The following is a 230,686-nucleotide window of genomic DNA, read 5'->3' on the forward strand; positions in this document are numbered from 1 at the left end:
CGGACCACACCGGGGACGACACCCCGAAGATGTTCCACTACGTGCGCAAGGCCAAGATCGCGGAAAGCGCGGTGATGGGCACGCACGTGGTGGCGCTGTGCGGCGAGGTGTTCCCGGTGACGAAGTCGCCCAAGCCGGGCTCTCCCGTCTGTCCTGATTGCAAGAAGGTCTACGAGGGCCTGCCCAAGGGCGGCGGCGGCGAGTAGACCTTCGCGGAACCCCTGAAGCCCGGCGCGCCACCACACGCGCCGGGCTTCACCCGCACCCAGACACCGCGAGTCGTCCACCCAGACACCGCGAGTCGCGCGCTCAGACACCGCGAGTCGCGCGCTCAGACCCCGCGAGTTTCGCGTTCAGTCCGCGCTTGTGGCTCCGGCCGCGGTTGCGGCTGTGGTTGTGGCTGCACCCGTTCCACCGGCAACGGCACGGTGTGGTTCGTGTCCGCCGGTGACGGCGCGGTCCCGGGAGCCAAGGCGGGCCCGGCAGCACCGGCCGCAGGCCCACCAGGCGCGTCCCGCAACGCCTGACCGCTCTTGTCCGCCCGCCGCCGCTCGGCCGCCCGCTCGATCTCCAGCCGCTGCCACCGCCGCCGCTGACGCCGGGTCATCCGCGCCGGCCACATCTCCTGCAACGCGCTGTTGAAGTAGGCCCCCAGCGTGATCGCCAACCCGATCAGGTACGCGAACAGCAGGAACGCGATCGGCGTCGCCAACGCCCCGTACGTGTACCCGGTCGTCGTGATCCACTGGATGTACAGCCGCAGCCCGATGGACGACAGCAGGAACACCGCCATCGCCAGCACCGCACCCGGCATCAGCCGGTGCCACGGCAGCTTGTTCGGCAGCGAAACCTTGTACAGCGTCGCCAGCGCCACCACCAGCAGCACCGCGATCCCCGGGTAGTAGAACGCGCTCAGCCACGACTCGATGGTCGGCTCCCACGAGTCCGGGAACACCCGCGGCAGGAGGTCGGGGCCCAGGGCCAGCACCGGCAGGCCGACGATCAGCAGCACCAGGCTCGCCATGTACAGCAGCAGCGCGAAGATCCGCTGCCACACCTCGTTGCGCACCCCGTACTGGTCGTGCGCCGCGGTGATCGCGTCCACGAACGACGACATCGCCGACGACCCGGCCCACAGCGAGATCAGGAACCCGACCGAGACGATCTCACCCTTGCCGGTGGTGAGGACCTGGTCGACCGTGGGCACGATGACCTCGTTGACCACGTCCGCGCTGAAGATCGTCCGGCAGGTCGAGATGATCCGGTCCTTGACCGCGCTCACGACCGCGGGCCCGAACCAGTCCCCGAGGTACCCGAGGCTGCCCAGCAACCCCAGCAGCAGCGGCGGGAACGACAGGATCTGCCAGAACGCGGCCTCGGCGGCCTCGGAGAAGATGCTCCCCTCCCACGCCTTCGACAGCGTGCGCGCCAACAGGCGCAGGGGCCCTTTGCGACCCGTGCTGCGTGCTGTCTCGTCCGTCGGCGAACCCATCGCAACATCAAGCATGGTGCATGCCGGGTGATTTCGCGGCATCGGAGCCCGTGCGTCGGTGAGGCAGCGGGTAGGCTGTCGATGCCCTCGACCGGTCACCCGCACCGAGGGCATTTGCGTGTCCACCACCGCAACAGCGCCGAACCAACGCCGCACCGCCCGCACGACACCGCCGCTGATCAGCGCAGAAAGGGTTTCGAGGTTGTCGCAACCGCAAGTCGCCACGACCCGTCCCCTCCGCGCCTGGCAGCGGCGCGCCCTCACGAAGTACCTGGCCGCGAAGCCCAAGGACTTCCTCGCGGTCGCCACGCCCGGCGCGGGAAAGACGACGTTCGGCCTGCGTGTCGCGGCGGAGCTGCTGGCCGACCGCACGATCGAGGCGGTCACCGTCGTCACGCCCACCGAGCACCTGAAGCACCAGTGGGCGCAGGCGGCGGCCGACGTGGGCATCGCCATCGACTCGAACTTCCGCAACACGAACGCGGTGACGTCCCGCGACTACCACGGCGTCGCCCTCACGTACGCGCAGGTCGCGGCGCACCCGATGCTGCACCGGGTCCGCACGGAGAACCGCAAGACGCTGGTCCTGCTCGACGAGATCCACCACGGCGGCGACGCGAAGTCGTGGGGCGACGCGATCCGCGAGGCGTTCACGCCCGCCGTGCGCCGGCTGTGCCTGACGGGAACCCCGTTCCGCTCGGACGACTCGCCGATCCCGTTCGTCAGCTACGAGCCGGGCCCGGACGGCGTCCAGCGCAGCCGTTCGGACCACTCCTACGGCTATGCGGACGCGCTGCGCGACGGCGTCGTCCGGCCGGTGATCTTCCTCGCCTACTCCGGTGAGGCGAGCTGGCGGACGAGCGCGGGGGAGGAGTTCTCCGCCCGGCTCGGCGAGCCGCTGACGCAGGAGCAGACGGCGCGGGCGTGGCGGGTGGCGCTCGACCCGACGGGCGAGTGGGTCCCGTCGGTCCTCAAGGCCGCCGACATGCGCCTGACCCAGCTGCGCGACGGCGGCATGCCGGACGCGGGCGGCCTGGTGATCGCCACCGACCAGACCGTGGCCAAGGCGTACGCGGAGATCCTGAAGCGCCACACGGGCCACGACGCGACCCTGGTGCTGTCCGACGACCCGAAGGCGTCCGGCCGGATCGCCGAGTTCGCCAACTCCCAGGACCGGTGGATGATCGCCGTCCGGATGGTGTCGGAAGGCGTGGACGTGCCGCGGCTGGCCGTCGGCGTGTACGCCACGAGCGCGTCGACCCCGCTGTTCTTCGCGCAGGCGGTCGGCCGGTTCGTGCGGCAGCGCGCCAAGGGCGAGACGGCCAGCGTGTTCCTGCCCAGCGTTCCGGTCCTGCTCGGCCTGGCCAGTGAGCTGGAGCAGCAGCGCGATCACGTGCTGGGCAAGCCGCACCGGGAGAAGGACGGCTGGGACGACGAGCTGCTGGCGCAGGCGAACCAGGTCAAGGACGAGCCGGGCGAGGAGGAGCGGGCGTTCACCGCCCTCGGCGCGTCGGCCGAACTCGATCAGGTGATCTACGACGGCTCCTCGTTCGGCACGGCCGCGTTCGCGGGGAGTGACGAAGAGCAGGAGTACCTGGGCCTGCCGGGTCTGCTGGAACCCGATCAGGTGCGCGCGCTGCTGCGGCAGCGGCAGGAGAAGCAGCTCGTCGAGGCCGGCAAGCGCCCGGTCGCCGCACCGCCGCCGCCCGCCCCGAGCCGCCCGGCGGGCGTGCAGGAGCGGCTGGCCCAGCTGCGCAAGGAGCTCAACACGCTGGTGGCCATGCACCACCACCGCACCAAGAAGCCCCACGGCAAGATTCACAACCAGCTGCGCGAGTACTGCGGGGGTCCGCCGACCGCCATGGCCAGCATCGAGCAGCTCGAAGAGCGCATCGCCACCCTGCGCTCTTGGTGACCAGGCGTAGTCAACTGCGACATTAGGCGTAGCCAGATGTCCGTTCGGTTACCTCGTCGTTAGCGCATCGTGCCTACTTGACCGGTCAAGTGTGCTTCCCGTCACCGCCTGTCCCGGCATACGTTGTGCGCCACAACAATTTTCGCTCCTGCGTGAAAGGGATGGCGGATGCGCAGCAAGAGCCTCGCTCTCATCGCCGTTGGCACCGGCCTCGCCGTGGCCATGACGGCATGTGGCGCCAACACGTCCACCGGTGGCAACACCACGGACACCAACACGAACAGCGGCTCGGGCGGCGCTAAGGTCGGCGTCATTCTCCCCGAGACCGCGAGTTCCGCGCGCTGGGAAGGTTTCGACAAGCCGCTGCTGGAGAAGGCGCTCAAGGCCGAGGGCCTCGAAGCCGACATCCAGAACGCCCAGGGTGACGTCCAGAAGTTCTCGACCCTGGCCGACGGCATGATCAACGGCGGCGTCAAGGTCCTGATCATCGCGACGCCCAACAGCGAGATCGGCGCGACGGTCGCCAAGAAGGCCGAGGCGCAGGGCATCCCGGTCATCGACTACGACCGGCTGAACCTGGGCGGCAGCTCGAAGTACTACGTCTCGTTCGACAACGAGAAGGTCGGCGAACTGCAGGGTGAGGGCCTCATCCAGGGCCTCGCCGCGCTCGCGCCGGACAAGAAGCCGGCCGAGATCATCGAGATCGAGGGCGCTCCGACCGACAACAACGCCACCCTCTTCTACAACGGCCAGCAGAAGGTCCTCAAGCCCAAGTACGAGTCGGGCGACCTCAAGCTGGTCCAGTCCCAGCCGATCGACAACTGGGACAACCAGAAGGGCGGCACCACCTTCGAGCAGATCCTCACCGGCAACGGCCAGAAGGTGGACGGCGTCGTCGCCGCCAACGACGGCCTCGCGGGTGCGGTCATCACCGTGCTGAAGAAGTACGGCCTGAACGGCAAGGTCCCGGTCACCGGCCAGGACGCCACCCCGGAGGGCCTCCAGGCCATCCTGCGCGGCGACCAGTTCATGACCGTGTTCAAGCCGATCAACGACCAGGCCGAGGCGACCGCCAAGCTGGCCGCGGCGCTGGCCAAGGGCGACACGGAGGCGGCCGACAAGATGGCCACCGGCGTCACCGAGGACACCAAGGGCAACCGCGACGTCCCGTCGGTCCTGCTGCCCGCGCAGCTGATCACCAAGGACAAGGTCAAGACGGTCGTGGACGCGGGCTTCGTCAAGGCGACGGAGATCTGCGGCGGCGACCTGGCCGCCGTCTGCACCGAGCTCGGCATCAAGTAGTCCAGCTCGCGCCGGGGCGGGGTGTGGGAGACGCACCCCGCCCCGGCGCGCCCACCCGTGTGTGGGGAAAAAGGGTTAGACGGAGGAAATCCAGTGAGCGAGCCGATCCTCGAACTTCGCGGCCTCAACAAGAGTTTCGGTCCCGTGCACGTCCTGCACGACATCGACTTCGACGTGCACCCCGGCCAGGTCACCGCCCTCGTGGGCGACAACGGCGCGGGCAAGTCGACGTTGGTCAAGTGCATCGCGGGCATCCACCCCACCGACTCCGGCCAGGTCCTGTTCAACGGCGAGGAAGTGCACATCCACGGGCCGCGCGACGCCGCGAACCTGGGCATCGAGGTCGTCTACCAGGACCTCGCTCTGTGCGACAACCTCGACATCGTCCAGAACATGTTCCTGGGCCGGGAACGCGGCAAGCTCGGCATGCTGAACGAAGCCGACATGGAACAGGCCGCGCGCACGACCTTGACCTCGCTGTCGGTCCGCACGGTCAAGTCGGTGCGCACGCAGGTCGCGTCGCTGTCCGGCGGGCAGCGGCAGACCGTGGCGATCGCCAAGGCAGTGCTGTGGAACAGCAAGGTCGTGCTGCTGGACGAGCCGACCGCGGCGCTGGGCGTCGCGCAGACCCGCCAGGTGCTCGACCTGGTGCGCCGACTGGCCGAGCAGGGCTTGGGCGTGGTGCTGATCAGCCACAACATGAACGACGTGTTCGAGGTCGCGGACCGCATCGCGTGCCTGTACCTGGGCCGGATGGCCGCCGAGGTGAACACCAAGGACGTCACCCACGGCCAGGTGGTCGAGCTGATCACCGCCGGACGCTCCGGGGACCTGGGCATCGCCCGTCCCGAGAGCGCCACCATCTGATGCCTGCCCCGGATCGACGCCTGCCCCGCCAAGCTCCCCACGACGAGGAACGCAGCATGTCCAACACCACCAGCGAGACGTCCCCCCAGGACAGTCCGCAGGGCGCCATCTCCGACTTCGGCATCGACACCACCTCCCAGTCCACCGGCGAGGCGGTCCGCGACTACGCGGCGCGCCTGCGCGGCGGCGAACTGGGCTCCCTGCCCGCGCTGCTCGGCGTCGTCGTGCTGCTCGTCGTGTTCAGCTCGCTGGCCGACAGCTTCCTGACGCTGGGCAACATCGCCAACCTCCTCGCCCAGGGCGCCAGCGTCGTCACCATCGCCATGGGCCTGGTGTTCGTGCTGCTGCTGGGCGAGATCGACCTGTCCGCCGGCACCGCGTCCGGTGTGTGCGCCTCGGTGATGGCGCTGCACCTCGTCCAGGGCGGCAACCTGCTCGGCGGCATGGGCGACACCGTCTTCTACCTGTTCTGCGGCGTGCTCGCGCTGGCCGCCGTGCTGGCGTCGCTGATGCGGATCTGGCCCGGCACGGTGATGTCCCTGGTCGCACTGGCCATCGCCCTGTTCGGCGTGCCGGCCAACCCGTGGGTCGAGATGCTGCTGGCCGTCTGCGTCGGCGCCGCCATCGGCTCCATCACCGGCTTCCTCGTCGCCCGCGTCGGCATCCCGTCGTTCGTGGTGACCCTGGCGCTGTTCCTGGCCTGGGGCGGCGTCATCCTCCAGTTCATCGGCCAGGGCGGCACGCTCGGCCTGCGCGACGACGTGCTCTTCAACGTCGCCAACGGCAACCTGAGCACCGCGGGCTCGTGGGCGCTGTTCGTCGTCGCCGCCGGTGGCTACGCGGCGGTCGTGCTCGGCCGCCACTTCAGCCGGCTGCGCCGCGGCCTGGTCGCGTCGCCCACCCCGATGGTGCTGGCCAAGGTCGGCACCGTCGTGGTGCTGGCCGCGGTCGCCACCTACGCGTTGACGCTGAACCGCTCGCAGAGCAACCTCGTGGTGATCACCGGCGTGCCGTTCGTGGTGCCAATCGTGCTCCTGCTGCTGGTCATCGGCACGTTCGTGCTCGAACGCACCCGCTACGGCCGGCACGTCTACGCCGTCGGCGGCAACAAGGAAGCCGCCCGCCGCGCCGGCATCAACGTGCCGCAGATCCGGATGAGCGTGTTCGTCATCGGCTCCTCGCTCGCGGCCATCGGCGCGATCATCTACTCGTCGAAGGTCGGCTCGGTCGACCCCAACGCCGGTGGCGGCAACACGCTGCTGATGGCGGTCGGCGCGGCCGTGATCGGCGGCACGTCGCTCTTCGGCGGCAAGGGCAAGCTGCGCGACGCGGTCATCGGCGGCGCGGTGCTCGCGATCATCCAGAACGGCATGGGCCTGCTCAACCAGCCCGCCGCCGTGGTGTTCGTCGTGACCGGTCTCGTGTTGCTGCTCGCCGCGAGCGTCGACGCGCTGTCCCGCCGCCGGGCGGCCACCGCCGCCCGCTGACGTGAGCTCACCGAACGCGGGAGCCCGACCCGACGAGGTACGCAGGCACAACCGCACGGCGCTGCTGCGCCGGCTGCACGTGGACGGCCCGTCCACCAGGGCGTCGCTGGCGGCTGAGCTGGGCCTCAACCGCAGCACGATCAAAGCCCTGGTGGACGGCCTGGCCGAGTCCGGGGTGGTGGCCGAACGCGTGCCCGCGCAGCGCTCCGGCGCGGGCCGCCCGTCCCTGCTCGTGCTGCCGCAGCCGCACGCCGCGGTCGTGATGGCCATCGACATCCGCGTGGAGCAGGTGGCGATGGCCATGGTCGGCCTCGGCGGCGACATCCTCGGCCGGGACTCGTGGAACCTGCACCACCGGTCCCGCGACCCCGGCGAGGTGATCACCCACGTCGCCGACTCGGCCAAGCTCCTCGCCGACGAACTCGACGTGCAGGCGGTCGGCGTCGGCGTCTCCGTGCCCGGTGTGGTCCGGCGCGCGGACGGGCTCGTGCACGAGGCGCCCAACCTGCACTGGACCGACGTGGCGTTGGGCGAACGGCTGTCGTCGGTGCTCAGGGTGCCCGTCCAGGTCGGCAACGACGCCGAGCTGGGGGCACTGGCCGAACACGTTCGCGGCGCGGCGCGGACGTCCTCCGACATGGTCTACATCTCCGCCGACGTCGGCATCGGCGGCGGCGTGATCTCCAACGGCCAGCCGTTGCGCGGCACCGGCGGCTACGTGGGCGAACTGGGGCACATGGTCGTCCGCCCCGGCGGCAGGCGCTGCTACTGCGGCTGCCAGGGCTGCTGGGAGACGGAAGTCGGCGAGGCGGCGCTGTGCCGCGCCCTGGGTCTGCCCGAGGACGCGCCGCGCGGCACCGTGGTGGCCGAGCTGCGGTCGTTGGCAGGGTCGCCGGACAGCGTCGCGCACCGGCTGGGGGAGTTCACCGAGTGGTTGGCCATGGGCCTGGTCACCGTGGTCAACATGCTGGGACCGGAACTGGTGGTGCTGGGCGACTTGTTCACCGCGCTGCCCGAGTCCATGGTCGAGCAACTCCGGCGCACCGTGCAGAAGCGGTCCCTGGTGTCCCGCGCCGTCGGCGGCACCCGCATCGTCTCGTCGCCCCTGGGCCGTGACGCCAAGCTCATCGGCGCCGCCGAACTGGCCTTCGAGCCCGTGCTGGGCGAAGTCTGAGCCGCGACTCCCCGTGCCGCACAGCGAACTCCGCGTCGACATCGACGGCCGAGCCCGATCGGCGTCGGAAAGCCCTCACACCGCCCAGGAAAATGCAGGGGGGCGGGGACCCTCTCGGATCCCCGCCCCGGACGGCTAGGGTGCTACGAGCCCAGTCAGGGCTCGTGGTGGTCAGCCCTGCTGCAGCTCGGCAGCGAGTTCGCGCAGCTTGGTGCTGTGCTCACGGGCGTGGTGCCCGCAGAACAGCAACTCGCCCCCGGAGGGGAGCACGGCGCGAACCTGGGCAGCAGCCCCGCAGCGGTCGCAGCGGTCGGCAGCGGTCAACGCGGGGCGGGTGAGTGTCGTAGTCATGGAAATCTCCCTCCGTCCCGGCACCGGGGATCGGTGCCCTCACACCTAGCTGCGACCACTTCGCATCTGGCGGGTGCGCCGTGTTCGCTGCCTTCACTCTTGCAGACGTTCGGGCGGAAGTCAGTGTTCCCCTGACCGTGGCGACCCGCGTCACTCGTCATTTACCCCGCGTCAGGGTGGTCCGAACCTCCGGGTTCCACCGGATCGAACGGCTCGTGCTCACGTTCCGCTGTCGTGGCAACGGTTTCATGACCTGCGAATACGGCGTTGGACGCACATTCGTTGGGCCAAAAGGTGGGTAACCGGGGGTCGAAGCTGTGATCGGTAACACTTTGGTCCGCTCACAGCGAACACGGCCCCCGGTTCCACCATACGGACACGATCAGGACACGATGTCCTGGTTCACGGTCCGTTCCCCGACCCGTCAGATGGTCACGCGACGCCCGTCGAACCGCGTCAGGCCGAACGAGGCGTCCTCGTGGTTGACCCGCACGTGGTCCCGCAGCACGCCGATGCCGACCGCCTCGCCGAGGCGGACGGACTCGGTGAAGTCGGAACGCCAGTGCACGCCCGCCATGTTCCGGCCGGTCGCGATGTTCGCCGCCACCTTGTCCAGCTCGCCGCCCACGGTGAGCGCCTCGCCACCCGTGTACGGCACCAGGGCCGTGCCGTCGGCGTCCGGCACCACGGGCTTGGGCAGCACCCACGACTCGTCGAACCACGCCTTCAGCACCGTGATGCACGCCCCCGCGACGGTCGCGTGACCCGACCCGTAGGACGGGTGCGTCGGCGAGCCCTCCGGGAACGCCTGCGGCAGCAGGTACGACCCGTGCTTCTCGTGGGTGAGCTTGACCGCCTCCGAGTCCAGCACCTCGCGGTCGATCATGTCGTAGTCCCGCAGCCCCGACAGGTGCGCGTGGATCCGCCCGCCGAACGCCTCCGGCCGCAGCCGCCGGTGCACGAACCACTTCTGGAACCAGACCGCCTTCAACGCCCTCGTCGCCACCTCGGTGACCAGCGACAGCAGGTGCGGGCCGCCGTAGGTGCCGAACCCGACCTGGTTCGCCGAGTGCTCGTACGGGTTGCCGGTGTCGACCGGCGCGCCCATGTCGAGCAGGATCAGCGCCGCGTTCAGGTACGCCTGGTACAACGCGTCGAAGTGCACGTAGTTGCCCAGGTCACGGGCGTTGCGCAGGTACCGCCGGTTGACGTGGTCCCGTTCGGTCCCGGGCGCCTCGGCACCCTCCTGCACCGCCCGCCACTCCTTGAAGTCGGTCAGGAAGTCGCAGTCCGGTCGCACGGTGTCGTGCAGCTGCGGGATGCGCAGCGTGCCGTACTGGATGTCGCGCAGCAGGAACTGCGACAGGAACGGTCCGCGCAGGTCACCCCGGGCGTGGCCGCGGAAGATCGTGGCCGGCGTGACCCGCGTGCCGACCTTCGGCGCCCGGTAGTCGGTCAACCGGGACAGCTCGTCCGCCGCCTGCGCGATCAGCGGGTTCGTGCCGTACTCGGTGAACGGCACGTCCCTGGTCAGCGCCATCCAGTACAGCTCGACCATCTCGGCCGAGTTGCGCGGGCTGTCGATGCGCGGCACCGGCGGCATGACCAGCGACTGCGGGTCCGGGCCCTCCAGGTCGAACGCCAGCCCGGACCGCGGGTTGGTGAACCGGCGACCGCGGTCGAGCGGGATGCGCTCGAAGTCCTCCGACCGCCCGGTGGCCAGTGCCCGCAGCATCCTGTTGTACGCCTCGGGCTGGACTTCGCCGACCTTGTCGTGCGGCAGGCCCTTGCTGTAGTTGGCGACGTACGGGTAGTCGCCTTCCTCCCCGTTGTTCGCGTGCTCCGGCCAAGGCTGCCGGTCGAGCGCCTCTGCCGCGGCAAGGCGCGAAAGGCGTGCGTCAGTACGACGTTCACTCATGATTCTCCCCCTGCGAGGCGCTTCCCCAGTGCCGCCCCCCGGCGGCTGCGCCACTTCCAGGACACCACGCACCGTGATCGTTAGCAGTCGTCCGATCGGGTGACATTACGACAAAAGAACAAGGGCCCCTCGGCTGTTCAGCCGAGGGGCCCCTGCTCAGAGCCATCTTCAGTCGAGCGGTTAGTCCAGGTAGTCGCGCAGGACCTGGGACCGCGACGGGTGCCGGAGCTTCGACATCGTCTTCGACTCGATCTGCCGGATCCGCTCCCGCGTCACCCCGTACACCTGGCCGATCTCGTCCAGCGTGCGCGGCTGGCCGTCGGTGAGGCCGAACCGCAGCCGCACCACACCCGCCTCGCGCTCGGACAACGTCGCCAGCACCGACTGCAACTGGTCCTGGAGCAGCGTGAACGACACCGCGTCCACGGCCACCACGGCCTCGGAGTCCTCGATGAAGTCACCGAGCTGGCTGTCGCCCTCGTCGCCGATCGTCTGGTCCAGCGAAATGGGCTCCCGGGCGTACTGCTGGATCTCCAGCACCTTCTCCGGGGTGATGTCCATTTCCTTGGCGAGCTCCTCGGGCGTGGGCTCGCGGCCCAGGTCCTGCAGGAGTTCACGCTGTATGCGGCCGAGCTTGTTGATGACCTCCACCATGTGCACCGGGATGCGGATGGTGCGGGCCTGGTCGGCCATCGCGCGGGTGATCGCCTGGCGAATCCACCACGTCGCGTACGTGGAGAACTTGTAGCCCTTGGTGTAGTCGAACTTCTCCACCGCGCGGATCAGACCGAGGTTGCCCTCCTGGATCAGGTCCAGGAACGCCATGCCACGACCGGTGTAGCGCTTGGCGAGCGACACCACGAGCCGGAGGTTCGCCTCCAGCAGGTGGTTCTTCGCCCGCTCGCCGTCCCGCACGATCCACCGCAGGTCACGGCGCATCTGCGGGGTCAGCTTCTCCTGCTCGTCCTCGGCCCGGCGCACCCGCTCGGCGGCGTAGAGGCCGGCCTCGATGCGCTTGGCGAGTTCGACCTCCTCCTCCGCGTTGAGGAGCGCGACCTTGCCGATCTGCTTCAAGTAGGCGCGGACCGAGTCGGCCGAGGCGGTGAGTTCGGCGTCCTTGCGGGCCTGCCGCAGGGCCTCCGACTCCTCCTCGTCCCAGACGAAGTCGCCCTCGCCGGGCTTGGCCTCTTCCTCGGCGGGCTCCTCCTCGACCGGCTCGTCGATCAGCTCGACGTCTTCCACCAGGTCTTCGGCATCAGGAGCGCCTTCGAGGTCCTCGGGGTCCTCGCCGTCCTTCTTCACCTTGCCGGGCGCGGCAGTGGCGGCCTTGGCGGCCGTCTTGCGCGGCGCCCGCGTGGCCGTCTTCCCCGCCGCGGCGGTCTTCGCCGCCGGCTTCTTGGCCGGGGCCTTCCTCGCCGAGGTGGCCTTGGGCGTCTCCTCGGCGTCAGCCTGAGCTGCCTGAGTCGTCTTCGCGGCTGCCACGTACGCCCTTTCACGACTGTCGATCAAGGCAAACCGAAGGGCGCGAACCTCGGTCGCCTGAGTACGGGGGATCCCCCGCCGGATCGTTCGTCAGCGGGGCACCGTTCCATTGTAACGACGAGAATCGCGTGCCGTTGCGCCGCGGCGTCCTCCGCAGAGGTCCGGCACGCGTTCTCGCAGGTGGAACGATGCGCAAATCAGTGGCGGAGACCTTGCGCGGCGGCGACCGCGGCCCCCACGATGCCCGCGTCGTTCTTCAACGCGGCGGCCACCACCTCGGTGCGCGCCTCCAGCAGCGGGAGCCACTTCTCGGCCTTCTTGCTGACCCCGCCGCCCGCGATCACCAGGTCCGGCCAGATCAGGTCCTCCAGCACGTTGATGTACCGGGAGACGCGCGGCGCCCACTCAGCCCAGGTCAGGCCCTTGTCCTCCTTCACCGAGGCCGCGGCGCGCTTCTCCGCGTCGTGGCCGTCGACTTCGAGGTGGCCGAACTCGGTGTTGGGGATCAGCTTGCCGTCCAGGAACAGCGCGGTTCCGATGCCCGTGCCGAACGTCAGCAGGGCCACCAGGCCGTCCCGGCCGACACCGGAGCCGAACCGCATCTCGGCGATGCCGGCGGCGTCGGCGTCGTTGAGCACGACGACCTGTTCCTTCGGCCGGCCGAGGCGCTGGGCGAACAGTGCGGCGGCGTCCGTGCCGATCCACGTCTTGTCGACGTTCGCGGCGCTGTGCGCGATACCGTGCTTGACGACGCAGGGCAAGGTGACGCCTACGGGACCGTCCCAGTTGAACTTCTCGACGATCTCGGCGACCACGTCGGCGATCGCGTCCGGCGTCGAGGGCTGCGGCGTGATGATGCGCAGGCGCTCGCCGTCCAGTGCACCCGCCTCCAGGTCCACGAGCCCGCCCTTGATGCCGGAACCGCCGATGTCCACGCCGAACCCGCGGGTCATGCCCATCCCCGTGGCCTTCCTACTCGATTCAGTAACCGTGGCCGCAGACATTAGCCTGCGGTTCTCCGATAGTCCCGTGAGAGTGACGCAGGAGGAACAGTTGCGTTTCGATCCGCGCTCCTTGGTCGACACCGCCGTGCTCGTGGCCCGTGAGGCGGGCGAGTTGGCGGTCACCATGCGCGAAGCCGCCGTGACCGACGTCGACACGAAGAGCAGTGCCACCGACGTGGTGACGGCCGCCGACCGCGCGTCCGAACAACTCGTCCGCCGGCGGCTCGCCGAGCTTCGGCCCGGTGAGCCCGTGATCGGCGAGGAAGAAGGGGGTACGGCCGCGGTCGAAGGGCTGACCTGGGTCGTCGACCCGATCGACGGGACGGTGAACTACCTGTACGGGATCCCGCACTACGCCGTGTCGATCGCCGCGCAGGTCGACGGCGAGTCGGTGGCCGGGGCGGTCGTGGAGCCGGTCAGCGGACGGGTGTGGACGGCGGCGCGGGGCGGTGGGGCGTGGCTGGACGGGCGGCGGCTCGCCGTGTCGGACGCCACCCGATTGGACTTGTCCCTTCTGGGTTACGGCTTCGCGTACCGGGCGGAGCGGCGGCAGCGGCAGGCGGAGGCGTGGACGGGCCTGGCGACGCGGGTGCGGGACATGCGGCGGGCGGGTGCGGCGTCGTTGGACCTGTGCGCCGTGGCGGCCGGGCGGCTGGACGCGTACGCCGAGCACACCCTGGGACGGTGGGACTGGGCGGCGGGGGCGTTGCTGGCCCGTGAGGCCGGTGCCGTCGTGCACCTGCCGGGGGAGGCGCCGGAGCTGGGGGCGGACGCCACGTTCGCCGCCGCGCCGGGCATCGCCGACGCCCTGTTCACGGCCTTGGTGGAGTGCGGCTTCGGCAATGTCTGACCCGCGAGTCCTCCGTTCGGAACGCGTGAGTCCCACACTCAGAACGTGAGGCTCACCCGATCAGGCGCAGCGGCGCGAGGGCTTGGGTGACACGCGGGTCCCGAGCATGGGACTCGCGGTGCCGGGCCGGAGGGCTCGCGGTGCCGGAGCGCGCGGTTCGCCGTGCCGGACCGGAGGGCTCGCGGTGCCGGAGTGGAGGGCTCGCGGGGTCAGCAGTGGACGTCGCGAGCGGCCTGGAGGTTGTCGGCGTTCAGGGACGGCGAGGTCGAGCCCTCGGCGGCCTGGCCGCCCTGCTGCTCCGGCTCCTGCTCCGCCCACGCGGACAACTGGTCGAGCACCTTGCGGGCGTCGCTGTTCGGCTTCACCTCGCTGAACTTCTGGCCGATCGCCAGGTCCACCGTCGCGTCCTGCCGCTCGTCGCGCACCAGCTCCAGGCACGGCTCGATCAGGCTCAACGTCCGCGCCGCACCCGCACCGGGCGCCCCGAACCGGATCTGCCCCCGGCACGTCATGTCCTGCGACGGGTACACCGGGTCGTTGTCCGGCTCGGCCGCCTGCTTCAACCCCAGCTCGACCAGCGTCGTCGCGACGAACCGCGCCTGGTTGCGCTGCGTGCTGGCGTTGAACACGCGGAACTGCACGTCGCCGACCGGGACCGGGTCGGTCCGGTCCAGCGCGTCGTGCGCCAGCACCGTGCCCAGCGCGGGCTGCGGCCCCGCCGGTGGTGCGCCGGACGCGGCGGAAGGCGCCGCTCCGGGTGTGTTGCATCTGATCGCGGCGTCCACGTCCCCGGCGTCCGCCAGCACGCGGTTCCACACCACGACCGACGTCACGGCGAGCACCACGAAGAGGACGAGCGCCGGCAACGGCCGCCGCTTCCGGTACCGCGACGACCCGCTGTTCCCCGTACCGGGTCCCACGTCCGTCGACCTCCCCTGGCCCAGTGTTGTTGGTGATCAGGCTATGCCGCGCCCCGCCCGCCCGCGCCTCGGGCGGGTGTGTAGCGGGGTGCGATCACCCGGTCGCGGACGGTGAACGCCCATGTCGGGCATCACAGCACGCCGGCTGCGGGTGGGCATCGCCCACACAAAGCCTATCGGGCCTGCGTGCGAAGGGCCTCTCACCCGTCTGCTCAATTAGGGGGAACCCGCTGCACGGCCCCCCGATCAATGAGCTACCCTCTCGGCGCTCCGGGCACCTCCGGGCACCGGAAAGCGTCGACGTACAGGGGGTTGGCGCCCGGCCGAACGAGCGAGACCTCCGTCACTGGGGACGGAGGGCACAAATTGGGGCGCTGGTGCGTTAACCAGCGACACGAACAGTCTCCGTAGACCGCAGGGGTGAAAGAAGCATGGCGACCGACTACGACGCACCGCGTCGCAGCGAGGCGGACGAACTCGCTGAGGACTCCCTAGAGGAGCTGAAGGCGCGGCGCAACGAAACGCAGTCCGGGGTCGTCGACGTCGACGAGGACGCGACCGCCGAGAACTTCGAGCTGCCGGGCGCCGACCTGTCCGGCGAGGAGCTCACGTTCAAGGTCCTGCCGAAGCAGGCGGACGAGTTCACGTGCTCGAAGTGCTTCCTGGTGCACCACCGCAGCAGGCTGGCCGAGGAAGTCAACGGCCAGTACATCTGCCGCGACTGCTCCTGACGCACGACCGGGCACGGCCACCGGCAGCAGGCGCACACCGGCAGCAAGCACACCGACAAGGCACACCGGCAGCAGAACCACCGGCAGTAGGCACACCAGCAGCACCGCACCTACGACCAGACCTGGGCGCTCACCCCCACCGCCGGGGTGGCGCCCCGGTCGCCGTCGACGATCAGCCCGTCGACGTGGTCCCGACACCACCCCGACCGACACCACCCCGACCGACACCACCCCGACCGACACCACCCTTTCCGGGATCCCCTCCGATGCGGCCTGACCGGGTGTTCATCACCGGTCACGCAGCACGGCCGCCAACTTCTCCGCCGAACGCACGCTGAACAGCCAGTACGGCGTGGGGTCCGCGGGATCGTCGATCACGACCCGCACCATCGGCCCGATCCACCCGCGGTGCGTCACGAACGCCATCGGGTCGAGGTCCGGCCCCATCGCCTTCCGCTTCGACTTGGCGTCGAACACCTCGACCTCGCCGAGCAGCTCCAGCGGCACGTGCGCCTGGCCGACCCGCAGCTCGCCGCCGGACACCTCGACCTTCACCGAGCCCAGTCGCACGATCAGCAGCACGGCCAGCGGCACGGTGATCACGTACGGCAGCCACGACCGCACGCCGGGGAACCCCATGTGGATCTCGGCGGCCAGCAGCGCGGCGGCGGCCAGCGGCAGCGGCCAGCCCCACCACGGGACGTACAGCCGCTCGCGGAACACGATCGGGGCGGTCACAGCACTCTCGCTCACGTCACCAGGGTAGTCTCGCGCGCCGTGCCCAGCGTCGAGGTCCTGTTGTCCCGGCTCGATCCTGCCGTGCCAGTCCCGGCCTACGCCCGATCGGGTGATGCCGGCGCGGACCTGGTGACCACCACCGACGTGGTGATCGAACCGGGTGAACGCGCGGTGGTCGGCACTGGTATCGCCATAGCGCTGCCCGAGGGGTACGCGGGGTTCGTGCACCCGCGTTCCGGTCTGGCCGCGCGTGTCGGTCTGAGCGTGGTGAACACACCGGGCACGATCGACGCGGGCTACCGGGGCGAGATCAAGGTGTGTCTGGTGAACCACGACCTGCGCGAGGCCGTCGTGCTCACGCGCGGTGACCGGATCGCCCAGCTCGTGGTGCAGAAGGTGGAACACGCGGTGTTCCGCGAAGTCGAAGAGCTGCCCGACTCCGCACGCGGACAGGGCGGCTACGGCTCTACAGGCGGGCACGACGTGCTCGCCCGGACGGAGGGGTGAAGGCGATGTTCGGAAAGCGCCGAAAGCGCGGTAGGCACTCCGCGAACCGGGGGACGGCGCAACCCGAGGTCGAGTTCGACGGTGTCGAGGAGGCCGAGGAAGGGCCGTTCGACGAGTCGCTGGCCCCGGACGACGGACTGACCCGGCTGGACCTGGGCTCGATCCGGCTGCCCGTGCCCGACGGCGCGCAGCTGCAGGTGGAGATGGACCCCTCGGGCGCGGTGCGGGCGGTGCACCTGCTGACGACCGTCGGCCAGCTCACCGTCAGCGCGTTCGCGGCGCCGAAGTCGGACCGGCTGTGGCCGGACGTCAGCGGCGAGATGATCGCCCAGTTCAAGGCGGACGGCTTCCGGATCCTGCGGGAGAACGGCGACTGGGGCGAGGAGATCGCGGCCCGCAACAACGAGGTGCACCTGCGGGTGGTGGGCGTGGACGGCCCCCGGTGGATGCTGCGCGGCATCGCGGCGGCGCCCACGGAGGAAATGGGGCTGCGGGCGACCGAAGCCCTGTACACGCTGATCAGGGACACGGTCGTGGTGCGCGGCGAGCAGGCGATGCCGGTGCGCACGCCGTTGCCGATCGAACTGCCGGAGGCCATCGCCCGGCACGTCCAAGCCCAGCAGGAGGCCTAACCCGACGCGTCGAGGTACGCGGTGAGCGCGGCGCGGCCCAGGGACTCCCGGTCCGCGCCCAACGCCGCCAGCGTCGTCGTGCGCAGAGCGGCACGAGGAAGCGCCTCGACCCACTCCCGGGCGACCTCCAGCGGGTGAACGGGGTCGTCGGTGCAGGCGGCGACCCCCACCGGCGCCGGCAGCCCGCCCAACTCGGCCAACGTCGGCGAGGACGACCCGGCGGCCTCCCGCAGCACGGCCGCCAGCCGCGTCCCGTACCGGGGCCAGGCGCGTCGCAGCTCGGCGCCGAGCCACCCGTCCACGCCCGCCAGCGCGGCCTCCACGCCCGCCGACTCCACCACCGAGGCGCTGGCCGACGCCGCCAACGCCGCGGGTGCGCCGTCCGCCGCCCCGTGCCACGCCGGCAACGCCACCAGCAGCCCCGCGCACCGCTCCGGGTGGCGCACCGCCCACGCCGCCGCGACGTGCGCGCCCAGCGACACCCCGCCCACGACCAGCGGCGTCCCGTCCCACGCGGCGTCCAGCGCTGCCACGTGCTCCCGAACGCCCCGGGACGCGGGGGCGACGAGCCTCACCCCGGCCTCCGCCAGCGGCCCCGCGAACACCGACGCCACGAACACCTCGTCGGACGCGGTGCCGGGCAGCAGAACGGCGGGTGACGGCCTCATGAAGACAGATCCTCCCCCAGTCGGATACCCGACCGGGTGTACCCGGTTACGCTGGCCGTTGGACGGGCTTCGTCGTCGAGGCCCCGCGCATTCCAGGAGTCGGGGATGACTGGTACTGGAGGTGGCTACTGGCGCCGCCTCGTGCGTCGGCTCACCACCGACGTCAGCGAGTTGGACGCCGATGACCTGTCCCGAAAAGCCCAGGCCGTCGGGGCCATCCGCGCGTGCGACTGCGAGTCCGGTCAGGAGGTGACGGTGTTGGGCAGGCTGCGCAGCGTCGAGCTGTGTCCGCGTGACGCCGCCGCCACGCTGGAGGCCGAGTTGTACGACGGCACCGAGGGCGTCACGCTGGTCTGGCTGGGTCGTCGCCGCATCGCGGGCATCGAGCCGGGCAGGACCATCAAGGCCAGAGGGCGGATCGCGGTGCGTGACGGCCGCAAGGTGCTCTACAACCCCTACTACGAGTTGCAGAACGCTTCATGACACAAGTGGACGAGTCCGAGAAGCAGCCCACCATGCTGGAGCAGATGGGCGGCGTCAGCGGCCTCCTCTTCTCCTCGCTGCCGGTCGTGGTGTTCGTGCTGGTGAACGCGCTGGCCGGCCTCATGCCGGCGATCTGGAGCGCGCTGTCGTCGGCCGTGGTGATCGGCATCGTGCTGGCCATCCGCAAGGGCTCGGTGCAGCCGGCCGTCTCGGCGGTCTTCGGTGTCGGCATCGCCGCGTTCATCGCCTACCGCACCGGTGACGCCAAGGGCTTCTTCCTGTTCGGCATCTGGCAGAGCCTCGTCTACGGCGGCGTGTTCCTCGGCTCGATCCTGGTCAGGTGGCCGCTCGCGGGAGTGATCTGGTCGGCGCTCAACGGCCAGGGCCAGGCGTGGCGGCGGGACAAGGCGAGCGTCCGCGACTACGACATCGCGACCCTCGTGTGGGCGCTGGTCTTCGGCTCCCGGTTCGTGGTGCAGCGGTGGCTGTACGACGAGGCGTCCGTCGGCTGGCTGGCCGCGGCGCGGTTGGCCATGGGCTACCCGCTGATGGCCGTGGCGCTGGTCGTCACCGTGTGGGCGGTCCGCCGGTCGGACAAGCGCCTCAAGGCCACCCTCGCCCTGGAGGAAGAGGAGAACCGGGCCGCGGAGGAACGTCTCCGGGCGCAGGCCGCGGCCGATCCGGACGCCGCCAAGCCGACCCTCTACGAGCAGGCGCTCGACGCGCCCGCCGAACACCGCCCACAGCCCGCACGGGCCGACGAGCGGTAGCCGGCACGAACGCTTGGAGCAGGGGTCCCAGCCGGGGCCCCTGCTCTCTTTCGGGGGTTTCTTCGGGAGCCTTCCGGAGCCTTCGGGGCTGTCGGAGCAGTCGGGCTAGTAGCCCAGCGCCGAGCGGATGTCGCTCTCCACGGCCGCGGAGGCCACGAACAGCAGTTCGTCCCCGCCCTCCAGCGTGTCCTCGGGCGTCGGCACGATGACCCGGCCACCGCGCAGGATCGTCACCAGCGCCGCGTCCCGGGGCAGCGACAACGCGTTCACCGGCGACCCGGCCAGCGGCGTGTCACCCGGGAGCGTGATCTCCACCAGGTTCGCCTGACCCTGGCGCAGCGTCATCAGCCGCACCACGTCCCCGACCGTCACGGCCTCCTCCACCAGCGCCGACAGGATGCGCGGCGTGGACACGGCCACGTCCACCCCCCACGACTCGGTGAACAGCCACTCGTTGGCCGGGTCGTTCACCCGCGCCACCACGCGCTTCACCGCGAACTCGGTCTTCGCCAGCAGCGACACCACCAGGTTGACCTTGTCGTCACCGGTCGCCGCGATCACCACGTCGCACAGCTGCATCCCGGCGTCTTCCAGCGACGACAGCTCGCACGCGTCGGCCTGCACCCACTCGGCCTGCTCCACGGTGTGCGGCTCGAAGTGCGTGCGGTCCCGTTCGATCAGCATCACCTGGTGCCCGTCGGACACCAACTCGGCCGCGATGGACCGACCCACCGCACCGGCCCCAGCAATGGCGATACGCACTAGCTCTCCTCGGGCGCGTGAGCCGCAGCCGCGGCCACATCGGTCACGGTGCCGGACAGGGCGGCCACGTACACCTGGTCGTCGGCCTGGAGCACCGTCTTCAAGTCGGGCAGCACGCCGGTCCCGAACCGCATCACGAACGCGACCCGGCACCCGGTGGCCTCCTCCAGGTCGTGCACCGTACGGCCGACCCAGTCCTCGTGCAGTTCGAGCGGCAGCACGGCCACCGTGCCGGACGGGTCGCGCCACGCCGTCGCCGTGCCCTCCGGCAGCAGCATCCGCAGGAACCGGTCGGTGGACCACGGCACGGTCGCCACGGTCGGGATGCCCAGCCGCTCGTACACCGCGGCGCGCTTCTCGTCGTAGATCCGGGCGACCACCGCCTCCACCCCGAACGTCTCCCGCGCCACCCGCGCCGAGATGATGTTGGAGTTGTCGCCGCTGGACACGGCCGCGAACGCGCCCGCCCGCTCGATGCCGGCCTGGACCAGCACCTTCTGGTCGAACCCGTTGCCGACGACCTGCTGGCCGTGGAAGTCGGAACCGAGTCTGCGGAACGACTGCACGTTCTTGTCGATCACCGAGACCTGGTGGTCCAGGCGCTCCAGCGCCTTGGCCAAGGACGAGCCCACCCGGCCACAGCCCATGATCACCACGTGCACGAAAGCCTCCCGAACGACGTCTGTGGAGAACCTACCCACGATTAGTCCGACCAGGGGACGCGACCCCTTACGCTTTCGACCCGTGTCCAAGCTCGCAACCGCGGCCAAGCGCCTCCTGGTCGGCAGGCCCTTCCGCAGCGATCGCCTCTCCCACACGCTGCTGCCCAAACGCATCGCGTTGCCGGTGTTCGCGTCCGACCCGATGTCGAGCGTGGCCTACGCGCCGGAGGAGATCCTGCTGACGCTGTCGGTCGCCGGGCTCTCGGCGTACGCCTTCAGCCCGTGGATCGGCCTGGTCGTCGTGGTCGTGATGCTCGCGGTGGTGGCTTCCTACCGGCAGAACGTGCATGCCTACCCCTCCGGTGGAGGCGATTACGAGGTCGCGACGGTCAACCACGGGCCGAGGTGGGGCCTCACGGTCGCGAGCGCGCTCCTGGTCGACTACATCCTCACGGTAGCGGTGTCGATCTCCTCGGCGGCGGCGAACATCGGCTCGCTGGTGCCGTTCGTGGACACGCACAAGGTCCTGTTCGCGGTGACGGCGATCGTCATCCTCACCGCGATGAACCTGCGCGGCGTGCGCGAGTCGGGCGCGATGTTCGCCATCCCGACCTACGCGTTCGTCGCCGGCATCGTCGGCATGATCGTCTACGGCGCGGTCCGGGTGTTCCTGCTCGACGAGGAGGTCCGGGCCGAGAGCTCGACCTTCACCCTGGCCGACGACCACGGCCACCTCGCGGGAGTGGGGCTGGCGTTCCTGGTGCTGCGCGCGTTCTCGTCCGGCAGCGCGGCGCTGACCGGCGTCGAGGCGATCAGCAACGGCGTGCCCGCGTTCCGCAAGCCCAAGTCGCGCAACGCGGCGACCACCCTGCTGATGATGGGCGTCCTCGCCATCGTCATGTTCCTCGGCCTGATCTTCCTGGCCAGGGTCACCGGCGTGGTGGTGGCGGAGGACCCGGCGCACCAACTCGTCGGCGCGCCCGAGGGCTACCAGCAGAAGACCCTGGTCGCCCAGGTGGCAAACGCCGTGTTCAGCGGGTTCTCGCCCGCCATCTTCTACATCATCTTCTTCACCGGCCTGATCCTGGTGCTCGCCGCGAACACCGCGTTCAACGGCTTCCCGGTGCTCGGCTCGATCCTCGCCCAGGACCGCTACCTGCCACGCCAGCTGCACACCCGCGGCGACCGGCTGGCGTTCAGCAACGGCATCGTCTTCCTCGCGCTCGCGGCGATCGTGCTGGTCATCGCGTTCGACGCCGAAGTGACCAAGCTCATCCAGCTCTACATCGTCGGCGTGTTCGTGTCGTTCGTGCTCAGCCAGAGCGGCATGATCCGGCACTGGAACCGGCTGCTCGCGACCGAGACCGACCCCGCCGCGCGCCGCCGGATGCGCCGCTCCCAGGCGATCAACAGCTTCGGCCTGTTCATGACCAGCGCCGTGCTCGTCATCGTGCTGATCACCAAGTTCGTGCACGGCGCGTGGATCGCCATCGCCGCGATGGCCGCCATCTACGGCCTGATGACCGCGATCCGCCGGCACTACGACCGCGTCGCCGAGGAGCTGCGCCAGCAGGAGGAGAACAAGGAGCAGCAGAAGCTGCTGCCCGCACGCAACCACGCCATGGTGCTCGTCTCCAAGCTCCACATGCCGACCCTCCGGGCCATGGCGTACGCCAAGGCGACCCGACCGGACATCCTGGAGGCGGTCACGGTGAACGTGGACGACGGGGACACCCGCCGGCTCGTGCAGGCGTGGGGCAAGGAAAACTTCAAGGTGCCGCTGAAGGTGATCGAGTCCCCGTACCGGGAGATCACCAGGCCGGTCCTGGAGTACGTCAAACGGGTGCGCACCGACAACCCGCGCGACGTGGTCACGGTGTTCATCCCGGAGTACGTCGTCGGTCACTGGTGGGAGCAGTTCCTGCACAACCAGAGCGCGTTGAGGCTGAAGGGCAGGCTGCTGTTCGAACCGGGGGTGATGGTGACCAGCGTGCCGTGGCAGTTGGCCTCATCCTCGAAGATGACCGACAAGTACGACGTAGTGGCACCCGGCGCCATCCGGCGCGGTCTGGACAAGCGCGGCCAAGAGGATCAGAGGAACGGCAAGTGACGGCGACCTGGAAGCAGCGGCTCATCGAGGTCGAGGTAGGCGCGGTGGCCCACGGCGGGCACTGCGTCGCCCGGCACGAGGGCCGCGTCGTGTTCGTCCGGCACGCGCTGCCCGGAGAACGGGTGGTCGTCCGGATCACCGAGGACACCGGCGGCTCGTTCTGCCGCGGCGACGCCGTCGAGGTGCTGGAGGCGTCCCCGGACCGCGTGCAGGCGCCGTGCCCGTACGCCCGGCCGGGCCTGTGCGGCGGCTGCGACTGGCAGCACGCGTCGTGGCAGGCGCAGCGCGAGCTGAAGGCCGCCGTGGTCAGCGAGCAGCTGCACCGGCTGGCCAAGCTCGACTGGGAGGTCATCGTCGAAGACCTGCCCGGCGGACCGGAGGACTGGCGCACCCGGGTGCGGATGGCCGTCGGCCGGGACGGCCGCGCCGGGTTCCGCGCCCACCGCAGCCACGAGGTCATCCCGGTGGACGACTGCGTCATCGCCGCGCCGGACGCGCTGGAGGACGTCGTGGACCGCACGTGGCCCCCGAAGGCCGAGCTCGTCATCACCCGCGACGCGGGAGCGCAGGTCCACCTGACCGAGATCGGCCCGCCCGTCGTGCGCCGCGGCCGACCCGTCCCCGGACCGCCCCGGCACCGCGCCGGCAGCGGCACGGCCACCGAACTCGCCGCCGGCCGGACGTGGAACCTGCGCGCGGACGGCTTCTGGCAGGTCCACCCGGCCGCCGCGGACACGTTCGCTGGCGTCGTCCGGGACTGGGCGGACTGCCAGCCCGGCGACCGGGCCTGGGACCTGTACGGCGGCGTGGGCCTGTTCGCTTCCGTGCTGGCCGAGCAGGTCGGCGTCTCCGGGTCCGTCGCCGTGGTCGAGTCGTCGTTCGGCGCGGTCGAGGACGGCAAGCTCAACCTGTCCGACCAACCGCAGGTCAGCTGGTACGTGGGCCGCACCGAGACGGTGCTGGAAACCCCCGACTTCACCGACCTGCCGCCGGACGTCGTGGTGCTGGACCCGCCGCGCAAGGGCGCGGGCAAGGTCGTGGTGACCGCCATCGCCCGAAGTCGGCCCGCCCGTGTGGTGTACGTCGCCTGCGACCCGGCCGCATTGGCCCGCGACATCGCCGCCTTCGCCCATCAGGGCTACGAATTGGCGCAGCTCAGGGCGTTCGACGCGTTTCCCATGACTCACCACGTCGAGTGCATCGCCTTGCTGAAGCCCGTTCGCTGAGCGCCGTCTCAGTCCTCCGTCCGTAGACTGACCGGGCAATTGGGGAGCCGAACCACAGGGCGAGGTGGAGCGCAGTGACGCTGCTGGAATCCGTGCACGGACCGGCGGATCTGAAACGGCTGGGTGCCGACGAGCTGGTGCGGCTGGCGGCCGAGATCCGTCGGTTCCTGGTCGACAAGGTCTCCCGGACCGGCGGGCACCTCGGGCCCAACCTCGGTGTCGTGGAGCTGACCATGGCCGTGCACCGGGTCTTCGACTCGCCACAGGACTCGGTCGTGTTCGACACCGGCCACCAGAGCTACGTGCACAAGATCCTCACCGGCCGCCGCGACGGGTTCGACACCCTGCGGCAGAAGGGCGGCCTGTCCGGCTACCCGTCGAGGGCCGAGAGCGAGCACGACGTCGAGGAGAACAGCCACGCCTCGACCGCCCTCTCCTACGCCGACGGCCTGGCCAAGGCCTACCAGCTCGGCGGCGAACGCCGGCACGTCGTCGCGATCGTCGGCGACGGCGCGCTGACCGGCGGAATGTGCTGGGAAGCGCTGAACAACATCGCCGCGGGCGTCGACCGCCCAGTGGTGATCGTGGTCAACGACAACGGCCGCTCGTACTCGCCCACCATCGGCGGCCTGGCCGACCACCTGTCCTCCCTGCGCCTCCAGCCCGGCTACGAGCGCGCCCTGGAACGCGGCAAGAACGCCCTCCAGGGCACCCCTATCGTCGGCAAGCCCGTCTACGCGGCCCTGCACGCGGCCAAGCGCGGCATCAAGGACGCGCTCAGCCCGCAGGCCATGTTCGAGGACCTCGGGCTGAAGTACATCGGCCCGGTCGACGGCCACGACCACGCCGTGCTGGAGTCGGCGCTGCGGCGGGCCAAGTCGTTCGGCGGGCCGGTCATCGTGCACACCGTCACCCGCAAGGGCAACGGCTTCGCGCCGGCCGAGAACCACGAGGCCGACCAGATGCACGCCACCGGCGTCATCGACCCCATCACCGGCGAGAACATCGGCCCGTCCAAGCGCACGTGGACCCACGTGTTCGCGGAGGAGCTGGCGACCCTGGGCGGCGAACGCCCCGACCTCGTCGCCATCACCGCGGCCATGCGCGGCCCGACAGGCCTGGACAAGTTCGCCGGCCTCTACCCGGACCGCTGCTTCGACGTCGGCATCGCCGAGCAGCACGCCATGACGTCCGCCGCGGGCCTCGCCATGGGCGGGATGCACCCGGTGGTGGCGATCTACGCGACGTTCCTCAACCGGGCGTTCGACCAGCTGCTGATGGACGTCGCCATGCACAAGCAGGGCGTCACGGTGGTCCTGGACCGGGCCGGCATCACCGGCCCCGACGGAGCGTCCCACCACGGCATGTGGGACCTGTCCATCTGCGGCCTGATCCCCGGCATCCACGTCGCCGCGCCCCGTGACGCCGCCACGCTCCGCGAGGAGCTGCGCGAGGCCGTCCGGATCTCCGACGCGCCGTCCGTCGTCCGCTACCCGAAGGCGGCGGTCGGCCCCGACCTGCCCGCCGTCGAGCGCGTCGGCAAGGTCGACGTCCTCCAACGCTCCGGCGACGACGTCCTGCTCGTGACGGTCGGCGCCTTCGGCTCCCTCGGCCTCGCCGCCGCCCAACGCCTCGCGGACCAGGGCATCGGCGTCACCGTGGTCGACCCGCGCTGGGTCTTCCCGGTGCCCGCGGACCTGGTCGCCCTGGCCGCCAACCACCGCCTCGTGGTGACCGTCGAGGACGGTGGTCGTCACGGCGGCTTCGGCTGGGCACTGGCCGCCGCCCTGCGCGACGCCTCCGTCGACGTCCCCCTCCGGGACCTGGGCATCCCCCAGTCGTTCCACGAGCACGGCGAGCGCGCCGAGGTCCTGGCCGACTGCGGCCTGACCGCCCAGGACGTAGCCCGCCGCATCACCGAGTGGGTAGCAGCCGACCTCCCCACCCCCACCCCGGCAACCGCCAAGAACTAACCCCACACCTCCCGCAGCCCCCCGGCCCCAGGCCGGGGGGCTGCCCCATCCGCGCGAGTCCTCCACCCAGACACCGCGAGTCGCGCGCTCAAGCACCGCGAGTCGTCCGGTCGGGCACCGCGAGTCGCGCGCCGGGGCACCGGCAGCGGTGCGTTCGGGCTGCCTCAGCTGATCCAAGCCAAGCCTCACAACCCCAGGGGGCGAGGTTGTCCACAGACCGCACGCACAGCAGCCCGATACGTCGGTCCCTCGTGGTTGGGTACGTGCGAGGGGATCCCCGGCCAGGGGCACCCCTGCGACAGCACGCCGACAGGGCGCCGACAGCTTGACGCTAAGCAGCCTCTCAGGGATCTGTGGCACCGTTGTGGTGTGCGGATCCTGGTAGTCGAGGACGAGGTGCCACTGGCCGACGCGATCGCGCGTGGCCTGCGGCGCGAAGGTATGGCGGTAGACGTCGCGTACGACGGCGAGACCGGCCACGAGAAGTCGACCGTGACCCGGTACGACGTGGTCGTGCTCGACCGCGACCTACCCGGCATGTCCGGCGACGAACTGTGCAAGGAGATCCTCAGCTCCGGAGCCCTGACCAGGGTCATGATGCTCACGGCCAGCGCCGGCATCGACGACCGCGTCGCGGGCCTGTCCCTCGGCGCCGACGACTACCTGGCCAAACCCTTCGCCTTCCCGGAACTGGTCGCCCGCGTCCGAGCCCTCGCCCGCCGCGCCACGCCCGCCACCCCGCCGCTGCTCACGGCGCGCGACGTCGAACTCGACCCGGCCCGCCGCACGGTCCGCCGCGCCGGTCAACCCGTCGAGCTGACCCGCAAGGAATTCGGCGTGCTCGAAGTCCTCCTCGCCGCCAAGGGATCGGTCGTCTCCAGCGAAGAGCTGCTGGAACGCGTCTGGGACGAGAACGCCGACCCGTTCACCACCACCGTCCGCGTCACGGTCATGACGCTGCGCAAGAAGCTCGGCGAGCCGGGCATCATCGACACGGTGGTCGGCTCCGGCTACCGCGTGCCCACGGCAGGTGTCCCCGAAGTAGGCCCACGCTGAACTCAGGGCTGGCCGGCAGGCGCGGGCCGGGGCTGCGGACGCGGCTGACCCTCCTCGCGGCGGGCTTGGTCGCGTTCGTCAGCGGCCTGCTGCTCCTGCTCGGCTGGCTGCTCGTCGGCCGCGTCATCGCCTCGTCGCCCCGCTTCGCCGATGGCAGCACCGTCATCGTCGACGGCCGAGAGGTCGACGCCGGCGCCCTCATGGACCTGCTGGGCGAGCAGGCCCGCGACGACGTGCTGCGGTCCGGCTCGGTCGCGTTCCTCTGCGTGGTGGCCGCCGCCGCCCTGCTCGCGTGGACCATCACCGGCCGCGTCCTCCAACCCGTGCACGACGTCACCGACGCCGCCCGCCGCCTCTCCGCCGAATCGCTGGGGGAGCGGCTGCGCCTGGAAGGCCCGCGTGACGAGGTCGCCGAGCTGGCGGACACGTTCGACGAGATGCTCGACCGGTTGCAGGCGGCGTTCGAGTCGCAACGGCGGTTCGTCGCCAACGCCTCCCACGAGCTGCGCACTCCGTTGGCCGTGATCCGCACCGAACTGGACGTGACGCTCGCCGACCCGGACGCCGACGCCGACGAGCTGCGCCGCATGGCCGGCGTGGTGCGTGCCGCGACGGAACGGGCGGAACAGCTGGTCAGCGCGTTGTTGCTGCTCGCACGCACGGATGGACTCGGGCTGGCGGTGCGTGAACCGGTGGACCTCAACGCAGTGGTCGAGTCGGCGTGGAGGGCGGCGCGGCCCGAGGCGGAGGACCGTCAGCTGCGGGTGTCGTTCCTGACGGCGCCGGCGCCCGCCGTCGGCGACCCCGCGTTGTTGGAGCGGATCGCGGGGAACCTGCTGGAGAACGCCGTGCGGCACAACCTGCCTGGTGGGTGGATCGAAGTCCGTACTGAAGGCGGCCCTGAGTGGACGTCGCTGCGGGTGTCGTCGTCCGGGCCCGTGATCGCGCCGGACCGGGTGGAGGAGCTGTTCGAGCCGTTCCGACGGGGTGGCACCGACCGGACCGCGCGCACGGGCACCGGCCTCGGGCTGTCCATCGTCCGGGCCGCCGTCGCAGCTCACGAGGGTCAGGTGCACGCCACGGCGGTGCCCGGTGGGGGCCTGTCGGTGGCCGTGCACCTGCCATCCGCGCCGCACGGAAAACTCGCGTGAGTGGTCCCGATCACACATGATCCGGATCTGGGGTAGTTCCACGTGCTCTGACCTGCGCGGACAGGCCTCCTGACCCCCGATTTGTCTGTGCGTTGGGCGGGGTGTAACTTTCTCCATGTCAGCGCGGAACGGGCCGGAGAGAGACCGGAACGGAGCGCGGCGAACATAGAAGCCCCGGATCGAATCACAGTAGTGATGAGTGACGGTGTGCGCGTGTTCTTTGAGAACTCAACAGCGTGCCGAATAGCCAGTAAATTTATGAACCTCGTCAAGAGGTTTCCTTTGAGATTGTTACTGGACAACTGACATTATTGTCAGTGTTGTTCGGAGCGATCAAACATTCCTTATTGGAGAGTTTGATCCTGGCTCAGGACGAACGCTGGCGGCGTGCTTAACACATGCAAGTCGAGCGGTAAGGCCCTTCGGGGTACACGAGCGGCGAACGGGTGAGTAACACGTGGGTAACCTGCCCTGTACTCTGGGATAAGCCTGGGAAACTAGGTCTAATACCGGATATGACCTGCCTCCGCATGGTGGTGGGTGGAAAGTTCCGGCGGTACAGGATGGACCCGCGGCCTATCAGCTTGTTGGTGGGGTAATGGCCTACCAAGGCGACGACGGGTAGCCGGCCTGAGAGGGTGACCGGCCACACTGGGACTGAGACACGGCCCAGACTCCTACGGGAGGCAGCAGTGGGGAATATTGCACAATGGGCGAAAGCCTGATGCAGCGACGCCGCGTGAGGGATGACGGCCTTCGGGTTGTAAACCTCTTTCAGCGGGGACGAAGGGCAACTGACGGTACCCGCAGAAGAAGCACCGGCTAACTACGTGCCAGCAGCCGCGGTAATACGTAGGGTGCGAGCGTTGTCCGGAATTATTGGGCGTAAAGAGCTCGTAGGCGGTTTGTTGCGTCGGCTGTGAAAACTTCACGCTTAACGTGGAGCCTGCAGTCGATACGGGCAGACTTGAGTTCGGCAGGGGAGACTGGAATTCCTGGTGTAGCGGTGAAATGCGCAGATATCAGGAGGAACACCGGTGGCGAAGGCGGGTCTCTGGGCCGATACTGACGCTGAGGAGCGAAAGCGTGGGGAGCGAACAGGATTAGATACCCTGGTAGTCCACGCCGTAAACGGTGGGTGCTAGGTGTGGGGGACTTCCACGTCCTCCGTGCCGCAGCTAACGCATTAAGCACCCCGCCTGGGGAGTACGGCCGCAAGGCTAAAACTCAAAGGAATTGACGGGGGCCCGCACAAGCGGCGGAGCATGTGGATTAATTCGATGCAACGCGAAGAACCTTACCTGGGCTTGACATGCACTGGAAAGCCGTAGAGATACGGCCCCCCTTGTGGCCGGTGTACAGGTGGTGCATGGCTGTCGTCAGCTCGTGTCGTGAGATGTTGGGTTAAGTCCCGCAACGAGCGCAACCCTCGTTCCATGTTGCCAGCGCGTAATGGCGGGGACTCATGGGAGACTGCCGGGGTCAACTCGGAGGAAGGTGGGGATGACGTCAAGTCATCATGCCCCTTATGTCCAGGGCTTCACACATGCTACAATGGCCGGTACAGAGGGCTGCTAAGCCGTGAGGTGGAGCGAATCCCACAAAGCCGGTCTCAGTTCGGATCGGGGTCTGCAACTCGACCCCGTGAAGTCGGAGTCGCTAGTAATCGCAGATCAGCAACGCTGCGGTGAATACGTTCCCGGGCCTTGTACACACCGCCCGTCACGTCACGAAAGTCGGTAACACCCGAAGCCCGTGGCCCAACCCGTAAGGGGGGGAGCGGTCGAAGGTGGGACTGGCGATTGGGACGAAGTCGTAACAAGGTAGCCGTACCGGAAGGTGCGGCTGGATCACCTCCTTTCTAAGGAGCATTCCTCACCGGTTCTCTTCTGGAGGGCCTGTGGAGAGCCTCGCGATCGGCGGATGATCGATCGGTGGTTGCTCAATGATGTGGATGCTGGCTACATGCAGGACCTCGGGTTGTCGACGGTGTCAGTACTGTCCGTAAGGGCGTGGAAGGGATCGTCGGGGGTTCAGGGTTTCTGTTCGGCACGCTGTTGGGTCCTGAGAGAACACGTGAGTGTTCGATCAGCGGGAAACGACAGGACGGTCTCCGTCCGCGAACCGCCGGCTCCGGTCGGTAGGCGTGGGCAGTGTGGGATGGTGTCTGGTTGTTCTTTGAGAACTGCACAGTGGATGCGAGCATCTTTGTGGCAAGTTATTAAGGGCACACGGTGGATGCCTTGGCACCAGGAGCCGATGAAGGACGTAGGAGACTGCGAAAAGCCTTGGGGAGCTGTCAACCGAGCTGAGATCCAAGGGTATCCGAATGGGGAAACCCGGCCCCAGTCATGTGGGGTCACCCACGCCTGAACACATAGGGCGTGTGGAGGGAACGCGGGGAAGTGAAACATCTCAGTACCCGCAGGAAGAGAAAACAACCGTGATTCCGTGAGTAGTGGCGAGCGAAAGCGGATGAGGCTAAACCGTATTCGTGTGATACCCGGCAGGGGTTGCGTGTGCGGGGTCGTGGGACCTGTTCGTCAGTTCTGCCGAGCTGGCAAGGAGTTATAAAACGGTGTTGTTAGCGGAACGCGTCTGGAAAGCGTGGCCGTAGAGGGTGAAAGTCCCGTACGCGAAAACTCACCGTCTTCTTACAGTGTTCCCAAGTAGCAGCGTACTCGTGAAATTCGCTGTGAATCTGGCGGGACCACCCGCTAAGCCTAAATACTACCTGGTGACCGATAGCGGACTAGTACCGTGAGGGAAAGGTGAAAAGTACCCCGGGAGGGGAGTGAAATAGTACCTGAAACCGTGTGCCTACAATCCGTCGGAGCCTTTAGGGGTGACGGCGTGCCTTTTGAAGAATGAGCCTGCGAGTTAGTGCTGCGTGGCGAGGTTAACCCGTGTGGGGTAGCCGTAGCGAAAGCGAGTCCGAATAGGGCGGTTGAGTCGCGTGGTCTAGACCCGAAGCGGAGTGATCTAGCCATGGCCAGGGTGAAGCGCGGGTAAGACCGCGTGGAGGCCCGAACCCACCAGGGTTGAAAACCTGGGGGATGAGCTGTGGTTAGGGGTGAAAGGCCAATCAAACTCCGTGATAGCTGGTTCTCCCCGAAATGCATTTAGGTGCAGCGTCGTGTGTTTCGTGCCGGAGGTAGAGCACTGGATGGTCTAGGGGGCCCACAAGCTTACCGAAATCAACCAAACTCCGAATGCCGGTACGTGAGAGCGCGGCAGTGAGACTGCGGGGGATAAGCTTCGTAGTCGAGAGGGAAACAGCCCAGAACGCCGGCTAAGGCCCCTAAGTGTGTGCTAAGTGGGAAAGGATGTGGGGTCGCCCAGACAACCAGGAGGTTGGCTTAGAAGCAGCCACCCTTTAAAGAGTGCGTAATAGCTCACTGGTCAAGTGGTCCTGCGCCGACAATGTAGCGGGGCTCAAGCACACCGCCGAAGCCGTGTCATTTCAGTGTAACGCTGGGATGGGTAGGGGAGCGTCGTTCAGCCATTGAAGCGCCGGAGTGATCCAGGTGTGGAGGCTGGACGAGTGAGAATGCAGGCATGAGTAGCGAAAGACGAGTGAGAAACTCGTCCGCCGGATGACCAAGGGTTCCTGGGCCAGGCTAATCCGCCCAGGGTAAGTCGGGACCTAAGGCGAGGCCGACAGGCGTAGTCGATGGACAACGGGTTGATATTCCCGTACCCGTGTGAACGCGCCCATGGCGAACCTTGTGATACTAACCGCCCGAAGCCCGCTCTGTCCCTTCGGGGGCGGGGTGACGTGGAGCGCGGGACCTGAACTTGTAGTAGTCAAGCGATGGGGTGACGCAGGAGGGTAGCTCCGCCAGTGAGTGGTAGTACTGGTGTAAGCGTGTAGGCCGTCTGGTAGGCAAATCCGCCAGGCATCAAGGCTGAGACGTGATGCATAGCCGATTGAGGCGAAGTAGAGTGATCCCATGCTGCCGAGAAAAGCCTCTAGTGAGTGTTCATGCGGCCCGTACCCCAAACCGACACAGGTGGTCAGGTAGAGAATACCGAGGCGATCGGGCGAACTGTGGTTAAGGAACTCGGCAAAATGCCCCCGTAACTTCGGGAGAAGGGGGGCCGAGGGATTTGAAGCCCCTTGCGGGCTAGGATTTTTCGGCCGCAGAGACCAGCGAGAAGCGACTGTTTACTAAAAACACAGGTCCGTGCGAAGTCGCAAGACGATGTATACGGACTGACGCCTGCCCGGTGCTGGAACGTTAAGGGGACCGGTTAGTCTTTCGGGGCGAAGCTGAGAACTTAAGCGCCAGTAAACGGCGGTGGTAACTATAACCATCCTAAGGTAGCGAAATTCCTTGTCGGGTAAGTTCCGACCTGCACGAATGGCGTAACGACTTCTCGACTGTCTCAACCACAGGCCCGGCGAAATTGCATTACGAGTAAAGATGCTCGTTACGCGCGGCAGGACGGAAAGACCCCGGGACCTTTACTATAGCTTGGTATTGGTGTTCGGTTCGGCTTGTGTAGGATAGGTGGGAGACTGTGAAGCGCTGACGCCAGTCAGTGTGGAGTCGTCGTTGAAATACCACTCTGGTCGTACTGGATGTCTAACCTCGGTCCGTGATCCGGATCAGGGACAGTGCCTGGTGGGTAGTTTAACTGGGGCGGTTGCCTCCCAAAGAGTAACGGAGGCGCTCAAAGGTTCCCTCAGCCTGGTTGGCAATCAGGTGTCGAGTGCAAGTGCACAAGGGGGCTTGACTGTGAGACCGACAGGTCGAGCAGGGACGAAAGTCGGAACTAGTGATCCGGCCATGGCTTGTGGAAGCGTGGTCGCTCAACGGATAAAAGGTACCCCGGGGATAACAGGCTGATCTTGCCCAAGAGTCCATATCGACGGCATGGTTTGGCACCTCGATGTCGGCTCGTCGCATCCTGGGGCTGGAGTAGGTCCCAAGGGTTGGGCTGTTCGCCCATTAAAGCGGTACGCGAGCTGGGTTTAGAACGTCGTGAGACAGTTCGGTCCCTATCCGCCGCGCGCGTAGGATACTTGCGGAAGGCTGTCCCTAGTACGAGAGGACCGGGACGGACGGACCTCTGGTGTGCCAGTTGTCCTGCCAAGGGCATTGCTGGTTGGCTACGTTCGGAAGGGATAACCGCTGAAAGCATCTAAGCGGGAAGCCTGTTCCTAGATGAGGTATCCCACCCCTTTGTGGGTTAAGGCCCCCAAGAGACCATTGGGTTGATAGGCCGGAGATGGAAGGTCGGTAACGGCTGGAGTTGACCGGTACTAATAGGCCGAGGACTTGTCATGAAGACGCTACGCATCCACTGTGCGGTTCTGAAAGAACCGAACCGGACCATCTGGTCGGGGACGATTGTGTCCCGGGTCGGGTGCCTACGGGTTGGTAATTTCATAGTGTTTCGGTGGTCATAGCGGTGGGGGAACACCCGGTCCCATTCCGAACCCGGTAGTTAAGCCTTCCAGCGCCGATGGTACTGCACTCGTGAGGGTGTGGGAGAGTAGGACGCCGCCGAACATTCTTCGCCTTCAGGGGCACTCGTGATCGAGTGCCCCTGAAGGCTTTTTTGCGTTAGTGCATCATTCCACTGCACGAGGAACCGTCACGTTGCGGGTGCGTCGGCCGCTGTCCGGGCGACGGACCTCGCGCGAGCGGGTGATCTGCGGCTTCGCCCCTTGATCCGTCCTTACCGTAACGCCATGGGCAGCGGTCAACGGGCAGGGGAGGCTTCGGTGCCGTGGCGAGCGCGTAGACGAAAAGGCCGGCACGACCGTGCCCACCTCCCGCCGTTACCTGCGCCGACGTGGGCTCCGGCCGTGCTCGGCCTGATCGTCCTCATAGCGTTGGTCCTGCTCCTGTTGACCTACGTCTGACACCGGCGCCCGACGCCGCGACTCATTCGACGGGCTTCAGGTCGCCGGTGGGGAAACGCCGTTCGTTCCGCTCGATCTTGGCGAACGCGGCCTCGATCAGGTCCACGTCGAGCTTGTCGGCCAACCGCACCAGGTAGTGCATGACGTCGGCGAGCTCATCGCGTACGTTCCAGGCCAACTCGGGGTCGTCCATCGCGTGCGCGGCCTCTTCGGGCGTGAGCCACTGGAACAAGTCGGTCAGCTCGCCCACCTCCCCGGACAACGCCATCACCAGGTTCTTCGGCGTGTGGTACTCGTCCCAGTCTCGCGCGGCGGCGAAGCGACGCAGGGCGTCCCGCAGGTCTTCCAGGTTCATGCCCGCAGAGCTACCACACGGTGGTCGCTGGGCCGGACGCCGCGTACCCGTTTGAACGCCGTGCTGAAGGCGAACCCGTCCGCGTAACCGACCGCCCGCGCGACCGAGCCGATGGTCGCGTCCGGCTGGGTGAGCAGGTCCGCGGCGACGTCCATGCGCCATTCGGTCAGGTAGGTCAGCGGCGGCACGCCGACCAGGGTGGTGAACCGCCGTGCCAACGCCGCCCGTGACACGCCGGCGCGCGCTGCGAGCTCGGCGACGGTCCAAGCGCGCTGCGGTTCGTCGTGCATCGCACGCAGCGCAGGGCCGACGATCCCGTCGCCCAACGCCCGGTACCAGGCGGGCGTGTTGGCGTCGGGCCGGTCGAACCACTCGCGCAGCACGTAGACCAGGAGGAGGTCCAGGAGCCGGTCGAGGATGACGTCCTGGCCGGCTTGGTTCTTGGGGATCTCCGCGGCCAGCACGTCCAGCGTGGGACAGTGCTCGTCCCCGCACGGCAGGACCACCGTCCTCGGCAGGGCGTTGAGCAGCCGGTGCGACACGCCGCGCTCGACCGCGTAGCTGCCGGTGATCACCAGTGCGTCCTCGTCGGTGCCGAAGCCGTAGGTGCGGGTGCCGACGCGCCACTGCTCGCAGTCCGGTTCGTCGAGGTCGATCTGCGGCGCCGTGGACGGGTCGTCGGCCAGCACGAACCGCATCGGGCCGCGGATCAGACCGATGTCACCCGGTCGCATGAGGACGCTGGCGCCGTCCTCGGTGAGCAGCCAGGTGTCACCGCGGACGGGGGTGACGAGGGTGAGCGGCGCCGTCGCCGTGAACGCCAGCGACCACGGCGGTGAGGCGAACGAGCGGCACAGTTCGGCGCGCTGCGCGTGCACGCCGCGCAGGAGAGTCGTGAGAGCGTCCACGTGGACGATTGAACATGGATCGCGGACGGTGAGCCATGTCCCGTCCAGCACGATCTTGGTTGTGTAGTGGCATGACAATCCTGGTTATCGGAGCCACCGGCAAGACCGGCCGCCGCGTCACGTCCGCCCTCGACGCACTCGGTGTCGCCTACCGTCCGGTCTCCCGCCACACGGAGATCCGTTTCGACTGGACGGACCAGTCCACCTGGGCGCCCGCCCTGGACGGCGTCACGGCGGTCTACGTGGTGCCACTCGGCACGAACATCGACGACGCCGAGGTGTCCGCGTTCGTGCCGCAGGCGGTGGCGGCGGGCACGCGGCGGCTCGTCCTGCTGTCGGCGCGTGGGCTGGACGACGACGACGGTCGTGAGCGCGCGGTCCGGGAGTCCGGTGTCGACTGGACGATCCTGCGGCCGACGTGGTTCTCGCACAACTTCAGCGAGGACTACTTCCTGCAGCAGGTGTTGGAGGGGGAGATCGCGCTGCCGGTCGGGGGCGACGGCGGGCACCCGTTCATCCACGCGCAGGACATCGCCGACGTGGCGGTGGCGGCGTTGACGCAGGAGGGGCACGCGGGCGTGACGTACGAGTTGTCCGGGCCGCGGGCGTTGACGTTCGGCGAGGTGGTGGCGCAGATCGGTGACGTGTCGGGCCGTTCGATCCGGTTGGTGGACGTGCCGGCGGCCGACTACATCGCGGCGCTGGTGGAAGGCGGTTTCGACGACGAGTACGCGGAGGTGCTGACCATGTCGTTGGTCGCGATGCGCGACGGGCAGGATGCCGCGCTGTCCGACGGCGTGCCGTCCGTGCTCGGGCACGACGGGCGGTCGTTCGAGGACTACGTCAAGGAGGCGGCGGACGCCTGGGCCTGAGCGGCTTCGGCGAGGACGAACAGGTGCTCCTCGTCGGGCTGGCCCTCGCGGTCGGGGGAGAAGGCGGTGCTGCGGGTGTCGAGCACCGTCAGGCCCGCTCGGGTCACGAGGTCGAGGAGGTCGGGTGTGGCGAAGCTGGTGAGGCGGACGGTGTGGCCGAGGAAGGGGACTTCGAGGTCCTCGACGTCCATCGGCACGGTGACCATCGCCAGCAGCCCACCCGGCTTCAGCCACCGGGCGATCCTCACCAGCACGGCGGCGACCTCGTCGCGGGTCATCTGGAGGAACGGGAAGAACGCGCACACCGCGTCCCAGCTCGCGTCCTCGGTCTCCCACTCGCGGACGTCGGCGTGCAGGAACCGGGCTCGTGGCACCTGGTGACGGGCGATGTCGACCATGGTGGCCGACACGTCGACCCCGAGGACGTCGTGCCCGGCGGCGGCGAGGTCTTCCGCCACCGGCCGCCCCGTGCCGCTGCCGACGTCGAGCACCTTGGCGTGCTGCGGTAGGCGTTCGAGGAGCACCCGGACCGCCTCGTCCACGGCCGGTGGACGTCCGAACGCGTCCTCGTAGCCCTGGCCGACGGCGTCGAACAACTCGGCTGCGGTGAGGGGGTGCTCCACGGTTACCTCCGGACGAGGGTGAGGCGGGGTGTGGCGGGGGCGCTGGGGGCGCCTTGGCCGGGCAGGGCGGTGAGGACCAGGCCGAACACGAGGCCGTTCAGCTCTTCGACGTCGAGCAGGAGTTCGCGCGCGATGGCGTGCGGGGTGGTGCCCTGGGCGCGCAGGGTGCGGAAGACCTTGGTGAGCACCTGGGACGTCTCGCGGTGGGCCATGCCGGTGGGGCGGCGGGCCAGCTGGGCGCAGACGGCCGCGTACTGGGGGTGGGTGAGCAGGCCGAGGTCGCGGAGGCGGTGCGCGAGCGCGAGCGGGGCGACGTGCCAGGTGGTGCTGTGCGCGACGACCTGTTCGGTGAGCGCGCCGCGTGGCACGGCGGCCAGCACACCGGCCCTGGGCAGCAGGAACGCGGTCGCGAACGTTTGCGCGTCGTCGGTGTGGGTGAGGTGGCCGAGTTCGCGGGCGGTGTCGAAGCGGGCCTGGTCGGGGGTGGCCGTCGGGTCGAGGAACACGTACGGGATGCCGTCGTGGCGGCAGGAGAACGGGCCGGCGGCGGCGCAGTCCTGGGGCAGGGAGAAGACGCGGACGCCGTGCGCTTCGAGCAGGTGGACCATGTTGGGCGCCGGGCGGTGCGGGATGCCCCAGCGGGCGCGGACCATCTCGGCGGCGGTCTCCGGGTCGGGGTGGTCCCAGGTCGGGACGTCCGGCTCGGGGAACGTGAAGGCGCGGGTCAGCCAGGCGTCGAAGCCGATGGCCAGCCGGGCGGCGCTGATCGCGGCGTCCCGTTGCCGCTTGGGCGCCGGTCTGGTCACGACGTCGATCTCGGGCACGTCGTCGGCTTCCAGGAAGCCCGCGGGGAAGCCCAAGGCCTCGGTGAGCCTGGCGGTGGTGGCCGGTCGGGGGTGGCGGCGGCCGTGCTCGTAGTCGCCGATGCTCGCCGGACTCGTGCCCGCTTTGCGCGCCAGCTCGACCGCCGTCAGACCGCGACGGGCGCGGGCCAGGGCGAGGCGGGAGGGCGTGAGCATGATCGCGCCATTCTCGCACCCTCCTACCGGCGCAGCGTCACGGTGACGTCGATGTCGTCGGGTCCCTCGGTGCCGCGGGGCGCGGGCAGCGGGCCGAACACCAGGGGCGGCAACGTGATCCGGTGCGCCCACCGGTCCACGACCTGCCCCTGCGGCGTCGGCTCCGGCTGAGCCACCTCCCGCAGGACGACCAGCCGTTCACCTTCCTGCTTCGGGTAGGTGACCAGGAACCACAGCTTCCACTCGTGCGTGTGCAGCGAGTCGAACAGCGTGAACTGATCCCTGTCGTTGCCCCGCATCATGGCCGCGATGGCGGGGCCCTTGGCGTAGTCGCTGCGCAGGGGAGCGCCGGGCGTGCCGGTGTGGCGGTTGCCCTGGAGGGTGCCCAGCACGACCGGTCTGGTGGGGTGCTGGACGAGCCCGGCGTTCCACTTGTCGACCCGCGTCCAGCCCTCGGCCACGAGGACCTCGCGCAGCCGGCCGACGCGGTGGATCCAGTCCAGCAGCCCCGCTCCGTTCGTCGGCCCGAGCGGTGGCGCGGACGCTCTCGCGTCCACCCCGGCCCAGATCGCCTCGTCCAGGTGGTCGATCCGCAGGCCCAGGTCGGCCAGTTGCGCGTGGTGGTCGGCGGTCAACTCCGTGGCGTTTGACATCCTCATGTCCGGCACGGTAGCGGCGACCACCGACATTCGGGGTCGGAGCAGGTGGGCATGGACGGGTGGCCGGATGGGTACCACTGTCATCCGAGCGGGACGGGATGGGACATGGATTCGCTGAGCAGGAACAACGTGGTCGTGGTCGGCCGTGACGACGGCCCGGTGGTGGTGCTCGCGCACGGTTTCGGGTGTGACCAGAACATGTGGCGGCTGGTGGTGCCCGCGTTGGCGGAGAAGTGCCGGGTGGTGCTGTTCGACCACGTCGGGGCGGGGAAGTCGGACCTCTCCGCCTGGGACGCGCAGCGGTACTCGACGCTCGACGGGTACGCCTCGGACGTGCTCGACGTCCTCCGCGAGCTGGACCTCCGCGACGTCGTGTTCGTGGGGCACTCGGTGGCCGCGATGATCGGGGTGCTGGCAGCGGCCGCGGAGCCGACGCGGTTCGGCAGCCTCGTGCTGGTCACGCCGTCGCCGAGGTACATCGACGACGGCGACTACCGGGGCGGTTTCAGCGCCGCGGACATCGACGAGCTGCTCGACTCGCTGGAGAGCAACTACCTCGGGTGGTCGGCGACGATGGCGCCGGTCATCATGGGTAATCCGGACCGACCGGAACTCGGCGACGAGCTGACCAACAGCTTCTGCCGCACGGACCCGGAGGTGGCGAGGGTGTTCGCGCGCACGACGTTCCTGTCCGACAACCGGGCGGATCTGGCACGGGTGACCGTGCCGACGCTGGTGCTGGAGTGCGCGCAGGACGTGATCGCCCCGCCCGAGGTCGGCGCGTACGTCCACGCCCGGATTCCCGGCAGCACGCGGGTCACGCTCGACGCCACGGGCCACTGCCCGCAGCTCAGCGCCCCGGAGGCCACGGCGGAGGCGATCCTGCGGTTCGTGATGGACCAGCGGTGATGTGCGAGACCGGGAACTCCCCGGAGAACGACAACGAGACGTTTTCGGCCTTATTGGAGGACAGCGCGGAAGATCTGTACGAGAACGCGCCGTGCGGCTACCTGTCGACGTTGCTCGACGGGCAGATCGTGAAGGTCAACGGGACGCTGCTGCGGTGGCTGGGATACGACCGCGAAAGCCTGGTCGGGCGGCGGCGGTTCAGCGACCTGCTCAGCATCGGCGGCAAGCTCTACCACGAAACGCACTTCTCGCCCCTGCTGCGCATGCAGGGCGAGGTCCGTGGCGTGGCCTTGGAGGTCGTCGCGGCAGACGGCTCCCGCATGCCGGTGTTGGTGAACTCCCAGGTCAAGACCAGCGACGACGGTGCGCCGCTGTTGATCCGCACGACGATCTTCGACGCGCGCGATCGTCGTGCCTACGAACGGGAGTTGTTGAGGGCCCGGCAGCAGGCGGAGAACGAGCGGGACGAGATCCGCAGGCTGGCACTCACCCTCCAGCGCACCCTCCTGCCGCCGGTGCTGCCCGACGTGCCGGGCGTGGAGGTCGCCGCCCACTACCACCACGCGTCGCCGTACGAGGTCGGTGGTGACTTCTACGACGTGTTCCCGCTGTCGGACGGGCGGTGGGGTGTGTTCCTGGGTGACGTGTGCGGCAAGGGCGCGGGTGCCGCGGCGGTGACCTCGCTGACGCGGTACACGCTGCGCTCGGCCGCCGTGTACGACCCGGATCCGGTCGCCGTGCTGACCAACCTCAACACCGTGCTCAACCAGGAGCGCGACGACGGGCCGCTGCGGTTCTGCACGGTCACCTTCGGGGTGCTCGCCGTGGAGGCGGACGGATGCACGCTCACCCTCGCCGCCGGCGGCCACCCGCCGGGCCTGCTGCTGCGCGCGGACGGGACGGTCGAGTACGTGGAAACGCCCGGTGGTCAGCTCATCGGCATCCTGCCCACGGCGCGCGTGGTCACCACTACTCTCCGTCTCTTCGGCGGTGACACGTTCGTGTTGTATTCGGACGGCGTGGTCGAGGCACGAACGGGCGACACCCGTTATAGCGAAGAGGCGTTGCTGGAGTTCGCCGCCACCGTCGCCCCCACGTCGGCGTCGGGGGTCGTCGAGGCGTTCGTCGGGCTGTTGGCCACGCTCGGTGAAGGGGTCGAGGACGACACCGCCGTGCTCGCGCTGGGTGTCCCGGCGTCGCCGGTCGAGGCCCGCTGACCCGGCTTAGGGGCACGGACTTGATCTCGTGACCTCCGGCTGTTACTCCGCTGCGGGGTTTTTACTCCTTGACCAGCACCTTTGCCTGTCGCGACAGTAGGAGGTCCACGTCCGCCGGGTCGAAGGCAGCCGGATCGAAGTCGGCGGTGTCATCCAGCTCCAGCCACTCCTTCAGCTCCTCGTGCTCCGGGTGTGCAGGGTCGGCCAGCACCTCGAACAGATGGGCGTAACCCCAGATGCCGCCGGAGTCCTCGGGCGGCCCGGCTCGACGACCCGTCAGGCAGCGGGGGTAAGCGGTGCCGGGCTCCGCGGTGACGATGTCCTCCACCAAGAGGTCGTGTTTCCAGCCGTCGCCGAAGTCGTATAGGTAGCCGATGCGGTCCATGGGGCTCTTGGCGACATCGGCGAGCCTCACGGAGGCGGCGTCGCCATGCTCCAACTCGGGGTCGGGTATCCCGTAGCGCCCGACAGGGGTCTCGAAGACCCACAGGTGGTAGTCCTCCCACTCGAACGACTCCTGGACGGTCCGGTGCAGCCGCACCAACGGCATGGTGGACGGCACCTCCAGACGACGCCAGATCGGCGGCTTGGCCCCGTGGAGCGAGACCTTCAGCCGATGCACGCTGGTGTCAGCCGGGGTGGGCGCGGGTTCCGGGAGCAGTTCCACCCGTTGCCGCAGCAGTGCCAGGTTCGCCGACCTGACGGCACCTGGCCGCCTTTCACGCTCTCGCCGATCGGCGGCGTGTATTCGAGCTACGATTTTTGCGGTCGAGTGTCCGGGTTGTCGGGCGAACAGTTGTTCTGTTATCTGCTCCATTGGTGCATCTGGTGTCGATTATCAGTGCTTCTTGGTTTACTGCGAGCGCACCGATGACGATCCGGGGGAGTCGTGGACTGGAAGCAGGACCTGCTCGGCGCACTGGACGAGATGGCCAAGCTGCCGGGCGACAGCGCGGGCACGGAATGGAAATGCCTTGGCAGGGTGCTGCCCACCGGAGAACCGGGCTGGTACTCGCTCGATCTGCGGTCGGGTCGCAACTCCCGCGGGTTCGGCAGCGCTGACAGCTTCGACCAACTCTGCCTGGCGGACAAGGAAGGGCCGGAGCGGGGAACGCACATCCCCATCGAGCGCAGCCTCTACGCGGACGGCGTGATGACGCTCAAGGTCTCCGGCCCAGTGCCACGGGGCTCTGAGCTGGCATGGACCATCCGCCTGACACCGCAGCACCTGCTGAAGCGGCTTCGCGAAGGGGTCGCCCAGATCGACGAGGCGCCTCTGGCCGCCAAGCTCGCCGCCGGCAGGCTCGATCCGGTACCGGCGGACACCTCCGACCACCCGCCCGGCTTCATGCCCGGGCAACGGGCCGCTTACCGGGCCTGCTTGACGCCAGGACTGCACGCGGTGTGGGGGCCGCCGGGAACCGGTAAGACGACCGTGCTGTCCCGCGCCATCGAGGACTTGGTGAAGGCCGGCAAGCGGGTTCTGCTCGTCTCGACGGCCAACATCGCGGTGGACAACGCGATGAGCCAGGTCGTGCGCAAGCTCAACCCGCGGCCCGGCCAGGTGATCCGCGTAGGTCCACCGCATCTGCCGGAGTTGGCCGCTGACGACGACATCCAGCTGCACCGCCTCGCCGCGCGCACCACCGCCGAAACCGATGCCGAACTTGCCGACGTCCAGGAACGTCTCGCTCAGATGGACAGCGTCGAGCAGCAGCTTTCAGAACTGGACGCGAACCTCGCCGATTACGACCACGATGCCTACGTGGCAGCGGTCCGGCGCATCGACAACACCCGGCGGTGCGAAGTCGTCCGCGGCCAACTCGGCGCAACTCGTGAAGAGCTCGTCCAGGCCGATAACGCGGTCAGCGCCGCCCGGGCCGCCGAGGTGTTCGCGGCCGGCGAGGCGGAGCGAGTGAGGCCTCAGCGGGAAGCGCTGGCCGACGCCCATCGGTACCGCTCCGAGGCGACCCGGCTGCGGTTGGAGTCCCAGGTTCGGGAGGCGGAGGTGCGTCGCCTGGGATCAACCCCGCCGCCACGCGGCTTCTTCAAGCGCAAACGAGCGTTGCGGGAGCTCGAACAACGCATCGCGGACCACGGCACCTACGCTCGGCAGGTCGCCGAGCAGGTACGGCATCTGGAAGCACTTGTCGCGCACCGTGAGCGGGATGCGGGTCAGGTCACCGCCGATTTCCTCGATCAGCTCGACCGCAACCTCGACCTGGCCAGGGCACGCCTGGCCGGCGCGGAACGGGTTGGTGCCGAGGTGAGGCGACGCGTGCGGGCACTGGAGGCGGACGCGACGAGTCTCAGCACCGCCGGGCTGGCCACCGACGAGGACCAGGACTTCGTCCAGCGCGCCGATCGGGGAGGCCTGCCCGAGTCACACGTCCGTCGGCTCCGGCTGCGCGACCTCCGCGACCAGGGAGCAGCCGAGCGCGGTCGACTGGAAGACCGGCTGCGCAAGTTGAACGCGAAGATCACCAAGTTGCGCCGCGACGCCGAAGGCGAAATCGTCGGAGCGGCAAAAGTCGTCGGGACCACCCTCGCACGGTCACGCGCCCACCGGGCGGTCGCCGAACAGGTCTTCGACGTGGTGATCGTCGACGAGGCAGGCGCCGCGGTCTTGGGCGAGGTGATCCTCGCCGTTGCCCGCGCCCGCGTGACCGCGGTGTTGCTGGGCGACTTCCTCCAGCTGCCACCCGTTGTGCGCAGGGAGGTGCAGGAGCACGCCAAGGCTTCCGTACGTCGGTGGATGGCGCCCGACAGCTTCGAGCACTGCAAGATCCGGACACCGGAAGACGCGCACCGGAATCCCGGGTGCGTGGTGCTCACCGACCAGTTCCGATTCGGTCCGAATCTCCAGCGCCTGGCCAACGACGTCCTCTACCGAGTATTGGAGGACGGGAGGCACAAGGTGTCGAACAGGCCCGCGCCCGACACCACACTGGTGCTGGTCGACGTCGGTCAAGTGGGCGAGTTGAACACGGTGCACCGGTCCACGGCGGTGGCGGGCTGGTGGGCGGTCGGCGCGTTGCTCTCCCGCGCCCTCGCCCAACACCACGCCGCCGATCCGGGTGGCGTGGGAATCGTGACGACGTTCAGGGAACAGGCCGAAGCGACGTTGAGCGCTTTGCGGGACACAGACGTCAATCAGACCGTCCCGGTGGGCACGGCCCACGCCTTCCAGGGGCGCGAGTTCGACACCGTGATCTTCGACCTCGTCGAGGACGGGCGTGGGTGGATCAGCAAAGCGCGCGTCGACGGGGACCCGTTCACCTACAATGGTGTCCGGCTGTTCGGTGTCGGGATCACCAGGACGCGGCACCGCCTCTACCTGATCGCCGACCTCAACCGTGCCATTCGGCCGGCCAAGGGCTCGACCCCGCTCGGTTTGATCAACCGCCTGGGCAGTGCGAATGTCGAGGTGTGTCGCGCCGGCACGCTCCTCGGGCTGGTCGAGCGTCGAGGTTACCGGCCTGCGTCGACCGTGGAGGCGGAACTGGACGCGGTGCTGCGCGAATATATCCAGGTCACCGACATCCACGACGATTTCGCGTTCGACGAGGCGCTGGAGCGGCATCTCAAAGAGGTGCGCCGATCACTGTGGATGTGGTCGCCCTGGGTGGGGCGAAAAAGCGCACGCTTCCTCCCGCTGATAGACGCGGCGGTCGCGCGCGGTGTCGACGTGAAGGTCTACATCAGGACCGAACGAGACAAGATCCTGCTGAGGGACAGCAACCGCCGTTGGGTCGAGAAGTTGATGGAGACAGGCGCGAAGGTCATCCGTGCGCAGATGGAACACAAGAAGATCGTGGTGCTTGACGAGCAGATTGTCCTGCTGGGCAGTCACAACCCGCTGTCACAGAGCGGCAGTCGAGACGTGATGATCACCAGTCGCGGCGCCGCGTTCGCAGACCGGTTGCTCACAGAACTCGGCGCGCGCGACTTCAGTCGACCCACCGTGTGTTCGAAATGCGGACGGGAGCGCGAGCTGTGGCGTTCCGCGGATCGGCGGAAGGGGTTGCCGTACTCGTGGCGGTGCTATGAGTGCGAGGTCCGCCGCGCTCGATGACGTCATGGTTCCCAGACCTGGATCGCCCTGACCACGAACGGGGCGTCGGGGACGTAGGTGCCGCGGCCTGGATAGGTGGTGAACTCGGCCTCGGTCGAGCACGTCGCGCCCTGGAAGACGGACGCGTCCCTGGTCAGGCGGTTGACGAAGGACCGGGCCACGAAGCCTCCCGGCAGCGGGATGCACTCGCTGGGGTTCGCGGTCTCCAGGTCGAGGCGGTGGGCTTGGCCGGTGTAGTCGACACCCGACCACACGCAGAACTCGCCACGGTCGCACGTCGCATCGGATGGTTGCTGCGCCACGGCTATGCCACTGGACCCCAGGGCACCGGCGGTGAGCGCCAGCGCGGTCACGAGGCTGCGGGTCGTCATTCGGGTCACCTCCACCCGTCCAGCGTCCGGGGTCCGGCGCCGGGGTGCGGCGAGATTGGCCGCCATTCACCCGATTGTGCGGGCACCTGCGGGTTTCGGCAGGTCGAGCCGCAGGCGTTCGGCGAGCCGGATCGCGTCGTACGGAGCGACCGCGTCCGTGTCGTTGTCGAAGTAGACGTACACGTCGTGGTCCACGGCCCACTTGCCGATCTTCGCGGCCCACTCGTCCAACTCGGCGTCGGTGTAGCTGCCCACGTACAGCGCGCTGTTGCCGTGCAGCCGGACGTAGGCGAAGTCGGCCGTGACGTCCTCCAGGTACGGGAAGACGCCCGCCGAGTGCGACACGACGAGGGCGATGCCGTGGGCGCGGAGGAGGTCGTGGAACTCCGGGTCGAGGTACGTCGGGTGGCGGACCTCCAGGGCGTGCCGCAGGGGCCGGTCGGCGTCGGCGACGGGCCACGCGCGTTCCGGGGGCAGCCGGTCGTCGTGCCGTTCGGCCAGCTCGGCGGCTGCGGACGTGGTGCGGGGGAGGAGGTCGAAGAACCTGACCAGGCGATCCCGGTCGTAGGCCAGCCTGGCCGGCAGCTGCCAGAGGAACGGCCCGAGCTTCGGCCCCAGCGCCAGCATCCCCGACGCGAAGAAGTTGGCCAGCGGCGTCTCCACGTCGCGCAGTTGCTTCATGTGGGTGATGAACCGGCCGCCCTTGACCGCGAAGACGAAGTCCTCCGGCGTCTGCGCCGCCCACGCCCGGTAGCTCGACGGGCGTTGCAGCGAGTAGAACGAGCCGTTCAGCTCGACCGACGTCATGAGCCCCGAGATGTGCTCCAACTCCCGCCGCTGCACCAGGCCCTTCGGGTAGAACACGCCGCGCCACGTCCGGTACACCCAGCCCGATGTCCCGATGCGCACCTCGCCCGCCATGTCCCAGTAGTACCCGCGTGATCCCCGGCATACCCCCGTACCTTTGTTCCGGCTCCACCAAACACCCATGCGCCTGGTGGGGAAATCACTCGGACGCCCGTGAGCACCAGCGGCTGGCGATCCTCCGGGCGACCCTTCGAAGGGTCGCCCGGCAAGTCGGATGCGGCTCCTCCCGCAGGCCAGCGTGATTCACCCCGGTTCGATGATGTGCACGCGGCCCTCGCCCACGCCGGAGACGTTGGGCTTGAGACCGTCGTAGTTGAACTCCGGGTCTCGGAGGCAGGCCAGAACCTGGGAGACGTCCCAATGGGGAACGCGGGTCGTGTAGTGGTGCGCGTTCGCAATCGCCTGTGCGGCCATCCCGAACGCGTTGGCGCCCGCGATCGACTCGCTCTGCGCCGCGGTGCCGGCCAATCCTGTCACCCACACATCCGCCCACGGGTAGTCGGCCAGGACACCCGATCCCGCCACGACCACCCCGCCGGGACCGGAGATCATCCGGATCGGTCGTCCCACGCGCTCGTTGCACGCCTTCAGACTCGCGCCGATCGAGAGCAGCTTCAGCAATTGGTCGCCGCGGTTCGCGATGACCGGCACGACGGTGTCAGCCTCGGCGCACAGTCGCTTCACATCCTCGCTCTTCAGCGTGGGTTCCGTCGAGCCGTTCCCCGCGGGTACCTCTTTCGCCACGACGTCCTTCTCCTCCGAGCCGATGTCCCGTGCGTTCAGCTCGGTCCGCATTTCGTTGCTGAAGTACGTGTCATCGGGGTCGTAGACCACCGCAGCGCCCAGGGGCACGGGTTGAGCTTTCACCCATTTCGCGATTTCCTCGGCGAACGCCGCGTTGAACGGCGACGACAGGAACATGTTGGGGCTGGCGGTCATACCGCTGCCGTACATCGCCGCGCCGATCACCGGGATGCCGCTGAGGCTGCCCACGGCGTCCAGCGCCTGCGGTCTGCTCTGCGAGATACCGATGACGGCGGCCAGTTCGCCACGTCCGGCCCGCCTGCGGTCCGCGATCCGCTCGGCCACCCAGTGACCGTCCGTGAACCGGTCGCCGCTGTTGGCGAGCACCAGCTTCACCGGCACCTTCCCGTCGTCGCTGTCGGCCAGGTGGTTGTGCTCCTTCTGCTTGTCCACCACGCCTTGCAACTGCCAGATCGCGTTGGGCGGGGCCGTGCTCTCCGCCTGGTCGGCTCGGGTGAGAGGGCCGAAGAAGACCACGGTCCGGTAGTAGCGCGGATCGCCCTGCCGATCCTTCAGCTTGTCCACGGCGCTGTTGTTCTCGACCACCTGCCGTTCGAGGACGGCGAGATCCGGCACGCGCCCGTTGGTGACGATCCTGCCGCTGACGAAGCTGCACCCCGCTTCGATGACACCGACACGCTCGCCGGAGGCGTTGATCCTCGTGTCGGAGCAGCCACCCAGCAGGTACTGGTACGCGCCGAAACCGACCGCGCCGGCCAGCAGCGCGATCACGACGGCCAACGGCACAACCGCCGACAGACCCGGCACCTGCGGTGTGACGCGGACGTGCGACTCCACCCATATCCTGACGGCCGGGTTCACCTCCGCGGCCTTCTCCCCCGCCACCGGTAACCGGACCGCCAGGTACGGCGGCTGCGGCAGCGCGGTCGGCTCTCCGTTGACGAACCGGTCCAGGATGCGCGCCGCGGTCGGCACGTCGTGCGCGGCGCCGGCCACGCGGGCGGTGTGCTCGGGGTCCAGTGTTCCTACGATCAGCAACGGGGCAGGGTCGAGGCCCTTCATCTGCTCGGCGAACTGGTCGAGCAGCGCCGAGGTGAACGGCTGGCTGCCGTCGAGCAGCAGGATCGGCGTCCAACGGCGGCGACGGCGGTGCGGTGATATCCGGCCAGGACGCACCAGGTCGGACAGGTCCTCCAGGATCGCCGCGACCAGGACCTGGCGGCGCAGGTTGTCGAGGCTGTCCTGACCCAGACCGCCGACGGGCAGCAGCGACAACGCCTGAGAGGCGAAATCACCCGTGCCACCGGTAGCGCTCTTCACCCGGTCGCGAAGCCACCGCGTCGAGCCGCCGTTGAGCTTCCGCGTCAACAGCCATTTGAGCGGACCGCTCAGTATCGCGGTGAGCAACGTGCCGACCAGCTGGACCGGCAACTCCGCCTCGCTCATCCTGCGGGTCCAGCTCAACAGGGCGTTGTTGCTCTCCCAACGCTGGTACAGCAACGTGAGGAGCTTGTTCTTCTGCGTCGCCCTGGACGCGGCACCGATGTCCACGCCGACTTCCAGGACATCCTGGACCAGGTCGAACCTCCTGGTTCTCCAGTTCCTACCCGCACCGCGGGGAATGCGGTCCTTCAACTTCTGCACCAGCAGGTCGAGCAGCGCCTCGCACGGCGACAACCCGCTTTTCGCGGCCTTCTCCACGAGCTTTCGGTCCGCGTACGCGTGCGGCACGAGGTCACTGTCGTCCGAACCGGACAACCGGGCCTTGAGAGCGTCGAGGAAGTCGGTGTTCCCAGTCTGATCGGCCGACGTCGCCACGACCACCAAGGAGGGCAGCGTGGGCTTGCCGCACGTCACGTCGTCGAGCAGAGAGGCCAACTTGTCCATGCCGTCGACCGGTGGAAGCATTCAAACCTCCGGGAAGTATTATTGTCAAGCAGTTCACTGTATCGATCTTAAAAATAATTACGCTGTGAATCGTCCGCGCGGCACAGTGTGGAAGCAGAGCCGCAGTAATGCGGTCCCGATGTTGCGGAGTGCTCGGGGCGTCCCGGGTGGCGTCGCCCTTGTCGATCATGAAAGGGTGTCGGGGGTTGTCCTCCGATTGTCGCCATCATCGCGGACGTGTTACCGGTCGCATCTCCCGCGTTCCCGTTCCGTTACCGTTCGGCGAACTCGCCGTCGGCGAGTGTGAGCGGTGATCGCTTGACGGGCGAATGGCGAAATGCCCCTTCTGCCGGAATTCGCCGGAGTGCGCGACCCGGATCCGCCCACCATGAGAACCCGGTCGCGGAACTCAAGCGATGCGAACGGCGGGCGCGACGACCGCCTTGACTTCCACCGCACTCGAGGTTGCAGGTTGTGGGCATGGACGACCGAACGCTCGACGCCTACCTGACCCGGATCGGCGCCACGCGCACCAGCACCCTCACCGAGCTGCACGAACTGCACCTCGCCGCCGTTCCGTTCGAGAACCTGAGCATCCACCTCGGCGAGCCGATCGTGCTCGACGAGGACCTGCTGGTGGACAAGATCGTCAACCGACGTCGAGGCGGCTTCTGCTACGAGCTCAACGGCGCGTTCGCGGCGCTGCTCACCGCGCTGGGATACGACGTGCGGATGTTGTCCGCCAAGGTGTTCAACGACGGCGCCTTCGGCCCGCCGTTCGACCACATGGCGTTGCGCGTCGGTGATCTGCTGGTCGACGTCGGCTTCGGCCGGTTCACCTTGCGGCCGTTGAGCATCGTCAGCCGTGACGGGCAGCACGATCCCGCCGGCGTGTTCCGGCTGGTCGACACGCCGGAAGGTGACGTGGACGTGCTGTGCGACGACGTCCCCCAGTACCGCTTCGAAACTCGTCCACGCGCGTTGGACGAGTTCCGCGCCACGTGCTGGTACCAGCAGACGTCGCCGACGTCGCCGTTCCTGCGCGGCGCGACGTGCTCGTTGTCGACGCCGACCGGGCGGGTCACCATCGCGGGCAACAAGTTGATCACCACGACAGACAAGGCGAAGCACGTCGAGGAGTTGGACGACGACGCCTTGCTCGACGCCTACGCCAAGCACTTCGGCATCGTGCTGGACCGCGTGCCCCGGCTCAGTTGAGCAGTGACGCCAAGGCGACGGCGTCGTGCGGCGCCGCGCCGCGCATGGTGTTGTCGAAGTACACGAACACGTCCCGGTCCGCCGACCACTCGCGGATCCGAGCGGCCCAGTGGTCGAGGGCGGCGTCGGAGTAGGCGCTGACGTAGACGTCCGGGTCGCCGTGTAATCGCACGTAGACGAAGTCGGCGGTCAGGGTCGCGGGTTCCGGCCACCGGCCCCCGGAGTCGGCGACCACGAGGGACACCCCGGCCGACGTCAACTGGTCGACCAGGTCGGGGTTGTCCCAGCCGGGGTGCCGGATCTCCAGCGCGTGCCGCACGGGCGGGCCCGGCAGCAGGTCCAGGAACGCCGCCAGCCGCTCTGGCCGCCACGGCGGGGTCGGCGGCAGCTGCCACAGAACCGGGCCGAGCTTGTGCCCCAGGTCCAGGACGCCGGAGGCGAAGAAGTCGGACACCTCCTTGCCGACGTCCCGTAATCGCTTGGTGTGGGTGATCTCGCGATGCCCCTTCACGGCGAACACGAAGTCGTCGGGTGTGCGCTCGAACCACGACTTGTAGTCCGTCGGCTTGCGCAGCCCGTAGAACGAGCCGTTGATCTCCACCGTGTCGAGCCGTCTGGACAGGAATTGAAGTTCGAGGCGCTGCTGCAACCCTCTTGGGTAGAAATCGCAGCGCCACTCGGGATAACGCCAGCCCGATGTGCCGATTCTGATACCCACAGTGACGGAAGTGCCCGTATGGGTGACCATCGAAACGTCCACCGGGTCGAGGGGATGCGGCAGCGTGCCGACAAGCTCCAGGCGCTGCGCGCCGAGGTCGAGCGGATCCGGGTCACCGAGACCAGCGCGTACGGCGCTGTGGTGGTGACCGTCGACTCCAACGGCTCACCGGTGGACATCCGCTTCGACCGGGCGAGCGCGGTGCGGCCGGAAGACCTGGGGCTGTTGGTGATGGCGTGCTTGCGCGCGGCACGCGCCCGCATCACCGCGCATGTCCAAGCCGTGACCGAGGAAACCGTGGGCGGCGACCTGCCGGACACGCGGCGAATGGTCGTGGACAGCTACCGCGAGCGCTTCGGCGAGGCGGCGGCGCCGCCTCGGCGTACGACGCGCGACGACGACGATTTCGTGCGTACGACAGGATCGAACGCTGGTACGAGAACGCCTACCAGTCGATTCGGGGATCCGACGACGTCGCCGGGCACGTGGCCGACGTGCGGCGCGCGGACGGCAGCACCGGGTTCAGCCGTGCCGAGATCGAGCAGATCAAGAACCACGTGTTCGAGGACCTGCAGCCGTTGGAAGGGCAGGACGGCGGCACGGTGATGGCGCGGTTCGACCCGAGCCCCGACAGCCTAGGCGTGGCTGCGGCTGCGGTCCGGTCGGGCGCTGCCGGAAGACGCGGCGCTGCTTGAGCACGAACTGGCCGAGGCGCGATACTGGCAGCAGAACCCGAACGCCTCGTACAAGGAGGCCCACGCCGCGGCGAACGAAGTGTCGCGGTGTGAGAACTTGAACGGCTGGCGCACCAGAGCTAGAACCCGGCGCCGTCCAACGCCCCCGTCACCACCCGTTCCACCCGTGCCTGCTGGGGATCGCGCGCCAACGCCTCGGTGCACGGGCAGTGTGCCAAGTCGTTGCCGCACAGGTACACACCGAGCACCCGAAGGCTGCGCGCCGTCTGACGCAACCGCGCCGCGCCGCGCAGTCGGACGTGCCCGTAGACGGCCTTCGCCAGCTGGTAAGGGGCTCCGGGGCCGAGGTCGACGCACGCCTGGCTGTCGAACTCCTCCGCCACGCACGCGATGGGACGGCAGCCGCACGCCCGTGCCGATCGCAGCAGCCGTTGGTCGAGCTTCGCCACCAGGCGTCTGGCCACCTCGTCCCGCCAAGCCCGGTCGGCGCGCAGGAACACCGCCAACTCGTCGAGCCGCACGGGATCCGGTCGCGGCCGGGCGCGTGCTCTTCGCCGATGTGAGGTCATGCCACCAAGGTCGGGTGTCCGGAACCATCGTGGGTGCCGCTCACCCGGCTGCGCGGTGAACGCACTCGTGTGAACCAACGATCCGAACGCACAGAGACACCACTGCACCGGAGCGCATGAACGCTCGGGCGGCCCGTCGGTCGGACACCGCACCCAGTCCAACTCGTGCTGCGTAGCGCCGACTGATGGTGCGACGCACCGACCTGGTCTGGTGGGCGCAGGTCGGAGGCGCTCAGCGCGCCGTTTCCTCCAGGTAGTCCTGTGTCTCCGGGTCGGTCGAGTAGACGCAAACCCCACGCATTCCGCGAGTGAGCAGCACTTTGTAGGTGTTCCTGATCAAAGCGTGGAAGTTCGCGTCCGCAGCCTTCTTCACCGCCGGGTCGTGGGAGCACTCACGACGAGCCACCCAGCGGCCATCCCGCCGGACGAAGTCGGGGCCGAAGATTACACCCGCCCAGTCGTACTCGAAGCCCTGCGCCGTGTACACGCAGCCGACCTGGCCGAAGCCACGCTCGTCGCTCGCCCAGTAGTGCGACTCGGGTGCGTCCGGGACCCGCTTGTCGGGCTTCGCGTTCCATGGGCGTCGCCACTCGCCGATCTGAACGTCCGGCACGAGGACCTTGGTGCCGTTCACCGTGGTGGGGTCGCTCCACTTCCAGCAGTACCCGGCGGCGAGGCGAGCTGTGCCGCCGAACCGCGCCTGCTGTGCCAGCAGCCAATCCTCGACCTCGACCGGCGTGGAGGCCGCGTGCACGACGAAATCCTCGTCATCGCGCGTCACGATGTCCGACCAGGCGGTCGCCGGGCGTCGGCCGATGTCCAGCAGACCGGCTGCCCACGCGTCGAAGAACTCCGACCCGCCACACCGGTACTGGCCTGCCAGGTGCACGATCTCCACCTTGCACCCGAGCGCGCGGGCCGCGTCCGCGATCTCTCGCTCGGAGCCCATCTCACCGGGACGGACGACCTGGTGCTCGTCCAACAGGAAGACAGGCACCGACGCGGCGTCGATCAACTCGGTGACCTGTCGGCGTGCTCGTTGTCGCGCTTCGGCCTTGGTGTACCGGTTGACGCTGGTCTCGCGAACGCGGTGCGCTTCGTCGCAGATCAACACGTCCAGGCCACGTGGCTCGGCGTCCATGAAGTTGTTGAAATACTTGAACATGGTCTTCACCCGAGGCGCGCGTTTCCCGGCAATCTTGCGCAGCGTGTTCGTGAACGCGCTGGAGCCGGTGGCGTGATAGACCCGCCGGTTCGACCGGGCCAGTTCGCCGAGCAGGCTCAGCGCGATGACGCTCTTGCCCGAGCCCGGCCCGCCGAGCACGATGACCACGGTCTGAGTGCGGTCGGTCCGTGCGCGCTCGACGGCTTGCATGACGAGGCTGTAGGCCACCTGCTGCTCGTCGATCAGCACGAACTGCTCGCGGTCCTGGATCTCGCGCGCAGCCAGCTGGAGCAGCGGTTTCGACGGGGCGTGCCTCGCGTTCAGCAGGTCTTCAGCGGCTCGGCCGGCCGCGTCCCTGGTCGTCGGGTCGGGGTCGAGCAGTGACCTGAGGCGGTCGGTCATCCGCGTTCGGGTGTCCATCGTGAAGAGGCGGCCGTAGTCGTCCATCTCGTACCGGGACAACCGCCAGACTCCGGATTCCAGCGCGTTGTGCAGGTACGCGAGACCGTGGACCGAGCCGGGCTGTTCGGCGAGTGAGGGCGTCGAGTCGACCAGGTACTCGCAGTACCTGCGCACCTGCTTGACGGGGTGCAGCACGGGCTCCGGGTAGTGCGGCACCTGTACCAGGTCGTCGCCCACAGGTTCGGCACTCGACCACTGCTTCAGCTCGACCAGCACGTAGGACGGCGTGCCGCGTCGCGGGTGCGTGCCGCACAGGATCACGTCCACCCGCTTCGGGCTGTGCGGCAGTTTGTGCTCCAGCAACACTTCGACGTGCCCGAGCCCGGCCTCGACCACGTCGGTCAGGAACGAGGGCAGGCTGTTCTGCCACGACCGCACCTCGGCCCGGCCGACTCCCGACTCGAACTGGATGCGGGCCTGCTCTTCCAGCACTGTGTGCAGCCGATCGGCCATGTCGAGCAAGTTCTGCGCACTGCGGCGCACAAGAGCCACCGGTTGATCCCCCACCTGGGCACGCGGAATACACGTGCGGGTGGGGGCAACGACGGAGGTGAACCCGGTGCCCGGCGGGCCGCATGCCGAGGTTAGCGCGACAAGAGATCAGGTGACGCACCGGTGCAAGCGCTGCAGGACGTGTCCAGCGGGTGAAGCGATACAACGATCCGGTGACGACCACTACCACCTGTGACGTTCACGGACGGGTCGACGATGCACCTGACGTACTGCTCCGGGATCAGGTGAGGACTGCTGCATGCGCGCTCCCGAGAACGACCCCGTGCTGCGCGACCGGGTCGCTCGGCTCATGGGGGTCCTGCGCCAGATCGCGGTGGCGAAGAACCGGCCGGTTCGCCAGGCGAACCAGTACCTCGACGCCCTATGGTTGTCACCCGCTCACGAACTCGGCCTCGTCCACGCCGCCCTGGAGCCAGGGGAGCAGGTCATCCGGGTGCCGAGGGTGCCGAACGAGCGGGAACCCGGTCCACCGCCGTCGTTGCGGAACTGGGTCGAGTGGGCCCGAGGCGGGGGCGACGACCTGCCGGAGCCGACGTTGAAGCAGCACGTCGAGGTCCTGAGAGGGCCCGTCGAGCAGACCGACCTCCCGCGCCTCGGACGGGAGTTCGCGTCCTGGATGCGGGTGTGGCGGCCGTGGGCGGAGCGCGAACGGGCCAGGCGACCGCGCAGGCGCCTGTACGAGAAGTTGTTCGAGCTCCAGCGTGAGGCCGTCGACCGGCCGGAGAGCGTCGAACTCGTCCTCTCGACAGGTCTCCTGCACGCACCCGGTGGTGAGGAGGGTGTGCACGTGCACCTCATCACCCAGCCGGTCGTCGTCGAGCAGGATGCGGCGACCGGCGACATGGTGTGCTCGCTGGCCGACGAGTCGGTGCCGAGGCTGGAGGCGGACGAACTGCTGTCCGGCCTGCCCCTGTTCGACCAGTCGAGCGGTCAGGTGATGCGCGACAGGCTGCGCGACGCCGTCCAGTCCGCCCTCGACCCGGCGGCGGAGGGGTTCCTGAAGGAGTGGTCCTCCCGGGCGCTGCTGATCGAGCACGTCGTCGACAACGGCTGGGACCGCCCCGCGGGGTCAGGCGCCCGGGTGGCGCTCGCGCCCGCCGTCGTGGCCCGCCGGCGCGGTGCGTTCGCGCTGAGGCAGTACTACGACACCATCACCAGGTCACTCGCGCGGGACGACACCCCCGTGCCGCTGGGACTGGCGCAGCTCGTCCAGGCGATCGAGCCGGAGGAGCGGCTGCGGTGGCTGGAGCGCACCGGGAGCACCGCCGCGGCGGTGCTGGCCGAGGAACCGTTGTTCCCGCTGCCGGCGAATGAGGAGCAAGCCCAGATCCTCGAACGGCTGGGCGGCGACAGCGGCGTGGTGGTGGAGGGTCCGCCGGGCACCGGTAAGACCCACACCATCGCGAACCTCGTCAGCGCGCTGCTCGCACGCGGCCAGCGGGTGCTCGTGACCAGTGAGAAAGCTCAGGCACTGCGGGTGCTGCGGGACAAGCTGCCGGAGTCCATGCGCGACCTGTGCGTGGCGCTCACCGACGCGTCCACCAAGGGCGACTCGGACTTGGCGCGCAGCGTCAACCAGCTGGCGGGGCGCAAGACCGACTTCAACCCGGCCAGGGCCGATCGGGAGATCGCCGACCTCGCCGCCCGCCGCCGTGACGCCCTGGTGAAACGCGCCGACCTGCTGGAACGCATCCGGGCACTGCGTGAGTCGGAGACCTACGCCCACCCGGAGATCGCGCCCGGCTACCGGGGCACGCTCACCGACATCGTCCGGACCGTCAACGCGGAGCAGGAGCACGCGTGGGTGCCGGGGCCGGCGTTGGGTCCGCTGCCGTTGAGCGAGGACGAGTTCGCCGAGCTGGCGGACCTCCTGCGGGATGAGACGCCGCAGCGGGTGTCCCGGCGCGGCCAGGTGTTCCCCGTGTCCGACGCGCTTCCGGACGCGGGCGTGGTCGACCGGTGCTGCGAGGCCGTCGCACGCGGTGACGCGGCCCGGGAGAGCGAGGCCGGCGGGCTCGTCCAGGTCCTGGGTGATCTGGACGGCGCCCGCCTGGCCCACCTGGGGCCGGCGTGCGCCGAGGTGTCCGAGGCGGTCGACGCCGTGCGGCGGCTGCCCGTGGACGCGGCGTGGGCGCTCTCGGTGGTCGACGGTGTGCTGACCGGCGGCGTGAGCCACCTGTGGGAGCGGGCGGCGCAGCAGCTCGGACGCGTCGAGGGGGCCGTCGCCGACGACCACGAGGCCGGGTTCGCGGACGTGCAGATCGCGGGCGCAGTCCTGCCGGGTCCGGCCGCCGAGGTGTTCCGCGCGTTCGCCGACTACCTCGAGGCGGGCGGTTCGCTGCGCAAGAAGCTGTTCCGCAGCGACGAGCAGAAGGCGGTGGCCGTCTACGACACGTCGGTCCTGGTCGACGGAGCTCCGGTGCGGACCGTCGAGCAGGCCCGGTCGGTGGCCGCGCACCTGCGCGTCCTGGAGACACACCGCGTGCTGGACGCCGCGTTCGCGCCGCTCGGCTTGACCCTCGCCGCGAACCCGCACCGCGGTGTGCTCGTGGAGCGGATGAGGCAGGTCAGGCAGGCGCACAGCGCGGTCAACCGGGTCGTCACCGCGTGTCGGCAGCTCGCCGGCCTGCTGCTGCCCATCCCCGTGGCGCACCGCCCGCGCATGGACTCCTTGGAGGCTGCCGAGGCGATCGCGCGTACCGCGCTCGCCGTGTCCGACGCCCGCGCCGCATCCCTGGCCGAGGTCGAACTGGAGGAGGCGGCGCGGCGCGTCCTGGACGCGAGCGCCGGTGAACGCCTCGCGCCCGAGGTCGAGGCGATCGCCGCGGCCCTGCGCGGGGCCGACGTACCCGCGTACCGCGACGCGGCGGCCGCCCTCGCCAGCGCCTGGGCCCAGTACCAGGCGCAGCTGCGCGCGGACGACCTGATGGGCCGCCTGACGAAGGCGAACCGGCAGCTCGCCCAGGAACTCCAGCGCTCCCGCGACGACCGGTCGTGGACGTCGCGGTCGGTGCACTGGCCGAGGGCGTGGGCACGTGCGTGCGCGCTGACGTGGGTGGAGCAGCAGGCGACGCCCGGCTTGGAACGCACCCTAGACGCCGAACTCGACGTGCAGGTGCAGGAGATCTCGCTGCTGACCGCGGAACTCGCGGCGGCCAAGGCGTGGTCGGCTTGCCTCGGCCGGATGACCGCCTTGCAGGTGCAGGCGTTGCAGAGCTACCGGTCGGCGAAGGCGGGCGAGGGCAAGGGCACCGGCAAGTACGCCGAGCGGTACCGCAGCTCCGCGCGTGAGGCGATGCTGGTGGCCCAGGCAGCCGTGCCCGCGTGGGTGATGCCGATCCAGCAGGTGCTGGCGTCGATCCCGCCGACGCAGGAGGCGTTCGACGTGGTCATCGTCGACGAGGCCAGCCAGGCGGAGCTGACCAGCACCTTCCTCCTGTGGCTGGCGCCGCGGGTCATCGTCGTCGGCGACGACAAGCAGTGCACCCCGTCGGAGGTGGCGTCCGGTTCGCTGGAGGAGATCTTCACCCGCATCGACACCGACCTGGCCGACATCCCGAACTACCTGCGCACCGAGTTCACGCCCCGCTCCAGCGTGTTCTCCATGCTGCGCACCAGGTTCGGGCAGGTGGTGCGACTGCGCGAGCACTTCCGGTGCATGCCGGAGATCGTCACGTGGTCGTCCAACGAGTTCTACCGCGACGCGCCGCTCGTGCCGGTGCGCCAGTTCGGGGCCGACCGGCTGCCGCCGCTGCGCACCACGTTCGTGCGCGGCGGCTACTCGGAGGGCGCGAACGCCCGGTTGGTCAACCGGCCGGAGGCCGAGGCCATCGCCGAGTCGGTGGCGGCGTGCCTGGACGACCCCGCCTACGACGGCAAGACGTTCGGGGTCGTGGTCCTCCAAGGGCAGTCGCAGGTCGAGCTGATCAAGCAGGAGCTGATCGACCGCATCACCCCCGCCCAGTGGGACGAGCGGCGGCTGCGCATCGGCACGCCACCGGACTTCCAGGGCGACGAGCGCAACGTCGTGTGGCTGTCGCTGGTGGTAGGACCGGAGCAGAACTTCGCGTCACTGACCCGTCGCGAGTTCCAGCAGCGGTTCAACGTGGCCGCTTCCCGCGCCCAGGACCAGCTGTGGCTGTTCCACTCCGTCACGACGGACCGGCTGCGGCCGGGCGACCTCCGGCACTCGCTGCTCACCTACATGAGCACGGCGGGCTCCGTGCCGGTGCCACCGATGCCCACCGCCGTCGACCCGGACCACCGCCACCAGGACTTCGACTCCCTGTTCGAGCAGCGCGTGTTCCTCGACATCACCGCGCGCGGCTACCACGTGACACCCCAGGTGGAGACCAACGGCAGGCGGATCGACCTGGTGGTCACCGGCGCGGCGGGCAAGCTGGCCGTGGAGTGCGACGGCGACGCGTTCCACTCCACACCGGAGCAACGGGTCGCCGACCTCCAGCGCGAGCAGGAGCTGAAGCGGTGCGGGTGGACGTTCTGGCGGATCCGCGAGTCCACTTACTACCTCGACCGCGTCGCCGCGCTCGTTCCGCTGTGGGAAACCCTGGACCGCCTCGGCATCGGGCCGATCGGCTCAGCCGTCACCGACGGCGCGCCGACGGCGACGGTGTGGACCCCGACGGCTCTCGCCCGCCCCCGGCCCGCCCACCTGGACATCGACCCCGACATCGGTGACCCGGAGTACCCGGACGACGACACCGCCGCCGAACCCGCGGACACCCCCGCCCGGGAACCCGTTGTGGCGAAGCCGGTCGTGGCGGAACCCGTTGTCGCGCGGCCGGCTCCGACGGAACCGGCCGTCGTGGAGCCGGTCGTCGCGGCAGCGGTTGTGGCGGAACCGGTGCCCACCAGCCGATACCTCGCGGGTGACTGGGTGCGCGTCCTCCTGGTCGAGGAGGCACGCCGCAGGCCGCTGCTGACCGAGGAGGTGTGCGACTTGCTGGGCGTCGACACGGCCTCCGCGCGGGAGGTGCTCGACGCACTGGTGGACAAGGGCGCGCTGCTCAGGTCGGGTAGTCCGCTCGGCGCCAGCTACCGCCCTCCGGAGCAGCACGAGGCGCCGGTCGGGGACAAGCCGGAGGACCCGAGGCTCGACGTGGTCCGGCGGTTGGCGAGCCGGGTCGGAGGTGTTGGCAACGCCGGGGTGCGAGACGCCCTCGGTATCAGTGCGGAAGAGGCCCAGTCGCTGCTCCGCGCCCTCTACGAAGCCGGACAAGTGGACCGGATCGGCTCGAAAGGGGCGCGTGTCTACCGGCGGAGGCGCTGATCCGCTCGTGACGGGTCGGTGCGGAGCGGTGCTGTGACGTTTTCGCGGTAACCACCGATGTGCTGTTGGAGTCGGCGTTGGATCGGGAAGCGGCATGGTGGGACTCGTCAAGCGCGACGTCTTCCGGAGCAAGTCGTGACGGGACGAGTTCGATCGGTACGGTAGCGTCCGAGGTGGTGGCGAATGAACGACAAACCGGTGCGTGACATCTTCGACGTGCGAGCGCGACTGGTCGACGACTACCGCGGCTTCACGTCGGCCTTTGTCGGAATCCGGGACACCAGGGTTCGGGACTACGTCGACGTGGAACTCGCCCGCGGTCGGCAGTGGCCTGATCCGTGGGTCTCGCTGAACCCCAGTTTCGCATCGGGCGGTTCGATCGACACCTTGGTCCACGATGGTGTGTTGCACCCGGAATGCGAACGGATCTTTCGGGTCAAAGAGCACTCCGGAGATCCGGGACGTCGGCCGCTGACCCTGCACCGGCACCAGCGCGAAGCCGTCGAGGTGGCACGCCGAGGGCACAACTACGTGCTCACCACGGGTACCGGATCAGGGAAGAGCCTGTCCTACATCGTGCCGATCGTCGACCACGTGCTGCGTGGCGAACGCCGAAAGGGCATCAAGGCGATCGTCGTCTACCCGATGAACGCGCTGGCGAACAGCCAGCGGCACGAATTGGAGAAGTTCCTCGCCTTCGGCTACCCCGCCGATGCGCCTCCGGTGACCTTCGAGCGCTACACGGGGCAGGAGTCCGAACAGGAGAAGGAGCGGATCCTCAACAATCCGCCCGACATCCTGCTCACCAACTACGTCATGCTGGACTTGGTCCTGACCAGGCCTCGGGAGCGCGCCAAACTCATCCGTGCCGCTCAGGGCCTGAGTTTTCTGGTGCTCGACGAGTTGCACACCTATCGCGGTCGTCAAGGCGCCGACGTGGCGATGTTGGTCAGGCGCGTGCGCGACGCCTGCCAGGCGCCGGACCTGCACTGCGTGGGCACGTCGGCCACCATGTCGACCGAGGGCACGATCAACGAACGGCGCGCGGTGGTCGCAGAGGTGGCAGGCCGGCTGTTCGGGGCTCCGGTCATGCCGGAGCACGTGATCGGTGAGACGTTGGTCCGGGCCACCGCCGACATTCAGCCAGGTACCGAGGCGCTGACCACCGCCGTGGGCCACGACCACTCCGGCATGTCGTTCGAGGAACTGCGTCTCGACCCGCTCGCCGTGTGGGTGGAGTCGGCCTTCGGACTCACCACCGACCGCGGTACCGGCGCACTCGTGCGGCAGACCCCGGTCAAGGTCGAGGTGGCGGCCGAGGAGTTGGCGACGCGCACCGCACTGGACGCGACGATGTGCGCCGCCGCGATCCGGCGGGTGTTGCAGGCGGGCAGCAACGTCTGCGATCCCGAGACGGGACGGCCGCTGTTCGCGTTCCGCCTCCACCAGTTCCTGTCCAAGGGCGACAGCGTCCACGTCAGCCTGGAGCCGGAATCGGAGCGCCGCATCGTCGGCAAGTACCAGCTGGTCGCGCCGAACGAACCGGAGAAGGTGCTGCTGCCGTTGGCGTTCTGCCGCGAGTGCGGTCAGGACTACCTGGTCGTCGCGCGCACCACCCGCCACGGTGTCACCAGGTACGAGCCTCGCCAGGACCGCGACGCCAGCGGCGGCGATGCGGACAACGGCTACCTGTACGTCAGCGACGACCTCCCGTGGCGGTTGGACCTGGAGTTCGACAACCGCCTGCCGAACTCGTGGATGTCGGAGACCTCGGACGGCTATCCCGAGGTGGTGCCCAGCAGGCGCAAGTACGTTCCGAGAGAGGTGTGGGTCGGCGTCGACGGGCACGAGAACGAACCCGGTGAGGGTTTGCGTGCCGCCTACGTGCCCAGCCCGTTCCTGTTCTGCCTGCGCTGCCGCATCTCCTACGAACAAGTGCGTGGTCGGGACTTCGCGAAGCTGGCGACCCTGGACGTCGAGGGCCGCAGTTCCGCCGTCAGCGTGGTGGGCGCGAGCATCGTCCGCAGCCTGCGCGAGTTCCCGGAGGACGAGCTGCCGACCGACGCGCGCAAGCTGCTCACCTTCGTCGACAACCGGCAGGACGCGAGCCTCCAAGCCGGCCACTTCAACGACTTCGTGCAGGTCGCGCAGCTGCGCGGAGCGCTCTACCAGGCCGCTGTCGACGCGGGCCCGGAAGGCCTGACCTTCGACGAACTGGGTCGCCAGGTCGTGGCCGCGCTCAAGCTGGACTTCACCGACTTCGCCCAGGCCAAGGACGCGCTGTTCAGCCGGCAGGACACGGCGTGGCGGGCGTTGCGCGAGGTCGTCGCCCACCGTGTCTACCAGGACCTGGAGAGCGGCTGGCGGATCACCATGCCGAACCTGGAGCAGACGGGTCTGATCAGGGTCGACTACCAGGACTTGCGCGAGCTCGCCGGGCACGAGCCGTTCTGGCAGGACAAGTACCCCGTGTTGAGGGACGCGCCCGATGGTCTGCGGGAGGAGATCGGCCGGGCGCTGCTGAACGAGTTCCGCCGGGTGCTCGCCCTGGCGGTCGAGTCGTTCAGCCAGGACGGGTTCGAACGGCTGCGCAACCGCAGCGCGCAACTGCTGGAAGGCCCGTGGGCGCTGGGGGAGCGGGAGACCGAGCCGAAGGTCGGTTACGCGTTCGTCCGCTCCGGCCGCCCCGGCGGGCCGCGCCGCGAGCTGAACCTCACCGGGCGTTCGGCGTTCGGCCGCTACCTGATCAACCATCCCGAGCTGAGGGCGGTCAACGGCGGGCACAAGCTCGGGCGGGAAGACGCGGAGAAGATCATCGGCGACCTCCTCGCCGTGTTCGAGAAGCAAGGGCTCGTGACCATCGCGATCCCCGCCGACAAGGCCGGATCTCCGGGCTACCAGCTGATGACCTCGACGATCATCCTCCGGCCCGGTGACGGCACGGCGGGCGCGCTCGACCCCGTGCGGCGCTCCTACGACGCGGACACCGCACCGCGGACGAACGCGTTCTTCGTGCACCTCTACCGCGAACTGGCCGGTGCGCTGGCGGGTCTCGAAGCCAAGGAGCACACCGCCCAGGTCGACCCGGAGCAGCGGCAGGAGCGGGAAGCGGCGTTCCGCAAGGGCGACCTGCCGCTGATGTACTGCTCGCCGACGATGGAACTCGGCGTGGACATCGCGAGCCTCAACGCGGTCGGAATGCGCAACGTGCCGCCGACACCGGCGAACTACGCGCAGCGCAGCGGTCGCGCCGGTCGCTCCGGCCAGCCCGCCCTCGTGGTGACGTACTGCGCCACGGGCAACAGCCACGACCAGTACTACTTCGCCCGCCAGGAACGCATGGTCGCCGGAGCCGTCGAGCCGCCACGTCTGGACCTGGCCAACGAGGACCTGGTGCGTTCCCACGTGCAGGCCATCTGGCTCGCGGAGACCGGCCAGTCGCTGGGCGGCGCGATCAACAAGCTGCTGAGCGTGGAGGACCGGAAGCTTCCCGTGCTGCCGGAGGTCCAAGCCGTCATCTCCGAGCAGGGGGCTCAGCGCCGGGCCGTCCAGCGAGCTCACGCGGTGGTCGGTGACATGCCGAGGCTCGCCGACGTCTCCTGGTGGTACGAGGGGTGGATCGAGGAAGTGGTCGCCGCCGCCCCGCACCAGTTCGACCGGGCGCTCGACCGCTGGCGCGACATGTACCGCAACGCCCAGGCCGAGCGGGACAAGCAGCACCGGCTGGTCGGCGACCACTCGGCGACGCCGCAGGCCCGCGACCGGGCGGCCACGCGACGCCGAGTCGCGGAGAACCAGATCAAGCTGCTGTGCAACGAGGACTCGGACACCTTCCAGTCCGACTTCTACGCCTACCGCTACTTCGCCTCGGAAGGCTTCCTGCCCGGCTACTCCTTCCCCCGCCTGCCGCTGGCCGCCTACATCCCCGGCCACCGCCGGTGGCGTTCGGAGGGCAACTACATCCAGCGGCCCCGGTTCCTGGCGATCAACGAGTTCGGTCCCGGCGCGCTGATCTACCACGAGGGCGCCCGCTACCAGGTCACCCAGGTCCAACTTCCCGTGACGTCATCGGGTGAGATGTCGCTGGACACCGACGAGGCGCGCCGCTGCCCGTCGTGCGGATACCACCACCAGGCGCAGCCGGGCACCGACCGGTGCGACAGTTGCGACAGTCCGTTGGCGCCGATCCGGTCGAACCTGCTCCAGCTCCAGACGGTGTTCACCCGCCGCCGCGAGCGCATCTCCTCCGATGAGGAGGAGCGCCGGCGGGCCGGGTTCGAGAAGGAGACCTCCTACCGGTTCACCGACCACGGCGACCGCCCCGGCCACCTGGACGCCGAGTTCGTCGACGCCGACGGGAGGTCGTTGGCGCACCTCGCCTACGGCGACACCGCGACCATCCGGGTGACGAATCTCGGGCACTCGCGCCGCAAGAAGCGCGAGGACATCGGCTTCTGGCTCGACACCGTCACCGGCCGGTGGCTCGCCGCGAAGGACGCCCCGGACGCCGTGCCCGGTGACGACGAGCTGGTCGAGGCCGGCGAGGTCGAGCGGAAGATGAAGGTGATCCCGTTCGTCGAGGACCGCCGCAACATCCTGGTCTTCCGAGCGGCCCGCGCCCTCGACCACGAGACCGCGACGACCCTGCGCTACGCGCTCGAACGCGGTATAGAGGCAACTTTCCAGTTGGAGGACGCCGAGCTGGTCAGCGAGGCCCTGCCGGACGACCTGGACCGCGGCCGCACCCTGTTCATCGAGTCCGCCGAAGGTGGCGCGGGCGTGCTGCGCAGGCTCCAGACGGAACGCGGCGACCTCGCCCGGGTGGCGCGGGCGGCGCTGGAGATCATGCACTTCGACCCGGAGTCGGGTCAGGACGTGCAGCAGGCGCCGCCCGACGAGCGTTGCGAGCTGGCCTGCTACGACTGCCTGCTGTCCTACGGCAACCAGGGCGACCACCGGCTGATCAACCGGCACAAGGTGCGTGAGCTGCTGCTGGAGTTCGCGTCGGGTTCGACGGTGCCCGCCGGGTCCGGCGTGAGCCGCGACGAGCAGGCCGAGCAGCTCACCTATGCTTCCGACTCCGGGTTGGAGCGGGATTTCGTGGCCTGGCTGCGTGAGCACCAATATCGTTTGCCGGACGCGGCGCAGGTCGCCGTCGAGGCGGCGCGGGCACGGCCGGACTTCGTCTACCACCTCAAGGGCGGTGCGGTCGCGGTGTTCCTCGACGGCCCCAAACATGACGACACGTCTGTGGCCGAGCGTGACGAGGACGCCGAGGAGCGTCTGATGGACTGTGGCTGGGCGGTGGTGCGGGTCCGCTACGACGACGACTGGTCGAGCGTCGTGGCGCGCCACGCCTCGGTGTTCGGTGCCGGCAGTGGTGCACGATGAACAGGGAGAACGTGTGACGAGCTTCGCCGTCGGTTCACTGGTCCAGGCCCGTGGCCGCGAGTGGGTGGTCCTGCCCGACAGTTCGGCGGACTTCCTGGTGCTGCGCCCTCTCGGTGGCACGGAGGACGACGTCGCCGCCGTGCTGCCCGAACTGGAGGACGTGCGCTCGGCGAGCTTCCCCAAGCCGGACCCCGAAGACCTGGGCGACTTCAGCCGCGCCTCGCTGCTGCGGTCGGCGTTGCGCATCGGCTTCAACGCCAGCGCGGGCCCGTTCCGCTCGCTGGCGGGCCTCTCCGTCGATCCCCGTCCCTACCAGTACGTGCCGCTGCTGATGGCGATGCGGCAGGAGGTCGTGCGGCTGCTGATCTCCGACGACGTCGGCATCGGCAAGACCATCGAGGCCGGGCTGATCGCGACCGAGCTGCTGGCGCAAGGCGAGGCCCGGGGGCTCACCGTGCTGTGCAGCCCGGCACTGGCCGAGCAGTGGCGCGAGGAGCTGAGCGACAAGTTCGGGCTGCGCGCCGAACTCGTGCTGCCCAGCACCGCCACGCGCCTGGAGCGCACGCTCATCGGCAACGAGACGGTGTTCGAGCGCTACCCGTACACGGTGGTGTCCACCGACTTCATCAAGTCCACCCGTCGCCGGGACGAGTTCATCCGGTCCTGCCCGGACCTGGTGATCGTCGACGAGGCGCACACCTGCATCGGGACCGACGACCGGACGGGCACCGCCCGCATGCTCCGCTACGAACTGCTGCGCAAGCTGGCCGACGACCGGGAGCGGCACCTGGTGCTCGTGACCGCCACCCCGCACAGCGGCAAGGAGGAGGCGTTCCGCAACCTCCTCGGTTTGCTCGACCCGGAGTTGGCGACCGTGCACTTCGACGACGAGCGGGGACGGCGTCGGCTGGCCGAGCACTTCGTGCAGCGCCGACGCGCCGACATCCGCGACTACCTCGACGAGGAGACCCCGTTCCCGAAGGACCGGGAGAGCAAGGAAGTCGCCTACCGGCTGAGCCCGGCCTACCGGTCGCTGTTCACCAGCGTGCTGGAGTTCGTCCGCGAGCAGGTGCGCGACGAGGCCGGGGGAGCGGTGCGCCAGCGGGTGCGGTGGTGGTCGGCGCTGGCGCTGCTGCGCGCACTGGCGTCCTCGCCGCGCGCGGCGGCCAAGACGCTGCGCACCCGTGCCGCCGCCGGCGCCGCCGACAGCGCCGAGGAAGCCGACGAGCTGGGCCGCGCCACGGTGCTCGACCAGGCCGACGACGAGGCGATCGAGGCCGCGGACGTGACGCCCGGCGCGGACGCCGAGGCGGAGGACGACGACACCGCGACCCGCAGGCGGCTGCGTGACTTCGCCGCCCGCGCCACGAAGCTGGAGGGCAAGGACGACACCAAGCTCGCCCTGCTCACCAAGACCCTCAAGGGCCTGCTGGCCGACGGCTACGCGCCGATCGTGTTCTGCCGGTTCATCGACACCGCCGAGTACCTGGCCGAACAGCTCACCGGCAAGCTGGGACGCGGCACGTCCGTGGAGTCGGTCACCGGCACCCTGCCGCCGACCGAGCGCATCGGCCGGATCAGGGAGCTGACCGACAAGCCGGGCAAGCACGTCCTCATCGCCACCGACTGCCTGTCGGAAGGCGTCAACCTCCAGGAGCACTTCAACGCGGTCGTGCACTACGACCTCGCGTGGAACCCGACCCGGCACGAGCAGCGGGAAGGCCGGGTGGACCGGTTCGGGCAGAAGCCGGGCAGCGTCGTGCGCGCCATGACCGTCTACGGCGCGGACAACGGCATCGACGGCATCGTGCTGGACGTGCTGCTGCGCAAGCACGAGAAGATCCGCAAGGCCACCGGTGTGTCCGTGCCGGTGCCGGCGGAGACCGACAACCTCCTGCACGCGTTGATGGAGGGCTTGGAGCTGCGCGGCGACAACCAGGCCGACCAGCCGATGCTGGACCTGGGTCTGCTGCCGGAACGCGAAACCCTGCACCGCGACTGGGAGAGCGCCGCCGAGCGCGAGAAGCGGTCCCGCAGCCGGTTCGCGCAGAACACCATCGACCCGCAGGTGGTCGGCGAGCAGGTCCGCGCCGTGCGTGACGCCCTGGGCACTCGCGCGGAGATCGTCGAGTTCACCCGCGAAGCGCTCCGTGCGCTCGGCTCCACGGTCATCACCACCGAAGCGGAGGTCGCGCCCGCCGCCTTCACCGCCACGACGGCCGCGCTGCCGCCCGCGCTGCGGGAAGCCCTGCCCGTCCGGCGGGCCGAGCCCTTGCCCTTCCACCCCGATTTGCCGCTGCCCTCGCCCAAGCACGCCGTGCTCACCCGCACCGACCCGACCGTGCAGGCGGTGGCCCGGTTCGTGCTCGACATGGCGTTGGACACGACGAACGGCGAGGCACGCGCACGTCCCGCGCGCCGCTGCGGCGTCGCCCGCACGAAGGCCGTGGCCGTGCGCACGACACTGCTGCTCGTGCGGTACCGGTTCCACCTGGTGCTGCCCTCGCGCTCCGGTGACCGCCCCCTGGTCGCCGAGGACGCGCAGCTGCTGGCCTACCGGGGCAGCCCGGGCTCGCCGGAGTGGCTGACGAAGTCCGAAGTGGACGGTCTGCTGGTCGCGACCCCCGACGCCAACATTCCCGTGGACCAGGCCCGCACGTTCGCCGAGCGCGCCGTCAAACGCCTCGACGACGTGATCGGTGAACTCGACCGCAGGGGCGAGGAACTGGCCGAGGAACTGCGCGCCAGCCACCACGCCGTCCGCCGGGCGGCGGGCGCCCGTGTGCGCAACCTCAAGGTCACCGCCCAGAAGCCCGCCGACGTGCTGGGCGTGTACGTGTACTTGCCGATCGCCGATGGGGGCGCTTCCGCGTGAGCACCGAGACCTTCACCTCCATCCGTTCCATCGGCGGCCTGCTGCCCGCCGACCTGCTCAACCGGGTGTCGCTCGGCCTGGGCGGCCGCACCGAAGCCGTGAAAGACCTCGACGGCTTCACCACCGACGCCTACCACCTGGGCGGCGAACGCATCCGTGACGCGGCCAACCGCTCGTGGAGCTACCTGACGGGCCAGTGGTCCCGGTTCCAGGACGAGCTGGAACGCCGCCCCGACGACGTGTCGGCCGCCGTGACGCGCAAGCTGTGGACCGAGCTGCTGTTCGCCCAACTCGGCTACGGGAAGCTGGACGCCGCGCCGAGCGGCGGCCTGGTCGGCGACGGCAAGTCGTTCCCCATCAGCCACCGCTGGCACAGCGTGCCTATCCACCTGGTCGGCTGGAACACGCCCGTCGACAAGCGCACACCGGGCACCAAGGGCGCGGCCACCGCCGCGCCGACGTCCATGGCGCAGGAGCTGGTCAACCGCTCTGACGAGTACCTGTGGGCGATCGTCAGCAACGGCCGGGCGGTGAGGCTGCTGCGCGACTCCACGTCGCTGGTGCGCGCGTCCTACGTCGAGTTCGACCTCGAAGCGATGTTCGGCGGCGACCTCTACAACGAGTTCGTGCTGCTGTTCGCGCTGCTGCACCAGTCGCGGTTCGAGGTGCTGTCCGAGGACGGCGGCCCGGCCGACTGCTGGCTGGAGCGGTGGCGCACCCAGTCCATCGAGCGCGGCCAGCGGGCGCTGGACCAGCTCAAGGACGGGGTGGTCGAGGCCATCAACATCCTCGGCACCGGCTTCATCCGGCACCCGGAGAACGTCGAGCTGCGCGAGCAGTTGCGGTCGGGCGCGCTGCGCGCCGAGGATTACCAGCGCTCGCTGCTACGCGCGGTCTACCGGCTGCTGTTCCTGTTCGTCGCCGAGGATCGCGGAGCCCTCCTCGACCCGGACGCCTCCGAGGACGCCAAGGCGCGTTACAACGAGTACTTCTCGTCGGCACGGCTGCGGACGGCGGCCATGCGGCGGCTGGGGACGCGGCACGGTGACCGGTGGAAGGCGCTGCAACTGGTCCTGCACGCGCTCGGCGGTCCAGAGGTCAACGAGAATGGCGACTTTGCCGACGAGGCGTCGGCGAACGGTCTGCCCGGCCTCGCGCTGCCCGGCCTGGGCGGCATCTTCCAGCGCGGACCGCTGGACCGGCCGCTGCGGGACGCGACGCTGGCCAACCAGGACCTGCTGGCGGCCGTGCGCAGCCTGTGCGTGCTCAAGGGCGGCACCGGGCCCCGGCGGACCGTGGACTACCGCAACCTCGACGCCGAGGAACTGGGCAGCGTCTACGAGACGCTGCTCGCCTACCTGCCGCGCCACGACCCGGACGAGCGCACGTTCCGGTTGGAGGTGCTGGGTGGCAACGAACGCAAGACCACCGGCTCCTACTACACGCCGTCCTCGCTCGTGGAGTGCCTGCTGGACTCGGCGCTGGAGCCCGTTCTCGACGATGCCGTGGAGGGCAAAGCGACTCGGGAGGAGCAGGAAGCGGCGCTCTTGGCGCTGACGGTGTGCGACCCGGCCTGTGGGTCGGGGCACTTCCTCGTCGCCGCTGCCCGGCGTATTGCCAAGCGCCTCGCGGTCGTGCGGACGGAGGAGATCGAGCCGTCCGCCGATGACGTGCGGCACGCGGTGCATGACGTCATCGCCAGATGCATCTACGGCGTGGACCTCAACGACTGGGCCGTGGAACTGGCGAAGGTCAGTCTGTGGATGGAATCGCTGGAGCCCGGTAAGCCGCTGAGCTTCCTCGACGCCCACATCAAGGTCGGCAACTCACTGCTCGGCGTCACGCCCAAGCTGCTCGCCGATGGCCTGCCGGACAGCGCGTTCAAGCCGCTGGAAGGTGACGACAAGGTGGCCGTCGCAGGGCTCAAGAAGCTCAACGCGACCGAGTACAAGAACAACACCCTGGATCTGTTCGGTGGCGCGGCGATCGACACCGGCAACCAGAAGTTGGCGAAGCAGGTCGCCGAAATCGCCGGACAGGTGCCCCGCGCGCTTGCGGACGTCCACGCGCAGGCCATGCGGTATCGGGGCTACTCGCAGTCGGCAGACTTCCAGCATCGCAAGGAAGTCGCGGATGCCTGGTGCGCGGCGTTCGTCGCGCCGAAGAACCTTGTGCCCGGCGCGGAGAACGCGACGGCGAGGGCTGATCAAGCAGCCATCGCCGGACCGTGGCCGCTGACCTACCAGACCATCATGAACCTGGACGCCGAGCCGGACCGCGTCGACCCGGGTACGCGCGAGTTGGTGCGGAAGCTGACCGAGGACTACCGGTTCTTCCACTGGCACCTGGAGTTTCCCGAGGTCTTCCACGTCGGCGATGACGCCGACGCCGACGAGAAGACCGGCTGGTCCGGCGGGTTTTCTTGCGTGCTGGGCAACCCGCCGTGGGAGAATATCGAACTGAAAGAGCAAGAATTCTTTGCCTCTCGTGCTCCACGAATCGCAAATGCGGCAGGGGATAAACGAAAGAAGCTTATCGAAAATCTCTCAGAATTTGACCCGCAACTCGACAGGATCTATCGGTCGGCGAAGCGGGAAGTGGATGGGTTTCGCCATCTTGCTTCGTCTTCTGGTCGGTATCCCTTGTGTGGTCGCGGGCGGGTCAAGTTGGACCCTCTATTTGCGGAGTGTGCACGGAGTGTCGTGGCCGATCATGGGCGATTTGGCATGGTGTTGCCGACTGGTATTGCCACGGATGCGAACACGCAGTACTTCTTCCGTGCCATGGTTGACGCATCTTCGCTGATCTCATTCTACGACTTCGAGAACGAAGCCTTCCTTTTGAGTCGAGATGTGCACCATAGCTTTCACTTCAGTCTCTTGACCGCAGGTGGCCGGCAGGTGCGCGTCAACGAAGCGCGATTCGCATTTTTTATTCGCTACATGCGTGACCTGGAATCCGGCAGTTTCTCCATGTCGCCATCGGAAATCCTGTTGCTTAACCCTAACACTGGCACGTGTCCGGTGTTTAGAACTCGCCGAGACGCGGAGATTACCCTTCGGGTTTATCGAACGGTTCCGATCATGGTGCGATCAGGTGTGCCTGAGGGTAACGCGTGGGGAATTTCGTTTATGCAAGGACTTTTCAATATGACGTCCGACTCAGCGCTCTTTGTTGGTGCGGGCGATGAGCATAGGTACGCGATGCAGTTGCCGCTGTATGAGGCTAAGATGTTGCACCACTTCGACCACCGCCTCGGGACGTATCTCGGCCAAACCGAAGCGCAGGCGAACATGGGAACGCTTCCTCGGGTGACTGTCCAACAGCATCAAGATCCTCTGTACTGTGTCGAGCCTCGATATTGGGTCGATGCCAGGGAGGTTCAGAAGAGGAATCGTGCCGATCGCGGCTGGTTGATCGGGTTTCGCGATATCTGTCGGACTACAGATGAGCGTACCGTGATCGGTGGTGTGCTGCCACTGGTCGGCGTCGGGCATGTCATGCCGCTCATATTCTCGGCACGAGGATTCGAAGTCCTTCCGGCGACGTTGTCTGCGTTCGTCTTTGACTACATTGCACGCCAGAAAATCGGTGGCACGCATCTGACCTACAGTTATCTCATGCAGTTGCCCGTAATCTCTCCGGCAGTGGCTGAAGCGCCAGCAGCCTGGGATCGGGCGCAGTCTGCCGAACAGTGGATCCGATCGAGAGTGCTGGAACTGAGCTACACATCGTGGGCGCTCACCGAGTATGCATTTGACTTGGGCGATGAAGGTTCTCCCTTTGTGTGGGATGGCGGTCGACGGGTGTTTATGAGGGCGGAGTTGGACGCTGCCTTCTTCCATCTCTACGGTGTGAGTCGTGATGATGTCGACCATATTATGGAGACATTCCCGATCGTGAAACGTAAGGATGAGGCTACGTTCGGTGAGTACCGCACTAAGCGGTTGGTCCTTGACGTCTACGACCGAATGCAGAAGGCGATCGACACTGGCGAGGCTTATCAAACGATCCTTGATCCGTCGCCTGGGCAGGGCCCTCGCCACCAGGCGCACTAAGCGGGGCGGTCGCAGCGGACCGCCCCGCTGGTTAGCTGGCCCTCAGGTGCTTCGTGAAGGAGCGGAAGCTGTCGACACTGAACCTGAGTTGACCCGCCTCCTGGTTCTTCGAGTCGCGCAGTAGCGCCAGGTTTGGTCCGAGCGCCACCTCTACGCAGTCGGCATCTCCGCTGTAACTGCTCTTGCGGAACCGAGGCGTAGTCATACCTGCCCCACCTCACTCTCCGTCGTGGTCCTCCGCGATGGATGCCATGAGCCGCAAGGACTCCTGCTCGTCCAGCGCTACGTCCCTGAGCTTCTCCACTGCCAGCCTATAGTTCGCGACACGGATGGGATCATCCAGGAAGAGCCCGGTGGCGCGGTCTTCGACGAAGACGATGTCGGAGTCCTTTGCGAACTCCAACAAGACGAACTGTCCGGCGAGGCCCGGGTGTCCGACGACGCTGTTCGGCACGATGCGGGTCGCGACATTGGGTCGCTGGCTCAACTCCACCAAGTGTCGAACCTGACGCGCCATGATCTGCGGCCCGCCCAGCGACAGACGTAGTGCGTACTCGGCGATGATCAGATTGAGCTGCGGGGCCTTCGGTCGCCCCAAGATCGCCTGGCGGGCCATCCTGCGGGCCACGCGGGCCTCGATGTTGGGTTCCTCTTGATCGAGCATGAGCGCACTGATCGCCGCATAGGCGTACTCGGCGGTCTGGGCGAGTCCTGGCACGAGCATGAGTTGGAAGCTCGTGATGTTCACCGCCCGGGTCTCGAAGTTCAGATAGGTGCGACTCTGGACGGTCGGGCTGCTGCCCTCGACCAGGCCAAGGCCACTGCCTCCTCGCGCTTGGTCCAACAGGCGGTCGCGTTCAGCACCGGTCACGCCGACGACGGTGAGGATCGAGGCTACTTCCTCGACCTTGGGTTGCCGCTTGCCGTTCTCCAGCCTGCTGAGCGTGGCTGCCGAGACACCGATCCCCTTGCTGACTTGGTCCAGATTCAGCTTCGCGGTCCGGCGCAACCGCTCCAACTCGAATCCGATTCCCCTGGTAGTCACGCTCGGCTTCTGCCTGACCAAGTTCTCACCTCTTACGTAGTCTGCAAGAAAGTCGACCACAAGATCGTTGGTTGTGCTTCTGAACAGCAGAAACTCACCCAGAAGAGCGAATGAAAGACGTGGCATGAGCCTCTGAAGGCTGCAATCCTCGACCGGGTCGAGGGGAGTGGTCATGGAAGGCCCATCAGAGGTCAAGCAGGTCGATCGCGCGTTGCGGCAGCATCTGGCCGCGCTGATGATCGGTGTGCTCTACGGCGATGACGAAGACTCACTGTGCATGGCGCGTACGGAGACCCACCGGCTGGTCGACGCGGTCACGCTGTGCCTGGGCACGCACCCGCTCGACAAGAACGGTATGTGCAAAGCGTGCGGGGTGGCGGGTTGCGTGCTGCGCGAGGACTTGCGCCAAGCGCTGCGGCCCATCCTCACCATGCCCGTGGCCGGTGGCTGAGCCGGACCTGTTTCGGCTGGCCGCCAGGGGCGGCGTGGGCGGCGCTTCTCCGAGTGCTCTCCGCGCCCGCGCCGCCCCACCCTCACGGGAGGTGCGAGAAGTGCTCGTTCACACGCAACGGCAGGTGCTCGTCGACCGGACGATTACCAACCTGCTCGGTTTCTCCTGCCTCGCCTCACCCGCGCAGCGTCGCGCGGTGCTGGCGTGGCTGGGCATGGCGAACCCGGCCGTGGCCCAGTGGGCTCGGTGCACGCGGATGTTCCCGGTGCTGTTCAGCGCGGGCGTGCTCGGTCAGCTCGGCGCGTTGCTGGCGATCGGCGCGCGTGCCGAGCCGGTCATCCCGCACACGCTGCTGCTCATAGGCATGGTGCTGCTCGCGCTGGGCGGAATCCAGTGCTGGCAGGCCGCTCGACAAGCGCTGGACGTGGCGGTCGGGGCGTGCCTGGTGCCCGAGCCGCCGATGAAGACGGTCACGGCCGAACGCGACGGCCCTGACAGCGGTGCGCGGGCTCAAGCCGTCGCGAGCGGTGTCGGGCGGTCCACCGACTGACTGTGTGGTGGACCGCCGGACGGCGAACGGCTCAGACTCCTCGCCACACCGGGATCATGTGCTCGCGGCGCGCGTCGGGAGCCGCCTCCCGCTTGAACGAGCCGCCTTCGGCGAGGAACACGCAGTCGATCCCCAACCGGTGCAGGTAATCGAGCCCGTCGCGCTCGGGTCTGGCCGGGAACAGCCCGGACAGGCGGGTGACCGGCCGGACGCTGTGCACCGCGTAGTCCAGCAACTGGGCCACGGCCTCGCGCACCTTGCCGTGCGTGGCCAGGCTCTTCGCCTCGATGATCTCGACCTCGTCACCGTTCTCCCGGTAGAGGTCGGCGCGCAGGTCGCTGTCGGTGCGGAACGCGACCAACTCCTCCGGTTCGCAGAACCGTTGGTAGAGCTCGACGAGGCCGGTCTCGACCCGGTCGGTGACCGTGGTGGACGCCGGGGTGGTGCGCTTGATCGTCTTCTTATGAGCCTTCTCGACCGGCGTGATCCACGAGCGGCGCACCTCGTCGAGGTTTTGCTCGATCGCCTCTTCGAGCTGTCTCTCCAGCATGGTCGGGACGACGCCGAACTCGCGCAGCACGTTCGGCACGTCCTGCTCCCGCAGGAACCGCTGACCGGGAATGTCGTAGTTGGGCTTGTACCCGCACAGCGTCACGAGGTCGCGCTTCGGGCGTTCGACCATGCGCACGTTCAGCACGCTGTAGGCGTGGTCGAAGTTCTCCTTGTCGCCCTCCTTCCACCACAGCTTGTCGGCGAAGTCCCGGTTGACGAAGAGGTAGCCGACCTCGCCGATCGCCTTGACCTTCTTGTCGCCCACGAAGAAGACGACATCGCCGCGCTTCAGCTCGGACATCATCTTGGCGTGCTTCGGCTCCGCACCCCAGAAGTGCGCGACGCCCGACGGGTGCAGGGCGAGCAGGCGCTCGCGCTGTTCGTCAGTCAACAGCGGGCCCCGCTCAGCGTCGGCGAAGGGAACCCAGCCGTCGATCGTGTCGTGGAAGTGCGCCCTGGTACGGGGCTTGCCGTAGGAGGGGGCGACGAGGACGTTCGGCGTCCTCACTCGGCCTCCACCTCGATCTCCGGCACGTCGACGTCGAGATCCGCGAGAGTGGCCAGCTCGATGGCCGTCAGGCGCTGCTCGGCCGACGCACGTCCCTTGGCATCGAACCTGACTCCCTCGGCCTTCAGTACCTCCCGGGGGTCGTCGGTACGACTGGGGTCGGGCCAGCGGAAGTCCGGCGAAATCTCGCCGCTGAGCTTGAGTACTCGGTGAGCGTTGGGGGTCACCACGTTGGCGAGCCGTGACCCCACGGGGACCTGATGGCTGCCGATCACCTCGGCCACGTCGGAGTAGCTGGTCCACCGCCCGGCTGGGATGCAGGCGAGGATCTGGGTCATCCGCCTCCACGGCAGCTCCACCGGCGTGCTGTCCGCCGCGTCCGTGGGGCCGGGCCAGATGCGCAACGCCCGTTCGGCGAGCGCCCGGCCGCGATCCCTGATCTCGGTCGCGCCCCACCTCGACGCCCCCGCGATCTCGCGGTTCATGGCCAGGCCGCTGTCGGCGAGGATCTTCTTCTTGGCGGCGAAGCCGTCGTTGGCGAGCTTCGCGTTGTAGGCCGTCAGGCTGAGGTTGCCCAACGTGTGCACGAGCTTGGAGTGCAGCTCCTCGGGAGTCTCGTCACCGGTCAGCTCCTCCGTCAGCATGTCCCGCCACTCCTGGGTGGGCGACTGCGGGAGCACGTGCTCGATGGTGAGTCTCGTGCCCGCGAAGTCGATCGGCTCACCGTGGCGGTAGTCCTCCTCCAGGCACCGCAGCACGAACGTGCGCTGCGGGCCGCGGCCGATCCAGTAGAAGTTGTTCACCAGCACGGCTTCGCGCACGTGCTGGTCGGTCGGGAACTTCTTGCGCGGGCCCGACAGGATGCGGGTGATCTCCTCGGCCGTCGGCACGGCGTCGCCCAGCTCCTTGACCAACGTCATGAGGATGCGGTTGGTGCCGGTGGTGGCGATGCCGACGATCATCCGGCGCACCAGGAAGCTCTCCACCACGCGCAGCGCGCGTGCGGCCTCGTGGGCGTCGAGGCTGCCGGTCTGGTGGGCCGTCATCACCCGCAAGGCGATCGGGTGCACGACCTGCGCCGCCCAGCGCTTGAGCCGGTCCAACGCCCGCCGGAGGACCGGGTTCGGCTCGTTCTCCGGGTCGAGAACCCGGCGGAACAACCGTGCCTTGTGGTGCAGCTCGACGATCCAGGACTCGATTTCCGCCTCGCTCGACAGCTTGCTCAGGAGGTGCTGCTGGGACTGGTAGATCGCGTCCTGGGTGGCGCGGTCGTCGCCGCGCAGCACCAGGTCCAGCCACACCAGCTCTTCGAGCTGCTGCTTGTTCGGCAAGCTCTCCTGCAACGGCAGCCACTGGTGGGTGTAGACGTGCTCGGCACGGGTGGGCAGGCGCATGAACAGGTAGTTGCGCAGCAGGTCGGCCTGGGTGAGCGGCTGGCCGGTGTGGTTGAGCGACTCGAAGATGCGGTGCACGTTGTCGTCCGGGTGCGCCGCGATCTCCACGATGCTGAGCTGTCCGGCGATCGCCTGTTCGATGCGCGCGATGTCATGCGGGTCGTCCGGGTCGTCGACGGCCGCCAGCTCCTTGCGGAAGAAGCGGTAGGCGTCGCCGATCCGGTCGGATCCCCCGGCGTCGGGCGCCTGCTCCAGCAGCTTGATCCACGACGGCCGGTCGGCCTGCGTCGGCAGCAGCGTGTACCGCTCCTGGCCGTTGGCGTAGCGGTTGAACAGGTAGAGGTCGTCGATCTTCTCCGCCAGTCGGGCGTCCTGGGCTCGCACGTGGTCGCGGATCGCGCACAGCAGGATCGACAGGGTCGTCAGCCGCTGCTGGCCGTCGACCACCAACCACACCTGCACGCCCGCCGGCGTGTTGCCCGGGCTCGGGGCGAGGACGACCGAGCCGAGGAAGTGCGACGCGGCGCCTCCGCTGTCCGCTACCCCGGTGAGGTCCTGCCAGAGCTGGTCGAGGTCCTTCCGCTCCCAGCTGTAGGTGCGTTGGTAGAGCGGGACGACGTACTGGCGCTCTCCTTGCAGCAGGCTGCGGAGAGTGGTCTCGCTGGCCTTCACCGAACTCCTCAGGCAATCGGACGCGGCGTACCGTCATCGAATGGGCGATCTTGTCCGCGCATGATGCGATATCGGTGATGATGTAGCGGTTGTTATCGAATCCGTTCACCTGATCGGTCGAGACACATGCGGGTGACGTTTCGTGACATCGTGAGCTTGGGAGGGATGGCCATGGACGAGAGCACGGTTCGACGCCCACTGCTGGTCAAGGCGTTGCTGGAGGTCCTGGACGAGGCGGGCGGTCCGATCCGTGCCGGTGACGCCCTGGCGCGGGTCGCCGGGCGGGTGGCGCTCAACCAGGTCGAGGTCAGCCGCAACAGGACCGGTCACCAGCGGTATGCCACCGCTCTCCAATTCGCGACGACGGGGATGAAAAAAGCCGGCTGGCTGGTCAAGCAGGACGGCACGTGGCGTCTCACGGAGTCCGGTCGGGCGGAGCTACGCAAAGCGAATGAAGCTCGGGATTTGGCGCAGGCGCTGAATTCGGCCTACTCCACGGCAGCTGAGGACGTCGATCCGCAACGCGCGCCGCGCGCCTGGCTCCTGCGGGGGACCGTCAAGGGGCACAACCTCGTGCCCGGCTGGCTGGAGGAGGGCTTCTGCTCGCTCGCCGCGACCCGGCTCGGTCCGCTGGGGTCCGGGGTGGAGCAGGAGGAGGTTCGGCAGGCGGTCGACCGCGACTACGGTTACCTGTCCTACAGCGCGAAGAGTGTCCAGGTCTTCGAGCTGCACGCGTTCCTCAGCCTCATGGCACCGGGCGACCTGGTCCTGACCCCGTGGGAAGGCGACATCCACCTCGGTGTGATCGTCGGCGACGCTGACCAGGTCGACAGCCCGGAAGGTCTGTCCAACCTGCGGCGCGACGTGGAGTGGCGCACCCTCGACGAGCCGGTCGATTACGCCGATCTGCCGGAACGGGTGGCCGCCCGCTTGTCGGACCAGAACACGCTGGTCGACCTCACCGCGGAACTCGACGACCTCCTGCCGTTCCTGCCCGTGCCCTCCGACGGGGGACCGGTCGAGCAGACCCAGCCGGAGCCGGTCAAGCCGCCTGCCGAGGTCACGCTCAAGGACGTCACGGCCGAACTCGCCGACGAACTGCTGCTGTCCCGCGACTTCCTGCAAGAGACCGTCGAACTGCTGCGCGAGCGCAGGCAGATCATCCTCTACGGCCCGCCCGGCACCGGGAAGACGCACCTCGCGCAGCAACTCGCGTGGCACCTCACCGACCGCAGCAAGGTGCGGCTCGTCCAGCTCCACCCCGCCTACTCCTACGAGGACTTCTTCGAGGGCTTCCGACCCGCCGCCTCGACCGAGGGGAGCGGCGTGGCGTTCCGGCTGGTGCCCGGCCCGTTGCGCAGGCTGGTCGACGCCGCGCAGCAGAACCCGGAGATGCCCTATGTGCTGATCATCGACGAGATCAACCGGGCCAACCTCGCCAAGGTGTTCGGCGAGCTGTACTTCCTGCTGGAGTACCGCAACCACACCGTCAGCCTCACCTACTCCGAGGACGGCGCCAGTGACTTCTCCATGCCGAAGAACGTGTTCATCATCGGCACGATGAACACCGCAGACCGGTCCATCGCATTGGTCGACGCCGCCATGCGCAGGCGGTTCGCGTTCCTGGAACTGCACCCCACCGAGCCGCCGGTGGCAGGCATGCTCCGGCGGTGGCTCGAACGGCACGAGCTTGACACCGCCCCGGCCGTGCTGCTCGACGAGCTCAACTCGCGCATCGAGGACCGTGACTTCCGCATCGGACCGACCTACCTGATGCGGCCTGCGGTCCACCAGGCGGGCGGCCTGGAGCGGGTGTGGAGGACGTCGATCCTGCCGTTGCTCGTCGAGCACCACTACGGGGAGAGCGTCGACGTCGCGGAGACCTACGGTCTGCCCGCGCTGCGGTCGGCGGTTGGCCCGAGCGGTGGACAGTGACGCCCATCGTCCTGCACGAGGGCGGTTCCAGCGTGGAAGTGGCGTTGTCAGCCGTGGTCGCGTCGGCGCTCGCGGCCGCCGACATCGTCACCGCTGAACCACGCTCGTCCGGGAGGTGGCGGCTGCGTGCCAAGGACGTCGTCGGCGTGGCGAACGTCGGCGGCGTCCAGCTGGTCATCAAGCCCAAGATCCCGATCGCCCGGCTGTTGTTCCTGCTCGGCTACGCCCGCAACCCGCACCACTGGCTCGACGCCGATGTCGACATGGGGGTCGAGGACGACCTGGTGCCCGCCATGGCCCACGCGTTCGAGCGGCAGGCGGAGCACGCCGTGCGGCGCGGCCTCCTCCAGGGATACCGGACCGTGGAGGACAGCCTGCCCGTTCTCCGGGGGAGACTCGACGTCTCCCGGCAAACCGGACGCAGATTCGGGTTGGCGCTGCCGCTGGAGGCGCGATTCGACGACTACTCCGTCGACATCCCGGAGAACCGGTTGCTGCTGGCGGCGGCACGCCGGCTGCTCACCCTGCCGGACGTGCCGGCACCGGTCCGTCAACGGTTGCGGGCGCTGACCGCACGTCTGGCGGACGTCTCACCGCTCGTGCGCGGGACCGTGCTTCCCCGGTGGCAGCCGACGCGGCTCAACCAGTGCTACCAGAACGCCCTCCACCTGGCGGAGATCGTGCTCGGCGGGAACTCGGTCGAGATCGGCGGAGCGGGCGTGCGGATCTCGGGGTTCCTGCTGCGCATGTGGCGGGTGTTCGAAGGCTTCGCCACCGTGGCCCTCGCCGAGTCGCTGCGAGGACACGGCGGTCGGATGTCGCTCCAGGATCGCCGACACCTCGACCGCGCCAACGAGGTGCCGATCAGACCCGACCTGGTGTGGTCGCACGGCAGCCGCCCGACCGCTGTTCTCGACGCGAAGTACAAGACCCACGGTGGCCGGAGCGGGTCGAACGCGGACCTCTACCAGATGCTCGCCTACTGCACAGTGCTCGGCGTGCGCCGCGGCCACCTGCTGTACGCGGACGGCGAGCGACCGCGCAGCCATTCGGTGCGCAACGCGGACGTGGACATCGTCCAGCACGTCATGGACCTCGACCAGCCACCACACGCGCTGCTGGGGCAGATCGAAGTCGTGGCCGCGGAACTCCGCCAGGACGCGGCGACCTGACGTGGCGGCCTGACGCGTTCCGCGAACCGGTGGTGATCGTGGGGAGCTGGAGATCGACAGGGAAGGCCGTCGTTCTCCGACGCCTCGCACGCCGTGGCGCGTGCCGCGCTGATCCTGGAAGGGACTGTCGAGTTCACCCGGCAGCGGCGTGAGGTCATGGCCCGCGCGACCGAGAAGCTCACGGACGAAGATACCCGGTCCGACGAGCCGCCGGCCACCGCGAAGGCCCGGCTCGGGCCGGCCTGACCGGACCACGTTCCCCAGGCCTCATCCACCCGGGTCACAGGTGCACCGTCACCGGAATCGTCCTGCCGCTCATGCCCTCAGGGTGACCGCGAGGGCACGAGCGGCAGGCGGAACAGCCGCCGGCCGGTGAAGTATGCACCGCCGGTCAGCACGGCGGGTACGGCGATGACCGACAGCACCGCACCCACGAGGGCCGGGTGGGGGACGGGCTGGTCGGCCGGACCGCCGTCCAGGGAGAGTCCCAGGGACAGGCCGACACCGGAGATCGCCGCGCTGCCCAGCCCCAATCCCCAGACGACGCCGAGGGACCTGCGCGTCGTCAGCGCCCCGTCCACGTCCAGGTGCTCGTCCGTCACATACCGGCGGCCTCCACGCAGCACGGTGGCCGCGACGAACACCTGCACCACACCGATGGCCGCGAAGGTCCAACTCAGAGAGCCGAGCGCCGGGTAGATCCGGGGCAGGCGACCGCCGATCAGCACGATCATCATCGGTAGCAGAGCACCGGCGGTGAGCAACGCGGCACCGAGCCGCCCGCACCCCACGCGGATCTCCCGTGCACGCGCCGCCGAGATCCACACCTGGCGCTGCGGCGGTGGTGGGTAGGTCATGAACCCGGTCCCGCCGACGGTCGGGCTCGCCGCCGCGTCCTGGCCGACAGGAGGCGGAGCCGGGACCAGGAGACGGCGTCCCACGAAGAACAGGACACCGGTCAGCACCGGAGGCGAGGCCAGCAGGCACAGGTACGCCCAGACGCCGATCGTGAAGCGCACGCCCGGGTGGTGGGGGTTGTCCGCCTCGGCCGCGACGGTGGCCAGCAGCAGGAGGCAGGCGAAAGACGAGAAGACGATCGAGGTCACCCACATCGCGGCCAACAGCCTTCTGGTCCTCCGCGCGGCCTCGATGTCGAGGTAGCCGCCCCGGATGTGTGGCCGGACACCCGTCAAGCCGAGAGCGGCGTAGAGCACGTTGAGCACCGAAGCCCCGCCGATGATCCACACCACCGAGCCGAAGAAGTGGTAGGCGATCGGAAGACGAAGGCCGAGCACCACGATCGCCGTCGCGAGCGCGACGCTCGCGACGGCGAACAACCTGCCCGTCGAACCGCAGGCAGCGTGGACGTGCCGGGCGTGGGGCTCCGATATCCACACGTGCGGCGACGGCGGTGGCCCTGGTGCCGGGTGGATCACGATCCGGGCCGCCAATCCGACCCGTCTCCATCCTTGTCGCCGGCGTCCCTCATCGTTCCGGTGTCGGGCATCGCCCAGTCCGAACCGAGGTCGTGGATCTTCTGCATGATCGCCGTCTGCTCAGCCTCGATCGTGTTGACCTGTGACTTCATCGCCAGCACGGCCGCGCCGATGAGCGCGATGGCCGCGCCGCAGGCAGCGCTCAACGCGGCGATCCCCACCGGGGTGCCCACGACGGTGCACGCGCTCGCGACCGCACCGACGGCTCCGATCACGAACGCGCCCAAAGCGAACCACATGGTGAGCTGGAAGCTCTCGATCGCATTGGCCAGAGCGGTGAGCGAGGTGCGCAACTGGTTGGCGATGTCCTTGACCGCGTTCAAACCGGCTGCCTGAGGGGACGCCGCGGAATGGTAGGCCCGGGCCGCGCGCCCTTCCCACTCGATAGTCGTCCGAAGTTTGTCGAGGCCGACCGTGCCCGCGATGTCACCCAGTGCGTTGCCGACGTGCGCCACCCACTGCTCGCCCACTTGCTTGAGCCGGTCGGGGTCGCCCCACTGCTCGATCAGGTGGCCGACGTGGTCCCAGAGTTCTGCCACCTTCTCCGACAACAGCCGCATGCCCTGGACGATGGGGGAAATCATGTGCTCCAGCGGGGCCGGCACCCAGCTCAGGAGGCGGTCGACCTGGTCGAAGAACTCCTTGACGTTCTGCTCGGCGTCCCGCCTCTCCTCCTCCACCTGCCGCACCAGCGGGTTCACCGCGAGCCTCCTTGGTCGTGGATGCGGTCCATCGCCAGCCTGTTGGCTTCTTCTTCGCTTTCGTAGGTGTTCGCGGCGGCGTGCAGGCTCTCGCCGAGGCCGCAGAACGCTTGGATCGCCTGGGTGAGCATGTCCTCCAACGCGAGGCGGGCGTTGTCGTAGGTGCGGTCCAAGCCCCGGTCGGCCGCCCATTCGGACATGTCGGTGTCGGTGACCACGAGCCCACCGATCGCGGCACGTGGTGCCTCCAGGTTTTCGGAGGCGGCAGTCCAGAGGGCGGCGTCGGAGCGCATGGCTTCGAGCGCGACGGAGATGTCGGTCATGGCAGCAGCCCCACTCGGCGCAGCAGTGCGTTCGGATCGCTCACCAACGCGGTGAGTTCGGCGATGGCAGGGCTTCGCGGCCCTTGTGCGAGGTCGGCGGGAGCGCTGCGGGCTCGGAGTGCCCAAAGCACCTCCAGGACTTCCTGCTCCAACTCGCTGTTGCGGGCGGTGTGCGCCCAGGCCGGGTCCACGGCCACGTCGAGCACCTGCCCACGTTGCGCGGTGCCGCGCACGTGCCCGCCCCGGCTCTCGGCGGTGACCGGTCGGTCGGCCACCTCGGCGACCTGCCGCATGAAGCGGTCCAAATCGGCTTTCACGGCGCCCATGAGCAGCGTCGCCTCGTCCAGCGTGATGCGCGATCCAGCCCGCTGGGAGACAGTCGGCGTGGGCGGTTCTTCTACCGCCGGCCGCTCGACCTGCTTCACCAGCGCCTGCATGGTTGCCGCGTTCATCGCGGTCGTCACGGCAGAGCCCAGGCTCCTGGGATCGACGGACTGCTTCCACTGCGCTGCCAGCGTCACCGACAGCACGTCCGCCGAATCGTCGACCGTCACGGCCACGACGCGGTCGGCGTCCCACCCCCGTAGGACGTCGGCCACGTCGAGCGCAGCTTCCTGCTCCCGACGTGGCCGAAGGTCCTCCTCGTCGCCCTCTTCGAACCCGAACCTGAATGTCACGCCCACGCCGCCCCCTGCGATCCGTAGTCAATCGGATTCGGACTGTAGCGGGACGGCGTGCGCGGTCGAAGGCGAACCTGGACTATGTGGCGGCCGGCACCTCGAATCGAGTGCTCCGCCTCCGAGTGACGGCTCTGTTCAGCGGCTGTGCCAGACCAAGCGCATGTGCCGGCGGCGCTCGTCGGGGGCTTGTTCCGCGATGAACAACTCATCGGTGGTTCGGTAGACGCAGTCGATCCCCAACCGGTGCAGCAGACCAACGCCGTCGGCGCGGGGCGCTCCGGGAAGAGGGCCACCAGACGGGTGACCGGCTCCGGGCTGTCCACCGCGTAGTCGAGCAGTTGAGCCACAGCCTCCCGCACCTTCCCGTGCGTGCCCAGACTCTTCGCCTCGACGACCACGACGTCCGCGCCGTCGCGGTAGTACAGGTCGGCCCGCTTGCCACTCGGCGTGACGAAACTGTGCATTTCGACGTCGGAGCGGAAAGCCCGGTAGTGGGCGACCAGTCGAGCCTCGACCCGTTCGTACGCGGTCTGCCGCTCCGCGATCCGGTGCCAGACGACGTCCACGTGGGTTCGTTCGACGGGGATCACGCGGGTGTCGAGCCCGACGAGGCCGGCGGTGGCGTTCAGCCTGGCGCTCAACTCCGCCTCCACGGTGCCCGGGTTGATGCCGAAAGCGGTGATCAGGCGCGACGACCGAGGCTCCTCGACGACGCGCTGCCCGTACACGTAGTCACCGGCGGTGAACCCTTCGATGCTCCAGAGGTCGGTGATCGGGTAGTCGGTGAGCCGGACGTTGAGGACGCTGTACACGTTGGTGAAGCTCGAATCGTTGGCGTGCTGGTTCCAGAGGAGGTCCGCCAAGGGCTCGTTGCGGAACAGGTGTCCGATCTCGCCGGTGGCCTTGATCTTCTTCTCACCGACGAACAGCACGACGCCCCCTGCGCGCAGCCGTTCCATGGGCTTGTCGTGACGGGGGATCGCACCCCAGAAGTGCGCTTCACCGGATGGGTGCAACTCCTCCAGTCGGGCCAGATCGGCCTCGGACAAGAGTGAGCGGTAGGGCTCCTGTGTGAAGGCGACGGAACCCGCGAGCGTTTCGTGGAAGCGCTTCCTCGTGTCGGGATTGCCGTAGCAAGGGGCAAGAAGAGCGAGCGTCATGGACGGTCCCCCACCGGTCGTCACTTGAACGTGTGGGGGGTTGACCTTAGGTCCCGAACATCGTGCTGTCACCGGTATGGGTGAAGAGTGTGAGTGCTCGGCTCTCGGTCACCGCCGTCGGTGCGATCAATAGGCTCTGGCGCGGTTCGTCAACGCGATGAAGACTCGGGCGAGTGACCCACAAGTGGTTGCCGTCGTGACATTTCGATGTCCGGACACCGACCACGAGGCCAGCGTCGGCCTGGTGGAGAACGTCGTCGAACTCTGAGCTCGGTGCGAGCCTTGCGGCTCAAGCCCCGCGCCTCGCGCACCTCGTTGGTCCGGAGGTCGAGCAGGTCCCCGACGTAGCCGCCGCCGAGCCTGTTCGCCACGTCGCCGGCCCGCAGCGACAGCCCGGCGGCGTTGAGCGCGGTGTCCAGGGTGGCCCGTTCGGCCGCCCCTGCCGCAGTTCCCCGGGGGTCCTCCGAACCGGACGACGACACCGAGGCCGGACCGGCACGGCGGAACGCCCGTCACGGCTTGACGGGCACCTTCGCCTGGCGCGAGAGGTAGTCGTTCACCTCGTCGGCGTCGAAGGCGGCCGGGTCGAAGTCGGTGGCGGAGTCCAGTTCCAGCCACTCCAGCCGTTCGGCGTGCTCCGGGTGCTCGGGGTCGGTCAGCACGTCGCACAGGTGCGCGTAGCCCCAGATGCCGCCGCTGTCCTCCGGCGGGGCGGCACGGCGGCCGGTGAGGCAGCGGGGGTAGGCGGCACCCGGTTCGGCTTGGACGACGTCCTCCACCAGGATGTCGTGGTCCCATGCGTCCCCGAAGTCGTACAGGTAGCCGATGCGGTCCTTGGGGTTGCGCGCCACGTCGGCCAGCGTCACGGTGGCGGCGTCGCCGTGACCGAGCTCCGGATCGGGCATCCCGTACTCGCCCTGGGGCGTGTCGAAGACCCACAGGTGGTAGTCCTCCCAGGCGAACAAGTCCTGGACGGCCTGGTGCAGTCGCACCAGCGGCGTGGACGACAGCACCTCGACCCGGCGCCAGATCGGCGGCTTCGACCCGCGCAGGGTGATCTTCAGCCGGTGCACGCTGGTGTCGAGGGCGGTCGGCGCGGCCTCCGGGAGCAGTTCCAGCCGCTGTTCGAGCAGCGCCAGGGTCGTCGTCACGTCTTCCACCTGGTCCGGCTCGACCGGGCACGGCTCGCGTTCGAGCGCGTCCGCCACGATCCCGCGCGCCTGTTCGGGCGTGTACTCCCGGAACGGGAAGCCCAGCTCCGCGGCCGCGTGGACGTACCCGGCCCGGATCTGCTTCGGCTGGTCGCTGACGAAGCAGTCCTTGAGGCCGCCGAGGTCGTGGTCGATCAACAGGACGAGGACGTGCGACTTGCGTCCGTACGAGAAGGTCAGCGCCAACCCCTCTTGAGCGCCGCGCGGGTCCGCGTAGCCGAAGCAAGCGCCGACGGTCGGCTTGCCCACCGTCGTCGCCCACTTCGGGTCGCGCAGCCCGCTCGCGACGAGGCGGTCGGCGGCCTGGGCCGCGATCGGCCGCACCTCCGGCGGCGCGAGCACCGCGAACGCCCTGGCCAGGGCGAGGGCTTCCGGCCCGCCCGTGGCCTCCGCGTCGGAGATCATGGCGGCCACCACGTCCGGGAAGTCCTGCGGATCGACGCTGCCGCCGATCGCGCCCAGGAACTCCGAAGCGGTCAGCTCGGCGTCCAGCGGTCCGCAACCCGGCTCCAGCAGCGGTGAGAAGCCGTCGAGAACCGCCATCCCGAGTTCGGCCACCGGCTGGACGAAGCCTGCCTCGGTCAGGCGGTCCACCGCGTCGGGCACGTCCCGGGCGGTGTCGACGAGCCGCAACGCCTCCTCGGGGGCTCCTTGGTCAGCCAGCATCGCGCGGAGGTCGGACAGAGTGGGCTGGGCATCGTTCGACACCCGCCCAATCGTGCCACCCGCGTCAGTGGCGTCGTACACGGCTCCTGGACCTGAACGTCCCTCACGCGAACGAGACGTGGACGCCCCTGCCCGGGGGTTCAGCCGGACTCGGGGGGACCGCCCGCACGTCCGCCGGCCGTGTCCGTCAAGCGGCGGAGCTGGGCGGCCAGGTAGGGGCGGGCACGGCGCTGACCTCCCCGGTCGGCGATGGCCCGGGACAGAGCCTCCAGGGCCCTGGTCACGCGGTCCCGGTCGGGGTGCCAGCCCCGGCGTTCGCACTCGGCCAGCCAGTCGACGGGGGAGAGGTGGCCGCGTTCGCGGTTGCAGCGGCGGCAGGCGGCAACCTCGTTCTCCTGCCACGACGGGCCGCCCTTGACCTTGGGCACCAGGTGGTCGGTCGTCGGGGTGACCTGGCCGGTGAACGGGCGGCGGCACCACGTGCAGTCGTCACCGTCCCGGAGGATGGCCTCGGCGAGACGGGTGGGGCGGTCGTGGGCGGCTTCTGGCATCGACCACCAGGAAAGCACTGCGCCCCGGCCGTCGCACGACAGCCGGGGCGCAGGGAACTGGGATCAGGCAGGGACGGAGGCGACGCCGGGCGGCAGGAAGCGCTTGCCCGTCACCTTCTCCGAGATGCCCGAACGGTCCAGGAAGGGGGTGATGCCGCCGAGCCAGAACGGCCAGCCGGCGCCGAGGAGCATGCACAGGTCGATGTCCTGCGCCTCCGCGACCACGCCTTCGTCCAGCATGATCCGGATCTCCTCGGCCATCGCCTCCAGCGCCCGCGCGAAGACCTCTTCACCGGTCAACGGCTTGTCGCCGAACGACCACAGCGCCTGCACCTCGGGGTCGACCGACTGCTTGCCGGCCGAGTCCCACTGGTAGACGGCGGTCTTGCCGGCCTTCACGAACTCCTTCATGTTCTCCGACACGCCGAACCGGTCCGGGAACGCCCGGTTCATCGTCTCCGCCACGTGCAGCGCGACGGCGGGGCCGACGAGCTGCAGCAGGATGAGGGGCGACATCGGCAGGCCCAGCGGCTCGGTGGCCTTGTCCGCCACCTCGAACGGCGTGCCCTCGTCGATCGACTTCACGACCTCGCCCATGAACCGCGTCAGCAGCCGGTTCACCACGAACGCCGGAGCGTCCTTCACCAGCACCGAGGACTTCTTCAGCTGCTTGCCCACCGCGAACGCCGTTGCCAGCGTCGCGTCGTCGGTCCGCTCGGCCCGCACGATCTCCAGCAGCGGCATGATCGCCACCGGGTTGAAGAAGTGGAAGCCGACGACCCGCTCCGGGTGCTTCAGGCCGGAGGCCATCTCGGTGATCGACAGCGACGACGTGTTGGTCGCCAGCACCGCCTCCGCCGACACGTGCTCCTCGACCTCGGCGAACACCTTCTGCTTCACGCCCAGGTCCTCGAACACGGCCTCGATGACGAAGTCCGCGTCCGAGAACGCCGCCTTGTCCAGCGAACCGGACACCAGCGCCTTGAGCCGGTTCGCCTTGTCCGCCGACACGCGCTTCTTGCCGAGCAGCTTGTCGATCTCGGCGTGCACGTACCCGACGCCCTTGTCCACCCGTGCCTGGTCGATGTCGGTGAGCACCACCGGCACCTCCAGCCGCCGCGCGAACAGCAGCGCCATCTGCGATGCCATCAGGCCCGCGCCGACGATGCCGACCTTGGTCACCTTGCGCGCCAACGACCTGTCCGGCGCGCCGGCCGGCCGCTTGGCCCGCTTCTGCACCAGGTTGAACGAGTACAGCCCGGCCCGCAGCTCGTCGCTCATCACGACGTCCGCCAGCGCCTCGGTCTCCGCCGCGTACCCGGCGTCCAAGTCGTTGGCACGGGCCAGCTCCAACAGCTCGAGAGCCTTCAGCGCACCCGGCGCCGCACCCTTGGTCTTGCCCTCGACGATGGCCCGCGCACGCGCCACGGCCGCGTCCCAGCCCGCACCGCGGTCGATCTCACGGCGCGCGGGCACGACGTCGCCGCGCACCACGGACGCCAGCCACAGCAGCGACTGCTCCAGGTAGTCCGCCGAGTCGAACAGCACGTCCGCGATGCCCAGCTCCAACGCCTGCTTGGGGTTGAGCATCTTGTTCTGGTTCAACGCGTTCTCGAAGATCACGGTGACCGCGTCGTTCGCGCCGATCAGGTTCGGCAGCAGCTGCGTGCCGCCCCAGCCCGGGAACAGGCCGAGGAACACCTCGGGCAGCGCGATGGCCGCCGCGTTGGACGCCAGCGTCCGGTAGTGGCACGACAGCGCCAGCTCCAGGCCGCCGCCCATCACCGCGCCGTTGACGAACGCGAAGGTCGGCACGGGAGACTCGGTGAACTTGCGGAACACGTCGTGCCCGAGCCGCCCGATCGTCACGGCCTGCTCGCGGTGGGTGGCGTTCTCCACGGCCGTCAGGTCCGCGCCCACGGCGAAGATGAACGGCTTGCCGGTGACCGCGATCGCCGCCGGTGACGCCGCTGCCGCCTCGTCGAACGCCGCGTTCAGGCTCACCAGCGACTGCGGGCCGAACGTCGACGGCCTGGTGTGGTCGTGGCCGTTGTCGATGGTGATCAGCGCGACCTTGCCGTCGACACCGGGCACGGAGATCAGCCGGGTGCGGGCGTGGGTCACGACCTCGTCGGGAAAGAGGGCCTTGGCCTCGTCAGCGGTCAACGTGGTCACTTGTTCTCCCCGTTCCACAGCGGGTTCTCCCAGATAACGGTGCCGCCCATGCCGATGCCGATGCACATGGTGGTGATGCCGTAGCGCACGTCGGGGCGCTCGGCGAACTGCCGCGACAGCTGGGTCATCAGCCGCACGCCGGACGACGCGAGCGGGTGGCCGGTGGCGATCGCGCCGCCCCACTGGTTGACCCGCGGGTCGTCGTCGGCGATGCCGAAGTGGTCCAGGAAGGCGAGCACCTGCACCGCGAACGCCTCGTTGATCTCGAACAGACCGATGTCCTCGATGGACAGACCCGCGCGCTTGAGGGCCTTCTCCGTCGCCGGCACCGGGCCGATCCCCATGACGTCGGGCTCGACGCCCATGAACGAGTAGCCCACCATGCGCATGCCGACGGGCAGGCCCAGCTCGCGGGCGGTCTCCTCCTCGGCCAGGATGCAGCCGGTGGCGCCGTCGTTCAGGCCCGCCGCGTTGCCCGCGGTGACCCGGCCGTGCGGGCGGAACGGCGTCTTCAGCTTGCCCAGGTCCTCGACGGTGGTGCCGGGACGCGGCGGCTCGTCGGCCGTCGCCAGGCCCCACCCGTGCTCCGCCGACCGGGTCGCGACCGGCACGAACTCGGGGCCGATCTTGCCGTTCTTCACCGCGTCGGCGTACTTGGCCTGCGACGCCGCCGCGAACGCGTCGGTGCGCTGCTTGGTGATGGCCGGGTACCGGTCGTGCAGGTTCTCCGCCGTCGAGCCCATGACGAGCGCGGACGGGTCCACGATCTTGTCGGACAGGAACCGCGGGTTGGGGTCGACGCCCTCGCCCATCGGGTGCCGGCCCATGTGCTCGACACCGCCCGCGATGACCACGTCGTACGCGCCGAACGCGATGCCGCTGGCCGACGTCGTCACGGCCGTCATCGCGCCCGCGCACATGCGGTCGATGGCGTAGCCGGGCACGGACTTCGGCAGGCCCGCGAGCAGCGCCGCGGTGCGGCCGATGGTCAGGCCCTGGTCGCCGGTCTGCGTGGTGGCCGCGATCGCCACCTCGTCGACCCGTTCCGGTGGCAGCTCGGGGTGGCGCCGCAGCAGCTCGCGGATGACCTTGACGACCAGGTCGTCGGCACGGGTTTCCGCGAAGATTCCCTTGGGGCCGGCCTTGCCGAACGGCGTGCGCACGCCGTCGACGAAGACCACGTTTCGAACGCGTGCCGGCGCTACTGGTGCGGCCACGGCGTCTCCTCCACTTGTGGTGACGATTCGCCCGAACGGCGGGGCGCGACTCCTACCGATCGGTAACACAACTGTAGACCCCGTTACTGGCCGGTAACCACCGTGGCTCCCCTGTCGGGTGTGTCACAGAACGCGCGGATGGCCAGGAACAGCCCGAACCCGAACGGGGACATGATGATCGCGAACGTCAGCAGCGGCCCCATGAGCAGCGGGTGCAGTCCCAAGCGGCGGCCCTCCCGGTACATCCACGCCCCGATCAGCAAGTCCCAGGCGAGCACCTGTGCCCAGATCGCGGAGGCGCCCCACGGCGTGGCCATGAACTCCCTCAGCGCGTCCAGGTCCGGACTGCTCATCGTCGCCCACAACTCCGGCAGGTGCCCGGCGACCAGGACCGCGTAGACGACCAACGGCGGCACTGCGATCCACGGCGACGACACGACCCGGCCCGTCACCGACCACTTCGGGGCGAAGATCATCAAACCCCAGAACGGCACGGTGAGCCAGAACGTGATCTCGAACAGGAACCCGGTCATGTCCGCACCGCCTCCGTCTTGTCGGTCTTGTCGGGAGTCGTGCCGGGAGTCGTGCCGGGGGTTGCGCGCAGTGCCCGTGCGACGACTGCGGCGGTCCAGGCGAGCACGGCAAGCGCGCCCAGGGCGGTGAGCAGGTCCGGGCGCAGCAGCGGTTGCCCGCGCAGCGCCTGCCACGTCAGCAGCGCGATCAGACCCGCGTACCCGATGGCGAGGCCCCAGACGAACCGCGGGGTCGCGCGCCGACGGAACAGCATTGCCGCCAGCGGGAGGAGTTGGAGCGCGTGGATGCCGACGAAGTGCGGGATTCGCAGGTCGCCGCCCGTGGTGCTCCACCCGGTCAACAGCATCTCCGGTCCACCGTCGGGCACGCCGACGCTGTGCGCGCCCACGACGCCGCCGCTGCTGTCCTGGCCGGGCGCGGGCGCGATCATCAGGAACCCGAGTGCGAGGCCGACCAGGGTGAGGGCGGTGCCGAGCCTGATCGCGAGACCGGTGGCGCGCTCCGTGAACCTCGTGAACAGCAGTGCGATGGCGATCAGCGCGTGCATGGCCCAGACGACCACGATGGTGATCCCCATGGCGCGCCACAGCGCCTGGTCGAACGGGGTGGCCACGTTGAAGTGGCTCCGCGTGCCCCGGACCACCTGGCCGACGATGAGGGCCATCTCGACGGCGCTGGCCACCGCGAGCGTGGTGCCCGCCCACCAGCCGGTTCGGCGCAGCTTGGTGGTGAGGGTGAGCATCCACGCCAGGGTGACGCCGTAGAGGGCGAAGGACACCGCGAACTTGAACGGCTTGAACCAGATCGGGGACCCCGCGACAATCCGGTCGTCGATGATCAGTCCCGCGAGGGACACCGGGATCAGGGCGACCATCAGCAGGGAGAACAGCATCAACGGCGGGTGCGGGCGAAGGAAGCGGAACACGGACGGCTCCTCATTTGGATAGCAGCACTTTCTACTATCGGATAGTTACAGTATCCATGCTGAGGGTCGTCTCAGGAAGGGGCACGTGTCCATGCGCATCGCCGAGTTGAGCCGTCGCAGCGGCGTGCCCGTGCCGACGATCAAGTACTACCTGCGGGAGGGGCTGCTCCCGGCCGGTGAGCTGACCAGCCCCAACCAGGCCCGGTACTCGGACGCGCACCTGCACCGGCTGCGGCTCGTGCGGGCGATGGTCGAGTTGGGCGGGTTGTCGATCGCGGCCGTGCGCGACGTGCTGACGGCTTTGGACGACCCGGCCAAGTCCATATACAAGGCGATGGGCACGATCTCCGCCGCGGTCGCGCTGCCGGACCTGGGCGCCGAGGACGAGGTGGCGAACGAGCAGGTCGAGGCGTTCCTGCAGCGGCAGGGGTGGGTGTGCCGTCCGGCGTCGTACGCGCACAAGGCGTTGGTCGGCGTGCTGGCCACGGCGCGGGAGGTCGGCCACGAGCGGTTCGCGGACCTGCTCGACGGGTTCGGGCGGGCCGCCATACCGTTGGCGGAGGCCGATCTGGAGTACGTGCTGGCGGCGGAGACGAAGGACGAGGCGCTGGAAGGCGTCGTCGTGGGAACCGTGCTGGGTGACGCGGCGATGGCGGCCGTGCGTGCCATGGCGCGGCGTGAACTGTCGGGGCGGCTCGCAGCCGAGGAGTCCGGCGCCGAAGGGGCCGGTGCCGAGGAGGTCGAGGCGGAGTCCTGCTCGGGGTCGGATGGTGCCGACCCCGAGCAGGGGAAGTCCTGAACGACCTGCGCCGGGCGTTCTGAGCGGTGGACCCGCGTGTTCCGAGCGGTGAACTCAGGTGTCCGGAACGCAGGACACACGCGTTCCGGACGTAGGACTCACGCGGGGTCGTCGGACTCGGGGGTGAGGGCCTCCGACAGGACGTCGGCGGTGAGGGTGATCTGCCAGTTGCGGGCGCCGCCGGCTCGCAGGGCCGCGGCCACGCCCTCGGGCGAGGTGTCCTCGGGCGGCTGCCAGCACGTGCGGCGCACGAGGTCGGGCAGCAGGAGGTTCTCGACCGGGAGGGTGTTCGCCTCGGCCACCGCCGTCAACGCCGTCCGTGCCGCCGCCAGGCGTGCCGCGGCGGCCGGGTCCTTGTCCGCCCACCGGTTGGCGGGCGGCGGCCCGTCGTGCTGCTGTGAGGGCTCTGGCAGCTCGGACTTCGGCAGCGCCGCGGCGCGCTGCAACGCGCCCAGCCACACGCCGACCATGCGGCGTTGCGCCCGACCCCGGAACACCGGGAGCGCGGACAGCGCCGCCTCGTCCGCCGGAGCGCGCACGGCCGCGTCGACCAGTGCCGCATCGGGCAGCACCCGGCCCGGCGCGATGTCGCGTTCACGGGCCAGCGCGTCCCGGGCCTCCCACAGCGCCCGCACCGCGGCCAGCTGCCGGGGGTTGCGGATCCGGTGGATGCCCGACGTGCGGCGCCAAGGCTCCGCACGTGGACGCGGCAGGGGCGCCAGGCGGGCGGCCTCGAACTCTTCGAGCGCCCACTCCAGCTTCCCCTGCCGCTTCAGCTCCTGTTCGAGCACGTCACGCAGCTCGACCAGCAGTTCCACGTCGAGGGCGGCGTAGTTGAGCCAGTCGGCGGGAAGGGGGCGGCGCGACCAGTCGGCCGCACCGTGCCCCTTCTCCAACCGGTAGCCCAAAAGCCGCTCGACGAGCGTTCCCAGCGCCACCCGTTCGAACCCGGCCAGCCTGCCCGCCAGCTCGGTGTCGAACAACACGCTCGGACGAAGCCCGAGTTCGGCGAGGCACGGCAGGTCTTGCGACGCCGCGTGCAGCACCCACTCGGTCCCGTCCAGCGCCTCGACCAGCGGGTCTATCCGGCCGCCAAGGGCGATCGGATCGACCAGCACGGTCCCGGCGCCTGCCCGGCGCAATTGCACCAGGTAGGCCCGTTGCGAGTAGCGGTATCCCGAGGCTCGCTCGGTGTCCACCGCAACCGGACCCGTCGCTCCGGCGAGCGCATCAGCGGCACGCCGGAGCGACGGTGCGTCGGCGACGACAGGCGGAACACCGTCAGCGGGTTCCACCAGCGGCACCGGATCAGCACCGGTTGGTTCGGTTGGCTCGTCGGAGGGTACGTCCACGGCGGAAGACCCTACGACGAACGCACCACTCGCGGGTGTGTTCGGCCGGTTCAGTGTGCCGACCTGCTCAGCGGATCACGCCGGCACGCATGGCCAGCGCCACCATCTGAGCCCGATCCCCGGTGCCCAGCTTGCGCCCGATCCGCGACAGGTGAGACTTCACCGTCAGCGCGGAAAGGCTGAGCGCTTCGCCGATTTCCTTGTTGCTCTGGCCATCGGCGACCAGCTGGAGGACCTCGACCTCACGCGCGGACAGCTCCCGCGGCGTGTTGTCGGTGCCCGGCACCCTCGTGCCCGCAGCAAGCACGGGCGCAACGCTCGGATCTGCGTAAACGCCACCATCGAGCACCCTGCGCACCCCGTCGGTGACCACCATCGGCGAGGCGGACTTCAGCAGGTACGCCTGAGCGCCCGCCTGGAAGGCCGACCTGACCGCATAGGGGTCATCGGAGGACGCGAGCACCACGATGCGGGGCCAGCCCTGGGCACGGAGTTCCGTGACCAGGTCGATGCCGGTGCCATCCGGCAGGCCCAGATCGAGGATCGCGAGATCGCACGGTCCTGTCGCGAGTGCCCGCGCCCGAGCCTCCGCGACCGAAGCCGCCTCATGCACTGTCCCGGCTCCCATCTGGGTGAGCCGAGCCGATATCGCCTCCCTCAGCAGTGGGTGGTCGTCGACCACCAGCACTGAAAAAAGCTCCTCCCGCGGGTGCGGGACCATGTTCGCCGGCAACGAGCCGGCTGGCGTGGTACGAACGGCCTGACCTAAGCCGACGGCAGCCACGTCACTACCTCCCTGGAGTCGGTCGTGCCCCCCGACCGGCACCGGGACTTTCGTCCAATCAGCCGCGCCACTGATCGACCGAAAGTGGTGTCGTCTGGGGCAGCGTAGCCGCCCAAGCGGGTCTACGGGACGATCAATCGGGTATCTATCCCCAATGAGTTGTCACTGATCGCTCTTGTTGTCACACGATCGGCTGACAACTCGATAGAGCGCGTAACGCGAGCGGTTCTCACGACGACATCTAGGAGTTGCGGGTGGCGAGCACCACGGGTCGAGCGCGGGCCGAGGAACTGCTGGCCCGCGTGCCGCTGATCGACGGGCACAACGACCTGCCCTGGGCACTGCGCGATCTCGCCACCGAGGGACAACTCGGTGAAAAGTCAACACCCGGTGACCTGGCCGCCGCCGTCTCGGTCATCGACCTGACGACGCGGCAGCCGGCGTTGCAGACCGACCTGGTGCGGGCGCGCGACGGCCGGTTGGGGATGCAGTTCTGGTCCGTCTGGGTCCCCTGCCGACTGGCGGGCGCCGCAGCCGTCACCGCCGTCGTGGAGCAGGTGGAGTTGGTCCACGACCTCGCCGCGCGCTACCCGGAGCACCTCCGGATCGCGACCACGGCGGACGAGGCCGAACGGGCGTTCCGGGACGGGCGGATAGCGTCGCTGATCGGCGCGGAGGGCGGGCACAGCATCAACGGCTCGCTGGACGTGCTGCGGGCGTTGCGGCGGCTCGGGGTGCGGTACATGACGCTCACTCACAACGAGAACACGCCGTGGGCGGATTCGGCGACCGATGAGCCGGTGCACGGCGGGCTGTCCGACTTCGGGCGGGACGTCGTGCGCGAGATGAACCGGATCGGGATGCTGGTCGACCTGTCGCACGTGGCGGCGTCGACCATGCGGGACGCGCTGGACGTGTCGTCGCGGCCGGTCGTGTTCAGCCACTCGTCGTGCCGGGCGGTCGCCGACCACCCGCGCAACGTGCCGGACGACGTGCTGGGGCGGCTCAGGGACAACGACGGCGTGTGCATGGTGACGTTCGTGCCGCACTTCGTGTCGCGGCCGTACGCGGAGTGGGACGCCCGGCTGAAGGACGCGATGGACGCGGCGGGGGAGAGCCACAACGACCTCGACGCCCGGCACCGGTTCATCGACGCCTGGCCGGACGCCGGCCCGACGCCTCGCGTGACGATGGACGACGTGATCGCGCACCTTGAGCACGCGCGTGAGGTGGCAGGCATCGACCACATCGGGCTGGGCGGCGACTACGACGGGACGCGGAACCTGCCGGAGGGCATGGAGGACGTGTCGTGCTACCCGAGCCTGATCGGGGCGCTGCTGGACCGGGGCTGGAGCGAGGACGACTGCGCCAAGCTCGCCGGCCGCAACGTCCTCCGCGTCCTCCGCGCCAACGACTGACCCTGGCCACCTGGCCGCCGCCGTGCGCGGCCGGCGGCTTCGTGGTGTCCGAGCGCGCGACTCGCGGTGCCGGAGTGGACGACTCGCGTGGTGGGAGCGCTCTCACGCGCGAGTCGTCCGGTCGGGCACCGCGAGACTGCCGGTGGGGTCAGCGGAGGGTGGTCACGCCTACCGGGGGTAGGCCCACGGCGGTGGCCATGAGGTCGAAGAACGCGGTGCCGTGGGCGGCCAGTTCGGCGGTCTCGGCGGTCCAGGACGCGCGCAGCTCCATGTCGTCCGTGCGCGCGGGGCCGGCTATGTCGCCGAAGCGGGCCGACGACGTCTGCGTCACGGTGCCGCCCAGCGCCAGGAACGCCGCGCCGGACACCTCCAGCGCCTCCACCAGCCACGACCAGCCGACCTCGGGCAACAGGGGGTCGGCGGCCAGTTCGGCGTCCAACTCCACCCGCACGTACGCCACCAGCCGGAAGACGCCGGACCAGGCCTCGACCCCCTCGGGGTCGTGCAGCAGCACCAGCCGTCCGGTGGACAACTCGTCGGCGGGCCCGGTCACCTCCGCGGTCAACGCGAAGGACCAAGGCGCAAGCCGCTGCGGCGGGCGCACCTCGGTCAACTCCAGTTCGGGTCGGGTTCGCACCGACCGGAGCGTCGCCACCGCCCGCTGGAACAGTTCGGGCTCCGTCACACCACGGACTGTAGGCCCCTGAACCCCGGAACGTGAGCGCGGCACGCCGGACCTCAAGACGCCGCCCGTCCACCGCGTGGGACGATGGGGAACGAGATGAACGACATCACCGAAGCCGAAGCCGAAGCCGCCACCGAGGCCGGGTCCGAAGCCGGAGCGCCGCTGCTGGTCGCGGCGCGCGGCGGCCGGCCGTCACGCACCCCGGTCTGGTTCATGCGCCAGGCGGGCCGCTCCCTGCCGGAGTACCGCAAGCTGCGCGAAGGCACCGCGATGCTGGACGCCTGCATGGACCCGGACATGGTCTGCGAGATCACCATGCAGCCCGTCCGCCGCCACGACGTGGACGCCGCGATCCTGTTCTCCGACATCGTCGTGCCGCTCAAGGCCGCCGGTGTCGACCTGGACATCGTGCCGGGCACCGGACCGGTCGTGGCCCACCCGATCGCGACGGAGGCCGACGTCAAGGCGCTCCCCGAGCTGCACGAGGAGCAGGTGCAGCCGGTGGTCGAGGCGATCGGGCTGCTGAACAAGGAGCTCGGCGACGTGCCGCTGATCGGCTTCGCCGGCGCGCCGTTCACCCTCGCCTCCTACCTGGTCGAAGGCGGCCCGAGCAAGCACCACGAGCGCACCAAGGCGCTCATGCACGGCAACCCCGACCTGTGGCACGCCCTGCTCGACCGGCTGGCCGGCATCACCGCGGAGTTCCTGCGCGTGCAGGTCCAGGCGGGCGTGAAGGCGGTGCAGCTGTTCGACTCGTGGGCGGGCGCGCTGTCCGAGCGCGACTACCGCGAGTTCGTCCTGCCGCACTCGACCAGGGTGCTCCAGGGCGTCACGGGTGTGCCGCGCATCCACTTCGGCGTCGGCACGGGCGAGCTGCTGCCCGCGATGCGCGAGGCGGGCGCGGACGTGGTGGGCGTCGACTGGCGCACGCCGCTGGACGTCGCCGTCCAGCGACTCGAGAAGGCCGCACCCCACCTGCCGAAACCGGTGGTGCAGGGCAACCTCGACCCGGCCCTGCTGTTCGCGGGCGTGCCCGCGCTGGAAGGCGAGGTCGAGCGGATCAAGCGCGAGGGCGAGGCCGCCGCCGGCCACATCTTCAACCTCGGTCACGGCGTGCTGCCCGACACCGATCCGGACATGATCACGCGGGCCGTCGAGCTGGTGCACCAGCAGGGGTGACGGCACGGTGATGAGAGCGCTGCGAGTCGCGGTGGTCGGGGGCGGGATCTCCGGCCTGGCCACCGCGCACCGGCTGCGCCAGCTGCTCGGCCCGTCGGCCGAGATCACCGTGGTGGAGCAGACCGACCGGCTGGGCGGCAAGCTGCGCACCGCCGAGGTCGGCGGCCGTGCCTACGACGTGGGCGCGGAAGCGTTCCTGCACCGCCGCCCCGAGGCCGCCGACCTGATCGCCGAGATCGGCCTGGGTGACCAGCTCGCGCACCCCACGAAGGCGCCGTCGAGCATCCACGCCGACGGCGACACCCGGCCGATGCCCGCGCACACCCTGATGGGCGTCCCCGCTTCGGTGGAATCGGTGCGCCAGGTCCTGTCCAGCGAAGGCCTGCGCCGGGTCGCCGCCGAACCCGACCTGCCGCCGATCCGCCTCGACGGCGCGGACGTCGCCGTGGGCGCGCTGCTGACCGAACGGTTCGGCCCCGAGGTGGGGCAACGCCTGGTGGGGCCGCTCCTGGGCGGTGTGTACGCGGGCCGCACGGACGTCCTCGGCCTGCGCGCGACCATGCCGCAACTGGCCTGCGCGCTGGACTCCGGCGTCGGCTCGCTGCTGGCCGCCGCCGCCACCGCGATGCCCGCGCCACCCCAACCGAGGGTCACCCGACCGCCGGTCTTCGGCACGCTCCGAACCGGCCTGGAGACCCTGGTGACCCGGCTCGCCGAGGTGGCGGAACCGGACATCCGGCTGGGCCTGCCGGTGCGCGCCCTGACCCGTCGCGAGCGCGGCTGGCGGCTGGAGATCGGCTCCGCCGCCGCGCCCCGGCACCTCGACGTGGACGGCGTGGTGCTCGCGGTGCCCGCGCCCGCGTCCCGCAAACTGCTCGCCGACGTCGCACCCGCCGCGTCCCGCCGCTACGCCGAGGTCGAGCTGGCGTCGATGGCGCTGGTGTCGCTGGCCCTGCCGCCCGGCACCGAGCTGCCCGACCGCTCCGGCGTGCTGCTGGCCGAGGGCGAACGGGCGCCGGACGGCGTCCCGTTCACCGCGAAGGCGTTCACCTTCTCCAGCCGCAAGTGGGCGCACCTCGCCGGTGAACCGGTGCTCGTGCGCGGCAGCGTCGGACGGCATGGCGAAACGCACCTGGTGCAGCGGGACGACGAGGACCTCGTCGCGGCGGTCCGGCACGACCTCCACCAGCTGACCGGGATCACCGCCCAGCCCATCGACACCGTCGTGACGCGCTGGGGCGGCGGCCTGCCGCAGTACGGCGTGGGCCACCTGGACCTGGTCCGGGACATCGAGGACGCGGTCGCCGACGTGCCCGGACTGGCCGTGGCGGGCGCGACGCTGCACGGCGTCGGCATCCCCGCGTGCATCGCGACGGCGGACGCCGCGGCGGCCCGTGTCGCCGCTCACGTGCTCGGCCAGGTTCGCTGAGTGAGAGGATTGACGGCATGGCCCGCCTGAACTTCACCGAGCTCAACGACACCATCCGCTACACCATGTGGTCGGTCTTCCGGGTGGAGCCCGGCCGCCTGCCCGACGACCGCGGCCCGGCCGCGTCGGAGGCGCAGGAGTACCTGGACGGCTTGGAGTCCAAGGGCGTCGTGGTGCGCGGTGTGTACGACGTGGCGGGCCTGCGGGCGGACGCGGACTACATGATCTGGTGGCACGCCGAGGAGATCGAGCAGGTCCAGCACGCCTACACCGGCTTCCGCCGCACCGCCGTGGGCCGCGCGTCCACCCCGGTGTGGAGCCAGGTCGCGCTGCACCGGCCCGCCGAGTTCAACCGCAGCCACATCCCGGCGTTCCTCGCGGGCGAGGACCCCCGCAAGTACGTCTGCGTGTACCCGTTCGTGCGGTCCTACGAGTGGTACCTGCTGCCCGAGGAGGACCGCCGCCGCATGCTGTCCGACCACGGCAAGGAGGCGCGGGACTACCCGGACGTGCGGGCGAACACGGTCGCGTCGTTCGCGCTCGGCGACTACGAGTGGATGCTGGCGTTCGAGGCCGACGAGCTGCACCGCATCGTGGACCTGATGCGGCACCTGCGGAACACCGAAGCGCGGCGGCACGTGCGCGAGGAGATCCCGTTCTACACGGGCACCCGCGTCCCGGCCTCCGAGCTGGTCGCCAACCTGCCGTGACGGGAGGAGGGGCGTCCGGGTGGACGCCCCTCCCCGCCGGTCAGCCGGTGACCCGGTATGCCCGGATCACCGAGTGCTCGAACGTGTTGCCCTTGCTGTCGGATCCCTTGGCCCGCAAGGACGCGAAGCACGCCTGGTCGGCGTTGCGCACGAGTGCCGCGCCGCCGACGACCGGGACCGCGGACCACGTCCCGCCGTCGTCGAACGACACTTCGACCCGCACCTCCCGTACGCGGCCGTTGTCCGCGCCCTCCTGCTGTTGCACGGTCAGCGGGATGCGCAACACCCGACCCGCGGGCGTGCCGCCGCCGGCGTCGAGCCCGGGAGCGAACCGCACCACCGTCAGTGGCAACTTGCGCGTCGCCCCACCGGCCACGGTGTCGGAGCGGAACGTCCACGCGCCGGTGACGCGTGTGCTGAACTCGGAGACGCCCGGCGCCCGGACGAAATCCATCTCGGCCCTGAAACCGGCCGGGCCGGCCGGCACGGTGAACCGCCCACCGGGGTACGGGGTCTCGCCGACCCGCTGCCCGTCGCGGTAGAGGGTGGTGCGGGCGGTGGCGTAGAGGGTGGTGCCGAGGTTGTTCGCGGCGTCGTTGACCATCGGCACCCGCACGGTGATGTCGTCGCCGAGTCGGGCGAGGTAGTCGTAGCGGGACGGCGGCAGCCCGGGACCGAAGACCGGGAAGGCGAACCGCTCCTCGTGGATGCGGCCGTTGCGGTAGGCGCGGTCCTCGATCGAGTACTCGGCTACCAAACCGTCCACGGTGTCCGACTGCGTCATCAGCCAACGCCACCGGAGGCCCTCGGCGGTCACGTAGTCGACCGCGTCGCCGCCTTCCGGCACGGGGAACAGCGTGCCCATCGGACTGGCGCCGTCGGGTGCGATCGGCGCGGCGCCGTGGGCGACCTTGTGCCCGGCCGGCGTGTGTCCGAACTTCGTCCGCACCTCCGCCAGGTCACGCCGCGCGGGCGTCCGGACGAAACCCGTCGGCACCTGGCCGCGCTCGATCCACGCGAACCGGTAGCGCACCGCGGTCGTGCCGACCGGCGTGCCGTTCATCTGGTTCGCGACCATGAAGTGGAATTGGTCGTCCGGCAGCGCCGGACCGACGCCGCCGAGCGTCAAGCCGTCGGGCACCCCGTCGGAGAACGTCGTGCCGAGCGCGTACCGCGTGTCGTGGTAGGCGCGGGTGATCCGGAACTCGACGAACCCCGGCGTCGGGTCCGGTTCGGGCGCGGTGATCCTGACGGGTTCGGCGGTGCGGGCGTCGAAGGTGACCGAGGTGTTCTCGGTGACCGACAGCGACGGTTGGAACAGCATGGCGATCCGGCCGTCCGCAGGGTCACCGGTCGTCACGTTGGCGGTCATCATGTACTCGCCCTTGGGCAGGCGGGTGGTGAGGGTGTTGCCGGCGCCCCCGAGGGACTTGACCAAGCCGTTGTCCAGGCCCATCACGATGCCGCTGTACTGCGCGGACGCCTCGCCGTTCGCGTCGACGTATGTCGTGGTGACGTCGTAGCTCTCCACCTCGCGGTCGACGCTGATGGGTGTGCGCAGGACGTCGCCCGCGACGACGGCGCCGGAGTACACGCCGTCGACCGTGCCGACCCCGGTGTCAGCGGTGACGGCTACCTTCGCCTCACCACCCGCCGGGACGGTGACCGTTGCCGGCGTGACGGTGAACATGCCGGCGGGTGCGGGCTCGCCGAGCCGGCTCCCGGCCTCGACCGAGACGGGGAACGTGACCGGGTCCGCGCCGCTGTTGCGGTACGTCAGCTCCTTGGTGACCGGGGTGTCGTCGGTGTGCGGCCACGGCTGGGACCCCATCGCCAGGCTGGTGGGCTCGGACGTCACCGTGGTGGTGAGGGCTTCGGCGACGTCGACCCGGCCGGTTCCCTGGTCGAACGGCGTCAGCACCGCGTTGTGCCGGGCCGACGCCATGAGCGTCGCCTTGATCCGCGCGCCGGTCCAGTCGGGGTGCTGCTGGGCGATGAGCGCCGCCGCGCCCGCGACGTGCGGGGCGGCCATCGAGGTGCCCGACATGGACACGTGCCCGTCGCCGACGGGGGTACCGGTCCGGCCGGTGGAGGACTTGGCCGCGACGATCTCCACGCCCGGCGCGGTGATGTCGGGCTTGACCGCGCCGTCGCCGATCCGCGGACCACGGCTGGAGAACGGCGCGATGCCGTCCTGCCGGTCCACCGCACCCACCGTGAGCGCGGCGTCCGCGCTGCCGGGCGAGGAGATCGTGCCGCCGCGGCCGGGGCCCGAGTTGCCCGCCGCGATGACGAACAACGTGCCGCTCGCCGCGGACAGCGTGTTCACGGCCTCTTCGAGCGGGTCGATGCCAGGGGTGTCCTCGCCGCCGATGCTGAGGTTGACCACGTCGGCGCCCTGGTCGACGGCCCACTGCATGCCGCCGAGGATCCACGACTCCGCGCAGCCGCGGACGGCGCACACCTTGCCGTCGAGGAGCTGCGCGTCCGGTGCGACACCCCGGTACTGCTCACCGGCACTGGCGATGGTGGCGGCGACGTGCGTGCCGTGGCCGACCAGGTCGGCGGCGTCGGGTTCGTCGGTGAAGTTGCGCTCGGCGACTTCCTTGCCCGCGAGGTCGGCGTGCTGCTGGTCGACGCCGGTGTCGAGGACGGCGACCTTCACACCCGCGCCGGTGTGCCCGGCCTGCCAGGCGGTGGGCGCGCCGATCCGGGCGGCGGAGTGGTCGAGGCTGGGGTGGCGCAGACCGTCCAGCCAGACCTTCTCGACGGCCGGGTCGTCCACCAGGGACCGGAACGTCGTGGTGGCGTCGGACTTCGTGCTCTCCACTGCCACCGCGTCGACGGCGGGCAGGGCGCGGGTGACGTGGACGCCGGTGCGCGGCCGGCCACCGGTGATGATCAGCGGCGTGGTGTCGCGCGCGTCGTCGTCGTAACCCGCGTCCACGAGGCCCGTCACGTCGAACAGGCGCGGGTCGAGCCTGTCGTCCGCGAGCGCACGGGCCGCGTCGCGCGGGACGACGTGCAGCCGCCCGTCGCGGTGGAACGTGTGGAAGCCGACCCGTTCGCGGCCGGGACCGGGCTCCACCGAGGCGAACCCCGCGCCGCGCAGCACGACCCGATCACCCGTGATCAGGGTCACGGTCGTGCCGCCGGTGTCGGGGTGCGCCGGATCCGAGGTCGCGTCGGCCACCCCCGTGGCCGTCGTGGCGACGAGGCCGGCGGCGGCCAGCGCGGCCCAGACGGCTCGCCGTGATCTCGCGGTCAGCACAGATGCCCTCCCGGATTCGGTGTGCGCGGTGGAAGGACGCGCAGTCGGAAGGCGCCGCTGACCCGAGGCGGCGGAAACAGCCAGAACAGTCGGAACCCCCAACGACTTCGACGCTATCCACCAGGAATGGTGAGTTCAGCGTCTTTTCGTGGGTAGTCCGTCACTCGATCAGCCCAGCTACCGATCACTTGAAGTCGCACTATTGACGACAGGAGACGTCCGTCCGAGCGAATGCCCCCCGAGCGAATGCCCCCCCGGACGGAATGATCTCGACCAATTCGGCGGAGTCGGCGGTTCCCCTACCGCTCGGTCACTGCGCCGTGGGCATCAACGGAGGTGCCTGCTCGCGGACCACCTGCTGGGCAGCCCGGACCGTTGGGGTAGACCATGTCCGGGTGCAGGGCGATGTGGCGGTCCACCAGCAGAGATGTGGAGTGGTCCAGCAATCGCAGGGTGGCCGTGACGGGCTTGGCGGGCAGGTCCGGGATCGGTGCGAACCCCTGCGCCCCCTTCGCCTGCTCCAGCCGTGCGCCGCACGAGTCGTCCGGGCCCGTGCCGGTGCACGTCCTCTCGGCGACCTCGGTCGACGGGTGCAGCTCCAGCGACGGGACTGCACAGCGGCCGTCCCAGCGAACCTCGATCGGCCCGGACACGACGTCGGGGGTGTTCCACGTCCACGCTGACACCGACGAGCGTGCCGATCGCCGTGCAGGCTGTCGTGCTCCCGCCGACGTTCGACGTGCCGCACGCGGTGGCCGGCAACGGGACGCCCAGGGGCCAGGTCCGTTTCCACATGTCACGGGGACGAAGGCGGTGGGCGGTCAGGTTGCTGCGTTGCGCGGTGCCACCAGCGCTTCTTCTTCGGCGGCGGGAGGTGTCCTTGCGCGACGGCCCACTCGGCGAACCTGGCCGCGTCCTCCCGGAAGCGGACCCCGTCCTCCTTCGGGTGGGCTTCGGCGTAGGCGTCGAACACCGGCCGGAACCGGTCGCCCAACTCGTCGGCCACGTCGGGCCGCAGCATCTCCACGATCCCGCGCCGCTTGTTGCGCAAGGCCCGCTTCTCGATGCGCAACCGGTCTTCGTCGAACCCGGGCGGTGGAGCGCCGTCGGCCATCAACGCCCGCAGCAGCCCGGCCTGCGCCGCCGCCAGCCGATCCCGCTGGGGTTGGGTCATGCCAGCACTGCCCGGATCGCGGCCAGTTCGTCGGCCAGTTCGGCGTCGGCGGGGTAGTGGTCGTCGCGTTCGAGGAGGACGCCCGGCGGGTCGACTCGCGCGCGGAGTCGGGCGAGCACGTCCAGCACTTCCGGGCGGACGGCGTGGGCGTGGGTGTCGTGGTAGACGCCTTGGTGCTCCTCGCCGCCGGCGACGTGGACGTAGGCGAGGCGTTCGAGGGGGATTTCGTCCAGGAAGCGGGTGACGTCGGTGCCGAGGTTGCGGGCGTTGGCGTAGAGGTTGGCGACGTCGATCAGGAGGTGGCAGTCGGTGCGGTCGACCAGTTCGGCGAGGAACTGGCCTTCGGTGAGCTCGCCGTCCGGCCATTCGAGGAGCGCGGCGACGTTCTCGAGGGCGAGGGGGACCGGGAGGTCTTGTTGGGCGGCTTTGACGTTGGCGACCAGGACGTCGAGGGCGTCGCGGGTGCGGGGCAGTGGCATGAGGTGGCCGGAGTCCAGGCCGCCGGCGCGGACGAAGCAGACGTGGTCGCTGACCAGCGGGGCGTCGAGGGCTTCGGCGAGTGCGGCCAGGTGGGCGACCCTGGCGCGGTCGACCGGTTCCGCGCCGCCCAGTGACAGGGAAACGGCGTGCGGGAGGACCGGGAGGCCGCGCTCGCGGAGGAGGAGGATGGATTCGGGCAGGTGGGAGACGTGCAGGTTCTCCGCGACGACCTCCACGAAGTCGACGCCGGGCAGCCGTTCCACGGTGAGGTCGATCTCCGGCCGCCAGCCGATCCCGACACCCAGCTTCTCCACGAGCGACCCGCCCTTCCCGCTGCTACCGTGCTGATCTTCAGGTTTGCGCGCCCGCCGAACACTATTGGGTGATCATCACCGGAATATGTACGGAAACACTGTTACCGCCACTCCGTTGACAGAGTAAGGAGCCCGGCAACCCCACCGGTCCGCCCAACCCCCGGACCAGTGGCCCGACAGCTGCCTGATCGGCCGCCCGAGAGTCACCAGGTCAGCCGCTCGATCAGCCGCCGGACAAGCCGCTCGATCAGTCACCCCCGCCCCCACCACACGACGACCCACCGCTGTCCGAGCCGCTGCTCCCACTGTCCGAGCCGGAACTGCCGCCGTTGTCCGAACTGGCGGCACCACCACAGCTGCTGCTGGAGCAACTGCCACACCCACCGCCGCACGACGCGCCCGCAGCCGACCCCTGCCCCCGCGACCGCCGCCGAAGCGTCGCCGCCGCTGCCGGCGCGATGCCCAGCAACTTCCACACGTGCTGCCGCCCGACCCGGCCCAGCAACCCGTAGTACGCCACCATCGCGACCCGGCCCTGCGGCCCCACCGCGCTCGCCGCGCTCGCCGCTGCCTGCCGCAGTTGGCGCACCACCGCCCGGCCCGACCCGGTCAGCGGACGCCGCGCGCGGGTGAGCACGACGGAGAGCGCCAGCGCACCCACCACCGCTCCGCCGGCCACCCCGAACGGCAGGTCCAGCGCGATCGTCGCGAACACCGCGAGCACGGCCGCCAGCACCACCACCCGCCGCAGAGTCCGCGCCACGCGCCGACGTCCGGCCGGGACCACCAGGCCCTGGTTGATCAGGTGCTGCCGCAGCTCGACCGTTTCGGGGCTGCCCGCCGTGGCGGTGACCAGGGCGCCCAGTGGGCGGGGGAGGGAGTGGAGGGCGCGGGCCTGGAGCGAGGTGCGCGGGAGGCTGTTGGACTGGACGGGGGTGACCAGGCCGTCGCGGGAGATTCGCAGTGCGCCGGCCTCTGCCAGCGACACCACCGCCACCTCGGCCGCCCGGCCCGGACCGCCGACCAGAAAAGCCTGCTCCTCCGGCCCCAGCCCGCCGTGCGCCGAGCCGGCCCGGCCGTCCCGGGGATCAGGCGTCGAACCCGCCGAACCCGCCGTAGTCGGTGTCCATGTATTCGCCACCGTCATCACCCTCCAACCACTGCGCGGCCAACCAACCACCCGCGAACCACCCGCCGGCCACCAGCAACCCGTTCCGGCGCTGCCAGCGCTGAGGTTCGACGACCACGGCACGCCTGCGCCGGGGAAGCGGATGCTGGGACGTTTCCGCAGGTGCGATCGGTTCCACCCGTTCACCGTCGAAAATTCCCGTGGCCACCCGGGTCGACTCGCGCGGCGGCTCGGGTGATGGCGCGGGAGCGGAGGTTCGCGTCAGGCCGTAGCGCGCGGTGATCTCGGCCGGGTCCACCGGGGCCAGTCCCGCCGTCGCCTCCTCGTACGCCCGCGTGCCCCTCCTGGTGAGAACGGGCGGCGGACCCAACAGCAGCAGGACCGCGAGCGCACCGGTCACGGACAACGCGGTGATCGTCTGCCAACCGGCTGGACCTGCGAAAACAGCCACCACAGCGAGCAAGGCCAGCGGCACGACGGCCAGCGATGCCCGCACCAGACGTCGTCGAGGCGACACCAGCAGACCACCCGCCACCAGACGTCGTCCGATGTGCCGGGCAGGTCCGCTGGTGGCCGCACCCACCACCAGCTCGTCCAGATCCCGAGGCCGGTCGAGGTGGGCCAGCACGACCGACTGCAACGCGGTCACCGGCTGCTCGACACCGGGCACCGCCGCGACCGTCGAACCGGACACCCTCGCCCGGTTCTCGGCCACCAACCCCGACACGGCCACCTCGACCGCGCGCACGGGCCCACCGCCGAGGTAGCCGATCTCCTCGAACGTCAACGGCCGGTCCACCAGGCCGCCGGCGACCCGCTTCAACCGCAGGCCCACCACCACCGCGGCGACCAGCGCCGGGCCGTACCACCACAGGAACGTCGACGAGAACGTCATGGGCGTCACCCTAGGAGCCATCCCGCCGGAACGGTCCGGATCGGCGAAGCTGCAAGCCCGTCAGGTCCCGCCCCCGCCGCAGCCGCCCCCACCGCAACTACTGCCACTGCTGCTGCAACTGCTGGAACCGGTGCCGCACCCACCACTGCTCGTCGCGGAGTACGTCCCGCCGGCATAAGCCCCACTCGAAGCCGCACGCTTCCGGCCACGAGCCCGGGAACGCGGCGGCGTCCGGACCGCAGCACGCAGCAAGACGTCCGGATGAGCGTCGAAACCGTTGAGGGCGACCAACCCGGCGGCGTCCGCGGAGCCGGCCCCGCCGGTCGACGCGCGAGCCTCCGCCACCGCCTCACGACCCAGGGCGGTGAGCGTCGGACGCACCTTCACCAGCAGCGCGACCAGCACCCCGGTCAGCACGAGCTGGAGCGTCAACCACCCCACGGGCGCGCCGATCACCAGCCCGTTCACCCACCGCACCACGCCGACGAAGAACAACAGCACCATCGGCACCACACCGGTCCGCAACCGGGACCTCACCACTTCCGGCGCGACCAGGTAGTCCAGTGAGGACAGTCGACGGCCGACGGCGAGAGTCGCGTTCCGCTCCGACACCGACGTGATGAGCAGCGTCAACGTCCGGTACTTGTACCGGGTCGCGTCGGCGAGCACGGCCTTGTCGACCGGATGAGCGGGAACGGCGGGACCGGCGATCCGCACGGACCCGTTGCGCGCGGGCACCAACGTGCCCGCGGACAGGAGGCCTGCCACGGAGGTCTCGGCCACCCGTCGCGGCCCGCCGGTCAGGTAAGCGATGTCCAGCAGGCCGAGCGCACCTGCGGGGACGACTCCCCGCGTCCCGCGCAGGCGCACTCGGACGAGGATCGCGAACCCCAGCGCCAGCGCCAGCGCGATCCAGTACAACTCCAGGAATTCCGGGCCCGAAAGCCCCCACGGTCGCTCCACGGTCCACCCCCTGTGGGCCTCGGTGGAACCAGAGGTCCACCAGCTAGGAGGCAATCGTGTGCTCCGCGTCACACCCCGGCAAGGGGTCTTTAGCAAGCCTTAGGGTTCACGACCCGGTGGCGTCAAGCGGACGTCAGGAGGACGAAGCGCCGTCCACGCCGCCCGAGCCTTCACCGTCGGTGCCCTTGAAGATGCGCATGATTCCTCCTGGTGTCGATCTCGTCATCATTCGGAGTAGCGACTTCAGTCTGCTGGACCGGCCGGGCTTTCGACCAGACGCAAGCTGATGGAGTTGATGCAGTACCGCTGGTCGGTCGGCGTCGCATAGCCCTCACCCTCGAAAACGTGCCCGAGGTGGCTGTGGCATGTGGCGCACAACACTTCCGTCCGGACCATCCCCATGGCCCGGTCCTCCCGGAGGATCACCGTGTCGGCGTCCGCCGGCGAGAAGAACGACGGCCAACCGCAGTGCGAGTCGAATTTCGTCTCGCTGCGGAACAGCTCGGCCCCGCACGCGCGGCAGGCGTAGACGCCTTCGGTCCTGGTGTCCGTGTACTCACCGACGAAGGCGGGCTCGGTGCCCGCCTCGCGCAGCACCGCGTACTCCTTGGGGTTCAGGATCTCCCGCCACTCCAGCTCGGAGTGGACCACCTTCGGGGTGGCGCCGACGACAGGTTCCATACCTCAAGGTTAGTCGAAAGTCACCCGAAGAAAACCGAGATCAGGTCGCCCAGGTAGTACCAGACGCTGACCGCCACACCCAGCAGGATCAGGCTCACCACGACGACCGCGAGCTGCCTGCGCAGACCGCCCGCGCGGTTCGCCGAGTCCGCGAACTGCGCGACCCCCGCCAGCGACCCCTCGATCGTGAGGCTCGGGGGCTGCTGCTTCATCCGACCGAGGTGTTCGGCGAACGCCTTGGTCTCGGGGTCGTCGGGGTCGAGGCCGATCAGCTCGTCGTCGAGGTCGCCCAGTGGGCGCTCGTCGGGTCCGTCGGCGGCTCTGGCGCTGGCCATGACCTCAGCGTAATGGGTGGTTCAGCCGCTGGGCAGGGTCAACCGACGAGGACGGGTGAGGGCTTGATCGCCCCCACCGCACGGCCGTGGCCGAGCACCGGGAAGGTGGCCAGCTCGTCCGGCGCGTGCACGCCGAGCCGACGCAGGGCGGCCACCAGCACCACGGCCCGCGCGCGGCTGGAGCCGTCCGCGATCTTGCACGCCACGGCCTCACCGGTGGGCAGACCGATCGCGTAGACGCCCTCGGCGCCGTCCTTGGCCACCGCGCCGGGGATCGCCCGCATCAGCTTCGTGACGTCGCGGTTCGTCCCGCCGACCCACTCCGGGTGGCGGTTCATCGCCTGCGCGATCCGCTGCTGCGGGCCGTCCGTCGCTCGTGCCAGCGTGCTGAAAGCCCTGGCCAGGCCCGTGAGGCTGATGCCGAACAGCGGCGCGCCGCACCCGTCCACGCCCTCGGCGCCGATGCGTTCACCGGCCAGTTCCTCCAGGGTGTCACGGACGGCGCGCTGGAGGGGGTGGGTCGGGTCGAGGTAGTCGTGCGTCGACCAGTCGTTGACGACGCACGTGGCGAGCATGGCGGCGTGCTTGCCCGAGCAGTTCATGTACTTCGGGGCCTTGGTCCGGCCGGCCGCGAGGTGCGCCTTGAGTGCGTCCTCGCCGATCGGCAGGTCGGGGGTGCACTGGAGGGAGGTTTCGTCCAGTCCGTGCCGTTCGAGGATCCGGTGGACGCCCTCGATGTGGAAGTCCTCACCGGAGTGGCTGGCGCAGGCCAGGGCGAGGAGTTCGCCGTCGAGGTCCAGGCCGTGCCGGAGCATGGCCAACGTCTGGATCGGCTTGTTCGACGAGCGCGGGTACGTGGTGTCGTGCGGGCGGCCGACGGCGAACACCTCGCGGCCCGACCCGTCCACGGCGATCACCGAGCCGTGGTGCACGGACTCCAGGAACTCACCCCGCCACACCTCGGCGACCAGTTCGTGTGCCACGCGACCCTCCTCGATACGCTGCCAACTGTCGACAGTTAACATGGCGTGGGTTGCCTGGCGCTAGGAGACGTTCATGACACCGCCGTTGCACATGAGCTTGGCCGGTCAGACCGTGGACGTGCTCCGCGAGCTGGTGCTGACGGGCGACATCCTGCCCGGCGCGCGGGTGAACGAGGTCGAGCTGGCCCAACGGCTCGGCATCTCGCGCGGACCGCTGCGCGAGGCGATCCGACACCTGGCGTCCGAAGGGCTGCTCGTGCTCGCGCCGCACCGGGGCGCTTCCGTGCCGGAGGCCGACGCCGCCGACGTGCAGGCCCTGTTCGAGCTGCGGACGGCGCTGGAGTGCGCGGCGGCCGAGCTGGCGGCGTCACGGCGGTCCGACGCGGACGTGGTCCGGCTGCGGGCTGTCTGTGAGGAGTCGCGCCGGGCGTACTCGGCGGGCGAGCGCTTCCCGTACCGGCTGGACTTGGCGTTCCACCAGGCGTTGCTGGACGCGGCGCGCAGCCCTCGGATCGCCGAGCAGGTGCGGCTGGTGCAGCAGCGGGTGGTGTTGCTGCGCAGTGGCCTGCGGGACGACCCGCCGCACCAGCAGGCGTCGTTGGACGACCACGACGCCCTGGTCACCGCCATCGCCGCCGGCGACCCGTCCCGCGCTTCGGACGTGATGCGCAAGCACCTCGCCCGCGTCTGCGCCCAGATGCTCACCAGCCTGGGCTGACCGACCCGGTCGAGTCCGGCGCCTGGAAGTCCATCACGACGAACCGGCCTGGCATCCCGGGGTGAGCGCCGGCGGTGAACGGGAGGACCTGGATCGTCACGTTCGGAGCCTTGGCGGCTTGGGAACCTCGGACCGGGGGAGAGTTCACCCGCCTCATGCACCAACTCGCGGTCAGCGAGGCGCCGAGGCTGTTCGGGATCGTGGAGGAGTACGGCGAGGCGGAGGACGCGCGCGTCGCGGGCTACGGCCTGGCCTACGCCGATCGTGCCGAGGTCGACGGCGTGGAGGGCGGTTTCCGGCTCAGTTCGGAGAGCGCGGAGAGCGCCAGGGTGTTCTTCGAGATCAGCTCACGGTCGTCCGGCACGCAGCGCACGCACGTGGTCTGGCCGGGTCGACGTGGCGTGCGGGACCGGAGGGCTGATGGCGGGCAGCCCTCCGGCGGCGAAAGCGTTGTCAGCCCAGCGTTCCCGTCACCTTCGCGTGCCCCTTGAGGAGGTTGCGGGCGATGGTGCGGCGCTGGATCTCGTCCGTGCCCTCGTAGATGCGCAGCAGCCGGAGTTCGCGGTACCACCGCTCGATCGGCAGCTCCCGGGTGTAGCCCATGCCGCCGTGGATCTGGAGGACCCGGTCCACGATCTCGTTGGCCTTGATGCCGCCGTAGAGCTTCGCCATCGACTGCGCCTGCCGTGAGTCCGCCTTCTGGTCGACCAGCCAGGCGGCGTGCAGGACGAGCCAGCGCAGTGCCTCGATCTCCGTCGCCGAGTCGGCGATCATCCACTGGATGGCCTGGTACTCGGCGATGGGCTGGCCGAACGTGACCCGGTTGTTGGCCTGCTCGATGGCCATCTCGACCAGTCGCTCGCACGAGCCGATCGCGCGCGCGGGGAGCAGGTAGCGGCCCTGGCCGATCCACTGCATGGCCAGGTGGAAGCCCTTGCCCACCTCACCGAGGACGTTCTCCTCGGGCACCCGGACGTTGTCGAACACCAGCGCGGCCGGACCCCACTGGCCCATGGTCGGGATGGGCTCGGACTTCCATCCCATGTCCCGGTCGACCAGGAAGCAGGTGACGCCGCCGTCCGCGCCCTTCTCCTTGTCGGTCACCGCGAACACCATCGCGAAGTCCGCTTCGTTGCCCTGGGTGATGAACGTCTTCTCGCCGTTGATCACCCAGTCGCCGCCCTCCTTGCGGGCGGACGTGCGGATGGCCTTGGCGTCCGACCCGGCGCCGGGCTCGGTGATCGCGAAGCACGACACGCGTTCACCGGAGATCGTCGGCACCAGGTAGCGCTGCTTCTGCTCCTCGTTGCCGTGGAACAGGATGTTGTCCGCGTAGCCGCCGAAGCGGAACGGGACGAACGAGCGGCCCAGTTCGGCCTCCACGAGCGCCGTCATGAGCGCGCCGAGGCCCATGCCGCCGTACTCCGTCGGCGTGAGCACGCCGAAGAAGCCCGCCGCCTTCGCCTTGTCCTGGAGCTCTTTCAGCTCGTCCCGGGTCAGGCCGGGCTCGCCCAGGCGTTCGCGGCGCAGCACCTCCGGTTCGAGCGGCGTCACCTCCTTGCGCACGAAGGTCCGCACCCAGTCGCGGATCTCCTTCTGCTCCTCGTCGAGCGTGAAGTCCATGCCGTCCTCCCTCTACCCGTCTACATGAACGCGTTGATGCCGGTCAGCGCCCGGCCGATGAGCAACTTCTGGATCTGGCTGGTGCCCTCGTAGAGCGTCGTGACCCTGGTGTCCCGCAGGTACTTGCCCACCGGGTACTCGTCGATGTACCCGTACCCGCCGAACACCTGGATGGCGTTGTTCGCCACCCGGACGGCGGCTTCGCTGGCGTAGAGCTTCGCCATGGACGCCTCCGTGCCGAACGGTTCGCCGCGGTCGGCGAGGTCCGCGCACCGCCACGTGAGCAGCCTGGCGGCGTCCGTTTCCACGGCCATGTCGGCCAGGAGTTCCTGCACGAGCTGGAAACCGGCGATCGGCTTGCCGAACTGCTCGCGTTCCTTGGCGTACTCGAGGCTGGCCTCCAGCGCGCCACGGGCGGCGCCGACGCAGCCGGCGGCGACCGACATCCGTCCCCGGTCGAGGGCGGCCATGGCCAGCTTGAAGCCCGTGCCCTCGTCGCCGATGCGGCTGTCGTCCCCCACCCGGACCTGGTCGAGCGTGAGTTCGGCGGTGGCCTGGCCGCGCATGCCGAGCTTGCCGTGGATCTCGGTGGCCTGGAAGCCGGGGGAGTCGGTCGGCACGAGGAACGCGGTGATGCCCTTGGGGCCGGGACCGCCGGTGCGGGCGAAGATCAACGCCACGTCGGCCCACGTGCCGTTGGTGATGAACACCTTCCGGCCGGTGATCACCCAGTCGTCGCCGTCGCGGACGGCCTTGGTGGCCAGGGAGGCGGCGTCGGAGCCGGTGCCGGGCTCGGTGAGGCCGAAGCAGCCGAGCTTCCCGCCCGAGCACAGTCCGGGGAGCCACCGTTGTTTTTGCTGTTCGGTGCCGTTCTTGAAGATGGTCTTCCCGACCAGGCCCAGGGAGACGGAGATGATGCCGCGCACCGCCGAGTCGCCGCGGGCGATCTCCTCCAGGACGAGGCAGTACGCGAAGTTGTCGCCGCCCGAGCCGCCGTACTCTTCCGGGATGCCCAGGCCGAGGAAGCCGACCTCGCCGAGCGCGGGCACGAGGTCACGATCGATGGCCTCGTCGCGGTCCCAGCGGGCGGCGTGGGGGACGATCTGCTCCTCGGTGAACCGGTGGGCCAGGTCCACGAGTTGGCGGTGTTCGTCCGGGATGCGCAGATCCACTGGGGTGACCTCCTAACCGAACGGTGTTAGGTTATCTAACCTAGGCGCGGAATCGACCACAGGCAAGGGGAGCGGACAATGCCGAGGAGCCCGATCCTGAGTGCCTCGCGCATCCGGACCGCCGCACTGCACATCATCGACCGGGATGGGCTGGACGGCCTGTCCATGCGCAAGCTGGCCGCTGAGCTGGGCGTTCAGGCCGCGTCGCTGTACGGGCACGTGAGCACGAAGGACGACCTGCTGCACGACGTGGCCGCGGGGATCCTGGAGAACGTCGACGTGTCGGGGTTCGAGGGCGGTGACTGGCGGCACGGTCTGCTCAGCTGCGCGCGCTCCTACCGGGCGGCGTTGGCCGCGCACCCCAACATCGTGCCGTTCCTGGCTTACGGGCCGGCGCACCGGGAGGCGTCGTTGCGCCGGCTGGACGTCGTGCACGGTGGGCTGGTATCGGCGGGGTGGTCGCGGCGGGAGGCGACCATGATCGCGGCGTCGTTGATGTACCTGGTGTTCGGGGCGGCGCTGAGCTCGTTCTCCAGCGGGTTCTCGGAGGACCAGACGTTCTACCGGGATCGGTACCCGAACCTGGACAAGGCCCACTTGCTGCCCGCGGTGGCCCGGGAACTCGACCACGACAGCTTCGAGCTGGCGTTGAACGCCTTCGTCACCGGCCTTGAGGCGCGAGTGCCTGGCTGATCCTGCGCACCAGGCCGGTGTGGTCGGCGGGTGCGACGGTGAGCCACTCGGTGCCCATGCTCGCGTACCGGCCGCGCGGGGTGTCGATCCAGGTGACGGCCGTTCCCCGTGGTTGGGCGGTGAAGTGGCCGGTGCCCGTGATGGGGCCGGCCAGCATTTCCCTCAGGGCGCGGACGTCGTCGTGTCCGGGTTGCCGGCCGTGCCGCTGCTGGGTGAGGGCGGAGGCCGGGACGGTGACCGGTCGGCCCGGTCCCGGTGGTCGTGCGGGCAGGACGTTCAGCGCTGCTTGGGCGAGGCCGACTTCTCGGAGGAGGTCCAGCCGGACGCCGTCGTCTTCTTGGACGGCTCGGACGGCGTAACGGCCACGGGCGGCCACCAGTGCGCGGACCAGGTGTTCTTCGGCCACGTCGACCATGCCCATGACGGTGATCGACGTGTCCGGGGTGGCCAGGAGGCGCAGGGCGTCTTCCAGCTCCGGTTCCGGACGGCCGCGCCTCGCCAGACCTCGGCGTTCCAGGTCGGCGTGGACGTCGTTGCGGATGCGGGCGCGCTCGTCCAGCGTCGTGCCGTGTTGGGTGATGTCGAAGGGGTACGGGATGGCCGCCCCGGCCCGCAGGTCCTCCCAGAGGACCTCGAAGGCGGGCAGGGACAGCCTCGCGATGGTGCTCATGCGGTGTTATTCGCCAATGGTGGGTGGGGAGACGAGGCGGTTGTCGTCGAAGTACTCGTCGGTGGGGATGAGGTACTTGGCCTTGTGCTCAAGGTCCTCTCCGCCCTGCCCCTGCCCTTGACCGCCGGCCGCGCCCATGCCCGCGCCCATCGCGCCGGGCGCGCCCGCGCCGCCGCGTCCGCCTTGGCCCGGTGCGCCTGCGTGGTTGGGCGTTCCGGTCGGGCCGAACCCGCTCTGGCCGCCTGAGCCCACGGGGCCCATCGGACCCATCGGGCCGAAGCCGCCGCGTCCCGCGCCGCCTGACATGCCACCGGGGCCGCCTGGCATCCCCGGACGTCCGCCGCCCGTTCCGCTTGGTCCACCCGGCCCGCCGGTCCTGCCTGTCCCCCCGGGGTTGCGTCCGGGCGTGCCGCTGCCGGGTGGGCGGGTGGTGGGCGGTGGGACGTGCCTGCCTGGCTGGGCCGGCAGCCTGCCCGGCGTGCTGCCGGGCGGCTTGGTGCCGGGTGGCATCGCCCACGGTGGGGTGATGGGCGGCGCGGGTGGGCCGGCGGGCGGCAGGTTGACCGGCGGCGCGACGGGTGGCGGCGGCGTGACGGTGGGCGGCGGGGCCCACGACGCATTCGTCGTGCCGCTGCTACCCGTCCCGGTGTTGCTCGTTCCGGTGGTGCCTGTTCCGTTGCCGACCCTGCTGGTCGGCTCGACGGTGTGCGTGTTGACCGAGGAGGTGTTGGTGTTGCTGGTGGCGACGCCCTGCTCCTGGGTGACGGTCGGCATCTCGGCGAACGCGGGCATCGAGCTGGTCGCCGAGCGCATCGCGTCGTCGCGGGACTGCATCACCTGGATGGCCTCAGCCTTGGCGCCGTCCGACTTCGCCTTCTGCATGGGCATCGTGAAGGGCAGCGCCGCCAGCTCCACGATGTTGCCGCTGCTGATGGCGTCGGTGAACATCTTCTTCGGGTCGTACGAGACGGGTTCCGGCATCCGCGCCTTCGCCTCGGACGCCGCCGTGGTCTGCGAGTGGAGCGCCGTGCCCGTAGCCGTGAAGTGGTCACCGGTCAGGTCGCTGAACTCGCCCACCTTCGCCAGCGCAGCCCGAGCCCCCTCCGCCGCGCTTCCGGTCCAGGCGTTCTGCGAGCCGTTGACGATGACCTGGAAGTCCACCGCCAGATCGGTCAACGTCGACCCGATGTTCGTCCACTCGTCGGCGATCTCGCCCGCGAGACCGGGATCGAACTTCTCTTCAACCTGCCGCTTCATCTCCTCGTGCGGGTGCGCGGGGTAGTTGGCGGTGGGTTCGGGTGCCTGAGGCTTTTCGCGAGTCATGTCATCCCCCCTCGGGACGGTCGGACAGCAGTCAGGGCAGCTTGGGCGCGATCAATTCAGCAGCCTTCGTCGCCCGTTCGCAGGCGGCATCCGTGTCGGTAGAACTGGCTTTGAGGTTCGCGGTGACTTCGACAGTGGAGGAGTCGGTGACCTGAATGAATACCTCACAACCGGCCTTCCCGCCGCGCGGGGCAGGGATCTGGGTCGCGTCGTACTTCCCGACCTCGATCGGCGATGCCTTGTCCTGTTCGATGTTCAGGGCATCGATTCCCTGGTCCGGCAGAATACTGACGAGGAGTCCGCCATTTCCGCTGACGGTCCAATCACAGCTCGATGTTCCCGCGACCTGGCCGGCCTCGCCAGGACTCGTGAGGCCGACCTCCTTTGCCTCACCGGATGTCAACAAGTCACAGGCCTTGATTCCGACGAGCTTCGTGTCGCTGACTTTCGGGCCGCTGCTGGTGGTGGACGCGGCCGACAGTGTCTGCGGAGTGGGGGTCCCTCCTTGATCGTCGCTACAGGCAGTGATCACCAAGGCCGAGGCCGTCACGCAGGCCAACGAGATGCGGGTGAGTGCGCGGTTCATGGAGCTGCCTTGTCAGTCAGAGGTTGTTGAGCGTTTGAGCCTTGGCTTCATCGACGTTCTGGTACGAGGCCCGACTCTTCTCGATTTGGGCTTTCAGTCCGTCGATGGCCGTGACCATCTCGGGAATGATCTCGCCGATCACTTGTTCGCCGAGTTGTCCATTTACAATGCCGATGTCCTCGGCGTATCCACCGCCCAGTGGAGTTTTGTTGCTGAGCTGAAAGGCGTGTCGCTGGATCTTGTCCAGGGTGTCCTGCATCTCGGTGAGCTTCTTCAGCATCGTGTCGACCGCTTGGGGGTCGACTGAGAGCGCCTGCGCCTCGTTCGCGGCCGACAGGGCCTTGGTGGCGGCGACGATGTCGCTGATGCCCATGGTGAACAGGCTCGCCAGCCCGCCACCGCCCTGCTCGCGGTACTGCTGCAGGGCGTACTGGCCGACGTCTCCCGTCAGCCCCCCGTTGTCGCCGGTCACAGCACAAACCTCCCCGATTGCGCTCTGTGGTCAGTCGGGAACTGTATCGAAGCGCTGTAACGGTCGGGGCGAGATCATTCGCGTACATGCGAACGGGCTAATGGCACCTCCGGGCGGCACGGTGTGACGGCAGCGGTTGAGTGGTGTAAAACCGCTGGTCGGAGGGGTGACCCGACGGCTGGATACACCGCGGTCGTGTGCTGATCACCACGACGGCGCGTTTGCCCTGCCCGGCCCGGTCGCCGTTGTTACGCTCGCCCGCGTGGCGGCCCAAGCTGTGGAACTGAACGTAGGCGAGCGCGTGGTCCGGGTGTCGAATCCGGGCAAGGTCTACTTCCCGGACCGGGAGATCACCAAGCTGCAGGTGGTCGAGTACTACCTCGCCGTCGCCGAACCGCTGCTGCGCGTGCTGCGGGACCGGCCGACCACGTTGAAGCGGTACGTCGACGGGGTTGCGGGGGAGGCGTTCTACCAGAAGCGGCTGCCCAAGGGCGCTCCCGAGTGGGTCGAGACGGCTCGCATCAAGTTCCCGTCCGGGCGCCCCGCGGACGAGGTGTGTCCGACCGAGCCCGCGGTGCTGGTGTGGGCGGCGAACCTGGGCACGTTCGACTTCCACCCGTGGCCCGTGCGGCGGTCGGACACGGACCGGCCGGACGAGTTGCGCGTCGACCTCGACCCCCAACCGGGAACGGGCTTCCGGGACGCGGTGGACGTCGCGATGGTGCTGCGCGAGGTGCTGGACGAATTGGGGCTCACCGGCTACGCGAAGACGTCCGGTGGGCGCGGCATCCACGTGGCCGTGCGGATTCGGCCCGAGTGGGACTTCGTGGACGTCCGGCACGCCGTGATCGCGTTGGCGCGCGAGGTGGAGCGGCGGGCGCCGGGCAAGGCGACCACGTCGTGGTGGAAGGAGGAACGCGGCGAGCGGGTGTTCCTCGACTTCAATCAAGCCGCCAGGGACCGCACCATCGCATCCGCCTGGTCCGTCCGCGGCACCCCGCGCGCCACGGTGTCGACGCCGGTGACGTGGGAGCGGCTGTCCAGTGTGGACCCGGACGACTTCGACGTGCTGACCGTGCCGAAGTACTTGGAGGACAACGGCGACCCGCACGCCGGCCTGGATGACGAGGCGTTCGGCATCGAGACGCTGCTGGACTGGTACGCGGGCGACGAGCGAGGCGAGATGCCGTACCCGCCCGACTACCCGAAGATGCCCGGTGAGCCGATGCGCGTCCAGCCGTCCCGGAAGCGCAACTAGAGCCGGGAAAGCGGGCAACCCTCACTTGTCGGGCGATGGTGGACCGGTACCGGCGACCTCGGTGCTCGACATGACGAGTGCCGGCGCGCAGCCACGGATGCTGGCATAAGTGCTGGTAGAGGCCGTCGACTGGCGGTGCGGGCACAATTGTTCGCGGATGGTGATCCTCGGTGTTCAGGGTATTATTCCCGAGTTTTCACGGCTGGTTTCCCGCGGTCCAGACTCTGCCCGGTTGGGGTATCGCCGGGCCAGTGGTCCACGGGCAGGCTTGACGTATGCCCGCTCGCCGCCTTGAAGTGCTGTTGCCCGCCGACGTGTCGGCCCACGACTACGCGGCCGTTGCCCATGCCATCTGGGCAGTGCTGGATTCGGCGGGGTTCGGGGAGGACGGGTCGTTGCGGCCCGACGACGGAATCGCGGACATGGGGTTGAGCGCGTAGGTCGACGTCGTGTAGGGCTGTGGCGATCAGCCCGGCTGTCCGGCCTCGTACTCGCTCGTGGTCCTCACACGGGGTCGAGTGTCGGCCCGGTCACCGGCGTTTGCTCCAACCGGCTGTTTCGGGCCGCAGTTCGGCCGTGATCCGACTGGTCCTCTCGTACCATGGGGGGCGATGTCGGACGAGAGGGAGGCAAGACGATGACGCATGCGTACGTGGTGCGGTTCGTCGGTGGGCCTCTCGACGGTCGGGTCGACTCGCACGCCAAGGCGCCCGAGGCCCCGAAGCAGACCGTCACCCACGTCCACCTGCACGGCGGCCCCAAGATCGTGCACCACTACGACCTCCAGTACGCGGTCGAGTACGGGTGCGAGTACCGGCTCCGGGTGGAGGAGTAGGGCCCTCCGCGCCGCTACTTGACGAAGTCAGAAGCGGTCGACAGTAGACACGAGGCAAGCACGGGTTTACCGTTTGCGGTGCGTGAGAGCGCTCTCACAAGGTCGTGAGTCCCTGCTGGAGGTCCCTGTGCGTTCAATCCGCCCCCATCTGGCGGCTGCCGTCGCCGCGTTGGCCGTGGCCGCGGCGATACCGCTCGTCCTGACCGGAACGGCCAACGCCGTACCTGTCGGCGCAGGCAGTTACGCCACCACCCGCCCGGCCGGCACGGTCGGCCCATCCGACTACAACGGCGCCCCCGTCACGCCGAAGGTCACCGCGCGGATGGCCGGCCGCCCGGTCCCGACCAACGACTGGTGGTCGTCGCTGGCCTTCCAGCGCTACCCCGGCAACCCGTACTCCGAGAACATGTACGGCCACCCGCTGACTTTCCACGCGGCGGCCCAGGGGCTCGGTGTCGGCTACCCGAACACCCCCAACATCACGCCGGACGGCCGGTTCTACGAGTTCATGCACCAGGACGACCTGTTCGTCGGCGTGGCCGGCCTGAACGCGCCGCGCACCGCGGTCGACGGCTGGTCCGACTGGACGGTCAGTCCACTCTGGACCGACGGGACGCGCACCCTGCGCACCACCATCGGCCACGGCTCGCCGTACGTCTACGCGGAGGCCTCGGGCGGCGCGGCCAGGGTCGGCTTCAACGGCGCCACCACGATCTGGAGCAACACCGGCACCACGCTCGGTGTCACGATCAACGGCCGCGACTACGCGCTGTTCTCCCCGACCCCGTGGAACGTCGTCGGCACCGCCGAGGCGACCGCGTCGGCCTCCTTCTTCTCGGTCGCCGTGCTGCCGAGCCGCGACGCGCTGCCCCTGTTCCAGCGCTACGCGTTCTCCTTCATCACCGACACCAAGGTGAGCTGGTCGTACAACTCGGCCAACGCCCAGCTCACGGCCACCTACACGGCCACGACCACGCCGCGTCAGGGCACCCAGACCGGCACCCTCCAGGCGCTCTACCGGCACCAGTGGATCAACTCCTCCGACGCCATGACCGCCCACCGCTACACCTCGCCGCGCGGTGAGATGCGGTTGCGCGAGGGCTCGTCGTTCACCACCCGCAGCACGTTCAACGGCGTCCTGCCGGCGCTCCCCCTGTCCTCGGCAGCCGACAAGAACCGACTGCGCGCCGAGATCGACCAGGAGCTGAACGCCGCCGACCCGTGGAAGGGCGCGAAGGACACCTACTGGACCGGCAAGGCGATGTGGCGGCTGGCGGCACTCGCCCGCGTCGCCAACCAGATCGGCTACACGGCGGGCCGCGACCGTCTGCTGGGCATGGTCCGCGACCGGCTCACCGACTGGCTCACCGCCACGCCGGGCGAGGCGGACAAGCACTTCGTCTACGACTCGACGTGGGGCGCGCTGACCGGCTACCCGGCCTCCTACGGCACCGACGCCGAGCTGAACGACCACCACTTCCACCACGGCTACTACGTGCTCGCGGCCGCGATCCTGGCCCAGCACGACCAGGCGTGGGCGGCGGACTCCCGGTACGGCGGCATGATCAAGCTGCTCGTCAAGGACGCCAACAACTACGACCGCGGCGAGACCCGCTTCCCGTTCATGCGGAACTTCGACGCGTACGCCGGCCACGGCTGGGCGTCCGGCCACGCCGGGTTCGCGCACGGCAACAACGAGGAGTCCTCGTCCGAGGGGATGATGTTCGCCACCGCCGCGGTGCTGTTCGGCCAGGCGACCGGTGACACCGCCCTGCGCGACGCGGGCATCTACCTGCACACCACGCAGGAGTCCACGATCGCCCAGTACTGGTTCGACAAGGACGACACCGTCTTCCCGGCCGCCTTCAAGCACGGCACGGTCGGCATGGTGTGGGGCGCGGGCGCCAGCTACAGCACGTGGTGGACGGCGAACCCGGAGGAGATCCACGGCATCAACATGCTGCCGATCACCGGCGGCTCGCTGTACCACGCCGACTACAAGGCCGACATCATCCAGAACGTCAACGAGCTGCGCGCCAACAACGGCGGCACCGAGGTCGAGTGGAAGGACATCATCACCCAGTTCCTCGCGATCGCCGACCCGGCGCAGGCGCTGGCGAACTACGGCAGCGGCCTCCCGCCGGAGGACGGCGACTCGCGGGCGCACGCCTACCACTGGATCACGTCGCTCGACACCTACGGCACGCCCGACACGTCCGTCACCGCGAACGTGCCGACGCACGCCGTGCTGAGCAAGAACGGCGCCCGCACGTACGTGGCCTACAACCCGGGCGCGACGGCGACCACGGTGACGTTCTCCGACGGGCAGACGCTGAACGTCCCGGCGTCGTCCACCGCGTGGCGCGGTCCGGCCGGCAGCGGCGTGGACTCCGGTTCGGGCGGCGTCAACCCGACCGATCCCACGACGACCACGACCACCACCACGACGACCACGACCACGACGACCACGACGACCACGCCTCCGCCGGTCTCCCGTGACGCGTTCGGCACCATCCAGGCCGAGTCCTACGACGCGCACAAGGGCGTGTTCAAGGAGACGACCACTGACACCGGTGGCGGCCAGAACATCGCGGGCATCGCCAACGGCGAGTGGACGCTCTACCGGGGCGTCGACTTCGGCTCCCGCACCGGCCGGCAGTTCGTCGCCCGGGTCGCGAGCGGCGCGGCGGGCGGCGTGAGCGGTCTGGTGGAGGTCCGGCTCGGCAGCCCCACGGCCGCCCCGGTCGGCAGCTTCGCCATCGGCAACACCGGCGGCTGGCAGAGCTGGCGGACCGTGCCGGCCAACATCACGGGCGTGACCGGCAAGCACGACGTCTACCTGACCTTCACCAGCGGCCAGCCGGCCGACTTCGTGAACGTCAACTGGATCCAGTTCGGGTCCTGATCCCACCGCCGCACCAGCGGCGCGAGCGGTGGACGGCACGGGCGGCGAGGGCTCACCTCGCCGCCCGTGTCCTGTTTGGACTCCCGGACCGGACCACTTCTGGCCGGGCGCGCGAGCCGGCAGGATCCGGTGGATGGAACCGAGGGCTCGCCAACCGCTCGTCCTGGCCGCGCTCGTCGTGGTGGCGGTAGCGGTGTCCGCCATCCGGCCCAAGAGCTACGGCACCTGGCTGCTGGAGGTCGCGCCGATCCTGATCGCCCTGCCGCTGCTCGTGGTGACGTACCGCAGGTTCCCGCTGACCAGGCTCGCGTACTGGCTGGTCTTCGGGCACGCGCTGGTGCTCGCGCTCGGCGCCCACTACACCTACGCCGAGGTGCCGCTGGGCGACCTGCCGTGGACCGACCGGAACCACTACGACAGGTTCGCGCATTTCGTGCAGGGCTTCGTGCCCGCCGTGCTGGTGCGGGAGGTCCTGTTGCGCCGGTCGCCGCTGCGGCCGGGCCGGTGGACGTTCTTCCTCGTCTCCGCCACCTGCCTGGCGATCAGCGCGGGGTACGAGTTCGTTGAGTGGGCGGGCGCGATGGTCGGCGGTGAGTCCGCGACGGATTTCCTTGGCACACAAGGAGATGTCTGGGACACCCACTGGGACATGCTCCTCGCGCTCATCGGTTCGGTGGTCGCCCAATGGGTCCTCGCGCGTCCGCACGACCGGCAGCTCGCGGAATTGTCGGTGCCGTAGGGCAAGCTGCACCCCGACGGATCTTGTGCAAGTCGTGGAGGTACCGATGGCGAAGGCGAAGCAGAACTCGTTGTCCGAGGAGGACATCGACTACTTGCGCGCGGAGCTGGCCGCGGGTCGTCCGGCCGCGGTCTGGTTCACCTCCGCCGCGGTCGGGGTGGAGGCCGGGCGGTCGGCGAAGGTGATGTCGTTCACCGAGCCGGCCGAGGGCGATTTCATCCAGGTGCGGCCGACCGGTGACAAGGACGACCTGTCGTTCTCACCGGCCGAGTTGACGCTGGAGAAGCCGGCGCCGCGCAGGCGTGCGCCGGCTCCCGCCCCCGTGAAGGAGGAGGCCGAGGCTCCCGCGCCGGTCGAGCACATCTACACGCCCGCGCCGCCACCGGCGAAGCCGAAGCCGGCGCCCGCACCCGCGGCGCCGGCCGCCGACCGCAAGCCCGCCGCGCGCAAGCAGGCGAAGCCGGCCGAGGTGACGGTGACGCTGGTGTCGACCGTCGAGGGTGAGTGGACGGTCGACGTGCAGTGGGGCTCGAAGCGGACGTTGAAGGCCGCTCCGGTGGCCGCGTCGGCGGTGTCGCAGGCGGCGAAACTGCTGCCGGCGGAGGTCGACGAAGCGGTGGAGAGCGTGATCGACGCGGCCCGGGAACGGCACCTCGCGCGGGTCGAGCAGCTGCGGGCGGAGCTCGCGGAGGCGCAACGGGCGCTGGACGAGCTGACCGGCTGAGGGGTCGTGAACACGTATTGCAACATCTTGATGATTGCTGTTCCGCGATCGGGTGAGGGGGCTTCCCCTGCCCAGCGGTAGGGCGGACGGTGGGGTCGAAATACCTTCGATCGCAGGAGGAAGTCCGACTCCGGGGAGACAGAAGATGGTGGTGGAGATCATGACCGTGGAAGAACCACAGCTCGGCAGTTGCGGTTGCTGCACCGGTTGCACGGGTCCTGGCTGCGGGTGCTGTTCCAGCTGCTAGACCGGCGCCCGTCACGCGATGACTGATCGCCCGTGAAAGACAACGCCCGGCCCCGGCCGCCCCAGCGCGCCGGGGCTCGGGGCGGGTTCACGGGTCAGGGTGGGCAGACGGTGCCGCTCGTCGGCACCTTCGCGTTCACCAGGAACTCCTCGGTCGCCTTCATCGCGCACGCCGACTGGCCCAACGCTCCGTGCCCGCCGCCCTGCCAGCCGACCACGATCCCGGCCGGCAACGCCTGTGCGGCCCGTTCGCTGCCCTCACGTGGCGTCACCGGGTCGGCGGCGGTCGTCAGCACCAGGATCGGCGGCGCCCCGACCAGCTTCGGCACCTTCGCCGGCTGCGGCACGGGGAAGGGGCCGCACGTCAGCAGCTCGCGGGCGAAGTAGGCGCCGAACAACGGGTGCTTGGTCCGCCAGTCCGCGGCCATCCCCTGCACCCGCTCGGGCGGGATGCGGGTCGTGGTGTCGTTGCAGCCGGTGACGATCCCCGCGTCCAGCCACGGCGGGCCCTCTTCCCCGTCGGCCAGCAGCGGGTCGACGAACGCGCTCAGCCTCGCGCCGTCACCACCCTCCGCCGCGACCAGGGCGTCGGCCAGCGCCGGCCACCGCGACCGGTCCGCCAGACCCGCCAGCACGGCCACCGTCGCCGTCCCCGGCGTCACGTCGAAGCCACGCCCGTCCAGCGGCTCGTCCCGCAACGACTCCAGCAACGCCTTGAACCGGCTCGTGGCGTCCGCACCCAGCGGACAGCCCCGGACCACGCAGTCCTTCTCGAACGCCGAGAACGTCTCCTCCGCCGCCACCGCCCGGGTCTGCGCCACCGCCGGCACGTCCAGCGTCGGGTCGGGCGCGCCGTCGAACACCATCCGCCCGATCCGGTCCGGGTACCGGCTCGCGTACAGCGACAGCACCCGCGAGCCCTCGCCGATGCCGATGCCGTTCAGGTGCGGCACGCCCAGCGCCTCGCGCAGCTGTTCGAGGTCGGCCGCCGCACGCCACGAGTCCACCGCCGTCAGCCGGTTCTCCAGGTCGAGCACGCACTCGCGGCTGGCCAGCGTGTAGGCCTCCGACAACTCGTCGTGCGTCTCCGACCCCGGGTCGGACTCCACGATCTCCACCCGCGCCACGTCCGGCACGCACTGCACCCCGTCCGACTCGCCGGTGCCCCGCCGGTCCACGCCGATCAGCGTGAACCTGCTCAGGACCTGCGGCGGGAGGCTCGCGGCGAGCCGCGCCGCCTTCAGCGTGCCCGGCTCGCCGTCGGCGTCGCTGAGCACCACGAGCGGGCTGCCGCCGGTGCCGACGCGCAGCAGCGCGAGACCCAGGCTGCCCCGGCCGGGACGGCTCGGCGCGTCCAGCCGCACGGTCAGCCGCGCGCACTCGTACTCCCCGGCCGGCGCCGTGCCGCCCATCCGGGCGTTGGTGGAGTCGGTGCACTTCGACCAGGCCAGCCGGTTCGCCTCGTAGTCCTCCAGCGGGGGCACCTCGCGGGGGCCGGACGGCACGGAGGCCGTCGACGGCTCCTCGCCGTCACCGTGCACGGCGATCACCGGCCGGGTCGACGGTCCCGCGCTGCACGCCGCCAGCGCGCTCAGGGCCGCCAACATCAAGGCGGCGTGACGCCGACGCGGCACAGTGGTCCCTCGCTCTCTCCCGGCAGGCAGGTGGAAGCCTCACACAGTCCAGGTGAGACTTCGGTGAGCGGGCTGGGGGAGGATGGCCGGGTGGTCGTCGTGCACGTCGAAGGCAGTCCTGAACGCCCGTACCCCCGTCCGGGGCCGCTCGCCGCCGCCGCCAGGGCGTTCGGCGCGATCCCGCCACCCGCGCTGGTCCTGCTGGGCGTGGTTAGCGTGCAGGTCGGCGCGGCCGTCGCCAAGCAGTTGTTCACCCTTGCGGGTGCCACGGGCACGGTCACGCTGCGGCTCGTGCTGGCGGCCGTGGTGCTGGTGCTGATCTGGCGGCCGTCGTTGCGGCTGGACCGGCGGACGTACCTGGTCATCGCCGGTTACGGGCTGGTGCTCGGCACCATGAACCTGACCTTCTACCAGGCGATCAAGCACATCCCGCTGGGCGCGGCGGTCACCATCGAGTTCCTGGGGCCGCTGGCCGTGGCCGTGTTCGGGTCGCGCCGCTGGCTGGACGGGGTGTGGGCGCTGCTCGCGGCGGGCGGCGTGCTGCTGCTGACCAGGGTGGACGGTGGCCTGGCGCTGCCCGGCGTGCTGTTCGCGCTGGCGGCGGCCGTGTGCTGGGCGGGGTACATCGTGATGGCGGCGGCGCTGGGCAGCCGCACGTCCGACGGCAAGGGCCTCGCGCTGGCGATGGTGTTCGCCTCCGCGCTGGTGCTGCCGTTCGGGGTGGCCGAGGCGGGCACGATGCTGCTCGACCCGGTGGTGCTGATCGCGGGCGCGGGGGTGGCGCTGCTGTCGTCGGTGATCCCGTACTCGCTGGAGCTGGAGGCGCTGCGCCGGATGCCGCCGCGCGTGTTCGGCATCCTGATGAGCCTGGAACCGGCGGTCGCCGCGCTGGCCGGGTTGATCGTGCTGCACGAGGCGCTGCACCCGGCGCAGTACGCCGCGGTCTTCTGCGTGGTGCTGGCGTCGGTCGGGGCGACCCGGACCGCGAGACCGGAGGTGTGAGCCCTGGTGGAGCAAGGCCTCGACGGTCGAGCAGTCCTGTCGGAGCCGCGAGGACCGGCGCGCGACGGTGTCGGCGGTGCGGGACGTGGTCCTGGCGAACCCGCTGCGTGCGGTTCGAGCGGGACGACCTGCCGCTGGACCTGATCGGGCGTGAGGTCGCACGTCACAGCGTGGCCGACTGCCTGGCCGAGGTCCGGGCCGCGAGGTCGTGGACCGTCAGGCGGGGCGGACCTCCCCGCGCAGCACCGAGTCGACGTCGTAGCGGGCGGGCTGGTCGAGCTGGTCGTAGCGGCACGACTCGGGCTCGCGGTCCGGGCGCCAGCGGCGGAACTGGCCGTTGTGGCGCAGGCGGGCCGGTGCGCCGCCCTCGGTCTGGCTGTACGAGATCTCCAGCACCCGCTCCGGCCGCAGCGGCACCCAGTCCGCGTGCTTGCCGCGCCACCGGTTGATCTCGCCGGGCAGCCGGCGGCCGTCCGGCTCGACCAGCCACGGGTGGTCTTCCGACGTGATGAGGCCGTGGAGCTCCTGCGCGAGCGCACGTCGTTCGGCGGCCTTGAAGGAGCCGACCACGCCCACGTGGTGCAGGATGCCGGCGTCGTCGTGCAGGCCGAGCAGCAGCGAGCCGACGGCCGTGCCGGGCTCGGTGTCCTTGTGCCAGCGCAGCCCGGCCACCACGCAGTCGGCGGTGCGGGCGTGCTTGACCTTGATCATGGACCGCTTGCCGGGCGTGTACTCCCCGGCGGCGGGCTTGCCGATGATGCCGTCCAGCCCCGCGCCCTCGAACAGCTCGAACCACTGGAGGGCCAGGGCGGCGTCGGTGGTCGCGGGCGTGAGGTAGAGGCCGTCACTGGGCGTGACCAGGCCTTCCAGCGTGGACCGCCGCTTCGTGCCGGGCTGGTCCAGCAGCACGTCGTCGCCCACGGCCAGCACGTCGAACGCCACGAAGCTCGCCGGTGTCTGCTCGGACAGCAGCTTCACCCGGCTCGCCGCCGGGTGGATGCGCTCGGACAGGGCGTCGAAGTCGAGCTTGTCGTCCTTCGCCACGACCAGCTCACCGTCGACCACGACCCGCGGCGGCAGGGTGCGCCGCAGCGCGGCCTCGGCCTCCGGGAAGTACCGGTTGAGCGGCTTGCCGCTGCGGGACTGGAGGAACACCTCGTCGCCGTCGCGGAACACCAGGCAGCGGTAGCCGTCCCACTTCGGCTCGAACACGAGGTCGACGCCGGTCGGGATGCTGTCCACCGCGTTGGCCAGCATGGGCTGCACGGGAGGGTTCAACGGGAGCGCCACCCGGCCATCCTGCCCGGTGGGCCGCCCCGGCGCACGTGATGGCGCTAAGCCGCCTTGCGGTAGCGGAGGAGCAGCGCGCTGTCGTGGTGCAGCACGGACTCCAGCTCCAGCGACCGGGGCGCCGGCGGCAGCGGACCGACCGCGATCCGCCCGGCGTCACCGCTCGCGAGCAGCGGCGAGAACGTCACGCAGAGCACGTCCACCAGGTTCGCGTCGATCAGCGAGCCGAACACCTTCGGCCCGCCCTCGCAGTCGACCCGGCGCAGGCCGCGTCCGTCGAGCGCCTCCAACGCCACGCCCATGTCCACCGACTCGGCACCGGCCACGACCACGTCCGCACCCGCCGCGGCCAGCGCGTCCCGCCGTTCGACCGGGGCGCCGGCGGTGGTGAGGATGATCGGCGGCACGGACGTGCTGGTCAGCAGCGGGGACGTCGGCTCGATCGAGCACCGCGCGGTGACCACCGCGATCGGCGGCACCGGCGCCAGCCCCAGCCTCGCCCGCCGGGACGCCCGGACCTCGCCCGCCTTGACGCCCTGGTAGCCCTCGACCAGGGCCGTGCCCGCGCCGACGAGCACCACGTCGCACAGGTCGCGGCCGAGCATGAACACCTTGTGGTCGGCGTCGTTGCCCAGCCCTTGGGACCGGCCCGCCACCGACACCGCGCCGTCCACGCTGGACACGAAGTTCACCTGCACCCAGGGCCGGTCGAGCCCGTCGGGGTAGTCGTAGAGCCGTTCCAGCTCGCTGTCGGTGATCTCGCCCTCGCGTGGTGGCCACAACATCCGCACGACCACATCCCAGCACGCCGTTACGATCCGGGCATGTCCGCCCCGCCGCGCCTGTCCGACCGGATCCCGCACGTCGCCGCGGCCGAGCTGGTGGACGCGATGGTCCCGCCGCCGCGCTTCGACGCCGTCCGGTTCGACACCTACCTGCCGAACCCGGATGAGCCGAGCCAGGCGGCGGCCGTGCGGGCGTGCCGGGAGTTCGCCGAACGCGTCTCCGAGGATGGCAGCAGAGGCTGGCTGGGGCAGCTGTTCAAGCGCTCCGACGAGGGCGCCGCGAAGCCCGGCCTCTACCTGGACGGCGGGTTCGGCGTCGGCAAGACCCACCTGCTGGCCTCCATCTGGCACGCCGTGCCCGGCCCGAAGGCGTACGGCACGTTCGTGGAGCTGACCAACCTGGTCGGCGCGCTCGGGTTCGGCGAGACGGTGCGGCGGCTGTCGTCGCACGAGCTCCTCGCGATCGACGAGTTCGAGCTGGACGACCCGGGCGACACGATGCTGGTCACCCGCCTGATCAAGGAGCTGACCGCGGCGGGCGTGTCGGTCGCGGCCACGTCGAACACGCTGCCGGACAAGCTCGGCGAGGGCCGGTTCGCCGCCGCCGACTTCCTGCGCGAGATCCAGTCGATGTCGGCGAAGTTCACCGTGGTCCGGGTGGACGGCCCCGACTACCGCCACCGGGGTCTGCCCGACGCGCCGGCGCCGATGGCCGACGAGGAGCTGCTGGCCAAGTCCGAGAGCACGCCGGGCAGCACGCTGGACGACTTCGCCGACCTGTGCGACGCGCTGGCCAGGATCCACCCGTCGAGCTACGGCCGGCTGGTGGACGGGGTCACCGCCGTGCACCTGCGCCACGTTCGGCCCGCACCCGATCAGGCGGTCGCGTTGCGGCTCGTCGCGCTCGGCGACCGGCTCTACGACCGGGACATCCCGGTGGCGGTGTCGGGGGAGCCGCTGTCGGAGCTGTTCACGGCCGAGATGCTGCGTGGCGGCTACCGCAAGAAGTACCTGCGGGCGGTATCCCGACTCGTCGCGCTCTCGCGGTGACTTCTCTCCGCTAAACCCCCGCTCAGCGGTGGTTTTGCCGATGGGGCGCCGGGTATCCCACCGCCGTGATGAGCGAAGCGGAACGCCGCACCCTGAGTGAGATCGAGAGCAGACTCGCGGACGAAGAGCCGGGCCTGGCCTCGGCGCTCGTCGCCGGCAAACCTCGGCACCCGGTGCTCAGCTACGCGCTCGTGGCGACGTTCACCGTCCTGGGCGTGCTGCTGCTGTTCCTCGGGGCGTTCGGTCCGGCCCTGGCCTCGTTGGGGTTCGGCGCGGTCCTCCTGCTGATGCGCGGTTTCACCTGGCGCTGAGCGGCTCCCCGGTCGCCCGCGTTCGGTCCAGCCGAGCCGCGTGGCGATGGTGCGCGCCTGCCCTCCGCGCGATGCCCTCCGCGCAATGCCTTCCGTCACACCTTCCGGATGAGGCCAAATCCGCTGGCCACCGGACCTCGTCATGGCCGACCATGCGCGGGTGGGATTCCTGGACGCGAACGGCCTCGCCTTCCGACTGCCCGACGGACGCGAGCTGTTCCGCGACGTGTCGTTCAAGGTCGGCACCAACAGCGTGGTCGCGCTGGTCGGCGCCAACGGCGTCGGCAAGACGACCCTCCTCCGCATCCTCTCGAACGAGCTGGTGCCCACCGCGGGCAGTGTCCGCGTGCAGGGCGGCCTGGGCGTGATGCCGCAGTTCGTCGGCTCCGTCCGGGACGAGAGCACCGTCCGCGACCTGCTGCTGGCCGCGTCACCCGCGCCGCTGCGGGCCGCCGCCGAGGCGCTGGACGCGGTCGAGCTCCAGCTCATGGAGACCGACGACGAGCCCGCCCAGATGCGGTACGCCGACGCCATCACCGTGTGGGGCGAGGTCGGCGGGTACGACGCCGAGGTCCTGTGGGACACCGTGACCGTCGCCGCCCTGGGCGTGCCGTTCGACCGGGCCCGGTTCCGCGAGGTGCGCACGCTCTCCGGCGGCGAGCAGAAGCGCCTGGTGCTCGAAGCGCTGCTGCGCGGACCGGAGCAGGTGCTGCTGCTCGACGAGCCGGACAACTACCTGGACGTGCCGGGCAAGCGGTGGCTGGAGGACCGGCTCCGCGAGACCGGCAAGGCCGTCCTGCTGGTCAGCCACGACCGGGAACTCCTCGACGTCGCCGCGACGCACGTGGTCACGGTGGAGGCGCACTCGGCGTGGACGCACCCCGGCTCGTTCGGCACCTGGCACGCCGCCCGCGCGGCCCGGATCGAACGCCTCGCCGAGCTGCACCGCCGCTGGAACGAGGAGCACGACCACCTCAAGGAACTGGTCCGCACGCTCCAGATCCAGGCCCGGATCAGCGAGGTGATGGCGGCCAAGTACCGGGTGATGCGGGCCAAGCTGGAGAAGTTCGAGGAGGCCGGCCCGCCGCCGGAGCTGCCGACGGACGAGAAGGTGACGCCCCGGCTGCGCGGCGGGCGCACCGGCGTGCGGGCGATCACCGTGCAGAACCTCGAGCTGACCGGCCTGATGAAGCCGTTCGACGTGGAGGTCTTCTTCGAGAACCGGGTGGCGGTGCTGGGCTCCAACGGGTCGGGCAAGAGCCACTTCCTGCGGCTGCTCGGCGGCGGGGACGTCGCCCACACCGGCGTGTGCCGCCTCGGCGCGCGAGTGGTGCCGGGTCTGTTCGCGCAGACCCACCAGCACCCGGAGTGGATCGGCCGCACGCTGGTCGACATCCTGTGGCACGGCTCGGACGGCCGCGCGGGACGGGACCGGGGCGCGGCGATGGCCGTGCTCAGCCGTTACGGCCTGGGCAAGCAGGGTGACCAGCGGTTCGAGACGCTGTCCGGCGGGCAGCAGGCGCGGTTCCAGGTGCTGCTGCTGGAACTGTCCGGCGCGACGCTGCTGCTGCTGGACGAGCCGACCGACAACCTCGACCTGAACTCGGCCGAGGCGTTGCAGGACGCGCTGGAGGGGTTCACCGGGACGGTCGTGGCCGTCACGCACGACCGCTGGTTCGCGCGCGGGTTCGACCGGTTCCTGCTGTTCCGGTCGGACGGCGAGGTGGTCGAGGTGAACGAGCCGGTGTGGGACGAGACGCGGGTCAAGCGGGCGCGGTAACCATGGCTGCCGAACGCGAACGCTGTGCGGGTTCCGGCCAGGCAGACGGTCCACGCGACGGCGCACGCGGCGGCCGTCGCGGCCTGGCGGTTCAGGCCGTCCGGGTCGCGACGTCCTCGGACTTCGTCGGCTCGGCGCCCTCCTCGACCAGGTGACCGGTCTCGGACTCGGACTCCAGCACCCACAGCCCGTCCTCGCGCCGCCACGACGTGAGCGAGCCGTTGGGCACGACCGTGTTCCGCGCGAACGCCGTCAGGTCGCGCTCCGGCAGGCCCTCCAGCAGGTAGCGCAGCAGGAACGCGGTGATCTCGTGCCCGAACAGCAGCACCCGCCGCCCGTCCACGTCCCGCAGCAGCGACCGCAGCCGCAACGCCACGTCCGCCCACGACTCGCCGCCCGGCGGCCGGTAGTAGAACTTGCCGAGCCGCCGCTCGCGGGCCGGTTCCTCCGGGTAGCGCCGGGCCACGCCGTGCTTGGTCAGCACGTCGAACACGCCCAGCTCGCGGTCGCGCAGGCGTTCGTCCACCCGGCTCCGGGGATGGCCGGGCAGGGCGTGGTGAGCGGTGTCGAGGGCGCGCAGGTAGGGCGAGCACACCACCACGTCCGGCCACTGCTCGCGCGGCATGGCGGCGAACCACCGGCCCAGCGCCCGGCCCTGCCGCTCGCCTTCGGCGGACAGCGGCACGTCCGCGTCGCGCTCCGGCAGGTCGACCACCTCGTGACCGGCCGCCTCCACGGCCTCCCACGCCACGTTGCCGCTGCTCTCGCAGTGCCTGATCAGCCCGATCCACTCCACACGGGCCAACCTAGCGGCACCGTCCCGCACCGGCATTCCCTGGCGTTCACCCCGGCGCGGTAGAACTCCGGTCGTGGACGACGTGGACGCGTACTGCGAACGCCTGGCACCCGGTCTCTGGGCCGAACCGCTCAACGCGGTGAGCAACGCGGCCTTCCTGGTCGCGGCGGCCGTGCTGTGGTGGCGCCACCGCCCGCAGTCGAAGAGCCTGCGGGCGCTGCCGGTGCTGCTCGCCCTGGTCGGGCTGGGCAGCCTGAGCTTCCACACGGTGGCCGACACGCTCACCAACCTGTTCGACGTCGGCTTCATCGCGGTCTACGTGATCTGGTACCTGATCGTGTTCGCGCACCACTACCTGGGCCTCCGGTGGGCGTTCGCCTGGCTGGCCGCGCCCGCGTTCGTCCTGTTCGCGGTCGCCACGGCGCCGGTCGGCTCGATGGTCCCCGGCGGCTCGGGCATCTACCTGGCGCCGTTCCTGGCCCTGCTGGCGGTCACGGTGGTCGCCGTGGTCCGCGGGATGCCGTGGCACGACCTCGCGTCGGCCGCCGCCGTGTTCCTGGTGTCGGTGACCCTGCGGACGCTCGACCAGCCCCTGTGCGAGGCCTGGCCGAGCGGCACGCACTACTTCTGGCACGTGCTGAACGCGGTGGTGCTGTTCCTGGTGGCCAGGCAGGTCATCGGACTTCGGCGGCCAGCCGTCCGGACCTGACGGCCTTGGCCAGCGCCTCGTGGTCGGCGGCGGTCCGGTCGGCGTAGTCGCGCGCGAACCGGGCGATCGCCTCGTCCAGCTCCTCGCCGTCCTCGCAATACCCGGCGAGCAGCCGCGGGTCCACCGAGCGGCTGTGCGCGCGGGCCAGCAGCGCGCCCGCGAGCCGGCCGTAGTCGTCCAGGGCGTCCTGCTTCAACGCGGTCGCGTCGATCTCGCCCTTGCGGTTGCGGAACTGCCGGACGATGTAGGGCCGCCCTTCGATCGTGGTCCAGCCGAGCAGGATGTCCGTCTCCGCTTGCACGAGCCGGGCCCCGTGCACGATCCGCTTGCCCTCGTGCTTCACGGGAGGCGAGTCGAGGAACGGGGCCAGCGCCGACGGCCGCGCCTCCTTCGCCTGCAGCACCAGCGCCTCCGCACCGTTGCCGTGCAACAGGACCAGGTAGTTGCGCCAGCCCACGCTGCCCGTGCCGACCACCCGGAACGCCACGTCGGACACGCTGTAGCGCATGATCAGGTTGTACCGGGACTCGCGCAGGGTGTCCACGTAGGACGGAAGTGCGTCCACCACGTCTTGCGCGGTGGACTCGGAGATCCGGGTCAGCACCGGGGGATCGGCGACGAACCGGATGTGCTCGCCCTCGCGCCGGGTCCACTTCGCCGCCACCCGCGCGCTGGTGTTCTTGCGCGCCTTCGACGCCGCCTTGCTGAAGTTGTCCACCAGGTCGTCGGCCTTGGACTTGCTCAGCACCGACTCGTCGCCCAGCGCGCTCCACGACTCCATGAACGGAATCTCGGCCAGGTGGCGCGCCGCGCCCCGATAGGCGCGCACCGCGTCGGACGCGGCGTCCCAGCAGCCCTTCTCGGACACGCCTCCCTCCCGCCCGGCCAGCACCAGCGACGTCGCCAGCCGCTTCAGGTCCCACTCCCACGGGCCGGGCAGCGTCTCGTCGAAGTCGTTGACGTCCATCACGATCTCGCCCTCGGGCGTGCCGTAGAGGCCGAAGTTCGCCGCGTGCGCGTCACCGCACAGCTGCGCCTCCAGCCCGCTGCGCGCGCCGACGGCCAGGTCGCCCGCCATCAGCCCGGCGCTGCCCCGGAAGAAGGCGAACGGCGAGGCCAGCATCCGGCCGACCCGCAACGGCACGAGCTCCGGCAGCCTGCCCTCGCTGGACGCGTCCACGAACTCGGGCACGGCCGGCCGGTCCGGTGCGAGCGGCATCCGGCGGTGCGCCTCGTGGCCCACCGCCGCCCGCAACTCGCGACCGCGCGCCAGGACGTCCTCGGGTTCGACCCACTGTCCCAGCGCGACGGCCGCTTGAGCCCGCTTGAGTTCTCCCATGGGGTAATGATGGGTGGCGAGGCCGCCGGACACACCGACCTCGACACGTCTGTGACCTGCGAGCACGCAGGACCTACCGGAGGCAGGTCAATCGGACACCGTGCTCAACACCTCGCCGATGGCGTCGACGCCGCGGTCCAGCTCCGCGCGCGTGATCACCAGCGGGGGAGCGACGCGCAGGGTCGTGTCCTGGGTCTCCTTGCACAGCACGCCCAGTCCGGCCAGCGCCTCCGACGCCTCACGCCCGCGCGGTCCGCCGGGCGCGATCTCGACGCCCGCCCACAGGCCGCGCCCGCGCACCTCGGCCACACCGCGCCCGATCAGCTCGCCGAGCCGCGCGTGCAGGTGGTCACCCAGCTCACGGGACCTCTGCTGGAACTCGCCGGTCGCCAGCAGTCGCACCACGGCCCGGCCGACCGCGCAGGCCAGCGGGTTCCCGCCGAACGTCGACCCGTGCTCACCGGGCCGCAGCACGCCCAGCACCGCTCGGCTGCCGACCACCGCCGACACCGGCAGGATGCCGCCGCCCAGCGCCTTGCCCAGCGTGTACAGGTCGGCGCGCACGCCCTCGTGGTCCAGCGCCAGCAGGTCGCCGGTGCGGCCCAGACCGGACTGGATCTCGTCCGCGATCAGCAGCACGTCGTGCTCGTCGCACAGCGCCCGCGCGCCCGCCAGGTACCCCGCCGGCGGCACGACCACGCCGGCCTCGCCCTGGATCGGCTCCAGCAGCACGGCCGCCGTCCGATCCGTGATCGCGTCGCGCAGCGCGTCCAGCGACCCGTACTCCACGACCTTGAACCCCGGCGTGAACGGGCCGAAGTCGTCGCGGGCGGTGTCGTCGGTGGAGAACGAGACGATCGTGGTGGTGCGGCCGTGGAAGTTCGACCCGGCGACCACGATCTCGGCGGTGCCGGACGGCACGCCCTTCACCTGGTAGGCCCACTTGCGGGCCACCTTGATCGCCGACTCGACGGCCTCCGCGCCGGAGTTCATCGCCAGCACCATCTCGGTGCCGGTCAGCTCCGCCAGCTCGCGGCAGAACAGGCCGAACTGGTCGTGGTGGAACGCGCGGCTGGTCAGCGTGACGCGGCCCAGCTGCTCGACCGCGGCGGCGACCAGGTCCGGGTGGCGGTGGCCGAAGTTGAGCGAGGAGTAGCCGGACAGGAAGTCCAGGTACCGCCGGCCCTCAACGTCGGTGACCCACGCGCCCTCGCCGTGCGAGATCACGATCGGCAGCGGGTGGTAGTTGTGCGTGCTCCACTCCTCGTCGAGCGCGATGAACTGCCGGGAGGTCGGAGCGGCGTGCCCTGCGGTGAACGGAGCCGTGGCGGTCATGTCACCAGGCTAGGGGGCTTGTGCCAGCGATTTCATCCGCCAGGTGTTGCGCGTCCGCCGTCTTCATTGCGCAAATTGCCCATCGTGGCGGCGATCTGTTGCGCAGCGGGTGAAGCCATGATCGCCCGGCTACCCTCCGACGATGGTGAAGAAGTCCCCGCAGGTTGAGTCGGTGTCCGAGGCCTTCCGAGTGCGCCCGGAGGACTTCGACCTGGCGAAGGTCGATCCGGCCGCCACGCCGGTCGGCCCGCAGTCGAAGGCCGAGGCCGCCGAGGAGATGCCGCAGATCGGAGAGGAGCTGGACGGGCTCCAGGAGGCGTTGTACGCCGAGGGCACGGGTGGCAGCCACCGGAGGGTGTTGCTGGTGCTCCAGGGCATGGACACCTCCGGCAAGGGCGGCACGATCCGGCACGTCGCCGGCCTGGTCAACCCGCAGGGCCTGCACATCTCCTCGTTCAAGAAGCCGACCCGCACCGAGCTGCGGCACGACTTCCTGTGGCGCGTGCGCCGCCAGGTCCCGCTGCCCGGCTACATCGGCGTGTTCGACCGCTCGCACTACGAGGACGTGCTGATCGCGAGGGTGGACAACCTCGTGCCGTCGACCGAGTGGCGCCGCCGGTACCGGCAGATCAACGCGTTCGAGGCCGAGCTGGCCGCCGAGGGCGTCACGATGGTCAAGTGCTTCCTGCACATCTCGCCGGAACGGCAGCGGGAACGGCTCCTGGCCCGGCTGGAGGACCCGCTGAAGCGGTGGAAGTACAACCCGGCCGACCTGGAGGTGCGAGCCAAGTTCTCCCGGTACCAGCTCGCCTACCAGGACGCGCTGGTCAAGTGCTCGACGCCGACCGCGCCGTGGTTCACCGTGCCGTCGGACCGCAAGTGGTACCGGAACTGGGTGGTGGCCCGGCTGCTCCTGGAGGCCCTGCGCGACCTCACGCCCAGCTACCCGCAGCCCTCGTACGATCCGGTGGTCGAGTTGGCACGGCTCCGGGAGTCCGACCCGTTGCGCTGAACGCAATCTTCGTTGCGCCTATTGCTTGTTCGCGGTGGTCCACGCCACTGTGGGACTCGCCGCGGGCGGTCTGAGCGGAGGTTCGCTGTGGGTGTGGACAGGCGTCGGTTCCTGGGGGCCGTTGGTGTGGGAGCGGGGTTGTTGATGACCGAGGGTGCCGCCCGAGCGGATCGGCCGGAGCACGGGTCCAGGGCGGAGGTCCCCGTCTACCTGGGCACCTACACGTCGTGGGAGGGCGGTGGCACGGGCATCGGGCTGGGCGTCTACGACGGCGCGACCGGGCGGCTGCGGGCCACCGGCGTGGTGGAGGGCGTGCCGAACCCGTCGTTCGTGATCGCCGAGGGCCGCCGGCTGTACGCAGTCAACGAGCAGTCCGACGGTGCGGTGACGGCGCTGGAGGTCGGCGCGGACGGCGTGCCGAAGGTGATCAACAGCCAGAGCACCGGCGGCGCCGACCCGTGCCACCTGGCGTTGCACCGCGGGTTCCTGCTGGCGGCGAACTACAGCTCGGGCAGCGTGTCCGTGCACCCCGTGCGGCGTGACGGCGGGCTGGGCGAGCGCACCGACCTCGTCGTGCACGAGGGCGCGGGGCCTGACCCGGACCGGCAGGAAGGGCCGCACGCGCACCAGGTGGTGCCCGACCCGACCGGCGAGTTCGTGCTGGCGGTCGACCTGGGCGCCGACTCGGTCTTCAGCTACCGGCTGGGCGACGACGGCAGGCTGACGTCCGTCGGGTCGGCCCGGCTGCACGCCGGGGCGGGGCCGCGGCACCTGGCGTTCCACCCGTCCGGGAAGTACGCGTACATCGCCAACGAGTTGGACTCCACGATCGTCGTGGCGGCCTACGACCGCGGGGTGCTCACGCCCGGCCCGAAGGTGAGCACGCTGCCCGCCGGCGCGCCGACCACGCCGCGCAACTACCCGGCCGGGATCCTGGTGTCGCCGGACGGCCGGAACGCGTACCTGTCCAACCGGGGCCACGACAGCGTGGCGGTGTTCGCGGTGGAACGCGGCGGCGCGGAGCTGCGGTTGGTCGAGACCACGCCGGTGGGCGGCCGGTTCCCCCGGCACATCACGCTCGACGGGTCCGGCCGGTTCCTGCTCGCGGCGAACCAGAACTCGAACAACATCACCACGTTCGCGGTGCACCGCTCCACCGGGACGCTGCGCCAGGTCGCCACCTTCGACTCTCCGATCGCGGTCTGCGTCGCGTTCAAGGGATGAGCCCCTGAAGGGATGGGCGCTGAAGGGTGAGGCGTCGAGGGCAAGACACTGAAGGGTTAAACCCCGACGGGTCAACTTTCACCGATCGCACTGTCCACAGTGGTACGCCATTGGGTCATGAACATGATCGCGATCGCCATGGTGATGGCCCTGACCCCCGCCCCGGCCGCGCCGGAGCTCGTCGCGCTGGGTGACTCCTACGCGGCGGGCACCGGCGCCGGCAACGAGGCTGCCGACTCGTGCCGGCAGAGCCCGCACGCCTTCCCGAAGCTGTGGGCCGAACGCAACCGCGCGTCGGTGGTGCTGGCCGCCTGCGCGGGCGCGCGCACGGCGGACGTGGCGCGGCAGGCCGAGCGCATCAAGCCGTCGACCACGCTGGTCACCATCACGGCCGGCGGCAACGACGCCGGGTTCGCGGAGGTCATGACGACCTGCACGTCGGGCGGCGACGACGAGTGCGTGCAGCGGGTCGCCACGGCGGAGCGGTTCATCCGCGACGAGCTGCCCGGCCGACTGGACGAGCTGTACGGCGAGGTGGACGAGCGGACGTCGGCCAAGGTGGTCGTGCTGGGCTACCCGCGGCTGTTCTCGTACGAGACGTGGTGCCTGATGAGCGAGCCGAAGCGGCAGGCGGTCAACCGGGCGGCCGACCTGATGGCCGACGTCACCGCGGCGCGGGCGCACGCGGTCGGGTTCGGGTTCGCCGACGTGCGGCAGGCGTTCGACCGGCACGGCGTGTGCTCCGACGACCCGTGGATGAACGGCCTGGTGCTGATCCCCATCGACCGGTCGTACCACCCGAACCGGGCCGGTCACGAACACGGCTACCTCCCGGCCTTGACCGCGGCGGCTTCGTAGGGGCACGAACTCACCGCTCGCGGGTTCGCCCGGCGATGGCTGCGTCGGGCGACCCGACCCGGCGGCTGACCTCCGAACGGCTCGCCACCGGGTCTCTCGCGGTCGGCGACCCTGCCGCCGGTGGTTTCGAGCGCGGCTCCGGGCAGCTCGGGGACCGGGTCGCGGGCGGGTGGGGCGACGGCCGGGCCGGTCCACGACGGCCGCGCACCCGGTCGGGGGCGGCGTTATCGGTTGGCGTCGGCGGCGGCTGATTGACCATGATGCCCGGGTGAAACCCACCGACGGGCTGCGCCAGGTCGCCGCCACCCGCTACGTCACGCCCTTCCGGGAGGGCGGTTCCCTGCCGGGGCTGGTCGAAGCCGACGACCTCGGCATGTACGTGGTCAAGTTCCGCGGCGCCGGCCAGGGCGTGAAGGCGCTGATCGCCGAGATCGTGGTCGGCGAACTGGCCCGCCGCCTCGGCTTCCGGGTGCCCGAGCTGGTCCTGGTCGAGCTGGACCCGGAACTGGGCCGGTCGGAGCCGGACCAGGAGGTGCAGGAGCTGCTGAAGGCCAGCGGCGGGCTCAACCTGGGGCTGGACTACCTGCCCGGCTCGTTCGACTACAACCCGGTGGTGCGCGAGCCCGGGGCCGACCTCGCCACCCGGCTGCTGTGGCTCGACGCGCTCACGCTGAACGTGGACCGCAGCTGGCGCAACCCGAACACGCTGTTGTGGCACCGGGAGCTGTGGCTGATCGACCACGGCGCGTCCCTGTACTTCCACCACTCCTGGCGGCCGGACCGGTTCCCGGCGGCGACGTACCGGTTCGACGCGGCCGACCACCTGATGCTGCCGTTCGCGGACGGCCTGGCCGAGGTGGACGCCGAGCTGACCGCCCTCGTCACGCCCGCGCTGGTGCGCGAGGTGCTGGCGCTGGTGCCGGACCCGTGGCTGGAGCAGGACGAGACGTTCGGCACCCCGCAGGCCGTGCGCGAGGCGTACGAGTCGTTCTTCACCGCCCGCCTGGCCGCGCCGCGGACGTGGGTCGACGCACTGGAGGCCGCTCGTGCCGCACGTGTTTGAGTACGCCGTGCTGCGCGCCGTGCCGCGGCAGGAGCGTGGCGAGTGCGTCAACGTCGGGGTGCTGGTCTACTGCTCGGCGCTGGACTTCCTCGGCGCCCGCGTGCACGTGGACGAGCGGCGTTTGCTGGCGCTGGACCCGTTCCTGGACGTGGAGGTGCTGCGGGCCAGCCTGGAGCACCTGGGGCTGTCGTGCGACGGCGCGGCCAAGGCCGGCCCGGTGTCGCGCACGTCGCCCGGACAGCGGTTCCGGTGGCTGACCGCCCCGCGCAGCACGATCATCCAGACCTCGCCCGCGCACACCGGCCTGACCGACGACCCGGAGGCCGAGCTGGACCGCCTGCTGGCCGCCCTCGTGCTGCCACCCGAGCACTAGGGTGGCAACCTCTCGGAGCGCACCGCGTCCTTAGGTGCGAGCAGTGACCGACACACGGACGGGGTCGCTTGATGAGCGCCGGGTACCAGCAGGGCGGGTATCAGCAGGGTGGGCAGCCGCGGCAGCGCGGTCCCCAGCAGCGTGGTCCCCGACAGGGTGGTGGTGGCCGGGGCGGCTACCAACAAGGCGGGTACCCCCAAGCCGGGTACCAGCGAGGCGGTCCCCATCAGCAGGCCGCGTACCGACAGGCTGGAGGACGTCCGGTGCCCAAGCGCCGCAAGCCGAGGTTCGGGCGGATCGTCGCCGTCGTCCTGGTGCTGCTGCTGGCCTTCTCGATCGGCATGTGGGTCTACGTCGACTCGTCGTTGCGCCGGATCGACGCGCTGGCCGACTACCCGGACCGGCCGGCCGACACACCGGGCACCAACTGGCTGCTCGTCGGGTCGGACGCGCGCGACGACCTGAGCGAGGAGCAGAAGGCCACGCTGTCCACAGGTGACGCGGGCGGTCGCCGCACGGACACCATCATGCTGCTGCACATCCCGGAGGGCTCCGGGAAGTCCACTTTGGTCAGCATCCCCCGGGACTCCTACGTGGGCATCCCGGGCAACGGCCAGAACAAGATCAACGCGGCGTTCGCGTTCGGCGGCCCGTCCTTGTTGGTGCAGACCGTCGAGGGCGCCACGGGTATCCACATCGACCACTACATGGAGATCGGCTTCGGCGGCTTCGCCGGGATCGTGGACGCGATCGGCGGCGTGGACATGTGCATCGACGCGCCGATGCAGGACCCGTTGGCGGGCCTCGACCTCCAGCCGGGCTGCCAGGAGCTGGACGGCGCGCAGGCGCTGGGCTTCGTCCGGTCGCGGGCGTTCGCCACGGCCGACTTGCAGCGGGTGGAGAACCAACGCAAGTTCCTCGCGGCGCTGTCGGAGAAGGCGACGAGCTTCGGCACGCTGGCCAACCCGTTCCGCGCCTTCCCGCTGCTGTTCGCGAGCACCGACTCGATCTCGGTGAACTCCGACGACCACCTGCACCACCTGGCCGGCATGGCGTTCGCCATGGGCGGGGGAGTGGACACGGTCACCGTGCCGGTGGGCGGCACGCCGACCGTGCCGGGCGCCGGGTCCGTCGTGAAGTGGGACCAGGAGAAGGCGCTGGCCCTCTTCGGCGCGCTGGAGAAGGACGAACCCGTCCCCGCCGAGCTCTTGCCTCCGGCGAAGTAGCTCCTCACACGCTGATCGCGCGCAGAACGGGCCGCCGGGCTTCACACCCGGCGGCCCGTCCGCGTGAGTCCTACCCGCAACGCGTGAGTCCTACGTTCGGGACACCCGTGTCCTACGTTCCGGACCTCCGAGTCCAACGCTCACGACGCGTCAGCAGTCTGCGGCGTGGCGGTCGGGGCGGGCTCCCGGACGTCCGCGGTGATCTTCTTGAAGACCTGCGTGGCGGCCTGCATGACGACCTGCCTGGTGACCGGTGCGGCCGCCGCCGTCGGTGCGGCCGTGGGCGCTGCGGACGATGCCGCCCCGGGTGCTGCCGCGGGTGCTGCGGTGGGTGTGACGACCCGCTCGACGGCTGCCGCGGGTGCGGCCACCGGCGCGGGTGCCGCCGGTGCTGTCACCGGCGTGCGCGCGACGGCTGCCGTGGGAGTGACGGCTGCCGTGGGTCCGACGACGGGTGCGACGGCCGGTGCGGGTGGGACGTCGGGCGTGTCCGTGGCGGCCTGGACCGCGTCTGCCGCCTGCACTGCCTCGGCGGCCTCGCTGACGAGGATGATCCCCTCGAACTCGCGCAGCAGGTCGTCGTAGATCGGCGTGAGTGACACTTCGTAACCCCCAAGACGTGGTTCGTCCCCCGAACGGGCCAAAGCAGCGTACCTACGGACGCACCGCGGCTTCACCCGGTATTCAACAAATCGATCACCACGACACCGACTGTCGGCTGAACACACCTCCCGCGCACAGGTTGTGGCGACCGCTCACATGGGCGGCGAACCGCAGCTCACCTAGCGTTTCGGGCCATGACGAGTGTTCCCGGTCACAGCGACGACCTGTCCGGTCGTACCGCCCTGGTCACCGGCGCCGGCAGCGGCATCGGCAGGGCGTGTGCGGCGGCCCTCGCGCGCGCCGGGGCGAAAGTGCACCTGGTCGACCGCGACCGCGACTCGGTCACCGAGGCGGCCCGGGAGATCGGCGGCACCGAGCACGTGGTCGACCTCTCCGTCGACGACCCCGCCCGCGACCTGCCCACCGAGGTCGACGTCCTGGTCAACAACGCGGGCCTCCAGCACGTCGCCCCGATCCACGAGTTCCCGCCCGACCGCTTCACGCTCCTCCAGCGGGTCATGGTCACCGCGCCGTTCCTGCTGACCCGGCACGTGCTGCCGCACATGTACCAGCGCGGCTGGGGCCGGGTGGTGAACATCTCCAGCGTCCACGGCCTGCGGGCCAGCGCGTTCAAGGCCGCCTACGTCACCGCGAAGCACGGCCTGGAAGGGCTGAGCAAGGTCATCGCGCTGGAAGGCGCCCCGAACGGCGTCACCAGCAACTGCGTCAGCCCCGGCTACGTGCGCACCCCGCTGGTCGAGAACCAGGTCGCCGACCAGGCCAGGGCGCACGGCATCGAGCCGGACCAGGTGCTGACCGACGTGCTGCTCACCCGGCACGCCATCAAGCAGCTCGTCGAGCCGGATGAGGTGGCGTCCGTCGTGCTGTGGCTGTGCGGCGCGCACTCCGGTCACGTCACCGGCTCGTCGTTCACGATCGACGGCGGCTGGACCGCCCAGTAACCCCTCGTTCCCCCAACCCCAACGAAGTGGTGACCGACATGACCAACGCCGCCCCTCCGCAGCCGAAAGCGTCCTTCAAGAAGGTCGTCATAGGAAGCATGATCGGAACCACCATCGAGTGGTACGACTTCTTCCTCTACGGATCCGCCGCCGCCCTGGTGTTCAACAAGCTGTTCTTCCCCACGGCGAACCCGCTCACCGGCACGCTGCTGGCGTTCTCCACGTACGCGATCGGCTTCCTGGCCCGTCCGCTGGGCGGCCTGGTGTTCGGCCACTACGGCGACAAGCTGGGCCGCAAGAAGCTGCTGGTGCTGAGCCTGGTGCTGATGGGCGCGGCGACGTTCGCGATGGGCCTGCTGCCCACGTACGCCACGATCGGGTTCGTCGCACCGCTGCTGTTGACGTTGCTGCGCCTGGTCCAGGGCTTCGCGCTGGGCGGCGAGTGGGGCGGCGCGGTGCTCATCGTGTCCGAGCACGGCAGCGCGAAACGACGTGGGTTCTGGGCTTCCTGGCCGCAGGCGGGCGCACCGGCGGGCAACCTGCTGGCCACGGCGGTGCTCGCGATCCTGGCGGCCGTGCAGACGGACGAGGCGTTCCTGTCGTGGGGTTGGCGGGTGCCGTTCCTGCTGTCCGGCGTGCTGGTCCTGATCGGACTGTGGATCCGGCTGAGCGTGTCCGAGTCGCCGGTGTTCCTCGAGGCGCAGCGGAAGTTGGAGCAGCAGAAGGCGGCGGCGGGCGCGGTCAAGGAGAAGGCGCCGATCGTGACCGTCATGCGGCACAACTGGCGCGAGGTGCTGATCGCGATGGGCGCCCGGATGGCGGAGAACGTGTCGTACTACGTGATCACCGCGTTCATCCTGGTGTACATCACGTCGGAACTGGACATGTCGCGCTCAGCCGGGCTGAACGCGGTGCTCATCGCCTCGGCCGTGCACCTGGTGACGATCCCGATGTGGGGCGCGCTGTCCGACGTGATCGGCCGCCGCACCACCTACCTGATCGGCGCGGTCGGCATCGCCGTGTGGATGTTCGTGTTCTTCGCGCTGCTGGACACCAAGTCGTTCTTCCCGATGACCTTGGCCGTCACCGTCGGCCTCGTGCTGCACGGAGCGATGTACGGGCCGCAGGCGGCGTTCTTCTCCGAGCTGTTCGGCACGAAGGTCCGCTACTCGGGCGCGTCCATCGGCTACCAGCTCGCGTCGATCGCGGCCGGCGCCGTGGCCCCGCTCATCGCCACCGCGCTGCTCGCGGCGTACGACAGCACGCTCCCGGTCATCCTGTACGTGGTCGGGATGTGCGTGCTGACCGTGATCGCGGTGCTGGCGGCGAAGGAGACCAAGGGCACCTCGTTGGACCGGACCGACAACGAGCCGGTGTCGGTGCGAGCATGACGGTATGAGCGAGGCGGACGCGGTGGAGCACCTGCTGGAGTTGCTCGACCTGCTCGCGACCGATGCGGGCAGCGAGCGGCTGGCGGCGGTGCTCCCCGCGGCGCGCGCGGCGGGGCTGCCCGACCGCGAGGTGGACCGGGTCGCCCGCGCCGCGGAGTGGGCGTTGAAGATCCGCCGCACGCTCACCGCGCACCGCCGCCGAGAAACGGAACTGGAAGCGCTGTTCGACACCGCGAACGACCTGGCCGGCGTGCGCGACCCGGACGCCGTGCTGCGGTCCATCGTGCGGCGGGCCCGGCTGCTGCTGGGCGCGGACATCGCCTACCTGAGCATGAACGAGCCCGGCGAGCGCGGCACGTACATGCGGGTCACCGACGGGTCGATCTCCGCGCTGTTCCAGCAGGTCCGGCTGGGCATGGGCGAGGGCCTGGGCGGGCTGGTGGCGCAGACCGCGCAGCCGTACGTGACCGCCGACTACTTCGCCGACGACCGGTTCAACCACACCGGCCCGATCGACTCGGCGGTGCGCGACGAGGGCCTGGTCGCGATCCTGGGCGTGCCGCTGAAGCTGGACCGCCGGGTGATCGGCGTCCTCTACGCGGCCAACCGGTCGCCACGGCAGTTCCCGCCCGACGAAGTGGCACTGCTGTCGTCGCTGGCGGACCACGCGGCCATCGCGTTGGACACCGCGCACCTGCTGGAGGAGACCCGCACGGCGGGCGAGACGATCCGCGCGCACAACGAGGCCATGCGTCGGGCCGAGGAGGCGCACGACCGGCTCACCGACCTGGTGCTGCGCGGTGCGGACGTGCCCGAGGTGGCGGCTGCGGTGGCCAAGGTGCTCGACGGCGGGATCGTCGTGCACGACAACGACGGTGGCGAGCTGGCCCGCATCGGCACGACGCGTGCGCTGGCGCCCCGTGCGGCGGTCAACGCGTCCCGTGCCAGCGGCCGGGCGATCCCGCAGGACGGCACTTGGGTGTGCGCGGTGCTGGCGGGACGTGAGCTGCTGGGCAGCATCACGCTCACCGACCGCCCGGACCTCGGTGACGCGGACCGCAGGCTGTTCGAACGCGCCGGCGTCGTCACCGCACTGCTGCTGCTCCTGCGCCGCACGGTGGCGGAGGCGGAGAACAAGGTGCGCGGTGAGCTGATCACCGACCTGCTGACGTCCGCGGTGGATTCGGTCGCGTTGCGCGCCCGTGCCCGCCGGGTGGGCGTGGAGCTGGCGGCCGACCACGTGGTGCTGGTCGCGGACGGCCCGCGTGACCGGCTCCTGGCAGCCGCCGCCCACCACGCGTCGGCGAGCCGCGGACTGGCGGGCGTGCACGGCGAGCACGTGGTGCTGGTGCTGCCGGGGGCGGACCTGGAGTGCGCGGCGAAGGACGCGGCGAGGGTGCTGGGCAAGGCGGTCGGGCTGCCGGTGACGGTGGGGTCCGGTGGGCCGGCCCACGGCCCCGAGGGGGTGGCCGCCGCGCACGCCGAGGCGGTCCGGTGCCTGAAGGCGTTGCTCCAGCTCGACCGGAAGGGCACCGGCGGGACGTTGGCGGACCTGGGGTTCGTCGGCGTGCTGCTGGGTGACCGGGCCGATGTCGCGGGGTACGTCCGGTCCACCCTCGGGCCGTTGCTGGACTACGACGCGAGCCGTGGCACGGAACTGGTCCGCACGGTGACCGCGTACTTCGCGTGCGGTGCGAACCTCAGCCGGGCGAAGGACGAGCTGCACGTGCACGTGAACACGGTGGTGCAGCGGCTCGACCGGGTGGCGAGCCTGCTGGGGGAGGACTGGCAGTCACCGGAGCGGGTGCTGGAGGTCCAGCTCGCGCTCCGGCTGATGAAGGTGCTGGGGGCCGGCTAGGGGCGTCTGCCCAGGGTGCTGCGGTGTGGGGAGCGCATGTGGCCGCTTGAGCAGGCGTGCGGGTGAACATGGTGCGCGCCGACTCGGGCTCGCCATCGCCCAGCCGGAGGGTGAAGGGACTGTCCCAGTAGAGGAAGGCCCGGTCGTCGGCCGGTGAACGAGATCGTGCCGTGCGCGTTCAGCGGCACGGAGATCGACCAGTTCATGACCCACTCGGTCTCCACCCGGCCGTGATGGGGCTCCACGTCCCACAGTGTGGCTCAGGGCATCCGCGCCCAGAAGTCGAAGCGGTGATCGGCCTGGTAGTCCGTGCCCTCGATCCGTCCGGGCGCCAGGGACTGGACGTGGCCGGTGCCGAAGGCGGGCCACGCCGGCAGGTCGGCGCAGGCCGGGTCGCCGTGGGTGGCGAAGGCCGCCCAGTACCGGTTCATCGCGTCCGCGAGCTCCCGCTGCGCCGGCGACAGCGACGGGCCGCCGGGGAAGTCGAACTGGTACACCAGCTCACTGGCGTGCACCGCGCCGGCCGGGAACCCGGGCGAGATCGGCGGGGCGCCCCGGTCGGCGAACTCGTAGAACCAGGTGTCGGTGCGCGCGGCGAGGGTCTGGCCCAGTTCCCAGGTCGGTCGCGCCCAGGCCCGGTCCGTGCAGACCTGCGCCCAGGCGAGGCCCGGTGTCGGGAAGCGGTCGAGCGGGTAGTGCGCGGCGACGTCGTCCGCCGCTCCTCCGAACGCCTCGGCGAGCAGCCGGGGGTAGCTCTCGGCGGTGACGGGGTTGCCGGCGAGGTCCGCGAAGAGCCCGACGAAGAACCGCGCCTCGTCCCGCGTCGCGCCCAGCACCAGCGGCACCCGGTGGAAGCGCCCGGCGGGCAACGCCTCCTCGGGTGACTCGGGCAGGGTGGGGCCACCGAACGCCGGCCGGATGAAGGCGGCCGACGCCTGGAGCAGGTCCGGCGCCGGGACGCGCCGGAGCTGCGCGAGCGCCGACTCGGCATCGCTGCCCGGCGTGACCCAGCCGTGCTCGGCGGCGGTGGCCGCGCCGAGCCGGTCAAGCTCGGCCGCCGGCAGCCACCTCGGCGGGAGCGCCGGGACACCGGGGATCAGCGTGTGCGCCGGCGTCGAGCCCACGACCGCGAACGCGCTCTGCAGGACCGCGCGGTGGAACAGCCCGGCCGACGTGGGCGACACCAGGTGCGCCGCGATCATGAGCGCCCCGTACGACACCCCGACCAGCGTCACGTTCGCCGGATCGCCGCCGAACCGCGCGATCTCCCGCCGCACCCACCGCAGCGCGGCCTGCTGGTCCAGCAAACCGAACGTGCCTCCCTCGGCGAGGCCCGGGTAGCCGAAGCACCCGAACACGCCGAGCCGGAAGTGCGGCGCCACGACGACGACGTCACCGGTGACGGCGAGCCGCCGGGAGTCGTGGGCGGTGGACCCGTTCGTCCCGCCGCCGCCGTGCAGCCACACCAGGACCGGGCGCTTGGCGCCCGGGGTCGCCGGCACGGTGACGTCCAGCGTCAGGCAGTCCTCGTCGACGGCGGTGACGTCCGTGAACGACTGGGCCGGCTGCGGTGCGGGGTTCCCGGGCGCGGTCGCGTCCCGGACCCCGGACCAGGGCTCGACCGGCGCGGGCGGACGCCATCGCCGCTCGCCGACCGGTGGTGCGGCGTACGGGATCCCGCGGAACGAGAGGTGCCCGTCGAACCGGTGGCCCCGGATGGCGCCGCTGCTCAGCCGCACGGTCGCGAACCCGGTCATCGCGAGCCGCCGAACACCACGGCGATGACCGGCCGGAGCACGTCCCGCGCCGGGAACGCGTCCACGCCCGAGAGCGCGACCTGATCGGCCAGGCCCTGCACGGTCGCGAGGATCGTGCGGGCGGCGAGCACGGCGTCCACTCCGGGCTCGACCTCACCGCGTTCGATGCCGTTCTCGACGGCCGCCGAGACGTAGCCGAGGATGTCGCGGCCCGCCCGCCGGGCGACCTCGGCCAGCCCGGCGTGGTGCAGCGCCTGTGCCTGCAAACCCTGCCGGACGCGGTACTCGACGTCCCGCTCCTGGTCGAGCGGTAGCAGCTCGACCAGGCTGTCGAGCAGCACCTCCGCGATCGGCAGACGAGCCGCCTCGCCATCGCGGACCCGCACACCCACCCGCTCGCTCAGCCGCCGCGAGGCGTCTTCGTAGGCGAAGTGGAGCAGCACGTCCTTGCCCGCGAAGTAGTGCTGGATGAGCCCGACCGAGATCCCCGCCTCGGCCGCCACCCGGGAGAACGAGACGGCGGCGAACCCGTCCGCGGCGAGCAGGCGCTGGAACGCGCGGGCGATCTGAGCGCGGCGCTGGTCATGATCGGCAACTCTCGGCACCCGGTTACAATACAGTCATATTGCTATCGTCCCCCGACCGGATCGGAAGACACATGCGCGCCAACCTGCGTGGCGACCTGAAAGCGGCTCTCAAGTGCCGGGACGCCATCGCCGTCGCCGCCCTCCGCTCCGCCTTGGCGGCGATCGAGAACGCCGAGGCCGTCCCCGCCGGCCACCAGTCGGACGCGGTCGAGGGGAGCGAGCACTTCGCGGGAGCGGCGAGCGGCCTCGGTGCGGCGGAAGCGGAACGCCGCCACCTCACCGAGGCCGACCTGCGGTCGATCGTCGAGAACGAGATCAGGGAACGCGGGGTCGCCGCGGACGAGTACGACCGGCTCGGCCGCACCGACCTCGCCGTGCGGCTCCGCGCGGAGGCCGAGGTCCTGAGCCGGTACCTGTCACTCTGACGACTGAGAACGTCCCGCCGCTCGGTCGCACCGGAGCACGCCGAGCGGCGGGAGGACTCAGGACAGCGCGCACTCCGTGGCGTTCACCGTGGCCGGGCGCGGCACCGTCGTGGACGCGGGCGGCCGGGTGCCGGAGGACAGCCAGCCCTCCAGGGCCGTGAACGCCGACCGGTGGCACGGCGTCAACGGCCGCAGCCGGTCCGGGAACGCGTCGAACAGCGAGTCCACGTGCGTCCCGCCCTCGATCCGGTAGTAGCGGAACAGCGCCCCGCGCCCCGCCGACCGCACCATGTCCGCGTACACGTCGGAGTCCTGCGAGATCGGCAGCAGCACGTCCAACGTGCCGTGCAGCGTGAGCAGCGGCCGGCCGATCCGCCCGGTCAGCGCGATCCGCGACACCGCCCGCTGCGCCTGGGGCCGTGAGGCGTAGTCGTAGTCCGCGTCGCACGACGGCGTGCCGGGCGCGCAGAACGGCGTGCCCGCCACCGCGTCACCGTCCCACGTCGGGTCCAGCTCCTCGCGGTAGATCCGCTGGGTGAGGTCCCAGTAGTACTGGTGGTGGAACGCCCACAGGAACTCCGACTCGGCGGGGAACCCGGCCGCCGCCATCGCCGCCTTGTCGCCCGCCGGGTACCCGGTCAACACGGGCGGCAGGAACGTCAGCAGGTTCGGGCCGCGCGCGGACCACAGGGTGCCCTCCCAGTCCACCCCGCCGTCGTACAGCTCGGGGTGGTTCTCCAGCTGCCACCGCACCAGGTAGCCGCCGTTGGAGATGCCGGTGGCCAGGGTGCGTGACGGCGGCCGGCAGTACCGCTGCGCCACCACGACCTTCGCCGCCCGGGTCAGCTGCGTCACCCGGTGGTTCCACTCGACGATCGCGTCACCGGGCCGCTTGCCGTCCTGGTGGAACGCCGCACCGGTGTTGCCCTTGTCGGTGGACGCGAACGCGTACCCGCGCGCCAGCACGAAATCGCTGATGGCGCGGTCGTTGGCGTACTGCTCCCGGACGCCGGGGGAGCCGGCCACGACGAGGCCCCCGTTCCAGCGCTCCGGCAGCCGGATCACGAACTGCGAGTCGTGCGCCCAGCCGTGGTTGGTGTTGCCGGTGGACGTGTCGGGGAAGTAGCCGTCCACCTGCGTCCCGGACACGGGGGTCGGCGCGGGCAGGCCGGCCGGCGTGAGCCCGGCCCAGTCGGCGGGATCGGTGCGCCCACCCGCGGTGGAGAGGTCGGCGAGGTGGGTCAGTTCCTGGTGCTCGGCACCGGGAACGCGCAGGGGTCCACATCCTTGAGCGGACGCGGGAACGGCCTGCGCCGTCGTCGCGAGGAGCGCTGCGATCAGCGGAACGGCGATGTTCACCCATGGCACGGTAAGTCGCTCCACCCGACCGCGTAATGGGTCCGGTCGCCATGCCGAACGGGGCCGATGTGGTGCGGCGAGCCATCGTGCCGCCCCCGGAGCACTTCTACGGTCGAGAAGCGGACAAGGAGGTCCGCATGCGCGTACTCACACTGATCGCCCTGCTGTCCGCGACCCTGCTGTCGACGACCCTGCTGATCGCGCCGCAGGCCGACGCCGCGAGCGTCACCGAAGTCCCGGCGTTCGGGTCGAACCCCGGGAACCTGAAGATGTTCCGCTACGTGCCGGACGGCCTGCCCGCCGGCCGACCGCTGGTGGTCGTGCTGCACGGCTGCACCCAGGACGCACGCTACGGCACGTCCAGCGGCTGGGTGTCGCTGGCCGAACGGCTCCGGTTCGCCGTCGTGCTGCCGCAGCAGCAGAGCACCAACAACTACAACAAGTGCTTCAACTGGTTCCAGGCCGTGGACACGACCCGAGGTTGGGGCGAGGTCGCGTCGATCGCGTCGATGGTGGCGCGGATGAAGGCCGACTTCGGCACGTCCGCCGGCTACGCGACCGGCTTGTCGGCGGGCGGCGCGATGACGTCCGTGCTGCTGGCCACGTACCCGGAGGTGTTCACCGGTGGCGGGGTGGTGGCCGGGCTGCCGTTCGGCTGCGCCACCGGCGTGATGGACGCGTTCGGCTGCATGAACCCGGGCAAGGACCTGACCGCCCGGCAGTGGGGCGACAAGGTGCGCGCGGCGACGACCCACCGCGGCCCCTGGCCGACCATGACCGTGTGGCACGGCACCGCGGACCACACCGTCGCGGTGGCCAACCAGCGGGAGATCGTCGAGCAGTGGACCGACGTGCACGGAGCGGACGCCACCGCTGATGTCACCGACACCGTTGCGGGTTACCCCCATGCGGTGTACCGCAACAGCAGCGGGTCACCAGTGGTCGAAACCCACACCGTCACCGGAATGGGTCATGGCCAACCGGTGGATCCGGGCACCGCGGCGCACCAGTGCGGCGCCGCGACCGCGTATGTGCTGGACGTCAATGTCTGTGCGGCATGGCATCTCGCCCAGCGGTGGAGGCTGCAGTAGCCCGATCGGTGCGTTTTGACGACACCGGCCGGGGTAGCTCAGTTGACGCAGCGAAGTTCGCACTGCCAGGTGATTTACGTTCACCCGGCGTGAGGTGTCTGCTTCCGGGGTGACTGAGCAACGGCGCTCGACGCGCACAGACCAGGAGTGGGACCTGATCCGGCGCATTCAGAACCTCGCCCACAAGGCCGAACGCACGGCGTTCGACCATTCGAACCTCGTCGGTCCGCCACCGTCCCAGCAACACCTGGACATCCTGGCGGAGATCCGCGCGCTCACCGAGCAGGCGGTGGCGCAGCGGATGCCGAGACCGGCCACCCTGCCTCGGCAGGCGGAGCCGGTCGAGGGCAAGAAGGTGTCCGCGCCCGCCCACTGACGGCCGCCGCGGGCTGGGCCTGCACCCAGCCCGCACGGCCGCTTGTGCCGCCGGCGACGCCTTGTGCCGCTAGCGACGCCGGACGAGCTTCACCAACCCCTTGAACGTCTCCTCCAGACCGGACGAGAACGGGTTGTCGTTGACCAGGTAGGTCCAGGTGGTGTTCGGCCGCTGCACGCCCGCCTCGGCCAGGTGGGCGCCGTCGGCGTCGATCTCCACCTTGGCGAAGGTCTCCTCCGCCTCGTCCCACGCGTCCGGGATGACCTTGTGGTAGGCCGGGATGGCCTCCCGGTGGAACTCGTCCAGCGGGTTCTGCCGCGCCAGCGCCCGCAGGTGGATGCCCTCGCGCAGGTCCGTGAGGAACGTCAGGTGGTCGCTCCACCGCTGGTCCAGGTGGTGCAGCGTGATCAGCCGCGCCGCCTTCACCTTGACGTCCTCGTCCAGGTCCTTCAGGTCGAGCGTCTTGTCCGGGTTCCGCTTGGACAGCTCCCGCCACGCGGCGTCCGTGGTGAGCAGCTCGTCCCGGAACTCGAGCAGCAGCTGGCGCTGGTGCTCGATCAGCTTGTTGTACCGCCAGGTGTTGCGGTGGATCTCCAGCTGCACGCCCTCGGCGACGCGCTGCGCGTGCTCCACGGTGTGCAGCGTGCCCACGTCGGTGATGCGGCCGTCCTCGTCCACCTCTGTCGGCTCGTCGTGGTCCGGCACGTACTGCGTGACCAGCTCGTCCTGCAGCGAGGAGAAGAACACCGAGCCGCCCGGGTCGCCCTGGCGGCCCGCGCGACCGCGCAGCTGGTCGTCCAGCCGGCTGCTGGAGTGCCGGCCGGTGCCGATCACGTAGAGGCCGCCGAGCTCGGAGATGCGCTCGTGGTCGGTCGAGTCGTGCCCGCCGAGCCGGATGTCCGTGCCGCGGCCCGCCATCTGGGTGGACACGGTGACCCGCTGGTACGAGCCCGCGTCGGCGATGATCGAGGCCTCTTCGGCGTCGTTCTTCGCGTTCAGCACGACGCAGTCCAGACCGGCGTCGGCGAGCTTGCGGGACAGCCGCTCGGACTCCGCCACGTCGAGGGTGCCGACGAGGATCGGGCGGCCGGTCTCGTGCACCTCCTTGATCTCGGCGACGATCGCGGCTTCCTTCTGCTCCAGCGTCGTGTAGAGGCGGGGAGCCTCGTCCTCCCGGATCGTCTTCACGTTCGGCGGGATGACCAGCACTTCCAGCTTGTAGAAGTCGCGCAGCTGCTCGGCGACGGCCACCGCCGTGCCCGTCATGCCGCACACCGACGGGTAGCGGCTGAGCAGCGCCTGGACGGTGATCGAGTCCAGCACCTCGCCCGCGTCCGTGGTCGCCACGTTCTCCTTCGCCTCGACCGCCGCCTGGAGGCCGTCGGGCCAGCGCTGGAGCTTCGCGATCCGGCCGCGCGTGTCGTTGATCAGGTGCACCTTGCCGTCGCGGACGATGTAGTCCACGTCCCGGTGGAGCAGGACCTGCGCGTGCAGGGCCACGTTGACCTTGCTCAGCGTGGTGGAGACGTGCTCGTCGGAGTACAGGTCGATGCCGCCGAGCTGGCGCTCGACCAGCTCGCTGCCCGCGCCGGTGAGGTAGACGTTGCGCTCTTCGTCGTCGATCTCGAAGTGCAGGTCGCGGCGCAGCCGCTTGACCAGGTCGGCCAGCGCCGGGTCGACCGCCGGGCCCGCCGTGGAGCCCGCCAGGACCAGCGGCACGCGCGCCTCGTCCACCAGGACCGAGTCGGCCTCGTCCACCAGGGCGACGCGCGGCCTGGGCACGATGCGGTCGTCGACGTCGGTGGCCAGCCGGTCGCGCAGCACGTCGAACCCGATCTCGGAGACCGACGCGTAGGTGACTTCAGCCTGGTAGGCGGCGCGGCGCTCGTCGGGCTTGGAGCTCTGGTCGAGCCAGCCGACGCTCACGCCGAGGAGCCGGTAGAGCGGTCCCATCCACTCGGCGTCGCGCTGGGCGAGGTAGTCGTTCACCGAGACCACGTGCACCTGGTCGCCGCGCAGCGCGAAACCGGCGGCGGCGATGGCGCCGGAGAGGGTCTTGCCCTCACCGGTGGCCATCTCGACCACGTGACCCTCCAGGAGACCGAGGGCGCCGAGGACCTGCACGTCGAACGGGCGCAGGCCGAGCGCGCGCTCCGCGGCCTCACGTCCGAGCGCGCACACCTCGACCAGCTCCGGACGGCCGAAGTCCTCCTTGCCGCGCAGCCCGGCCGCAGCGGCGGTCAACTCCTCGTCACTGAGCTTCTTCACGCGTTCGGCCTGCTCGTTGACCTCGTCGAGCAGCTTCCGGTAGGGCGTGAGGTCGGCGGAGCCCGGCTTCTGCGCGAACCGACGCAGCCGCTGCTTGAAGCGTCCCAGGAGAGTGGTCACGGCACGGCAACGTACGGCAAGCGCGCAACGTTCCGCACGTCACCCGTTTGACAGTTCACTCCGGGTCGAAGCCCACGCACGGCGTCGCTACTCATCGTCACCTCGTCGTCGGTCGGGAGTCTTCCGCGGAGGAAGGGGTCACCTGCTGGAGATACCCCTTCCTCCGTGAGGTTCCGGTCAGGGTCGGTGCGTCTCCCGCAGGCCGAGCACCGATGCCAGCGTCACCACGCCCATGACCAGCAAGAAGGCCGACACGGACGCCGACGTGCCGGTCGCGACGAGCAGCGCCGTCATGATGAACGGGGTGCCACCGCTGACCAGGATCGACGCCAACTGGTACGCCAGCGACGCCCCCGAGTACCGCACGTGCGGCTCGAACAGCTCCGCCAGGTACGCCGCCACCGGCCCGTAGACCAGGCTCGACGCCACGCCGCCCACCGCCAGCGCCACGAAGATCAGCCCCAGCGACGCCGTGTCGATCAGCCAGAAGTAGGGGAACGCCCAGGCGATCAGCCCCACCGCGCCCACCACGATCAGCGGACGCCTGCCGTGCCGGTCCGACCACCGCCCGGCCAGCAGGATCACCGGCACGCTGATCAGCGACGACACCAGCGTCACGATGAGCACCGAGTTCCGCGCCAACCCCAGCTCACGGGTCGCGTAGTCGAGCACGCCCGCGATGCTCACGTAGAAGATCGCGTTGGACGCGAACATCAGCCCCGCGCCGAGCAGCACCTGCCGCCGGTGCGTCCGCAGCACCTCGCGCAACGGCGCGGGCGGCACCTCGGGAGCCGCCGAACGGCGTTCCTTGATCTCCCGGAACACCGGGCTGTCCTCCACCTTCAGCTGGATGAACAGCACCACCGGGAACAGCAGCGCGCTTGCCAGGAACGGCACCCGCCACCCCCACGCGGCGAAGTCGGCCGGCGGCACCGTCGCGCCCACGACGAGGAACGCCACGTTGCCCAGGATCACGCCCAGCGGCACACCGGCCTGCCCGAACGTCCCGGCGAACCCCCGCTTCCCCGGCCCCGCGGTCTCGGTCAGCAGCAGCACGACGCCACCCCACTGCCCGCCCACCGCGATGCCCTGCACGAACCGCAGCAGCACCAGCAGCACCGGCGCCAGCACACCCAGGGTTGCGCTGGTCGGCAGGAGTCCGATCAGGAACGTCGCGGCGGCCATCATCCCGAGGCACGCCACCAGCGCGGGCTTGCGGCCGAACTTGTCGCCGACGTGCCCGAACACCAGCCCGCCGACCGGCCGCGCGATGAACCCGGCCCAGAACGTGCTGAACGAGAGCAGCAACCCGATCAGCGGTGACGCGTCGGGGAAGAACAGCTTCGGGAACACCAGCGCCGCGGCAGTGGCGTAGATGAAGAAGTCGTACCACTCAAGCGACGACCCGACCAGGCCGGCGGCCATGAGCTTGCGCAGCGTGCGCCGCTCGGGGGGAGCGGTCGTGACCATGAGGATTCCCTTTCACCAGGTGTCCACGAACGGGCGTTTCTTGCCGGTCCTGACTGGGGCGTGGTCCGGACCGGTGAGCAGGGTGGTGATCCAGCGCCGGGTGTCCGCCGGGTCGATCACGTCGTCGATCTCGAACGCGGACGCCACGTTGAGCGCCTTGCCGTGCTCGTAGGCGGCCGAGACCATCGCCTCGAACATCTCCTTGCGCTGCTCCGGGTCGTCGATGGCGTCCAGCTCGCGCCGGTACCCGAGCCGCACCGCGCCTTCGAGGCCCATCGGGCCGAACTCGCCGCTGGGCCACGACACGGCGAACAGCGGCACCTTCAAGCTGCCCGCCGCCATCGCCTGCGCGCCCAGCCCGTACGCCTTGCGCAGCGCCACGAACCCGAACGGCACGTCGAGGTTCGCGCCGGTCACGAGCATCCGGGTCAGGTGCCGCACGGTGGCGGTGCGCTCGGCGTCCGGCCCGACCATGAACCCCGGCGTGTCGCACAGCGACACCACGGGCAGGTCGAACGCGTCGCACAGCTGGAGGAACCGCGCCGCCTTGTCCGCCGAGTCGGCGTCGATCGCGCCGCCCCGGTGAGCCGGGTCGTTCGCGATCAGCCCGAGCGGCCTGCCCTCGACGCGGACCAGCGCGGTGACCATGCCGCGGCCGAACTCGCGCCGAAGCTCCAGCACCGACCCGGCGTCCGCGACCGTCTCCACGACGGTCCGCACGTCGTACGCGCGGACCCGGTTCTCCGGCACGAGGTGCCGCAGCAGCCGCTGGTCGGGGCACTCCCAGTTGTCCGCCCGCCTCTCGTCGGGGGTGCCTTGGAAGTACGAGAGGTACTTCTTGGCGACCTCGACGGCCTCGGCCTCGTCCGACACCAGCACGTCGATCACGCCGTTGGGCGACTGCACGTCGACCGGACCGATCTCCTCCGGCCGGAACACCCCGAGCCCGCCGCCCTCGATCATCGCCGGGCCGCCCATGCCGATCGTCGCGTCACGGGTCGCGATCACCACGTCGCACGTGCCCAGCAGCACCGCGTTCCCGGCGAAGCACCGGCCGGACGCGATGCCGACCAGCGGCACCAGCCCGGACAGCTTCGCGAACAGGTGGAACGCCATGCAGTCCAGCCCGCTGACGCCGCCGTGATCCGTGTCGCCCGGCCGACCGCCGCCGCCCTCCGCGAACAGCACCACGGGCAGCCGCCGCTGCTCGGCCAGCGCGAACATCCGGTCCTTCTTGGCGTGGTTGCGCAACCCCTGCGTGCCCGCGAGCACGGTGTAGTCGTAGGACATCGCGACGACCTGGCCGCCGTTCACCTTGCCGACGCCCGCGACCAGCCCGTCCGCCGGCGTGCGCTCGACCAGCTCGTCCAACGACCGCCGCCGGCGTTGCGCGGCGATGGTGAGACCGCCGTACTCCACGAACTCCGTGCACAGGTCGTCGATGTTCTCGCGGACCGTCCGCCGACCCCGCGAGTGCCGCTTCGCCTCCGCCTCCGGGCGGGAGAAGTCGTGCCGCGCCAACGTTTCCGCCAGGTCCGGCCGCACGTCGTCCAGGTCGAACTCGACGGCCTTCTCCTCGACCGCGACGTCCACGCCCTCGGCCAGCAACGCGCCTTCCGCGACCGTGTCGCCGACCTCGACCAGCACCCGCGCGTCGCCGATCGCCACGACGTGCTGCATCTTCATCGCTTCCACGACGACCGCGCCGGACTCGATCGCCACGACCGTCCCCTGCACGGGCGAGCGCGCTCCGGTGTCCTCGCGGGGCAGCGAGTCCACCAGACCGGTGTGTCCTTTCAGGACGTCCGGGTGGTCCAGCAGGCCGCGCAGGAAGCCGATGTTCGTCTTCGCGCCGTCCACGGTGAACTCGTCCAGCGCACGGCGGGCACGGCGCAGCGCGGTGTCCAGGTCGTCGGCGTGCACGATGACCTTCGCCAACAACGGGTCGAAGTCGAGGCCCGCCCGGTAGCCGACGGACGCGTGCGTGTCGACCCGGACGCCCGGACCGGACGGCGGCACGAACGCCGACAGCCGTCCCGTCGAGGTGAGGCCGACCCGAAGCTGCATCGCGCTGCCGCGTGGCGTGTGGGCCAGGTCGGGCTCGACCTCGGTCGCCAGCAGCAGTTGCGCCCGGACCAGGTCCAGCCCGGTGACCTGCTCGGTGACCGTGTGCTCGACCTGGAGCCGGGGGTTGGCCTCCAGGAACGCGAACCGGCCGTCCGGCGCGACCAGGAACTCGACCGTGCCCAGCCCGGTGTACCGGACGGCGCGCGCGATCGTCGCCGCCGCCTCATGCAGCGCGGCGCGCAGGTCGGGGGAGAGGTCCGGTGCGGGCGCGATCTCGACCAGCTTCTGGTGCCGGACCTGCAACGAGCAGTCGCGGTCGCCGAGCACCGTCGTGCCGACCAGTTGCACCTCGACGTGCCGCGCCGGTTCGAGCAGCTCCTCCACGAACACGGTGTCGTCGCCGAACGCGGCCAGCGCCTCGGCCCGGCACCGCGCGACGGCGGCCTGGAGGTCCGCGAGCCGTCGCACCACCCGCACGCCCTTGCCGCCGCCGCCCGCGACGGCCTTCACCACCACGGCGCCGTGCGCGCGGAAGAAGTCCTCGAACTCGTCCTGGGCGCCCGCGAGCACCGGCACGCCGACCTCGGTGGCCAGCGCGCGGGCCCGGCTCTTGTCGCCGAGCAGTTCCAGCACCTCGGGCGGTGGGCCGACGAACGTCAGCCCGGCCTCGGCGCACCGCTGGGCGAACCCGGCGTTCTCGGCCAGGAACCCGTAGCCGGGGTGGACCAGGTCGCACCCCTCGGCGGCGGCGATCACCGCGTCCGCGTCCAGGTAGGAGCCGTGCAGGCGGACCGCGCGGTCGGCGAACCGGCCGTGGGCGTCGTCGGAGTCGGTGACCAGGGCGACGGTGCGCCAGCCGAGGTCCGCGGCGGCGCGGAGCACTCGGACGGCGATCTCTCCCCGGTTGGCAACGAGCAGCGTGGGCACTTCGACCTCCTGAGCGACCGCTTAGTATGTGACCGCGGCCGCATAGTGACACCTGCGCTTGGCGTTCGTCCAGAGGGAACCGATGCCGGTGCCGGGGCGTCCTTGGGACAATCGGCTCGAGTGCGGGACGGAAAAGCAGGCCAGGAGGCGCCCACCGTGGTTTTCAAGAGGATGTTGCGTGCGTTCGGAGTAGGTGGTCCGTCGGTCGACACGGTGCTGGCCAACCCCAACGTCAGGCCGGGTGAGCTGGTGACCGGTGAGGTCCGCGTCGCGGGCGGTGACCACCAGGTCGAGATCGACCAGGTCAAGCTGTCCCTGGTCACGCGGGTCGAGGTCGAGAGCGGTGACAGCGAGCACAACCGCAACGTCGAGTTCGCGCGGATCGTCGTGGCGCAGCGGGTCACCGTGGCGGCCGGGCAGAACCTCGTGCTGCCGTTCCAGTTCCCGATGCCGCTGGAGACGCCGGTGACCGTGGTGCACGGGCAGCCGCTGCGCGGCATGACGATGGGTCTGCGCACGGAGCTGGAGGTGCGCGGCGCGGTCGACCCCGGCGACCTCGACCACCTGGCCGTGCACCCGCTGCCGTCGCAGGAGCACGTGCTGAACGCGTTCGGCGCGCTCGGGTTCCGGTTCCAGCGGGCGGACAACGAGTCCGGGCGCATCCACGGCGTGCCGCAGCAGCTGCCGTTCTACCAGGAGATCGAGTTCCTGCCGCCGGGCCAGTTCCTGAGCAAGATCAGCCAGCTGGAGCTGACCTTCGTGACCGACCCGCAGCGGCTGTACGTGGTGCTGGAGGTGGACCGGCGCGGCGGTCTGTTCCGAGCGGGCGGCGACTCGTTCGGACACTTCGCCATGTCCCACGATGAGGTGATCCGCACGGACTGGGCCGCGCTGCTGCACCAGTGGATGGACCAGGTGTCCGGCAGGCGATCTTCCGGGGGATACGGGTCGAACGGCGGTCACGGCGGGCACCGCTGAGGTCACCATGGCGGGGGAACCGGTGCCGGCGGGGTGGTCGCTGGTGCTGCGGCCCGCGTTTTCGGTGGGATGATGATGGTCGAGGCCCTCGACGAGGTCGGGGACTTCTTCGAAGGCGACCAACCCGCAGGAGGCATAGTGGGCATCGGCGGTGTGATCAGCGCTCTGATCGTCGGCCTCATCATCGGTTTGCTGGGCAAGCTCGTCGCGCCGGGCAAGCAGGCCATTCCCATCTGGCTGACGATCATCGTCGGCATCGTGGCGGCGTTCCTGGGCACGTTCCTCGCCCGGGCTCTCGGCGTGGAGGACACGCCCGGCATCGACTGGATCGAGATCATCGTGCAGGTGATCCTCGCCGCCATCGGCGTCAGCCTCGTCGCAGGCTTCTACGGCAAGAAATCCGTCCGCTAGCCCCGGACCGGACCAGCAGGGCCTCCCGGAACGTTCCGGGAGGCCCTGCCCCGTCCTACGCGAGTCCTGCGTTCGGCTCACGCGTTCCGGACGTAGGACTCACGCGTTCTGGGCGTGGGACTCGCGGGGGGCGCCGAGCATGCGGAGGACGAGGTCGGCGTAGAGGTCGCCGATCTCGGCGGGGGTGCGACGGCCGGCGGGCTGGTACCAGCGGGCCACGTCGATGCACAGCGACAGCACGGCCAGCGTCGCGCCGCGCACGTCGGGAACGTCGAACGCACCGGCGTCGACACCGGCCGAGATCATGTCCCGCACCGCCGCCTCGATCCGGCGGCGCAGCACGACCACCTCCGCCAGGTGCTCCGGCGTCAACGCGCTCAGCTCGTACTGGACGACCCGCGCCGTCGTGTGGAACTCGGCGTGCCACGACGCGAACGCCCGAACCGCGGACGCCAGCCGGACCACGGGATCCGTCTCCGGCACCGCCGTCAGCACCGACAGCGACGTCGCGTGCCCGACCCGGGAGATCTGGAACAGCAGCTCCTCTTTGGACCGGTAGTGGATGTACACGGCGGCGGGCGACATGCCGGCCTTCGCCGCGATGTCACGGGTGGTCGTCGCGTGGTACCCCCGCACGGAGAACGCGGCGGCGGCGGCGATCAGCATCCGCCGGGCGGCCGGTGGCGTGACCGAGGACCACGTCTCGTCCAGGAGCGCGAACTCATCACGGGTCGACGTCATGCACCTCTCCTTGACACGGGCCCGAACGATACCGCAGGCTAAGCGCACGCTTACGCCTAAGCAACCGCTTAGTATGGAGGATGCGAGAGTGCGCCGCACGCTGTTCGAACCCGACCACGAAGCGTTCCGCGAGACCGCGCGGGAGTTCTGTGCCCGCACCCTCAAGCCGGACTACGAGAAGTTCGTCCAGCAGCGCCACATCGACCGGGACGTGTGGCTGGAGGCCGGCGAGCAGGGCCTGCTCGGCTTGGAGGTCCCCGAGGAGTACGGCGGCAGCGGGGCGAACGACTACCGGTTCAACGCCGTGCTCGGCGAGGAGCTGTCCAAGGTCAGCGCCGGCATGGCCTCCTGCCTGGGCATCCACGGTGACGTCGTCGCCCCCTACCTGGTCGACCTGTGCACCGAGGAGCAGAAGCAGCGCTGGCTGCCCCGGTTCTGCGCGGGCGAGATGACGACCGGCATCGGCATGACCGAACCGTCCGGCGGCTCCGACCTCGCGGCGCTCAAGAGCAACGCCGTCAAGCGGGGCTCCGACTGGGTGCTCAACGGCTCCAAGACGTTCATCACCAACGGCTTCTCCGCCGACATGATCGTCGTCGCCGCCCGCACCAGCCCGGAGAAGAAGGCCAGGGGCATCACCCTGTTCGCCGTCGAGACCGGCATGAAGGGCTTCGAGCGCGGTCGCAAGCTGGACAAGGTCGGCCAGCCCGAGTCCGACACCGCCGAGCTGTTCTTCGAGGACGTGCGCCTCCCGCAGGAGAACGTCATCGGCGAGGTCGACCAGGGCTTCATCTACATGATGGAGCGCCTGCCCCAGGAACGCCTCGGCGGCGCGATCTCCAACCTCGCGCACGCCAAGCAGATCCTGCTGGAGACGATCGCCTACGCGAAGGAGCGCAAGGCGTTCGGCCAGGCCATCGGCTCGTTCCAGCACAACAAGTTCACCCTCGCCGAGCTGGTCACCAAGATCGACGTGACGCAGGCGTTCCTGGACCAGTGCACCGACGCCCACACCCGGCGCGAGCTGACCGCCGTGGACGCGGCCAAGGCCAAGTGGTGGAGCGCGGACGTGCAGAACGACGTCATCGACGCGTGCGTGCAGCTGCACGGCGGCTACGGCTACATGACCGAGTACCGCGTGGCGCGCGCCTGGATGGACGCCCGGGTGACCCGGATCTGGGCCGGCTCCAACGAGATCATGAAGGAACTCATCGGCCGCGACCTCGGCCTCTAGCCCCAGGAGAACCGCCATGCCCGAGGCTGTCATCGTCGCCACCTCGCGTTCCCCGATCGGCCGGGCCCGCAAGGGCTCGCTGGTCGACCTGCGCCCGGACGACCTGGCCGCGCAGATCGTCGGCGCCGCGCTGGACCAGGTCCCCGAGCTGCACCGCGAGGACATCACCGACCTGCACATGGGCTGCGCCGAGCCGCAGGACGAGCACGGCCAGAACGTGGCCCGCCGGGTCGCCGTCCAACTCGGACTGGACGGCCTGCCCGGCACCACCGTCAACCGGTTCTGCGCCTCCTCGGTGCAGACCACGCGGATGGCGTTCCACGCCATCAAGGCCGGCGAGGGCCACGCGTTCATCAGCGGCGGCGTGGAGTGCGTCTCGCGCTACCGGCACGGCGACCCGCACCTCAACCCGCTGTTCGACGAGGCGCGTGAGCGCACCGAGCACACCGCCCAGTCGAACGAGCCCTGGCACGACCCGCGGGACGACGGCAAGCTGCCGGACTACTACATCTCGATGGGCCAGACCGCCGAGAACGTCGCCACCCTGCTCGGCATCAGCCGCCGTGACCAGGACGAGTTCGGCGTGCGCTCGCACAACCTGGCGGAGAAGGCCATCGCCGACGGCTTCTTCGACCGCGAGATCACGCCGGTGACGCTCCCGGACGGCACCGTCGTCGCCACCGACGACGGCCCCCGGAAGGGCGTCACCTACGACGCCGTCGCGGCGCTCAACCCATCGTTCCATCCACAGGGGACGGTCACGCCCGGCAACTGCTGCCCGCTCAACGACGGCGCGGCGGCCGTGGTCGTCATGAGCGCCACGAAGGCGAAGGAACTGGGCCTGACCCCGTTGGCGCGCATCGTGTCCACCGGCGTGTCCGGCCTGTCACCCGAGATCATGGGCCTCGGCCCGGTCGACGCCACGAAACAGGCGCTCGCGCACGCGAACATGACCATCGACGACATCGACCTGGTCGAGATCAACGAGGCGTTCGCCGTGCAGGTGCTGGGCAGCCAGCGCGCGCTCGGCATCGACATGGACAAGCTGAACGTGCACGGCGGCGCGATCGCGCTCGGCCACCCGTTCGGCTCCACCGGCGCCCGCATCATGACCACCCTGATCAACGGGATGCGCGCCCGTGACGCGCAGTTCGGGCTGGAGACGATGTGCGTCGGCGGCGGTCAGGGCATGGCGATCATCCTGGAGAGGTTGAGCTGAATGGGAATCCTGGACAAGTTCCGGCTGGACGGGCAGGTCGCGATCGTCACCGGCGCGTCCTCGGGACTGGGCGTGGCGTTCGCCAAGGGCCTGGCCGAGGCGGGCGCCGACGTCGTGCTCGCGGCCCGGCGGGTGGACCGGCTCAAGGACACCGCGAAGCTGGTCGAGGCCGCCGGCCGCCGCGCGCTGATCGTGCAGGCGGACGTGGCGCAGCCGGACGACTGCCGCGAGGTCGCCCGTGCCGCCGCCGAGTTCGGCCCGGTGCGCGTGCTGGTGAACAACGCGGGCGTGGCGTCGGCGGTGCCCGCGTCCCGCGAGACACCCGAGCAGTTCCTGGGCGTCATGGACGTCAACCTCAACGGCGCGTACTGGATGGCGCAGGCGGCAGCGGCGGTGATGGCCGGCGGGGGGTCGATCATCAACGTGTCGAGCGTGCTCGGCATCATCTCCGGCGGCCTGCCGCAGGCCGCGTACTCCGCGTCGAAGGCCGGTCTGCTCGGGCTGACCCGCGACCTGGCGCAGCAGTGGACCGGGCGCAAGGGCATCCGGGTCAACGCGATCGCGCCCGGCTACTTCGGCTCCGAGATGACCGACCAGTACCCCGACGGCTACCTCGAATCGCACGTCTCGCGGCTGCCGATGGGCCGTGTGGGTGATCCGGAGGAGCTGGCGGCGGCCGTGGTCTTCCTCGCTTCGGCGGCGGGCGGCTACACCACCGGTGCGACGTTCGTGGTGGACGGCGGCGCGACCATCGGGAGCTGATCCCCGACTTGTGACCCACGGAGGCGCGGTGCGGCGATCGAGCCTGGAGGCTGGGGAGATCGCCGCCCGCACGGGGGAGTTCCGTGGTCGCGAAGAGTTCGACCGAAGAGCCTGCCTTGGTCATCCTCGACCCGCCCAGGTCGGTGTTCCGGCGCAAGCGCTTCCTGCTGCCGTTCGGCGTGTCGGCGGGCATCGCGCTGATCGGCGAGTGCAAGGCGTGGCGGAACCGCAGGAGGGGGGACGGGCTCTACTGCACCTTCGACATGGCGATGTTCGTCGACCTGACCTCCAGGACAAGACCTGGAAGGGCATCGAGGGCGGTGGCCTGACGAACGCCAAGCAGATCATCGCCCAGTCGCCGGACCTGTGCCGGGCCTACTCCGGCGCCGCCTACCTCGCGCTGGTCGCGTTCGCCGCCGACGACCGGCGGGCGCCGACCACGGAGGAGGCCAAGGCCGTCGGGGCCGAGGTCAAGCCGCTGTTCGAGGTCGGGGGCCAGTTCGGGTCGGGCATCGGCCGCACGTTCTTCAGCCCGGACGGCCGCACGTTCGCGCCGGTCGGCGTCATCTACGAGCGCCAGTACCTGGCCTGCCAGATCCACACCTAGGAGCGGACCGGGTCGGTCGACCACGAGCGGGTGGTGCTCTACCCGACGCGCACCACCACTCCGAGCCGTGGCTGATCGCGTTCAGCGAGGCGGATCGACTCGGACGTGTCGGTCAAGGGCTGTTCGGGGTGGCGTCCGACGACGACGGCACGACGGTGTTCCTGGCGCTGTTCGGCGACCCCGACGACCCCGAGGCGGGACCGCAGGTGCGGGTCGAGTGCTACAACGCCGGGCTGCGCGACGACGTCGTGCCCGAGGGCGGGTTCCACGCGCGGTGCCTCGGCAAGGTTCAGGCGTGGAAGGCCGACACCCAGCAGCTGGTCATCCGGCCGATCGCGATGTTCCGGTGATGGGGCGTGCGATGCTTGCCCCATGGCATCGGTACCGGAGCGGCTGATCGACGCCGCGACGCGGTTGTTCGCCGCCAAGGGCTTCGACCGGGTCGCGGTGCAGGAGATCGTGGACCTGGCGGGCGTCACCAAGGGCGCCATGTACCACTACTTCGGGTCCAAGGACGACCTGCTGCACGAGATCTACGGCAGCCTGCTGCGGATGCAGACGGAGCGGCTGGACGAGTTCGCGTCCGGTTCGGCGCCGATCGCCGAGCGGCTGCACGCGGTGGCGGTCGACGTCGTGGTGACGTCGGTGGAGAACTTCGACCAGGCCAAGGTGTACTTCCGCTCGGCGGACCACCTGGCGGAGGACAAGGTGCGGGAGATGCGCGCGGAACGGCGCCGGTACCACGAGCGGTTCCGGTCGCTGGTGGAGGAGGGCCAGGCGGCGGGCGCGTTCCGCGCCGACGTGCCCGCGGACCTGACCGTGCACTACTTCTTCGGCACCGTCCACCACCTGGGCCAGTGGTACAGCGCCGAGGGGCCGTTGTCGGCGAAGCAGGTGGGCCGCCACTTCGCCGACCTGTTCCTGGCGTCCCTGCGTCCCGTGGAGGGCACCTCGTGAAGGCCGACCTGCACCGCTACCTCCGCACCGTGCGCGAGGCGCTGCTGTGGAAGCTGGACGGGCTGTCGGAGTACGACGTCCGCCGACCGTTGACGCCGACGGGCACGAACCTGTTGGGCCTGGTCAAGCACCTGGCATCGATGGAGGTCGGGTACTTCGGCGACACGTTCGGCAGGCCGTTCGGCGAGCGGTTCGAGTGGATGGGCGAGGACGCCGAGCCCAACGCGGACATGTGGGCCACGGCCGACGAGTCGCGCGAGGACATCACCGGGCTCTACCGGCGGGCGAGCGAGCACGCGGACGCGACGATCGACGCGCTCGACCTGGAGTCTACGGGCGCCGTCCCGTGGTGGCCGGAGGAGCGGCGGACGGTCACGCTGCACCTGGTGCTGGTCCACATGATCGCGGAGACCAACCGGCACGCGGGGCACGCCGACATCGTCCGCGAGCTGATCGACGGCGCGGCGGGACTGCGCCCGGACAACGACAACCTGGCGTCGAGCGACGCGTCGTGGTGGGACGACTACCGCGCCCGCCTGGAACGCGTCGCCCGCGAGGCCTGACGGCAGACCGCCGCGCGATCGTCCGCGGCCCGCGCAGTTCTCCACAGCATCGGCAGTTGTGTCCAGCTCCGCAGTCCTCCCAGCCTGCGGAGTTGTCCCCAGCACTCGCTGTTGTCCACAGCCCGCCTCGCCGCGCCCGATCCCGGCGGCGCCGTGTGGCAGGGTAGAAGCAGGGGTCCCCTTGGGCGGGGACCCCTGCGCAGCGAGCCGAACTAAGCGGCCGGGACCAGCAGGACCACGGTCTCCGCCACACAAGCGGGCTTCGGGTTGTCCTCGATCTCGACGGTCACCCGCACCACCGCCTGCTTGCCCTGCGGCACGTCGGTGATCTCCGCCAGCTCGGCGCCCGCCCGCACCCGCGCCCCGACGACCACCGGGCTCGGGAACCGCACCTTGTTCAACCCGTAGTTCACGCCCATGGACAGCCCCTGCACCGTGTAGATGTCCCGCACCAGCAACGGGATCAGCGACAGGGTCAGGTACCCGTGCGCGACCGGCGCGCCGAACGGCCCGGCGGCGGCCTTCTCCAGGTCCACGTGGATCCACTGGTGGTCGCCCGTGGCGTCGGCGAACAGGTTGATCTCCGCCTGGGTGATCTCGTGCCACCCGCCGTGACCGAGGTGCTCGCCCTTGGCCGCCGCAAACTCGTCGAGGTCCGCGAATACCCGCATCTCAGTCCTTCGGTCCGCCGGCGACGTAAATGACCTGACCGGACACGAATCCGGCGCCCTCGCTCACCAGGAACGACGCCGTGTGCGCGATGTCCTCGGGCGTGCCCACGCGCTGCACCGGGATCGCCGCCGCCGCGCCCTTCTTGAAGTCCTCGAAGTCGACGCCCACGCGGGCCGCCGTCGCCGCGGTCATGTCGGTCGCGATGAACCCCGGCGCGATCGCGTTCACCGTCACGTTGAACTTGCCCAGCTCGATCGCCAGCGTCTTGGTGAACCCCTGCAGCCCCGCCTTGGCGGCCGAGTAGTTCGCCTGACCCCGGTTGCCCAGCGCCGACGTGCTGGACAGGTTCACGATGCGCCCCCACTTGGCCACCGTCTGGAACTTCTGCACCGCCCGGCTCATCAGGAACGACCCGCGCAGGTGGACGTTCATCACCGCGTCCCAGTCGTCGTCGGTCATCTTGAACAGCAGGTTGTCCCGCAGGATGCCCGCGTTGTTGACCAGCACGGTCGGCGCGCCGAGTTCGTCCGCGACCCGCTGCACCGCCGCGTCGACCGCCGCGCTGTCGCTGACGTCCACGCCCACCGCGATGGCCGTCCCACCAGACGCCTTGATCTTCTCCACGGCCTCGGCGCAGCTGCCCTCGTCGAGGTCGAGCAGCGCGACGGCCAGGCCGTCCTGCGCGAGCCGCGTGGCTACGGCGGCGCCGATACCGCGTGCGGCACCGGTGACGATGGCCACCCGTGCGTCCGTCTGGGCCACGGTCAATCCTCCTTGATCTGCGGGGCCTAAGCAACCGCTTAGTAACCTACCGGCGACACCGGCTTGACGCCAGGGCTGGTCAGGAGAACCATACCGACTGGTCGGAATGTCAGCCAGAGGAGGCGCGGTGGAGTTCTCGGGCAAGGTCGCACTGGTCACCGGAGCCGCGAACGGCATCGGCGCGGGAGTCGCGCGCCGACTGGCCGCCGGCGGCGCGTCCGTCGTGGTCGCCGACGTGGACGACGTCCGGGGCGAAGCCGTGGCCGACGAGGTGGGCGGCGTGTTCGTCCACTGCGACGTCCGCGATCCCGGGCACAGCGAGGCAGCCGTGGCGACGGCCGTGGAGCGGTTCGGCGGGCTCGACATCGCGGTCCTGAACGCGGGCATAGGCACCGGGTTCGGCCTCGGCGACGACTTCGACCCCGAGCGGTACCGCAAGGTCATGGGGATCAACCTCGACGGCGTCGTGTACGGCGTCCACGCGGCGCTGGCGGCGTTGAAGGAGCGCGGCGGCGGGCACATCGTCGCCACCGCCAGCATGGCCGGTCTGATGGCGATGCCCATGGACCCCCTGTACGGCGCGAACAAGGCCGCCGTCGTCGGCCTCGTCCGCGGCCTCGGTCCCGTGCTCGCGCCCGACGGCATCACCGTCAACGCCGTGTGCCCGTCCTTCGCGGACACCGCCATCATCACCGGCTTCAAGTCGACCTTGGAATCGGCCGGGATGCCGGTGATGGAGGTGGACGACGTGGTGGACGCGTTCGTGTCCGTGTTGCGGGACGGCAAGCCGGGTGAATGCTGGTTCGTGCAGGCCGGGCGTCCCAGCGCGCCGTTCACCTTCAAGAACCCTCCCGGCCCGCGCACCGCCACCGGCGAGCGCGTCGCCCTCGGCCGCGACCCCCTGATCACCGACGAGCAGACCACCAAGGAGCACTGACAGCCGTGCGCGCCATCCAGATCACCGAGTTCGGCGGACCGGAAGTCCTCACCGAGGTCGACCTCCCGGACCCCGTCGCAGGCCCCGGCGAGCTGCTCGTCGACGTCAGCCGCGCGGGCCTCAACTACGCCGACACCCACCAGGCTGAGAACTCGTACCTGTCGAAGATGGAGCTGCCGCTCGTGCCCGGCGGCGAGGTCGTCGGCACGGCGGGCGGGCGGCGCGTGGTCGGCCTGACCAACTTCGGCGGCTACGCGGAGAAGGCCGTGGTGCCCGAGGCGACAGCGTTCGACGTGCCGGAAGGCGTGGACGACCTCACCGCGTTGAGCATGGTCGTGCAGGGGGCGACGGCGTGGCTGCTGCTCCGCAAGAGCGCCCACCTGGAGGCGGGGGAGACCGTCGTCGTGCACGCCGCCGCGGGCGGGGTCGGGTCGCTGGCCGTGCAGCTGGCCAAGAAGTGGGGCGCGGGACGCGTCATCGCCACCGCGAGCACCGAGGACAAGCGCGAGCTCGCGCTGGACCTGGGCGCGGACGTCGCGGTCGACTCCACGGCGGAGAACATGACCGACGTGCTGCGCGAGGCCAACGGCGGGCGGCGGGTCGACGTCGTGCTGGACATGACCGGCGGCGCCGTCACCGACCAGAGCATCGCGGCGCTGGCGCCGTTCGGGCGGCTGGCGTTCTACGGGATGGCGAGCCGGGAGCAGCCGACGCCGGTCGAGCCCGGACGGCTGCTGGTGCACTCGACGGCCATCGCGGGCATGTGGCTGCCGCACGCGTTCAGGTTGCCGGGTCGGGTCGTGCACCGGGCCATGGGCGAGCTGTTCGACCTGGTCCTGGCCGGTGAGCTGCGCGCCGTGCCGGGCGGCGAGTACGGGCTGTCGGAGGTGCGCCGGGCGCACGAGGACCTGCGGGCGCGCCGCACCACCGGCAAGCTGGTGCTGGACCCGTCGCGGTGACCTGGGCACGCCTGCCTGGGCACGCCTGTCCGATCTCGGCACGCTGACGTCGGGCACGCTGACGTCGGGCACGCTGGGAACCGCCGGCATCGCGGACCGGGGGGCCACTCGTGAACGGGCGGCCCCCCGGTCCGGATGATCAGTCGCTCAGTTCGGCCAGTGCGGCCTTGACCTTCGCGAGCTCGGCTTCCAGCTCTTCCATCCGCGTGCGGTGCTGGGTGCGGGCCGCCTCGATGACCTCGTCGATACCGCCGGCGATGTCGTCGTGCAGCTCCTTGGCCGCCCGCGACACCGCTGCGGCCGAGATCGAGAGGCCCTGCACGACCCGCTTGGTGCCATGCACCAGGTCGGCCTGCCACTCGCCGTCCGCGGTACCGGTCACGGTCAGCGTGAGCTCGACCGTGCGGGTTTTCTTGGCCGTCGATTTAACCCGCTTCACGGGCTTGGCCTCGGGCTCTACCGGCGGCACGGGTGCGACCTCCTGCTGCACGGGTGCGGCGGGCGCCTCGGCGTCCACCGTCTCTTCCTGCTCCACGGGCGTGTCCGCCTGCACGTTCTCGTTGTCCTCTCTGCGCATTCCGGCTCGACCCGGCCTGATCATAGAACACATGTTCGATGGTGGGTCGATTGCCTCGCACAGCGTAGGGTGTCGGGCTTGTGAGCGGTTGGTGGGACTTCCCCGCTCGCCGGTTCTTGGACCGGTTGAGCGACGAACTCGGAATTGCAGCGGTGGTGGCCTCGGGCGTCCTGGCGCCCGGAGTGCTGGCCGCGGTCGACCAGCACGGTGCGGCGGTGCGAGACATCCTCGCGTTCGGCGTGCCCGCGGCGGCGGTGGCGGGGGTGGTGCTGCTCGCCGGGTACGCCAGGGGTGTGCTCGACGAGGCGACGGCACAGGGCTGGCAGGTGCCGCCCGTCGTGGACTGGGCGAACGCGGACTGGACGACGCTGAGACTCGCGGCCGTCTGTCAGCTTTCGCGCAGCGACGAGCCCGCACTCGAAGGCTAGCGGCAGGCGAGTCGTCCGCCGGAACGCCGTCCACAGGCCTGCCGGTTGTCCACAAGGACGTCGCTCGGCCCGCGGCTCGTCGGCCCCTCCGGGAAAGATAAAAGCAGGAGTCCCCTCGGCGGGGACCTCTGCGAGAGCGTCGATCCGGTTGGCGTTCCACCCGGCCACCGCGTGCCGTGACCGGGCGTGCGAGCCACCGCGTGCGGTGACCGGCACGTTCGCTGACGTGCCGTGACCAGCGCGCCCGGTCACCATGTGCGGTGACCGGGCGCGCCGGGCTAACGCGTGCCGTGAGCGAGCGCGGTCAGCGCTGCTCGCCCGGCGGGTACTGGCCCGGGTGCGGCTGCACCGGCCGGCCCTGCATCGGCTGACCGGGCTGACCGTGCTGGCCGGGCGGCGGCGGCATGGGCTGCACCTGGCCGGGCTGCATCGGCTGACCGCCCGGAGCGGTCGGCATGCTCGACGCGTGGGCCGGCGTCTCGGTCATCCGGGTTGTCTGCTCGGCCGGCGAGACACCGGACGTCGTCCGCTGCACGTCCTCACGGCCGCGCTTGTACGCCTCGGCCTGGGCCTTCGCCTGCGGCGCCTCGGCCTCGGCCTTCGACAGCCAGCCCTCCCAGCGCTGCTGCATGGGCTTGATCATGCCACCGCCCACGCCGATGATCGCGATACCGCCGACGGTCGCCAGGATGGTGATCAGGATCGGCGTGGTCACCGTGGTCGCGACACCGATCTGGTTCAACGCCGCGATCACACCGAGCGCGATGATGAACCACGAGGCGATCTTGCCGAGCGTCGGACCGTAGGAGAGCCCGCCGAGCGCCCGCGAGATGATGTCGCCCACGGCCCGCGCGACAGCGGCGGCCACCACGATGATGACGATCGCGACGATCGCCCTCGGCAGCCAGGCCACGATCTGGTTCAGCAGGTCGCTGACCGGGTTCGACCCGAACACGCCGAACGCCACCTGGAGCGCGATCAGCAGCACGGCGTAGTAAACGATCTGGGCGACCAACCCCGACGCGTCGAACTTCGACCGCGCCAGCGCGTCACCGATCCCACCGCGCTGCACCGCGCGGTCGAAGTGGACCCGCTCCAACACCTTGTTCACCGCCGTGCGCAGCAGCCGGGCGATGATCCACCCGATGAGCAGCACGACGAGGAACCCGACGAGTTTCGGCAGGAAGGTCACCACGTTGCGCAGGGCGTCACCGGCTGCCTCACCGATGCCTTGAGCCTGCGCCGTTTGCGCGGCGAGCAGGGCTTTCATCGTCTTCGACCTCCTCGGACGACCCGTTCGTCTCTGGAGACGGTTACCCGAGGTGGTCGGCCCAAACCGGAGATGCCCCGAGCGGGGGGTGTAGGACGGGTAGAACGCGCAGCGTCACCGGCGAGCCGGTCAGGCCTCCGGGATCGGCGGCAGCCGCACGTCGTCGCGGTCCACCTCCACGCGCGAGACGCCGGGCACGGCCCCGAGCAGGTCGCCCACTTCGGGGGCGACCGACCCGGTGACCACGCCCAGCGTCTCCAGCACGTCCTCCACCACCATCCCGGCGTCCCGCAACGCGGACACCACGGCGGGCAGGTCGTCCAGGCTGTCGCGGGCGACCGAGACCACGACCTTGTCCACGGGCGCCTCCGTCAGGCGGTCAGGGAGTCTGCACCAATCCTGCACCCACGTCCGTGGAAGGCAAGCCCAGCCGGCGGGCGGACTGCGACAACCTCGCCCACAGCTCCCACCCGCGCGAGCCGTGCTTCTCCGCGATGAGCGCCGCGGCCCCCGCGACGTGCGGTGTCGCCATGCTCGTGCCGGAGATGCGCTTGCGCATGCCGAGTCCGCTGCTTTCGCTGTTCCAGCTGGAGTAGACGTCCACGCCGGGCCCGACGAGGTCGACCTGGCCGATGGTGTCGACCGTCCCGCAGGAGAAGGGCGCGATCGCCCGCTCCACGTCGATCGCGCCGACGGAGAGGATCGACGGGCAGTTCGCCGGGTGGCCGACCGGGTTGACCCGCCCCGGCCGCTTGCTCTCGTTGCCGGCGGCGGCGATGATCAGCGTGCCCTTGTCCATCGCCCGCGTGGCGGCCTGCTCGAAGATCTGCGAGTGGGGAGTGCCGGGCCGGACGGCCGCTCCCAGCGACATCGAGATGACCGCGCAGCCGTTGGCGATGGCCCACTCGATGCCGGCCAGGATGCCGCTGTCCGAGCCGAAGCCCGAGTTCGACAGCACCTTGCCCGCGTAGATCTCCGCCTCGAACGCGACCCCGTAGCCGGGACCGCCGCCGGCGGGCTGACGCGGCCCCGCGGCGCTGCCGATGCAGTGCGTGCCGTGGCCGTGCGCGTCCTCCACCGTCTCACCGGTGATGAACGACTGCGTGACCACGGTGCGGCCCGCGAAGTCCGGGTGCGCGACGGTGAAACCGGTGTCCAGCACGGCGACCCGGATGCCCTTGCCGGTGACCGAGCTGAGGTTCGCGCCCACGGCCTGGAGGCCCCACGTGAACACGGACTCGTCCACGGCGGGCGCCGCGGCCTCGTCGGTGTCGGTGGCGGTGTACGCCTGCACGACCCGTTCCGCCTCGACGACGGAGATCGGGCCGGGCGCCGCGGCGGCCTCGGTCAGCCGGGCGACCTGGTCGGGCGTGGCGTCGACGACGGCGATGCCCAGGTCCTGGAAGATCACGCCGTCCGCGGCGGCGAGCTCTTCCCTGGTCGCGGAGTCGGCGCTGCTGGCGGTGCTGATGCCGGCGACCCGGTTCATCTCCCGCGCACCGGCCGCGACCGATCGGTCTTCGAGGAGCACCAGATAACGGCCTGTGGTCTCGGCGCCCGTTGGTTGTGACATGACGACCCCCTTCGGGGTGGGAATGCAGTCAGGTTTAACCCCGGATCACGCTTGTGCTCAATCAGCCGTAAGTGTTGGCCCCCTGGCGCAAACGTGGTTCGTATGCCGTAGTGGAGGCGCCGGACCGGCACAAGATACAGATCACGCCACCGCAGGCGTGGACTCACGCTTCTGGGTGAACTTTTGAGCCAACGGCTCCACCACGCGTGCCGCCACCGGCCCGAGCACCGCCATGAGCAGCACGTAGGCCGTCGCCAGTGCCGCCAACTCGCCGTCCACCGCACCGGACGCCACCGTGAGCGACGCGATCACGATCGAGAACTCACCGCGCGCCACCAGCGCCGCGCCCGCCCGTGCCCGACCCATCCGGCCGATGCCCTGCCGCCGCGCGGCCCACCACCCGGTGGCGACCTTCGTCAGCGTCGTCACCACGGCCAGCGCGACCGCCCAGCCCAGCACCGGCGGGATCGACGCCGGGTCCGTGTTCAGGCCGAACACCACGAAGAACATCGCCGCGAACAGGTCGCGCAGCGGCTCCAGCATCCGGGTCGCGTTCTCCGCCGTCGACCCCGAGATCGCGATGCCGAGCAGGAACGCGCCCACCGCCGCGGACACCTGCAGCTCCGACGCGACACCCGCCACCAGCAGCGCCGCGCCCAGCAGCTTGAGCAGGAACACCTCCGGCTCCGGGCTGTCCACCAGCGCCGACACGTACCGGCCGAACTTCAGCGCGATGACCAGCACGACCGTGATCGCGGCCAGCGAGATGCCCACCGCGGTCAGCCCGCCGACGAAGCTCACGCCCGCCAGCACGGCGGTCAGGATCGGCAGGTACACCGCCATCGCCAGGTCCTCGAACACCAGCACCGACAGCACCACCGGCGTCTCCCGGTTGCCCAGCCGGCCCAGGTCGCCGAGCACCTTGGCGATGATCCCGGACGACGAGATGTAGGTGACGCCGCCCATCGCCAGCGCGCCGACCGGACCCCAGCCCAGGACCAGCGCGGCGATCACACCCGGCGTCGCGTTCAGCACGATGTCCACCAAGCCGGCCGTCCACGACCGCTTCAGCCCCGTCATCAGCTCGGCGGCCGAGTACTCCAGGCCGAGCAGGAGCAGCAGGAGGATGACGCCGATCTCGCTGGAGATGTGCGAGAACTCCTCGATGCCGTGCAGCGGCACCAGGCCGCCCTGCCCGAAGGCCAGGCCGCCGATCAGGTAGAGCGGGATCGGGGAGATGCCGATCCGCCACGCCATCTTGCCGAGCAGGCCCAGCCCGAAGAAGACCGCACCCAGTTGGATCAGTGCGATTGCCGTGTTGTGCAAGGTGCTCAGCCACCACCGAGCAACTCGGCGGCGGCTGTCAGGCCGTCCGCCGTGCCCACCACGACGACGAGGTCACCACCCGCGAACACGAAGTCGGGGCGCGGCGACGGGTGGACCGAACCAGCGCGCACGACGGCGACGATGGACGCGCCGGTGCGGGTGCGCAACTCGGTCTCGGCCAGCGGGCTGCTGTCGAACCGCGAGCCGGGCACGATCGGGAACTGCTTGGTGGAGATCCCCGCGACGTCGCGGTGCTGGTCCTCCAGCTGCGCCACCAGCTGCGGCGACCCGAGGAGCCCGGCCAGGGTGCCCGCCTCCGTCGGCGTCAACGGGATCGAGGCCGCGCAGCCGTCCGGGTCGTCCAGGTTCGACACGATCAGCTCGAACTTGCCGTCCCGGTGGGTGATCACCCCGACCCGCCGGCCCGCTCGGATCATGAAGTCCTGACGGGTGCCGATCCCCGGTAGCGGCGTCACCTCGACGTTCACGCGTCCGATCATAATCTGCCGATGAGACGTGTTCGGGCGATCAGCCGGGGATGGGTGGTGCGGGACCGGGTGCCCGGACCGGACGTGGACGAGTTCGCCGAGCCGGAGCGGGTCGTGGCCGCCCTCGCCCGCGCACGTCCCGGCACGCTGCTGGCCGTGCAGCACCCGCACCGCACGCCCGCCGCGCTGGCCGCCGGGGCCGGCCTGCTCGACGCGTTGCCCCAAGCCCGCGCCGAACTCGCCCACCTGCGCCGCAACGCCTACCGCGAGGTCCGGGACGTGGTCGCGCCCTACCGCGTGGACGGCCCGGACGGCACCGCGTACGGGCTGCTGTGCATGGTCGACCCGGCGGCGGTCGGGCACACCGAGGACGTCTACCCCGACGTGGTCGCCGAACGCGCCCGCGTGCTCTCCGGCCTGGGATGCCTGACGAGTGCGGCGATGCTCGTGCCGGTGGGCCGCGAGGTCCGGCTGACGGAACTGGTGGCGGAGGTGGAGGAGGAACCGGCCGTGTCCGTGGTCGACCCGGGCGGGCGGCGCCACTGGCTGTGGCTGGTCGGGCCGGGCGAACGCCAGGACGCGCTGCTCGCCGCCGCGGGCGAGCACCCGTTGATGGTGGCCGACGGCAACCACCGGGTGGCCGCGACGGCCGGGCTCTCCGGACTGCTGGCGCTGGTCACCGCCGGTCCCGATCTCCGGATCGGGCCGATCCACCGGGCCTTGGCCGGCACCGGCCTGACGTTGGCCGACCTCACCGCGGCGTGGCGCTCGGCCGGGCTCAGGGTGACGCAGGTCGACGCCTCGACCCGCCCGTCGCCGGGAGTGGTCGTCGCGGTGGCCGGATCGAGCGCCGTCCGGGTCGAGCTGCCGCCGGGCATCGACCACGCGTTCGTGGAGACCGTGCTGCTCGACAAGGCGCTCGGGCTCGACCCGGAGAGCCCGCACGTGCGTCCCGTGACCGGCGGTGCACCCGTGGACGCGGACGCCTTGCTGCTGATCGCGCCGGTGCCGCTGGACGACGTGCTGGCGGTGCACGCGGCCGGCGGTCGGATGCCGCGCAAGAGCACCTACTTCACGCCCAAGCCGCGCAGCGGGCTGCTGCTCGCCGATCTCGACTGACGGTCCGACCACCTGATGCGGGTGTGACGGGCCGCACCAGGCACAATTGGAGGTTGACGACCGTCGTCGCATTGAGGAGGACTACCCCGTGGGACACGGTGAGCTGCGTGGCGTGGTGGCCCTGGACGGGCCGTCCGGCACCGGCAAGTCCTCAGCGGCGCGACGGCTGGCGGCCGGCCTGGGAGCGCGTTACCTGGACACCGGCGCGATGTACCGGGCGGTGACGCTGGCCGTGCTGCGCGCAGGCGTCGACCTCGCGGACGCGGCCGGCGTGGCCGGGGTGGCGCGGGACGCGGTGCTCGTCCAGGGCACCGACCCGGACCGCTCGACGACGTTCCTGGACGGCGAGGACGTCGGCGCGGAGATCCGCGGCCCCGAGGTGACGCAGGCCGTGTCACCGGTCTCCGCCGTGCCGGAGGTCCGCGCGCAGCTCGTCGCCGAGCAGCGTCGGATCATCGCGGAGGCGATCGCCGAGGCGGGCGGCATCGTGGTGGAGGGCCGTGACATCGGCACCGCCGTCGCGCCCGACGCGCCGCTCAAGGTCTACCTGACGGCCGACGCCGAGGCCCGCGCCCAGCGCCGCGCCAAGCAGGACAGCGCCTCCGGCCGGCAGGCCACGCTGGACGCGACGCTCGCCGACGTGCAGCGGCGCGACACCTACGACTCGACGCGCGCGGTGTCGCCGCTGCGCGCCGCGGACGACGCCGTGGTGCTCGACACGACGTCGCTCGACCTCGCGGGCACGCTGGCCGCGTTGATGGACCTGGTGGGCGACCACGGGCTGCTGGCCCAGCCGAGCGGACGGGTGCACGGGTGACCGACCAGCTCCCCGAAGGCTCGTCGGCCCGGCTGCACGACATCGGACGGTGGATCGCGCGCGGTCCGGCGCGCACGCCGTTCCGGGTACGGTCGCACGGCGTGTCGCGGATGCCGGCGGAAGGCCCCGTGGTCGTCGTGGCGAACCACAGCTCGATGGCGGACGGCCCGATATTGTTCGGCGTCCTGCCCCGGCGCGTGGTGTTCTTGATCAAGCAGGAGATGTTCAAGGGCGTGGTCGGCACGCTGCTGCGCAAGATCGGCCAACTGGCCGTGCGGCGCGGCGAGCCCGACCGCGCGCCGCTGCTCGCCGCGCAGAAGGTGCTGCGGGCCGGCGGCGTGGTGGGCGTGTTCCCCGAGGGCACGCGCGGCACGGGCGACGTGGCCGAGGCACAGCGCGGCGCGGCGTGGCTCGCCCGCTCGACCGGCGCGGTCGTCGTGCCCGTCGCGTGCCGGGGAACCCTGCGCCCGGCCGGCGCCGGACGGCGGTTCCGGCCCGTGGTGGACGTGCTCGTGGGCGAGCCTTTCGAGCTGCCGACCGACAAAGGTCGTCAGGCGCTCGAGAAGGCCACCGAGCAGGTCCGCGACCGCTTGGCCACTCTTGTGGCCGAGCTAGACAGTCAGCGAGGAGAAGTCAGATGACGGACTTGGACGGCACCTGGGCGGACGAGTCCGACTGGACCGCGTTCACCGAGGCGGTGGAGGGCGAGGAGGGCGGCGCGCCCCCGATGCCCGTGCTGGCCGTGGTCGGTCGGCCGAACGTGGGCAAGTCGACCCTGGTCAACCGCATCATCGGCCGCCGTGAAGCGGTCGTGCAGGACGTGCCAGGCGTGACCCGCGACCGGGTGGCGTACGACGCGCTGTGGAACGGCCGCAAGTTCACCGTGGTCGACACCGGCGGCTGGGAGCCCGACGCCGTCGGCATGATGGCCGCCGTCGCCGCGCAGGCCGAACTGGCCATGGCCACCGCCGACGCGATCCTGTTCGTGGTGGACGCGACCGTCGGCGCGACGACCAACGACGAAGCCGCCGTGAAGCTGCTGCGCCGGTCCAAGCGGCCCGTGATGCTGGTGGCGAACAAGGTGGACGACGAGCGGCTGGTGGCCGAGGTCGCGTCGCTGTGGTCGCTCGGCCTCGGTGAGCCGATCGCGGTGTCCGGCCTGCACGGACGTGGCTCGGGCGACATGCTCGACGCCATCCTGAAGGCACTGCCCGAGACGCCGCGCGAGACGTTCGAGGCGGTTCGCGGTGGTCCGCGCCGGGTGGCACTGGTCGGCCGCCCGAACGTCGGCAAGTCGTCCCTGCTCAACCGGCTGACCGGGGAGAACCGGTCCGTCGTGCACGAGGTCGCGGGCACCACCGTCGACCCGGTCGACTCGCTGGTGGAGCTCGACGACGAGGTGTGGCGGTTCGTCGACACCGCCGGCCTGCGCAAACGGGTGAACTTCGCCTCGGGCGCGGAGTACTACGCGTCGCTGCGCACCAAGGCCGCGATCGAGTCCGCGGAGGTGGCCGTCGTGCTGCTGGACGCGGCCGAACCGATCAGCGAGCAGGACCTGCGGGTGCTGTCGATGGTCGTGGACTCCGGTCGGGCGTGCGTGCTGGCGTTCAACAAGTGGGACCTCGTGGACGAGGACCGGCGGCACGCGATGGTGCGTGAGCTGGAACGAGGGCTGGTTCGGGTGCCGTGGGCCGAGAAGGTCAACATCTCGGCGCTGACCGGACGCGCGGTGCGCAAGCTCGCGCCCGCGCTGCGGACGGCGCTGAAGTCCTGGGACACCCGGATCTCCACCGGGCAGCTGAACTCGTGGCTGACGGACCTGATCGCCGCCACCCCGCCGCCGGTGCGCAGCGGCAAGCAGCCCAAGGTGCTGTTCGCCACCCAGGCGAGCACCCGTCCGCCGACGTTCGTGCTGTTCACGACCGGTTTCCTGGAGGCCGGGTACCGGCGGTTCATCGAGCGCAGGCTGCGCGAGGACTTCGGCTTCGCGGGCAGCCCGGTGCGCATCTCGGTGCGGGTTCGGGAGAAGCGCCCCAAGAAGTGATCGGTTGCTCCCGCAGGCGGGATGCGGTTGCCTGGCGATGTGCCGGTGCGATTGGTCCTCGCTGACGACGAAGCGCTGCTCCGCCGAGGGCTGAAGGTGCTGATCGAGGCGGACGGTCGGGTCGAGGTCGTGGCGGAGGCCGCGGACGGCGCCGGTCTGCTGGACGTCACGCGCCGGTTCCGGCCGGACGTGGCGCTGGTGGACGTGCAGATGCCGGGCATGGACGGCCTGACCGCGTTGAAGGAGATGCTGGCCTGGTCCGACCCGCCGGCGTTGGCGGTGCTGACGACGTTCGACCTGGACGACTACGTGGCGACCGCGTTGGAGTTGGGCGCCCAGGGCTTCCTGCTGAAGGACGCCGAGCCGGAAGCCCTGGTCAGGGCGGTGCTCGACCTGGCGGCCGGTGGGGCGGTGCTCGATCCCCGGATCACTGCCCGGCTGCTGCCGAAGCTGCGGGCGACCCGGCTGCGGGAGAACCGCCGGCTCGACGGGCTGAGCGCCCGTGAACGCCAGGTGCTCGGGCTGCTGGCGAACGGGCAGCCGAACAACGCCATCGCCGCGTCGCTGGGCCTGAGCGAGGCGACGGTGAAGAGCTACGTTTCCACCGTGCTGACGAAACTCGGCGTCGAGAACCGCGTGCAAGCCGCCCTCGTGGCGCACCAGGTGGGCACGTGGTGATCCTCCTGGAGTTCCTGGCCGTCCTGGTGCCCGCCGCGATGGTGCTGATGGCGGACTACGTGCCGTACTCGTGGTCGATCCCCACGGCGCTGGCGGCCTGCCTGCTGCTGCCGGTGCGCCGTTGGCGGCCGTGGATAGCCGCGCTGGTGTGCCTGCCGGGCCTGATCGGAGGTTTGGGCTGGCCGGCCACCGTCGTGGCCATGTACCGGGTGGGGCGCAAGTCGTCCCTGCCGATGATGATCACCTGGGTGGCGCTGGCGACGGTCCTGCCCTCCACCCTGGTGGTGGTCACCCAGCACCTCGCTCCCGGTTCGGCGCTCCTGACGTTCGCCTTCAGCCTGTTCATGGCAGGTGCCCCCACCGCGCTGGGCGCCCTCATCACGACCAGGCGCAAGCTGACAGCGAGCCTCGCTGAAGCGTCCCGTGCCCGCACGGCCGAGTTGGAGGCGCGTGAGGCTGGTGCGCGAGCGTCCGAACGTGCCCGGATCGCGCGGGAGATCCACGATGCCGTGGGGCATCACGCGACCCTCATCGCAGTGGAGTCGGCGGCCTTGGCGGCCACCACCGACGATGTGGGCACCCGTGACACGGCCCTGCGCCTACGAGCGCTGGCCAAGGAGGCCCTGTCCGAGATGAGGACGGCCCTCGGGCTCCTGAACACCGAACCGACCCCCGGCTTCGAAGGCATCCCGTCCCTGATCGAGCGGGCGACATCAGCGGGCCTGGCTGTGCACTACGACCACACCACACCACCCCCACCACCCGCGACGGGCCGAGCGGTCTACCGGATAGTTCAGGAAACCCTGACCAACGTGACGAAACACGCCCCCGGCGCCACGGTCCACGTGCGACTGTCGAAACAGGACGGACACCTGCACGTGTCGATCGTCAACGGCCCGCCGACCACCCCCGTGCCGCCCCACGACCAGGGCGGCCACGGCCTGCACGGCCTGCGGGAACGCGTGACGTCCGTAGGGGGCGTCCTGACCACCACGGCGCGGGCCGATGGCGGTTTCGCGGTGAGCGCGAAGCTACCGGTGGGTCCGTCGAAAGTTGACACAGATGACTCGACTTTCGGCGGTAGTGCACGAAACGCGGCGAACGCATAGTGGGTGGGGCGTCGACCCGGGGGAGCGGTAAGACCGAGGGGAGCGCAGGGGCCCGCGACACGCGGGCCTCTGCCATTTTCCGAGGTAGAGCCTCTGGTCGGCGAGGTCGGGGGGTGGCGTCGGGGGCTCGTTGTAGCGTGCGCTAAGCTTGCCGCGCACCCCACAACGGGGATGCGGCCGGGACGTGGCGCAGCTTGGTAGCGCACTTGACTGGGGGTCAAGGGGTCGCAGGTTCAAATCCTGTCGTCCCGACGGTCTGAAAGAGCCCCGCTGATCTAGGTGAAACACCTGATCAGCGGGGCTTTTTCGTGTCTTGATGTGGATCATGTCCAAGATCGTCACAGCCTGGTTCTGTGGACCATTTGTGGACCGGGAGCCGTGAGACGTGGTTAGACGGCGCGCAGCTGCGGGGTCTGCGTGGAGTTCTTCTGGAGGTGCTGGGAGAGCAGCGCGCCTGCGTCGGTGACTGATCGGCGGTCCGGGTGCAGGTACCTCTGCGTGGTCGTCAGCGAGCCGTGTCCGGCGATCCGTTGCAGGTGGTGGACCGGCACGCCTGCGTCGGCCATCCACGTCAGGCCGGTGTGGCGCAGGTCGTGACGGCGCAGGTGTTCGTAGCCGAGCTTGTTGACCACCTCGTCCCAGTGGGTGGCGTCGCGGAGGACGGATGTGACGATCCGGCCGCCTCGTGGACCGGTGAACAGTCGTGCATCTCCGGTCCCGTCCGTCTTGGCGATCCGCCGTTCTACGAGTTCCCGGATCTCTTCGATGATGGGGACGCGGCGTGCGCGTTTGCCCTTGGTGCCTTTGTCGATCAGTCCGCCCGGCCCGTTGGTGGTCTGGCGCCGCACGGTCCAGGTCCACTCGGTGGTGTCGAGGTCTTTCACGCGACAGCCGGACACTTCGCCGATGCGTGCCGCGGTGCACGCGGCGAACAGCACGACGTCGCGCCATCCCGCGTACTCGTCGGAGGATCTGGCGACCAGTGCATCGGCAAGCCGGGTAAGTGCGGTCCAGTCGGCCAGGGCGAGGGATCGCGGGTCGTCCAGCTCGTCTTCCGCGCGGGCGTACTCGCGCTGCCACCCGGAGATCCGGGCCGGGTTGCGGTCGATGATCTCGTCGCGCAATGCCTGTTCCATCACGCGGACCAGGACCGCGATGGTGTTCTTCACGGTAGAGCGGCTGCACTCGTCGGCGATCCAGGCGTGCACGGCGCGGTCGACCACGCCGTGCGTGACCATCTGCACGGGGATGTGCCCGATGGTCGGCACGACCCGCTTCCTCCATCCGGCCAGGTAGGGGTCGGTGGTCTTGGCTTCCAGGCCGCGGAGTGCCAGCGGCATGTTGGCGTTGCCGTAGTCGGTGAGGGTCATCGATCCGGCGTCGGGGTCGTTGCCGCCGGCCGCCAGGCTTTTCATGGCGTCGATCCAGGCTTGGGCCAGTTCCTCGGTTTGGCACGACTCGGACAGTGATGGGCGCTTGCCGGTGGTCGGGTCGGTCCAGCGGACGCGGGCTCGGTAGGGCGTTGGGCGGGCGGGGAGGTGCTCGATGTCGTCCGACAGCTTTACGCCGATCGGGGGACGTCGTCGGGGCTTGGGCATGGCTGGGGCTCCTCGGGGCTCCGCAGAATCCGCAGAATCCGCAGAATTGACCGGCGGTGGTCGTTTACGCAGGTAGAAGGCTTACGGGGTGATCATGGTCAGAATCCGCAGAATCTCCGCAAAACCTCCGCAGAATTCACGGGGGCCGGTCGCGGCCGGGTTGGACGGGTGCTCGACGTGACGCGGGCGGGAGCGTCCGGTGGTTCGCGCGCTGGTCGCCTGGTGGCCGGGCCTGGTGGATTCTGCGGAGGTTCTGCGGAGGTTCTGCGGAGATCACGACCGTTTGACACGCACCCCCGGTGACCTGCGGAAACGGTTGATTCGGCTGGATTCTGCGGATTGTGCGGATTCTGCGGAGCCTCATGAGTCACCTCCGGCTCGGTGGGAGGGGTGGACGTAGTACGTCGGCGACGGCTTGCGGCCGGGGCCACGTCGCTCGGGCGGTGGGGTGTGGTGGATGTGGCCGTGCTGTTCGAGCAGGTCCAGGGCGGGGGTGAGGTCGCCGACCTTCTTGAACCTGGCGCGGCTCATCGCGGTGAACAGTTCCCGCACGCTGAACGAGGTCGGGCGGGTGCGCTCGATCCAGTCCAAGACGACGTGAGCGTCGTCAATCACGGGGTCGCTGCCCATGCGGTCGAACGCGGCCAGGGCGTGGGCGGCGGCGTAGTCGGTGATGCGGCGTGCCGCGGTAAAGGTGTCGGTGGTGATGGCACCGGCCCAACTGGTCGGGTTGTGGGCGAGGTGGAGCAGGGCGGCGATCCGGGCGGTGAGCCCGGCTTGCTTGCCGCCCCAGTCCCCGAGGTGTGCCCAGGAACCGGTCACGGGGTGAAGGCGCGGTTCGATCTCGTCTTGCAGGTCGGCCATGAGGTCGTCGGCGGCAGGGGTGAACACGAGCACGGCGGGATCGGTCCACTCGGCGAGTTCCCGCACCAGCGAGCGGATGCGGGCGTCGTAGGCGTCGGCGATTTCCGGCGCCGCCGGAGTGGGGCGGGAGATGCGGTTGCCCACGGTGTTGACGGGCAGGGAGTACATGATCCGCGCGAGCAACCCGGTTCCCCGGAAGGTTTCGTTGCGGGCCAAGCCGTCCAGGATCGACGGCTGAATGGTGAGTCCGAGCGTGATGGCGGGTTCTTCGACGGCGGTGGCTTCCCGTCCTTGCCGGTCCACCAGGTGGAGATCCCCGGCGTGGCCTTTGAGGAACACGTCCAGGTTGGGCGATCCCGAGTAGCGACCGGCGAGCGTGCCGAACAAACCGCCTTCGGCCGACAGCACGGCGATCCGGCCACCGTGGTCGGCGAGCAGGGTGGCGACGACTTCGGGCGTGGCGTCGTCGGCGATCAGTCGCGGCGTGATCGGCGTAGCGTTCTTGTCGACCTGCATGGCGGCGTTCACCGCCGCTTCCAGCGCGGCGTCACGCTCGGACGGATCGGCGGACAGCACGGCCTTTTCCGCGCGGGCAGCAAACTCCTCGGCCGCACGACGCCCGATGCGGGCCGACTCGATCTCTGCTTTCGCCTCGGCGACGAGTTCCTTCTCCACCGCACGGATGGGTCGGGTCATGGCCTTGAACACGGCGGATTTCCGTGACGCGGGTGGGAGCACGACAACGGAGTACAGGTTGACCGGTTCGTCCCAGCCGGGCCGCACCTGAACCCGCACCCGCCCGCCGGCCGCAGTGGACAACGCGACCAGTGCGAGGCACCCGGCGAGATCGGGCGGGGTCTGGGTGAGGTTGGCGACGGCGGTGACGTGGTCGGCCAGCCATGTCGGAAAAGCGTCGATCGGGAAGGGCGGGACGGCGCGGCTGGTGCCCAGCGGCATCGGCGCTTCCCACTCCGGCGCCGCGACGGTGGGTTCGTTTTCGGGGACTGCGTGCAGAGGGCGTGCGGTAGTCATGGCGGTGTCCTGTTCAGGCCGCATGCCGTTGATGGGCGGTGTGGATGAGTCGGCCGATGTGTTCGGCGACGGCGGGGACCACAGCGTTTCCAAGCGCGTGGATGTCGTCTCGCACCAGCCGACGGGGAACCCCATCAGCCACTCGAGCCAGCGGGGGTTCGCCCGGCCAACTCCGCCGTACATCCGCCGCAGTTGGTTGCAGATCGATTCGCCCTCCCGGTTGGTGTAGCCCCGGTAGTCCCGCGCTACGGGTGTGCGCCAGGACGAACAACCTGCGTCGTCGGTGTGGGGCACCCATGGAGCACGCTGAGACAACTGACCATTCGACATCGAACCCGAGGTCGGAAAGGTCTTGGAGGATGATCGAAAATGCGTCAGCGTCCCCAAGGAGTGCGGCGACGTTTTCGGCGAGGACCCAGGCTGGCCGAACGGCGGCGATGACGTCGCGCATCCAGGGCCAACCCCATCGTTCATCGGCGAGTCCGAGTCGCCGTCCAGCTGCGGAGAAGGGTTGGCAGGGGAATCCGCCTGCGACCAGGTCAACGGTGGGGCGCTGTCCGGATGACCACCAGGCGGGGGCGGTGCGGACGTCGTCATGGCGGGGGACCTCCGGCCAGTGGCGGGCGAGCACGGCACGTGCGTGCGGGCTGATCTCGACCTGTCCGACGACGGTCATCCCGGCCCGTTCCAAGCCGAGTTCGAGACCACCGATGCCGGAGAACAGCGACAGCACGTTCACGCGACACCCCTGCGGGTCTGGTTGGCGGGTGTGGTGCGCGGGCGTTGTTGGCCGGCGCGCAAGCCCTTCTCGATCACGCGACGGATCTCGCGTTCGGTGCACCCGCAGGAGCCGTTGATCATGTGGGTGGCGGCTGCGTACAAGGCTTGTTCGGCTTGAAACGCGGGGAGCATTCCGCCTCCGACGAGTTGTCCCAGTTGCCCGGATGCGGCGTACAGGACGGCGTTGTGCTCGTGTGGTGCGGCTTGTGCGACGTGTCGGCACTCGCCCCGGATAGCGGCGTCCACGTAGGCGGGCAACCGCTGTGAGGCGATCTGAGGGGCCGCTGTGGTGGCCGTGACGGGCTTGGGGGACAGGCGGTGGACCAACCAGGTGGGCAGATCTGCCACGGGGAGGTCTTCCACGAGTTCGTATCGACCGGTGGGGGTGGTCGATCCGGGGGCGACGACGTAGCCGCCCCAACTGCGGGTGTCGACCTTCCAGCCGAGTCCGTTGCCGGTGGCTCCTTGGGTGTTGCGCAGTTGCACGTCGCGCGGCGCCCGGAAGTAGAGGTGTCGGCCGCCGCTGGGGGTGTCGACGGTCAGCGTCTCCCACGGCACCGGTTGTCCGGCTTCCTCGCAGATCACGGCGAACACGTCGTGCCCGTCCCGGACCCCCACCCGTTTCCAGCCGTTCGTGGGCACGTCGGCGGGTGAGTCGACGGAGTCCAGGTCGACCACGAGAAGTCCGCTGGGACCGGTGGCCACGCCGACGTTGCACCCGCTGTAGCGGCGGCTGGTCCAGAACCACCGCACCTGGTCCGGGTCGTTCATCGCGCGCTGCTCCCAGCCCTGGTGGGTGGTGGCGCAGATTCCCGAACGGGGGCAGTCCTTCTCGCCGTGCAGGGCCGGGGGCTTCTTGGAGTTGGGCCGGAGAGGGAAGACGTGCCAGCCCCGCGCGACGGCGTCGAGGGCGACGGCGAGCATGTCGGTGGTGCTCATGGCGTTGGGCTCCTTCCGGTGGTGGAGGCGCGTGGGTCGCTGCCTGGCACCCACGGGAGGGCGAGAACCGCCCTCCCGTGGGTGCGTGCGGTCAGGCGGGCTTGTTCCCGCTACGGCGGCTGGTGACGTGGCCCTGCTCGGCGAAGGTCTGGACCGGGTGCAGTCGGTGGCGGAGGGTCCGGGCGAGGGGGACGGCCTTGTGGAGGGCGTGTTGGGTGTTGCGGTGGGCGGTGGCGGCGGTCGTGGCGGTGGACCGTTCGGCGAGCCGTGCGGCGGCGTTGACGCAGCGTTCGGTCAGGTTGCGCAGGCGGGCGGTGATGTGGAGCAGCAACGTGACGACCGCGGGCAGGGCCGCGGGGTTGGTGACGTGGTGGGCGTTGTCGGTGAGGCGACCTGCCGCGATGTCCAACAGATCGCGGACGTCGCGGCCGGTGGTGGTCGAGCGTTCGTTCGATGCCGGTTCGGATGCGTTGTGCGCGTCCCAGGCGACGGCGTGCGCGTGGACCAACGCCCGCCGCACGTCGCCTGCGGCGGCCAGTGCCGCAGACGTGGCCTGGTGGGTGTCGTGGTGGGCTTCGGCGGCGGTGGGGTCGTTGGTCTGCTCGGACAGGTCACGGGCGCCGGTGGCGCAGCTGCTGAGCACCAGCGTCAGTCCGCGGGCGATCTCGGCCAGGTGGCCGATCGCTCCGGGCAGGCGGGTCCGGTTGAGGTGGTCGCGGTCGACGGTCACCTCGTAGGCCCGGTCGAGCGCCCTGGCGGCGTCGGTGAGCCTGTCGAGGGTGTTCTGTCCGTGTCCGTTCATTGTTTCCTCCTGTGTGGACGGTTCAGGCGTGGACGTGGTGCATGCGGGGGTGGTCGACCAGCCGGGCGGCCAGACGTTCGATGCGGTCCCAGGACCGGACCACCAGCAGGGCGGCCTCGCGTTCGATCTCGCGGTAGGTGGGGCGTTCGGCGCGGGGGATGTGGGCCAGGCAGTCGCGTGCCTCGTCGCGGTCTTGGGCGCTGCTGGCGTGCACGTCGTGGGGCAGGGCGGTGACGGGCAGGTCGTGGATGTCGAGCCAGTGCAGTTCGGTGGGCACGCCTGCCAGCAGTGCGGTCGCCGCCGCGCGGTAGCCGTCGTTGGTGCTGGGGAAGGTCATGGCGACGTTGCCGAACCACTGGGTGGGGCCGGTATTCCAGATTTGGATCCTCGGCACCTGGCCGCCCAGTCGGAGTGCGATGACGGCGTGGGCGGCTTCGTGGTGGGCGGTCACGCCCAGGGCGTAGGTCGCGGTCCGGTCGGCGGTGGTCTTGTGCGGGGTGTCGGTCACGGCTGGCAACTCCTATTCCGTTGGTTACTGTGCGTAGCGTGCGGTGGGTATGGAGAGTTGGGCCGACGGGCTGTCAGCTTTGAGTCAGAACGGTGTTATGAAAGGTGTTTCGCGCGCGCACGTGCGCGCGCACGCATTGGGGGCGGGGGCGGGCGTGCCTGACGTGACGTCACGTCAGGCGTCAGGCACGCCCACGCATGTTCACGCTGCGTTACGCACCGGGAGTGCGTAGCGGATCGCGTTGCCGTCCGTTCCGGCTTCGACCAGCAGGCCCTGACGGGCGAAGTCGGACAGCACCCCGGACAGCCACTGCCGGGACCGGTCCAGCAGCTTGGGGTCGGGCAGGTCCCGCACGGTGATCGCGGTGTGGCCCTGTGCGGCGAGTTCGTCGATCGCGTTGCGGATCATGTCGAGCGCCTGCTTGCGGGTGGGCCGTCCACCGGGCAGCGCCATGTCGGGGTCGTTGGGCAGTTCCGCGTCGGGGTCGACGTCCAGGTCGGGTTCGTGGTCGATCGGCAGGGTGTCCAGCTCGTCGTCGGTGGGCAGCGGCAGGGAGTCGAGGTCGCTGTGGTCGACCGGCCCGGCGGGGGACGGTTGGTGTGCGGACACGGCGGTTCCCTTCGTGGTCGCGGCGCCGCCGGTCGAGGTCGGCAGTCCGAGAACCTTTGCGGTGGGTGCCCACAACGGCGGACGGATGCCCTGGTGCACCCCGATTTCGGTGGACATCTCGTCGTCGGTGACGTCGAAGGTGCGCCCCGGCACGGCGAACCGCTCTTCGGCGATGCCGGGGCCTTCGAGGTAGTTGCAGCCCGGTCGGCGGTTCTTCCACCGGTCCGGCCGCGCCCCGGCGTCGATGGTCTCCTCGGACAGGGTGAACGCGGCGTCCTCGATGTCGTTGACCCCGAAGCACCACACGCCGCCGAGCTGGGACCGGATGTCGGTGGACATCTGCCGGAAGCTGGCCTTCTGCAACGACAGCACCAGCGAGATGCCCGCGGAGCGGGCTTCCTGCGCGATACGCGTGACGGTCTTGGCGTCCTCCAGCACTCGCGGTGCTTCCTCGATCCACAGCACGAGGTAGGGCATGCCGTGCTTGGCGAACACCTCGGGGGTCCACTGGTCGTAGCCCCACTTGCCGAGCTGGGATGCCCGGTCGGTGATCGCGTCCGGAACTCTGGTGACCAGGTTCTTGCACGCCTGGTGCCCGATGACGACGTGCGCGTTGTCGCCCAGGAACCCCACGGTCTGCTCACCCTTGGACGGGTCCAGCACGATCAGGTTCGCGTCACGGCGGGTCAGGATCTCGGTCCAGGTGAGCTTCGCGCCGTGGGACTTGCCCGACCCGTTCATGCCCTGCACCACGTAGTGCGTGGCGTTGCGCTGGGTCTTCTTGTCACCGGGCAGGAACAGCTGCTGCGGGTCGTTGTCCTCGTACAGGCCCGGCACCAGGGCTTCGGTGATGGAGCCGCCGGGAGCGGACGGGCCGGGCCACGGCTGCGGGTGCCGCAGCACGTCCTGCGGGACGATGGCCATCGTGGCGCGGCTGAGGTCGTCCGGGTCGCCGACCACCCGCACGGACCCCTTGTGCAGCCCCAGCACCTGGGCCACCTTGTCGGCCTTCTGCTGGACGTCCTCGACGCTGACCTCACCGGCCGGGAGCGCCAGCGGCACGGACACCTTGTTCGGAGCGACCTCCACGGGGCCGGTGCGGACCCCGGCGAGCTTGATCTTCTCGAACAACCCGGACGTACCGTCCCCGTCGCTGCCGCTGGACAGCACCCGCCGGATGTTCCACGACAACGCGACCGCGGCACCGCCGTAGAGGCACAGACCGGTCATCGGCTGCGTCCACGGCGCGACGATCGAGCACGCGGTCAACCACAGCCCGCCGAGGGCCGTGGTGGCGGTGGCGTGCAGGCGGGTCACCATGCCGCGTGCGGCACCGGCCTTCCACGCCACCGCCGACAACCCGGTACCCAGCAACGTCAGACCGGGGGTGACCCACGGCAGCACCTCGGAGTCCGCGCACAGCAGGTGCGTACCGGCACCGGCCGCCCACATGGCACCGACAGCCGCCCACTCACCGGCGTAGGGCGCCACACGCGACGCCCAGTACTTGCGCGGGACGTAGTACCCGAACTGCTTGTCCTGCTCGTGCTCGGTGACCGCGTGGCCCCCGTTGCGCCTGCCCATCTCGAACTCCTCTCGTGTGCGTACTGCGCGCGGTCACCCCGGCCGGTACGGGTAGGTCAGGCGTTGAACTCGAACGTGCGACCGGGCTTGTCCTTGTGCCCGGCCGCGTCCAGCTCGACCACGTAGTGCTTGCGGAAGGACAGGTAGGTCTTGATCACCGACGTCTGCGCGACCAGCAGGGCGTCGGCGGCGTGGCGCATGTGGCGGGCCACCAGCGCGGCCCGCACGCGGGAGTCCGCGCCGAACAACTTCGGGTCCGCCGACTTGACGTACTTCAGCGCCGCCGCCAGCTCCTCCGCGCTCACCATCAGCTCGTGGTGCATCGGGCGGAGCACCTTGCGGACGTTGCCGCAGTAGTCGCGGATCTGGCTGGTGGAGAAGAACTCCGGCTCACCGAACGCCATCATCTCGGCCATTTCGGGTGTCCTTTCGGGACAGGGGGGAATGGTGACGGTCTACGCTTTCGGGCCGACCGGGCGACGACACCCGCAAGGGGAGGGCGGGTGTCGCACCCTGGACGGTCAGACCGCGTCGACCAGCGACAGGGTCGGGACCGGCGCGTCCTCGTCGGGGCCGGTGGCCAGCAGCCCGGCCTGTCCGAGCAGCTTCCGGGCGCGATCCACGCCGCACCCGAGTTCACGTGCCGCACGACGTACCGGCACGGTGCCGTCCTCGTCACGGGCGACCAGTTCGGGATAGGACAGGATCGCCAGCAACTCGTCATCCGGACGCGGGGCTTTCGGCGCGGTACGGGTACCGGCCGCGACGGCCTTACGCGTCGTCTGGGGTGTACCGGTACGCACGGCGGTTGCACGTACCGGCGTCGGCTTGTCCGCCACCGGATCGCGGCGTACCGGGGCCACGTCGGTACGCGGCGGGTGGACCGGCGCGACCAGGGGAGCGGGTACCGGTGCCGGGGCCGGTACGGGCTGCTCGTCCACCGACAGGGTCAGCAGGTGCGACAGCAACCCGGCCAGTACGACCGGCCCCGCACCCACCGCGATAGCCGCCGGAGTCGGCAGGTGGCCCACCGACAACGTGTGCCACGTGTTGAGCCCCAACTCCATGCCACCGGCCAACACCAACACCAACCACGCCCACACCCGCGCCGACTTGCTGTGCGCCACGGTCACCTCGTGCAGCGCCAGCAGCGTCGACAACGCGAACACCAGCGCCAGCACCACGGCCATCGACGCACCCAGCAGCGGCTGCACCGCCTGAACTTCACCGCGCACGGTCAACGCGAGGGCGCCGGACATCACCGTGAACAACCCGATCTTGCGGACACCGATCTTCGCCATCACTGCCCCCGCTTCGAACGACGGTCACCGGGGGAGACGTGCACCGTGCCGCGGTCCAACGACCGCAGCAGCCCACGTGCACCGGCCATGAACGCGGTGAACGCGCCCAGCAGGTAGACGGCCACAGCGGCGAGCACGACCGGGAACCACCCGGAACCGTCCGGGACCACGATCCACGCGACCACCAGGACCACCACCGGCCAGAACAGCAGCCGCAACAGCGACCACGCCAACACGAACGGCAGCAACGCCACCTTGATCACCCGGCTCATCACGCCACCACCCGGTCGGTCAGGGTGACGCCGCCACGCACGCGGTACTCGCGGTGCTCGCACCGGTCGCACCAGGCGAACTGCCGCCGACACGTGCCGGTCAGGTCGTGGTCGTGCCCGGACAGCCCCGGCTTGCACCGGCAGTCGTGCCAGACGTCGAACACGTGCCCGTGTGCGGTGCACAGCTGCTCGGCGACGCACCGGTCGCAGCTCAACGCCCGGCCGTCGTCGGTGACGTGCCATCCGCGTTTGGCAAGCCACGTCATGGCCTCGGACTCGGTGGTGAAGTGGACGGTGGTCTCCCACTCCTCGTCGCGGTACTTCTCACCGCACGTGTCGCAGTCGGCGGTCACGCACGTTGTCGTGGTCAACATCAGGCGACCCTCCTTTCGTAGTCGTCGGTGGTGTCGGCGAAGAAGCAGGGCAGGCACTGCTTGCGCGGACCGCGCACCACGTGGTCGACGTGGGCCAGGTGGGCGGGGTCGTGGCAGAAGCGGCGGGCACGCATTGCGGCGTCGTGCGCCTTCCACATGGCCGGCGTCATCGTCCGGACCGGAACCGCGATCTCGTCGCGCCACAGCTCGCACACCTCTTCGGTGCGCGCGGGGATGCGGTGCCGGAACACCAGCAACGCGTCCGGGTCGGCCCCGCCGGGCCGCAAACCCTTGGCTCGCAACTGCCGCCGGGTGTACAGGCCCCTGGGCACCCCGCCCGGCCTGGTCCCCCACCCGAACACCGGCAACCCGTCACGCGAACCGCGGCACGTCACCGCCATCCCGTTCCACGGCAACACCACCGTGCTCAGCTGCACGCGGCGGCCCATCACGCCACCTCGCCGATCAGCTCGGCGACTGCCTGGTCACGCCGTTCGCGGATCAACTGCTGACGCTCGTGGGCGGTCTTACCACCCCGGACGCCGTGCTGGTCGTAGATCCCGCGCGCCAACTCCGACTCCAGGCACTCGACCTTGATCGGGCAGCCGGCGCACACCGCCTTGGCCGTCCGCATTCGGAACGCGGCCTCGCCCTTCGTCTCGCGCAACTCGCGCGGCAGGTCGTTCGACGGGCCGAACCACAACTCCAGGTCCGTGCCCTGGCACGACCGGTCTGGCCAGCTCTTCAGCTTCTTGAGCGCGCTCTCGTCCATCACGCCACCACCGGCAACTGCGGCGCCGACACGGCAGCGGCCTCCTGGCACGCCTTCACATAGTCCGTGACCGCGTCCTCAGGGATGCGCAGCGCGCCCTTACCGGTGCCGATCTTCAACGCCCGAAGGGCGCCGGACTCGATCGCCCGGTAGATCGTCGCCACAGAGACGTCGAGCATCTCCGCCACGGTCTTCACGCGGTACATCCGCGTCACCTGCTGATTCATCCGATGCTCCTAGCGAGGTCCGAGAGCCCTGCAACAAGGGCAACTAGTGCTAGTGCTGATGTTAGGACTAAAACTAGCAACGTCAAGTCGTAGACGAGGAGGTGCCCCCGTGTCACCGCTAGCGGAGGCGCTAGCGTTGGTACTCAAATCAGCAGCTCAGGGAGGCTCTGTGTCGAAGGATTGGGACGCCGTCTCGGTAGCCATCACCACTCGAATGGCCGAACTCGACATGAAGCAGACCGAGCTGAAGGAGCGCTCCGGACTCGCCTTGCAGACGGTTCGGGAGATCCAGCTCAACCTCCAACCGCGGGACCGCAGCAAGCGCACGCTCGCGGCGCTGTCCGAAGCGCTGGGCTGGCCCAGCGACCACCTGTGGTTGGTGCTGGAGGGCAAAGACCCTGGAGACCCGGATGCCAGCGATCCCGTGCTGGCGGAGTTGGTGGCGCTGAAGGGCGCGATCACCGTTCTCACCGACCGTGTCGACGCGATCGAGCGGCGGCTAACTGCCGACGACGAATGACCATGAGGCGGTCCAACCGCTGGTTGACCTGCACGGCAAGGCTGCGGACGTCTGCGGCTACCGCCCGTGCGTCGTCCCCCTGTGACACCACTGACCTCCTGAGAACACCGCGACCACTGCGGTGCCAGTAGCGTCGGACGAAGTGGGCGACGTACCCCGGAAAAACCTTCCGGGGTACGTCAGCGATCTGCCGAGAGGCTGAGGCCATGCGCGGAATGACGAACTCACTGACGATCGGCGAACGCGTTGCGTGGTACCGCCGGCGCAGGGGAGTGCCTCAGGAGGTACTCGCCGGTCGTGTCGGCCGAACCACCGATTGGCTCAGCAAGGTTGAGAACAACCGCATCGACCTCGACCGGCTGTCGGTGATCCGGAACCTCGCCGACGCCCTGGACGTGTCGGTCGGCGACCTGATCGGCGAACCGACGCTGCTCGACTGGACCCAGGAGAGCGGCACGAAGACGGTTCCCGCATTGCGTGCCGCGCTGATGGACTACCGGCAGTTGACTCCGCTACTGGCCATGCCGAATGCAGGAGCGGAACCGGTCGACCTGGATGAACTCCGGCGTGAGGTCGGAGTGGTATTCGACGCGTACCAAGCGTCCAAGTACGGGTTCGTCGCTGGTCGCGCCCCGCTGTTGCTTGCCGACGCGGTCCAGGCCGCACAGGTGTACGGGGCGGAAGCTCAAGGGCTGCTGGCGCTCAGCTACCAGGCCGCGACGTCGATGCTCACCAAACTGGGGGAGACCGATCTCGCCTGGATCGCAGCCGAGCGCGGGCTCTCCGCAGCACAGCAGACCGGTGATCCTGTCGTGCTCGGCTCACTGTTCCGCTCGGTCGTCCACGCCTTGCTGTCGACTGGCCGGTACGCGTCGGCTGTGCAGCTCACCGAGACAGCGGCGGGTCTTCTCCAGCCCGAACTGTCGCCCGCGGACGGCGCGATGCTCTCCATCTACGGCAGCCTGTTCCTCGCTGGTTCGATGGCAGCAGCACGAACCGACGACCGCGGGCGAACCCAGGACTTCCTACGGGAGGCACAGGATGCGGCTGACCGCTTGGGCGCCGATGCCAACCACGTGTGGACCGCGTTCGGCCCGACCAACGTGAAGATCCACCGAGTAGCCACCGCGATGGAACTCGGCGACGTCCAAGTCGCCGTGGACCTTGGCCCTGCCGTCGACACGTCTGGCCTGCCGGTCGAGCGCCAGGTAAGGCACTCGCTGGAGACGGCGCGGGCGTTGAGCGCGTGGAACCGGACCGACGAAGCGCTCTCGATCGTGCTGGAAGCCGAGCGCCACGCACCCGAGCAAGTTCAGCACCACTACTTGAGTCGGCAGCTGGTGCTCACGTGGATGCGCCAGCAACGCACCAAGCCCGGACATGCCCTTGCGAGCTTGGCTCAGCGCCTGCGGCTGGAGTAGCGCGCACATCCGGCGACGCCCTTAGTCTCTTCTGCATGGATACGGACGCCGACCACTTCGCAACGCCCCGGATGGCTGCCGGGGCGTTGTTCGTTGACGACCACGACCGAGTCCTTCTCGTGCACAAGACCTACAGCAACGGGTGGGACATCCCTGGTGGTTACGTCGACATTGGGGAGTCACCAGCTGCGGCGTGCCACCGGGAACTGTTGGAGGAGCTGGGACTCGACCGAGAGCCACAGCGCCTACTGGCTGTGGACTGGGCACCGAACGACGGTGAAGGCGACAAGGTGCTCTGGCTGTTCGACTGCGGAGCACTCGGCGACGATGAGCAGAGGATCAAGCTGGACGGCTCCGAGCTGGACCGCTGGGAATGGGTGCCGGCTGCACAGCTCAACGACTACCTGATTCCGCGGCTTGCCCGCCGACTTGGTCAAGCTCATGCCGCTCAGGGCCGTGGCGATACGGTTTACCTCGAACACGGCCACTTGCCTGGTCTCAACGCGAACTCCCCAAACTCTGGCGAATGATCAGGCCTGTCCAGCGTTTCTCGTCTTCATTCAAGGCGGCCCTGCCGGGGCCGCTCCCGCCGCTCCGCCTAGGCCGCTCGGCAAGGGCCAGTGGCTCGGCGACGCCACCCTGGCCCGCCAGCGGCCGAAGACGCGCCCGACCCCGGCAGCCGCAAGACGAAAAGACATGTCCTCGCCGGACGGGCAGGCCAGCAGGATGACCGGAGGGTACCGACAGCTCGACTACCAGCGTGGGTCGGGTTTCGTGTCATCGCGCCGACCTCCCCGAGGGCAACCACACGCGTCAAGGGCAGCCCCAGCCCAACGGTCCAGTGTGGCCCAAGGTGCCCCCTTGACACGTGCGGTTGACGAGCCAGGTCGGCGGGATGACACTAAACCATCAACAAAAGTCGTGGCGGCTTACATGTAACGTTCTTCGGAGAAAAACGATTACACGTCTGCGAGGCTTCGAATGGAGAAGTAATGTCACCGGAAAGCTACTGGCTCGAAAACTGGATGCGCGAGTATGATATTACCTCTGTCAGTGAGTATCAACGAGCGATACAGTCTCCAACCGTAATTAAAGCGCTGTATCAAGAAATTCCTGAGCATCTAGTTCGAGAACCTTCCCTTAAGGTCGAACCATACACGGTAATGGCCGGGCGAAGCCTGGACCTCTCGGCGTCTTTTTACAAGGCATGCTTTGCGTGTCTCCGTTCGGAATTGGGGGTCGCTGTAACTAGAACCGCTCACTATTTCGACAAATTGGCGGTTAGTGGCCCTATCGCCGATAAGGTAATGAGAGATCTGGGAAGTGGCGATAAAGATCGGCGAGCCAGAGTGCTGCGCGATCTCCAAGCCCACGTCGCTATAGTTAATTATATCAATAATATCGGTGCGCGGGACAGGGTTAAATTTGTTGCGAAACCTTCCGGCTACTGTCAAGGCTGCTACTCGATCGCGGCGCGCGAAGCGGGCATCACTATCTTTGATGATGAAAAGCAGCGGAACGAAATTGTTGAGCAAATAGTCAAGACGTCGAGAATTATTACTGTTCGCGACCGTGCTGGGTCTTGGATGGCTAAGATTTCCGGGCCAATGATCATCGGAAATCAGAGCAAGGTTTACGGGCGTGATCGCCCCAGTCGACACACGGTCGCGGAGGACATGTTCTACGCCATGTCTTACCCTGTAGTGCAGGATTTTATGTCTTCGAAGCGCTATAAACTTCCGGTCGTAGATATCGGCGAAACTGACTGGACGCACCTGCAAAAAGGATCGGCGCTGGAGAAGAATGCGCACGAAGTCGCTCTCAAGGTCGAGCTTCCCGCAATCACGGGGATTGGTCTTGAAGATTATATCCGACTCGAACAGGATGAGCAGAGCAGTTTTATAAAGTTTCAAGCGGCTGTGCGATCAGCAATTCAAGAGTGTGTTAAAAGGTATGATTCTGCACCTCCGGATGAGGTTGCCCAAGCAGTCGTAGATGAGTTCATTAAACCTGAGCTGGCGAATATCGAACAAAAACTTAAGGTTGCAACACGAAGTCTAGGTAAAAAAGTTGGAGCTTCAGTTGCGGTTGGTGCGACCGTTACATCAATAGGATTGGTTGCTGCGATGCCGATCGTAACCGCTGCAGGTATTGCTGCGGCGGCAACCTGGCTCACCCAATTGCACAAGTTCTACGATGATAGGTCGGGCGTGGAGTCGTCAGAAATGTATTTCCTCTGGAAATTGGCAAGAGCGCCTCATGGGTCTAGTCATTCCTAGTGACTTTGGATCGTAAGATTGTCGAGGGGCGGTTGATTTCACATTTAGCCTCAAGAGCGACCCAACGTGTCACCCCATGACTGCCCGCCAAGCTGATCCACAACGTTTGACGAAAGCCCGCCGAGCAGGTCGAAACCGTTCGGCGGGACATCCATCTACTTCTTGATCAGCGCGCACAACTCTGCCGGAGTCAACCACTGCTTGCCGCGGTGGATCATCCGGTGGCAGTTTGAGCACAGAACCACCAGGTCGGACGTGCGAGTCTTGACAGGGCCGGTGACGTGCAGAGGAATAGCGTGGTGGACCTCGACGAAACCGTCCCCACGCTCACCGTAGGTGCGCGCGAAGTCGAACGTGCAGACCTCGCACTCAAGGCGGCCGTGGCGCTTGAGAACTTCGGCGATCTTCTTACGGCGAAGGGACGGGTTGCGCTCGCGTGCAAGATGGCGCCGTTGGAGGAGGCTCCCCTCCGAGATCCCCTCCTCGGCGTCGTCATCCATCGGCGGCACGTCAGTCAGCCGTCCGGCCAGTAGCTCAGTCCGGATCGCGGTCGCGAGTAGGTGCATCTCGTGCGGGTTCGTGACGAAGGCGTCGTGCACCTCCTTGTCTCTCGCTCCGCCGTGGTTGGGCTGGTGCCCGAAGTCGGCGTGCCACTGCCGGATGTTCTCGCCCTTCCTGGCTACGGCAGCGGGACTGCGGAACTTCTCGGTCCGAACCTCCGCCGGGTGCAGCGGCAAGAGCTGGAGGAGACGGGACAGCTCGATGACGTCGTCTTGCTCTTGGTAGAGCCTGGTCCAGCCCTTGGATGCCATTAGGTCGCAGACGAGCACGAGTTCGTCCCACGCCCAAGCTGGTGGACGAGCTTGCACCACTCGGAATCCCAACTTCTCCAGAAGCGGTACGACCGTGGCTTTGCCACCGATGAGTTCGTCGTGCTTCAGGGCACGAGACTCGATGGGCTTCGGCCCTTGGCGCTCAGGCAGGTAGCGGTGGGAAACGCCAACGATCGCCTTCGAGTCGTATCGACGGCCTTCGTGCTCGATGTAGTACGACGTCGCCTCGCCGTAGCCGTAAAGCTCTAGAAACCTCTGTTGCCCCATCTCGTCGTACTCGGCCATCGCGGCAAGCACGGCTTCCCTGGTGGTGTCGTTCCACGCCATGGTCGACAGCGTAGGAGCCACCACCGACACTGAGGCCAACCCGCGGTTTGGCAGGTGCGGCTGCTGTGGCTGTAGTAGCTGTAGTAGCTGAGCGTTCCATCGTGACGATGCAGGTCACGGCTTTGGCTGAGCAAGGGAACGGGAAGGGAGCCCTCTTCGCTACCTGTCCGGGCATCAAGTAGCGCAGCGCCCGTGGACCGCGTGTGGACCAGAAAGCCAGCAACAGCAGCAAAGCCTGAGATCACGGCTGGTGTGAGTAGGTGTCAGGAACCCTGTTTTCCCAGCTAGACGGCTGCCCGGACGTCCTGGGGGTCAAGGGGTCGCAGGTTCAAATCCTGTCGTCCCGACGGTCGAAGTACGGCGAAAGCCCAGGTCAGGGCCTTGGATCACTACGGTGAGACAAGGCCCTGATTCTGTTTTCGGGCACGTCGTCTCACAATTTCTCACGAACGCTCGTACTGCTTGTTTCAGCCCAGGAGTTCACCGAGCTGGTCGGCCGCCTGGCGCAGGTGCTCGACGTTCGGGTGGATGTAGACCCGCTTGGTGAAGCTGAGGTCCGCGTGGCCCGCCCAGGCGCTCACGATCACGTCCGGCACACCGGACGTCGCCAGGTACGTCAGGCAGGCGTGCCGAGCGTCGTACGGCCGGACCTTCCTCACCTTGGCCTGATCCATCAGCTTGTGGATCGCTCGCCGAAGCCGATCGGTCTTCCAGGGTTGCCCCAGCTCGTCGACCAGCACGAACCCGGACCGCTCATACAGCTCACCGGCCCTCATCGCCTCCGTGGCCTGCCGGGCCTTGAACGCCTTGAGCGCCGCGTGCAGGGGCGTGGGCAGGGGCAGCTTGCGCTTGCCCTTCTCCGACTTCGGCCCCTTCTCCTCGACTTCACCCTCTACCAGCGTGCGCGTCAGCTCGATCGACAGCGTCCCCGCGTCGAGGTCGACGGCGCTCCACCTGAGCCCGCAGACCTCGGCGGGTCGCATCCCGATCAGCGCCAGGAGCACGGGCGCATGGAGCCGGTGGTCGCGGATCGCGGCGAGGAACTGTCTCACTTCCGTCTCACTCCAGGGCACGCGGAGTGCCGCCGCAGCCGCCGCCTTGCGCCGCGCCTCACGCGGGATTTGCGTGTACTGGGCGACGTTGCGGACCACCAGCCTGCGCCGCATCGCCACGTTCAACGATGACCTGAAACGCCCCAGCGTGAGCTGCACGGACCTGACGCTGAGCCCGCTGCCGACCTTCCCTCCGCGCTTGCGGCCGGAGGTGAGCATCCAGCTCACCATCTCGTCCACGTCCTCTTCGGTGACGTCCTGGAGCCGCTTCCCGCCGAGCCGCTCCCGCACCGGCAACAGCGCGTCGGCGTAGTTGGCGGCGGTGGCCTTCTCGACGTCGACCGTCGTGGACTTCAACCAGGTGTCCAGCCAGGCCGACACGGTGGTCTTATCGGGCCCGACAAACGTCCCCTCGTCGGTCTGGTGTTTGACCTTGGCGTACTCGGCGCGGGCTTCCTTCTTGGTGTCGTAGGTCTTCGTCAACTGCCTACGCTTGCCGGTCGCCGCGTCGCGCCCGATGTCGATCACGAACCGGTACCTCGTCGTACCGTCCTTCAACTCGATCTTCTTGATCGGGTCCCCCACGAGCTTGCAGCTCCTTAGTTCAGGCCCCCTCCGGTGAGCCCAGAGGGGGCAGCAATCCGAGTTCCCGGGCCCTGCGGATATACCGCGCCGCCTGCGTCCGCGACCTGTTCATCACGTTGGCCACGGCCACCGCGGGTGCCCTGTTGCCGGCTGCCACGGCGTCGGAGTAGATCCGCGCCGCGCGCCGGGCGTCGTCGTCGGCCTGGTTGCGGACGCGCTCGTCCGCGTCCGGCAACGAGGCTTCACGCTGCTCGACCGGCTGGAATCCAGGGGGCAGTGTCGCCAGCCACTCGTCCCGCACGGATGCGGGCACCGTGGCTTTCTCGACCGCCGCACGTGTCATCTGGTCGACGAGGATCTGCCTCATGACCCCCGTCGTGACTGGTGCCGTCGCCTTGGCCTTCACCGTCATCGACAGCACGACCGGCCGGAGGTCGGGGCCGACGAACAACTCCATCGTTGCCGCGACGTCCGGCTCGTCCAGCACGAAGTTGGCTTGGAAGCGAACCGGGATGGCGCTGTCCGGGGTCAGAGCCAGGTAGCCATCGGGCGGCAACACGTCGACCGATACCCAGGCGATCCGGAAGTTCTTCGGTAGGCGAGGCACGGCAGAACGATACGCACCCCCTTCATCGTCAGTGCCTTGGATGACCAACAAGGTATGCCATGGCTGCGGCATGAGTAAAGACCGTTCGAGTAACGTGGTCGGCATGACTAACGGGGGGAAGACTCTGGCGGACCGCTCCGCCGAGCTTCAGAACTGGATTCGCACTGGTAGGGCACGGCGGCTCCGCGTCGATGCCGGCCTCAGTCAATCGCTGGTCGCGCACGACTGCGAAGTCACGGCGTCCACGGTGCACCGCTGGGAGATGGGGGACAGACTGCCGCGTGGCCGCAACATCATTGCCTACCACGCCTTCCTGGCTCGCTTGGTTGAGCGGAAGCAGCGAGGGGGCGAGTCCGATGGGCAGTAGGCAGGAAGCCAAGCGACGTCCGACCCTGGCGGAAATCAAGGCGACGTGGCCACCGGCCGTGGACGTGTCAACCGCGGCGACAGCGTTCGGGATGAGCCGTAGCAAGGCGTACGACCTCGTCGCCCGCGACCAGTTCCCCGCCAAGGTGGCCAAGTACGGCGGCCGGATCATGGTGATCACGGAGTCGCTCGTGCGCGCACTGTCCGCCGAGGACTGACGCCATGGCTGAGTTCGGGGGACAAACTCCGCCTGGAGCGCACGACGAACCATCGACCCGGCGCCTGCGGGTGAGGTCGGTGCGCGAGGTCGACATCAAGCAGACGCGGTTCGCGTGGCGGGACTACCGACCCGTCGGCGAGGTCGCCCTGCTGGTCGGCAAACCCGGCATTGGCAAGAGCGCGATCGTCGTGGACCTGGCGGCGAAACTGACCACGGGACAGCTCAACCACAACTCCATCGTGCGTTCGCAGTTGGAGAAGTTGAGGCTCCTGGCGCAGCAGACGGGCACGACCATCCTGGGCATCGGGCACTTCCGGAAGGCGACGGCGGGCGTCGATCCGGTCGACGCCATCGGTGGTGCCGGGGCCTACAGGCAGGTCGTCCGGCACGCCTTGGGTGCGCCGCGGAGGACGACTACAACTACGTCCTGTCGGTCATCAAGTCGAACGTGGTGTCGGTGTCGACCGTCCCGTCGCTGTCCTACGGGAGCATCTCCGCCCCCGTCATGGCCGACAACGGAGGGGAGCCCACGGTCGTTCGGATCGTCTGGCAGGGGCACTCGACGGCCTCGGTCGTTGACCTCCTCCAGCGCTCCGCTCACGACGACGGGACGAGCGGGTGGACGCTGCCGCATGGCTCATCGACTACCTGACAGGGCGCGGCGGTGAGGCCCCGGTGCTCGAGTTGTTGGCCGAAGGACACCGGGCTGGCTTCTCCAAAGACGCCTTGAAGCGTGCCAAGGCCGGAGCCAAAGTCCGCTCCGGTAAGACCGACTTTGGTGGCGGCTGGGTATGGCGGATCAACCCGAGAGGGCGCGAAGGAAGCACCCAAGGAGCGAAGGAAGCAGCACAGGGGACGCCGTTCCTTCGCTCCCTTCGTGCGCTCTTCGCAGCACGAAGGCGGCCATCTGCCGCCGTAGCAAGCTAGAAATCAGGACACCCGAAGGGCGTCCTGATCAAACAGCACCGGCTCACCGCGCAGCCCACGCGCCATCGACCGAGGCACTCCCGTGCCGTCGGCGACGAACGTGGGCTGCGCGGTGGCCGGCGCGGCAGTGAGCCCGACCGGGACGTGGCGCGCGAAGTCGGTGCCGACCTCATCGTCATCGCGCCCGGCTCGACACCACGGGGGCGCTGCACGGACTGCACCGACTCCGCGAGTCACAGGTCGGCAAGGCAAAGGTGGCACTTTCCAGCCAGTCGTTCGACGTTGAGAGTGAGCGGGCTCCGGAGAGCCCGCCTGTCGTTTCGGGGGGAACGATGAGCACAAGGAAGCAGGGTGTGCGTCGGCAGCGGCGTGTGCGCGGAGGCGCTGAGACCCGGATCAACATCCGCACCACCATCAAGGTTCGGGCCGCGTTGGCAGCGAGGGCGGCGGTGGCCGGGTTGTCGGTGCCGCTGTACCTGGTCGAGTGCGGACTGCGTGAGCCCGACGGCTGGTCGCTGCACCAGCAGCGGCACTGGGTAGCCGAGTGGGAGGCCGCCGCGGTGAAGCTGTCCCGGTCGGGCAGCGCGCTCAACCAACTCGCCCGCCAGGCCAACAGCGGCCACGTTGTCGGCCAGCAGCAGTTGCAGGCGGCGCTGGCCTACCACCAGCGGGTCTTGGACGAGCTGCACCGGGTGCTCGCTGCAGTGGACCAGCACCGAGGAGCCGGGCGGTGATCGCCGAAGTCGCGGGCCGTGGCAAGCGCGGCTCCAACACCCTGGGGCTGCTGCGCTACCTGTTCGGCCGGGGCCGCTCCAACGAGCACCGCGACCCGCACGTCGTGGCGGCATGGGACCCAGACTGGGTACGAGGCGGAACCTGGGGCGAAGATGCGACCACTGCCCCAGGACGCGCTCGGCTGGCCCAGCAACTGGACGCCCTGATGGCAGGGCACCAAGTGGACCTACCAGACGGGCACGTCTACCACGTGGTCCTGTCCATCCCTCCCACCGACGTCGCCACCGCTGGCTATCCGCCTCAGCCGGAGGCGCACACCGATAAGGACGGGAAGCGTCCCACCCAGCAGCGGCTGCCGGACGAGGTATGGCGGCAGCTGGTTGAGTCCGGCATCGCCGCCCTGGGCCTGGGTGCCGATGCCGATGGACAGGGCGGCTGCCGGTGGGTCGCGGTCCACCACGGCCTCTCCACCAAGCGCAACGACCATGTCCACGTCGCGGTCAACGTGGTGCGAGGCGACGGCCAAGTGGCCAATCTGCACCGCGACTTCCTGCGGTGGCGCGACTGGTGCCGCCAGGTCGAGGAGGAACGCGGCTGGATCCGCACCGCCCCGGCCGGAGAGGGCCGCTCCAAGCCCACCTCGCGCCTCGAACTCGTACGGGCGGGCGCCAACGGGCAGCGCACCGAGCGGGACCAGCTCCGCGATCTCGTTACGACTGTTGCCGCCGAGGCCTCCGACGAGATCGGGTTCGTACTGGGCCTGCGTCGTCGTGGCGTGATGGTTGCCGCCTATCCCGACACCGGACCGGTCACCGGCTACAAAGTCGCCTTGCGGCCCGAGCAGCACACTGCCGAGCAGGACCTCCCAGAACCTGAGCCACTGTGGTTCGCCGGGTCGACGCTGCGACGCGACTTGTCCTTGCCGCGGCTACGCGCCCGCTGGGCTGACTCCAGACCGTTGCCCGCTAGCAGACAGCAGACGCTGTGGCGTGACATCGCCGACCAACCCGTCGGCCGCCAAGACCACACCGGCGGAACGAGCGAGCAGACCTTGCGACGGGAGTTGAACCGAGCCTGTGCCGCGGTGAAAGCCGTCACCGGCACCGCAGAGGACGCCGTCCCGGCGCCGGACTTGAATCAACGCACCTGGCACCTGTTCGTCGAGCGCTCCGCCGACCTGATAGCCGTAGTCCGGCTCCGTGACCCGCACCAACTTCTAGAGGAGGTCCACGACCAGCTCACCCGCGCCGCTCAACTTCCTCACACCAGCCCGCCAACCAGCCTTACGGGGCCATTGGGCACCAAGCGAACGTCGGCCCCGGTCATCACCGCGCAGGAGGCGCTGCGGCTGCTGGGCGACGCCACCCGCGTCGCCGCCCAGATTCGCGATGCCACGCCGGTCGTGCTGGCACTGGTCGTGGTCGCCGTTCTTGGCATCATCACGGCCCTGCAGGCGGTCGCCGAGCGTCGCACCGTCCGCGAGGCCGCCCGAGACCAACTCCGCGCCGCCATCGCTGTTCTGGAGGAACACCCTGCCCGCGGCGACCTTCCTCCGGAGCGACCGACACGTCACCAGTTGACCGGCGTGATCACCCCAACTGCGGCTCAACCGAGTTCAGCACCGCTTTCTGGCACCAGACCGGCGCAACTGCAGCGGCCTGCCTTCCCCGATCCCGCCAGACGTACACGGCCGTCCCGGTGATCGAGGCACGCCGGGGCCGACGTGCGCAGCCATTCTGGAGCAGCTGGCTCCTTGATCCCGGTGATGTCGCCGCGCAGAACCATGACGGCGCGGCTCTGACCCAACGAGCACGTTGGTCTGATTGGGTGAGCGGGCCTTGGCGGTTCACACCAATGTCGGCTACACAACGTGCCCGCGACACATGACCATGGTGATCATGGCTGATGGCGCAAGCCGTTCTTGGAACGGTGTGGCGACTTTGGATGCGAACCGAGCGAAGTCGCGGTTCGGCGTCGCCTACGTTCGCGCGGTGTGCAGCCAAGCTGGGGTTGGCTTCCAGGAGAGCAGCCCTGACGAGGACGTTCTCGCGATCGACGGGAACGTTGACTTCGAGATTGCACCCGCCCGGGTGCAGGTGAAATGCACCGGGCGGTTCCGGATCAAGGGTGGATCGACGGCGACCTGGCCGATCGACGAGTCCTGGGTTCAGCACTGGAAGCGCTCCGGGCTTCCGGTCTACTTCGTCCTGGTGATCGTTGACCCGGATGATCAGGTGTCGTGGCTGCTGCACCAGGACGAGGTGACGCTGCACCGCGCGGCTGCCTTCTGGGTCCGGGTCGACACGCTTCCGGATGGGCAGAACATCGTCGTCCCGAAGGCGCAGCGGTTGACGGCTGACACCCTGCGGTTGTGGGCGGCGGAGGTCGAGGCTAGCTTCGGCGGGTCGAGAGGAGGCGGTGTGGTTGCCTGACACCGTCGTCTTGCCGACGCCAGTCGATCTGGTGAGCTACCTCAGGACCCACGGGTGGTTATCCAGTCCGCCGGGTCCGGGTGGAACGCTGTGGGTGAAGGGCGAGGCCCGCATCGGTGTACCGCACGAGTTGGATGACGTGCTGATCAGTGCAGTGCTGGACAGGCTTGCTCGGGCCGAGCGGCGCGACGTGAAGACCACCACTGACGCCGTGAGGTACGTGCGGTTCGACGTGGCGCACCTGAGAGCGGTGAACGACTACCGCATCATCGACAAGATTCCGCTGGAGACGGCGACGAAGCTGATCACCTCCGCGCGGACGATGCTGCGTGCGACCGCCACGACGGCGCGGTGGGAGCGTGCACAGATCGGCGGCAGCTACTCGCGAGTCGGCGACGAGGTGATCCGTGAGGCGTTCATGGGGCACACCGAGCGTGGCTCCTTCATCATCCCCGTCCTGGTGCCGATTCCGGAACCTGAGCAACCGGATCCTGAGCAACCGACGTTATATGACGGGCAGGCCGAGCCTGTCTTGCACAACGCAGCGCCAGAGCCGTTCGAACGTCGCGTCGTGCGGACATTCGCTCAGTCGATGCAGGCTGTGCACGACCTTGTCGTAGAGCCTGGGCGCATGCCGAACACCGACTACATGCACGAACTGGTGTACCGAGGCGTAAGTCGTGAGTTCTGCACAGCGCTCGCCACTGTCCTCGATGAGAGCGCGATTGGGGAGTTCGAGACCACCGTCGACTGGGCGCCGGTGGTGCCGGCACCGGATACGATGGCGCGGCAGGTGTCGATCAGTGCGGAAGCCGTTGACCTTGTCCGGTCCGTCGCCGAACGATTGCGTCAACAGCGAGCGCCCTCCAAGCAGATGTTCTCCGGCACCATCGTCCAGTTTCGGCACGAGAACCATGACGATCCGTTCGGTGAGATCGCCGTGTCAACCATGCGTCGAGGCCGGCCATCGGAGGTCAGAGTACGGCTCCCTATCGAGACCTACCGTAAAGCCTGGGAATGGCATAACGCAGGCCGCGCCGTTCTGGTTGAAGGTCTTATTCGACGCTCACCTGGCAAGCCGGGAATCGTAGACGACCCGGCCCGGTTTCAGCCGCTCGATGAATTGATGCTGCCCGGCGCGGTCTAGCCTTCGAATTCCTGGTACGTGGTGGGGTTCATTCACCGGTGTGCTGGCGGGTGGGCGGGCCGCCTGGGCGTCACGCTCGCACCACGGCCGTGGTGCGGTGGAAGAGTGACCTCGCAACCTTTTGGATTCATCATATGTACGGCTCCGTCTGTGTTCGCCAGCCGACAGCGATGCCAGCTCTCTCTTCGTTCCGTACACCAGATGCTGCACAGTTACAGGTTGAACTCGGAGTAGGCTCGTGGTACCCCGGCGAAGCGCTCAGGGGTGAGGCCTGCCAACCGCAACACGCGGCGTCGTCAAAACCCAACACGGCCTCTATACGATCCCCGCATCGCAAGGGCTCGTGTCGCCGATCAGTGGCAGAAGGTGTGGTAAAGCGCAGTGTGTCGGCGGTGGCGGCTGTTCTCAATGGATTAGCATGTCTACATGAGTTACACGGCCCAGGTTCTTCGCGTAATGATCGCTTCCCCTGGTGACGTCACCGATGCGCGTGATGCGGTCGAGGCTGCCATCCATGGCTGGAACGACGCCAATGCTCGGAACAAGCAGATCATCCTGCATCCATGGCGCTGGGAGACTTCAGCGGTGCCGGTCTTGGGTGGGCGCCCTCAGGAGTTGATCAACGCCCAAGGTGTCGATGACTCCGACATCGTGTTCGCGCTGTTCGGCAGCAGGCTTGGGTCTCCTACCCGGGACGCCGTGTCGGGCACTGTTGAGGAGATCGAACGAGCTCTCGAGCAGGGAAAGCCTGTCCACCTTTACTTCTCTACAGCGCCGCTGCCCAACGATGTCGACACCGCGCAACTCGAAGGGCTTCGCGACTTCAGGAGGGAGATCCAGAGCCGGGGTCTGTTGGGTGAGTTCAGCAGCCCGAGTCAGCTCAATCATGAAGTGTGGAAAGCGATCGAGCACGATGTTGCAGCCTTGAATCTGGGTGTGCCCGTACTCGCGCCTAAGGCGACTGGCGTGGACCTGCTTGTGCAGCCCCAGCAAGAACGCGTGCAAACCGGGGTCGATAAAAGGGGGAAGGTGAAGTACCGCACTAATCACTGGCTGGAGATCATCAACCGCGGCACGGTGGATGCCGAAGACGTCCGTTTTGAACCGTTGGGTGAAAACTCCAGCTTGCGTTTGGTGGGCAGTGACAAGCCCACTGTCATCCATGCCGGGCAAACACGACGGATTAACTACACGCCGGTCTGGAATGGGGATGACGACCTGAAGTTGCGGGTCATGTGGAGTGAAAACGGTCAGCAGCAGGAGCGCGAGTTCCACGTGGGGTGACTCTCTGCAGCAGGACGCTTGTCGAAGTTATCCTGAAAGGTGCGTATTGACAATCTACGGCCTGTCGGACACTGATGAGCCGAGACGAGCCTGCCGGTTCATGGCGCTGGAGTCCACTGCCAAGGTCGTGTTGCATGTCGGCGGAGGCAGGCGACACGGAGGCTGGCCTCTGCGCGAGCGTCGGGATTCTCGGCGGCCCGCTGGGCGACGTAGGACGCCATGCGTAGTTCACGGATGTCTCGGAGCAGTTCGAAGCCGGGCCAGTCAATGACGTCGTGGCCGTAGCGGTCGCAGAAGTCGCGGTAGTCCTCTGCAGTGATCCAGTCGAAGCTGGTGTGCTTGATGGCGGTGCTGACGAGGTCCCATTCGGGTGGGCCGACGGAGCAGCGTTCGAGGTCGAGCAGCACCACCTGGCCGTCGTCGGTGGCCACCACGTTGCCGACCCAGGCGTCACCGTGCACGACGCAGCGCGGCAGGCCGGGAGGCACGTTGGCGTAGCGGGCCTGGAGGGAGGACAGGTGTTCACGGAGCCAGCTCCGGTCTTCGTCGGTGAGCGTCGTGGCCGCGTGGATGCGCTCGGCGAGCCGGACGAACGGGGCCAAGTCGCCAAGGGGGAGGTCGGTGGGGACGGGGAGGTCGTGGAGTCGGCGGATGGCGGTGGCGACCTCGGCGGGAGTGCCGTGTCGGTGGGGAGGGAGCTCCTCCCAGAAGGTCACGGCCCTGCCCGCCGCCTGCACCGGCTGGACGACGTCCTTCAACGCCCGGACGGCCGGGATCTCGTGCTCGGCAAGCCACTGCGCGATGCGGACCTCACGAGTGGCGGCGGCGAGCTGGCCGGGCCGGGCGATGCGGGCCACGACGCCGCCGGGCAGACGGAACAGGGCGTTCTCGCCCAGCCGGATCGGCTCGACGTCGGTGTGGTCGAGGCCGACCTCTACACAGGCGGCGGCCAGCACGGCCGAATGGTCATCGCTCACCGTGCCACCACTAGGGTCGTGATGCGGTGCCGCAAGGCCTCCACCGCGGGGATGACCCGGTGTCGTTGGCCGTAGCGAGCCAGCTCGCGCAGGTCGTCCACGGCGCGGTTGGAGCGGATGGTCCCGGCGGCGTCCAGTGCCGCTGAGCCGATCACCGCGGCCTCGCGCGGGTCGCCAGTGGCCATCGTCAGCGAGGCCAGCTTGATCTGCGAGATCGTGCGCGACCGGGCGTAGGCGGCGGTGTGCCCCGCCACGGCCGTGGAGAACCGGGCGGTGGCCTCGGCAGGAGAGCGGCCCTGGACAGCGATGTCGAACAGGGCGTGGCCGGTGTCGCCCGCGTGCTGGGCGGCGTCGTAGTACCGCATCCACGACGCGTCGTTGGCCGGGTTGCTGTGGGCGAAGTGGTCGTCGGCGGTGCCGACGGCGATGAGCGTCTCCCGGACGCGGCCCATCTTGGCCAGCGCTCGGGCGTGAGCAGTGTGCAGCATGGCCCGCTCGGTCGCGGTGAGCCGGTCGGCGCGGACGAGGGCGTGCTCGGTGAGCGTCAGGCCCTCGTCGGGCTTGCCGATCCAGATGGCCTGCCGGGCCATTGAGGAGAGGATCTTGGCGCGCAGGTGCCAGTCGTCGGCCTCCTCGGCGCAGGCCAGGGCGAACTGGAACACGCGGCGGGCGTCGTCGTGGGCGTAGGCGTCGAAGGCCATGAAGGCGCAGGTGTGGGCGAGGTAGCCGACGGCGCTGTGCAGCGGGCCGTGCAGCTTGGCGGGGTAGTTGGCGCCGAGCAGGTCGGCGGAGAAGCGGAGTTGGGCGAGGACGGCTTCGCGGGCCAGGCCGCCGCCGTAGGTGTGGTCCCACCCGGCGAACACGCGTGCCGCGGTGTGAATCTGCTCGATCTCGGTCTGGCCGACGCGGGCGGGGGCCGCGGTCGGCTGGGTGCCCTCCAGCAGGGCAGCGACCGGGGCGAGCGCGAGGGTGCCGACGCCGAGGGCGGCGGTGCGCAGGAACTGCTTTCGGTCCACGGTCGCCAGCTTTACCACCGAGCGGCGGCGGTTGCTGAAGCCCAGCGCGGCGTCGCTGGAAGCACCAAGGGTGACGCGCAGTGCCTCGCGGTACAGCGCTCCGGGCCAACGGATGTCGCCGCGTTCGAGCTTGCCCAGGTAGTTGGCGTCGAGCTCGACCTTCCGCTCGTAATGACGCCAGATGTAGGCGTTGACCAGGTCGGCAAGCTCTTGCCGGGACAGGGACTCGCCGGACTGTGTGGGCGAGGCGGTGCGTTCCCGCGCCTGCCGCAGCTGATCGTTTGCCGTGGGCACTGGTCCGGCCTCCCATGGGTGTGACCAGGGCCATCGTGACACGCAACGTGACGAAACGGGTACTGCTCCGCGAATGGGGAGGATTGCAACCCTCCCCGAATCCTCCCCTTGACATCCCCGGTTCCTGGTGTCCGCAGCAATGCGGATCGCGGGCACGGTTGGTGGCATGACGGAGACCGCGCTTGAGCAGGGTGGAACGGCGAACACCGCCGCAGCCGGCGTCATCCCGCGTGCGTCGCTGGTGGTTCGCGCCTTCAGCAGTCCTCATGAGGTCAACGGCCTGCACCCGGTGCTGGCCTTGGCGGCAGACCTGGGTACCGAGAATCGGACCCGCACCGAGGCCCAGCAGATCATCAACGACCCGCGCGGCGACGACCGCGTGGCCGCGGCGGCCCTCCGTGCGATCCACGACCACGATGTCACCCGATCGGTGCTGATCGAGCGGATCGACGCCTGGGCGGGAAGGCAGTTCGGCGAATCCAGCGCGCGGCTGCTGCACACCGAGAGCCTGGGGCAGTTGGTTGACCGCCTGGCCGCGGCGTGGGTCCGGTCCCGGCTGCTGGCCGAGGACGACAACCCGGCCGCGCGTGATCCGGCGAAGCTCGCGCTGCACCGGCTGGGAGAGCTGTGCATCGGCTACGACGACCTGGTGACCGACCTGCTGGGCGGCCGTCGCCGACTGCCGATCTACCAGGCGCTCACCGGCCACGACGTGGCGGCATGAGACGTGGACGGGACACGCGATGTCGTCGCCGTCGTCGTGGCATTCGACAGCCCCGTCGGCCGCGTCACGACGGCCATCGACGAACTCACCACCCACCTGCCCTCCACTGGTCACCAGCTCGTCTGTCCGATCTGCTCCGCTCGGTCGTGGCCGTGTCCCCCATTCCACGACGCGGCGCACCTGGTGATCGCCGCCGGAGTCCGGCTCGCCGACCTGGTGCCGGTCGACCTCCACTCGCGGCTGTGGCCACCAGCCACCACGAAGCAACAGCCCTGGCCCACCGAGGAGGTCTCGAATGGCTGAAGCACCGTTCACGGCCGTGCACAAGGCCGTGTTCGACCACCTCGACTACCTCGACGCCCTGGTCGGCGAGGGCGACCTCCGATGCCGTGCGGCGTTGGCCGACTCCGAGATCGCGCGTCTTACCGCCGCATGGCGCGCTTTGCTCGACCAGCACGCACTCGACGGGCGCGGCCGCTGTCGGCAGTGCTCCGGCCAGTTCCGTGCACGGAGATCACCGTGCACGGTGTGGACCACCGCCCACCAGCACCTGGTCACCGACGGCCCTCCCACGGCCGCGACCGGTCGGCACGCGGCAGTCGACCGGCGGTCGTCCGTCGCCGTGCTGGGTGCCTCCTGACCGGAGGAACGCGCCGCCCCCGACGCGGTGCGTTCCCTCCGGTCGCATGACCTCGTCCGCGAGCCGCACTTGCGCAGCAGAACCCTCTGAAAAGGTGACCAGGTGAACACACTGCGAGACCACAACACCGGCCCGTCCACCGACTCCGACAGGGCGACCGAGATCCGCAACGCCCTGACGGACAAGCTCCTCTCAGACGGCATGATCACCTCACCGGTCGTGGAGCGGGCATTCCGCACGGTGCCTCGGCACCTGTTCGTCCCCGAAGGCACGCCCCTGGAGGTGGCCTACAACGCCGCCGACTCGGTGGCTATCAAGACCGACCAGGACGGCGTGATCATCTCCTCGACCAGCGCGCCGTTCATCCAGGCGCGGATGATCGAGCAAGCCGGGCTCGGGCCCGACATGAGCGTGTTGGAGATCGGGTCCGGGGGCTACAACGCTGCGCTGCTGGCGGAGGTCGTCGGTCCGCACGGGCGCGTTGTCAGCGTGGACATCGACCCGGAGGTGACCGACCGAGCCCGCGCCCTGCTGGACGCCACCGGGTACGGCAGCCGGGTCACAGTTGTCCAGGCCGACGCCGAGAACCCTTTGCCCGAACTGCACCAGCCGGTCGACGCGATCCTCGTGACGGTCGGGGCGTGGGACCTCTCGCCGACATGGCTTGACCAGTTGTCCGAGAACGGCATGATCGTCGTCCCGCTGCGGATGAACGGCATCACCCGCTCGATCGCGTTCCGCCGCGAAGGCGACCACCTGGTCAGCACCTCGGCCGAGGTGTGCGGATTCGTCCCGATGCAGGGATCGGGCGCGCACGACGAGCGGATCTTCCTGCTCCCCGACGCGCACGGCCACAACGTCAAGCTCCGTTTCGACGGCGACGTTCCGCAGGACATGGGCCTGTTGGACGGTGTCCTGGCCACGGAGCGCACCGAGGTCTGGTCCGGCGTCACGGTCAGGCACGGCGTGTCGTTCGCCGACCTGCACCTGTGGTTCGCAGGCTTCCTGCCCGGCTTCTGCAAGCTCGCCGTGGACGAGGGCACCGAGTTGGCCGCCGAGCGCAAGAGCTGGTTCCCCTTCGGTGTCGTGCGCGGTGACTCCTTCGCCTACCTGGCGGTGCGTCCGGCGCTGGACGGTGCCGGAGTCGAGTTTGGAGCGCGGGCCTACGGAGCACACGGCGAGACCGCCGCCACCGCGATGGTCGAACAGATCCAGGCGTGGGACCGCCGTGCCCGCGATGTGGCTCCCACGTTCGCCTACTGGCCGACCGGTAGTGACCGCATCCGGATCGACGAGGGCGCGGCGGTGCTGGAGAAGACGCACGGCCTGGTCACGATCTCCTGGCCGCAGGCGGCGAACACCGCAGCCGGCCCGGATGCCCTGCACAACCCCGAAAGTGAGGAGTGAAACCGATGTCGCCAATGCTGACCGTCGCCAGCCCGGAGCTTGAGGATTCCGCCGTCGACGACGCGGAGTTCGAGCTCGACATGCGTGTGGTGGAGTCCACCACCCAGCTCGTGATCATGATGTGCGACACGAGCGACGGCTGCGGCAACACCTGCGGCACCAGCGCGTGCAGCACCGGCTCCAACGACCCGTTCTGACCCAGCCCTCTGCCGTCGGTGCCCGAACCCTCGGGCGCCGACGGCGGCGGCCAGCCGACCGGGCGAGGAGAGCCGATCACCATGACCGTGTCCACCCGCTACCGGCACACCGGCCTCGTCCTGGTCCGTGCCACCACAGACCCCGGTGACCTCGACCCTCCGACGCACCTGGACCTGTCCGACCCCGCCGCGGTCGAGCAGGAGGGCCGGGCATGGTTGACGAAGGTGTGGGCGCGCCGAGAGGTACGCGAGGCGCTGCACCTGGCCAGCCCGGTGCTCTGTGCCCGCCTCGACCAACTCCTCGACACGGGTGCCGGGCCACATCCGGTGAAGGAATTGCGCCGCGCCATCGTCTCCGTGGCGTCCTACCTGCTGCGCTGGCAGCGGCGCGCGACCCCGTTCGGACTGTTCGCCGGAATCACCGCCGCCGCCATCGGGCCCGCGAAGGCCGAGGTGGGCGGCGGGCACCGGGCCGTGCTGCGCGCGGACGCCGAGTGGGTCACAACGCTGATCGACCGGCTTGAACGGCATCCGGGCCTGCGCCCGCGCCTGACGGTCGTGGCCGACAACGCGAGGATCGTGCGCGACGGCCGCGTCATCGTGCACCGCCGGGCCGAGGTCGGCGCCTCCACACCAGGACCGCTGCGGGAGTCCTCGGTACGGCTCAACCGGCCCGTGCAGTTCGCGCTGACCGCAGCAGGCTCGCCGATTCAGTTCGACGCGCTCGCCGCCGAGATGACCGCCCGGTTCCCGTCCGCCTCCCCGGACAAGATCCATGCACTACTGCACGGCCTGGTCGACGGCGGCCTGTTGATCACAAGCCTTCGCCCTCCGATGACGACCGTTGACGCCTTGTCCCACCTGGTCCGCGCGCTACGTGCGGCCGGCGGAGAGGACCTGCCCGACGTTGCCGGGCTGATGCGTGAACTCGACGGCATCAGTACCCGCCTAGCCCATCACAACAGCACCACCGACCCTATGCGGACCATCGAGATCCGGAAGGCCCTCGGCACGCAGATGACCGCCGTGGTCCCGGATGCCGGTCATGTCTTTGCCGCCGACGTGCGGCTGGACGCGATGATCACCGTTCCCGAACGGGTGCTGACCGAGGCGACGGTCGCCGCCAGTGTTCTGCTGCGGGTGGGCACTCAGCCGTTCGGTTCGGCGGCCTGGCTGGACTACCACGCCCGGTTCCGTGCTCATTACGGTCCCGGTGCGCTGGTGCCGGTGCGGGAGTTGGTTGCCGACTCTGGGCTCGGCTACCCGGCCGGGTACCTCGGTGCGCCACGCGCCAGGCCCGCTTGGCGGATGCTGACCGAACGCGACGCCGCCCTCATGGCGTTGATTCAGCAGGCCACGGTGGACGGTGCCGAGGAGATCACGCTGACCGACACGGACATCGAGGCGTTGACCGTCGGGGAGCACGCCGACATCATCGCGCCGCAGCGTGTCGAACTCGGTGTCGCGTTGTACGCCGCCTCGGCCCAGGCGATCGACCGAGGTGATTTTCACCTTCGAGTTACCGCCGCACCACGCATCCCCACCAGCATGGCTGCACGGTTCGCCCACCTGCTCGACGACGCCGACCGCGCACGGCTGGCCGCGACCTACGCCACGGAACCCGAGAACTCAACGCAGGACGGGACGGTTGCGGTGCAGTTGTCGTTTCCACCACGCCGCCCGCACAACGAGAACGTGGTGCGCGTCCAGCCGCTACTCCCGGACGTCGTACCACTCTCGGAACATCCCGACCCGGCACACCCGCATCTCGGCGTGATCAGCGTGGACGACCTGGCGGTCACAGCCGACGCCGACCAGATGTACCTGGTCCAGCGTTCCACCGGCCAACGGGTGATCCCCCGGATTCCGCACGCCCTGGACACCACCGTCCAGACTCCGCCACTGGCTCGGTTCCTCGCCGAGGTCGCCGACGCGCGCAACGCGGTATTCCGAGGATTCGATCTGGGCGCCGCCCGCGCTCTGCCCTACGTGCCCCGCATCCGGTATCGGCACACGGTGCTCTCCGCTGCCCGCTGGATCGTTAGCGATTCAGACTTATCCGGCTGGCAGAAGGACTCGCTGCGTTCCTGGCGGCAGCGGTGGCGGGTACCGGCACGGGTCGTGCTGTGCCACGGCGAACTGCGCCTGCCGCTCGACCTCGATCAGGAGCTGGACCGCGCCTTACTTCGGGCTCAGGTGGAGCGGGCCGAGCGGATCGAGCTGCAAGAAGACTGCCCATCCGACGGCCACGGCTGGATCGGACGTCCGACGGAGTTGCTGATCCCGATGACCGCGGCCACCCCGTCCTCACGGCCGCTTCCGGCAACTGCGGCCCCCGGTGCGGTCCTTCGACCAGGTGCCTCCGCCATCGTGCACGCGCAGTTGGTGGGCAACCCCGCGCGGTTCGACGAGATCCTCACCGGCCACCTGCCCGCGTTCGTCGACAGCCTCGACGGTCTGGTCGGGCCGTGGTGGGTACGACGGCACCGCGACATGATCCGACCCGAATCCGATCAGCACCTGGCCGTGTTGCTGCGCCTGACCAACCCCGAACAGTACGGGCCGGTCGCCGCCAGGGTGGCCGCCTTTGCGGCCGACCTGCACGCGCGGGGTCTTCCGTGCCAGCTCACCCTCGCCGCCCACCCGCAGCATCTCGCTCGCTACGGCGAAGGCCCGGCGCTGGCTGCCGCCGAGGACATGTTCACCGCCGACACTGCGGCCGCCATCGCACAGATCACGACCACCCGGGCATCCGGGATTCCCGCCCAGGCACTGGCCGCCGCGTCGATGGCACACTTGGCCGCGTCCTTCGCCCCCGACCCGCAGACCGGGTACCGGGCGCTCGTCGGATGCCTGCGCAGGGAACACGGCCCGCTAGACCGGACATTGCGCGACCACGCGCTCGATCTGGCCGACCCTGACGACGGATATCGAGCCGTCCGCGCCCTGCCCGGCGGTGAGGCGGTCGCTGCGGCCTGGACTGCCCGCGACACCACGCTGACCACCTACCACCACGCCCTCACGCAGCAACATCGCGATCCGGGCACCGTGCTGCGCACACTGCTGCACGAGCATCACGTCCGTGCCGTCGGCGTCGATCCGACGTTCGAGAAGGAGACCGGCCGACTCGCTCGCGGCGCCGCGCTGCGCCGCCTCGCCCTGGCCGGTGCTCGATGAACTCCGACCCCGGCGCGGTCACGCTCACCGCCGACGAAGCGGCCGGTCAATCCCTGGCCCGAGGCGCGGCCGGGACGGCGCTGCTGCACATCGAGCGAGCCTGGACCGGCTCCGGAAGCTGGGAAACCGCCCGGTCCCACATCCGGCAAGCGACGGGCGGGCCGATCGACGCCGCCGAACACGCTGGCCTGTACTACGGGGCACCGGCGATTGCGTTCATGCTGCACACCGCCTCGGACAGGCATCCTCGCTACCGCGCGGCCTGCGAGGCGTTGGACGAGCACGTGCTGCGCCTGGCCCGTAGGCGTCTGGCGACCGCCGCGGGCAGGATCGAGCGCGGCGAGGCCACCACGTTCGCCGAGTTCGACCTCTTCTACGGGCTGACCGGGATCGGTGCGCTGCTGGTGCGCCGCAACCCCGGAAGCGACGTCCTCGCCGGGATCCTGCGGTATGTAGTCGCACTGACCGAGCCGCGCCGCCAAGACGGCGTCGAGCTGCCGGGGTGGTGGGTGGCCCACGACCCGGACGAGATCCTGCCGACCCCCGGCGGGCACGCGAACTTCGGGATGGCGCACGGCGCGGCCGGGCTGCTCGCCCTGCTTGCCCTCGCCACCACCCACGGCTGCGTGGTCGACGGCCAACACGAGGCGATCGCCGTCCTGAACGACTGGTTCGACCAGTGGCAGCAGGACTCGGCGGACGGACCGTGGTGGCCGCAGTGGATCACCCGCGAAGAACTGCGTACCGGCCGTCCCACCCAATTCGCACCAGGCCGCCCGTCCTGGTGCTACGGCACCGTCGGCATCGCCCGCGCCCAACAACTCGCCGCCATCGCCACCGACGACCTACGACTCCAGGACGCCGCCGAGAACGCCCTGGCCGCGACCCTGACCGACACGCAGCTCGACCGGATCACCGAACCGGGCCTGTGCCACGGCATGGCTGGCGTCTACCAGACCGCCTACCGGGCCGCCCACGACGCGCGGAACCCCGCCATCGGCCGACGCCTCCCGGCACTGACCGCCAGGCTCACCCAGCACGCCCGCCAACTCGGCGACCAAGCGGACGAGGGCGGGCTGCTGACCGGAGGCGCCGGAGTGGGACTGGCGCTGGAAACCACCCAACACGCCGAGCCACCGCACACGGGATGGGACGCATGTCTGCTGATCACCTGACCACCACATCCCCGCACGAACTCGCCGCCAGCGTGCTCGCCGTGCTCGCGGGCACCGACCTGAAGACCGTTGCGGCGAACAGCGGCTTGGACCGCGCCGACCTCGACGAAGCCGTGTACGTCTACCAGGCGGCGGGCCTCGCGGCGCTGGAACGACATGCAGAACACGACTGGTACCAGGTGCGCGTCGAGTTCCCCGACTGGTCCACTGCCGAGGCTGTAGGTGCGGCGCAACTCGGGCCGCTCCTGGATCACCTCCAGGCCGCTGGGGCGGTGGGCGGGTGGTGGTTTCTGCGCAAACATCCCTGCTGGCGGCTGCGTCTGCACGGTGCGGACACCGCAGCTGTCGACCACGTGCTCGACGAGATGACTGCGGCAGGGGTCATCGCGCGGTGGTGGCCGACGGTGTACGAACCGGAGACCGCCGCCTTCGGCGGCCCCTCCGGGATGGACGCCGTCCACGACCTGTTCTGCGCCGACACCCGCGGTGTGCTCGACTACCTGAGCCACGACGCCCCGGGCCTCGGCCGCCGCGAACTGTCGATCCTGCTGCTCAGCGGCCTCCTGCGCGCCGCCGGACTCGACGTGTTCGAGTGCGGCGACGTCTTCGACAGGGTCGCCCGGTTCCGACCCGCACCCGCCGACGCGGACGCCGCACGGATCGAGCAACTGGTCGCCAACGTGCGCGTCCTGTTGTCGATCCCCGACCTGCCGACCAGCGAGCTGTTCACCTCCGGTGGAGCGGTCGAGCACGCGGCGCCCTGGCTCGCCGCGTTCCAGAACGCCGGCCGCCGGCTCGGCGACGCCGCCGCGCAAGGACGCCTCGACCGCGGAGTCCGCGCGATCCTCACCCACGTACTGATCTTCCACTGGAACCGGTTCGGCCTGTCGGCCGCCAGCCAGGGCATCCTCGCCCGCGCGGCGACCGCGGCCCTGCTGCCCCGGAGCTGACCCATGGACCCCACGACACTGGTCGCCGCCGCCCGCCGCTTCCCGCTCCTCGGCAGGCCACGCCCCGCCTGTCCCTCACTCGTGCGCCGAGTCCAGGAGGTCGCCGACATCGCCCACAAAGCGGGACAAGCGGGCACCGACGGTCTGGCCGAAGGAGCGCATGCCCTGAACAAGGCCGCGCTGATCGCCAGCGACTGCGGCGTGCCGAGCCTGGCCCGCGACCTGTGCTGGCAACACATCGACCTCTACCGCGTCGCCGCCGACCGCCCGCTCACCGTGCTCCAGGCCAGGTACATGCTCGAACCCGTCCTCAACCTTGCTCGACTCCAGATCCGCGCCAGCGACGGAGAACAGGCGCTGCACCTGCTGACGGCGATGCACCGCGCCGTCATGTCCAAGGCAGACCTGGACGTCGACGGACAGACCTTGCCGCTGACCGACCTCACCGGCACCCGCCAGGAACACCACAAGCTGCGCGAATGGGTATGGCTACACCTCGTCGGGGATGGTATCCGCGCGCTGACCCTCGCCGGACGCTGGGACGATGCGGTCGCCCACGCGCAAGCCCACCGAGGAGTCGGGCTGCACCTCATGGAGGGACGGCAGGCCACGATCGTGGCCCACTGCCTGGACGGAGCAGGTGCGGCGGCCATCGCGGCGCTGGCGGAAAGCACGCCAGTGCAACCATGGGAACTCCAGGTCGCCTCTTGCCTCAAGGTGATGTGCGCCCATGCCGCCGATGTGTCTGCACGCCGGGACGTGTACGCGATGATTGGGTACTTCGTCGGGCACGAGCCGATGCCCGGCTACGCGGCCTTCCGCGCCCAGCTCGGGCTGACTGTGACCACACTCGCTGCTGCCACCGATCCCGAAGCGGCAGACAGTGTCCTTGCCCAGGTGGCCGACGAAGTGATCAAAGCCAGCGACGGATACGCCGCCCGCGACGTGCTCCGACACCGCGACACACAAGCGAACTTGCCCAATGAGCAGCGCGAAGCGCTCTCCGACCTGCTGGTCTCCTCCGGCCTGGGGTCAGGAACGCTGTTGGAGCACCTGCTGAAGTCCCTGCTCGACTCGGCGCAGGCCGCGGCCAGGGTGGTGGGTACGTCGCTATCGCAGCAGGACGATCCAGCCATGCGAGCGTGAACCCGCCACCCGCCACCCGCCACCCGCCGCAAAGCGCTCGCCAACCGTAGAGCCTCAGAACCGGGCCAGAACAGTGTCTTGGAGCTCCGGGGCGGAGCTGCACGCCTGCGCCCACGTGACTCGAGTTCGGTGCCCAGGTCCGCGACGATCCGCATCTGCCGGTCTCGTTCAGGAACTGCTCGGCGTCCCGCCGCAGGTTGGCGACCAGGTCGTGTGCCAGAACTCCGGGTTTACGGCGAGTGGGCGACCAGTTCGTCCACGGTCGCTGGTCGACTCTTCAGATACTTGGTGCATTGAGGGCAAGGCGTCGGCCTGATCGGCTGCGCCAGCGTGGCGGTGACCAGCCAGCGTGGCGTGCCACCTGGCAAGTTAAGCGTCTTGGGGCGCTTTCGTCGGTGATCCCGGCTGATTTTAGTTCCGTACTCGTCGAGTCGATGTGCCTTCGAGTTGACAGGAGGAGACAACCACGACTCCCGCTTCCCTCGGCCGGGGACCGTGCGGCGAGATCGTCATCACCGTCTAGCGGCGCGGGGGCGTCTCGGCGCTCGCGTCCGTGAGCGGGCTCGAGGGTGTGGGCTCGGTTCCTTTTCACTGGTATCGATGCGAGCTATAGCAGCGGCTGCGACTGTGGCCAGCGCACGGGCCATCAGAGGCGGGACGGCGTTGCCTACCTGCTTGAGCATCTGCCACTCGCTCGACTTGAACACGAAGCCGTCGTGGAACGACTGGAGTCGCGCCGCCTCGCGCACGGTGATCCAGCGGTCCAACCATGGGTGGACCCACTCGGACATGTCCCTGTGCATCTGGGCCAGGATGGTGTGAGAAGGCTTGTCGGAGTGGAGACGGCGCCACTTCTCCGCGCGCGCGCCCGACCACACCTCCGGCCGCAGGGTCTTGCCGTTGGCACCGGGCTTGAGGTCTTTGATCAACTTGAGTCGGCGTTCCTGCATCCCCTTGGTGTGGTGGTTGTGCAGGAGAGCGGGAACGTGGCCGAGCGCGGTCAGTTTGAGGTCCTTAGAGTACCACTGCCCTTCGCGGTCGACGCGGTACTCCCAGCCTGCTCGGGTGGATCTCTGCCCAGATGGGTAGGGAAGTGGTGCGTCGTCCAGCGACACTTCCTCGGGGAGATCCCGCAGCACCTGGCCCACCGTGGGCGTGGCGACTCGCTCGCACTCCAGGCTCTTGACGAGGAAGTCGTGCGCCTCCATACCGAGGTCGCATCCGTCGCGCACACCGAAGAAGATCGCACGGCGCCGCAACTGTGCGACCCCGTAGTCGCTTGCGGACACGAGCGTCACACCCGCGTTCGAATACCCCGCCTGGGCGAGTGCGTCGAGCACCTCATCCCTGAATCGGCCACCTGCGAGCAGGAGCATGTTTGGCACGTTCTCCATGAGGAAGACCTTGGGACGCAAGACGGTCAGCACTCGGATGAACTCGCGGTAGAGGGTGTTGCGAGCGTCGTCGACCGCGCGTGGCCCGATCTGGCTGAAACCCTGGCAGGGCGGGCCACCGAACACCAGATCCGTCGGTGTGCCCACGAGGTGGTGGAAGCGTGCCCGTTCCTCGTGCCACACAGGCGAGTCGTCACGCAGGAAGTCGCTCACGTCGCCGTGGAAGAGAGGTACGTCGGGGAAGTTGTGCCGGTAGGTCTCCACTGCATACCGGTCGAGTTCGACCGCAGCACGGACCGCGAACCCGGCGAGGCGCACTCCCTCGCAGAAGCCGCCGCATCCTGAGAAGAGGGAGACAGCGCGCAAGGGAGTCAACGTTTCTCCTCGGGCCTCACCTGAAACTACGGACGTGGAAAGCGCACAGACTGTGGAAGTCTACGCGATTGTTTTCCAGTAGGGAACCATGTTCATGAGGTGTGGGAACCCGAAGTCATGTGTTCCCGTGCGCGAGAAACCGCATGCGCGACTGTCCGTGCGGCGTTGAGTGTGTCTTCGTGCTCCCAGACCCTCACGACTGTCCAGCCTGCGTCTTGAAGCAACGCATCGGTCTGGCGGTCTCGCATCTGGTTGCCGCTAATTTTGTCAACCCAGTAGGAGGTATTGGTCCGGGGAACGCGGTAGTGTTCCGGGCAGCCGTGCCAGAAGCAGCCATCCATGAAGACGGCCACTCGAGTTTTTGTGAACACGACATCGGCGGTCCGACGAACCTGGGCCACCGGTCGCGTGCACACCCGGAACCGGAGCCCCATGGCATGTAGCAGCGAGCGGAGTGCCTTCTCCGGTCGCGTGTCCCTGCTTCGACAGCCGAGCATCGTCCGCCGGATCGCATCGCTGGATGCCCAGCTCTCCTGTGGGCGGGACAACCGACCGACCTCCCTACGTGCAGGTAGAGCCTCGTGCGCGTGAGACCTGGTGTCCAGGTCGGCTTCACTCTATTGGTGGGAGCAGGGTGGAGACGCGGAGGGTGGCCGCGGCGTGGGGCCGTCATGGCAGGCGTGCCAGCGCCAGAACGCTAATCGGAGCCACGTCGCGACTCGACGCCGCATTATTGCGGTCCTACGCCCTTTGTATCGTTCCGATCTCAATCAGCGAGGTCGATCGCCGCACGCAGGGCATCCCGTGAAGATCAATTCACCCGAAAGGGTGAACTTTGCGCTATGTGTACAGGTTGCCCTAGGTTCTGCTCGCTGTGTGACCCTGTGGAGGCGCCCAATGGTGGTCCAAGTGGGTGTAGCGAACTACGCTCCGCTGGCGATCACCCGGAGGTGACCGGTTTGCTTGATTACGACTCCAGGAGCGTTCGCGGTTCGCGGCGGTTGCAGGCCGTGGGCGACGAGAAGAGTCGCGGTGTACCCATCGGGGAGGTGGACTCGTCGGTGAAGCGTGCTCGCAAGCCGTTGCTGACCATCTCAGACGAGTCAGGAGCCGAGCAGGACTCGCCCGAGTGGATGGACTCCTGGCAGGCTCTCGGAGCGCGTATGGCGAGAGTTGTGACCGGTTACGTGCCGAGCAGATTTCGCAAAGTGGTGGTCGCAGCCGCCGCACCGACGCGGGAGTACGCGGCCGTAATGGCTGCACTCGGCATAGTGCGCCTCTCTTATCGCGACCGCGTCCTGCCCGATCCGGAGTTCAACTTCCACCGCCTTGCCGCCCTGCCGCCGCGCACGATGGTGCGAGCCGTCATGGCTGGGGGCGGAAAGGTCGAGGTGGGGCCGGTAATGGGTGTGGACTCCAAGGGCAACTTGAAGTTCGGCCGGAAGTCGCTCAGCCCTCCGCACTGCGCGGACATCTCGCAGGCGCCGTGGGCGCAGCCCGACTATCGAGAACAGCGGTACGACATCGCCTACGACAGCGCTTTCATCCGCAACATGCTGCCGACCGCACAACCGGGGCTGTTTGCCACTGAAGGGCGAACCGCCTGCGTAGTAATGGGCCCGTCGGGAGACCTCGCGGAGGAGGCGAACCTGCTCGTTGCCAGGCCCGGAGACGGGGCCAGGCTCGGGCCTGTGCACGAGATCCTCCGGCCGTTCAACAGATACGGGCCACAGGGCTGGCACAGCGTGATCTGCGGAACGCAGTCGTTCGACTGGCCTCTCCCAGCTGCGGAAAGGGGACAGCGTCTGCTCATCCTCGATGGAGCGGCGGCTGTGCACCGATGGCTCGGGAACATCCACGACGCCGACATCGTCCTGGCGCTCGTGCACCGTAGTGACTCCTCGGCGTCCGCTGCGGCCGAGGCGGTCCTCAACCAGCGGCGAAGTGCGGAGCGGTTCGACTTGAGGGAAATTGGCTGGACGCCGCCGCCTGCGGTTGAGGCGGTTGCATTCGGAGAGCCCGTATGAGCAGGCTACTGGAGGCACTCGCCAAGTACCGCGCTGCCGGAGAGCTCCAGGTGCAGCGGCTGGTCGCCCACGACCCGCCGGTGCGCCGGGTCTGTACGGCCGTCTCAGCGTTCGTGGCCCGTGTGGATGACCGCGGCCGACCGCCGGTCTGGGCCGAGGCGCGGAACGCCGCTGCCGCCATGCGCTGGCTGTTGCTCACCCGCCCGCTCGCTGCACACGGTGGTCCAGAAGGGATCGACGCCGCGCTGCGCGTGCTGCGGACTCAGGCTCGCCACCTCGCCGAGCGGGTCGACCCGGCCCTTCTTGCGGAACTGCACCTTGTCATCGAGGCGGCCGAGGAGTTGCACAATGCAGACGACAGGCTCGGCGATCTGGTATCGGCCGCAGCGCAGAATGCCAGCGGGAGCGTCTGCATCGTCTCCGTCGGTGTCTCTGCCCGGCAAGAGGCCCAACGGGTTCTGGGCGAGCGCCTTCCAGGCGTGGCGTTTCTGGGGCCTCGTCAGTTCCTGAACGGTCCGGTTTGGGACCTGGCGGTCGTGGTCGGCCTCTCGTCGTGGTTTGCCGACGAACTCTTCACGGCGCCGCGCTGCGTCAAGCTTGCATTGGTACACCATGGCTGGCTGCGCGACCGGAACGAGGTCTCCGGGCTACTCGCCGCAGCGGGGGGCACCAGAATGCAGCTCTTGTTGCCTCCAGGACAGGGAGTGACTGACCCCACGTCTGAGAGCATCCGGTCGCCCGCAGACATAGTCGACTGGTCGGGTGTAGAGCCGATCGAGGGCAAGCCACAGGACGGCGATCCCTCCGACGACGTCCCAGCGCGCCTGGTAGTGCTCGCTGGCGGATATGGCTTCTACTTGGACGCCGATGCCGACACCATCCGCGGAATCGACCCGGCTGGGTCAGCTGGCCGCTGGGTCCGGCAGATCCCGGCGACTGACCTCGATGCGGGCAGCGTCGTCATGCTGCGCAAGGGGATCAGCGAGCGCGAGACGTTGCTGCCGCGGATCGGTGCCATCCTCGGTGATCGCGAGGCGGCCGTGAGGAAGCAGCAGGACTTGTGGAAGAGCGCTCTGCGACGTCACCTTGCAGTGGGCGGCCTCCGGGATCTCCGACGCGCGCTCGGCATGCCTCAACTGTCCCTCGGTTATGCCAAGTACTGGGCTGGTAAGAACTGCATCAGTCCACGCCAGGCTGTATTCGAGAAACTCCTCGCACATCTCGGTATGGCTGACGCGCAGGCGTGTTGCAGCGCGGCGAAGCTGCTCTACTCCGCTCACCACAAGGCCGGTCAGCAGTTGGTCAAGGAGCTGGGCGACAGTGTCGACGACGCTGTCGTGCGCCGGTTGGAGACCGAGGACTCTGTGACGCTCGCTGTGGGCACCGGCACCAGTTCCCTACAGATCACCTTGTTCAAGGTCGTCGCTGTCTCACCGGAAACGACCACTGTGCCGGCGGCCGCACTTCGTACCGCGCTGAAGCTCAGGGGTGCCGAATGGCTCGCATGATTCCGTCGATCTTCGACCAGGACACGTCCAGCCCTGGTGAACTGAGGCTCTTCGAGCGGTTCCAGACGGCCCCGGACACCAACGACTGGACGGTGCTCCACTCACTGGATCTGGCCGACCACCCGAGCCAGGTCTGCGGCGAGGTCGACTTCGTGGTCGTGGTTCCAGGACTTGGGGTTCTGTGCATCGAGGTCAAGGCTCACAAGCGGGTTGCCCGGGACGCCGACGGGAACTGGCTGCTTGGCAGGCGGGATCCGACCCCGCGAAGCCCGTTCAAGCAGGCCGACGACCAGATGCGCAGCATCATGGCCTTCCTCCGCAAGTCGCGTCCGGAACTCGCCGACGTACCGGTGCTGTGTGCGGTCTGGTTCACCAACTGCCGGGCGCAGTTGCCGCCCAGCGTGGAATGGCACGACTGGCAACTGCTCGACCAGGGTGACCTCGCGCGACCGATCGCGGCCACAGTCATCGAGGTGCTCAGCAAGGGACGAGCACACCTCGAGCGGAAAGCCCGCAGCACACCGTATGAGGGCCCCGATGCAAAGACGTGCGAGCAGGTCGTTCGCTGTCTGCGGCCTGAGTTCGAGCTCGCGGTCTCGGTCGAATCGCTGCGGAGCAGGCGTGCTCAGCACGTCCTTCGGTTCACGGAGGAGCAGTATGACGCGCTGGACACGATGGACCGCGCGCCCCGTGTGCTATTCACCGGCCCAGCTGGCACCGGCAAGACGTTCCTGGCCCTCGAAGAAGCGCGGAGGAACGTCATGCGCGGCCGATCCGTCCTGCTCATCTGTTACAGCAGGCTTCTGTCGGAGTGGCTGCGGGGCGTTGTGCCAGAAGGGGTTCGAGTCGAAACACTGCACGCCCTGATGTGCCGGGAAGCAGCGATCCGCCCTCCCACCAACGCGCCGTCGACGTGGTGGAGTGAAAAACTTCCCGAGCTTGCGCTTGAGGCGATGCTGGACAGCACGGCCCCAGCAGCCGATGTGCTCCTCGTGGACGAGGCACAGGACCTGATGGATCCGGCGTACCTCGACATCCTCGATCTGACGCTGAAGGGTGGCCTCTCGTCTGGAACATGGCGGATGCTTGGGGACTTCGAGCGCCAGGCCATCTTCGGACGCACCACTGGTCGTGCCGATCTCGGCTTTCGAGCTGCGGACGCCGTCGAAGCCGTCCTTGGGCGCAACTGCCGAAATACGCCTCGCGTGGGCAGCATGGCCGCGATCCTCGCAGGCATGGAGCCCGGGTACCACGGTTTCCGCAGGCCAGACGACGGCGTCAATGTCGTGTTCCTTCCCTACACGAGCGAAGCCGACCAGGAACGCCTGCTCCTAACCCAGCTAAAGAGGCTCCAGCGGGAAGGCTACGAGGTCGACGACGTCGTCATCCTTTCGGCGAGGGCGACCGGGGCGGCAGCCCGCACCCAGGACGCCGTACTCGCCAGGAGACTGGCTCCATTTGGTGATGCCGTTGTCGGACGGGTGCGGTACGGCACCGTGCATGCGTTCAAAGGACTCGACGCCCCGGCTGTGATCGTTACGGATGTCGAAGACCTTGACGGGCGTTCGGCGCAAGATCTCCTGTACATCGCCATGACACGGAGCACAGGCCCGCTCTGTCTTCTGGTGAGCAGCCGCATTGGAGCGGCCATCACCGATCTCGTCAAGAGAAGGGGCACCGTTGCCTGACTTCATTGGAGCCCGGAAGAAGGTCGAGGCCGCATTGGCGGCCGAACTCGTTGGCCCGAAGCCCGGTGGAAAGCCACTCGACACTTCAGCTGCGCTGAAGTTCACCACCTGGGAGCAGGCGCGCGGACCGTGGCACGACCAGGCCACAGGAGAGGAGATTCTCACCGAAGCGGGGCCTGCGACGCGTTATGGCGTCGGTGTTCTGTTCAACGCGGAGTCGTCCACAAGGAACGGTACGAGCGAGGACGAGGATCGTATCGGCGAGAACGATATCCCCAGCGATAAGCGAATGCCCGAGCAGGACTTCGCCAAGCTGAGCGCCAACATCCGGGACTCGCTCCAGGGTGCGAACACCAAGTTTGCCGACGACGACGACTTCGACCTGGGAAGCGCGAACACCTACCGGCCCAGCTCCATGGGGGTCACGTGCAGGGTTCGGCTTCCCAAGGGCAGCCGTGTCAAGCTTTCGGCCGGATTCGGCCGCTACAGAGTGCTTCCTGTGCGAATCGGGGAAGCCGAGCGATCTTGGTTCCGGCGCGAGCAGGTTACCGTCCACGCCGTCTTCACGGCAGAAGACCTCACGGCGCATGTCGGCCGCAAGACAGTCCACGAGGACGCTTCGGCTGGAGAGCGAACCGGGGACGAAGACCTCGACATCGGAGTCGGCGCGTACAGCAGGTCGATCGACGATTCGGAAGACCGCCTCGTCACGTTCTACATCGAGAACCGCACAACTGGACGCAAGGACCTCGCGAGTCTCTTCCAGAGCGGTTTCACGGTCACAGCCCAAGATGGTGCGGTCGTCCTACCCTACAGGTCGGCTGCCGACGAGTTCTCCGATGACCCGGAGCAGGCCGGCATCACTATGCTGTACCGCAAACACGAGATGTACGCGGTCGGGCACGGCTGTGCGGCCAACTGGGGCGACGTGGTAGACGCCGAAGGGGTCGACTGGGTCAAGGCCACGGTCTTGCCCGTCTTCGAGGCACCCAGCATCACCCCGGTGATCAAGCGGGGCGGTCGCGAGCTCACCGTTGACATGCGTGTTCTGGCAGACGAAGCCCGCATGTCGGAAGCCCTCACCCAGATCGGCGGACTTCTCGACGCGTACAACTCGTGGATAGCCGACAAGCGCGCGGAAATCGTGACCCTGCCGGATCAGATGAAGGCAACAGCGCAAGACCACTTGGACGAGTGCGTAGCGGCGCTACGAAGGATGCGGGCGGGCTGGCGGCTCGTACAGGACGTGCCCAAGGTTCGAAAAGCCTTCCTGCTTGCCAACCGCGCTATGCTCACCCAGCAGGCCAGGTCCAGCGGTGATGTCCGAAAAGCGACACTTGATGCTGACGGCAGCTTTGTCTTTGCTGGAAAGCCGCCCACTTCAGAACCGCCTGTCGAACGCGGCCAGTGGAGGCCGTTCCAGATTGCGTTCTTCCTCGCTGTTCTGGAATCGGTCGCTAATGGCGACAGCGAGCACAGGGAAACAGTCGAGTTGATCTTCTTTCCGACCGGTGGCGGAAAGACCGAAGCTTATCTGGCTGTTGCGGCGTTCAGCATGTTCCTGCGCCGCCTAGAGGACAAGGCTGATGTGGGCACGGAAGTTCTCATGCGGTACACTCTTAGGCTTCTGACTAGCCAACAGTTTCTCCGGGCATCGGCGCTGGTGTGCGCCATGGAAGAACTCAAGGAGAAGACGCCCGAGCTGGGCCTTGAAGAGTTCTCGATCGGTATCTGGGTTGGGCGTGGTAGCACGCCGAACAGTCGCAGCGACGCTCTGGCGAAACTCGGGAAGCTGCCAAGCGGTGGGGAGAATCCTTTCCTGTTGCTGCGCTGCCCTTGGTGTAATGCGGCTTTCGGTGCGATCCCCGAACACCAAAAGGGCCGGTGGAAGAAGTATGCGGTCGCGGGTTACCGTAAGGTAGGAAACAGTGTTCGCTTTCTATGCTCTGACAGTCGCTGCCACTTCCACCGGAAGCCGCTGCCGGTGTACGTAGTGGACGAGGACTTGTACGCACGGCGACCCACCCTCGTCATCGGTACGATCGACAAGTTCGCATTGCTTGCCTGGAAGCCTGAAGCGCGCTCATTGTTCGGGATCGGCCCCACCGGTGAACGGGCCGCCTCACCTCCAGGCTTGATCATCCAGGACGAACTGCACCTGATTTCCGGCCCACTGGGGTCGATGGCTGGCTTGTACGAGACCGTGATCGAGGATCTCTGCACTGGAGCAGGTCCCAAACGGGTAAAGCCCAAGATTGTGGCGTCGACCGCGACCATCCGCCGATATCGCGAGCAAGTGCGGAACCTCTACGGTCGTGCGGATGCCAGGCTCTTTCCACCGCACGGCCTGACTGCGGACGACTCGTTCTTCGCAACCTGGGCGCGTCGTGATGATGGCAGCCTTGAGCCCGGTAGGCGGTACGTCGGCGTCCACGGACCGGGTCTTGGGTCGATGCAGACCGCACAAGTGCGGACCGCGTCCGCGCTCCTTCAAGCGCCCATGGACCTGCCGGAGGACGAGCGCGACCCGTGGTGGACGTGCCTAACTTTCTTCAACAGTCTGCGCGAACTCGGCAACACCTTGACGCTGTTCCAGGCGGACATCCCAACCTACCTAGGCGGTATGAACAACCGTGACGGCCTCGACCGGAACCGCCAGCGGTGGCCACGGCGTCCACTCGAGCTCACGAGCCGACTGAGGAATGACGAAGTGCCACGCGCGATCGCCGATCTGGAGGTCAGCCTGGGGGAGCAGGGATGCGTCGACGTGTGCCTTGCGTCCAACATCATCGAGGTGGGCATCGACATCGACCGCCTGTCGCTGATGGCCGTGGTCGGCCAGCCGAAGACCACGTCCCAGTACATTCAGGTGAGCGGCCGGGTAGGTAGGCGTTGGCAGGAGCGTCCTGGGCTCGTTGTCACTCTCTACGGCGCCGCCAAGCCCCGGGACCGCTCCCATTTCGAGCGGTTCCGCACCTACCACGAGCGGCTCTACGCCCAGGTCGAGCCGACCAGCGTGACACCGTTCGCGCTCCCGGTGTTGGAGCGAGCAGTCCACGCGGCAATCGTGGCCTACGTGAGGCAGCGGGGATCGCTCATGCAGAAGCCGTACCCGGTGCCAGGCGAACTGATGGCGAAGGCCGCCGACCTCCTGCGTGAACGTGCTGGCTTGTTGGACGGCGTCGACATGGAAGACCTCGAACGGATCCTCAAGAGGCGCCTCCACCAATGGCAGCACTGGGAGCGGACCAAGTGGGACGCGAATCCCGAGTACGGCGATCCTGCCAACGGCCTCATTCGCTGGCCAGGCACTTCCGTTGAGGAGAAGGTACGCGGGCGGACATGGGAGACGCCGACATCCATGCGAAATGTGGACGCGAACTGCAAGATCGAGGTCACCTCGAGTTACGCCGCGCACGCTGGCGACAGCGCAGAGGAGGGTGAGGAGCAGTGAGGCGAGCGATGGAAGGAATCATCCGCCGCGCCCAGCTCATCGCTCCGTTCGGTGTGGGCTCGATGAGTGTACTTGCCAACGGCACGTCTGTAATTGGGGCAGGGCTCGACCACTGGTTCGCAAAGCCTGAGCATAGCGATCTGGATCTGTCGGAGTTCGAGGTGAGCGAGTGGCGCCTCCAGCAGCGGCTCAAGGTTGGAGGATTCCGCCTGCCACCCGACTTCCGCATGCGTGAGTCCTCAGGTGCGCATCCGGTCAACGTAGGGCTGACAGTGCCGTTCCTCCGCTTCCCGACCTGGAGTTTCTGTCCGTACTCCGGTTGCAAGCGCCTCAAGCAGCATCCGCTTTCATTGCAGGAGAAACCGGCGTGTGATGCCCCGATCCACGCGGGTGCGAAGTATGACAGTCTGATGGTGCAAGTGTCTTTCGTTGCGATCTGCGAGAACGGGCACATCATGGACTTCCCGTGGCGGGAATGGGTGCACAGGAGCGTCAACCCCGCATGCCGCGGCGAGCTCAAACTGATCTCGACTGGCGGCGGCACCTTGGACGGACAGCGTGTCGAATGCGAGTGCGGGGTGCGTCCGCGCACCCTGCGGGACGTCACAATAGCGGGGCCGGACGGCTCTCGGCTCACGAGCAACCTCGAGGACGGAACAGAGTTCCTTTGTCGGGGAACGATGCCGTGGCACGGAGCCAACAGCGCCGAGGCGTGTGCCGCCCCAATCCGAGCGAGCCTGCGGGGAGCTTCGAACGTCTACTTTGCGCAGGTTGCTAGCTCGATCTATCTCCCGCAGTACACGACGGGCGT

At 69.4% G+C, this 230,686-nt stretch carries 206 protein-coding genes, 1 tRNA gene and 3 rRNA genes (2 of these 210 cut by a window edge); 110 read left to right on the top strand and 100 right to left on the bottom strand.

Translation table 11 applies throughout. From position 1 onward, the window contains the following. Positions 1–206, top strand: partial view of a DUF3039 domain-containing protein gene (locus ACRAKI_RS08380; protein WP_184928530.1) — the 3' portion only. Its footprint begins 46 nt before the window's first position; only the last 206 of its 252 coding nucleotides appear in the window; the start codon falls outside the window, past its left edge; the stop codon is at positions 204–206. Between the two features lie 125 nt (positions 207–331). Here ACRAKI_RS08380 and ACRAKI_RS08385 read toward each other — a convergent pair whose 3' ends face one another. Beyond that, positions 332–1,492, bottom strand: coding sequence for a YihY/virulence factor BrkB family protein (locus tag ACRAKI_RS08385; RefSeq protein WP_447006480.1), 1,161 nt, complete (start codon positions 1,490–1,492; stop codon positions 332–334). 202 nt (positions 1,493–1,694) lie between these two features. Here ACRAKI_RS08385 and ACRAKI_RS08390 point away from each other — a divergent pair, with 202 nt between their 5' ends. The 5 genes from ACRAKI_RS08390 (at position 1,695) to ACRAKI_RS08410 (ending at position 8,237) form a co-directional block, all read left to right on the top strand. Continuing rightward, a complete protein-coding gene (locus ACRAKI_RS08390) occupies positions 1,695–3,407 on the top strand; it encodes a DEAD/DEAH box helicase (RefSeq protein WP_447006481.1) in 1,713 nt (570 codons plus the stop codon). A gap of 168 nt (positions 3,408–3,575) precedes the next feature. After that, positions 3,576–4,709, top strand: a complete 1,134-nt coding sequence (locus tag ACRAKI_RS08395; protein ID WP_447006482.1) for a sugar ABC transporter substrate-binding protein — start codon at positions 3,576–3,578, stop codon at positions 4,707–4,709. Positions 4,710–4,802: 93 nt separating this feature from the next. Further along, positions 4,803–5,576 carry an ATP-binding cassette domain-containing protein gene (locus ACRAKI_RS08400; RefSeq protein ID WP_447006483.1) on the top strand — a complete coding sequence of 258 codons (774 nt, stop codon included), beginning with the start codon at positions 4,803–4,805 and terminating at the stop codon, positions 5,574–5,576. 56 nt (positions 5,577–5,632) lie between these two features. Next, entirely contained in the window at positions 5,633–7,063 is a 1,431-nt protein-coding gene (locus ACRAKI_RS08405) for a sugar ABC transporter permease (protein ID WP_447006484.1), read from the top strand. A gap of 1 nt (position 7,064) precedes the next feature. After that, complete coding sequence (locus ACRAKI_RS08410; protein ID WP_447006485.1) at positions 7,065–8,237, top strand: ROK family protein; 1,173 nt, start codon at positions 7,065–7,067, stop codon at positions 8,235–8,237. A gap of 171 nt (positions 8,238–8,408) precedes the next feature. Here the strand turns inward: ACRAKI_RS08410 and ACRAKI_RS08415 are convergent, their stop codons facing one another. The 4 genes from ACRAKI_RS08415 to ppgK all read right to left on the bottom strand — a co-directional run bounded on the left by ACRAKI_RS08415 (position 8,409) and on the right by ppgK (position 12,947). After that, positions 8,409–8,588 (bottom strand): DUF7455 domain-containing protein, encoded by a 180-nt coding sequence (locus ACRAKI_RS08415; protein WP_015800348.1) that lies wholly within the window; start codon positions 8,586–8,588, stop codon positions 8,409–8,411. A 424-nt stretch (positions 8,589–9,012) separates the two neighbouring features. Then, positions 9,013–10,506, bottom strand: a complete 1,494-nt coding sequence (locus tag ACRAKI_RS08420; protein WP_447006486.1) for a vanadium-dependent haloperoxidase — start codon at positions 10,504–10,506, stop codon at positions 9,013–9,015. A 180-nt stretch (positions 10,507–10,686) separates the two neighbouring features. Beyond that, complete coding sequence (locus ACRAKI_RS08425; protein ID WP_447006487.1) at positions 10,687–12,015, bottom strand: RNA polymerase sigma factor; 1,329 nt, start codon at positions 12,013–12,015, stop codon at positions 10,687–10,689. A 170-nt stretch (positions 12,016–12,185) separates the two neighbouring features. Then, the gene (gene ppgK / locus ACRAKI_RS08430) at positions 12,186–12,947 is read right to left on the bottom strand and encodes a polyphosphate--glucose phosphotransferase (RefSeq protein WP_447006488.1); all 762 of its coding nucleotides are present in this window, start codon (positions 12,945–12,947) and stop codon (positions 12,186–12,188) included. Between the two features lie 94 nt (positions 12,948–13,041). Between ppgK and ACRAKI_RS08435 the strand changes: the two genes are divergently transcribed. Continuing rightward, positions 13,042–13,842: an inositol monophosphatase family protein gene (locus ACRAKI_RS08435; RefSeq protein WP_447006489.1), complete on the top strand. Its 801-nt coding sequence runs from the start codon at positions 13,042–13,044 to the stop codon at positions 13,840–13,842. Between the two features lie 209 nt (positions 13,843–14,051). On the opposite strand, the gene cei is transcribed toward ACRAKI_RS08435, so the two are convergent. Further along, positions 14,052–14,762 (bottom strand): envelope integrity protein Cei, encoded by a 711-nt coding sequence (gene cei, locus ACRAKI_RS08440; RefSeq protein WP_447006490.1) that lies wholly within the window; start codon positions 14,760–14,762, stop codon positions 14,052–14,054. Positions 14,763–15,193: 431 nt separating this feature from the next. Between cei and ACRAKI_RS08445 the strand changes: the two genes are divergently transcribed. Further along, on the top strand, positions 15,194–15,493 hold the full coding sequence (locus ACRAKI_RS08445; RefSeq protein WP_447006491.1) for a DUF4193 domain-containing protein: 300 nt from the start codon (positions 15,194–15,196) through the stop codon (positions 15,491–15,493). A gap of 288 nt (positions 15,494–15,781) precedes the next feature. On the opposite strand, the gene ACRAKI_RS08450 is transcribed toward ACRAKI_RS08445, so the two are convergent. Beyond that, positions 15,782–16,246: a DUF3093 domain-containing protein gene (locus tag ACRAKI_RS08450; protein WP_447006492.1), complete on the bottom strand. Its 465-nt coding sequence runs from the start codon at positions 16,244–16,246 to the stop codon at positions 15,782–15,784. A 24-nt stretch (positions 16,247–16,270) separates the two neighbouring features. Here ACRAKI_RS08450 and dut point away from each other — a divergent pair, with 24 nt between their 5' ends. Both dut and ACRAKI_RS08460 read left to right on the top strand, forming a co-directional pair. Next, entirely contained in the window at positions 16,271–16,738 is a 468-nt protein-coding gene (gene dut / locus ACRAKI_RS08455) for a dUTP diphosphatase (protein ID WP_447006493.1), read from the top strand. Positions 16,739–16,743: 5 nt separating this feature from the next. Then, complete coding sequence (locus tag ACRAKI_RS08460; protein ID WP_447006494.1) at positions 16,744–17,370, top strand: DUF3710 domain-containing protein; 627 nt, start codon at positions 16,744–16,746, stop codon at positions 17,368–17,370. On the opposite strand, the gene ACRAKI_RS08465 is transcribed toward ACRAKI_RS08460, so the two are convergent. Beyond that, on the bottom strand, positions 17,367–18,038 hold the full coding sequence (locus ACRAKI_RS08465) for an alpha/beta fold hydrolase (protein ID WP_447006495.1): 672 nt from the start codon (positions 18,036–18,038) through the stop codon (positions 17,367–17,369). The two genes, ACRAKI_RS08460 and ACRAKI_RS08465, sit on opposite strands and share 4 nt — an antisense overlap. Positions 18,039–18,143: 105 nt before the next feature. On the opposite strand from ACRAKI_RS08465, the gene ACRAKI_RS08470 reads away from it, so the two are divergent. Next, the gene (locus tag ACRAKI_RS08470) at positions 18,144–18,521 is read left to right on the top strand and encodes an OB-fold nucleic acid binding domain-containing protein (protein ID WP_447006496.1); all 378 of its coding nucleotides are present in this window, start codon (positions 18,144–18,146) and stop codon (positions 18,519–18,521) included. Beyond that, positions 18,518–19,291 (top strand): DUF3159 domain-containing protein, encoded by a 774-nt coding sequence (locus ACRAKI_RS08475; RefSeq protein ID WP_447006497.1) that lies wholly within the window; start codon positions 18,518–18,520, stop codon positions 19,289–19,291. Before ACRAKI_RS08470 ends, ACRAKI_RS08475 begins: the two co-directional genes overlap by 4 nt. A 105-nt stretch (positions 19,292–19,396) precedes the next feature. Here ACRAKI_RS08475 and ACRAKI_RS08480 read toward each other — a convergent pair whose 3' ends face one another. Together ACRAKI_RS08480 and ACRAKI_RS08485 are read right to left on the bottom strand one after the other, a co-directional pair. Continuing rightward, complete coding sequence (locus ACRAKI_RS08480) at positions 19,397–20,053, bottom strand: potassium channel family protein (protein WP_447006498.1); 657 nt, start codon at positions 20,051–20,053, stop codon at positions 19,397–19,399. Then, positions 20,053–20,889 (bottom strand): potassium channel family protein, encoded by an 837-nt coding sequence (locus tag ACRAKI_RS08485; protein ID WP_447006499.1) that lies wholly within the window; start codon positions 20,887–20,889, stop codon positions 20,053–20,055. Before ACRAKI_RS08485 ends, ACRAKI_RS08480 begins: the two co-directional genes overlap by 1 nt. Between ACRAKI_RS08485 and ACRAKI_RS08490 the strand changes: the two genes are divergently transcribed. From ACRAKI_RS08490 to rrf, 8 genes are all read left to right on the top strand, one after another. After that, complete coding sequence (locus ACRAKI_RS08490) at positions 20,798–22,825, top strand: APC family permease (RefSeq protein WP_447006500.1); 2,028 nt, start codon at positions 20,798–20,800, stop codon at positions 22,823–22,825. The genes ACRAKI_RS08485 and ACRAKI_RS08490 overlap by 92 nt on opposite strands. Beyond that, the gene (locus ACRAKI_RS08495; protein WP_447006501.1) at positions 22,822–24,051 is read left to right on the top strand and encodes a class I SAM-dependent RNA methyltransferase; all 1,230 of its coding nucleotides are present in this window, start codon (positions 22,822–22,824) and stop codon (positions 24,049–24,051) included. The genes ACRAKI_RS08490 and ACRAKI_RS08495 overlap by 4 nt, the downstream gene beginning before the upstream one ends. A gap of 74 nt (positions 24,052–24,125) precedes the next feature. Next, complete coding sequence (dxs, locus tag ACRAKI_RS08500; protein WP_447006502.1) at positions 24,126–26,024, top strand: 1-deoxy-D-xylulose-5-phosphate synthase; 1,899 nt, start codon at positions 24,126–24,128, stop codon at positions 26,022–26,024. A gap of 369 nt (positions 26,025–26,393) precedes the next feature. Then, a complete protein-coding gene (locus tag ACRAKI_RS08505; RefSeq protein WP_447006503.1) occupies positions 26,394–27,080 on the top strand; it encodes a response regulator transcription factor in 687 nt (228 codons plus the stop codon). An 8-nt stretch (positions 27,081–27,088) separates the two neighbouring features. Further along, positions 27,089–28,231, top strand: a complete 1,143-nt coding sequence (locus tag ACRAKI_RS08510; protein WP_447008363.1) for a sensor histidine kinase — start codon at positions 27,089–27,091, stop codon at positions 28,229–28,231. A gap of 344 nt (positions 28,232–28,575) precedes the next feature. Next, a 16S ribosomal RNA gene (locus ACRAKI_RS08515) occupies positions 28,576–30,092 on the top strand. Between the two features lie 350 nt (positions 30,093–30,442). Further along, a 23S ribosomal RNA gene (locus ACRAKI_RS08520) occupies positions 30,443–33,524 on the top strand. Positions 33,525–33,633: 109 nt separating this feature from the next. Next, positions 33,634–33,750 (top strand): 5S ribosomal RNA (gene rrf / locus ACRAKI_RS08525). Together the 16S, 23S and 5S rRNA genes form the textbook arrangement of a ribosomal RNA operon. A 378-nt stretch (positions 33,751–34,128) precedes the next feature. Here the strand turns inward: rrf and ACRAKI_RS08530 are convergent. Both ACRAKI_RS08530 and ACRAKI_RS08535 read right to left on the bottom strand, forming a co-directional pair. Beyond that, entirely contained in the window at positions 34,129–34,461 is a 333-nt protein-coding gene (locus tag ACRAKI_RS08530) for a nucleotide pyrophosphohydrolase (protein ID WP_033442814.1), read from the bottom strand. Continuing rightward, complete coding sequence (locus ACRAKI_RS08535) at positions 34,458–35,369, bottom strand: AraC family transcriptional regulator (RefSeq protein WP_447006504.1); 912 nt, start codon at positions 35,367–35,369, stop codon at positions 34,458–34,460. The genes ACRAKI_RS08530 and ACRAKI_RS08535 overlap by 4 nt, the downstream gene beginning before the upstream one ends. Positions 35,370–35,440: 71 nt before the next feature. On the opposite strand from ACRAKI_RS08535, the gene ACRAKI_RS08540 reads away from it, so the two are divergent. Next, complete coding sequence (locus ACRAKI_RS08540) at positions 35,441–36,241, top strand: NAD(P)H-binding protein (RefSeq protein WP_447006505.1); 801 nt, start codon at positions 35,441–35,443, stop codon at positions 36,239–36,241. On the opposite strand, the gene ACRAKI_RS08545 is transcribed toward ACRAKI_RS08540, so the two are convergent. From ACRAKI_RS08545 to ACRAKI_RS08555, 3 genes are read right to left on the bottom strand one after another with little or no spacing between them, the layout of a single operon-like run. Continuing rightward, entirely contained in the window at positions 36,208–36,864 is a 657-nt protein-coding gene (locus tag ACRAKI_RS08545) for a class I SAM-dependent methyltransferase (RefSeq protein WP_447006506.1), read from the bottom strand. The genes ACRAKI_RS08540 and ACRAKI_RS08545 overlap by 34 nt on opposite strands. Positions 36,865–36,866: 2 nt before the next feature. Beyond that, positions 36,867–37,883, bottom strand: coding sequence for a helix-turn-helix domain-containing protein (locus ACRAKI_RS08550; RefSeq protein ID WP_447006507.1), 1,017 nt, complete (start codon positions 37,881–37,883; stop codon positions 36,867–36,869). Between the two features lie 23 nt (positions 37,884–37,906). Then, the gene (locus tag ACRAKI_RS08555; protein WP_447006508.1) at positions 37,907–38,542 is read right to left on the bottom strand and encodes a hypothetical protein; all 636 of its coding nucleotides are present in this window, start codon (positions 38,540–38,542) and stop codon (positions 37,907–37,909) included. A 105-nt stretch (positions 38,543–38,647) separates the two neighbouring features. Between ACRAKI_RS08555 and ACRAKI_RS08560 the strand changes: the two genes are divergently transcribed. Then, entirely contained in the window at positions 38,648–39,451 is an 804-nt protein-coding gene (locus ACRAKI_RS08560; RefSeq protein WP_447006509.1) for an alpha/beta fold hydrolase, read from the top strand. After that, positions 39,451–40,668, top strand: a complete 1,218-nt coding sequence (locus ACRAKI_RS08565; protein ID WP_447006510.1) for a PP2C family protein-serine/threonine phosphatase — start codon at positions 39,451–39,453, stop codon at positions 40,666–40,668. The genes ACRAKI_RS08560 and ACRAKI_RS08565 overlap by 1 nt, the downstream gene beginning before the upstream one ends. A 61-nt stretch (positions 40,669–40,729) precedes the next feature. Here ACRAKI_RS08565 and ACRAKI_RS08570 read toward each other — a convergent pair whose 3' ends face one another. After that, positions 40,730–41,485 (bottom strand): plasmid pRiA4b ORF-3 family protein, encoded by a 756-nt coding sequence (locus tag ACRAKI_RS08570; RefSeq protein ID WP_447006511.1) that lies wholly within the window; start codon positions 41,483–41,485, stop codon positions 40,730–40,732. Between the two features lie 72 nt (positions 41,486–41,557). Here ACRAKI_RS08570 and ACRAKI_RS08575 point away from each other — a divergent pair, with 72 nt between their 5' ends. Next, positions 41,558–44,743 (top strand): AAA domain-containing protein, encoded by a 3,186-nt coding sequence (locus tag ACRAKI_RS08575; protein ID WP_447006512.1) that lies wholly within the window; start codon positions 41,558–41,560, stop codon positions 44,741–44,743. Positions 44,744–44,745: 2 nt separating this feature from the next. On the opposite strand, the gene ACRAKI_RS08580 is transcribed toward ACRAKI_RS08575, so the two are convergent. The 3 genes from ACRAKI_RS08580 to ACRAKI_RS08590 all read right to left on the bottom strand — a co-directional run bounded on the left by ACRAKI_RS08580 (position 44,746) and on the right by ACRAKI_RS08590 (position 48,654). Beyond that, the gene (locus ACRAKI_RS08580) at positions 44,746–45,114 is read right to left on the bottom strand and encodes a peptidase inhibitor family I36 protein (RefSeq protein ID WP_447006513.1); all 369 of its coding nucleotides are present in this window, start codon (positions 45,112–45,114) and stop codon (positions 44,746–44,748) included. A gap of 66 nt (positions 45,115–45,180) precedes the next feature. Beyond that, positions 45,181–46,035 carry a DUF72 domain-containing protein gene (locus tag ACRAKI_RS08585; RefSeq protein WP_447006514.1) on the bottom strand — a complete coding sequence of 285 codons (855 nt, stop codon included), beginning with the start codon at positions 46,033–46,035 and terminating at the stop codon, positions 45,181–45,183. Between the two features lie 189 nt (positions 46,036–46,224). Next, on the bottom strand, positions 46,225–48,654 hold the full coding sequence (locus ACRAKI_RS08590; RefSeq protein WP_447006515.1) for a hypothetical protein: 2,430 nt from the start codon (positions 48,652–48,654) through the stop codon (positions 46,225–46,227). Positions 48,655–49,113: 459 nt separating this feature from the next. On the opposite strand from ACRAKI_RS08590, the gene ACRAKI_RS08595 reads away from it, so the two are divergent. Then, entirely contained in the window at positions 49,114–49,851 is a 738-nt protein-coding gene (locus tag ACRAKI_RS08595) for an arylamine N-acetyltransferase family protein (RefSeq protein ID WP_447006516.1), read from the top strand. Here the strand turns inward: ACRAKI_RS08595 and ACRAKI_RS08600 are convergent. Continuing rightward, complete coding sequence (locus ACRAKI_RS08600; protein ID WP_447006517.1) at positions 49,844–50,599, bottom strand: DUF72 domain-containing protein; 756 nt, start codon at positions 50,597–50,599, stop codon at positions 49,844–49,846. The two genes, ACRAKI_RS08595 and ACRAKI_RS08600, sit on opposite strands and share 8 nt — an antisense overlap. Here ACRAKI_RS08600 and ACRAKI_RS08605 point away from each other — a divergent pair. Beyond that, positions 50,588–51,175 (top strand): YbaB/EbfC family nucleoid-associated protein, encoded by a 588-nt coding sequence (locus tag ACRAKI_RS08605; protein WP_447006518.1) that lies wholly within the window; start codon positions 50,588–50,590, stop codon positions 51,173–51,175. The two genes, ACRAKI_RS08600 and ACRAKI_RS08605, sit on opposite strands and share 12 nt — an antisense overlap. 208 nt (positions 51,176–51,383) lie before the next feature. On the opposite strand, the gene ACRAKI_RS08610 is transcribed toward ACRAKI_RS08605, so the two are convergent. Together ACRAKI_RS08610 and ACRAKI_RS08615 are read right to left on the bottom strand one after the other, a co-directional pair. After that, the gene (locus tag ACRAKI_RS08610; RefSeq protein WP_447006519.1) at positions 51,384–51,833 is read right to left on the bottom strand and encodes a hypothetical protein; all 450 of its coding nucleotides are present in this window, start codon (positions 51,831–51,833) and stop codon (positions 51,384–51,386) included. Positions 51,834–52,065: 232 nt separating this feature from the next. After that, positions 52,066–53,952, bottom strand: a complete 1,887-nt coding sequence (locus tag ACRAKI_RS08615) for a DNA/RNA helicase domain-containing protein (RefSeq protein ID WP_447006520.1) — start codon at positions 53,950–53,952, stop codon at positions 52,066–52,068. A 259-nt stretch (positions 53,953–54,211) separates the two neighbouring features. On the opposite strand from ACRAKI_RS08615, the gene ACRAKI_RS08620 reads away from it, so the two are divergent. From ACRAKI_RS08620 to ACRAKI_RS08635, 4 genes are all read left to right on the top strand, one after another. Continuing rightward, positions 54,212–59,263: an AAA domain-containing protein gene (locus tag ACRAKI_RS08620; RefSeq protein ID WP_447006521.1), complete on the top strand. Its 5,052-nt coding sequence runs from the start codon at positions 54,212–54,214 to the stop codon at positions 59,261–59,263. 183 nt (positions 59,264–59,446) lie between these two features. Next, entirely contained in the window at positions 59,447–64,654 is a 5,208-nt protein-coding gene (locus ACRAKI_RS08625; RefSeq protein ID WP_447006522.1) for a DEAD/DEAH box helicase, read from the top strand. A 13-nt stretch (positions 64,655–64,667) separates the two neighbouring features. Continuing rightward, the gene (locus ACRAKI_RS08630; RefSeq protein ID WP_447006523.1) at positions 64,668–67,529 is read left to right on the top strand and encodes a helicase-related protein; all 2,862 of its coding nucleotides are present in this window, start codon (positions 64,668–64,670) and stop codon (positions 67,527–67,529) included. Next, positions 67,526–71,587 carry an Eco57I restriction-modification methylase domain-containing protein gene (locus ACRAKI_RS08635; RefSeq protein WP_447006524.1) on the top strand — a complete coding sequence of 1,354 codons (4,062 nt, stop codon included), beginning with the start codon at positions 67,526–67,528 and terminating at the stop codon, positions 71,585–71,587. Before ACRAKI_RS08630 ends, ACRAKI_RS08635 begins: the two co-directional genes overlap by 4 nt. Positions 71,588–71,618: 31 nt before the next feature. Here ACRAKI_RS08635 and ACRAKI_RS08640 read toward each other — a convergent pair whose 3' ends face one another. Both ACRAKI_RS08640 and ACRAKI_RS08645 read right to left on the bottom strand, forming a co-directional pair. Next, entirely contained in the window at positions 71,619–71,792 is a 174-nt protein-coding gene (locus ACRAKI_RS08640) for a DUF397 domain-containing protein (protein WP_447006525.1), read from the bottom strand. A gap of 12 nt (positions 71,793–71,804) precedes the next feature. After that, positions 71,805–72,806, bottom strand: coding sequence for a helix-turn-helix domain-containing protein (locus ACRAKI_RS08645; protein WP_447006526.1), 1,002 nt, complete (start codon positions 72,804–72,806; stop codon positions 71,805–71,807). On the opposite strand from ACRAKI_RS08645, the gene ACRAKI_RS08650 reads away from it, so the two are divergent. Then, positions 72,805–73,083: a hypothetical protein gene (locus ACRAKI_RS08650; RefSeq protein WP_447006527.1), complete on the top strand. Its 279-nt coding sequence runs from the start codon at positions 72,805–72,807 to the stop codon at positions 73,081–73,083. The genes ACRAKI_RS08645 and ACRAKI_RS08650 overlap by 2 nt on opposite strands. 100 nt (positions 73,084–73,183) lie before the next feature. After that, positions 73,184–73,633, top strand: coding sequence for a hypothetical protein (locus ACRAKI_RS08655; protein ID WP_447006528.1), 450 nt, complete (start codon positions 73,184–73,186; stop codon positions 73,631–73,633). 31 nt (positions 73,634–73,664) lie between these two features. Here the strand turns inward: ACRAKI_RS08655 and ACRAKI_RS08660 are convergent, their stop codons facing one another. Together ACRAKI_RS08660 and ACRAKI_RS08665 are read right to left on the bottom strand one after the other, a co-directional pair. Further along, positions 73,665–74,693 (bottom strand): hypothetical protein, encoded by a 1,029-nt coding sequence (locus tag ACRAKI_RS08660; protein ID WP_447006529.1) that lies wholly within the window; start codon positions 74,691–74,693, stop codon positions 73,665–73,667. Further along, complete coding sequence (locus ACRAKI_RS08665; RefSeq protein ID WP_447006530.1) at positions 74,690–76,759, bottom strand: GmrSD restriction endonuclease domain-containing protein; 2,070 nt, start codon at positions 76,757–76,759, stop codon at positions 74,690–74,692. The genes ACRAKI_RS08660 and ACRAKI_RS08665 overlap by 4 nt, the downstream gene beginning before the upstream one ends. 150 nt (positions 76,760–76,909) lie before the next feature. Between ACRAKI_RS08665 and ACRAKI_RS08670 the strand changes: the two genes are divergently transcribed. The 3 genes from ACRAKI_RS08670 to ACRAKI_RS08680 all read left to right on the top strand — a co-directional run bounded on the left by ACRAKI_RS08670 (position 76,910) and on the right by ACRAKI_RS08680 (position 80,112). Further along, entirely contained in the window at positions 76,910–78,694 is a 1,785-nt protein-coding gene (locus ACRAKI_RS08670) for an AAA family ATPase (protein WP_447006531.1), read from the top strand. Next, a complete protein-coding gene (locus ACRAKI_RS08675; protein WP_447006532.1) occupies positions 78,691–79,866 on the top strand; it encodes an McrC family protein in 1,176 nt (391 codons plus the stop codon). The genes ACRAKI_RS08670 and ACRAKI_RS08675 overlap by 4 nt, the downstream gene beginning before the upstream one ends. A 93-nt stretch (positions 79,867–79,959) precedes the next feature. Beyond that, positions 79,960–80,112, top strand: coding sequence for a hypothetical protein (locus ACRAKI_RS08680; protein ID WP_447006533.1), 153 nt, complete (start codon positions 79,960–79,962; stop codon positions 80,110–80,112). Between the two features lie 77 nt (positions 80,113–80,189). Here ACRAKI_RS08680 and ACRAKI_RS08685 read toward each other — a convergent pair whose 3' ends face one another. The 11 genes from ACRAKI_RS08685 to ACRAKI_RS08735 form a co-directional block, all read right to left on the bottom strand. Continuing rightward, positions 80,190–81,203 carry a hypothetical protein gene (locus ACRAKI_RS08685; RefSeq protein WP_447006534.1) on the bottom strand — a complete coding sequence of 338 codons (1,014 nt, stop codon included), beginning with the start codon at positions 81,201–81,203 and terminating at the stop codon, positions 80,190–80,192. A 95-nt stretch (positions 81,204–81,298) separates the two neighbouring features. Beyond that, entirely contained in the window at positions 81,299–82,063 is a 765-nt protein-coding gene (locus ACRAKI_RS08690) for a hypothetical protein (RefSeq protein WP_447006535.1), read from the bottom strand. After that, a complete protein-coding gene (locus ACRAKI_RS08695; RefSeq protein WP_447006536.1) occupies positions 82,060–82,386 on the bottom strand; it encodes a hypothetical protein in 327 nt (108 codons plus the stop codon). Before ACRAKI_RS08695 ends, ACRAKI_RS08690 begins: the two co-directional genes overlap by 4 nt. After that, entirely contained in the window at positions 82,383–83,069 is a 687-nt protein-coding gene (locus tag ACRAKI_RS08700; protein ID WP_447006537.1) for a hypothetical protein, read from the bottom strand. The genes ACRAKI_RS08695 and ACRAKI_RS08700 overlap by 4 nt, the downstream gene beginning before the upstream one ends. Continuing rightward, on the bottom strand, positions 83,060–84,226 hold the full coding sequence (locus tag ACRAKI_RS08705) for a hypothetical protein (RefSeq protein ID WP_447006538.1): 1,167 nt from the start codon (positions 84,224–84,226) through the stop codon (positions 83,060–83,062). The genes ACRAKI_RS08700 and ACRAKI_RS08705 overlap by 10 nt, the downstream gene beginning before the upstream one ends. 512 nt (positions 84,227–84,738) lie before the next feature. Beyond that, on the bottom strand, positions 84,739–86,145 hold the full coding sequence (locus ACRAKI_RS08710; RefSeq protein WP_447006539.1) for a plasmid pRiA4b ORF-3 family protein: 1,407 nt from the start codon (positions 86,143–86,145) through the stop codon (positions 84,739–84,741). Between the two features lie 98 nt (positions 86,146–86,243). Next, positions 86,244–86,654 carry an HNH endonuclease gene (locus tag ACRAKI_RS08715; protein ID WP_447006540.1) on the bottom strand — a complete coding sequence of 137 codons (411 nt, stop codon included), beginning with the start codon at positions 86,652–86,654 and terminating at the stop codon, positions 86,244–86,246. Positions 86,655–86,717: 63 nt separating this feature from the next. Continuing rightward, a complete protein-coding gene (locus ACRAKI_RS08720) occupies positions 86,718–88,829 on the bottom strand; it encodes a 3-hydroxyacyl-CoA dehydrogenase NAD-binding domain-containing protein (RefSeq protein WP_447006541.1) in 2,112 nt (703 codons plus the stop codon). Then, positions 88,826–90,046 (bottom strand): thiolase family protein, encoded by a 1,221-nt coding sequence (locus ACRAKI_RS08725; RefSeq protein WP_447006542.1) that lies wholly within the window; start codon positions 90,044–90,046, stop codon positions 88,826–88,828. Before ACRAKI_RS08725 ends, ACRAKI_RS08720 begins: the two co-directional genes overlap by 4 nt. An 83-nt stretch (positions 90,047–90,129) precedes the next feature. Then, positions 90,130–90,579: an ABA4-like family protein gene (locus tag ACRAKI_RS08730; protein ID WP_447006543.1), complete on the bottom strand. Its 450-nt coding sequence runs from the start codon at positions 90,577–90,579 to the stop codon at positions 90,130–90,132. Then, entirely contained in the window at positions 90,576–91,505 is a 930-nt protein-coding gene (locus ACRAKI_RS08735) for a hypothetical protein (protein ID WP_447006544.1), read from the bottom strand. The genes ACRAKI_RS08730 and ACRAKI_RS08735 overlap by 4 nt, the downstream gene beginning before the upstream one ends. A 91-nt stretch (positions 91,506–91,596) precedes the next feature. Here ACRAKI_RS08735 and ACRAKI_RS08740 point away from each other — a divergent pair, with 91 nt between their 5' ends. Further along, positions 91,597–92,304: a MerR family transcriptional regulator gene (locus ACRAKI_RS08740; protein ID WP_447008364.1), complete on the top strand. Its 708-nt coding sequence runs from the start codon at positions 91,597–91,599 to the stop codon at positions 92,302–92,304. A 98-nt stretch (positions 92,305–92,402) separates the two neighbouring features. Here ACRAKI_RS08740 and ACRAKI_RS08745 read toward each other — a convergent pair whose 3' ends face one another. Next, positions 92,403–93,656, bottom strand: coding sequence for an HRDC domain-containing protein (locus ACRAKI_RS08745; RefSeq protein WP_447006545.1), 1,254 nt, complete (start codon positions 93,654–93,656; stop codon positions 92,403–92,405). A gap of 67 nt (positions 93,657–93,723) precedes the next feature. Then, positions 93,724–94,440, bottom strand: coding sequence for a response regulator (locus ACRAKI_RS08750; RefSeq protein ID WP_015099292.1), 717 nt, complete (start codon positions 94,438–94,440; stop codon positions 93,724–93,726). A 254-nt stretch (positions 94,441–94,694) separates the two neighbouring features. Between ACRAKI_RS08750 and ACRAKI_RS08755 the strand changes: the two genes are divergently transcribed. Then, the gene (locus tag ACRAKI_RS08755; RefSeq protein ID WP_447006546.1) at positions 94,695–95,858 is read left to right on the top strand and encodes a dipeptidase; all 1,164 of its coding nucleotides are present in this window, start codon (positions 94,695–94,697) and stop codon (positions 95,856–95,858) included. Positions 95,859–96,006: 148 nt separating this feature from the next. Here the strand turns inward: ACRAKI_RS08755 and ACRAKI_RS08760 are convergent, their stop codons facing one another. Further along, complete coding sequence (locus ACRAKI_RS08760) at positions 96,007–96,543, bottom strand: DUF3000 domain-containing protein (protein ID WP_447006547.1); 537 nt, start codon at positions 96,541–96,543, stop codon at positions 96,007–96,009. Positions 96,544–96,639: 96 nt separating this feature from the next. Here ACRAKI_RS08760 and hemE point away from each other — a divergent pair, with 96 nt between their 5' ends. The 3 genes from hemE to hemQ are packed head-to-tail and all read left to right on the top strand — an operon-like array spanning position 96,640 to position 99,861. Continuing rightward, positions 96,640–97,722 carry a uroporphyrinogen decarboxylase gene (gene hemE, locus ACRAKI_RS08765; protein WP_447006548.1) on the top strand — a complete coding sequence of 361 codons (1,083 nt, stop codon included), beginning with the start codon at positions 96,640–96,642 and terminating at the stop codon, positions 97,720–97,722. Between the two features lie 10 nt (positions 97,723–97,732). After that, positions 97,733–99,151, top strand: a complete 1,419-nt coding sequence (hemG, locus tag ACRAKI_RS08770; protein WP_447006549.1) for a protoporphyrinogen oxidase — start codon at positions 97,733–97,735, stop codon at positions 99,149–99,151. Positions 99,152–99,168: 17 nt separating this feature from the next. Continuing rightward, entirely contained in the window at positions 99,169–99,861 is a 693-nt protein-coding gene (hemQ, locus tag ACRAKI_RS08775) for a hydrogen peroxide-dependent heme synthase (RefSeq protein ID WP_447006550.1), read from the top strand. A 40-nt stretch (positions 99,862–99,901) separates the two neighbouring features. Here the strand turns inward: hemQ and ACRAKI_RS08780 are convergent, their stop codons facing one another. The 10 genes from ACRAKI_RS08780 to ACRAKI_RS08825 form a co-directional block, all read right to left on the bottom strand. Then, positions 99,902–103,132, bottom strand: a complete 3,231-nt coding sequence (locus ACRAKI_RS08780; RefSeq protein ID WP_447006551.1) for a S8 family serine peptidase — start codon at positions 103,130–103,132, stop codon at positions 99,902–99,904. Between the two features lie 299 nt (positions 103,133–103,431). After that, entirely contained in the window at positions 103,432–103,818 is a 387-nt protein-coding gene (locus tag ACRAKI_RS08785) for a hypothetical protein (protein ID WP_447006552.1), read from the bottom strand. 110 nt (positions 103,819–103,928) lie between these two features. Further along, entirely contained in the window at positions 103,929–104,306 is a 378-nt protein-coding gene (locus tag ACRAKI_RS08790) for a hypothetical protein (RefSeq protein WP_447006553.1), read from the bottom strand. Next, complete coding sequence (locus ACRAKI_RS08795) at positions 104,303–105,100, bottom strand: DUF692 domain-containing protein (RefSeq protein WP_447006554.1); 798 nt, start codon at positions 105,098–105,100, stop codon at positions 104,303–104,305. The genes ACRAKI_RS08790 and ACRAKI_RS08795 overlap by 4 nt, the downstream gene beginning before the upstream one ends. Before the next feature lie 247 nt (positions 105,101–105,347). Then, positions 105,348–106,241, bottom strand: coding sequence for a TIGR04222 domain-containing membrane protein (locus ACRAKI_RS08800; RefSeq protein WP_447006555.1), 894 nt, complete (start codon positions 106,239–106,241; stop codon positions 105,348–105,350). Beyond that, positions 106,189–107,124: a TIGR04222 domain-containing membrane protein gene (locus ACRAKI_RS08805; protein WP_447006556.1), complete on the bottom strand. Its 936-nt coding sequence runs from the start codon at positions 107,122–107,124 to the stop codon at positions 106,189–106,191. Before ACRAKI_RS08805 ends, ACRAKI_RS08800 begins: the two co-directional genes overlap by 53 nt. 60 nt (positions 107,125–107,184) lie before the next feature. Beyond that, positions 107,185–108,087 (bottom strand): TIGR04222 domain-containing membrane protein, encoded by a 903-nt coding sequence (locus tag ACRAKI_RS08810; protein ID WP_447006557.1) that lies wholly within the window; start codon positions 108,085–108,087, stop codon positions 107,185–107,187. A 243-nt stretch (positions 108,088–108,330) separates the two neighbouring features. Then, complete coding sequence (gene msrB, locus ACRAKI_RS08815) at positions 108,331–108,768, bottom strand: peptide-methionine (R)-S-oxide reductase MsrB (RefSeq protein WP_447006558.1); 438 nt, start codon at positions 108,766–108,768, stop codon at positions 108,331–108,333. Between the two features lie 20 nt (positions 108,769–108,788). Beyond that, entirely contained in the window at positions 108,789–109,103 is a 315-nt protein-coding gene (locus ACRAKI_RS08820) for a hypothetical protein (protein ID WP_447006559.1), read from the bottom strand. 38 nt (positions 109,104–109,141) lie between these two features. After that, positions 109,142–110,086, bottom strand: coding sequence for an asparaginase (locus tag ACRAKI_RS08825; protein ID WP_447006560.1), 945 nt, complete (start codon positions 110,084–110,086; stop codon positions 109,142–109,144). A 73-nt stretch (positions 110,087–110,159) separates the two neighbouring features. On the opposite strand from ACRAKI_RS08825, the gene ACRAKI_RS08830 reads away from it, so the two are divergent. Then, positions 110,160–110,804 (top strand): GntR family transcriptional regulator, encoded by a 645-nt coding sequence (locus ACRAKI_RS08830; RefSeq protein ID WP_447006561.1) that lies wholly within the window; start codon positions 110,160–110,162, stop codon positions 110,802–110,804. Here the strand turns inward: ACRAKI_RS08830 and ACRAKI_RS08835 are convergent. Continuing rightward, entirely contained in the window at positions 110,788–110,961 is a 174-nt protein-coding gene (locus ACRAKI_RS08835; RefSeq protein WP_447006562.1) for a Scr1 family TA system antitoxin-like transcriptional regulator, read from the bottom strand. The two genes, ACRAKI_RS08830 and ACRAKI_RS08835, sit on opposite strands and share 17 nt — an antisense overlap. On the opposite strand from ACRAKI_RS08835, the gene ACRAKI_RS08840 reads away from it, so the two are divergent. After that, entirely contained in the window at positions 110,960–111,295 is a 336-nt protein-coding gene (locus ACRAKI_RS08840) for a hypothetical protein (RefSeq protein ID WP_447006563.1), read from the top strand. The two genes, ACRAKI_RS08835 and ACRAKI_RS08840, sit on opposite strands and share 2 nt — an antisense overlap. On the opposite strand, the gene ACRAKI_RS08845 is transcribed toward ACRAKI_RS08840, so the two are convergent. Beyond that, positions 111,258–112,427: an acyl-CoA dehydrogenase family protein gene (locus tag ACRAKI_RS08845; protein ID WP_447006564.1), complete on the bottom strand. Its 1,170-nt coding sequence runs from the start codon at positions 112,425–112,427 to the stop codon at positions 111,258–111,260. The genes ACRAKI_RS08840 and ACRAKI_RS08845 overlap by 38 nt on opposite strands. Positions 112,428–112,447: 20 nt before the next feature. Next, a complete protein-coding gene (locus ACRAKI_RS08850; RefSeq protein WP_447006565.1) occupies positions 112,448–113,599 on the bottom strand; it encodes an acyl-CoA dehydrogenase family protein in 1,152 nt (383 codons plus the stop codon). Positions 113,600–113,677: 78 nt separating this feature from the next. Between ACRAKI_RS08850 and ACRAKI_RS08855 the strand changes: the two genes are divergently transcribed. After that, positions 113,678–114,292: a TetR/AcrR family transcriptional regulator gene (locus tag ACRAKI_RS08855; protein ID WP_447006566.1), complete on the top strand. Its 615-nt coding sequence runs from the start codon at positions 113,678–113,680 to the stop codon at positions 114,290–114,292. Here ACRAKI_RS08855 and ACRAKI_RS08860 read toward each other — a convergent pair. From ACRAKI_RS08860 to ACRAKI_RS08875, 4 genes are read right to left on the bottom strand one after another with little or no spacing between them, the layout of a single operon-like run. Further along, a complete protein-coding gene (locus ACRAKI_RS08860) occupies positions 114,261–114,962 on the bottom strand; it encodes an ESX secretion-associated protein EspG (protein WP_447006567.1) in 702 nt (233 codons plus the stop codon). The two genes, ACRAKI_RS08855 and ACRAKI_RS08860, sit on opposite strands and share 32 nt — an antisense overlap. 6 nt (positions 114,963–114,968) lie before the next feature. Continuing rightward, positions 114,969–116,285: a hypothetical protein gene (locus ACRAKI_RS08865; RefSeq protein WP_447006568.1), complete on the bottom strand. Its 1,317-nt coding sequence runs from the start codon at positions 116,283–116,285 to the stop codon at positions 114,969–114,971. Positions 116,286–116,316: 31 nt separating this feature from the next. Beyond that, positions 116,317–116,871, bottom strand: coding sequence for a DUF3558 domain-containing protein (locus tag ACRAKI_RS08870; protein ID WP_447006569.1), 555 nt, complete (start codon positions 116,869–116,871; stop codon positions 116,317–116,319). A 16-nt stretch (positions 116,872–116,887) separates the two neighbouring features. Next, positions 116,888–117,343 carry a hypothetical protein gene (locus tag ACRAKI_RS08875; protein WP_447006570.1) on the bottom strand — a complete coding sequence of 152 codons (456 nt, stop codon included), beginning with the start codon at positions 117,341–117,343 and terminating at the stop codon, positions 116,888–116,890. Between the two features lie 262 nt (positions 117,344–117,605). Between ACRAKI_RS08875 and ligD the strand changes: the two genes are divergently transcribed. The 5 genes from ligD (at position 117,606) to ACRAKI_RS08900 (ending at position 123,804) form a co-directional block, all read left to right on the top strand. Continuing rightward, positions 117,606–118,601 (top strand): non-homologous end-joining DNA ligase, encoded by a 996-nt coding sequence (gene ligD, locus ACRAKI_RS08880; RefSeq protein ID WP_447006571.1) that lies wholly within the window; start codon positions 117,606–117,608, stop codon positions 118,599–118,601. 637 nt (positions 118,602–119,238) lie between these two features. Then, on the top strand, positions 119,239–119,436 hold the full coding sequence (locus tag ACRAKI_RS08885) for a hypothetical protein (protein ID WP_447006572.1): 198 nt from the start codon (positions 119,239–119,241) through the stop codon (positions 119,434–119,436). A 127-nt stretch (positions 119,437–119,563) separates the two neighbouring features. Beyond that, entirely contained in the window at positions 119,564–122,341 is a 2,778-nt protein-coding gene (locus ACRAKI_RS08890; protein ID WP_447006573.1) for a glycosyl hydrolase, read from the top strand. 133 nt (positions 122,342–122,474) lie between these two features. Beyond that, complete coding sequence (locus ACRAKI_RS08895; RefSeq protein WP_447006574.1) at positions 122,475–123,080, top strand: DUF2238 domain-containing protein; 606 nt, start codon at positions 122,475–122,477, stop codon at positions 123,078–123,080. Between the two features lie 46 nt (positions 123,081–123,126). Beyond that, complete coding sequence (locus ACRAKI_RS08900) at positions 123,127–123,804, top strand: DUF6319 family protein (RefSeq protein ID WP_447006575.1); 678 nt, start codon at positions 123,127–123,129, stop codon at positions 123,802–123,804. 341 nt (positions 123,805–124,145) lie between these two features. Here ACRAKI_RS08900 and ACRAKI_RS08905 read toward each other — a convergent pair whose 3' ends face one another. After that, positions 124,146–125,657: an alpha/beta hydrolase gene (locus ACRAKI_RS08905; protein WP_447006576.1), complete on the bottom strand. Its 1,512-nt coding sequence runs from the start codon at positions 125,655–125,657 to the stop codon at positions 124,146–124,148. A gap of 117 nt (positions 125,658–125,774) precedes the next feature. On the opposite strand from ACRAKI_RS08905, the gene ACRAKI_RS08910 reads away from it, so the two are divergent. Then, complete coding sequence (locus ACRAKI_RS08910) at positions 125,775–126,686, top strand: EamA family transporter (protein WP_447008365.1); 912 nt, start codon at positions 125,775–125,777, stop codon at positions 126,684–126,686. A gap of 216 nt (positions 126,687–126,902) precedes the next feature. Here the strand turns inward: ACRAKI_RS08910 and ACRAKI_RS08915 are convergent, their stop codons facing one another. Together ACRAKI_RS08915 and ACRAKI_RS08920 are read right to left on the bottom strand one after the other, a co-directional pair. Further along, complete coding sequence (locus ACRAKI_RS08915; protein ID WP_447006577.1) at positions 126,903–127,976, bottom strand: ATP-dependent DNA ligase; 1,074 nt, start codon at positions 127,974–127,976, stop codon at positions 126,903–126,905. Positions 127,977–128,020: 44 nt separating this feature from the next. After that, a complete protein-coding gene (locus ACRAKI_RS08920; RefSeq protein WP_447008366.1) occupies positions 128,021–128,761 on the bottom strand; it encodes a pyrimidine reductase family protein in 741 nt (246 codons plus the stop codon). A gap of 39 nt (positions 128,762–128,800) precedes the next feature. Here ACRAKI_RS08920 and zapE point away from each other — a divergent pair, with 39 nt between their 5' ends. The 3 genes from zapE (at position 128,801) to ACRAKI_RS08935 (ending at position 131,902) form a co-directional block, all read left to right on the top strand. Then, positions 128,801–129,811 carry a cell division protein ZapE gene (gene zapE, locus ACRAKI_RS08925; protein ID WP_447006578.1) on the top strand — a complete coding sequence of 337 codons (1,011 nt, stop codon included), beginning with the start codon at positions 128,801–128,803 and terminating at the stop codon, positions 129,809–129,811. 68 nt (positions 129,812–129,879) lie between these two features. After that, positions 129,880–130,122 (top strand): DUF3040 domain-containing protein, encoded by a 243-nt coding sequence (locus ACRAKI_RS08930; RefSeq protein ID WP_447006579.1) that lies wholly within the window; start codon positions 129,880–129,882, stop codon positions 130,120–130,122. A 142-nt stretch (positions 130,123–130,264) separates the two neighbouring features. After that, positions 130,265–131,902 (top strand): ABC-F family ATP-binding cassette domain-containing protein, encoded by a 1,638-nt coding sequence (locus ACRAKI_RS08935; protein WP_447006580.1) that lies wholly within the window; start codon positions 130,265–130,267, stop codon positions 131,900–131,902. 91 nt (positions 131,903–131,993) lie between these two features. On the opposite strand, the gene ACRAKI_RS08940 is transcribed toward ACRAKI_RS08935, so the two are convergent. Then, a complete protein-coding gene (locus ACRAKI_RS08940) occupies positions 131,994–132,698 on the bottom strand; it encodes a histidine phosphatase family protein (protein WP_447006581.1) in 705 nt (234 codons plus the stop codon). 73 nt (positions 132,699–132,771) lie between these two features. On the opposite strand from ACRAKI_RS08940, the gene ACRAKI_RS08945 reads away from it, so the two are divergent. After that, on the top strand, positions 132,772–133,407 hold the full coding sequence (locus ACRAKI_RS08945) for a hypothetical protein (RefSeq protein WP_447006582.1): 636 nt from the start codon (positions 132,772–132,774) through the stop codon (positions 133,405–133,407). On the opposite strand, the gene ACRAKI_RS08950 is transcribed toward ACRAKI_RS08945, so the two are convergent. Then, on the bottom strand, positions 133,373–134,746 hold the full coding sequence (locus ACRAKI_RS08950; protein WP_447006583.1) for a DUF2252 domain-containing protein: 1,374 nt from the start codon (positions 134,744–134,746) through the stop codon (positions 133,373–133,375). The genes ACRAKI_RS08945 and ACRAKI_RS08950 overlap by 35 nt on opposite strands. Before the next feature lie 87 nt (positions 134,747–134,833). Continuing rightward, positions 134,834–136,081, bottom strand: a complete 1,248-nt coding sequence (rocD, locus tag ACRAKI_RS08955; RefSeq protein WP_447006584.1) for an ornithine--oxo-acid transaminase — start codon at positions 136,079–136,081, stop codon at positions 134,834–134,836. Positions 136,082–136,223: 142 nt separating this feature from the next. On the opposite strand from rocD, the gene ACRAKI_RS08960 reads away from it, so the two are divergent. The 7 genes from ACRAKI_RS08960 (at position 136,224) to ACRAKI_RS08990 (ending at position 141,837) form a co-directional block, all read left to right on the top strand. Next, a complete protein-coding gene (locus ACRAKI_RS08960; RefSeq protein ID WP_447006585.1) occupies positions 136,224–137,093 on the top strand; it encodes a PPK2 family polyphosphate kinase in 870 nt (289 codons plus the stop codon). 144 nt (positions 137,094–137,237) lie between these two features. After that, positions 137,238–138,317, top strand: a complete 1,080-nt coding sequence (locus ACRAKI_RS08965; protein ID WP_447006586.1) for a lactonase family protein — start codon at positions 137,238–137,240, stop codon at positions 138,315–138,317. 117 nt (positions 138,318–138,434) lie between these two features. Further along, entirely contained in the window at positions 138,435–139,175 is a 741-nt protein-coding gene (locus ACRAKI_RS08970; protein ID WP_447006587.1) for an SGNH/GDSL hydrolase family protein, read from the top strand. Positions 139,176–139,210: 35 nt separating this feature from the next. Then, the gene (locus ACRAKI_RS08975; RefSeq protein WP_447006588.1) at positions 139,211–139,426 is read left to right on the top strand and encodes a hypothetical protein; all 216 of its coding nucleotides are present in this window, start codon (positions 139,211–139,213) and stop codon (positions 139,424–139,426) included. Positions 139,427–139,443: 17 nt separating this feature from the next. Next, the gene (locus ACRAKI_RS08980) at positions 139,444–140,238 is read left to right on the top strand and encodes a HipA family kinase (protein WP_447006589.1); all 795 of its coding nucleotides are present in this window, start codon (positions 139,444–139,446) and stop codon (positions 140,236–140,238) included. After that, entirely contained in the window at positions 140,222–140,611 is a 390-nt protein-coding gene (locus ACRAKI_RS08985; protein WP_447006590.1) for a DUF3037 domain-containing protein, read from the top strand. Before ACRAKI_RS08980 ends, ACRAKI_RS08985 begins: the two co-directional genes overlap by 17 nt. A gap of 263 nt (positions 140,612–140,874) precedes the next feature. Next, complete coding sequence (locus tag ACRAKI_RS08990) at positions 140,875–141,837, top strand: LCP family protein (RefSeq protein ID WP_447006591.1); 963 nt, start codon at positions 140,875–140,877, stop codon at positions 141,835–141,837. 140 nt (positions 141,838–141,977) lie between these two features. Here ACRAKI_RS08990 and ACRAKI_RS08995 read toward each other — a convergent pair whose 3' ends face one another. Beyond that, positions 141,978–142,439 (bottom strand): hypothetical protein, encoded by a 462-nt coding sequence (locus ACRAKI_RS08995; RefSeq protein ID WP_447006592.1) that lies wholly within the window; start codon positions 142,437–142,439, stop codon positions 141,978–141,980. A gap of 195 nt (positions 142,440–142,634) precedes the next feature. Here ACRAKI_RS08995 and ACRAKI_RS09000 point away from each other — a divergent pair, with 195 nt between their 5' ends. Genes ACRAKI_RS09000 through ACRAKI_RS09010 form a run of 3 tightly spaced genes read left to right on the top strand, consistent with a single transcriptional unit; the run spans position 142,635 to position 146,651 of the window. After that, a complete protein-coding gene (locus ACRAKI_RS09000) occupies positions 142,635–143,402 on the top strand; it encodes a 3-hydroxybutyrate dehydrogenase (RefSeq protein WP_447006593.1) in 768 nt (255 codons plus the stop codon). A 38-nt stretch (positions 143,403–143,440) separates the two neighbouring features. Beyond that, positions 143,441–144,793, top strand: coding sequence for an MFS transporter (locus ACRAKI_RS09005; protein WP_447006594.1), 1,353 nt, complete (start codon positions 143,441–143,443; stop codon positions 144,791–144,793). Between the two features lie 4 nt (positions 144,794–144,797). After that, on the top strand, positions 144,798–146,651 hold the full coding sequence (locus tag ACRAKI_RS09010) for a helix-turn-helix domain-containing protein (protein ID WP_447006595.1): 1,854 nt from the start codon (positions 144,798–144,800) through the stop codon (positions 146,649–146,651). Positions 146,652–146,911: 260 nt separating this feature from the next. Here the strand turns inward: ACRAKI_RS09010 and ACRAKI_RS09015 are convergent, their stop codons facing one another. Further along, the gene (locus tag ACRAKI_RS09015) at positions 146,912–148,408 is read right to left on the bottom strand and encodes a carboxylesterase/lipase family protein (protein WP_447006596.1); all 1,497 of its coding nucleotides are present in this window, start codon (positions 148,406–148,408) and stop codon (positions 146,912–146,914) included. Next, complete coding sequence (locus tag ACRAKI_RS09020; protein ID WP_447006597.1) at positions 148,405–149,013, bottom strand: TetR/AcrR family transcriptional regulator; 609 nt, start codon at positions 149,011–149,013, stop codon at positions 148,405–148,407. The genes ACRAKI_RS09015 and ACRAKI_RS09020 overlap by 4 nt, the downstream gene beginning before the upstream one ends. 53 nt (positions 149,014–149,066) lie before the next feature. On the opposite strand from ACRAKI_RS09020, the gene ACRAKI_RS09025 reads away from it, so the two are divergent. Further along, entirely contained in the window at positions 149,067–149,420 is a 354-nt protein-coding gene (locus tag ACRAKI_RS09025; protein WP_447006598.1) for a GatB/YqeY domain-containing protein, read from the top strand. 57 nt (positions 149,421–149,477) lie between these two features. Here the strand turns inward: ACRAKI_RS09025 and ACRAKI_RS09030 are convergent, their stop codons facing one another. Next, positions 149,478–150,779, bottom strand: coding sequence for a tannase/feruloyl esterase family alpha/beta hydrolase (locus tag ACRAKI_RS09030; RefSeq protein WP_447006599.1), 1,302 nt, complete (start codon positions 150,777–150,779; stop codon positions 149,478–149,480). Between the two features lie 137 nt (positions 150,780–150,916). On the opposite strand from ACRAKI_RS09030, the gene ACRAKI_RS09035 reads away from it, so the two are divergent. Further along, entirely contained in the window at positions 150,917–151,870 is a 954-nt protein-coding gene (locus tag ACRAKI_RS09035) for an extracellular catalytic domain type 1 short-chain-length polyhydroxyalkanoate depolymerase (RefSeq protein ID WP_447006600.1), read from the top strand. Positions 151,871–151,979: 109 nt separating this feature from the next. Beyond that, the gene (locus ACRAKI_RS09040; protein WP_447006601.1) at positions 151,980–152,246 is read left to right on the top strand and encodes a hypothetical protein; all 267 of its coding nucleotides are present in this window, start codon (positions 151,980–151,982) and stop codon (positions 152,244–152,246) included. A gap of 69 nt (positions 152,247–152,315) precedes the next feature. Here ACRAKI_RS09040 and secA2 read toward each other — a convergent pair whose 3' ends face one another. The 3 genes from secA2 to ACRAKI_RS09055 all read right to left on the bottom strand — a co-directional run bounded on the left by secA2 (position 152,316) and on the right by ACRAKI_RS09055 (position 159,098). After that, positions 152,316–154,634, bottom strand: coding sequence for an accessory Sec system translocase SecA2 (secA2, locus tag ACRAKI_RS09045; RefSeq protein WP_447006602.1), 2,319 nt, complete (start codon positions 154,632–154,634; stop codon positions 152,316–152,318). Between the two features lie 177 nt (positions 154,635–154,811). After that, positions 154,812–156,104 carry an MFS transporter gene (locus tag ACRAKI_RS09050; RefSeq protein WP_447006603.1) on the bottom strand — a complete coding sequence of 431 codons (1,293 nt, stop codon included), beginning with the start codon at positions 156,102–156,104 and terminating at the stop codon, positions 154,812–154,814. A 12-nt stretch (positions 156,105–156,116) separates the two neighbouring features. Then, on the bottom strand, positions 156,117–159,098 hold the full coding sequence (locus ACRAKI_RS09055) for a carboxyl transferase domain-containing protein (RefSeq protein WP_447006604.1): 2,982 nt from the start codon (positions 159,096–159,098) through the stop codon (positions 156,117–156,119). Positions 159,099–159,269: 171 nt separating this feature from the next. Between ACRAKI_RS09055 and ACRAKI_RS09060 the strand changes: the two genes are divergently transcribed. Both ACRAKI_RS09060 and ACRAKI_RS09065 read left to right on the top strand, forming a co-directional pair. Beyond that, the gene (locus tag ACRAKI_RS09060) at positions 159,270–160,076 is read left to right on the top strand and encodes a sporulation protein (protein ID WP_447006605.1); all 807 of its coding nucleotides are present in this window, start codon (positions 159,270–159,272) and stop codon (positions 160,074–160,076) included. Between the two features lie 138 nt (positions 160,077–160,214). Further along, the gene (locus ACRAKI_RS09065) at positions 160,215–160,487 is read left to right on the top strand and encodes a GlsB/YeaQ/YmgE family stress response membrane protein (protein WP_447008367.1); all 273 of its coding nucleotides are present in this window, start codon (positions 160,215–160,217) and stop codon (positions 160,485–160,487) included. Between the two features lie 99 nt (positions 160,488–160,586). On the opposite strand, the gene ACRAKI_RS09070 is transcribed toward ACRAKI_RS09065, so the two are convergent. Beyond that, entirely contained in the window at positions 160,587–161,228 is a 642-nt protein-coding gene (locus ACRAKI_RS09070; protein ID WP_447006606.1) for a TetR/AcrR family transcriptional regulator, read from the bottom strand. Between the two features lie 88 nt (positions 161,229–161,316). On the opposite strand from ACRAKI_RS09070, the gene ACRAKI_RS09075 reads away from it, so the two are divergent. The 7 genes from ACRAKI_RS09075 (at position 161,317) to ACRAKI_RS09105 (ending at position 166,570) form a co-directional block, all read left to right on the top strand. After that, positions 161,317–162,462 (top strand): acyl-CoA dehydrogenase family protein, encoded by a 1,146-nt coding sequence (locus tag ACRAKI_RS09075; protein ID WP_447006607.1) that lies wholly within the window; start codon positions 161,317–161,319, stop codon positions 162,460–162,462. Between the two features lie 16 nt (positions 162,463–162,478). Next, on the top strand, positions 162,479–163,681 hold the full coding sequence (locus tag ACRAKI_RS09080; protein ID WP_447006608.1) for an acetyl-CoA C-acetyltransferase: 1,203 nt from the start codon (positions 162,479–162,481) through the stop codon (positions 163,679–163,681). Further along, positions 163,682–164,443 carry an SDR family NAD(P)-dependent oxidoreductase gene (locus ACRAKI_RS09085; protein WP_447006609.1) on the top strand — a complete coding sequence of 254 codons (762 nt, stop codon included), beginning with the start codon at positions 163,682–163,684 and terminating at the stop codon, positions 164,441–164,443. It begins immediately after the preceding gene. Positions 164,444–164,660: 217 nt separating this feature from the next. Beyond that, a complete protein-coding gene (locus tag ACRAKI_RS09090; RefSeq protein WP_447006610.1) occupies positions 164,661–165,050 on the top strand; it encodes a hypothetical protein in 390 nt (129 codons plus the stop codon). Between the two features lie 128 nt (positions 165,051–165,178). After that, entirely contained in the window at positions 165,179–165,400 is a 222-nt protein-coding gene (locus ACRAKI_RS09095; protein ID WP_447006611.1) for a hypothetical protein, read from the top strand. 22 nt (positions 165,401–165,422) lie between these two features. After that, positions 165,423–166,007, top strand: a complete 585-nt coding sequence (locus ACRAKI_RS09100; RefSeq protein ID WP_447006612.1) for a TetR/AcrR family transcriptional regulator — start codon at positions 165,423–165,425, stop codon at positions 166,005–166,007. After that, positions 166,004–166,570 carry a DinB family protein gene (locus tag ACRAKI_RS09105; protein WP_447006613.1) on the top strand — a complete coding sequence of 189 codons (567 nt, stop codon included), beginning with the start codon at positions 166,004–166,006 and terminating at the stop codon, positions 166,568–166,570. Before ACRAKI_RS09100 ends, ACRAKI_RS09105 begins: the two co-directional genes overlap by 4 nt. Before the next feature lie 212 nt (positions 166,571–166,782). Here the strand turns inward: ACRAKI_RS09105 and ACRAKI_RS09110 are convergent, their stop codons facing one another. Both ACRAKI_RS09110 and fabG read right to left on the bottom strand, forming a co-directional pair. Next, positions 166,783–167,241, bottom strand: a complete 459-nt coding sequence (locus ACRAKI_RS09110; RefSeq protein ID WP_447006614.1) for a MaoC family dehydratase — start codon at positions 167,239–167,241, stop codon at positions 166,783–166,785. A 1-nt stretch (position 167,242) separates the two neighbouring features. After that, complete coding sequence (gene fabG / locus ACRAKI_RS09115; RefSeq protein ID WP_447006615.1) at positions 167,243–168,004, bottom strand: 3-oxoacyl-ACP reductase FabG; 762 nt, start codon at positions 168,002–168,004, stop codon at positions 167,243–167,245. Positions 168,005–168,110: 106 nt separating this feature from the next. On the opposite strand from fabG, the gene ACRAKI_RS09120 reads away from it, so the two are divergent. Together ACRAKI_RS09120 and ACRAKI_RS09125 are read left to right on the top strand one after the other, a co-directional pair. Further along, on the top strand, positions 168,111–168,941 hold the full coding sequence (locus ACRAKI_RS09120) for an SDR family NAD(P)-dependent oxidoreductase (RefSeq protein WP_447006616.1): 831 nt from the start codon (positions 168,111–168,113) through the stop codon (positions 168,939–168,941). Between the two features lie 5 nt (positions 168,942–168,946). Beyond that, the gene (locus ACRAKI_RS09125) at positions 168,947–169,900 is read left to right on the top strand and encodes a quinone oxidoreductase family protein (RefSeq protein ID WP_447006617.1); all 954 of its coding nucleotides are present in this window, start codon (positions 168,947–168,949) and stop codon (positions 169,898–169,900) included. Positions 169,901–170,039: 139 nt separating this feature from the next. Here the strand turns inward: ACRAKI_RS09125 and ACRAKI_RS09130 are convergent, their stop codons facing one another. After that, the gene (locus ACRAKI_RS09130; protein WP_447006618.1) at positions 170,040–170,477 is read right to left on the bottom strand and encodes a DUF6319 family protein; all 438 of its coding nucleotides are present in this window, start codon (positions 170,475–170,477) and stop codon (positions 170,040–170,042) included. Positions 170,478–170,557: 80 nt separating this feature from the next. Between ACRAKI_RS09130 and ACRAKI_RS09135 the strand changes: the two genes are divergently transcribed. Then, positions 170,558–170,905 (top strand): DUF6401 family natural product biosynthesis protein, encoded by a 348-nt coding sequence (locus ACRAKI_RS09135; protein WP_447006619.1) that lies wholly within the window; start codon positions 170,558–170,560, stop codon positions 170,903–170,905. 304 nt (positions 170,906–171,209) lie between these two features. On the opposite strand, the gene ACRAKI_RS09140 is transcribed toward ACRAKI_RS09135, so the two are convergent. From ACRAKI_RS09140 to ACRAKI_RS09160, 5 genes are all read right to left on the bottom strand, one after another. Then, on the bottom strand, positions 171,210–172,175 hold the full coding sequence (locus tag ACRAKI_RS09140) for a membrane protein (RefSeq protein ID WP_447006620.1): 966 nt from the start codon (positions 172,173–172,175) through the stop codon (positions 171,210–171,212). Positions 172,176–172,304: 129 nt separating this feature from the next. After that, positions 172,305–172,535: a hypothetical protein gene (locus tag ACRAKI_RS09145; RefSeq protein WP_447006621.1), complete on the bottom strand. Its 231-nt coding sequence runs from the start codon at positions 172,533–172,535 to the stop codon at positions 172,305–172,307. 19 nt (positions 172,536–172,554) lie between these two features. Next, positions 172,555–173,748, bottom strand: a complete 1,194-nt coding sequence (locus ACRAKI_RS09150; protein ID WP_447006622.1) for a S8 family serine peptidase — start codon at positions 173,746–173,748, stop codon at positions 172,555–172,557. Between the two features lie 141 nt (positions 173,749–173,889). Further along, positions 173,890–175,074, bottom strand: coding sequence for a cation:proton antiporter (locus ACRAKI_RS09155; protein ID WP_447006623.1), 1,185 nt, complete (start codon positions 175,072–175,074; stop codon positions 173,890–173,892). Between the two features lie 5 nt (positions 175,075–175,079). Beyond that, positions 175,080–175,562 carry a cation:proton antiporter regulatory subunit gene (locus ACRAKI_RS09160; RefSeq protein ID WP_447006624.1) on the bottom strand — a complete coding sequence of 161 codons (483 nt, stop codon included), beginning with the start codon at positions 175,560–175,562 and terminating at the stop codon, positions 175,080–175,082. A gap of 21 nt (positions 175,563–175,583) precedes the next feature. On the opposite strand from ACRAKI_RS09160, the gene ACRAKI_RS09165 reads away from it, so the two are divergent. The 7 genes from ACRAKI_RS09165 to ACRAKI_RS09195 all read left to right on the top strand — a co-directional run bounded on the left by ACRAKI_RS09165 (position 175,584) and on the right by ACRAKI_RS09195 (position 181,581). Next, positions 175,584–176,681 carry a DUF1015 family protein gene (locus ACRAKI_RS09165; RefSeq protein ID WP_447006625.1) on the top strand — a complete coding sequence of 366 codons (1,098 nt, stop codon included), beginning with the start codon at positions 175,584–175,586 and terminating at the stop codon, positions 176,679–176,681. 88 nt (positions 176,682–176,769) lie between these two features. Beyond that, positions 176,770–177,498 carry a (d)CMP kinase gene (gene cmk / locus ACRAKI_RS09170; RefSeq protein WP_447006626.1) on the top strand — a complete coding sequence of 243 codons (729 nt, stop codon included), beginning with the start codon at positions 176,770–176,772 and terminating at the stop codon, positions 177,496–177,498. Continuing rightward, complete coding sequence (locus ACRAKI_RS09175; RefSeq protein WP_447006627.1) at positions 177,495–178,139, top strand: lysophospholipid acyltransferase family protein; 645 nt, start codon at positions 177,495–177,497, stop codon at positions 178,137–178,139. The genes cmk and ACRAKI_RS09175 overlap by 4 nt, the downstream gene beginning before the upstream one ends. Further along, positions 178,136–179,542 carry a ribosome biogenesis GTPase Der gene (der, locus tag ACRAKI_RS09180; RefSeq protein ID WP_447006628.1) on the top strand — a complete coding sequence of 469 codons (1,407 nt, stop codon included), beginning with the start codon at positions 178,136–178,138 and terminating at the stop codon, positions 179,540–179,542. Before ACRAKI_RS09175 ends, der begins: the two co-directional genes overlap by 4 nt. Positions 179,543–179,563: 21 nt before the next feature. Further along, a complete protein-coding gene (locus ACRAKI_RS09185; RefSeq protein ID WP_447006629.1) occupies positions 179,564–180,220 on the top strand; it encodes a response regulator in 657 nt (218 codons plus the stop codon). After that, positions 180,214–181,329 carry a sensor histidine kinase gene (locus tag ACRAKI_RS09190; protein ID WP_447006630.1) on the top strand — a complete coding sequence of 372 codons (1,116 nt, stop codon included), beginning with the start codon at positions 180,214–180,216 and terminating at the stop codon, positions 181,327–181,329. Before ACRAKI_RS09185 ends, ACRAKI_RS09190 begins: the two co-directional genes overlap by 7 nt. A gap of 178 nt (positions 181,330–181,507) precedes the next feature. Then, positions 181,508–181,581 (top strand) — tRNA-Pro (locus tag ACRAKI_RS09195). Between the two features lie 137 nt (positions 181,582–181,718). Here ACRAKI_RS09195 and ACRAKI_RS09200 read toward each other — a convergent pair. The 14 genes from ACRAKI_RS09200 to ACRAKI_RS09265 form a co-directional block, all read right to left on the bottom strand. Further along, positions 181,719–182,927, bottom strand: a complete 1,209-nt coding sequence (locus ACRAKI_RS09200) for a tyrosine-type recombinase/integrase (RefSeq protein WP_447006631.1) — start codon at positions 182,925–182,927, stop codon at positions 181,719–181,721. Positions 182,928–183,287: 360 nt separating this feature from the next. Then, the gene (locus ACRAKI_RS09205) at positions 183,288–184,847 is read right to left on the bottom strand and encodes a YfjI family protein (RefSeq protein WP_447008368.1); all 1,560 of its coding nucleotides are present in this window, start codon (positions 184,845–184,847) and stop codon (positions 183,288–183,290) included. Next, positions 184,837–185,499: a DNA cytosine methyltransferase gene (locus ACRAKI_RS09210; protein ID WP_447008369.1), complete on the bottom strand. Its 663-nt coding sequence runs from the start codon at positions 185,497–185,499 to the stop codon at positions 184,837–184,839. The genes ACRAKI_RS09205 and ACRAKI_RS09210 overlap by 11 nt, the downstream gene beginning before the upstream one ends. Positions 185,500–185,558: 59 nt before the next feature. After that, a complete protein-coding gene (locus tag ACRAKI_RS09215) occupies positions 185,559–186,542 on the bottom strand; it encodes a bifunctional DNA primase/polymerase (protein ID WP_447006632.1) in 984 nt (327 codons plus the stop codon). A 91-nt stretch (positions 186,543–186,633) separates the two neighbouring features. After that, positions 186,634–187,344, bottom strand: a complete 711-nt coding sequence (locus tag ACRAKI_RS09220) for a hypothetical protein (protein WP_447006633.1) — start codon at positions 187,342–187,344, stop codon at positions 186,634–186,636. A gap of 22 nt (positions 187,345–187,366) precedes the next feature. Beyond that, positions 187,367–187,852, bottom strand: coding sequence for a hypothetical protein (locus ACRAKI_RS09225; RefSeq protein WP_447006634.1), 486 nt, complete (start codon positions 187,850–187,852; stop codon positions 187,367–187,369). A 201-nt stretch (positions 187,853–188,053) separates the two neighbouring features. Beyond that, positions 188,054–190,045, bottom strand: a complete 1,992-nt coding sequence (gene traB, locus ACRAKI_RS09230) for a plasmid transfer protein TraB (RefSeq protein WP_447006635.1) — start codon at positions 190,043–190,045, stop codon at positions 188,054–188,056. 56 nt (positions 190,046–190,101) lie between these two features. Next, positions 190,102–190,461 carry a plasmid transfer protein TraA gene (gene traA, locus ACRAKI_RS09235; protein ID WP_447006636.1) on the bottom strand — a complete coding sequence of 120 codons (360 nt, stop codon included), beginning with the start codon at positions 190,459–190,461 and terminating at the stop codon, positions 190,102–190,104. A gap of 105 nt (positions 190,462–190,566) precedes the next feature. Then, positions 190,567–191,346 (bottom strand): hypothetical protein, encoded by a 780-nt coding sequence (locus ACRAKI_RS09240; protein ID WP_447006637.1) that lies wholly within the window; start codon positions 191,344–191,346, stop codon positions 190,567–190,569. Next, positions 191,346–191,618 carry a hypothetical protein gene (locus ACRAKI_RS09245; RefSeq protein WP_447006638.1) on the bottom strand — a complete coding sequence of 91 codons (273 nt, stop codon included), beginning with the start codon at positions 191,616–191,618 and terminating at the stop codon, positions 191,346–191,348. The genes ACRAKI_RS09240 and ACRAKI_RS09245 overlap by 1 nt, the downstream gene beginning before the upstream one ends. Next, positions 191,618–191,992 carry a hypothetical protein gene (locus tag ACRAKI_RS09250; RefSeq protein ID WP_447006639.1) on the bottom strand — a complete coding sequence of 125 codons (375 nt, stop codon included), beginning with the start codon at positions 191,990–191,992 and terminating at the stop codon, positions 191,618–191,620. The genes ACRAKI_RS09245 and ACRAKI_RS09250 overlap by 1 nt, the downstream gene beginning before the upstream one ends. Continuing rightward, complete coding sequence (locus tag ACRAKI_RS09255; protein ID WP_447006640.1) at positions 191,992–192,441, bottom strand: RRQRL motif-containing zinc-binding protein; 450 nt, start codon at positions 192,439–192,441, stop codon at positions 191,992–191,994. Before ACRAKI_RS09255 ends, ACRAKI_RS09250 begins: the two co-directional genes overlap by 1 nt. Next, the gene (locus ACRAKI_RS09260; RefSeq protein WP_447006641.1) at positions 192,441–192,764 is read right to left on the bottom strand and encodes a WhiB family transcriptional regulator; all 324 of its coding nucleotides are present in this window, start codon (positions 192,762–192,764) and stop codon (positions 192,441–192,443) included. The genes ACRAKI_RS09255 and ACRAKI_RS09260 overlap by 1 nt, the downstream gene beginning before the upstream one ends. Beyond that, complete coding sequence (locus ACRAKI_RS09265) at positions 192,764–192,991, bottom strand: helix-turn-helix transcriptional regulator (RefSeq protein ID WP_447006642.1); 228 nt, start codon at positions 192,989–192,991, stop codon at positions 192,764–192,766. The genes ACRAKI_RS09260 and ACRAKI_RS09265 overlap by 1 nt, the downstream gene beginning before the upstream one ends. A 169-nt stretch (positions 192,992–193,160) precedes the next feature. Between ACRAKI_RS09265 and ACRAKI_RS09270 the strand changes: the two genes are divergently transcribed. The 4 genes from ACRAKI_RS09270 to ACRAKI_RS09285 all read left to right on the top strand — a co-directional run bounded on the left by ACRAKI_RS09270 (position 193,161) and on the right by ACRAKI_RS09285 (position 197,211). After that, complete coding sequence (locus ACRAKI_RS09270; RefSeq protein WP_447006643.1) at positions 193,161–193,511, top strand: hypothetical protein; 351 nt, start codon at positions 193,161–193,163, stop codon at positions 193,509–193,511. Between the two features lie 215 nt (positions 193,512–193,726). Next, complete coding sequence (locus ACRAKI_RS09275) at positions 193,727–194,932, top strand: helix-turn-helix domain-containing protein (protein ID WP_447006644.1); 1,206 nt, start codon at positions 193,727–193,729, stop codon at positions 194,930–194,932. Positions 194,933–194,967: 35 nt separating this feature from the next. After that, a complete protein-coding gene (locus ACRAKI_RS09280) occupies positions 194,968–195,462 on the top strand; it encodes an NUDIX domain-containing protein (RefSeq protein WP_447006645.1) in 495 nt (164 codons plus the stop codon). A gap of 462 nt (positions 195,463–195,924) precedes the next feature. Further along, entirely contained in the window at positions 195,925–197,211 is a 1,287-nt protein-coding gene (locus ACRAKI_RS09285) for a hypothetical protein (RefSeq protein ID WP_447006646.1), read from the top strand. A gap of 155 nt (positions 197,212–197,366) precedes the next feature. On the opposite strand, the gene ACRAKI_RS09290 is transcribed toward ACRAKI_RS09285, so the two are convergent. From ACRAKI_RS09290 to ACRAKI_RS09300, 3 genes are all read right to left on the bottom strand, one after another. Next, positions 197,367–198,371, bottom strand: a complete 1,005-nt coding sequence (locus ACRAKI_RS09290; protein WP_447006647.1) for an HNH endonuclease — start codon at positions 198,369–198,371, stop codon at positions 197,367–197,369. A gap of 467 nt (positions 198,372–198,838) precedes the next feature. Then, complete coding sequence (locus ACRAKI_RS09295; RefSeq protein ID WP_447006648.1) at positions 198,839–200,008, bottom strand: tyrosine-type recombinase/integrase; 1,170 nt, start codon at positions 200,006–200,008, stop codon at positions 198,839–198,841. Between the two features lie 19 nt (positions 200,009–200,027). Next, a complete protein-coding gene (locus tag ACRAKI_RS09300; RefSeq protein WP_447006649.1) occupies positions 200,028–200,687 on the bottom strand; it encodes a hypothetical protein in 660 nt (219 codons plus the stop codon). Between the two features lie 31 nt (positions 200,688–200,718). Here ACRAKI_RS09300 and ACRAKI_RS09305 point away from each other — a divergent pair, with 31 nt between their 5' ends. The 8 genes from ACRAKI_RS09305 to ACRAKI_RS09340 all read left to right on the top strand — a co-directional run bounded on the left by ACRAKI_RS09305 (position 200,719) and on the right by ACRAKI_RS09340 (position 207,726). Next, on the top strand, positions 200,719–200,982 hold the full coding sequence (locus ACRAKI_RS09305) for a helix-turn-helix domain-containing protein (RefSeq protein WP_438919988.1): 264 nt from the start codon (positions 200,719–200,721) through the stop codon (positions 200,980–200,982). 91 nt (positions 200,983–201,073) lie between these two features. After that, positions 201,074–201,199: a hypothetical protein gene (locus ACRAKI_RS09310; RefSeq protein ID WP_447006650.1), complete on the top strand. Its 126-nt coding sequence runs from the start codon at positions 201,074–201,076 to the stop codon at positions 201,197–201,199. A 4-nt stretch (positions 201,200–201,203) separates the two neighbouring features. Then, positions 201,204–201,869: an AAA family ATPase gene (locus ACRAKI_RS09315; protein ID WP_447006651.1), complete on the top strand. Its 666-nt coding sequence runs from the start codon at positions 201,204–201,206 to the stop codon at positions 201,867–201,869. A 591-nt stretch (positions 201,870–202,460) separates the two neighbouring features. Continuing rightward, positions 202,461–202,862, top strand: a complete 402-nt coding sequence (locus ACRAKI_RS09320) for a hypothetical protein (protein WP_447006652.1) — start codon at positions 202,461–202,463, stop codon at positions 202,860–202,862. After that, positions 202,859–204,565 (top strand): relaxase/mobilization nuclease domain-containing protein, encoded by a 1,707-nt coding sequence (locus tag ACRAKI_RS09325; RefSeq protein WP_447006653.1) that lies wholly within the window; start codon positions 202,859–202,861, stop codon positions 204,563–204,565. Before ACRAKI_RS09320 ends, ACRAKI_RS09325 begins: the two co-directional genes overlap by 4 nt. A gap of 181 nt (positions 204,566–204,746) precedes the next feature. Then, a complete protein-coding gene (locus ACRAKI_RS09330) occupies positions 204,747–205,295 on the top strand; it encodes a DUF4365 domain-containing protein (protein ID WP_447006654.1) in 549 nt (182 codons plus the stop codon). Positions 205,296–205,389: 94 nt separating this feature from the next. Continuing rightward, complete coding sequence (locus tag ACRAKI_RS09335) at positions 205,390–206,442, top strand: hypothetical protein (RefSeq protein WP_447006655.1); 1,053 nt, start codon at positions 205,390–205,392, stop codon at positions 206,440–206,442. Positions 206,443–206,868: 426 nt separating this feature from the next. Next, entirely contained in the window at positions 206,869–207,726 is an 858-nt protein-coding gene (locus tag ACRAKI_RS09340; protein WP_447006656.1) for a hypothetical protein, read from the top strand. A gap of 98 nt (positions 207,727–207,824) precedes the next feature. Here ACRAKI_RS09340 and ACRAKI_RS09345 read toward each other — a convergent pair whose 3' ends face one another. After that, complete coding sequence (locus tag ACRAKI_RS09345; RefSeq protein ID WP_447006657.1) at positions 207,825–208,703, bottom strand: phosphotransferase enzyme family protein; 879 nt, start codon at positions 208,701–208,703, stop codon at positions 207,825–207,827. Beyond that, positions 208,700–210,013 (bottom strand): XRE family transcriptional regulator, encoded by a 1,314-nt coding sequence (locus tag ACRAKI_RS09350; RefSeq protein WP_447006658.1) that lies wholly within the window; start codon positions 210,011–210,013, stop codon positions 208,700–208,702. The genes ACRAKI_RS09345 and ACRAKI_RS09350 overlap by 4 nt, the downstream gene beginning before the upstream one ends. 166 nt (positions 210,014–210,179) lie before the next feature. Here ACRAKI_RS09350 and ACRAKI_RS09355 point away from each other — a divergent pair, with 166 nt between their 5' ends. The 8 genes from ACRAKI_RS09355 to ACRAKI_RS09390 all read left to right on the top strand — a co-directional run bounded on the left by ACRAKI_RS09355 (position 210,180) and on the right by ACRAKI_RS09390 (position 219,429). Continuing rightward, complete coding sequence (locus tag ACRAKI_RS09355) at positions 210,180–210,737, top strand: DUF4254 domain-containing protein (protein WP_447006659.1); 558 nt, start codon at positions 210,180–210,182, stop codon at positions 210,735–210,737. 295 nt (positions 210,738–211,032) lie between these two features. Continuing rightward, complete coding sequence (locus ACRAKI_RS09360) at positions 211,033–211,377, top strand: hypothetical protein (protein WP_447006660.1); 345 nt, start codon at positions 211,033–211,035, stop codon at positions 211,375–211,377. 102 nt (positions 211,378–211,479) lie between these two features. Next, positions 211,480–212,784, top strand: a complete 1,305-nt coding sequence (gene fxlM / locus ACRAKI_RS09365) for a methyltransferase, FxLD system (protein ID WP_447006661.1) — start codon at positions 211,480–211,482, stop codon at positions 212,782–212,784. Between the two features lie 5 nt (positions 212,785–212,789). Further along, positions 212,790–212,981, top strand: coding sequence for an FxLD family lanthipeptide (locus tag ACRAKI_RS09370; RefSeq protein WP_158854378.1), 192 nt, complete (start codon positions 212,790–212,792; stop codon positions 212,979–212,981). An 81-nt stretch (positions 212,982–213,062) separates the two neighbouring features. Then, positions 213,063–216,158 (top strand): lantibiotic dehydratase, encoded by a 3,096-nt coding sequence (locus ACRAKI_RS09375; protein ID WP_447006662.1) that lies wholly within the window; start codon positions 213,063–213,065, stop codon positions 216,156–216,158. Beyond that, complete coding sequence (locus tag ACRAKI_RS09380) at positions 216,155–217,333, top strand: lanthionine synthetase C family protein (RefSeq protein ID WP_447006663.1); 1,179 nt, start codon at positions 216,155–216,157, stop codon at positions 217,331–217,333. The genes ACRAKI_RS09375 and ACRAKI_RS09380 overlap by 4 nt, the downstream gene beginning before the upstream one ends. Next, positions 217,315–218,283 carry a thiopeptide-type bacteriocin biosynthesis protein gene (locus ACRAKI_RS09385; RefSeq protein WP_447006664.1) on the top strand — a complete coding sequence of 323 codons (969 nt, stop codon included), beginning with the start codon at positions 217,315–217,317 and terminating at the stop codon, positions 218,281–218,283. Before ACRAKI_RS09380 ends, ACRAKI_RS09385 begins: the two co-directional genes overlap by 19 nt. 3 nt (positions 218,284–218,286) lie before the next feature. Continuing rightward, positions 218,287–219,429, top strand: coding sequence for a hypothetical protein (locus ACRAKI_RS09390; RefSeq protein WP_447006665.1), 1,143 nt, complete (start codon positions 218,287–218,289; stop codon positions 219,427–219,429). Positions 219,430–219,941: 512 nt separating this feature from the next. Here ACRAKI_RS09390 and ACRAKI_RS09395 read toward each other — a convergent pair. After that, entirely contained in the window at positions 219,942–221,189 is a 1,248-nt protein-coding gene (locus tag ACRAKI_RS09395) for a DNA cytosine methyltransferase (RefSeq protein WP_447006666.1), read from the bottom strand. Between the two features lie 101 nt (positions 221,190–221,290). Then, positions 221,291–221,746 carry a very short patch repair endonuclease gene (locus tag ACRAKI_RS09400; protein WP_447006667.1) on the bottom strand — a complete coding sequence of 152 codons (456 nt, stop codon included), beginning with the start codon at positions 221,744–221,746 and terminating at the stop codon, positions 221,291–221,293. Positions 221,747–222,157: 411 nt separating this feature from the next. Here ACRAKI_RS09400 and ACRAKI_RS09405 point away from each other — a divergent pair, with 411 nt between their 5' ends. The 5 genes in view from ACRAKI_RS09405 to drmB are tightly spaced (at most 8 nt apart) and all read left to right on the top strand, a layout consistent with a single transcriptional unit that may run on beyond the window. Further along, positions 222,158–223,225 (top strand): hypothetical protein, encoded by a 1,068-nt coding sequence (locus ACRAKI_RS09405; RefSeq protein WP_447006668.1) that lies wholly within the window; start codon positions 222,158–222,160, stop codon positions 223,223–223,225. Then, on the top strand, positions 223,222–224,733 hold the full coding sequence (locus tag ACRAKI_RS09410; protein WP_447006669.1) for a hypothetical protein: 1,512 nt from the start codon (positions 223,222–223,224) through the stop codon (positions 224,731–224,733). Before ACRAKI_RS09405 ends, ACRAKI_RS09410 begins: the two co-directional genes overlap by 4 nt. Beyond that, the gene (locus tag ACRAKI_RS09415) at positions 224,721–226,421 is read left to right on the top strand and encodes an NERD domain-containing protein (RefSeq protein ID WP_447006670.1); all 1,701 of its coding nucleotides are present in this window, start codon (positions 224,721–224,723) and stop codon (positions 226,419–226,421) included. Before ACRAKI_RS09410 ends, ACRAKI_RS09415 begins: the two co-directional genes overlap by 13 nt. Then, positions 226,414–229,875 carry a helicase-related protein gene (locus tag ACRAKI_RS09420; RefSeq protein ID WP_447006671.1) on the top strand — a complete coding sequence of 1,154 codons (3,462 nt, stop codon included), beginning with the start codon at positions 226,414–226,416 and terminating at the stop codon, positions 229,873–229,875. The genes ACRAKI_RS09415 and ACRAKI_RS09420 overlap by 8 nt, the downstream gene beginning before the upstream one ends. A gap of 8 nt (positions 229,876–229,883) precedes the next feature. Further along, positions 229,884–230,686, top strand: the start of a protein-coding gene (drmB, locus tag ACRAKI_RS09425) for a DrmB family protein (protein WP_447006672.1). 1,063 nt of this gene lie beyond the right edge of the window; only the first 803 of its 1,866 coding nucleotides appear in the window; the start codon lies at positions 229,884–229,886; its stop codon lies beyond the right edge, outside the window.

It is taken from the genome of Saccharothrix isguenensis, assembly GCF_052936305.1.

Bases quoted from the DNA above. Each gene is read 5' to 3' on its own strand.
- ACRAKI_RS09265 (WP_447006642.1), bottom strand. From the start codon at position 192,991: ATGAATCAGCAGGTGACGCGGATGTACCGCGTGAAGACCGTGGCGGAG.
- ACRAKI_RS08930 (WP_447006579.1), top strand. From the start codon at position 129,880: ATGAGCGAAGCGGAACGCCGCACCCTGAGTGAGATCGAGAGCAGACTC.
- ACRAKI_RS08695 (WP_447006536.1), bottom strand. From the start codon at position 82,386: ATGACCGACATCTCCGTCGCGCTCGAAGCCATGCGCTCCGACGCCGCC.
- ACRAKI_RS09010 (WP_447006595.1), top strand. From the start codon at position 144,798: ATGAGCGAGGCGGACGCGGTGGAGCACCTGCTGGAGTTGCTCGACCTG.
- msrB (WP_447006558.1), bottom strand. From the start codon at position 108,768: ATGGAACCTGTCGTCGGCGCCACCCCGAAGGTGGTCCACTCCGAGCTG.
- rocD (WP_447006584.1), bottom strand. From the start codon at position 136,081: ATGACCGCCACGGCTCCGTTCACCGCAGGGCACGCCGCTCCGACCTCC.
- ACRAKI_RS09005 (WP_447006594.1), top strand. From the start codon at position 143,441: ATGACCAACGCCGCCCCTCCGCAGCCGAAAGCGTCCTTCAAGAAGGTC.
- zapE (WP_447006578.1), top strand. From the start codon at position 128,801: ATGTCCGCCCCGCCGCGCCTGTCCGACCGGATCCCGCACGTCGCCGCG.
- ACRAKI_RS09110 (WP_447006614.1), bottom strand. From the start codon at position 167,241: ATGCGGGTATTCGCGGACCTCGACGAGTTTGCGGCGGCCAAGGGCGAG.
- ACRAKI_RS08865 (WP_447006568.1), bottom strand. From the start codon at position 116,285: ATGACTCGCGAAAAGCCTCAGGCACCCGAACCCACCGCCAACTACCCC.
- ACRAKI_RS08405 (WP_447006484.1), top strand. From the start codon at position 5,633: ATGTCCAACACCACCAGCGAGACGTCCCCCCAGGACAGTCCGCAGGGC.
- ACRAKI_RS08740 (WP_447008364.1), top strand. From the start codon at position 91,597: ATGCGCATCGCCGAGTTGAGCCGTCGCAGCGGCGTGCCCGTGCCGACG.
- ACRAKI_RS09375 (WP_447006662.1), top strand. From the start codon at position 213,063: ATGACCGTGTCCACCCGCTACCGGCACACCGGCCTCGTCCTGGTCCGT.
- ACRAKI_RS09240 (WP_447006637.1), bottom strand. From the start codon at position 191,346: ATGGCGAAGATCGGTGTCCGCAAGATCGGGTTGTTCACGGTGATGTCC.
- ACRAKI_RS08385 (WP_447006480.1), bottom strand. From the start codon at position 1,492: ATGGGTTCGCCGACGGACGAGACAGCACGCAGCACGGGTCGCAAAGGG.
- ACRAKI_RS08905 (WP_447006576.1), bottom strand. From the start codon at position 125,657: ATGTTGGCGGCCCTGAGCGCGCTGGCGGCGTGCAGCGCGGGACCGTCG.
- ACRAKI_RS09150 (WP_447006622.1), bottom strand. From the start codon at position 173,748: ATGTCACAACCAACGGGCGCCGAGACCACAGGCCGTTATCTGGTGCTC.
- ACRAKI_RS08580 (WP_447006513.1), bottom strand. From the start codon at position 45,114: ATGACGACCCGCAGCCTCGTGACCGCGCTGGCGCTCACCGCCGGTGCC.
- ACRAKI_RS08595 (WP_447006516.1), top strand. From the start codon at position 49,114: ATGGACGACCGAACGCTCGACGCCTACCTGACCCGGATCGGCGCCACG.
- ACRAKI_RS09260 (WP_447006641.1), bottom strand. From the start codon at position 192,764: ATGGACGAGAGCGCGCTCAAGAAGCTGAAGAGCTGGCCAGACCGGTCG.
- ACRAKI_RS08805 (WP_447006556.1), bottom strand. From the start codon at position 107,124: ATGACGTTCTCGTCGACGTTCCTGTGGTGGTACGGCCCGGCGCTGGTC.
- ACRAKI_RS08730 (WP_447006543.1), bottom strand. From the start codon at position 90,579: ATGACCGGGTTCCTGTTCGAGATCACGTTCTGGCTCACCGTGCCGTTC.
- ACRAKI_RS08650 (WP_447006527.1), top strand. From the start codon at position 72,805: ATGGAAGGCCCATCAGAGGTCAAGCAGGTCGATCGCGCGTTGCGGCAG.
- ACRAKI_RS09275 (WP_447006644.1), top strand. From the start codon at position 193,727: ATGACGAACTCACTGACGATCGGCGAACGCGTTGCGTGGTACCGCCGG.
- ACRAKI_RS08790 (WP_447006553.1), bottom strand. From the start codon at position 104,306: ATGACCCAACCCCAGCGGGATCGGCTGGCGGCGGCGCAGGCCGGGCTG.
- ACRAKI_RS09330 (WP_447006654.1), top strand. From the start codon at position 204,747: ATGACCATGGTGATCATGGCTGATGGCGCAAGCCGTTCTTGGAACGGT.
- ACRAKI_RS09245 (WP_447006638.1), bottom strand. From the start codon at position 191,618: ATGAGCCGGGTGATCAAGGTGGCGTTGCTGCCGTTCGTGTTGGCGTGG.
- ACRAKI_RS08465 (WP_447006495.1), bottom strand. From the start codon at position 18,038: ATGAGGCCGTCACCCGCCGTTCTGCTGCCCGGCACCGCGTCCGACGAG.
- ACRAKI_RS08840 (WP_447006563.1), top strand. From the start codon at position 110,960: ATGCACCAACTCGCGGTCAGCGAGGCGCCGAGGCTGTTCGGGATCGTG.
- ACRAKI_RS09140 (WP_447006620.1), bottom strand. From the start codon at position 172,175: ATGAAAGCCCTGCTCGCCGCGCAAACGGCGCAGGCTCAAGGCATCGGT.
- ACRAKI_RS09340 (WP_447006656.1), top strand. From the start codon at position 206,869: ATGAGTTACACGGCCCAGGTTCTTCGCGTAATGATCGCTTCCCCTGGT.
- ACRAKI_RS08470 (WP_447006496.1), top strand. From the start codon at position 18,144: ATGACTGGTACTGGAGGTGGCTACTGGCGCCGCCTCGTGCGTCGGCTC.
- ACRAKI_RS08900 (WP_447006575.1), top strand. From the start codon at position 123,127: ATGGCGAAGGCGAAGCAGAACTCGTTGTCCGAGGAGGACATCGACTAC.
- ACRAKI_RS09060 (WP_447006605.1), top strand. From the start codon at position 159,270: ATGTTGCGTGCGTTCGGAGTAGGTGGTCCGTCGGTCGACACGGTGCTG.
- ACRAKI_RS09205 (WP_447008368.1), bottom strand. From the start codon at position 184,847: ATGCGGCCTGAACAGGACACCGCCATGACTACCGCACGCCCTCTGCAC.
- ACRAKI_RS09255 (WP_447006640.1), bottom strand. From the start codon at position 192,441: ATGGGCCGCCGCGTGCAGCTGAGCACGGTGGTGTTGCCGTGGAACGGG.
- ACRAKI_RS08415 (WP_015800348.1), bottom strand. From the start codon at position 8,588: ATGACTACGACACTCACCCGCCCCGCGTTGACCGCTGCCGACCGCTGC.
- ACRAKI_RS09410 (WP_447006669.1), top strand. From the start codon at position 223,222: ATGAGCAGGCTACTGGAGGCACTCGCCAAGTACCGCGCTGCCGGAGAG.
- ACRAKI_RS08485 (WP_447006499.1), bottom strand. From the start codon at position 20,889: ATGCGTTTGGGCAGCAGCGTGTGGGAGAGGCGATCGCTGCGGAAGGGC.
- ACRAKI_RS08935 (WP_447006580.1), top strand. From the start codon at position 130,265: ATGGCCGACCATGCGCGGGTGGGATTCCTGGACGCGAACGGCCTCGCC.
- ACRAKI_RS09100 (WP_447006612.1), top strand. From the start codon at position 165,423: ATGGCATCGGTACCGGAGCGGCTGATCGACGCCGCGACGCGGTTGTTC.
- ACRAKI_RS08620 (WP_447006521.1), top strand. From the start codon at position 54,212: ATGCGCGCTCCCGAGAACGACCCCGTGCTGCGCGACCGGGTCGCTCGG.
- ACRAKI_RS08395 (WP_447006482.1), top strand. From the start codon at position 3,576: ATGCGCAGCAAGAGCCTCGCTCTCATCGCCGTTGGCACCGGCCTCGCC.
- ACRAKI_RS08590 (WP_447006515.1), bottom strand. From the start codon at position 48,654: ATGCTTCCACCGGTCGACGGCATGGACAAGTTGGCCTCTCTGCTCGAC.
- ACRAKI_RS09130 (WP_447006618.1), bottom strand. From the start codon at position 170,477: ATGCGCAGAGAGGACAACGAGAACGTGCAGGCGGACACGCCCGTGGAG.
- hemE (WP_447006548.1), top strand. From the start codon at position 96,640: ATGAACGACATCACCGAAGCCGAAGCCGAAGCCGCCACCGAGGCCGGG.
- ACRAKI_RS08950 (WP_447006583.1), bottom strand. From the start codon at position 134,746: ATGGGAGAACTCAAGCGGGCTCAAGCGGCCGTCGCGCTGGGACAGTGG.
- ACRAKI_RS09360 (WP_447006660.1), top strand. From the start codon at position 211,033: ATGGCTGAAGCACCGTTCACGGCCGTGCACAAGGCCGTGTTCGACCAC.
- ACRAKI_RS08855 (WP_447006566.1), top strand. From the start codon at position 113,678: ATGCCGAGGAGCCCGATCCTGAGTGCCTCGCGCATCCGGACCGCCGCA.
- ACRAKI_RS09315 (WP_447006651.1), top strand. From the start codon at position 201,204: ATGGCTGAGTTCGGGGGACAAACTCCGCCTGGAGCGCACGACGAACCA.
- ACRAKI_RS09015 (WP_447006596.1), bottom strand. From the start codon at position 148,408: ATGACCGGGTTCGCGACCGTGCGGCTGAGCAGCGGCGCCATCCGGGGC.
- ACRAKI_RS08585 (WP_447006514.1), bottom strand. From the start codon at position 46,035: ATGGCGGGCGAGGTGCGCATCGGGACATCGGGCTGGGTGTACCGGACG.
- ACRAKI_RS09285 (WP_447006646.1), top strand. From the start codon at position 195,925: ATGTCACCGGAAAGCTACTGGCTCGAAAACTGGATGCGCGAGTATGAT.
- hemQ (WP_447006550.1), top strand. From the start codon at position 99,169: ATGGCCCGCCTGAACTTCACCGAGCTCAACGACACCATCCGCTACACC.
- ACRAKI_RS08540 (WP_447006505.1), top strand. From the start codon at position 35,441: ATGACAATCCTGGTTATCGGAGCCACCGGCAAGACCGGCCGCCGCGTC.
- ACRAKI_RS08600 (WP_447006517.1), bottom strand. From the start codon at position 50,599: ATGGTCACCCATACGGGCACTTCCGTCACTGTGGGTATCAGAATCGGC.
- ACRAKI_RS09215 (WP_447006632.1), bottom strand. From the start codon at position 186,542: ATGAGCACCACCGACATGCTCGCCGTCGCCCTCGACGCCGTCGCGCGG.
- ACRAKI_RS08640 (WP_447006525.1), bottom strand. From the start codon at position 71,792: ATGACTACGCCTCGGTTCCGCAAGAGCAGTTACAGCGGAGATGCCGAC.
- ACRAKI_RS08835 (WP_447006562.1), bottom strand. From the start codon at position 110,961: ATGAGGCGGGTGAACTCTCCCCCGGTCCGAGGTTCCCAAGCCGCCAAG.
- ACRAKI_RS09290 (WP_447006647.1), bottom strand. From the start codon at position 198,371: ATGGCGTGGAACGACACCACCAGGGAAGCCGTGCTTGCCGCGATGGCC.
- ACRAKI_RS09035 (WP_447006600.1), top strand. From the start codon at position 150,917: ATGCGCGTACTCACACTGATCGCCCTGCTGTCCGCGACCCTGCTGTCG.
- ACRAKI_RS09390 (WP_447006665.1), top strand. From the start codon at position 218,287: ATGGACCCCACGACACTGGTCGCCGCCGCCCGCCGCTTCCCGCTCCTC.
- ACRAKI_RS08885 (WP_447006572.1), top strand. From the start codon at position 119,239: ATGACGCATGCGTACGTGGTGCGGTTCGTCGGTGGGCCTCTCGACGGT.
- ACRAKI_RS08975 (WP_447006588.1), top strand. From the start codon at position 139,211: ATGGCTGCGTCGGGCGACCCGACCCGGCGGCTGACCTCCGAACGGCTC.
- der (WP_447006628.1), top strand. From the start codon at position 178,136: ATGACGGACTTGGACGGCACCTGGGCGGACGAGTCCGACTGGACCGCG.
- ACRAKI_RS08420 (WP_447006486.1), bottom strand. From the start codon at position 10,506: ATGAGTGAACGTCGTACTGACGCACGCCTTTCGCGCCTTGCCGCGGCA.
- ACRAKI_RS08820 (WP_447006559.1), bottom strand. From the start codon at position 109,103: ATGGCCAGCGCCAGAGCCGCCGACGGACCCGACGAGCGCCCACTGGGC.
- ACRAKI_RS08645 (WP_447006526.1), bottom strand. From the start codon at position 72,806: ATGACCACTCCCCTCGACCCGGTCGAGGATTGCAGCCTTCAGAGGCTC.
- ACRAKI_RS08960 (WP_447006585.1), top strand. From the start codon at position 136,224: ATGGTGAAGAAGTCCCCGCAGGTTGAGTCGGTGTCCGAGGCCTTCCGA.
- ACRAKI_RS09200 (WP_447006631.1), bottom strand. From the start codon at position 182,927: ATGCCCAAGCCCCGACGACGTCCCCCGATCGGCGTAAAGCTGTCGGAC.
- hemG (WP_447006549.1), top strand. From the start codon at position 97,733: ATGAGAGCGCTGCGAGTCGCGGTGGTCGGGGGCGGGATCTCCGGCCTG.
- ACRAKI_RS08920 (WP_447008366.1), bottom strand. From the start codon at position 128,761: ATGTTGTGGCCACCACGCGAGGGCGAGATCACCGACAGCGAGCTGGAA.
- ACRAKI_RS09415 (WP_447006670.1), top strand. From the start codon at position 224,721: ATGGCTCGCATGATTCCGTCGATCTTCGACCAGGACACGTCCAGCCCT.
- ACRAKI_RS08605 (WP_447006518.1), top strand. From the start codon at position 50,588: ATGGGTGACCATCGAAACGTCCACCGGGTCGAGGGGATGCGGCAGCGT.
- ACRAKI_RS08460 (WP_447006494.1), top strand. From the start codon at position 16,744: ATGTTCGGAAAGCGCCGAAAGCGCGGTAGGCACTCCGCGAACCGGGGG.
- traA (WP_447006636.1), bottom strand. From the start codon at position 190,461: ATGGCCGAGATGATGGCGTTCGGTGAGCCGGAGTTCTTCTCCACCAGC.
- ACRAKI_RS08895 (WP_447006574.1), top strand. From the start codon at position 122,475: ATGGAACCGAGGGCTCGCCAACCGCTCGTCCTGGCCGCGCTCGTCGTG.
- ACRAKI_RS09210 (WP_447008369.1), bottom strand. From the start codon at position 185,499: ATGACCGTCGTCGGACAGGTCGAGATCAGCCCGCACGCACGTGCCGTG.
- ACRAKI_RS09185 (WP_447006629.1), top strand. From the start codon at position 179,564: ATGCGGTTGCCTGGCGATGTGCCGGTGCGATTGGTCCTCGCTGACGAC.
- ACRAKI_RS09370 (WP_158854378.1), top strand. From the start codon at position 212,790: ATGTCGCCAATGCTGACCGTCGCCAGCCCGGAGCTTGAGGATTCCGCC.
- ACRAKI_RS08550 (WP_447006507.1), bottom strand. From the start codon at position 37,883: ATGCTCACGCCCTCCCGCCTCGCCCTGGCCCGCGCCCGTCGCGGTCTG.
- ACRAKI_RS09220 (WP_447006633.1), bottom strand. From the start codon at position 187,344: ATGAACGGACACGGACAGAACACCCTCGACAGGCTCACCGACGCCGCC.
- ACRAKI_RS09385 (WP_447006664.1), top strand. From the start codon at position 217,315: ATGTCTGCTGATCACCTGACCACCACATCCCCGCACGAACTCGCCGCC.
- ACRAKI_RS09355 (WP_447006659.1), top strand. From the start codon at position 210,180: ATGACGGAGACCGCGCTTGAGCAGGGTGGAACGGCGAACACCGCCGCA.
- ACRAKI_RS08610 (WP_447006519.1), bottom strand. From the start codon at position 51,833: ATGACCTCACATCGGCGAAGAGCACGCGCCCGGCCGCGACCGGATCCC.
- ACRAKI_RS09050 (WP_447006603.1), bottom strand. From the start codon at position 156,104: ATGGTCACGACCGCTCCCCCCGAGCGGCGCACGCTGCGCAAGCTCATG.
- ACRAKI_RS08845 (WP_447006564.1), bottom strand. From the start codon at position 112,427: ATGGACTTCACGCTCGACGAGGAGCAGAAGGAGATCCGCGACTGGGTG.
- ACRAKI_RS09070 (WP_447006606.1), bottom strand. From the start codon at position 161,228: ATGACGTCGACCCGTGATGAGTTCGCGCTCCTGGACGAGACGTGGTCC.
- ACRAKI_RS08830 (WP_447006561.1), top strand. From the start codon at position 110,160: ATGACACCGCCGTTGCACATGAGCTTGGCCGGTCAGACCGTGGACGTG.
- ACRAKI_RS09250 (WP_447006639.1), bottom strand. From the start codon at position 191,992: ATGTTGACCACGACAACGTGCGTGACCGCCGACTGCGACACGTGCGGT.
- ACRAKI_RS08565 (WP_447006510.1), top strand. From the start codon at position 39,451: ATGTGCGAGACCGGGAACTCCCCGGAGAACGACAACGAGACGTTTTCG.
- ACRAKI_RS08715 (WP_447006540.1), bottom strand. From the start codon at position 86,654: ATGCCAGAAGCCGCCCACGACCGCCCCACCCGTCTCGCCGAGGCCATC.
- ACRAKI_RS08965 (WP_447006586.1), top strand. From the start codon at position 137,238: ATGACCGAGGGTGCCGCCCGAGCGGATCGGCCGGAGCACGGGTCCAGG.
- ACRAKI_RS08560 (WP_447006509.1), top strand. From the start codon at position 38,648: ATGGATTCGCTGAGCAGGAACAACGTGGTCGTGGTCGGCCGTGACGAC.
- ACRAKI_RS08625 (WP_447006522.1), top strand. From the start codon at position 59,447: ATGAACGACAAACCGGTGCGTGACATCTTCGACGTGCGAGCGCGACTG.
- ACRAKI_RS08705 (WP_447006538.1), bottom strand. From the start codon at position 84,226: ATGACGCTCGCTCTTCTTGCCCCTTGCTACGGCAATCCCGACACGAGG.
- ACRAKI_RS09120 (WP_447006616.1), top strand. From the start codon at position 168,111: ATGTCAGCCAGAGGAGGCGCGGTGGAGTTCTCGGGCAAGGTCGCACTG.
- ACRAKI_RS09085 (WP_447006609.1), top strand. From the start codon at position 163,682: ATGGGAATCCTGGACAAGTTCCGGCTGGACGGGCAGGTCGCGATCGTC.
- ACRAKI_RS09380 (WP_447006663.1), top strand. From the start codon at position 216,155: ATGAACTCCGACCCCGGCGCGGTCACGCTCACCGCCGACGAAGCGGCC.
- ACRAKI_RS09025 (WP_447006598.1), top strand. From the start codon at position 149,067: ATGCGCGCCAACCTGCGTGGCGACCTGAAAGCGGCTCTCAAGTGCCGG.
- ACRAKI_RS09305 (WP_438919988.1), top strand. From the start codon at position 200,719: ATGACTAACGGGGGGAAGACTCTGGCGGACCGCTCCGCCGAGCTTCAG.
- ACRAKI_RS08870 (WP_447006569.1), bottom strand. From the start codon at position 116,871: ATGAACCGCGCACTCACCCGCATCTCGTTGGCCTGCGTGACGGCCTCG.
- ACRAKI_RS09300 (WP_447006649.1), bottom strand. From the start codon at position 200,687: ATGCCGCAGCCATGGCATACCTTGTTGGTCATCCAAGGCACTGACGAT.
- traB (WP_447006635.1), bottom strand. From the start codon at position 190,045: ATGGGCAGGCGCAACGGGGGCCACGCGGTCACCGAGCACGAGCAGGAC.
- ACRAKI_RS08970 (WP_447006587.1), top strand. From the start codon at position 138,435: ATGAACATGATCGCGATCGCCATGGTGATGGCCCTGACCCCCGCCCCG.
- ACRAKI_RS08860 (WP_447006567.1), bottom strand. From the start codon at position 114,962: ATGAGCACCATCGCGAGGCTGTCCCTGCCCGCCTTCGAGGTCCTCTGG.
- ACRAKI_RS08445 (WP_447006491.1), top strand. From the start codon at position 15,194: ATGGCGACCGACTACGACGCACCGCGTCGCAGCGAGGCGGACGAACTC.
- ACRAKI_RS09165 (WP_447006625.1), top strand. From the start codon at position 175,584: ATGAGACGTGTTCGGGCGATCAGCCGGGGATGGGTGGTGCGGGACCGG.
- ACRAKI_RS08475 (WP_447006497.1), top strand. From the start codon at position 18,518: ATGACACAAGTGGACGAGTCCGAGAAGCAGCCCACCATGCTGGAGCAG.
- ACRAKI_RS09310 (WP_447006650.1), top strand. From the start codon at position 201,074: ATGAGCCGTAGCAAGGCGTACGACCTCGTCGCCCGCGACCAGTTCCCC.
- ACRAKI_RS09320 (WP_447006652.1), top strand. From the start codon at position 202,461: ATGAGCACAAGGAAGCAGGGTGTGCGTCGGCAGCGGCGTGTGCGCGGA.
- ACRAKI_RS08570 (WP_447006511.1), bottom strand. From the start codon at position 41,485: ATGGAGCAGATAACAGAACAACTGTTCGCCCGACAACCCGGACACTCG.
- ACRAKI_RS08555 (WP_447006508.1), bottom strand. From the start codon at position 38,542: ATGAGGATGTCAAACGCCACGGAGTTGACCGCCGACCACCACGCGCAA.
- ACRAKI_RS09280 (WP_447006645.1), top strand. From the start codon at position 194,968: ATGGATACGGACGCCGACCACTTCGCAACGCCCCGGATGGCTGCCGGG.
- ACRAKI_RS09080 (WP_447006608.1), top strand. From the start codon at position 162,479: ATGCCCGAGGCTGTCATCGTCGCCACCTCGCGTTCCCCGATCGGCCGG.
- ACRAKI_RS08530 (WP_033442814.1), bottom strand. From the start codon at position 34,461: ATGAACCTGGAAGACCTGCGGGACGCCCTGCGTCGCTTCGCCGCCGCG.
- ppgK (WP_447006488.1), bottom strand. From the start codon at position 12,947: ATGGGCATGACCCGCGGGTTCGGCGTGGACATCGGCGGTTCCGGCATC.
- ACRAKI_RS09000 (WP_447006593.1), top strand. From the start codon at position 142,635: ATGACGAGTGTTCCCGGTCACAGCGACGACCTGTCCGGTCGTACCGCC.